This window comes from Neotamlana sedimentorum (assembly GCF_000943565.1).
GTDB classification, from domain to species: Bacteria; Bacteroidota; Bacteroidia; order Flavobacteriales; family Flavobacteriaceae; genus Neotamlana; species Neotamlana sedimentorum.
Map to the genome: position 1 here is coordinate 1 of NZ_JTDW01000006.1, position 230,686 is coordinate 230,686.

General features: G+C 33.5%; 195 protein-coding genes, 3 tRNA genes and 2 riboswitches (1 of these 200 cut by a window edge). Of the genes, 85 read left to right on the plus strand and 113 right to left on the minus strand.

The window, feature by feature from the left end:
- From PW52_RS09560 to PW52_RS09660, 19 genes are all read left to right on the plus strand, one after another.
- A partial coding sequence (locus PW52_RS09560) for an IS3 family transposase (RefSeq protein WP_044632728.1) occupies positions 1-540 on the plus strand: 540 nt, incomplete at its 5' end.
- Between the two features lie 626 nt (positions 541-1,166).
- Complete coding sequence (locus PW52_RS09570; protein WP_044632730.1) at positions 1,167-1,781, plus strand: hypothetical protein; 615 nt, start codon at positions 1,167-1,169, stop codon at positions 1,779-1,781.
- A gap of 217 nt (positions 1,782-1,998) precedes the next feature.
- Positions 1,999-3,174: a DmpA family aminopeptidase gene (locus PW52_RS09575; RefSeq protein WP_044632731.1), complete on the plus strand. Its 1,176-nt coding sequence runs from the start codon at positions 1,999-2,001 to the stop codon at positions 3,172-3,174.
- Between the two features lie 274 nt (positions 3,175-3,448).
- Positions 3,449-3,916 carry a hypothetical protein gene (locus PW52_RS09580; RefSeq protein WP_044632732.1) on the plus strand — a complete coding sequence of 156 codons (468 nt, stop codon included), beginning with the start codon at positions 3,449-3,451 and terminating at the stop codon, positions 3,914-3,916.
- Positions 3,913-4,107, plus strand: a complete 195-nt coding sequence (locus PW52_RS09585) for a helix-turn-helix transcriptional regulator (protein WP_044632733.1) — start codon at positions 3,913-3,915, stop codon at positions 4,105-4,107. Before PW52_RS09580 ends, PW52_RS09585 begins: the two co-directional genes overlap by 4 nt.
- Positions 4,108-4,414: 307 nt before the next feature.
- Entirely contained in the window at positions 4,415-4,870 is a 456-nt protein-coding gene (locus tag PW52_RS09590; protein ID WP_240475174.1) for a DUF4377 domain-containing protein, read from the plus strand.
- A 216-nt stretch (positions 4,871-5,086) separates the two neighbouring features.
- Complete coding sequence (locus PW52_RS09595) at positions 5,087-6,040, plus strand: Fic family protein (protein WP_044632734.1); 954 nt, start codon at positions 5,087-5,089, stop codon at positions 6,038-6,040.
- A 207-nt stretch (positions 6,041-6,247) separates the two neighbouring features.
- Positions 6,248-7,963 (plus strand): amidohydrolase, encoded by a 1,716-nt coding sequence (locus PW52_RS09600; protein ID WP_044632735.1) that lies wholly within the window; start codon positions 6,248-6,250, stop codon positions 7,961-7,963.
- A 477-nt stretch (positions 7,964-8,440) separates the two neighbouring features.
- Positions 8,441-8,938, plus strand: coding sequence for a YceI family protein (locus PW52_RS09605; protein WP_044632914.1), 498 nt, complete (start codon positions 8,441-8,443; stop codon positions 8,936-8,938).
- Between the two features lie 310 nt (positions 8,939-9,248).
- On the plus strand, positions 9,249-11,009 hold the full coding sequence (locus tag PW52_RS09610; protein WP_044632736.1) for a CocE/NonD family hydrolase: 1,761 nt from the start codon (positions 9,249-9,251) through the stop codon (positions 11,007-11,009).
- Between the two features lie 535 nt (positions 11,010-11,544).
- The gene (locus PW52_RS09620) at positions 11,545-12,822 is read left to right on the plus strand and encodes a sulfatase-like hydrolase/transferase (protein WP_044632738.1); all 1,278 of its coding nucleotides are present in this window, start codon (positions 11,545-11,547) and stop codon (positions 12,820-12,822) included.
- Positions 12,823-12,979: 157 nt separating this feature from the next.
- On the plus strand, positions 12,980-13,900 hold the full coding sequence (locus tag PW52_RS09625; RefSeq protein WP_044632739.1) for a hypothetical protein: 921 nt from the start codon (positions 12,980-12,982) through the stop codon (positions 13,898-13,900).
- A 167-nt stretch (positions 13,901-14,067) separates the two neighbouring features.
- A complete protein-coding gene (locus PW52_RS09630; RefSeq protein WP_044632740.1) occupies positions 14,068-14,829 on the plus strand; it encodes a YoaK family protein in 762 nt (253 codons plus the stop codon).
- A gap of 390 nt (positions 14,830-15,219) precedes the next feature.
- The gene (locus PW52_RS09635; RefSeq protein WP_044632741.1) at positions 15,220-15,882 is read left to right on the plus strand and encodes an NAD-dependent epimerase/dehydratase family protein; all 663 of its coding nucleotides are present in this window, start codon (positions 15,220-15,222) and stop codon (positions 15,880-15,882) included.
- 118 nt (positions 15,883-16,000) lie between these two features.
- Complete coding sequence (locus tag PW52_RS09640; RefSeq protein WP_052823451.1) at positions 16,001-16,792, plus strand: aspartate dehydrogenase domain-containing protein; 792 nt, start codon at positions 16,001-16,003, stop codon at positions 16,790-16,792.
- A gap of 73 nt (positions 16,793-16,865) precedes the next feature.
- Positions 16,866-17,252, plus strand: a complete 387-nt coding sequence (gloA2, locus tag PW52_RS09645; protein WP_044632742.1) for an SMU1112c/YaeR family gloxylase I-like metalloprotein — start codon at positions 16,866-16,868, stop codon at positions 17,250-17,252.
- Positions 17,253-17,407: 155 nt separating this feature from the next.
- Positions 17,408-18,664 (plus strand): NRAMP family divalent metal transporter, encoded by a 1,257-nt coding sequence (locus PW52_RS09650; protein WP_044632743.1) that lies wholly within the window; start codon positions 17,408-17,410, stop codon positions 18,662-18,664.
- 20 nt (positions 18,665-18,684) lie between these two features.
- Positions 18,685-20,859, plus strand: coding sequence for a DUF4962 domain-containing protein (locus PW52_RS17150; protein ID WP_082050887.1), 2,175 nt, complete (start codon positions 18,685-18,687; stop codon positions 20,857-20,859).
- An 84-nt stretch (positions 20,860-20,943) separates the two neighbouring features.
- On the plus strand, positions 20,944-21,468 hold the full coding sequence (locus PW52_RS09660) for a DUF2911 domain-containing protein (protein WP_044632744.1): 525 nt from the start codon (positions 20,944-20,946) through the stop codon (positions 21,466-21,468).
- A 51-nt stretch (positions 21,469-21,519) separates the two neighbouring features.
- Here the strand turns inward: PW52_RS09660 and PW52_RS17540 are convergent, their stop codons facing one another.
- Both PW52_RS17540 and PW52_RS09670 read right to left on the minus strand, forming a co-directional pair.
- A complete protein-coding gene (locus tag PW52_RS17540) occupies positions 21,520-21,657 on the minus strand; it encodes a hypothetical protein (RefSeq protein ID WP_044632745.1) in 138 nt (45 codons plus the stop codon).
- Positions 21,658-21,679: 22 nt separating this feature from the next.
- Positions 21,680-22,309 (minus strand): 7-carboxy-7-deazaguanine synthase QueE, encoded by a 630-nt coding sequence (locus PW52_RS09670; RefSeq protein WP_044632746.1) that lies wholly within the window; start codon positions 22,307-22,309, stop codon positions 21,680-21,682.
- Between the two features lie 154 nt (positions 22,310-22,463).
- Between PW52_RS09670 and PW52_RS17155 the strand changes: the two genes are divergently transcribed.
- From PW52_RS17155 to rluF, 8 genes are all read left to right on the plus strand, one after another.
- Positions 22,464-23,174 carry a hypothetical protein gene (locus PW52_RS17155; protein WP_052823453.1) on the plus strand — a complete coding sequence of 237 codons (711 nt, stop codon included), beginning with the start codon at positions 22,464-22,466 and terminating at the stop codon, positions 23,172-23,174.
- A 115-nt stretch (positions 23,175-23,289) separates the two neighbouring features.
- Positions 23,290-23,982, plus strand: a complete 693-nt coding sequence (locus PW52_RS09680) for a hypothetical protein (protein WP_131453995.1) — start codon at positions 23,290-23,292, stop codon at positions 23,980-23,982.
- A gap of 120 nt (positions 23,983-24,102) precedes the next feature.
- A complete protein-coding gene (locus tag PW52_RS09685; protein WP_044632748.1) occupies positions 24,103-25,647 on the plus strand; it encodes a helicase HerA-like domain-containing protein in 1,545 nt (514 codons plus the stop codon).
- A gap of 44 nt (positions 25,648-25,691) precedes the next feature.
- Positions 25,692-26,243: a hypothetical protein gene (locus tag PW52_RS09690; RefSeq protein ID WP_044632749.1), complete on the plus strand. Its 552-nt coding sequence runs from the start codon at positions 25,692-25,694 to the stop codon at positions 26,241-26,243.
- 15 nt (positions 26,244-26,258) lie between these two features.
- The gene (locus tag PW52_RS09695) at positions 26,259-27,239 is read left to right on the plus strand and encodes a YitT family protein (protein ID WP_044632750.1); all 981 of its coding nucleotides are present in this window, start codon (positions 26,259-26,261) and stop codon (positions 27,237-27,239) included.
- A gap of 13 nt (positions 27,240-27,252) precedes the next feature.
- The gene (locus PW52_RS09700; protein WP_044632751.1) at positions 27,253-27,621 is read left to right on the plus strand and encodes a cupin domain-containing protein; all 369 of its coding nucleotides are present in this window, start codon (positions 27,253-27,255) and stop codon (positions 27,619-27,621) included.
- A gap of 3 nt (positions 27,622-27,624) precedes the next feature.
- A complete protein-coding gene (locus PW52_RS09705) occupies positions 27,625-28,464 on the plus strand; it encodes an alpha/beta hydrolase (protein ID WP_044632752.1) in 840 nt (279 codons plus the stop codon).
- A 2-nt stretch (positions 28,465-28,466) separates the two neighbouring features.
- The gene (gene rluF / locus PW52_RS09710) at positions 28,467-29,222 is read left to right on the plus strand and encodes a 23S rRNA pseudouridine(2604) synthase RluF (protein ID WP_044632753.1); all 756 of its coding nucleotides are present in this window, start codon (positions 28,467-28,469) and stop codon (positions 29,220-29,222) included.
- 7 nt (positions 29,223-29,229) lie between these two features.
- Here rluF and folD read toward each other — a convergent pair whose 3' ends face one another.
- Both folD and ffh read right to left on the minus strand, forming a co-directional pair.
- Positions 29,230-30,105 carry a bifunctional methylenetetrahydrofolate dehydrogenase/methenyltetrahydrofolate cyclohydrolase FolD gene (gene folD, locus PW52_RS09715; protein WP_044632754.1) on the minus strand — a complete coding sequence of 292 codons (876 nt, stop codon included), beginning with the start codon at positions 30,103-30,105 and terminating at the stop codon, positions 29,230-29,232.
- 111 nt (positions 30,106-30,216) lie between these two features.
- Positions 30,217-31,545, minus strand: a complete 1,329-nt coding sequence (gene ffh / locus PW52_RS09720) for a signal recognition particle protein (RefSeq protein ID WP_044632755.1) — start codon at positions 31,543-31,545, stop codon at positions 30,217-30,219.
- A 283-nt stretch (positions 31,546-31,828) separates the two neighbouring features.
- Here ffh and PW52_RS09725 point away from each other — a divergent pair, with 283 nt between their 5' ends.
- From PW52_RS09725 to PW52_RS09735, 3 genes are read left to right on the plus strand one after another with little or no spacing between them, the layout of a single operon-like run.
- On the plus strand, positions 31,829-33,469 hold the full coding sequence (locus tag PW52_RS09725) for a DUF1800 family protein (protein ID WP_044632756.1): 1,641 nt from the start codon (positions 31,829-31,831) through the stop codon (positions 33,467-33,469).
- Positions 33,470-33,472: 3 nt separating this feature from the next.
- On the plus strand, positions 33,473-35,101 hold the full coding sequence (locus PW52_RS09730) for a DUF1501 domain-containing protein (protein ID WP_044632757.1): 1,629 nt from the start codon (positions 33,473-33,475) through the stop codon (positions 35,099-35,101).
- An 8-nt stretch (positions 35,102-35,109) separates the two neighbouring features.
- Positions 35,110-35,862, plus strand: a complete 753-nt coding sequence (locus PW52_RS09735; protein WP_131453996.1) for an NHL repeat-containing protein — start codon at positions 35,110-35,112, stop codon at positions 35,860-35,862.
- 13 nt (positions 35,863-35,875) lie between these two features.
- On the opposite strand, the gene argS is transcribed toward PW52_RS09735, so the two are convergent.
- Positions 35,876-37,657, minus strand: a complete 1,782-nt coding sequence (gene argS, locus PW52_RS09740) for an arginine--tRNA ligase (protein ID WP_044632759.1) — start codon at positions 37,655-37,657, stop codon at positions 35,876-35,878.
- A 435-nt stretch (positions 37,658-38,092) separates the two neighbouring features.
- Here argS and PW52_RS09745 point away from each other — a divergent pair, with 435 nt between their 5' ends.
- On the plus strand, positions 38,093-40,174 hold the full coding sequence (locus PW52_RS09745; RefSeq protein ID WP_044632760.1) for a tetratricopeptide repeat-containing sensor histidine kinase: 2,082 nt from the start codon (positions 38,093-38,095) through the stop codon (positions 40,172-40,174).
- On the opposite strand, the gene ctlX is transcribed toward PW52_RS09745, so the two are convergent.
- Positions 40,171-41,106, minus strand: coding sequence for a citrulline utilization hydrolase CtlX (gene ctlX, locus PW52_RS09750; RefSeq protein ID WP_044632761.1), 936 nt, complete (start codon positions 41,104-41,106; stop codon positions 40,171-40,173). The two genes, PW52_RS09745 and ctlX, sit on opposite strands and share 4 nt — an antisense overlap.
- Positions 41,107-41,137: 31 nt before the next feature.
- Complete coding sequence (locus PW52_RS09755; protein ID WP_044632918.1) at positions 41,138-42,115, minus strand: polyprenyl synthetase family protein; 978 nt, start codon at positions 42,113-42,115, stop codon at positions 41,138-41,140.
- 263 nt (positions 42,116-42,378) lie between these two features.
- On the opposite strand from PW52_RS09755, the gene PW52_RS09760 reads away from it, so the two are divergent.
- Positions 42,379-43,191 carry a T9SS type A sorting domain-containing protein gene (locus PW52_RS09760; RefSeq protein WP_044632762.1) on the plus strand — a complete coding sequence of 271 codons (813 nt, stop codon included), beginning with the start codon at positions 42,379-42,381 and terminating at the stop codon, positions 43,189-43,191.
- Positions 43,192-43,251: 60 nt separating this feature from the next.
- On the opposite strand, the gene rlmN is transcribed toward PW52_RS09760, so the two are convergent.
- From rlmN to PW52_RS09820, 12 genes are all read right to left on the minus strand, one after another.
- A complete protein-coding gene (rlmN, locus tag PW52_RS09765; protein WP_044632763.1) occupies positions 43,252-44,292 on the minus strand; it encodes a 23S rRNA (adenine(2503)-C(2))-methyltransferase RlmN in 1,041 nt (346 codons plus the stop codon).
- 213 nt (positions 44,293-44,505) lie between these two features.
- Positions 44,506-45,555: a tRNA preQ1(34) S-adenosylmethionine ribosyltransferase-isomerase QueA gene (queA, locus tag PW52_RS09770; RefSeq protein ID WP_044632764.1), complete on the minus strand. Its 1,050-nt coding sequence runs from the start codon at positions 45,553-45,555 to the stop codon at positions 44,506-44,508.
- Between the two features lie 136 nt (positions 45,556-45,691).
- Positions 45,692-46,915 (minus strand): 3-phosphoshikimate 1-carboxyvinyltransferase, encoded by a 1,224-nt coding sequence (gene aroA, locus PW52_RS09775; protein WP_044632765.1) that lies wholly within the window; start codon positions 46,913-46,915, stop codon positions 45,692-45,694.
- A 281-nt stretch (positions 46,916-47,196) separates the two neighbouring features.
- The gene (locus PW52_RS09780) at positions 47,197-47,523 is read right to left on the minus strand and encodes a nucleotide pyrophosphohydrolase (protein ID WP_044632766.1); all 327 of its coding nucleotides are present in this window, start codon (positions 47,521-47,523) and stop codon (positions 47,197-47,199) included.
- A 2-nt stretch (positions 47,524-47,525) separates the two neighbouring features.
- Positions 47,526-49,448, minus strand: a complete 1,923-nt coding sequence (locus PW52_RS09785; protein WP_044632767.1) for a transglutaminase domain-containing protein — start codon at positions 49,446-49,448, stop codon at positions 47,526-47,528.
- Between the two features lie 21 nt (positions 49,449-49,469).
- Positions 49,470-51,383 (minus strand): DUF3857 domain-containing protein, encoded by a 1,914-nt coding sequence (locus PW52_RS09790; protein ID WP_082050888.1) that lies wholly within the window; start codon positions 51,381-51,383, stop codon positions 49,470-49,472.
- Positions 51,384-51,538: 155 nt separating this feature from the next.
- Positions 51,539-51,991 carry a D-aminoacyl-tRNA deacylase gene (gene dtd / locus PW52_RS09795; RefSeq protein WP_044632769.1) on the minus strand — a complete coding sequence of 151 codons (453 nt, stop codon included), beginning with the start codon at positions 51,989-51,991 and terminating at the stop codon, positions 51,539-51,541.
- Between the two features lie 3 nt (positions 51,992-51,994).
- Complete coding sequence (rsgA, locus tag PW52_RS09800; protein WP_044632770.1) at positions 51,995-52,945, minus strand: ribosome small subunit-dependent GTPase A; 951 nt, start codon at positions 52,943-52,945, stop codon at positions 51,995-51,997.
- A gap of 73 nt (positions 52,946-53,018) precedes the next feature.
- Positions 53,019-54,101, minus strand: a complete 1,083-nt coding sequence (locus PW52_RS09805; RefSeq protein WP_044632771.1) for a bifunctional 3-deoxy-7-phosphoheptulonate synthase/chorismate mutase type II — start codon at positions 54,099-54,101, stop codon at positions 53,019-53,021.
- A gap of 87 nt (positions 54,102-54,188) precedes the next feature.
- Entirely contained in the window at positions 54,189-55,040 is an 852-nt protein-coding gene (locus PW52_RS09810) for a prephenate dehydrogenase (RefSeq protein ID WP_044632772.1), read from the minus strand.
- Positions 55,041-56,186 carry a pyridoxal phosphate-dependent aminotransferase gene (locus PW52_RS09815; RefSeq protein ID WP_044632773.1) on the minus strand — a complete coding sequence of 382 codons (1,146 nt, stop codon included), beginning with the start codon at positions 56,184-56,186 and terminating at the stop codon, positions 55,041-55,043.
- Positions 56,183-57,010 carry a prephenate dehydratase gene (locus PW52_RS09820; RefSeq protein ID WP_044632774.1) on the minus strand — a complete coding sequence of 276 codons (828 nt, stop codon included), beginning with the start codon at positions 57,008-57,010 and terminating at the stop codon, positions 56,183-56,185. The genes PW52_RS09815 and PW52_RS09820 overlap by 4 nt, the downstream gene beginning before the upstream one ends.
- A gap of 323 nt (positions 57,011-57,333) precedes the next feature.
- Here PW52_RS09820 and gldA point away from each other — a divergent pair, with 323 nt between their 5' ends.
- The 3 genes from gldA (at position 57,334) to PW52_RS09835 (ending at position 61,653) form a co-directional block, all read left to right on the plus strand.
- On the plus strand, positions 57,334-58,227 hold the full coding sequence (gene gldA, locus PW52_RS09825) for a gliding motility-associated ABC transporter ATP-binding subunit GldA (protein WP_044632775.1): 894 nt from the start codon (positions 57,334-57,336) through the stop codon (positions 58,225-58,227).
- A gap of 141 nt (positions 58,228-58,368) precedes the next feature.
- Positions 58,369-60,459 (plus strand): phosphate acetyltransferase, encoded by a 2,091-nt coding sequence (gene pta / locus PW52_RS09830; RefSeq protein WP_044632776.1) that lies wholly within the window; start codon positions 58,369-58,371, stop codon positions 60,457-60,459.
- Positions 60,460-60,465: 6 nt separating this feature from the next.
- Complete coding sequence (locus PW52_RS09835; RefSeq protein WP_044632777.1) at positions 60,466-61,653, plus strand: acetate/propionate family kinase; 1,188 nt, start codon at positions 60,466-60,468, stop codon at positions 61,651-61,653.
- On the opposite strand, the gene PW52_RS09840 is transcribed toward PW52_RS09835, so the two are convergent.
- The 23 genes from PW52_RS09840 to PW52_RS09950 all read right to left on the minus strand — a co-directional run bounded on the left by PW52_RS09840 (position 61,639) and on the right by PW52_RS09950 (position 88,568).
- A complete protein-coding gene (locus PW52_RS09840) occupies positions 61,639-62,385 on the minus strand; it encodes a head GIN domain-containing protein (protein ID WP_044632778.1) in 747 nt (248 codons plus the stop codon). The two genes, PW52_RS09835 and PW52_RS09840, sit on opposite strands and share 15 nt — an antisense overlap.
- A gap of 42 nt (positions 62,386-62,427) precedes the next feature.
- The gene (locus PW52_RS09845; protein ID WP_044632779.1) at positions 62,428-63,147 is read right to left on the minus strand and encodes a 3-ketoacyl-ACP reductase; all 720 of its coding nucleotides are present in this window, start codon (positions 63,145-63,147) and stop codon (positions 62,428-62,430) included.
- Between the two features lie 24 nt (positions 63,148-63,171).
- Positions 63,172-64,272: an acyloxyacyl hydrolase gene (locus tag PW52_RS09850; RefSeq protein WP_044632780.1), complete on the minus strand. Its 1,101-nt coding sequence runs from the start codon at positions 64,270-64,272 to the stop codon at positions 63,172-63,174.
- A 30-nt stretch (positions 64,273-64,302) separates the two neighbouring features.
- Positions 64,303-65,256, minus strand: a complete 954-nt coding sequence (gene metF, locus PW52_RS09855; RefSeq protein ID WP_044632781.1) for a methylenetetrahydrofolate reductase [NAD(P)H] — start codon at positions 65,254-65,256, stop codon at positions 64,303-64,305.
- Between the two features lie 527 nt (positions 65,257-65,783).
- The gene (locus PW52_RS09860) at positions 65,784-66,020 is read right to left on the minus strand and encodes a hypothetical protein (protein ID WP_044632782.1); all 237 of its coding nucleotides are present in this window, start codon (positions 66,018-66,020) and stop codon (positions 65,784-65,786) included.
- 9 nt (positions 66,021-66,029) lie between these two features.
- Positions 66,030-68,702 carry a methionine synthase gene (gene metH / locus PW52_RS09865; protein ID WP_082050889.1) on the minus strand — a complete coding sequence of 891 codons (2,673 nt, stop codon included), beginning with the start codon at positions 68,700-68,702 and terminating at the stop codon, positions 66,030-66,032.
- A complete protein-coding gene (locus tag PW52_RS09870) occupies positions 68,702-68,983 on the minus strand; it encodes an antibiotic biosynthesis monooxygenase family protein (RefSeq protein ID WP_044632783.1) in 282 nt (93 codons plus the stop codon). Before PW52_RS09870 ends, metH begins: the two co-directional genes overlap by 1 nt.
- Positions 68,984-68,994: 11 nt before the next feature.
- Entirely contained in the window at positions 68,995-70,008 is a 1,014-nt protein-coding gene (locus PW52_RS09875; RefSeq protein ID WP_044632784.1) for a homocysteine S-methyltransferase family protein, read from the minus strand.
- Positions 70,009-70,149: 141 nt separating this feature from the next.
- A riboswitch (SAM riboswitch) is annotated at positions 70,150-70,262 on the minus strand.
- Positions 70,263-70,317: 55 nt separating this feature from the next.
- Positions 70,318-71,232: a metallophosphoesterase gene (locus PW52_RS09880; protein ID WP_044632785.1), complete on the minus strand. Its 915-nt coding sequence runs from the start codon at positions 71,230-71,232 to the stop codon at positions 70,318-70,320.
- 3 nt (positions 71,233-71,235) lie between these two features.
- Positions 71,236-72,123: a cysteine synthase CysM gene (cysM, locus tag PW52_RS09885; RefSeq protein WP_044632786.1), complete on the minus strand. Its 888-nt coding sequence runs from the start codon at positions 72,121-72,123 to the stop codon at positions 71,236-71,238.
- Complete coding sequence (epsC, locus tag PW52_RS09890) at positions 72,113-72,850, minus strand: serine O-acetyltransferase EpsC (protein ID WP_044632787.1); 738 nt, start codon at positions 72,848-72,850, stop codon at positions 72,113-72,115. The genes cysM and epsC overlap by 11 nt, the downstream gene beginning before the upstream one ends.
- 116 nt (positions 72,851-72,966) lie before the next feature.
- Complete coding sequence (locus PW52_RS09895; protein ID WP_044632788.1) at positions 72,967-74,022, minus strand: NAD(P)/FAD-dependent oxidoreductase; 1,056 nt, start codon at positions 74,020-74,022, stop codon at positions 72,967-72,969.
- Between the two features lie 9 nt (positions 74,023-74,031).
- Positions 74,032-74,610 (minus strand): precorrin-2 dehydrogenase/sirohydrochlorin ferrochelatase family protein, encoded by a 579-nt coding sequence (locus PW52_RS09900; protein WP_044632789.1) that lies wholly within the window; start codon positions 74,608-74,610, stop codon positions 74,032-74,034.
- Positions 74,611-74,612: 2 nt separating this feature from the next.
- Entirely contained in the window at positions 74,613-75,377 is a 765-nt protein-coding gene (gene cobA, locus PW52_RS09905) for a uroporphyrinogen-III C-methyltransferase (RefSeq protein WP_044632790.1), read from the minus strand.
- Positions 75,378-75,389: 12 nt separating this feature from the next.
- Positions 75,390-77,483, minus strand: coding sequence for a HEPN domain-containing protein (locus PW52_RS09910; RefSeq protein ID WP_044632791.1), 2,094 nt, complete (start codon positions 77,481-77,483; stop codon positions 75,390-75,392).
- 20 nt (positions 77,484-77,503) lie between these two features.
- Positions 77,504-78,130, minus strand: coding sequence for a phosphoadenosine phosphosulfate reductase domain-containing protein (locus PW52_RS09915; protein ID WP_044632792.1), 627 nt, complete (start codon positions 78,128-78,130; stop codon positions 77,504-77,506).
- Between the two features lie 147 nt (positions 78,131-78,277).
- Positions 78,278-78,712 carry an RrF2 family transcriptional regulator gene (locus PW52_RS09920; RefSeq protein WP_044632793.1) on the minus strand — a complete coding sequence of 145 codons (435 nt, stop codon included), beginning with the start codon at positions 78,710-78,712 and terminating at the stop codon, positions 78,278-78,280.
- 28 nt (positions 78,713-78,740) lie between these two features.
- Positions 78,741-79,715, minus strand: a complete 975-nt coding sequence (locus PW52_RS09925) for a polysaccharide lyase family 7 protein (protein ID WP_240475175.1) — start codon at positions 79,713-79,715, stop codon at positions 78,741-78,743.
- Positions 79,716-79,766: 51 nt separating this feature from the next.
- Positions 79,767-80,492, minus strand: a complete 726-nt coding sequence (locus PW52_RS09930) for a PhzF family phenazine biosynthesis protein (RefSeq protein ID WP_240475176.1) — start codon at positions 80,490-80,492, stop codon at positions 79,767-79,769.
- A gap of 63 nt (positions 80,493-80,555) precedes the next feature.
- Positions 80,556-81,734 (minus strand): trans-sulfuration enzyme family protein, encoded by a 1,179-nt coding sequence (locus PW52_RS09935; RefSeq protein WP_044632795.1) that lies wholly within the window; start codon positions 81,732-81,734, stop codon positions 80,556-80,558.
- Positions 81,735-81,867: 133 nt separating this feature from the next.
- Entirely contained in the window at positions 81,868-85,269 is a 3,402-nt protein-coding gene (gene thrA / locus PW52_RS09940; RefSeq protein ID WP_044632796.1) for a bifunctional aspartate kinase/homoserine dehydrogenase I, read from the minus strand.
- A 137-nt stretch (positions 85,270-85,406) separates the two neighbouring features.
- Complete coding sequence (locus PW52_RS09945; RefSeq protein ID WP_044632797.1) at positions 85,407-86,681, minus strand: O-acetylhomoserine aminocarboxypropyltransferase/cysteine synthase family protein; 1,275 nt, start codon at positions 86,679-86,681, stop codon at positions 85,407-85,409.
- A gap of 117 nt (positions 86,682-86,798) precedes the next feature.
- A riboswitch (SAM riboswitch) is annotated at positions 86,799-86,922 on the minus strand.
- Between the two features lie 95 nt (positions 86,923-87,017).
- Entirely contained in the window at positions 87,018-88,568 is a 1,551-nt protein-coding gene (locus PW52_RS09950) for a hypothetical protein (RefSeq protein ID WP_044632798.1), read from the minus strand.
- Between the two features lie 147 nt (positions 88,569-88,715).
- Between PW52_RS09950 and PW52_RS09955 the strand changes: the two genes are divergently transcribed.
- Positions 88,716-89,891: a 2-isopropylmalate synthase gene (locus PW52_RS09955; protein WP_082050890.1), complete on the plus strand. Its 1,176-nt coding sequence runs from the start codon at positions 88,716-88,718 to the stop codon at positions 89,889-89,891.
- Between the two features lie 71 nt (positions 89,892-89,962).
- Entirely contained in the window at positions 89,963-91,081 is a 1,119-nt protein-coding gene (gene leuB / locus PW52_RS09960; protein ID WP_044632799.1) for a 3-isopropylmalate dehydrogenase, read from the plus strand.
- A gap of 92 nt (positions 91,082-91,173) precedes the next feature.
- Here the strand turns inward: leuB and argH are convergent, their stop codons facing one another.
- The 18 genes from argH to PW52_RS17160 all read right to left on the minus strand — a co-directional run bounded on the left by argH (position 91,174) and on the right by PW52_RS17160 (position 110,315).
- A complete protein-coding gene (argH, locus tag PW52_RS09965; protein ID WP_044632800.1) occupies positions 91,174-92,448 on the minus strand; it encodes an argininosuccinate lyase in 1,275 nt (424 codons plus the stop codon).
- Positions 92,449-92,624: 176 nt separating this feature from the next.
- Complete coding sequence (locus PW52_RS09970) at positions 92,625-93,686, minus strand: M20 family metallo-hydrolase (protein ID WP_044632801.1); 1,062 nt, start codon at positions 93,684-93,686, stop codon at positions 92,625-92,627.
- Positions 93,683-94,459 (minus strand): acetylglutamate kinase, encoded by a 777-nt coding sequence (gene argB / locus PW52_RS09975; protein WP_044632802.1) that lies wholly within the window; start codon positions 94,457-94,459, stop codon positions 93,683-93,685. Before argB ends, PW52_RS09970 begins: the two co-directional genes overlap by 4 nt.
- 145 nt (positions 94,460-94,604) lie before the next feature.
- Entirely contained in the window at positions 94,605-95,543 is a 939-nt protein-coding gene (locus tag PW52_RS09980) for an N-acetylornithine carbamoyltransferase (RefSeq protein ID WP_044632803.1), read from the minus strand.
- A gap of 58 nt (positions 95,544-95,601) precedes the next feature.
- Positions 95,602-96,366 (minus strand): glutamate 5-kinase, encoded by a 765-nt coding sequence (gene proB, locus PW52_RS09985; protein WP_044632804.1) that lies wholly within the window; start codon positions 96,364-96,366, stop codon positions 95,602-95,604.
- 72 nt (positions 96,367-96,438) lie between these two features.
- The gene (locus PW52_RS09990; protein ID WP_044632921.1) at positions 96,439-97,632 is read right to left on the minus strand and encodes a glutamate-5-semialdehyde dehydrogenase; all 1,194 of its coding nucleotides are present in this window, start codon (positions 97,630-97,632) and stop codon (positions 96,439-96,441) included.
- 84 nt (positions 97,633-97,716) lie between these two features.
- Complete coding sequence (locus tag PW52_RS09995; RefSeq protein ID WP_044632805.1) at positions 97,717-98,841, minus strand: aspartate aminotransferase family protein; 1,125 nt, start codon at positions 98,839-98,841, stop codon at positions 97,717-97,719.
- 61 nt (positions 98,842-98,902) lie between these two features.
- Positions 98,903-99,697 carry a pyrroline-5-carboxylate reductase gene (proC, locus tag PW52_RS10000; protein ID WP_044632806.1) on the minus strand — a complete coding sequence of 265 codons (795 nt, stop codon included), beginning with the start codon at positions 99,695-99,697 and terminating at the stop codon, positions 98,903-98,905.
- Between the two features lie 200 nt (positions 99,698-99,897).
- The gene (gene argC, locus PW52_RS10005) at positions 99,898-100,881 is read right to left on the minus strand and encodes an N-acetyl-gamma-glutamyl-phosphate reductase (protein WP_044632807.1); all 984 of its coding nucleotides are present in this window, start codon (positions 100,879-100,881) and stop codon (positions 99,898-99,900) included.
- A gap of 80 nt (positions 100,882-100,961) precedes the next feature.
- Positions 100,962-102,137: an argininosuccinate synthase gene (locus PW52_RS10010; protein WP_044632808.1), complete on the minus strand. Its 1,176-nt coding sequence runs from the start codon at positions 102,135-102,137 to the stop codon at positions 100,962-100,964.
- A gap of 86 nt (positions 102,138-102,223) precedes the next feature.
- Positions 102,224-102,817, minus strand: a complete 594-nt coding sequence (locus PW52_RS10015) for a GNAT family N-acetyltransferase (protein WP_044632809.1) — start codon at positions 102,815-102,817, stop codon at positions 102,224-102,226.
- A 520-nt stretch (positions 102,818-103,337) separates the two neighbouring features.
- Positions 103,338-104,318, minus strand: a complete 981-nt coding sequence (locus tag PW52_RS10020; protein WP_044632810.1) for a ThuA domain-containing protein — start codon at positions 104,316-104,318, stop codon at positions 103,338-103,340.
- Between the two features lie 12 nt (positions 104,319-104,330).
- Positions 104,331-105,092, minus strand: coding sequence for a 3-keto-disaccharide hydrolase (locus PW52_RS10025; RefSeq protein ID WP_044632811.1), 762 nt, complete (start codon positions 105,090-105,092; stop codon positions 104,331-104,333).
- Between the two features lie 9 nt (positions 105,093-105,101).
- Positions 105,102-106,154: a sugar phosphate isomerase/epimerase family protein gene (locus tag PW52_RS10030; RefSeq protein WP_044632812.1), complete on the minus strand. Its 1,053-nt coding sequence runs from the start codon at positions 106,152-106,154 to the stop codon at positions 105,102-105,104.
- 171 nt (positions 106,155-106,325) lie between these two features.
- Positions 106,326-107,474, minus strand: a complete 1,149-nt coding sequence (locus tag PW52_RS10035) for a Gfo/Idh/MocA family protein (protein ID WP_044632813.1) — start codon at positions 107,472-107,474, stop codon at positions 106,326-106,328.
- Between the two features lie 7 nt (positions 107,475-107,481).
- The gene (locus PW52_RS10040; protein WP_044632814.1) at positions 107,482-108,648 is read right to left on the minus strand and encodes an MFS transporter; all 1,167 of its coding nucleotides are present in this window, start codon (positions 108,646-108,648) and stop codon (positions 107,482-107,484) included.
- A 165-nt stretch (positions 108,649-108,813) separates the two neighbouring features.
- Positions 108,814-109,845 (minus strand): AraC family transcriptional regulator, encoded by a 1,032-nt coding sequence (locus PW52_RS10045; RefSeq protein ID WP_044632815.1) that lies wholly within the window; start codon positions 109,843-109,845, stop codon positions 108,814-108,816.
- 92 nt (positions 109,846-109,937) lie between these two features.
- On the minus strand, positions 109,938-110,315 hold the full coding sequence (locus PW52_RS17160) for a transmembrane 220 family protein (protein WP_052823454.1): 378 nt from the start codon (positions 110,313-110,315) through the stop codon (positions 109,938-109,940).
- 152 nt (positions 110,316-110,467) lie between these two features.
- Between PW52_RS17160 and PW52_RS10055 the strand changes: the two genes are divergently transcribed.
- Positions 110,468-113,275: a TonB-dependent receptor gene (locus tag PW52_RS10055; RefSeq protein ID WP_044632816.1), complete on the plus strand. Its 2,808-nt coding sequence runs from the start codon at positions 110,468-110,470 to the stop codon at positions 113,273-113,275.
- Between the two features lie 96 nt (positions 113,276-113,371).
- Here PW52_RS10055 and PW52_RS10060 read toward each other — a convergent pair whose 3' ends face one another.
- From PW52_RS10060 to ilvD, 8 genes are all read right to left on the minus strand, one after another.
- Positions 113,372-115,615 (minus strand): DUF7133 domain-containing protein, encoded by a 2,244-nt coding sequence (locus tag PW52_RS10060; RefSeq protein ID WP_052823455.1) that lies wholly within the window; start codon positions 115,613-115,615, stop codon positions 113,372-113,374.
- A gap of 88 nt (positions 115,616-115,703) precedes the next feature.
- Complete coding sequence (gene azu / locus PW52_RS10065) at positions 115,704-116,225, minus strand: azurin (RefSeq protein ID WP_044632924.1); 522 nt, start codon at positions 116,223-116,225, stop codon at positions 115,704-115,706.
- Between the two features lie 134 nt (positions 116,226-116,359).
- Entirely contained in the window at positions 116,360-117,952 is a 1,593-nt protein-coding gene (locus PW52_RS10070) for an NADP-dependent glyceraldehyde-3-phosphate dehydrogenase (protein ID WP_044632817.1), read from the minus strand.
- A gap of 176 nt (positions 117,953-118,128) precedes the next feature.
- Entirely contained in the window at positions 118,129-119,391 is a 1,263-nt protein-coding gene (gene ilvA / locus PW52_RS10075) for a threonine ammonia-lyase IlvA (protein ID WP_044632818.1), read from the minus strand.
- A gap of 99 nt (positions 119,392-119,490) precedes the next feature.
- Positions 119,491-120,966 carry a ketol-acid reductoisomerase gene (gene ilvC, locus PW52_RS10080; protein WP_044632819.1) on the minus strand — a complete coding sequence of 492 codons (1,476 nt, stop codon included), beginning with the start codon at positions 120,964-120,966 and terminating at the stop codon, positions 119,491-119,493.
- Positions 120,967-120,989: 23 nt separating this feature from the next.
- Complete coding sequence (gene ilvN, locus PW52_RS10085; RefSeq protein ID WP_044632820.1) at positions 120,990-121,520, minus strand: acetolactate synthase small subunit; 531 nt, start codon at positions 121,518-121,520, stop codon at positions 120,990-120,992.
- 12 nt (positions 121,521-121,532) lie between these two features.
- Positions 121,533-123,266, minus strand: a complete 1,734-nt coding sequence (gene ilvB, locus PW52_RS10090; protein ID WP_044632821.1) for a biosynthetic-type acetolactate synthase large subunit — start codon at positions 123,264-123,266, stop codon at positions 121,533-121,535.
- A 58-nt stretch (positions 123,267-123,324) separates the two neighbouring features.
- Complete coding sequence (ilvD, locus tag PW52_RS10095; protein ID WP_044632822.1) at positions 123,325-125,010, minus strand: dihydroxy-acid dehydratase; 1,686 nt, start codon at positions 125,008-125,010, stop codon at positions 123,325-123,327.
- A 643-nt stretch (positions 125,011-125,653) separates the two neighbouring features.
- On the opposite strand from ilvD, the gene metK reads away from it, so the two are divergent.
- Positions 125,654-126,907 carry a methionine adenosyltransferase gene (gene metK, locus PW52_RS10100; protein WP_044632823.1) on the plus strand — a complete coding sequence of 418 codons (1,254 nt, stop codon included), beginning with the start codon at positions 125,654-125,656 and terminating at the stop codon, positions 126,905-126,907.
- A gap of 133 nt (positions 126,908-127,040) precedes the next feature.
- On the opposite strand, the gene PW52_RS10105 is transcribed toward metK, so the two are convergent.
- The 3 genes from PW52_RS10105 to PW52_RS10115 form a co-directional block, all read right to left on the minus strand.
- Positions 127,041-127,122, minus strand: a tRNA-Tyr gene (locus PW52_RS10105).
- Between the two features lie 130 nt (positions 127,123-127,252).
- Positions 127,253-130,024 (minus strand): TonB-dependent receptor, encoded by a 2,772-nt coding sequence (locus tag PW52_RS10110; RefSeq protein WP_044632824.1) that lies wholly within the window; start codon positions 130,022-130,024, stop codon positions 127,253-127,255.
- Positions 130,025-130,052: 28 nt separating this feature from the next.
- Positions 130,053-130,922, minus strand: a complete 870-nt coding sequence (locus tag PW52_RS10115; protein ID WP_044632825.1) for a GLPGLI family protein — start codon at positions 130,920-130,922, stop codon at positions 130,053-130,055.
- Between the two features lie 160 nt (positions 130,923-131,082).
- On the opposite strand from PW52_RS10115, the gene PW52_RS10120 reads away from it, so the two are divergent.
- The gene (locus PW52_RS10120) at positions 131,083-131,856 is read left to right on the plus strand and encodes a hypothetical protein (RefSeq protein WP_044632826.1); all 774 of its coding nucleotides are present in this window, start codon (positions 131,083-131,085) and stop codon (positions 131,854-131,856) included.
- A gap of 6 nt (positions 131,857-131,862) precedes the next feature.
- A complete protein-coding gene (locus tag PW52_RS10125) occupies positions 131,863-132,477 on the plus strand; it encodes a deoxynucleoside kinase (RefSeq protein ID WP_044632827.1) in 615 nt (204 codons plus the stop codon).
- Between the two features lie 14 nt (positions 132,478-132,491).
- Here PW52_RS10125 and PW52_RS10130 read toward each other — a convergent pair whose 3' ends face one another.
- From PW52_RS10130 to PW52_RS10140, 3 genes are all read right to left on the minus strand, one after another.
- The gene (locus tag PW52_RS10130; RefSeq protein WP_044632828.1) at positions 132,492-133,490 is read right to left on the minus strand and encodes an App1 family protein; all 999 of its coding nucleotides are present in this window, start codon (positions 133,488-133,490) and stop codon (positions 132,492-132,494) included.
- A gap of 200 nt (positions 133,491-133,690) precedes the next feature.
- A complete protein-coding gene (locus PW52_RS10135; RefSeq protein ID WP_044632829.1) occupies positions 133,691-136,057 on the minus strand; it encodes a sodium-translocating pyrophosphatase in 2,367 nt (788 codons plus the stop codon).
- Between the two features lie 303 nt (positions 136,058-136,360).
- A complete protein-coding gene (locus tag PW52_RS10140) occupies positions 136,361-136,888 on the minus strand; it encodes an inorganic diphosphatase (protein WP_044632830.1) in 528 nt (175 codons plus the stop codon).
- A gap of 210 nt (positions 136,889-137,098) precedes the next feature.
- Between PW52_RS10140 and PW52_RS10145 the strand changes: the two genes are divergently transcribed.
- Positions 137,099-139,327, plus strand: a complete 2,229-nt coding sequence (locus tag PW52_RS10145) for a M1 family metallopeptidase (protein ID WP_044632831.1) — start codon at positions 137,099-137,101, stop codon at positions 139,325-139,327.
- 9 nt (positions 139,328-139,336) lie between these two features.
- Positions 139,337-139,960, plus strand: coding sequence for a YiiX/YebB-like N1pC/P60 family cysteine hydrolase (locus tag PW52_RS10150; RefSeq protein WP_052823456.1), 624 nt, complete (start codon positions 139,337-139,339; stop codon positions 139,958-139,960).
- Between the two features lie 2 nt (positions 139,961-139,962).
- On the opposite strand, the gene PW52_RS10155 is transcribed toward PW52_RS10150, so the two are convergent.
- Positions 139,963-142,473: a DUF5686 and carboxypeptidase-like regulatory domain-containing protein gene (locus PW52_RS10155; protein WP_044632832.1), complete on the minus strand. Its 2,511-nt coding sequence runs from the start codon at positions 142,471-142,473 to the stop codon at positions 139,963-139,965.
- 63 nt (positions 142,474-142,536) lie between these two features.
- A complete protein-coding gene (locus tag PW52_RS10160; RefSeq protein WP_044632833.1) occupies positions 142,537-143,514 on the minus strand; it encodes a pyruvate dehydrogenase complex E1 component subunit beta in 978 nt (325 codons plus the stop codon).
- Between the two features lie 157 nt (positions 143,515-143,671).
- Here PW52_RS10160 and PW52_RS10165 point away from each other — a divergent pair, with 157 nt between their 5' ends.
- The 5 genes from PW52_RS10165 to PW52_RS10185 all read left to right on the plus strand — a co-directional run bounded on the left by PW52_RS10165 (position 143,672) and on the right by PW52_RS10185 (position 148,686).
- Positions 143,672-144,418, plus strand: coding sequence for an electron transfer flavoprotein subunit beta/FixA family protein (locus tag PW52_RS10165; protein WP_044632834.1), 747 nt, complete (start codon positions 143,672-143,674; stop codon positions 144,416-144,418).
- A 99-nt stretch (positions 144,419-144,517) separates the two neighbouring features.
- A complete protein-coding gene (locus tag PW52_RS10170; protein WP_044632835.1) occupies positions 144,518-145,477 on the plus strand; it encodes an electron transfer flavoprotein subunit alpha/FixB family protein in 960 nt (319 codons plus the stop codon).
- 120 nt (positions 145,478-145,597) lie between these two features.
- On the plus strand, positions 145,598-146,218 hold the full coding sequence (locus PW52_RS10175) for a bifunctional nuclease family protein (RefSeq protein WP_044632836.1): 621 nt from the start codon (positions 145,598-145,600) through the stop codon (positions 146,216-146,218).
- Positions 146,219-146,234: 16 nt separating this feature from the next.
- Positions 146,235-147,737: a NupC/NupG family nucleoside CNT transporter gene (locus PW52_RS10180; protein ID WP_044632837.1), complete on the plus strand. Its 1,503-nt coding sequence runs from the start codon at positions 146,235-146,237 to the stop codon at positions 147,735-147,737.
- Positions 147,738-147,861: 124 nt separating this feature from the next.
- Positions 147,862-148,686: a thymidylate synthase gene (locus PW52_RS10185; RefSeq protein WP_044632838.1), complete on the plus strand. Its 825-nt coding sequence runs from the start codon at positions 147,862-147,864 to the stop codon at positions 148,684-148,686.
- Between the two features lie 58 nt (positions 148,687-148,744).
- Here the strand turns inward: PW52_RS10185 and PW52_RS10190 are convergent, their stop codons facing one another.
- Positions 148,745-149,047 carry an isoamylase early set domain-containing protein gene (locus tag PW52_RS10190; protein WP_044632839.1) on the minus strand — a complete coding sequence of 101 codons (303 nt, stop codon included), beginning with the start codon at positions 149,045-149,047 and terminating at the stop codon, positions 148,745-148,747.
- A 263-nt stretch (positions 149,048-149,310) separates the two neighbouring features.
- Between PW52_RS10190 and PW52_RS10195 the strand changes: the two genes are divergently transcribed.
- Genes PW52_RS10195 through lspA form a run of 4 tightly spaced genes read left to right on the plus strand, consistent with a single transcriptional unit; the run spans position 149,311 to position 153,268 of the window.
- A complete protein-coding gene (locus PW52_RS10195) occupies positions 149,311-150,216 on the plus strand; it encodes a dihydrofolate reductase (protein WP_044632840.1) in 906 nt (301 codons plus the stop codon).
- Positions 150,217-150,261: 45 nt separating this feature from the next.
- Positions 150,262-151,824: an NAD(P)/FAD-dependent oxidoreductase gene (locus tag PW52_RS17870; RefSeq protein WP_044632841.1), complete on the plus strand. Its 1,563-nt coding sequence runs from the start codon at positions 150,262-150,264 to the stop codon at positions 151,822-151,824.
- A gap of 35 nt (positions 151,825-151,859) precedes the next feature.
- Positions 151,860-152,753 carry an ACP S-malonyltransferase gene (gene fabD, locus PW52_RS10205; RefSeq protein ID WP_044632842.1) on the plus strand — a complete coding sequence of 298 codons (894 nt, stop codon included), beginning with the start codon at positions 151,860-151,862 and terminating at the stop codon, positions 152,751-152,753.
- Positions 152,754-152,755: 2 nt separating this feature from the next.
- Complete coding sequence (gene lspA, locus PW52_RS10210) at positions 152,756-153,268, plus strand: signal peptidase II (RefSeq protein ID WP_044632843.1); 513 nt, start codon at positions 152,756-152,758, stop codon at positions 153,266-153,268.
- A gap of 40 nt (positions 153,269-153,308) precedes the next feature.
- Here lspA and galE read toward each other — a convergent pair whose 3' ends face one another.
- Positions 153,309-154,331: a UDP-glucose 4-epimerase GalE gene (gene galE, locus PW52_RS10215; RefSeq protein ID WP_044632844.1), complete on the minus strand. Its 1,023-nt coding sequence runs from the start codon at positions 154,329-154,331 to the stop codon at positions 153,309-153,311.
- Entirely contained in the window at positions 154,324-155,454 is a 1,131-nt protein-coding gene (locus tag PW52_RS10220) for a DegT/DnrJ/EryC1/StrS family aminotransferase (RefSeq protein WP_044632845.1), read from the minus strand. Before PW52_RS10220 ends, galE begins: the two co-directional genes overlap by 8 nt.
- 151 nt (positions 155,455-155,605) lie before the next feature.
- Here PW52_RS10220 and PW52_RS10225 point away from each other — a divergent pair, with 151 nt between their 5' ends.
- The 4 genes from PW52_RS10225 (at position 155,606) to PW52_RS10240 (ending at position 159,697) form a co-directional block, all read left to right on the plus strand.
- The gene (locus PW52_RS10225; RefSeq protein ID WP_044632846.1) at positions 155,606-156,841 is read left to right on the plus strand and encodes a 3-deoxy-D-manno-octulosonic acid transferase; all 1,236 of its coding nucleotides are present in this window, start codon (positions 155,606-155,608) and stop codon (positions 156,839-156,841) included.
- A gap of 60 nt (positions 156,842-156,901) precedes the next feature.
- The gene (locus PW52_RS10230; protein ID WP_044632847.1) at positions 156,902-157,285 is read left to right on the plus strand and encodes an Rv0909 family putative TA system antitoxin; all 384 of its coding nucleotides are present in this window, start codon (positions 156,902-156,904) and stop codon (positions 157,283-157,285) included.
- 157 nt (positions 157,286-157,442) lie between these two features.
- Complete coding sequence (locus tag PW52_RS10235; protein WP_044632848.1) at positions 157,443-159,110, plus strand: coiled-coil domain-containing protein; 1,668 nt, start codon at positions 157,443-157,445, stop codon at positions 159,108-159,110.
- The gene (locus PW52_RS10240) at positions 159,095-159,697 is read left to right on the plus strand and encodes a hypothetical protein (protein ID WP_044632849.1); all 603 of its coding nucleotides are present in this window, start codon (positions 159,095-159,097) and stop codon (positions 159,695-159,697) included. Before PW52_RS10235 ends, PW52_RS10240 begins: the two co-directional genes overlap by 16 nt.
- 1 nt (position 159,698) lies before the next feature.
- On the opposite strand, the gene PW52_RS10245 is transcribed toward PW52_RS10240, so the two are convergent.
- Positions 159,699-160,739, minus strand: a complete 1,041-nt coding sequence (locus tag PW52_RS10245) for a GntR family transcriptional regulator (RefSeq protein ID WP_044632850.1) — start codon at positions 160,737-160,739, stop codon at positions 159,699-159,701.
- A 152-nt stretch (positions 160,740-160,891) separates the two neighbouring features.
- On the opposite strand from PW52_RS10245, the gene PW52_RS10250 reads away from it, so the two are divergent.
- The 6 genes from PW52_RS10250 (at position 160,892) to PW52_RS10275 (ending at position 172,319) form a co-directional block, all read left to right on the plus strand.
- Complete coding sequence (locus tag PW52_RS10250) at positions 160,892-162,988, plus strand: bifunctional rhamnulose-1-phosphate aldolase/short-chain dehydrogenase (RefSeq protein ID WP_044632851.1); 2,097 nt, start codon at positions 160,892-160,894, stop codon at positions 162,986-162,988.
- A 131-nt stretch (positions 162,989-163,119) separates the two neighbouring features.
- The gene (locus PW52_RS10255) at positions 163,120-164,400 is read left to right on the plus strand and encodes a sugar isomerase (RefSeq protein ID WP_044632852.1); all 1,281 of its coding nucleotides are present in this window, start codon (positions 163,120-163,122) and stop codon (positions 164,398-164,400) included.
- Positions 164,401-164,408: 8 nt separating this feature from the next.
- Entirely contained in the window at positions 164,409-165,779 is a 1,371-nt protein-coding gene (locus PW52_RS10260) for an FGGY-family carbohydrate kinase (protein ID WP_044632853.1), read from the plus strand.
- A 33-nt stretch (positions 165,780-165,812) separates the two neighbouring features.
- Entirely contained in the window at positions 165,813-167,219 is a 1,407-nt protein-coding gene (locus PW52_RS10265; RefSeq protein ID WP_044632854.1) for a purine-cytosine permease family protein, read from the plus strand.
- 205 nt (positions 167,220-167,424) lie between these two features.
- Positions 167,425-170,622 carry a SusC/RagA family TonB-linked outer membrane protein gene (locus tag PW52_RS10270; RefSeq protein WP_044632855.1) on the plus strand — a complete coding sequence of 1,066 codons (3,198 nt, stop codon included), beginning with the start codon at positions 167,425-167,427 and terminating at the stop codon, positions 170,620-170,622.
- 11 nt (positions 170,623-170,633) lie between these two features.
- Positions 170,634-172,319: a RagB/SusD family nutrient uptake outer membrane protein gene (locus PW52_RS10275; protein WP_044632856.1), complete on the plus strand. Its 1,686-nt coding sequence runs from the start codon at positions 170,634-170,636 to the stop codon at positions 172,317-172,319.
- A gap of 136 nt (positions 172,320-172,455) precedes the next feature.
- Here PW52_RS10275 and PW52_RS10280 read toward each other — a convergent pair.
- The 3 genes from PW52_RS10280 to mutS all read right to left on the minus strand — a co-directional run bounded on the left by PW52_RS10280 (position 172,456) and on the right by mutS (position 175,349).
- Positions 172,456-172,539, minus strand: a tRNA-Leu gene (locus PW52_RS10280).
- A gap of 27 nt (positions 172,540-172,566) precedes the next feature.
- A tRNA-Gly gene (locus tag PW52_RS10285) sits at positions 172,567-172,638 on the minus strand.
- Positions 172,639-172,736: 98 nt separating this feature from the next.
- Positions 172,737-175,349: a DNA mismatch repair protein MutS gene (mutS, locus tag PW52_RS10290; protein ID WP_044632857.1), complete on the minus strand. Its 2,613-nt coding sequence runs from the start codon at positions 175,347-175,349 to the stop codon at positions 172,737-172,739.
- A gap of 217 nt (positions 175,350-175,566) precedes the next feature.
- Between mutS and PW52_RS10295 the strand changes: the two genes are divergently transcribed.
- From PW52_RS10295 to PW52_RS17165, 3 genes are read left to right on the plus strand one after another with little or no spacing between them, the layout of a single operon-like run.
- Positions 175,567-176,106, plus strand: a complete 540-nt coding sequence (locus PW52_RS10295; protein ID WP_044632858.1) for an RNA methyltransferase — start codon at positions 175,567-175,569, stop codon at positions 176,104-176,106.
- A 2-nt stretch (positions 176,107-176,108) separates the two neighbouring features.
- Complete coding sequence (locus tag PW52_RS10300) at positions 176,109-176,765, plus strand: class I SAM-dependent methyltransferase (RefSeq protein WP_240475177.1); 657 nt, start codon at positions 176,109-176,111, stop codon at positions 176,763-176,765.
- 56 nt (positions 176,766-176,821) lie between these two features.
- A complete protein-coding gene (locus PW52_RS17165) occupies positions 176,822-177,958 on the plus strand; it encodes a DUF6688 domain-containing protein (RefSeq protein ID WP_052823457.1) in 1,137 nt (378 codons plus the stop codon).
- Here PW52_RS17165 and folK read toward each other — a convergent pair.
- On the minus strand, positions 177,922-179,052 hold the full coding sequence (folK, locus tag PW52_RS10310) for a 2-amino-4-hydroxy-6-hydroxymethyldihydropteridine diphosphokinase (protein ID WP_044632859.1): 1,131 nt from the start codon (positions 179,050-179,052) through the stop codon (positions 177,922-177,924). The two genes, PW52_RS17165 and folK, sit on opposite strands and share 37 nt — an antisense overlap.
- A gap of 72 nt (positions 179,053-179,124) precedes the next feature.
- Between folK and PW52_RS10315 the strand changes: the two genes are divergently transcribed.
- The 4 genes from PW52_RS10315 (at position 179,125) to rpsU (ending at position 183,874) form a co-directional block, all read left to right on the plus strand.
- Positions 179,125-179,829, plus strand: a complete 705-nt coding sequence (locus PW52_RS10315; protein ID WP_044632860.1) for a queuosine precursor transporter — start codon at positions 179,125-179,127, stop codon at positions 179,827-179,829.
- Positions 179,830-179,953: 124 nt separating this feature from the next.
- Positions 179,954-182,623 (plus strand): AsmA-like C-terminal region-containing protein, encoded by a 2,670-nt coding sequence (locus PW52_RS10320; protein ID WP_044632861.1) that lies wholly within the window; start codon positions 179,954-179,956, stop codon positions 182,621-182,623.
- Positions 182,624-182,775: 152 nt separating this feature from the next.
- The gene (locus tag PW52_RS10325; protein WP_044632862.1) at positions 182,776-183,639 is read left to right on the plus strand and encodes a sigma-70 family RNA polymerase sigma factor; all 864 of its coding nucleotides are present in this window, start codon (positions 182,776-182,778) and stop codon (positions 183,637-183,639) included.
- Between the two features lie 40 nt (positions 183,640-183,679).
- Positions 183,680-183,874 (plus strand): 30S ribosomal protein S21, encoded by a 195-nt coding sequence (rpsU, locus tag PW52_RS10330; protein WP_044632863.1) that lies wholly within the window; start codon positions 183,680-183,682, stop codon positions 183,872-183,874.
- 109 nt (positions 183,875-183,983) lie between these two features.
- Here rpsU and PW52_RS10335 read toward each other — a convergent pair whose 3' ends face one another.
- A complete protein-coding gene (locus PW52_RS10335) occupies positions 183,984-184,778 on the minus strand; it encodes a DUF2797 domain-containing protein (RefSeq protein ID WP_044632864.1) in 795 nt (264 codons plus the stop codon).
- Positions 184,779-184,820: 42 nt separating this feature from the next.
- Between PW52_RS10335 and PW52_RS10340 the strand changes: the two genes are divergently transcribed.
- The 3 genes from PW52_RS10340 to PW52_RS10345 all read left to right on the plus strand — a co-directional run bounded on the left by PW52_RS10340 (position 184,821) and on the right by PW52_RS10345 (position 187,079).
- On the plus strand, positions 184,821-186,335 hold the full coding sequence (locus PW52_RS10340; protein ID WP_044632865.1) for a GH3 auxin-responsive promoter family protein: 1,515 nt from the start codon (positions 184,821-184,823) through the stop codon (positions 186,333-186,335).
- Positions 186,336-186,631: 296 nt separating this feature from the next.
- Positions 186,632-186,796, plus strand: coding sequence for a hypothetical protein (locus PW52_RS17545; RefSeq protein ID WP_165586772.1), 165 nt, complete (start codon positions 186,632-186,634; stop codon positions 186,794-186,796).
- Between the two features lie 73 nt (positions 186,797-186,869).
- Positions 186,870-187,079, plus strand: coding sequence for an OmpA family protein (locus tag PW52_RS10345; protein ID WP_082050892.1), 210 nt, complete (start codon positions 186,870-186,872; stop codon positions 187,077-187,079).
- 162 nt (positions 187,080-187,241) lie between these two features.
- Here the strand turns inward: PW52_RS10345 and clpX are convergent, their stop codons facing one another.
- The 6 genes from clpX to PW52_RS10375 form a co-directional block, all read right to left on the minus strand.
- Positions 187,242-188,474 (minus strand): ATP-dependent Clp protease ATP-binding subunit ClpX, encoded by a 1,233-nt coding sequence (clpX, locus tag PW52_RS10350; RefSeq protein ID WP_044632867.1) that lies wholly within the window; start codon positions 188,472-188,474, stop codon positions 187,242-187,244.
- Positions 188,475-188,538: 64 nt separating this feature from the next.
- Positions 188,539-189,213, minus strand: a complete 675-nt coding sequence (clpP, locus tag PW52_RS10355) for an ATP-dependent Clp endopeptidase proteolytic subunit ClpP (protein WP_044632868.1) — start codon at positions 189,211-189,213, stop codon at positions 188,539-188,541.
- Positions 189,214-189,346: 133 nt separating this feature from the next.
- Positions 189,347-190,675, minus strand: a complete 1,329-nt coding sequence (gene tig / locus PW52_RS10360; protein ID WP_044632869.1) for a trigger factor — start codon at positions 190,673-190,675, stop codon at positions 189,347-189,349.
- 168 nt (positions 190,676-190,843) lie between these two features.
- A complete protein-coding gene (locus PW52_RS10365; RefSeq protein ID WP_044632870.1) occupies positions 190,844-191,191 on the minus strand; it encodes a phage holin family protein in 348 nt (115 codons plus the stop codon).
- 29 nt (positions 191,192-191,220) lie between these two features.
- Complete coding sequence (locus PW52_RS10370; protein WP_044632871.1) at positions 191,221-191,988, minus strand: alpha/beta fold hydrolase; 768 nt, start codon at positions 191,986-191,988, stop codon at positions 191,221-191,223.
- Positions 191,988-192,701, minus strand: a complete 714-nt coding sequence (locus PW52_RS10375; protein WP_044632872.1) for a pyridoxine 5'-phosphate synthase — start codon at positions 192,699-192,701, stop codon at positions 191,988-191,990. The genes PW52_RS10370 and PW52_RS10375 overlap by 1 nt, the downstream gene beginning before the upstream one ends.
- 86 nt (positions 192,702-192,787) lie before the next feature.
- On the opposite strand from PW52_RS10375, the gene PW52_RS10380 reads away from it, so the two are divergent.
- The 8 genes from PW52_RS10380 (at position 192,788) to murI (ending at position 200,989) form a co-directional block, all read left to right on the plus strand.
- Positions 192,788-193,447: a CBS domain-containing protein gene (locus PW52_RS10380; protein ID WP_044632873.1), complete on the plus strand. Its 660-nt coding sequence runs from the start codon at positions 192,788-192,790 to the stop codon at positions 193,445-193,447.
- 3 nt (positions 193,448-193,450) lie between these two features.
- Positions 193,451-194,344, plus strand: coding sequence for an NAD kinase (locus tag PW52_RS10385; protein WP_044632874.1), 894 nt, complete (start codon positions 193,451-193,453; stop codon positions 194,342-194,344).
- A gap of 93 nt (positions 194,345-194,437) precedes the next feature.
- On the plus strand, positions 194,438-195,124 hold the full coding sequence (gene porG / locus PW52_RS10390; RefSeq protein ID WP_044632875.1) for a type IX secretion system protein PorG: 687 nt from the start codon (positions 194,438-194,440) through the stop codon (positions 195,122-195,124).
- Between the two features lies 1 nt (position 195,125).
- The gene (locus PW52_RS10395) at positions 195,126-195,866 is read left to right on the plus strand and encodes an isoprenyl transferase (protein WP_044632876.1); all 741 of its coding nucleotides are present in this window, start codon (positions 195,126-195,128) and stop codon (positions 195,864-195,866) included.
- A complete protein-coding gene (bamA, locus tag PW52_RS10400) occupies positions 195,799-198,441 on the plus strand; it encodes an outer membrane protein assembly factor BamA (protein WP_044632877.1) in 2,643 nt (880 codons plus the stop codon). The genes PW52_RS10395 and bamA overlap by 68 nt, the downstream gene beginning before the upstream one ends.
- Before the next feature lie 172 nt (positions 198,442-198,613).
- Positions 198,614-199,612: an OmpH family outer membrane protein gene (locus PW52_RS10405; RefSeq protein ID WP_044632928.1), complete on the plus strand. Its 999-nt coding sequence runs from the start codon at positions 198,614-198,616 to the stop codon at positions 199,610-199,612.
- A gap of 30 nt (positions 199,613-199,642) precedes the next feature.
- Complete coding sequence (locus tag PW52_RS10410) at positions 199,643-200,143, plus strand: OmpH family outer membrane protein (RefSeq protein WP_044632878.1); 501 nt, start codon at positions 199,643-199,645, stop codon at positions 200,141-200,143.
- Between the two features lie 66 nt (positions 200,144-200,209).
- A complete protein-coding gene (murI, locus tag PW52_RS10415; protein ID WP_044632879.1) occupies positions 200,210-200,989 on the plus strand; it encodes a glutamate racemase in 780 nt (259 codons plus the stop codon).
- Between the two features lie 124 nt (positions 200,990-201,113).
- Here the strand turns inward: murI and PW52_RS10420 are convergent, their stop codons facing one another.
- Together PW52_RS10420 and PW52_RS10425 are read right to left on the minus strand one after the other, a co-directional pair.
- Positions 201,114-201,632 (minus strand): gamma carbonic anhydrase family protein, encoded by a 519-nt coding sequence (locus PW52_RS10420; RefSeq protein ID WP_044632880.1) that lies wholly within the window; start codon positions 201,630-201,632, stop codon positions 201,114-201,116.
- 14 nt (positions 201,633-201,646) lie between these two features.
- Positions 201,647-202,651: a PorP/SprF family type IX secretion system membrane protein gene (locus PW52_RS10425; RefSeq protein ID WP_044632929.1), complete on the minus strand. Its 1,005-nt coding sequence runs from the start codon at positions 202,649-202,651 to the stop codon at positions 201,647-201,649.
- Positions 202,652-202,821: 170 nt separating this feature from the next.
- Between PW52_RS10425 and PW52_RS10430 the strand changes: the two genes are divergently transcribed.
- From PW52_RS10430 to PW52_RS10450, 5 genes are all read left to right on the plus strand, one after another.
- Positions 202,822-203,724, plus strand: a complete 903-nt coding sequence (locus PW52_RS10430; protein ID WP_044632881.1) for a NifU family protein — start codon at positions 202,822-202,824, stop codon at positions 203,722-203,724.
- Between the two features lie 84 nt (positions 203,725-203,808).
- Entirely contained in the window at positions 203,809-204,009 is a 201-nt protein-coding gene (locus tag PW52_RS10435; RefSeq protein ID WP_044632882.1) for a dodecin family protein, read from the plus strand.
- Between the two features lie 86 nt (positions 204,010-204,095).
- The gene (locus PW52_RS10440) at positions 204,096-206,204 is read left to right on the plus strand and encodes a thioredoxin domain-containing protein (RefSeq protein WP_240475178.1); all 2,109 of its coding nucleotides are present in this window, start codon (positions 204,096-204,098) and stop codon (positions 206,202-206,204) included.
- On the plus strand, positions 206,201-206,557 hold the full coding sequence (locus PW52_RS10445) for a DUF1304 domain-containing protein (protein ID WP_044632884.1): 357 nt from the start codon (positions 206,201-206,203) through the stop codon (positions 206,555-206,557). Before PW52_RS10440 ends, PW52_RS10445 begins: the two co-directional genes overlap by 4 nt.
- A gap of 139 nt (positions 206,558-206,696) precedes the next feature.
- Positions 206,697-207,512 carry a mechanosensitive ion channel family protein gene (locus PW52_RS10450; RefSeq protein ID WP_044632885.1) on the plus strand — a complete coding sequence of 272 codons (816 nt, stop codon included), beginning with the start codon at positions 206,697-206,699 and terminating at the stop codon, positions 207,510-207,512.
- 65 nt (positions 207,513-207,577) lie between these two features.
- Here the strand turns inward: PW52_RS10450 and tsaB are convergent, their stop codons facing one another.
- The 20 genes from tsaB to sov form a co-directional block, all read right to left on the minus strand.
- Positions 207,578-208,252 (minus strand): tRNA (adenosine(37)-N6)-threonylcarbamoyltransferase complex dimerization subunit type 1 TsaB, encoded by a 675-nt coding sequence (gene tsaB / locus PW52_RS10455; protein WP_044632886.1) that lies wholly within the window; start codon positions 208,250-208,252, stop codon positions 207,578-207,580.
- A gap of 75 nt (positions 208,253-208,327) precedes the next feature.
- Positions 208,328-209,662 carry a TolC family protein gene (locus PW52_RS10460; protein ID WP_044632887.1) on the minus strand — a complete coding sequence of 445 codons (1,335 nt, stop codon included), beginning with the start codon at positions 209,660-209,662 and terminating at the stop codon, positions 208,328-208,330.
- The gene (locus PW52_RS10465; protein WP_044632888.1) at positions 209,646-210,764 is read right to left on the minus strand and encodes an efflux RND transporter periplasmic adaptor subunit; all 1,119 of its coding nucleotides are present in this window, start codon (positions 210,762-210,764) and stop codon (positions 209,646-209,648) included. Before PW52_RS10465 ends, PW52_RS10460 begins: the two co-directional genes overlap by 17 nt.
- A gap of 105 nt (positions 210,765-210,869) precedes the next feature.
- Positions 210,870-212,123 carry an ABC transporter permease gene (locus tag PW52_RS10470; RefSeq protein ID WP_205618132.1) on the minus strand — a complete coding sequence of 418 codons (1,254 nt, stop codon included), beginning with the start codon at positions 212,121-212,123 and terminating at the stop codon, positions 210,870-210,872.
- Positions 212,116-213,345, minus strand: a complete 1,230-nt coding sequence (locus PW52_RS10475; RefSeq protein WP_044632889.1) for an ABC transporter permease — start codon at positions 213,343-213,345, stop codon at positions 212,116-212,118. The genes PW52_RS10470 and PW52_RS10475 overlap by 8 nt, the downstream gene beginning before the upstream one ends.
- Positions 213,338-214,039 carry an ABC transporter ATP-binding protein gene (locus PW52_RS10480; RefSeq protein ID WP_044632890.1) on the minus strand — a complete coding sequence of 234 codons (702 nt, stop codon included), beginning with the start codon at positions 214,037-214,039 and terminating at the stop codon, positions 213,338-213,340. The genes PW52_RS10475 and PW52_RS10480 overlap by 8 nt, the downstream gene beginning before the upstream one ends.
- A 94-nt stretch (positions 214,040-214,133) precedes the next feature.
- Complete coding sequence (locus PW52_RS10485; RefSeq protein WP_044632891.1) at positions 214,134-214,355, minus strand: hypothetical protein; 222 nt, start codon at positions 214,353-214,355, stop codon at positions 214,134-214,136.
- Positions 214,356-214,389: 34 nt separating this feature from the next.
- Positions 214,390-214,917 (minus strand): DUF420 domain-containing protein, encoded by a 528-nt coding sequence (locus PW52_RS10490; RefSeq protein ID WP_044632892.1) that lies wholly within the window; start codon positions 214,915-214,917, stop codon positions 214,390-214,392.
- A 2-nt stretch (positions 214,918-214,919) separates the two neighbouring features.
- A complete protein-coding gene (locus tag PW52_RS10495) occupies positions 214,920-215,660 on the minus strand; it encodes an SCO family protein (protein ID WP_044632893.1) in 741 nt (246 codons plus the stop codon).
- Positions 215,647-216,372 carry a hypothetical protein gene (locus PW52_RS10500; protein ID WP_044632894.1) on the minus strand — a complete coding sequence of 242 codons (726 nt, stop codon included), beginning with the start codon at positions 216,370-216,372 and terminating at the stop codon, positions 215,647-215,649. Before PW52_RS10500 ends, PW52_RS10495 begins: the two co-directional genes overlap by 14 nt.
- 86 nt (positions 216,373-216,458) lie before the next feature.
- A complete protein-coding gene (locus PW52_RS10505) occupies positions 216,459-216,839 on the minus strand; it encodes a cytochrome C oxidase subunit IV family protein (protein WP_044632895.1) in 381 nt (126 codons plus the stop codon).
- Positions 216,840-216,854: 15 nt separating this feature from the next.
- The gene (locus tag PW52_RS10510; protein ID WP_044632896.1) at positions 216,855-217,823 is read right to left on the minus strand and encodes a cytochrome c oxidase subunit 3; all 969 of its coding nucleotides are present in this window, start codon (positions 217,821-217,823) and stop codon (positions 216,855-216,857) included.
- 117 nt (positions 217,824-217,940) lie between these two features.
- Entirely contained in the window at positions 217,941-218,522 is a 582-nt protein-coding gene (locus PW52_RS10515) for a cytochrome c oxidase subunit 3 (protein ID WP_044632897.1), read from the minus strand.
- Positions 218,523-218,525: 3 nt separating this feature from the next.
- The gene (cyoE, locus tag PW52_RS10520; RefSeq protein WP_082050893.1) at positions 218,526-219,419 is read right to left on the minus strand and encodes a heme o synthase; all 894 of its coding nucleotides are present in this window, start codon (positions 219,417-219,419) and stop codon (positions 218,526-218,528) included.
- Positions 219,420-219,494: 75 nt separating this feature from the next.
- Complete coding sequence (locus PW52_RS10525; protein WP_044632898.1) at positions 219,495-221,597, minus strand: gliding motility protein RemB; 2,103 nt, start codon at positions 221,595-221,597, stop codon at positions 219,495-219,497.
- Between the two features lie 146 nt (positions 221,598-221,743).
- Complete coding sequence (locus tag PW52_RS10530; protein ID WP_044632899.1) at positions 221,744-222,535, minus strand: energy transducer TonB; 792 nt, start codon at positions 222,533-222,535, stop codon at positions 221,744-221,746.
- 126 nt (positions 222,536-222,661) lie between these two features.
- Positions 222,662-223,384: an energy transducer TonB gene (locus tag PW52_RS10535; RefSeq protein WP_044632900.1), complete on the minus strand. Its 723-nt coding sequence runs from the start codon at positions 223,382-223,384 to the stop codon at positions 222,662-222,664.
- A gap of 61 nt (positions 223,385-223,445) precedes the next feature.
- Positions 223,446-223,823, minus strand: a complete 378-nt coding sequence (locus PW52_RS10540; protein ID WP_044632901.1) for a VanZ family protein — start codon at positions 223,821-223,823, stop codon at positions 223,446-223,448.
- Positions 223,816-224,196: a glycine cleavage system protein GcvH gene (gene gcvH / locus PW52_RS10545; RefSeq protein WP_044632902.1), complete on the minus strand. Its 381-nt coding sequence runs from the start codon at positions 224,194-224,196 to the stop codon at positions 223,816-223,818. Before gcvH ends, PW52_RS10540 begins: the two co-directional genes overlap by 8 nt.
- Before the next feature lie 66 nt (positions 224,197-224,262).
- On the minus strand, positions 224,263-230,686 hold the 3' portion of the coding sequence (gene sov, locus PW52_RS10550) for a T9SS outer membrane translocon Sov/SprA (RefSeq protein WP_044632903.1). Its footprint extends 920 nt past the window's final position; only the last 6,424 of its 7,344 coding nucleotides appear in the window; the start codon falls outside the window, past its right edge; its stop codon occupies positions 224,263-224,265.

Sequence of the window (230,686 nt, forward strand, 5' to 3'; positions counted from 1 at the left end):
CGACCAGAACAACTTTGGGTAAGCGATATTACATACATTAAAACCGAGAATGGACATAATTACCTCGCATTAGTAACAGACGCCTATTCTAAGCAAATAATGGGGTATAAACTCGACAACCATATGAGAACATCTCTTTGTACTGATGCGCTTGATATGGCTATTAAAAATAGAAAATACCCTAACCAAAAACTCATACATCACTCTGATAGAGGATTACAGTACTGCAATCCTAAATACACCGAATTTGCAGAAAACAATGGAATTAAAATGAGTATGACTGAGCAATACGACCCTTACGAAAACGCTGTTGCAGAACGTGTTAACAGAACTTTAAAATACGAATATGGTCTAAAGAAAATAATTAAAAATACAGAATTAGCGCAAAAAATGGCAGATCAAGCGGTCTATATTTACAACAATTTAAGAACACATTTTAGCTTACATTTAAGAAAACCTGCTGAAGTACACCTTAATCCCAATATAAAATACAAATCGTATCGAAAAAATAATGTAAATTTACCTGAACTTACGATTTAAAAACAGACCCTGTTCAAACTATTTTTTTGCCTTCTAAACGGCTAAAAAAAATCTTTTGAACCTCTAAATAATAACCAAAAAAGAGTCAACCTATATCAGTATAATACAAACAAACTAAAATTATACTTTAAAAAGATAAATATAACCGAACTGAATTCTGACAAAATAGAACGAAATATTAGATTATTTTCGTTAAAAAAACATACTTCATTGGATTTCAAATCTGCTTCAACTTTTGTAAGTGAACCTAATAAGTTCTTGTTAGGTTATGAAAATGATAAACGAATTGACTTATTAAGAATTACTACACCCTTTGAAAAGTTACTTCCGAAAATAATTGTAACTTTTAACAAAGAGAACTTTAACCAATATAATTTGAGATTGAAATTAATATCTATCATTATATATACTCTACTAACTATTGCGCTGATTTCGAATTTATTTTACTCTATAAAATCTGGAAAATTGGAAAGTGACTTTTCTATGATTTTATTTCTCAATCTAATGTTTTACATACTCGCTTTTGTAGAATATAAAATAGTGAATAGAAAAATAAATAAAGTCATAAATTGGAATGAATAAAATATGAAACAAAAATACTGGTGCTAACAACGTTACCAAAAATCATGAAAATCATTCTGCTAACCATTATTCTTCTGATTTCGATTGTAACTTTTTCACAAGAAAAAATAATTGGAAAATATTGTTCTGTTCCAATAGGTGAATCCGATGTAACGTGTATTGATTTTAAAGAAAAAAATCGATTTGCTTATGTGGTTTCTGGATGTTTAGGAATTTCGACAACTGGTAGGGGAAAATTTGAATTGAAAGACGAAAAATTAAACTTGATTTTTGATAAAGCAGAACAAGTTTCAAAAAATGAAATTAAAATAACAGAATTTAAAGTCAAATCTGAAAAAGAAGTTAAATTTGAATTCAAAGTTAGGGACGAAAACGGAATTGAAATTCCAGCTAATATTCTACGAACATCTTACCGAAAACACTTTTTCTTTGATGAATTAAACAAAGTTTTTATAGTAGATAAAAATAGTCCGAAAGCCAACTACCGCATTGAATTTATTGGTTATGAAACCGTAGAATTGGAGGTTGACAACAATACCGACAAAATAATTGAAGTTAATTTATTTCCATCTCAAGAAAAAGTCATTTCAGACAAGGAAATTACATTGAAATGGATAAAAGTAAATGAAACCGAATTTAAAACTGGAACAAACTTTTGAGACAGGTTTAAAAAAGTGAAAAAATAACTTTTGGTAACAACCTGTATAGCGCATTGCGGCTGAAATCCAAATCGGCATTCATTGCAATTTGCTTTCTTTGATTTACGGCTGAAAATCCTAGAAGACTTTCTATCTGTGATTTATTTGCTAACTTTAGTCCTTAAACCAGGCAACATTACTTGTACAAACACGTGGTGCTTCATTATAACCAACCAATATGAAAAGAGTATTTATAGTTTTTTTAGTATCACTAATTTATTCTCAATCTTATGCTCAAAAACCAAGAGCAAGAGATTTAGGCATTCCGTTTGTTGGTAAGACTGGTGAATTTAATGCAATAACGGATGTTAAAGGAGTTGAAGTTGGTTATAGTACTATAATTTCTGGAAAAGGAGAAAACATTATTGGCAAAGGACCTATAAGAACTGGAGTTACTGCAATATTTCCGAGAGGAAAGGCTAAAAAATTTAGTCCAGTTTATGCAAATTGGTATAGTCTTAACGGAAATGGAGAAATGACGGGCACAACTTGGATTACCGAATCAGGATTTTTAGAAACCCCCATTATGATTACAAACACCAATAGTGTTGGAGTTGTTCGAGACGCAGTATTGAAGTGGTATGTCGATACAGATTGGTATAACGGAGAAGATTGGTGGTACACCTATCCTGTAGTAGCTGAAACTTATGATGGTTTTCTAAATGACATATATGGTTTTCACGTTAAAGAAAAGCACGTATTAGAAGCTATAGAAAATACCTCAAGTGGAAAGATTGCTGAAGGAAATGTTGGTGGAGGAACGGGAATGATGTGTTTGGGCTATAAAGGAGGAACGGGAACGTCTTCTAGAGTTTTTAAAATTAAGGATTCGACATATACCGTTGGAGCAATTGTACAATCTAATTTCGGAGCGAAGAGAAATTTATCAATAGCAGGAGTTCCAGTTGGAGTTGAATTAAAAGATACTTTAAACTACAAGTTTAATGCGCCACCGAAATCAAGGAGACAAGAAGGAGACGGTTCAATTATAGTAATTATAGCAACAGATGTACCTCTTTTGCCTCATCAATTAAAAAGAATCGCTCAAAGAATTCCATTAGGAGTTGGAATTGTTGGCGGACGAGGAGGCAATGGCTCTGGAGATATTTTTTTAGCATTTTCAACTGCAAATGAAAACGCATTTAATCGAGATGAAACCACAACTATTGAATCATTACCTAATGACCAACTATTGCCAGTTTTTGAAGCAACTGTTCAAGCAGTAGAGGAAGCGATTATCAATGCAATGGTTGCTGCTGAAACTATGGAAGGAATTAACGGTAATAAAGCCTATGCTTTACCACACGATTTACTTATTAAAACCTTGAAAAAATATAATCGACTGAAAGAATAACGTGGTACAACAACGTATAAAATTAATTGCTTGTATTAGCCAATTTACGAAAGTGCGAGAGGACTTTCTATCCGTGATTTATTTGCTAAATTAGGCACTTAAACTGCGCAACAAACCATACACAAACACAATCGCAAACATTTCCAAAAACTTATTATATTGGACATTCTCACTTCAATCTAAAATCATCTGAAATAAAGTGAAATCAAAAAATATTCTATTTTATTTTCCTAAATGTAAAGTATTGTATACTTTTGTATAAAAATAATAGAATATGAAAACACAAATATTACCTAATTGGTGTAAAAAACTAGGTTTGGCCCTTTTCATTATAGCCTCTTTAATTAATGGAAGTTTAAACTTTATTAATAATTCAATTTATAAATATAGTACTACACAACCTGGAATTGACGCTTCAAAAATAAGAACAGAACCCGATTTGGGTTATGAAATATTAGGACTATTAAACGCCATTACTGGAGGCGCAGTAATTTATGGAATTGATTTTGTTGCGATAATCGCAATACTAATTTATATGATTTCGAAAGAAAAAGTAGAAGACGATTATATAGACAAATTAAGGCTAGAATCATTTCAACTTACTTTTATAATTGGATTATTAGTTACAATTTTTTTGTACGTGTTAGCTAAAGATTTAAAACTAACTTTAGATTATTTTATATTTCCATTACTTTGGTCGTACATAATAATATTTTTTATCAAAAGAAAAATGTACTTATGAAAAACCTTGTAAAAGTAGAAAGAGCTAGACACAACTTAACACAAGCAGCTTTAGCAAAAGAATTAAACGTTTCGCGACAAACTATTCACGCCATAGAAAAAAACAAGTTTAATCCTTCGGTTACATTAGCAATAAAAATGGCTCGTTTTTTTAAAGTCACCGTTGAATATTTATTTGATATTGAAGAATAATTTAAACTAAATCCAATAAAAAAACGTTTTACCAAAACCGTGTAAAATTAATTACTAGTTTTAGTAATTTCCGAAATTCCTCACTCGTTTTCTATTCGATAATTATTTGATAAATTTACCTTAAACCAACGCAACAATCCATATACAAACACGTTCGCAACAATTTGAACGCAACCTTTCAAGTAAATTCGCATCCTACTTTTATACAAAAGGTTTAATAATGATAAAAAACCAAATCTTACTATTTATGATTCTTGGAATATTATTCTCTTGTTCCAATGATGACAACCAAACTCAAACTATTGAAATGAGAGTTAATCATTTTCAAAGTACAGGAATTGCCTTAGAACCTGTTTTAACCTTACTCGTTCAAAAAGAAGATGATATCGGAACAAATAGTTGGGATAACTTTTACTCTAATATTAATGGATTTAATTATGAACCCGGTACTATTTACAACTTATCTGTAAAGACAGAACGAATAAATAATCCTCCTGCCGATGGAAGTTCTATAAAATATACTCTTGTAGAAGTAACATCAACTCAAGAAGTAGATAATGACATTCTTTTTAAAATAGATTTAAAAAGAAACGGAGAAAATTTTATAACAACTGAATCTGGTTTAAAACTGCTTTATCAAATAGATATTGATTGTAACAATCTTTGTGAGGAATTAGAGACGGCATTACAAAGTCAAGATTATGTAATAGGAACATTTAAAAGAATTTCTATAGATGAGATACAATTAATAGAAATTGAATAAAAACCGTTGCCAAAAACGGCTATATTTAATAGCTTATTCTCGCCTACCCTTAAAAATCCTTACTTATTTTCTATTCGGTAATTATTTGATAAATTTACCTTAAGTCAACGCAAAAAAAAACACAAACACACTGGCATCCATTAAAAAAATACGTTTCATAAGATAATTAAGATTAAATAATTGTATCTTTGATAGTATCAAATGATAGTATCATAAATGAAGCCTCCTTACGAACTAACATCTTCTATTTTAAAATTAATAACTTCCATTTCAGAAAAAATAGGAGAAGTAAATGCAAATTTATTAAACCGACCTTCACCTAAATTGAGAAAACAGAATAGAATCAAAACTATTCATTCTTCTTTAAAAATAGAAGGAAATACACTTACAGAAGAACAAATAACAGCACTTCTTGAAAACAAAAAGGTTATTGGTCCTAAAAAAGATATTCTAGAGGTTTTAAATGCGATCAAAATCTATGAAAATTTAGAAGATTACAATCCTACTAACGAAAAATCCTTTTTAAAAGCACACAAAAACTTAATGGAAGGTCTAATTGAAAATTCTGGAAAATATAGAAATCAAAGTGTCGGAATTGTAAAAGGCTCTAAAGTCGAGCATTTAGCACCACCATTTGGAAATGTACCACACTTAATGAAACAACTTTTTGAATATTTGAAAAAATCTGATGAAATTGAATTAATTAAAAGTTGCGTTTTCCATTACGAAATGGAATTTATTCATCCATTTTTGGATGGAAATGGTAGAATGGGAAGATTATGGCAAACTTTAATTTTAATGGAAAAATATCCAATATTTGAGTTTTTGCCATTTGAAACCTTAATCAGTAATGACCAAGAAAAATATTATAAAGCTTTAGCTGAAAGTGATAAATCTGGAAAATCAACTAAGTTTATTGAATACATGCTTACCGTAATTGACATTTCAATAAGTCAATTATTAGATTTTAATAATCGGACGTTAAATGAAAAAGATAGATTAGAGTATTATGTTTCATTAAATAAAGCTGAATTTACAAGAAAAGATTACATGAATATTTTTAAAGATATTTCTTCTGCAACGGCAAGTAGAGATTTAAAAAAAGGAGCTAAATTGGGTTTATTTGAAAAAATTGGAGAAAAAAATAAAACAATCTATCTTATAAAATAACTGGGCACAACACCGCATAAAAAAAAATCCTACTTCTAACCTGCTAACAAAAGTCCTTGCAGATAATATATTTCGGTTTTATTGACTAAATTAGTTGCTTAAACATACAACTAATTATAAACAAACTTATTAGACTCAATTAAAACACCTTTAACAAAACTATTAACAAGTCAGTCTAATAATCGTGAATTCCAAAACAAACTCACAATGAAACCAACGCAATTAATTATTTTCTTTCTACTTATAACTATAACCTCACAGGCACAAACGAGTGAACTTGGCACATTAGCAGATCAAATTTATTTTAACGGAGAGATTTATACAATGGACGATAACCGGCCAATGGTGGAAGCTGTAGCCGTAAAAGCCGATTCAATTCTATCTGTAGGAAGTAAAGAAGATATCATGAAGTTGAAAGGTGATAAAACCAAACTCTTTGATTTAAATGGCAAGACCATGATTCCTGGTTTAATAGAGGGGCATGCCCATTTATATTATGTTGGATTAAATTTATTGGAAGTTAACTTGGTTGGGGCTAAGAGTTATGAAGAGGCTATTGAAAGAGTCGCAGAAAAAGCAAAAAACACTCCGAAAGGAGAATGGATTATAGCAAACGGATGGCATCATGATAAGTGGGATACAAAACCCGCATTAATTAATGGGTATCCTACAAATAAGTTACTATCTGCTGCTGTACCAGATCATCCTGTTATTCTTATACATGCTTCTGGACATATCATAATTATAAATCAAAAAGCTATGGATATTGCAGGTATCAATTCAAAAACACCTCAACCAGATGGCGGAGAAATAATTATAGATATTAATGGTGAACCAACAGGAATTCTTAATGAAACTGCAACAGATTTAGTATCCAAGCATTTACCTGCACCTACAAAAAAAAGTGTAAAAGAAGCAATAACGTTAGCTTTAGAAGAGTGCTTTAAAAATGGTATCACCGGATTTCACGATGCAGGTTCTGGTGGCTATATGATTAATCTTTTTGAAGAAATGGCCTCAGAAAACCTAATTAAACTAAGGCTGTATGTTATGCTTCGTGGAACACAACCTAAACTTCTAAAAAAATATTTTAAAAAAGGTATTCAATTGAACTTATACAACAATCAATTAACCATTCGTTCTATTAAACTAATGGCAGATGGCGCTTTAGGCTCAAGAGGTGCATGGTTATTGGAAGAATATACGGATGCACCAGGAGTGCATGGTCATAATGTTACACCAATAGAGGATATTGATAAAATTGTAAAAACCGCTTACAAAAATGGCTTTCAAGTAGGTATACATGCCATAGGAGACCGCGCAACTCGTGAGGTTTTAGATATTTACGAGAGTACATTTAAGATTAAATCTTCAAACAGTTCTAAAGATGCCAGATTTAGAATAGAACATGCCCAACATTTCGATCCAGCAGACATTCCAAGAGTTGCTGAATTAGATGTTATTCTAGCAATGCAAGCAATTCATATGTCATCCGATAGACCTTGGGCCATTGATCGTCTGGGAGAGAAACGTATTAACGAAGGTGCCTATATATGGCAGACATTATTAAAATCTGGCGCAATGATTGTGAACGGAACCGATGCTCCTGTAGAGCCTCTTAATCCTATGGCTGGATTTTATGCCTCAATTTCGAGAAAAACTCTAAAAGGAATACCAGATGATGGTTACGAACCTCAGCAGAAAATGACCAGAAATCAAGCCCTAAGATCTTATACATTGGATGCTGCCTATGCTGCATTTCAAGAAAATGCCAAAGGAAGTATAGAAGTTGGTAAATGGGCAGATTTTACTATACTTGACAGAAACATAATGACCATTCCTGAAAATCAAATACTAGACACCAAGATCGCTATGACGATAATTGGAGGCGACATAGTTTTTGATTATAACCAAACGGATTAAATATTTGTTAATCGATATTGCAGGTTGATTATTACAAATTGGTTTGCAAGTAGAAACTTATGATAATGTAAATTTGAAATCGATATGTTCAAATTATACAGCATGAGAACCTAACTGAATATTATTCTTGGGAAACGTAAAAGGTAATTCAAAAAAAAAATGAACTCATAAACAGCACCCAACTATGCGCATACCTCTCCTCCAAACTCTTAGTCTCGTTAACAAAAATTTCCACTGACTTTCTATTCGATTTTTTTTATTTATTAAATTGGTTGGCTCAAATACGGAAGTAATCATATACAAACCTTAGGCAGTAACAACAAAAATATTAGTTAATTAAAATAATAATGAAAAAGCAAATAATGTTTTCATTAATTAACCTAGGTGAATATATATTAAAATCATAAGATATTTGTATTATATTACTTTAAAAAAATAATTATGACAAAGAACATTTACATTTTCTTGCTTACGCTTATGAGTGTACAATTGACTTTTAGTCAACAAACAATTCAATCTTCTGGCTCTAAAGTAAAATTTAAAGTTTCCAATATGGCGTTCAATACTGTAGAAGGAACTTTTAATGACTTTACTGGAATGGTTTCGTTTTCCCCAAAGGATTTAAACAATTCTTTTTTTAATGTCTGCATCTCAGCAAAATCAATAAATACCGAAAACGAAAAAAGGGATAAACATTTACGAAAAGAGGATTTTTTCTATACAGAAAAATATACTAACATATGTTTCAAGTCGAGCAAGATAAAAAAAACGACTAATGGATATACAGCATTTGGAGAACTAAACATAAAAGATGTAACTAAAGAAGTTAGCATTCCATTTACATTTATCAATAATACTTTTAACGGTTCACTTACTCTTAATAGAAACGACTACAATGTTGGACCTAATAGTGGTTTTATGGTAGGAAAAGAGGTTGACGTAGAAATCATATGTATAATTAACCCCATAAAATAACTGGGCCTAAACGGCGGATGAAACATAGCTAAAAAGTTCTTAACCGAAAGGCTTTGTATATTTAGAAAGTTTACCAAATTTTTAATTTGGCGTTTAAAAAGAGAAAATTAAAAACAAAATATAAAAATTTGGACATGGGTTAATCCGAAAAGTTAGTGCTAAACAATAAGCACAATTAATTACCTAATATTAAATCACTTAAAAATATCTTACAGAAATATTCTATTCGGTTTTTAATTACTAAATTGGTTACTTAAACCACGCAACTATAGGTGTATAAAGACGTTGCGCTATTTAACCTAATTAGAAAATGACCGCTAAAAAATTTTTATTTATACTCTTTCTTCTTTTAACCTATCAATTCGGTTTCTCGCAAGCAAATAATGTTGAGTCTTATTACATCCCTGCTGTCAATGGAACCAAATTGGCTATGGATGTGTACTTCCCAGAAGATTATAAAAATCAAAAACTCCCTGTACTGTTTGAGTTTACCCGTTATTGGAGGGGCAAAGAAGACCCGAAAACAGGTAAGCCAATTCCTTCACTCAAAAAACGAGATAAATATTTTCTTGACCATGATTACATCCTTGCAAAAGTTGATGTTAGGGGAACAGGTGCTTCCTACGGTGTTCGTACTGCAGAATATTCGCCTACGGAGGTGAAAGATGCTTGGTACATTGTTGATTGGGTCGTGAACCAACCGTGGTCTAATGGTAAAGTAGGAGCCTATGGCACTTCATACTCCGGGACAACGGCAGAGCTTTTATGTGCTACCCAGCACACGGCCATTAAAGCTGTAATACCTGGTTGGTCAGATTTTGACGTTTATGAAAGTCCTTCGCGGCCTTATGGAATGCTTGCAACAAGTTTTATAGCGGTATGGAGTCAATATGTTGATTGGCTAGACCAAAATTCAGTTGAGAATCTGGGGGCAAGTGTGAGGCGTGTCGGTAAAGATTTTCCGATGGATGCAATCAAAGAACATGAAAACAACACAATCGTATTGGAAGCTCTATCTAAAGCACCTTATAAAGATTCCAAATTTGGAGATTTCAAATCCGAAGAACTCGACCCCTTGCATTGGAAAAAGGAAATTTCGGAATCAAATGTACCCATGCTTGTTCTTACAAGTTGGTTGGATGCCGGCACGGCAGAAGGTACTTTATTACGATTACAACATTTTGATAATCCGCAGAAAGTTGTCATGATGCCAACTTCTCATGGCGGACGTTCACATGCCAGCCCATTTGTTGTTTCTGACAGTATCGTTGAACCTATTCCTTCTGTTAATGAACAACTTAGACTACAACTTAACTTCTTTGACCATTACATAAAGGGGATTGACAAAGAAGTTGAAGATTGGCCAACCATTAAGTACTATAATTTTGGGGAAGAATCATTTAAACAATCTGATATTTGGCCACCTAAAGGGCAAGAAAGAATTAAATATTATTTAGACGCCAACGAAAAGTTAAATACTTCATCATCAAACGAACCAACAGGAATGGATGAATATCTAGTTGACTTTTCGGTAAGTACTGGCACCAACAATCGATGGACAACCCAAATGGGAAAACCCGTTCTTAACCTCAATAATCGCAATGCTGCCGATTCTTTAATGCTAACTTATACAACCACACCTCTTAAGGAGCCGCTTCAAATAACAGGAACACCTGTAATTTCACTCAGTCTCTCATCTACTCACAATGAAGGAGCCATTTTGGTGTACTTAGAAGATGTAGACCCAAGTGGAAAAAGCAGATATATTACAGAAGGAGGGCTTTTGCTTAAACATCGAAAAATATCTAAGAATGATATGTTTAGTGAATTACCATATCATTCATTTAAGAAATCAGACGCATCACCTATGCCAATTGATGAAATTGAAGAAGTTAGCTTTAAGTTACATCCAACATCTATTCTCATCAAGAAAGGACATTCTATAAGAATTGCAATTGCTGGAGCCGATAAAGACACATTTGACAAAGTTCCAACCCAAGGCACACCAACTTTAAGTATTTACAGGAATAAAACAAACCTATCTTTTTTAGAACTACCAATAATAAAATAAAACGTATGCCTAAAACTATATTTTTTGGCTAGCCCTTGCCTATTTTGTAAATCCTTGCACATATTCTATTTGTTAAGTTTTTAAATGCTAAAGGAACACTTAAAAAATAAATAATATGAATAAGTCTAAAAAAATATTGGGTTATAGTTATTGGTTTTATACTAATTATATTAGCTTTTATATACTTCTTTAATCTTGAAGAAGCATTTGGTAAAGCCATAGTCAATTAATAAAAAAAACACTTAAATTTATTTTTTTCGAATTAAATACATTTCGTAATTTCAAATAGTGCGTTTAATTTCACTTAAATGTTTAATGAGAATTTCGTCCAACCATTAGCTTGATTACTTAATAAAAACCAAAAAACATCTAACTGACCAATTCTATATTAAATTAATTGCTAGTTTTATCCTAAGCAATGTTAGTTATCTTGATTACTGGCTCCTGCTTTTTCTTTATAAAATACTAGCACATAAACACTTAACTTATCATATACTTAAACATTGGCAACAATGTGTAACTCCTAACCATATTAATGAAAAAAACAGTTTACATTTTAATATCAATTTTAATACTTAGTTGTAAAATAAACCAAAATAAGATTACATCTAATAATGAACCAAACATATTATTTATAATTGCGGACGATATGGGGAAAGATGCATTAGCTGGATATACAGAAGGCACTATAAAACCTCATACGCCAATTATAGATTCTATTAGAAAATTAGGTTTAAGCTTTAATAACTTCTGGACATATCCAACGTGTTCGCCAACAAGAGCATCAATGATTACAGGTAAATATGGATATCGAACAAATGTAAGATGGGCAAATCAAAAATTGAGTGAAGGTGAAGTTTTATTGCAAAAATACATTCACAATAACACCAATAATTCATATGCGACTGCTGTAGTTGGCAAATGGCATATCTCTGGTTATGATACAACTATTAATCCTGAGACATTTGGCATCGACTATTATGCTGGCATATTTAAAGGTTCGGTAAAAGATTATTATAATTGGCCTTTATCAGAAAAAGGAAAACAAACAACATCGAAAGAATATACTGCCAAAAAGTTTACAGATTTAGCGGTCAATTGGATAAAAGAACAAGAAAAACCTTGGTTTATGTGGCTAGCATATAATGCACCACATACGCCTTTTCATATTCCTCCTGCAAAAATGCATAATCAAGGCTATTTACCTCCGTACACCGAAAATGTAGATCCAACTCCTTATTTCATGGCATCTATTGAGGCTATGGACTATCAAATTGGAAAACTTCTGAGTTCCTTGTCAAAAGAAAAAAGAGAAAATACGATTATAATTTTTATGGGAGATAACGGCACAGAACCCATAGTTACCCAAGATCCATATTACAAAAATCAAGTAAAAAGAAGTTTATATCAAGGCGGTATAAATATGCCATTATTTGTATCTGGCATGGGGGTTGAAAGAAAAGGGATAGATAATAATTTAATTACTTCAACAGATATTTTTGCAACCATAGCCGAAATAGCAGGTGTAGAAATTGATGAAATAAATGATAGTAAAAGCTTTAAGTCACTTTTTTATGAAGAGAAGTTAATTAGAAAATATCAGTATTCTGAAATGAAGAATGAAAAAAATAACGCATGGACCATTAGTAACGGTATCTACAAATTATTAGTGTTTGCTAATGGAAAAGAGGAAATGTACAACTTAATTAATGATCCCTACGAAAAAAACAACATTCTGAATGCCACTCTAAATACTACTGAAAAAAAATCGAAAGAAGAGTTAGAAACTGAATTGCTAAGAATAAGAAATTAATAATAACTATTATCAATAACGTATTAAAAAAATAGCGATTTAATTGCTTAATCAAAAGAAAATAAATAACTTAAGGGTAAGTTACAACCCGAAAAGTTAGTGATAATAAACCTACTACGACTCATATATAAAACTGTTGACCACAATTAAACGATCTATGAAAAAATCAACTTTAACAAATCTGATTGCAATTTTACTATGTTGTTTCACACATTACTTACAAGGTCAAGAATCTTGGATTGACACCTCTATTCATAGTGGACTAATAGAGCTGAAAACAGATTACACATTTAAGACTTTGGTTTCAAATGATTCAATTAAAACCACAACGGAAACTCTTAATAATCTTAACAGTGCTAAACTGTATTTTGACCAAATTTTTCAGACTAATTTAGATTTTGCTGTCCTATTTATAGAAAATAAAAAGTGGAATAAATACGCATATTTTCCACCACCTGGTTTACCTCAAGCTGGAAAAGGAAATGTAATACTTGGCCTGGATAAATCAATAGTTTCAATTGAAGTGGAAAAAATGATTTCCCAATTACCTGAACAATATTTAGCTATATTAAAATCTGTTTATGGTGAAAATATAAATTTAGATCAATTTTATCGAGAAATCTTATCAATTCACGAATTAGCTCATCTTTATCATTTTAAAGAAGGAACTAAACCTCAACGTAAGTGGTTACAAGAATTATTTGCGACAATGAGTATGTATTCTTTCATAAAAGAAAAAGCAAACCCATCTTACCAGTTCATGAACACGTATCCTGAATTCGTAATACAATCTGGAGATAGAATGGCTGAATTTAAAACTCTCAAAGATTTTGAAGAAAAATATGTTCAGAAGCTAACACCTCAAAACTATGAATGGTTTCAAATGCAACTCTATCGAAACGCAAAGTCAATATTAGATTTCAATAAAACTGACATTTTAATAAAACTTCGAGAGTTTTTAATTCATACAGACTTAAGTAAAACAAAAGCCCTTACTGACTCGGAATTATTAACTCGATTAGAAAAAGAAGTTGGAAATGAAATAGCCGATATTTTAACCAACTGGAAATATAAATAACTGTTGCCACCCACTCGCATAAATACTTGTCGGCTCTAGCCTACTTACGTATATTATTGGGAAACTTTCTATTCGCTTTTTATTGACTAAATTAGATACTTAAACACGCTATAAATAAAACACAACCACGTTGTACTATCTAAAAAACCAAATTAAATGGAAGTAAAATGTTTAGACATCAAGGCAAAAGTAGAACTTTAAAACACAATCTGCGAATTGCTACGATTTTGTCCTTTGTTGCTGGAATAGTAAATGTAACAGGATTTTTAGAATTTAAGCAACTCACTACAAACGTAACAGGGCATTTTGCACTTTTTATGAATGATGTTGCTCATTTTGAGTTTTGGAAGGGAACAATATATTTCCTTTTTATTTTTTCTTTTCTCTTTGGTTCTTTTTTGTCAAGTTTCCTAATCGAAAAATTCAAGGAAAACAGAAAACTTAATGTTTTTGTTTTACCAACAATAATTGAATGTCTTATTTTATTATCAATCACTATTATAAGCAATTTTGAAAGAATAAAATACCCTAACACATTTGTTTGTATGCTGCTTTTTGCAATGGGACTTCAAAACTCTTTTGTAACAAAAATTTCAAATGCTATTGTAAGAACAACTCACCTTACAGGACTTTTTACTGATTTAGGCATTGAGCTATCGCAACTGTTCTTTCCTAAATCTTACCCAAATAGAGAAAAAATACAATCAAAAATAAAACTACAGATTTATATTATTTGCTTCTTCTTTCTTGGAGGAATAATAGGTGGATATCTTTACTCAAAACTTAATTTGAAATTAAACACTCTATTTTTTGGCGTAATAATTTTATTAATAAGCTTATTTTATGATGATTTGAGATATAAATTAATCCGAACGAATAGAAAGTATAAACAAAGAAAAAAAACTGCACAGAACAATAGTTATGAATGATTGCTGGTACTAGCCCAGTTTCGCAAATCCTCATGAATTTTATATTCAGTCTTTAATTAAACTACCCTATTATAATTAACAACAACTTTGTTGGAGAAAATTATAGCGGATTTAATTTTAATTTCGGGCTCGCTTACAACATAACCGAAAAACTTTCAGTATAAGCTCAATATGACTTTATGCAACTTAGAATTGAAAATGAGCTTCCATATGTAAAATTTAATACGAACATAAATATTTTAAAAAGTAGACTTGGACATCGATTATAAAAAACTATTTTCAATAATTTAGAACAGCAATTAAACTAGCTTTAATCTAGTTGAAATCCACAATAATCGATACTTTAGTCGCAAGTGAAATAAATAAGGAGATCATTAAATAAAATAGCAAATGAATGTTATAATTACAGGTTCAACAGGAATGGTTGGTCAAGGTGTTTTATTAGAATGTATGGATGATGCATCGGTTGAAAATATCTTACTAATTAACAGAAACCCAATCAACATTTCCCATCCTAAAATAAAAGAAATAATTCATAAAGATTTTACGAATTTCGGCAATATTCAAAAGGAAATAAAAAGCTATGATGCTTGTTTTCATTGCATGGGCGTATCATCTGCAGGAATTAATGAGGACACTTATTACAAACTCACCTACACTATTACGGAGGCTCTGGTAAATGCAAGCTATAACGCAAATTCCAATATGCTTTTTACATATGTGTCTGGTGCAGGAACCGACAGTACAGAACAAGGTAACACAATGTGGGCCAGAGTAAAAGGAAAAACCGAAAACTTAATTTTAAATAAAGGATTTAAAGATGCTTACGCTTTTAGACCTGGCGCTATTTTACCAGAACGCGGTGTAAAATCGAAAACCAAATGGTATAATTTTTTCTATATTATAACTAAACCTATTTTTCCTTTATTAAAAAGAATGAAATCGGTAACAACAACCATAAAAATTGGACGAGCTATGATAAATTTATACACAAAACCCATTATCTTAAAACACCTAGAAGGCGCAGACATAAATAAAATTGCCAATCCATAAAAGCTTATACAACTCGTTTAATTCTCATCTTTAAACCCTTAATAACACCTAGGTTTTCTATTTAAAATTTTATTCTATCTTTAAAGAAAATTAAAACCTAAACCTTAAAATTATCCCTGTGAAAGTAACTATAATAGGATTTGGAAATATTGGAAAATATCTTGGAAATTGGATTATAAACAGTCCAGATTTCCAATTAAAATATGTTGTAGCAAGAAAAGATGTTAACGATCCAGAATTTATTTTAAAAGATCGACCAATTGAATTTAGAAAAGAAATTACTTCAGATCTTATTGAAGATTCCGATATTATTATTGAATGTGCCAATAAAGATGTCGTTACACAACTTTTAAAATTTGATGAAACTGATGCTGTTGGCAAAAAATTAATAGTAATTAGCACAGGTGGACTTTACCAAAACAAGGCCATTTTAAGCACTTTAAAACATTGTGAAGTTATATTGCCCGTTGGAGCCATTGCAGGTTTAGACGCTATAAAAGCTGTAAATGATGAAATTACAGCTATAAACATTAAAACCACCAAACACCCTAAAAGTTTAGAAGGCGCACCATTTTTCGATAGTTCGGATATTGATTTATCAACAATTAAATCGGCCGAAACTATTTGGAAAGGTAAAGTTGATGAAGCCTTAAGCATGTTTCCAAAAAACATAAATGTTGCAGCAAGTATTTATTTTGCATCAAAATGTGAAGATTTAATCATAAATATTGTGGCCGACCCAAATGCAACCAGCAACATGCACGAAATTACTTGTGAGGGAGATTTTGGAAAAATATACACCCGTACAGAAAACAAACCAAGCCCTAGCAATCCTAAAACCAGTTTTTTAGCTGTAAAAAGTGTTGTTAGTATTCTGCGGAATTTAAACTCTAAAGTTAAGATTAACTAAATTCTGGTTTTAAATTCAGTATAATTTAAATCTCAGCTTATTGTTGAGATTTTTTTTTAAATTTCATAAACATATGAAAATTAAACACCTACACCACATCGCTATTATTTGTTCTAACTACCAAGTTTCAAAAGCTTTTTACATCGAAATTTTAGGACTTACAGTTATCAATGAAATATATCGAGAAGCCAGACAATCCTATAAATTAGATTTAGCTTTAAACAACCAATACCTTATCGAACTGTTTTCGTTTCCCAATCCTCCAAAGCGACCGTCAAGGCCTGAAGCTACTGGATTACGACATTTAGCATTTGGGGTAGAAAACATTGAAAAAGAAACCATCTATTTAGAATCAAAAAACATTCCTGTAGAACCCATTCGAATCGATGAAATTACTGGAAAAAAATTTACGTTTTTTAGTGATCCAGATAACTTACCTATAGAAATTTACGAAGTATAGCACACGCCTATTTCTTTCGTTCGTAAATGCAACTACAGCTCTTATTTAAAATAAAAGTTTAACAACTAAGTCTTTAAATATTCATTGAAATGATTATATTTGGTAAACCAAATTGGTGCACCAATTAAAAAACACCACAACCAACTAAAATAACCATGCAGGTTCTTAATAGAATAATAAAAAACCTTGGCCCCGGACTTTTGTTCGCAAGTATGGCCATAGGTACTTCGCATTTAGTATTATCTACAAAAGCCGGAGCTAAATATGGCTGGATAATGATAATTCCTTTATTGCTCGCAAATATTTTAAAATATCCGTTTTTCGAATTTGGAATACGCTATACAAATATCACCGGAAAAAGTATTATTCAAGGGTATTTAAACCGTGGCAAAGGCTATTTATGGCTTTATGCTTTTATAACTTTTGTTACTACCTTGGCTAGTCCTGCAGCTCTTTATTCAATTACATCGGGGCTTCTTATAAATTTGTTAGACCTAAAAAACACATCCATTGCAACGGTGGCTCTTGCCTTATTTGCCTTTAACAGCATCATCTTAATTATTGGAAAATATAAACTTTTAGAAACAACCCTAAAATTCGTTATTCCTGTATTATTTGCAGCACTTTTAGTAACTACAGGACTTGTTATAAATGAAGGCCAAGTAACATCAGTTGTAAATTTTAAAGCTCCAGAACTACTCGATAATATGGGTATTCTTTTTTTAATTACACTTATTGGCTGGATGCCAACTGCCGTTGAAGCAAGTAGCTGGCTTAGTCTTTGGAGTGCCGAAAAATATAGAATTAACAAAAATAAGCCGCCTTTAAAAGAAGCCTTGCAAGAGTTTAACACTGGCTATATTATAACAACCTTATTGGCGATTTTCTTTTTAATAATTGGATGCATGACCTTGTATGGCTCTGGCACAGAACTTAGTGGAAATGCCGTAACTTTCGCAGACCAAGTGGTATCTCTTTTCACCCAACATATTGGCGATTGGGCTTATTTATTTATCGCCATTTCTGCATTTGCTACCATGTTTAGTACTTGTTTAACTGCACACGACGCTATTGCTCGTGTAAGTATAGATATTGTCGAAAAATTATCGGCTAAACGCAAACCTTTTACCGACAGAAAATATTATGCTATTGGCATTATAAGTTTAGCTGCCATAAACTTTTTTGTGCTCTTTAGTTTAAGCGGAAATATGAGTTTAATTATTGCAATAGCCACTTTTATTTCTTTTGTTTTAGCACCTATTGTCGGGTATTTAAATTTAAAAATTGTTTTAAGCAACGATATACCAGAAAAGCTAAAACCCAATAAACCACTACAATTATTAACCTATTTGGGCATTACGCTTTTGTCGTTACTCTCTATTTACTACATATGGCAAATTATTACTAACTAAAAAATAAGCACTTACTAATCATGAAAAAACATCTTAAAAAACTATGTTTTGTTTTATTGTTTTTACCCGCTCTAATTTCGGCTACAAACAATAACCCATCACCATACGAAGCAGCACTCAATTTATATACTAATAATACAGAATCTTATTTATTGATTAATGACAGGTTAGATGAGTTAAAGGAAAAAATTAAAACCACCCATAAACCTCATTTTAAACGTTTACTACAGCAATGTAAATCTTACGAAGGTGAAAAACTATCTAAAACACCGCCGCCAACAAGTATTACCTATATGGGGATGGCCGCTGCCAACCTAAGTTTAGCGTACAAACTAACTGGGCAAAAACATTATTTAGATGAAGCCAAACGTTGGATTTTTACTGCTGTTGGCTACGACGTTTGGGGTTATGGTTTTTTGGTTGATGTAGACTTAAGTGCATCATGGCTGTTGTATGGTTTAGGTTTATCGTACGATTGGATTAAAGAAGATTTATCGCCTGAAGAAAAACAACTTTTCTTAGACAAACTCATTCTACAAGGCAACAAAATATTTAATTACGGACAAGAAAACAAAGGGAACTGCTGGTCTACCGACTATTGGCAAAACCACAATTGGATAAACTATACCGGAATTTTAACCACCGCTTATGCTATAGAAAATGAATATGAAGGCGCTAATAAATGGATTGCAGAAATTCATGACAATTTTAAAACCGTATTCAAATATTTACCAGAAGATGGCTCGAACTACGAAGGCACGGTGTATTGGCGTTATGCAATCAATTCCTTTTTATCGGCCGCAGAATTAATACGTGCTCATGGTGGTCCTAACTATTTCGACACCGAATTTATGAAAAACACGTTTTTCTTTCGTTTGTATCAGTCAGCTCCTAACTGGGAAGAAAATGTAAACTTTGGCGACTCGCACGATCGTAAAAGTTCGCACTCCATTGCGGCCTATTACAAACTAGCCTCCGAACATAACAACACCTACGCGCAATGGCTAGGAGAATTAGTCCGAAAAGAATTTTTATTTAGAGAAGCTTACGAAAGTAAAATATTCCCTGGTATTTTACCTGAAGCCTTTTTAGAATTACTTTGGTATAACCCAGAAATAAAACAACAATCGCCCGAAAATTTGCCAACTACCAAATATTTTGAAGATCTTGGCTTAGTCGTTATGCGCTCTGGCTGGGATACCGATGCCACACACCTATCGTTTAAAACCAGTCCTCCTGGAGGCCATAAACAATGGAAATTAAGCTGGGAAATAGACAAAAAAAATAACTGGCGAACACGTAGTTTAACGCATTACCATGTCGATTTCAATCATTTTACATTATTAAAAGGCGATGCCGCATTAGCAATAGATGAAGGCTATAACCGAACCTCGAAAGCCGAAATTCATAACTTAATTACAGTTGATGGCACCGGTTGTGTTGGTGAAAAAATTTGGGACGAAGGCGATTTAAGCGACCCTGTGTTATTCGATTTAAACTGTAAAGGCATTTATAACGTTTGGAAAAATGTACCGGAAACGGCCATTGCTAAAATTGAAGCTTTCTCGAACAAAAACGGCTATACCTTTGCAATTGGCGAAGCCAGCAAAATGTATTATCCAGAAATGCAGTTAAATCGAAATGCTCGCCACATAATAAATAGTGAAAACGGTTACTTTATTTTGTTAGACGAACTCGAAAGTAAACGAGAACATACATACACCTGGCGCATTCATTCGGAAAAATATGCCAATAAAATCGCAGATGATGAATATGAAATTTTAAACGGAACTGGAGCTTTAAAAGTATTCAATATATTTCCTGAAGCACCAAAAACAAGCATTAGTGAAACTTTAGTTGAAGAAGTTATGACACCTCAACGACCTAACGATATTCGTCGTATAAGTTTAAAAACACTAAAAATTGAAAACGCTAAAAAAGCAAAAAACACTTGTTTTATAAATATTATGCAGCCTAAAGATGCGCTTGTTAAAGCCCCAATAAGCGTAAAACGATTAAAAGGAAAAAATTGTATTGGTGTAGAAATTACCACAGACACTACTGTTGAAACCTTTTTGTTTTCTGAAAAAAGCAAAATAAAATACGGACAAATAAGTGCCAATGCTAAATGGATATCTGTTGTAAAAGACAAAACAGGTAAAACAATAAAATCAACGCGATATGCAGTAAATTAAAACTTTAACAATTCATTTTTCGTTTAACGTTATTTTAAGACTATTTACCGTTAATTTTAAACTTTAAATTAAAAAATAAAAATAATGAAAAAGACAACTTACATTTCGGCTTTAGCTTTAATCATGGCTTTAGTATTTTCAATTGAAACTCAAGCGCAAAAATTCTCTAAATTAGACGCTAGTCCGTTAGACATTGCATACTTAAGAGCTAGCCGAAACGAAAAACCAACTGCAAAAGTAATTTACAGTCGTCCGCAATTAAAAGGAAGAAGTTTAGAGAAATTAGCACCTAAAGGAAAAGTTTGGAGAACAGGAGCTAACGAAGCTGCCGAAATTAAATTTTATAAAGATGTAAATTTTGGAGGTAAGCCAGTAAAAACTGGAACTTACTCTTTATTTACTATTCCTGGAGACAAAGAATGGACTATCATTTTAAGCAATGATACCGACGTATGGGGTGCTTACAATTATAAGGATTCTAACGATGTTATTCGTGTAAAAGCTCCCGTACAAAAAGGAGAATCGGTTGAGGCATTCTCTATTGCTTTCGATGCTGGTAAAATGTTTTTAGCCTGGGACACTGTTCGTGTTGCTGTTCCTGTAAAATAAAAAAATCAAAATCAATAAAAAAAGCCTTGAATATCAAGGCTTTTTTTATTGCTATATTACTTTAAACACATATCCAAGTAACCAGTATAACACTAAAAAAACAACAAAAGTTCCAATACAACCGCATTTTCCTCCTCCTATTTTTTTTGCGCCCCAAGCCGCTCCAATTATTCTTAGTAATTTTTCCATATCGAGTAGTTTTTCAACTAATTTAAGGAATATTTAAATACTTATGTGTTTGCAACGACACTTTCCACTTTGGGTTTTGCATTACGTAATCTACAATTAGAGGCACCACCTTATCTCGTTTACTCCATTCGGGCTGTAAATATAAAATACAATCACCGTTTACTTTAGCCGCTTGTTCTTCCGCAAAGCGAAAATCATCTTTATTATAAATAATCACTTTTAACTCGTTAGCCTTTGCTGATACTTCATGGGTTGGCAACTTCATCTTTTTTGGCGACAAACAAATCCAATCCCAAACACCAGTTAACTTATATGCCCCAGAAGTTTCAATATGTGTTTTTAAACCTTCCTCTTTAAGCTTGCTAGTTAAGGGGCTCATATCCCACATTAAAGGTTCACCTCCAGTAATTACAATAGTATCGCTGTACTTTTTTGCGTTTTCTACAATTTTATTAATCTTGGTTGGTGGGTGTAATTCGGCATTCCAACTTTCTTTAACATCACACCAATGGCATCCTACGTCGCATCCTCCAATACGAATAAAATAGGCTGCGGTTCCTTTATGAAACCCTTCGCCTTGTATAGTATAAAACTCTTCCATTAAGGGTAACATCTCCCCTTTCTCCACCATTTGCTTTATAACTTCATTCATCCCAAAAAAAAATTTAGTTTGCAAATGTACATATATTTACAGAAACGACTTAGTAATGAGGAAGTTTGTTTCGTTTGCTTTTATTCCTCAAAATGTTTATGTATTTTCGTAATACATATAAACTATTAATTCACCTTCAATCTCTCACTCAAGCATGAAATTTATAGTATTTGCTTTAATATTGCTTTTTTGCAATTATTATAGCTTCTCTCAAGTAGGAATTGGCACTACAAGTCCTAATAATTCAGCTATTTTGGATATAGCATCTACAGATAAAGGCATCCTAATCCCTAGACTAACAACCACTCAAAAAAACTCAATCACCTTACCTGCGACAGGTTTAATGGTGTTTAACACCACAACCAATACATTAGAATTTAATTCTGGCACACCCGCCTCGCCCATATGGAGCAAACTAAATCCAGACTCATCTGTGCATATTGGAAAATTTATAATAACAGGTACGGGAACACAAACAATAACAGGTTTACCCTTTGAGCCATCATCCATTAAATTTTCTGCCCTTCCTAATGTTGAAGCCTATAATGTAAACGCTGATAATGACATAGGAAACAATAATAACACGTTTCAAAACGTGTTTGGGAGCATGTCTGGATATGCAACAAATTACGGCGGGAGTATATTACAACAAGTAATTTTTGTTGGTGGTAGCGGAGCTTCGATTAATGATATTTCGAGATACGCTTCTAATACTAGAGCCATAGGAATAAGATATACAAACAATAACGGAAATAGCTTAGGTTTAACAGCGGCCGAAGTAACAAGTTTTGACTCCAACGGTTTTACCATTAACGTTACAGACCACACGGAGGATATTGTTGTGATTTTTGAAGCTCATAGATAAGTGTCTTGAATAGAAGAGTGCTGTGATAGTAAAAACATATCTTATGTCGTTAACTTGTTCTCTTCGAATTACCTCCATAAATTCTAAAAACCTAAAACCTCAATCGCACTCAAAAATGAAAAATATAATATTTACTATATTATTGCTATTAAGCAACTTTTGCAGCTTCTCTCAAGTTGGTATTGGTACAACAAATCCAGATGATGGTGCAATTTTACAATTAGAAAGTACAACTGGTGCATTTGTTCCCCCACGTGTTACAACTGTACAAATGAATGCCATACCTACGCCTTTAGATGGTGCTTTGGTTTTTAACACTACCAACAACTCGCTTTATACTTATAAAAATTCACATTGGTCTAGCTTAGAAAACAACACGCTTGTGGTTAATCGTGAGTTTGCTAATGGTAATACTGCTCTTTCAACCGCAGATAACACGTACTTCGATTTACCTATTGGTATAAGCGATGTTATTGTGAATAATACAGATGTTTATAATGTAACTGCGAACGGTACAGTTACTATTTTAAAACCTGGAAATTATATGTTTAGTGCATCATTATCTTCTTCCAATTTACCTAAAGGAATTCATAAGTACATTTTAGCTTTAACTATTAACGGAACTTTGGTTGGCTATTTGGTGCGCGGGTACACAGACTTACCCGACACGAATTACTGGGGTACCAGTGGTAACATTATTTATCCGGTAAATGCTAACGACGTTATAAAAATACGCTATGTTTTAAATAATGGGGGAACTGCTATTGCAGCAAAATTTATAAATATTGGTATTACAAAACTTAATTAAAAAACAGCTTAAACATTTTTTAAAGTATTAATTATTCCGTTAAAAAAATATTATTGTACTTCTCAAACATCATTTTTTTTCTTCTTTATTTTTCATGTATTTTTATACAAATTTTATAACATGAGTAAAAAAGAGACATTTTATAATTTTATTACCGAAGGCAACGCTACTAAAGGCGAATTCATTCCTGTTGGAGCAGCTATGTTAGATGGCGAAACCATAACCGGAGCACATGTAAAAATTCCTTTAAAAACCATGAATCGTCATGGTTTAATTGCTGGCGCAACTGGTACTGGAAAAACAAAATCGCTACAAGTTTTAGCCGAAAATTTAAGCGATAAAGGCGTGCCTGTTTTACTCATGGACATAAAAGGCGATTTAAGTGGGATTGCACAACCAAGTCCAGGACATGCTAAAATTGATGAACGCCATGAAAAAATTGGATTGCCTTTCGAAGCTAAGCAATTTCCAGTAGAAGTTTTAACCTTATCGGAACAAAACGGCGTGCGTTTACGTGCTACAATTAGCGAATTTGGCCCTGTTTTATTGTCTCGAATTTTAGATTTAACCGAAACCCAATCAGGCATAATATCGGTTATTTTTCAATATTGCGACAACAATAAATTACCACTTTTAGACTTAAAGGATTTTAAAAAAATATTACAATATGCTACGCAAGAAGGTAAAGCTGAATTTACCGAATCTTACGGACGCATTTCTACTGCTTCAACTGGTGCTATTCTTAGAAAAATTATAGAATTAGAACAACAAGGTGCCGATTTATTTTTTGGTGAAACCTCTTTCGATGTACAAGATTTACTTCGCGTAAACAATGAAGGTCGTGGCTATATCAATATTTTAAGGTTAACCGATATACAAGATAAACCAAAACTATTTTCAACGTTTATGCTGAGTTTGCTTGCCGAAATTTATTCTACTTTCCCAGAACAAGGCGATAGCGACCGACCAGAGTTGGTTATGTTTATAGACGAAGCTCACTTAATTTTTAATGAAGCTTCGAAAGCCTTATTAAATCAAATTGAAAGCATTGTAAAGCTAATACGTAGTAAAGGCGTTGGTTTATATTTTGTAACCCAAAACCCAACCGATGTTCCTGAAGAAGTTTTAGGCCAATTAGGTTTAAAAATTCAGCATGCTTTACGCGCATTTACAGCAAAAGATAGAAAAGCCATAAAATTAACAGCGCAAAACTATCCAGATTCCGAATATTACGATACTACCGAAGTTTTAACCTCTTTAGGAATTGGTGAAGCCTTGGTTTCTGCTCTCGACGAAAAAGGCCGACCAACACCGCTTGCTGCCACCATGATGCGTGCACCAATGAGCCGTATGGATGTGTTAACTAGCGCAGAGTTAAGCACGTTACTATCAAACTCTAAGTTGGTTAAAAAATATAACGAAACCATAGATCGTGAAAGTGCATATGAAATGCTTAACGATAAAATAAAAGCCGCCGAAGCCGAAGAGGCTAAAGAAAAAGCAAAAAAAGAGAAAGAAGCACTTAAAAAAGCAGAAGCCAAAAAGAAAACAACTACAACAAAACGCAGGACAAGCACCCGAATAAATCCTGTTGTTAAAGTACTTACAAGTGCCACGTTTATACGAAGTGTATTTGGTATTTTAACTAAAGTAATGAGCAAATAAACAAGCCTAAACGGCAAAACGAACAACACTAATACTATTATTTAATGCGAAAATTAATTTTTGGCACTATTGCCCTATCTCTCGTACTTACAAATTGTAAAAATGAGCAAGATCCTTTTAAAATTGAAAAACAAAATGTTGGATTATTAACCGATTCTACAAAGGTTAAAGACTTAAAAACTATTTTTGCTAACGATTCTATTTCAAAATTTGAAAGTGGTGAAGACTTTTCAGGAGATATAAATACCATAGAAATTTTTGAAAAAGGAGGCAAAAAACTTCTCGTATTAACACCAGAACGTATTTTAGATTCTACATCGGTTATACAAGGTGTTCAAATTGTAGACTCTCGTTTTAAAACAGATAAAAATATTTCAACCTTAAGTACTTTTAAAGATATTGCTTCGGCGTATAAAATATCTAAAATTAGCAACTTAATTAATTCGGTTTTAATTACAGTAAACGAACTAAATGCAAGTTTCGCAATAGATAAAAAAGAGCTTCCCGCCAATTTAAGATTCGACATGAAACTTCAAATAGAAGAAACCCACATTCCAGATAATGCCAAAGTAAAGTACTTTTTCATTATCTGGTAAAACTATAAAACCTTTATGAATCCTTTCTTATCAAAAATACTTGTCGATATAGCTCGCAAACGTCTTACTGCTAAACAAAAAAGTAAAAAAGGTGTTAGCAAAAAAGAGTTAGTCCTATTGGTAAGAAATCTTCAAGTTGAACTAAAGCATGCTATAAAGGAATATTTTTTTATAGCCGTTGGTGTGTTTTCGGCGGGATTTGGCTTAAAAGGTTTTCTTTTACCTAATAACTTTATTGACGGTGGAGCAACAGGTATTTCGCTGTTATTAACCAATATTACCAATTTGCATTTAGGTGTTCTATTGGTATTAATAAACCTACCATTCATTTTTTTAGCATCACGAACTATTGGTGTAAAATTCGCCCTAAAAAGTATTGTTGCTATTGCTTTCTTAGCTATTGTGGTGCATTTTGTAAATTACCCAACCATTACTCACGATAAGTTACTTATTTCGGTTTTTGGTGGATTTTTTCTTGGTTTAGGCATTGGTATGTCTATGCGTGGTGGCAGTGTTATTGATGGCACAGAGGTTTTAGCAATTTTCTTGAGTCGAAAATTTTCGTTAACCATTGGCGATGTTTTACTAATCATAAATATTTTCATTTTCTCTGTTGGCGCTTATACACTTTCTATCGAAACGGCCTTATACGCTATTTTAACTTATTTATCGGCTGCAAAAACTGTCGATTTTATTGTTGATGGCGTTGAAGAGTACGTTGGTGTAACTATAATTTCTGAAAGACACACCGAATTACAGCACATGATTACCGAAAAACTACGTCGTGCTTGCACTATTTACGCAGGTAAAGGCGGTTACGGCACTAACGGCAAAAGCTACGACAAAGACATAATTTACACCATAGTAACACGTTTAGAACTAGCCAAATTAGAAACAGAAATTGACAAAATTGACAAACAAGCTTTTGTAATTATGGGCGTTGTAAAAGATTTAAAAGGCGGAATGATTAAACGTAAACCCATGAAAGACCATTAATTCTAAAATTAATATGAAAGCTAAAAAATATACCATACAAAACGCTCCATTTGTTGTACCAACAACCGATGGTAAAACCATAAAAGAACACTTTGGCAACGCCACCGATGCCAATTCACAAATTAGTATTGCTCATATGATTGCTCCTCCAGGTTGGAGCGAACCGTTCCAAAAACCAGAATTCGATGAGTACACGTTTATTATTAAGGGCAAAAAACAATTTATAATTGAAGACGAGGTTGTAACTTTGCACGCAGGACAATCTATTAAAATTGAAAAAAATACGCGTGTTCAATATTCCAATCCGTTTCAAGAAGACTGTGAATATTTAGCGATATGCTTACCGGCATTTTCAATGGATTTAGTTCATCGAGAAGCATAGCAAATGAAAAAAATTATACAAAAAAATCTTCCTAAAATAATTGGTACATCGTTAAATACCATAAGTTTTATCGCGCCAAAATATGCGACTACAAAAGCTTTAGATATTTTTATGACGCCTAGAAAAGGGCGCATTCAAGACAAACAAAACGAATTTTTAAACACTGCCTCACAACTTAAATTAGAATATAAAAACCACAGTATTCAAACCTATAATTGGCCTGGAACCGAAAAAACAATTTTATTCGCTCATGGTTGGGAAAGCAACAGCTACCGCTGGAAAGTTTTAATTAATAAGCTCCAAAAATTCAACTATAATCTGGTTGCGCTCGATGGGCCTGCACATGGAAAATCTAGTGGCAATAAATTTAATGCTATTTTATATTCCGAATTTATAAATGTGGTTGCAAACCATTATAAACCTAATATTATAATTGGCCATTCGGTAGGCGGAATGTCTTCTATTTTTTTTCAGCATAACTACCAAATTAAAAGCTTAGAAAAATTAGTACTACTGGGAGCGCCTTCAGAATTTACCAAAATATTTAAAGGCTATGTAAAAATGCTGAATTTCAACAGCAAAATTGAAGATGGTCTTAACAAAATGGTTGAAAAACGATTTGATAATGAAACGGCCTATTTCTCTTCGGCTAATTTTACAAAAAAAATAGAAACAGAAGGCTTAATTATTCACGATAAAAAAGATAAAGTTATTGGTTATGATGAAGCTGAACTTATAGCTAGAAACTATAAAAATTCAACCTTAAAAACAACCGAAGGTTTTGGTCATGGCTTAAAAGATGACAGTATTGATGATGCCATTATAAACTTTATAAACAATTAATTTTGAGCGAGAAATTAACACGATTAAACAAATATTTAAGTGAAGCTGGCTATTGCTCCAGACGGGAAGCCGATAAACTTATTGATGCAGGACGCGTAACCATTAACGGTACTATTCCCGAAATGGGAACCAAAGTTACGCCAAACGACGTTGTAGCCGTTGATGGCGAAATAATTAAAAACACCAAAAAAAGTTTCGTATATCTGGCCTTTAACAAACCTGTTGGCATTGTTTGTACAACCGATACAAACATTGAAAAGGACAATATTATCGATTATATTAACTATCACAAACGTATTTTCCCAATTGGAAGGCTCGACAAACCTAGTGAAGGCTTAATTCTATTAACCGATGATGGCGACATAGTTAACAAAATTTTACGTGCCAGTAATAACCATGAGAAAGAATATTTAGTTACGGTTGATAAGCCTATTTCCCAAACGTTTTTAGAACGCATGTCTCGAGGTATTTATTTAGAAGAACTCAAACAAACGACTAAGCCTTGCGTTGTAAAAAAAGTAAATTCAACAACATTTAAAATTATATTAACTCAAGGTTTAAATAGACAAATACGCAGAATGTGTGCGCATTTAAATTATGAAGTTCAAACACTTAAACGAGTTAGAATAATGAATATTAAACTCGATATGCCGGTTGGTAAATACAGAGAACTAACTCATGAGGAATATAAAAACCTTACTAACCTATTAAGTAATTCTACAAAAGAATTTAAACCTAAAACCCACAGTAGAAAATAGCAGAAAACTAGTTATGTCTTTCTCTCGCAAGTAGTGTATTTTTTAACAACATAGCAATCGTCATCGGTCCTACACCACCAGGAACTGGAGTAATGTAACTGGCTTTTTTGCTTACACTTTCAAAATGTACATCGCCTGCAAGTCTGTAACCATTCTTTTTGGTTTGGTCTGGTACACGTGTAATACCAACATCTATAACAACCACATCTTCTTTCACCATTTCGCCAGTTAAAAACTCAGATATTCCTATTGCAGCTACAATAATATCTGCACCAAGCGTAATTTCTTTTAAGTTTTTAGAACGACTATGAACCACAGTAACTGTAGCATCTCCCGCTTTACGTTTCTGACTCATTAAAATACTCATTGGGCGACCAACAATATGGCTACGCCCCATAACCACCACATTTTTACCCGAAGTTTCCACTTGGTAACGCTCAAGCAATTCCATAATTCCGTATGGCGTTGCGGGTAAAAAGGTTGGTAAATCTAAAGCCATACGACCAACATTTGTAGGATGAAAACCATCCACATCTTTATCTGGATCGATAGCCATTAACACCTTTTGTTCATCAATTTGATCTGGCAAAGGTAACTGCACTATAAAACCATCGATATCTGTATCATTATTAAGCTTATCAATAGTTTTAAGCAACTCATCTTCTGTAGTATATTCGGGTAATTCAATAAGCGTAGATTTAAAACCGATTTTTTCGCAGGCTTTAACTTTTGCATTCACATAAGTCATACTAGCACCATCACTTCCTACTAACACTGCAGCTAAATGAGGTACTTTTTCACCTTTATCAATCATTGCAGTTACATGTTCTGCAATTTCATTTTTAATGTCGTTACTTACTTTTTTACCGTCTAAGATTGTCATAGATTTACTCGAAAAGGCGTAAAAAACGCCAAGTTTATTTTTATTCGTTTTTAAAATGCTTCGACTGCGCTCAGCATGACCTCTAACTTCTAACTTCTAACTTCTAACAAATTAACGCATATTCTTCATCATCTGCATCATCTTTTTGCCGCCACCTCCTTGCATCATTTTCATCATTTTGCTCATTTGGTTAAATTGTTTTAATAACTGATTTACCTCTTGAACCGATGTTCCTGAGCCTTTTGCAACACGCTTTTTTCTACTTGCATTTAATACAGCTGGATTGGTGCGCTCTTTTGGCGTCATGGAGTGAATTATAGCCTCAATACCTTTAAACGCATCATCATCAATATCGACATCTTTCAGCATTTTTCCAGCACCAGGTATCATGCCCATAAGGTCTTTCATGTTACCCATTTTCTTTATTTGCTGAATTTGACTTAAAAAGTCGTCGAAACCAAATTGGTTTTTGGCAATTTTCTTTTGAAGTTTTCTAGCTTCTTCTTCATCAAATTGTTCTTGAGCACGCTCAACAAGCGATACAACATCACCCATTCCTAAAATACGATCAGCCATACGAGATGGGTAAAACACATCTATCGCATCCATTTTTTCTCCTGTACCAATAAATTTAATTGGCTTATTTACAACAGATTTAATGGAAATAGCGGCACCACCACGAGTATCACCATCTAATTTAGTAAGAATAACACCGTCGAAATTTAAAACATCGTTAAAGGCTTTTGCAGTATTTACGGCATCTTGACCCGTCATAGAATCAACTACAAACAATGTTTCTTGAGGTTGAATAGCTTTATGAATGTTCGATATTTCGGTCATCATCGCTTCATCTACAGCTAAACGACCAGCGGTATCAATAATAACCACGTTATGTCCGTTCGATTTTGCATGTGCAATTGCTGCTTGCGAAATAGCCACCGGATCGTTATTTCCTCTATCGCTAAAAACCTCAACACCTATTTGATCTCCAACCACATGAAGCTGATCGATCGCTGCCGGACGATACACATCACAAGCTACTAAAAGTGGTTTTTTGGTTTTCTTATTTTTAAGATAATTAGCCAGTTTTCCTGAAAACGTTGTTTTACCAGAACCCTGTAAACCAGACATTAAAATAACACTTGGCGTTCCCGATAAATTAATTCCTTCGGCATCGCCTCCCATTAATTCGGTTAACTCATCTTTTACAATTTTAACCATTAATTGCCCTGGTTGCAACGTTGTTAATACGTCTTGACCCAGCGCTTTTTCTTTAACAGTATTGGTAAATTGCTTAGCTATTTTAAAGTTAACATCGGCATCTAGTAAGGCGCGCCTAACTTCTTTTAAAGTCTCGGCAACATTTACTTCTGTTATACTCCCGTGCCCTTTTAATACGTGTAAGGCTTTATCTAATTTATCGCTTAAATTATTAAACATAATTATCTTGAAATTTTAAGAAATGCAAATTTAATAATTTGATGTGTAAATATTGAAGTTTAAACCTATAAAGTGAATAAAAAGACTGAATTAAAAACACAATACCATTTAAATACCGTTTATCGAAAATTAAAATTATTATTGCGCTTTAAGCATCTAATTATAAAAGTGTAACGTATATAAATACAATTAATCCGCCTGCAAATTATTTCGTTTAACAATAAAATAATGCAACACAACTAAATTAATACCTACTAACGTAACCTAACCGAAAATTGTTTTTATGGCGTCACTCAATCCGCTTAACGGAAATTTAGACTTAAGAAAAGCCAAGCATTTACTAAGAAGAGCAACATTTAACTTTTCTAAAAACCAATTAGAAAGTTTTACTGGCACAACCGCTCTCAATGCTGTAAACACCTTATTCACTCCAACAACAAACGCCTTACCAGAACCTTACGACCCTTTACCAACAGACGCACCTGATGGCTTTTGGACTAGCGCACCAGAATTACCAAACACTTTCGATGACCAACGAAGAAAACGAGCAGTAATAACTGGTTGGTGGTGGCATAATGCCATGAGTGAAACCAGTTTAAAACATAAGCTTTCATTTTTTCTTCACACTTGTTTTACCGTAGCTAAAGATGATGGCGCCGGAGCCGCTACCTATTATTACGACTACCTACGTTTACTAGAATTTTACGCATTTGGCAGTATAAAAAGTTTAGCAAAAAAAATACCGCTAGATAATGCCATGCTTGAGTATTTAGACAATACAAGAAACAACAAAAACAACCCAAACGAGAATTTCGCTCGGGAATTTCTTGAGCTTTTCACAATTTTAGAAGGCGAACAATTAGGAGCAGGAAACTACACTAATTATACAGAAACAGATATTCAACAAGCTGCAAAAGTGCTTTCGGGTTATAAAATACAAGAGGACCGGAGTATTATTGATGCCGAAACTGGCCTGCCAACTGGTTATATAAATGAAGATTTACACGATACCGACAATAAAACCTTTAGCGCTGCTTTTGGAAATGCAACTATAACTGGAAGAAATTCTCCTCCAGAAATTATTGATGAATTAAGCGATTTTGTAGATATGGTTTTTTCGCAAGAAGAAACAGCTAAAGCGTACTGCCGAAAATTATACAGATATTTTGTAAAAAGTAATTGGGACGATGAAGTTGAAACAGATATTATTACACCTTTAGCACAACAACTTATAAGCAACGATTACAACCTCGAACCAGTGGTAAAAACATTGCTTTGTAGCCAACATTTTTATGATGCCGACGATACAGATGCCGCCGATGAAATTATAGGCAGCATCATTAAAAACCCGTTACAACACCTCTCTGAAATGTGCGCCATGTTTAACGTTTCTTACCCCAACCCAACTACCGATGCTTTAAATTTTTACAATGATTTCTTTTTTAGGTTTATACATAACACCTATTTTCTGTTTGCAGGAATGGGATTTTTTAACCCCGAAGAAGTAGCTGGATATCCTGCTTATTACCAAGAACCACTTTACGACCGAAACTGGTTTTCATCTAACACCTTAATTGGCAGATACAGACTTATAGAAAGCTTTATTGCAGGAGAAAACACGATTAGCAATGGCGATATTCATGCTATAATTGATACCGTAAAATTTGTAGAAGATAATATTGCAAACGCTTCAGATCCTGTTTTACTGGTTACAGAAATCGCCGATTTATTATATCCTGAAGCTATAGATGAAGACCGAACAAATTATTTTAAAAGCTTTTTAGTTGAAGATGGTTTTCCAGATTATTATTGGACAGGAACCTGGAATAACTACCTAAGCTCCAACGACAATGTAACCGTAAAAATACGCCTTGACGCCTTAATTACCGCAATGGTTAATGCTGCCGAATTTCAATTAATGTAAACTATGAACAGACGTAACTTTATAAAACTTTCGGCAACTGCTTCTGTTATGGGTTTAACGCCTATACAACTGCAAGCTGCTTTAAAAACATTTGCACCTTATTTAGAGTGCCCCGATATTTCTAACCGTAAGCTTATTTTAATAAACTTAGCAGGTGGTAACGATGGCCTAAACACAGTTGTACCATTAAATCAATACGATTTGTATAGCAACTTACGCCCCACTATAAAAGTACCTATTTCTGGAAGCAACAAGTATTTGACTCTCGACAGCACACTGCCAGAAAACCAACAAATCGGGCTTAATCCAGCCTTAAAAGGCATGAAAAGTCTTTATGATAAAGGTTGGCTTCGTGTTTTACAATCGGTTGGTTATCCGTCGCAAAATCGTGGTCATTTTACATCAACCGATTTATATTTATCGGGTAACGATGGTAATAGTTTATTAAACGGTGCAGAAACTGGCTGGATGGGACGTTTCATGGAGCTTTACTATTCCGAATTAATTGTAGAATCGTATCCTTTAGGTATTCAAATTGGCTCAAATAACACATCGTTAGGGTTTCATGGCGAAGAAGCTCATGGCTTATCAATAAATTTAACGAGACAAGACGCAGGCGGATTTTATTCTATTTTAAATGGTTTAGCCGGTGAACCGCCTTTAAATTTCCCAGATTCAGATTACGGCGACCAGCTTCGTTTTTTAACCGGAACAGACGCGCTAACAAACACCTACGCACAATACATTTCTGCAGCATTCGAAAAAGGTGAAAACACTGTAACATATCCAGATACCGATTTATCAAATCAACTAAAAACTGTAGCCCGATTAATAAGTGGCGATTTAGGAACCAAAATTTATTTAGTTCGCATTTCTGGTTTCGACACACACGATGCTCAAGTTCAAGACCTTGGAGGTGTAGATGGATTACATTATAACTTATTATCTAATTTATCGGAAAGCGTTGAAGCCTTTATAACCGATTTAGACCGACAAAACCTATCGGAAGACGTCGTAGGTCTAACTTTCTCCGAATTTGGAAGAAAAGCAAAAGAAAATGGCAACATGGGAACCGATCATGGTGAAATTGCGCCTATGTTTGTTTTTGGAAAAGCGGTTAAAGGTGGCGTTTCTGGAGAAAACCCCGATTTAACTGAAGCGACAAGCTATAACAACTACCAATTAAAAACCGTACAATTTGATTATAGACAAACATTCGCTACACTGCTTCAAAATTTTATTGGAGCCGACAATGCTATAATTGATGCCACATTTTTCAACCATACCCTAAACGATAGTTTTAATAATTTAAAAGTAGACGACCTAATAAAAAGCGCCTACAATGTTACTACTGGTTGTGTTCCCGTAACAAACAATCCGTTAGGCGAAGATAAATTATGGCTAGTTTACCCTAACCCTTTTAAAACCACCATAAATATATCTGGAGTTAATGTTGTTGAAAGTATTTCGTATAGAATTTACAGCGCCTCTGGTGTTTTACTTATTGAAAGCACCGACTTGGTCGACGAAGGTAAAGTTACCTTAAACCTCTCTCAATTTAGTAATGGCGTTTATTTTTTCGTAATTCTTTCTGGCGATAAAAAAGAAGTTCATAAAATTATAAAAACGTAGCTATCGGCATGAAAATTTTAAAACACTTTTTCATAACCTTTATATTAGGCTTTTGCTTGGTTTCGTGTAACAGAAACAAACCTGTTTACGATATTACCAGAACACCTACCGAACCTGTTACTTACAAATGGTGGATTTTAACGCATAAAAACTATCAAAAACCAGGTATTTATTTATACGATGAGGAAGCCAATGATATTGTACTAGAACTAAGTTTACCAGAGGATTTACAATCGCCGCATGCCTTAGCTTTTGATGGCGAATACTTATGGGTTGGTGGTAACGGAGAAAACGAGTCGATGTACCAAATACATCCAGACACTGGAGACATAGTAAACATCATTCCTAATATAATAACTGAAGGCATTGCTGTAAAAGACAATAACCTTTATTATTGCAACTTAAACACGATAAATGTTATAACAAAAAACGGAAGCTTTGTTGATACTTTTGAAACAGAAAATACAACCTTAAATATTTCTGATATTACCATTTTTGAAAACAACTTGTATTATTTAAGATATTCTGAAACTGAACCCGTTATAAAATTAAACTTAAACACGTTTTCCGAAACACCAATAACTGGCTTAACTACCTCTGGAACGTATTGTTTAAGCTATTTTGATTATGAGCTAATTACTGTTTCTGCCTTAAACGAAATAAACCATAATAGCATACAAAGCGGTGATTTACTAAGCAGTTCCCCTACTATTATTGAAGGTTGGATAACCGCTATAACACCGCATTTTACAGCAGAATAAACATAACTCGAAGTTACATGCGCTCTGGCACATTAATTCCTAATAAGCCAAAGGCATTTTTTATAGTATTTGACACAACTTGAGATAGTTGTACTCTAAATACTTTTTCGGTGTCGCTATCTGCACCAAGAATAGATACATTTTGATAAAATGAATTGAATTCTTTTACCAAATCGTAGGTGTAATTTGCAACCAATGCCGGACTATGATTTTGTGCTGCATTTTGCACGACTTCTGGAAATAACTGTATTTGTTTTAAAAGTTCTTTTTCTTTTGAATGCAACACAATAGATTCGTTTATCTCTTTAGCATCATTTAAATCGGCCTTTCGTAAAATAGATTGAATTCTTGCGTATGTGTACTGGATAAAAGGCCCTGTATTCCCTTGAAAATCGATAGATTCTTTTGGATCGAATAATATGCGTTTTTTAGGATCTACTTTTAATATGTAATATTTTAAAGCACCCAAACCAATAGTTTTATAAAGTTCTTTTTTCTCTGCTTCAGAATAACCATCTAGCTTCCCTAACTCTTCCGAAATTTCTTCGGCAGTTGTTGCCATATCAACAATTAAATCATCTGCATCAACAACAGTACCTTCGCGACTTTTCATTTTTCCGCTAGGTAAATCTACCATACCATAACTTAAATGATATAAATTTTCGGCCCAATCAAACCCTAATTTCTTCAGAATTAAAAACAATACTTGAAAGTGATAATCTTGCTCGTTACCAACGGTGTAAACCATACCGCCAACATCTGGATAATCGTTTACACGTTGTATAGCCGTACCAATATCTTGAGTCATATAAACAGCAGTACCGTCTGCACGCTGTACAATTTTTTCGTCTAAACCGTCTTCGGTTAAATCGCACCAAACAGAACCGTCTTCTTTTTTATAAAAAACACCTGTTTTTAAACCTTCGGCCACAAACTCTTTTCCTAATAAATACGTATTGCTTTCGTAATAAAGCGTATCGAAATCGACACCTAAATTGTTATATGTTTGGTTAAACCCGTCGTAAACCCAATTATTCATTTTTTGCCAAAGCGCAACCACCTCATCATCGCCAGCTTCCCATTTACGCAACATATCTTGAGCTTCTAATAAAATTGGAGCTGTTGCTTTTGCTTCCTTTTCATCGGTACCAGAATTAATAAGGTTTTGTATTTCCTTTTTATATTCTTGGTCGAACTTCACATAGTAATTACCAACTAACTTATCTCCTTTTAAGCCTGTACTTTCTGGTGTTTCGTTGTTACCAAAACGTTTCCAAGCCAACATACTTTTACAAATATGTATACCACGGTCGTTTATAATTTGAGTTTTATAAACTTTTTTACCCGAAGCTTTTAAAATTTCGGCAACACTGTAGCCTAATAAGTTGTTTCGAATATGCCCTAAATGCAATGGTTTATTTGTGTTAGGTGAAGAATACTCTACCATAACAGCTTTTTCATTAGCCCCAGGAGATTCGAAACCAAATTGAGCATCATCTTTTACTGTATTGAAAAAATCGACATAAAAACTATCGTTTATTTCAATATTTAAAAACCCTTTTACAACATTAAATGCCTTTACATCGTTAACATTTTCAACCAAATAATTACCAATGGTTTCTCCTATTTGTACCGGATTTCCTTTTACAAAACGCAACATAGGAAAAATTACCACAGTAATATCGCCAGCAAATTCTTTTCTGGTAGCTTGAAACTCTACAGTTTCAATATCAATGCTATATTTAGCTTTTACAGCTTCTTTTACAAAATTTGTTAAGGTATTTTGAAGGCTCATTGCAAAGTGTTTTTAAGCTCGCAAATATAGTAAGTTTTTGTGGTTTTTATTTAACAGAATGAAGAACAAATAATTGATAAATTAAGAAAATTAAAACTCTAAGATGTTATATGATTTGCATTACAAATTAACATTTGTTAATAATTTCACATAAATTTTTAATTATATATAAAAATAACATCAGTTTGTTTATTTATAAACTATAAATTGCGGGCTTCACTTTATCGATGCTTTTCATCTAATTTATTAGCGTTAAAACGTAGAAATTAGAATTTAACTTTGCAATTTTCATTTTTTTGTTACGTAACGCTATTATAAATCCACTTTAAAGTGGTAAACTATTAAACAAGTATAATTTACAACTTTAAGCATTTGCCAAGTCCCTCAAAATCAAATGCCATTTACCATTATGGGTAAAATGTAATGAAACTATTTATGAGGATAAAATTTTTAATATTTTTATACTTAATTAACTTTATTGGATTCTCTCAAACAAAAGATGACGATATTGATACGCTCGCTATTGAACTTGCGTTTCAAGAACAAGATTCTCTTAAAGTTAAGACCTCTTTAAAGCTAATAAAATCACTTTACGATATCGGTTCTTATGACAGAGCATTACAATACGTTATTGAAAGTGAAAAATTATCTAATGCTTTAAATTACAAAGATGCACAAGCCGAAATAACTTATTACAAATCTTTAATTTACGATAAAAAAGGTGATTATATCAATGCCATAAGCGGGTTCTCCAAAAGTAAAGATTTATTTATAGCACTTAATGACACCATTAGCATTGCTAAAGTTAATAACAGTATTGGTTTAATTGAAGTAAAAAAAGGTAACTACAAAAAAGGGTTACAACATACACTAGTTGCTGTTCAACATTTGCAAAATACACAACACTACGACGAATTAAATATAGCATACACCAATTTAGCCAATACCTATAATTATTTAAGTAAACCAGAGAAAGCTATTGAATATTATACGAAAGCATTAGATGTTCAAAAGTTATTAAATAAAAAGAGGGATGAAGTAGCCACAAACTTTAAATTGGCCGAACTATATTCGCTTAAAAAAGAATACAGAAAAGCTATTGAGGTTTACGAAAACATGCTTAATAACGATAGTTTAAGTCGTGAGGATCGTGCTCACCTTTACCCGAAACTTGGGGGTGAATATTTAAATTTTAACGATTTTGAAAATGCGTCAAAATACTTAATAAAAGGCTATAATTTAAATATAAATCAAAACAATTCAGCAGATTTTTTAATTGTTTTAAACCATTTGGGCGAACTAAATATTAATAAAAACCGGTTAATTATAGCCGAAAAACAATTAAAAAAATCGGGTATACTGGCTAAAGAACTAAAAAACGATAAAGAACTACTAAGGCATTATCTGTTAATGAAAAACTTAGACTCGATAAAAAAACGTTTTGATAGAGCCTACATTTGGCAACAAAAATATTATGAATTAAAAACCGTCCTATTAAAAAAACAACATCAGCTATCGAATCAAATTGCGACTTCTACAATTACCAATACTAGTTTATCAAGTTTTGATAGCTTGCTTCATGAAGCCGAAACTAAGCCCATTGTACAGCCTCTTGAAACCCATTATTCAAGTAACGAAAACTATGACAAATTAAAACTTTTATTTTATGGTGTTTTAGCTGCACTCGCCATAGTGTCTACCTTTTTAATTTTCATGTATTTAAAACGTAATAATACAATTAAATACACCCAAGAATTAGAGGAGAAAAATATAAAAATAGAATTACAAAACGAGGCTTTTTTAGAACAAACCAAACACCTTGAAAGTGTTAATAATGTAAAGGACAAATTATTTTCTATAGTATCGCACGATTTAAAAGATTCGCTATCATCAATTACAGGATTTATTGATTTACTAAGAGATGGTTCTCTTTCGCGTGACGAGTTTGAAAATCTTATACCCGAACTTAGCGAAAACGCTAGTAACGCGTCATTACTATTATTTAATTTATTAAATTGGTCTAAATCGCAAATGCAATCTTTAGAACCTAAACCAACACTGTTTGATGTTCAAGAGGTATTTAAAGAAAAAGTAAAAATTATTGAAAATCGCTTAGAAAACAAAGGCATTAATATTACAGACCTTTCATTACGTGATTTTGCTTATGCCGATAGAAGTATGGTAGAAATTGTAATCCAGAACCTACTCGCCAATGCATTAAAATTCAGTAAAATAGGCGATACCATTACGGTTTCAAACCATATAAGCGATGGAAATTGTATAATTAGTGTAGCGGATACTGGTGTAGGTATTTCAAAGGAAAACATTGAAAAACTATTTAAAAATAATTCGTTTACAACTATTGGTACAAATAATGAAAAAGGAACTGGCTTAGGCTTATCTATTTGTAAAGAATTAGTTGAACTAAATAATGGAAAAATTTGGGTTGAAAGCACCCTTGGAGTCGGTAGCACCTTTTATGTACAACTACCAAAAAACCGACCAACCAAAGACTAATTAACTTTTGGCAAAAACACTTCGGCCATCATACATCGTGCACTGCCACCTCCACAAGTTTCAATTGTAGATAAGCTGCTTGATAAAATAGTACAATGCTTTTCTATAGTTTTTGTTTGAGAAACTGTCAAAGCTTTATGGGCTGCTGCGCTCATAACTAAATAACGCTTATTGTTAGCTCCTTTTACTTGAAGCATGTTACCTGCAAATTGTTCAACTTGAGCTTCAGTTATATCAATAATTTCCTTTTTGTTTTCTTTTAAACTTTTTACAACAGCTTTTCGTTCCTTTTTGTCATCAATACAGCTTAAACAAATTACAGCAAAGGTTTCAGCTAAACACATCATTACATTAGTATGATAAATTGGCTTTCTTTGGTTTTCAATGGTTTGATAAGCAGTAAAAATTATTGGCGAATATTCGAAATCTTCACAAAATTCTATAAATAATTCTTCATCTGCTCTTGCAGACAAAGCACAGTAAGCCTTTCCGTTGGCTCTATCTAAAACGATGCTTCCTGTGCCTTCTAAAAAAACACCTTCATCTTCAGCACTTGTATAATCAATTATATTATTTATTAAAAAACCTTCGGCTTCTAGTGTTTCTAAAACATCCTCTCGACGTTCTAATCGGCGATTTTCTGCAAACATTGGGTATACGCCTACATTCCCATTTTCGTGAAACGACACCCAATTGTTAGGAAAAATAGAATCTGGAGTATCATTTTCTAGGCTATCACTAACCACAATAACCTTAACACCAACATCCTGTAACTTTTTTACAAAAGCATCAAATTCTTCTTGAGCAAGCGCATTGATAGCTTTATTTTCCTTTGATATATTTTCCTGAAAATAATTGTTTATGGCTGTTTCCTCGTTCATTCTGAAATTTACCGGACGAACCATTAATATGGTGTTTGTAATTTGCTGCATTTATCCTATGTATTACTTAATAAAAAATTTATCACTTTTTCCTATCAATTACGTAATCTACCATAAGCTTAAGTGAATTTTTATAAGCAGATTCCGGGTAAGTTTCTAGAATTTGAAGTGCTTCATTTTGAAAGGCTTTCATTTTATTAACGGCATAATCTAAACCGCCGTTTTCTTTAACATATGCTATAACTTCCTTAACTCGTTTCGTGTTTTTGTTATGATTTTTAACCGAATTTATTAACCATTTTTTTTCCTTTTTAGTAGCTTGATTTAGTGCATAAATCAAAGGCAATGTCATTTTTTGTTCTTTAATATCAATACCTGTTGGTTTTCCTATTTGGGTTTCTCCATAATCGAACAAGTCATCCTTAATTTGAAAAGCCATCCCAATGAGTTCTCCAAATTTTCGCATATTTTCAATATGCACAGAATTTGGCATCACGGAAGCAGCGCCTAAGCTACAACAAGCGGCAATTAAAGTAGCTGTTTTTTGGCGAATTATTTCATAATAAACGGTTTCGGTAATATCTAAACTTCTTGCTTTTTCAATTTGAAGCAATTCGCCTTCACTCATTTCGCGAACCGCAATAGAAATAATTTTAAGTAAATCGAAATCGTTATTATCAATAGACAATAATAGTCCTTTTGACAGCAAGTAATCTCCAATTAAAACAGCAATTTTGTTTTTCCAAAGCGCATTTACAGAGAAAAACCCACGACGCTGGTTACTATCATCAACCACATCGTCATGCACTAAGGTTGCCGTATGAATAAGTTCAATTACCGAGGCTCCGCGATAGGTGCGTTCGCTTATTTCGCCATCGGAAACCATCTTCGCAACCAAAAACACAAACATAGGTCGCATTTGTTTCCCTTTACGGTTAACAATATAATGGGTAATTCGGTTTAATAAAGCCACCTTACTCGACATAGAAAGTTTAAACTTTTTTTCAAAAAGTTCCATCTCGAAGGCAATAGGCTGTTTTATTTGTTCAACTATTTTCAAAGCAATTTCTTCTGGTTTGCACAAATCTAATAATAAAGTATAAATTCCTGCTAAAGGTTTAACAAAACTATATTTTAACATCTTAAAACATAAAATTCTCCCTGTAAAGCAACTTCAAAACAAACAATTACTAATGAGGTAGTTAACCCAATAAAATACTTTCAAAATTCAGTAAAAACGAAAAACATACACTTTTTACTCCTTTTTTTTATCCTTATATTTATGGTGTATAACTAACGTTAATTAATTCAAATACACCCTCTATGAAAAAAATTACTCTTTTTTACTTATTTTTAATTTGTGCTATTTCGGTAAATGCACAAACAGTAGTTTGGTCTTCTGACTCTGAAGACTTAACAGGATGGACAATTCAAGACTTTGATGCTGATGGATTTAATTGGGGAGTATACTCCGAACTTGAAGCTTATGGCTTTACAGGAAACTGTTTCTTATCTCAGTCTTACGATTGGACAAATGCTGTAGCCTTAACGCCTGAGAATGCTTTGTACTCTCCAACAATTACTATTCCATCTGATGCTGCAGTAATTACCTTTAAAATGAAGGCTGGTTCACCAGAAGCTACTTACTATGCAGAACAATATGCTGTATTAGTATATGATGTAGACGATACTGAAAGCGACGCTACTCCAATTTTTTCTGACACCTTAACCGAAGGTGGTGAAAACACCGCAAAAACTATAAGCGCAGAAATTCCAGCCGCCTTTGCATCGAAAAATATCAAATTTATAGTATATCACTTCGATACTACAGATGAGTTTGCATTAATTGTTGATGATTTTGAAATTACGTACTCTACGTCATTATCGGTTTCTGAGAATGCACTTAGCATCGCTAGAATTTTCCCTAACCCTGTAGATGATGTTGTTACTATTGATACAAACGAAACTATTGAAACGGCATCTGTGTATAGTCCAACAGGAAAACGCATTATTGAGATACAACCTAATGCTATATCAAATAATAAAATTGATTTATCGAATTTAGAAAGTGGTTTATATTTTATGACCCTTAAGTCTTTAACTAAATCAGCTACTGTAAAAATTATTAAAAACTAATTTTAGTTTAGAATTTACACAAAAAAAAGCTGCACTTGCAGCTTTTTTTTGTTTACACTTTTAAGCTTTATTAGCTAATTGCCCACAAGCGGCATCAATATCTTTACCTCGGCTACGCCTTACGGTAACCGTAATGTGGTTTTTTTCTAACACATCTACATACATATCAATTGCAGAAGATTGCGCCTGCTGAAATTCGCCATCGTCAATAGGATTGTATTCAATAATATTTACTTTACTTGGTGCAAACTTGCAGAAGTCTACTAACGCATCAACATCTTTTCTTTTATCGTTTATACCTTTCCAAACCACGTATTCGTAAGTAATTCTGTTTTTTGTTTTAGCATACCAATATATTAATGCTTCTCTTAAACTTGCTAATGGAAACGTAGCATTAAATGGCATTATGGATGTTCTTACCTCATCGATAGCGGAATGCAGAGAAACGGCGAGCTTAAACTTAACATCGTCGTCGGCCATTTTTTTAATCATTTTAGGCACACCAGAGGTTGAAACCACTATTCGTTTGGGTGACATACCGAGCCCTTCGGGCGATGTAATTTTATCAATGGCTTTTATTACATTATTGTAATTCATTAAAGGTTCGCCCATGCCCATAAATACAATATTGCTTAACGGGCGGTTGTGATATAAACGGCTTTCATTATCGATAGCCACCACTTGATCGTATATTTCGTCTGGATTTAGATTACGCATACGTTTTAAGCGTGCTGTGGCGCAAAATTTACAGTCTAAACTACAACCAACCTGACTAGATACACATGCCGTGGTTCGTGTTGTTGTTGGTATTAAAACAGATTCTACAATTAAATCATCGTGTAAGCGTACAGCATTTTTAATGGTTCCATCACTGCTGCGCTGCATTTGATCTACTTGAATATGATTGATTACAAAATTATTTTCTAACATTTCGCGTGTTTCTTTAGATATGTTTGTCATATCCTCGAAACTGTGCGCCGATTTTTGCCAAAGCCACTCGTACACTTGATTGCCACGAAAGGCCTTATCGCCTTGCGAAACAAAAAAATCGCGTAGTTGCTCTTTTGTTAATGCCCGAATGTCTTTTTTATTTGTTGCCATAAGTGATGCAAAAATAATGAAACCTATGTTTTATTTATTTATAACCCAAGTATAAATTGAAGTTAGCCTGTGCATTAGCGATTGAGGCATTGTTGGAGCTCTCTCAATTATTAAAATTGGGAAGCGACTGCCGAAAGCGCGACCGCGCCTAAACGCGGAAATGCCCAAAATAAACCAATAAAAAAGCCTTGAAAATTCAAGGCTTTATATGTTTTATAAAATTAACATGGCATCGCCGTAACTGTAAAATTTGTATTTTTCTTTAACCGCTTCTTCGTAAGCACGCTTTACAAAATCGTGACCAGCGAAAGCAGAAACCATCATTAACAACGTTGATTTTGGTGTGTGAAAGTTAGTTACCATACAGTTTGCAATACTAAAATCGTATGGTGGGAAAATGAATTTATTAGTCCAACCTTCCATTTCGTTTAGCATTCCACTTGATGACACCGAACTTTCTACGGCACGCATTACGGTGGTTCCTACAGCACAAACACGACGTTTTTCGTTTATTCCTTTATTTACAATATTTACCGCTTGAGAATCGATAGTGATTTCTTCGCTATCCATTTTGTGTTTCGATAAATCTTCTACTTCAACAGGGTTAAAAGTACCTAAACCTACGTGTAATGTTACTTCTGCAAAATTTACGCCTTTAATTTCAAGACGTTTTAACAAATGTTTTGAGAAGTGTAAACCTGCTGTTGGTGCTGCTACGGCACCTTCTTTTTTAGCATAAATAGTTTGGTAACGATCTTCGTCGTCTGGCTCGACACCGCGCTTAATGTATTTTGGTAGTGGTGTTTCGCCTAACTCGTTAAGTTTTAAACGAAATTCTCTATACGACCCATCGTATAAGAAACGTAATGTACGACCACGTGATGTTGTATTATCGATAACCTCGGCAACTAATGTATCGTCGTCGCCAAAGTATAATTTATTTCCAATACGGATTTTACGAGCAGGATCGACCAAAACATCCCAAAGACGTTGTTCTTCGTTTAACTCACGAAGTAAAAACACTTCAATTCTCGCTCCAGTTTTTTCTTTATTACCGTATAATCTTGCAGGAAACACCTTAGTATTATTCAGAATTAAAACATCATCTTCGTTAAAATAATCAATAAGATCTTTAAACATTTTGTGTTCAATGGTTTGATCTTTTCTGTTTAAAACCATTAAACGCGATTCGTCTCTGTTTTCTGCAGGATATTCCGCAAGTAATTCGCTTGGTAAATCGAAACCAAAGTTTGATAATTTCATGTGCTCGTTTTTAATTAATTTATGGCCTTTTAATACTTTAATCTATTTCAAAAAGAAGGATTAAAAAACTATGTTTTTATAGCAAAGTTGCAAATATACAATCTGAGCATAGGGGTTGTCAAGTAAAAGCGGAAATTTATTCTGATATTTTAAAACCAAGCGTTTTTAAATCGTCCCAAAAGGTTGGGTAGGATTTTGAAACCACCATGGCATCTTCAATAACTAATGCCGATTTTAAGGCTATTGGCGCGAATGCCATAGCCATTCTATGGTCGTTGTAAGTTGCGATTGAAATATTTTCTTTTATTTGAGATGAAGGTTTTAAATGCAGCGATTTATCTGTTATTTCAACCTCGCCACCTAGTTTTTCTATTTCGGTTTTAAGAGCCACTAACCTATCGGTTTCTTTAATTTTTAAAGTATGAAGCCCCGTTAAGTCACATGCTATACCTAATGCAAAACAAGTTACTGCAATGGTTTGCGCAATATCTGGAGCATTTTTAAGGTCTAACTCTAAGGTTTCTAAAGTTTTTTCTTCTTTAGATAAGGTTAAACTATTGCCATTAAATACCGATTTAACACCAAAATGCTTGTAAATATTAATTAAAGCAGAATCGCCTTGAAGCGAATTTTCTTTGTAAGATGAAATAGTAACTTGTGTACCAACTTCACTTAACGCTACAATACTGAAGTAATAAGATGCCGACGACCAATCGGACTCTACAACTAAATTGGTTTTTGTTGGTTTTTCCTTGTTTGGCTTTACTGTTATAACTTGACCAGAAAACGACGTTTCAACACCTATTTCTTCAAGTAAACTAAGCGTCATTTTTATATATGGAATTGACGTTATTTCGCCATCTAAAGTAAGCTCTAAACCATTTTCTAGTTTTGATGCTATTAACAATAACGCCGAAATATATTGGCTACTTACATTTGCCTTTAGAGTTACTTTACTTTGCGTAAGTTTTTTTCCTTTTATTTTAATTGGCGGAAAACCTTCGTTTTCTACATAACTTATTTCTGCACCTAAATCTTGTAAAGCTTCAACTAAAATTTTAATTGGACGCTCTTTCATACGTTTTGACCCTGTTAAAACAGTTTCTCGTCCTTCTTGTACCGAAAAAAACGCCGTTAAAAAACGCATAGCGGTTCCTGCATGATGAATATCGACAACCTTCGAATCTGTATTTAACGCATTCGTCATTAAATTACTATCATCGGAATTTGAAATATTATCGAGCTTTAAACTTGGATATAAAGCTTGTAAAAGCAATAATCTGTTTGATTCACTTTTAGAACCTGTTATTTGTATTGAAGATTGTTTGACTATTTTAGATTTTTGAAGCGTAATTTGCATGGTCTTATTTAACTTAAAAGTTGCAAATTTACTCGATAATACAGAGTAATACTAAGTAATTTTCTTTTTTTTAAATACTTAACAGATTTTTTACAAATGTTAGAAAATATGGCAGCATTTTATATCCGTTAGCCAATTTAGTCACTGATAAACTTCGACTGCGCTCAGCAATGACATTGAAGACATTTAATGTGTATTTTAGGAATAGTTGAAGATGAGATACTGAAACGAGTTCAGCATGACACCTTCAAATATTTATCCTATAAAATTCGTCGTCTATGTTATTTTAGCTTTTCGTTATTGTGATGACGATCGTGATCGCGTTTTCCTTTTTTATACATACGCTTATCGAAAGCGGCTTGCAAATCTACACCTGTTTGGTTTGCTAAACATAAGGTTACAAAAAGCACATCGGCGAGCTCTTCGCCTAAGTCTTTATCTTTATCGCTTTCCTTTTCGCTTTGTTCGCCGTAACGTCGTGCTATAATTCTTGCTACTTCACCAACCTCTTCGGTAAGTTGTGCCATATTTGTAAGTTCGTTAAAGTAGCGAACACCGTGCTCATTAATCCAATCGTCTACGTCTTTTTGGGCGTTTTTTATATCCATTTTTAAACTTTAGTTAATACAACTTGCTCTTCTTCTTTAATCACTATTTGATTAAAAAATTCTTTCAAAAATAAATATTTATCCGGACCTATCATAGCTCTATTAATTTCTAAAGAAGCAGCCAACTGCATCATACTACCATTAACAACTACTTTAAATTTAAAATAACCTAAATTATCTGGAATTTTAAGATAAAGTGGAGCTGGTACAGATTCGGCAACATAACCTTCTGGCAATTTTACCGTGATATTATACTTGTCTTGAAAAGGGAACCCGAAATCTATAGGAAATTCTCTTTTTTCTAATTTAAAAGGGTTCTCTTTTTGTTTTAAAAACAATATTGGGTTAACATACAATTTATCGCCAACACTACTTGCTATACTTTCATGTTTAAAATCGAAGGTTTCCATAACGAAACCTTCTGTTGTTTCGGTATTTTTGGCTTCGTAATTAGAAATTTCAATATTATCTAGCTTTTCTTCCTTTTTTGCTACAAACGCATCAATATCTTCATTTTTAAAACGCTTTCTAAATAACAACGCATTATGGTTTGTGTATCTGGAACGTATTTTACCTTCAAACGCACCATCCTCAGTTAAAGTTCCACTTAGCATATTTAATTCTTCGGCAATTGGCGGTTTACTAATATCTATACTTTTCCACACCATATTATTATTATCAATATAAATACCTTTCCAGTTATAATCCTTAATTGGTAAAATATTTATATCGCTAAACTCACTTGTAGCATCTAGAAAATATGCTTTACCATTAATTTCGGCATAGGCAATAACATAGTTTAGCCTGTCTATTGTTGGAAAAATAGGTATAATATTGTCTTTAGTACTCAACACAACAGGGTTTGCGTTTATACCTGCATATCGCAGCATTGCAACCAAAGTTAAATTAACATCGGCAGCATTTCCTTTACCTTCTTGCAAAGCTTTTTTTATACCTTGATAAAAGTATTTGCCGTCCATATTGTTCCATTTAATATGGTTTTTAACATAATTAAAAACAGCTTTCATTTTATCTGTTGGTAATGCCACATTGGCTAAAATGGGGTCAAGCTCGTCGTTGAACGATCTAGATTTATCCAATTGTGTTTCGTAATCGTTAGTATTACCAATAGTTTTAGCTACATCGGCCCAAGATGATGAGTATGTTTTATGCACTACACCTGGAATTATAATGGATTTTAACTCGAATACAACGCCGGCTCGATAATTATCAATATTATCTACAAAACGTTCTTCTTTTAAAGCCGGGACATGCACCAGATTATATTCCTTTACACGCGTTTCGTTATAAGATTGACCGGGTTTGCCATAAAAAGGAATAAATCCTTTTATGGTTTCTTTAAAATTTAACCCATCGGGTGTGCTAATTGAAGCTTCTACTTTTTTAATCGGGATGTCGTATTGTAATACAAACTCATCGATATTCCAGATAAATGGTGACGTAATTTTATACTTAAACTCGATAACACAGCCTTCTTTTACGTCAGGCATAGAAAACTTTATCTCGTTATAGTTGTAATTTACTTCTGTTTCAAAAATTTGTTTTTTGTCTAAACTTGTTTTTTCTATTTGCCCATCTACAAGATTATAAGTAACGGCTTTTAAACCGCTAACATCTTCTTCAGAGTTTCCACTTTGATATAAATCTATAAAGTGCGTTGCGTAATCAAACCCATCTTTATTATATATTTTTATACGCTCATGAATTTCGGTTATTAAAGTTGATTCAACCGTATTAAACGAAAAATACGTGCTTTGTTTTTTATATAGTACAACTGCATTTGCCGATGGATCTTGCAAATACTTTTCTTCTTGTAATTCTTCTTTTGAAACTTTGCCAAATTTAAAATCTTGAGCAAAAGTTATTTGAGCTATTAAAATAGCAATTAAATAAAGGTTTTTCATTTTATAGAACTGATTGTTTGGTTAACTAGATTTTTTTAAAACGATTTTTGAATTATCGCTTTTAGCAACTTGTTTTCTAAAATCGCGATACTCATCGTATTCGGTTTTTGGATATTTACCACTATTAATTTGAAGTTTGCGGTGGTAGTAAATTTTTGAATTTTCAAATTTTATAGCAACATTATAAACACCATATTTGTTTTTAATAGTTACATTTTTGGGTAAAGCTTCAATTTTATAACCTTCTGGTATTTGGTAAACAAAGCTATCTTCATCTAAATAACCACGTTGTATCTCTAAAGGTAATTTTCGACTTACATATCGCTTAGGAACATATGTATTTTTGTTAAATGCGTTTATAGGCATAAACAACCTATCGCCAGTTATTTTTGCGTAATTTCTGGCCGATACATTTAAAGCCTCTTCAAACGCTACCTTATTTTTATCGTTATTGAATTTATACTGATCGACATCAAGGCTATTTACATAATCCCAATGCTCTTTGTAATATTCCTTTATGTCTTTATCTGATTCTCTTTCAAGTGGAAACCTATTATCATATTGGGTACCATAAGTGGTTCGTTTTAAAACCGAACTCATGCTACCATCGTTTAAAATTTTTATTTCGGCTTTTGTAATTTGCGCATTTAAAGAATCGGGATAAATCGTGGTTTTAACAACTTCGCTAGCATTTGGCTTTACCATTAAAACATTTCGATTATCGGTAAAACTGCCAATAAAATTAAACGGATGCACTTGACTTGTACAGTCTACCCAAATTAAATCGTTGTCTACTTTCGGGATTGCCAAAATAATATGATTTCCCTGGGCTAGGGAGGCAAAATCGGTTTCAAAGTCTACAATATCTCTACCGGCTTGTACAATGCTATAATACGACTCTACTCCGGCAATGTTTAACAATGCTTTAGTATAATTGGTTAGCCCTTTACAATCGCCGTATTTAACTTGGTCGACCTCTAATGCCGAAATAGGTTGCATACCACCTATACCAATTTGCACACTTATGTAGCGCGTATTGTTTTGTACAAACTGAAATATTTTTTTTGCTTTTTCGATAGGATCTGAAATATTAGCAGTTAATTCAAGTATTTTTTGTTTGGTTTCATCGGTCACCTCATCTCTTCCTTTTAAAAGCGCATTGTTTACCCAATCGCCATATTCCAACCAATTTTTAGCTTTTCCTAAAACGCCGTAATACTGAAAGTTATCTACTGCTACTAAGACATGAGGCGTGAAATTTTCGAAGGACGGACTTAAATCTTCTGGTTTTAAGGCCTTCATATCCGATAAGCTATAATTTAAAGTATTTGTAGTCGTGTTTTTTTCAATTTTAAAACCATCTACATTTTTCTCTTTAAATCGAAGTCCTAAATTAGCATTATCGGTTAAAGTGTAACTACTTTTTTCTATAGCAATGTAATAACTGGTTATTGGTCGCCATGAAGGCAAACCCGCAGAGTTTGATGTTTCTACTTCTAAATCGAACGCTACAGTATATGGATAAGTTGTAGGCGTATAACCCATAAATAACACCCTAGAATCGGTATATATAGAAAAACTATCTACGGCGCTATGATCTATAAAATCTTTTTTCTTGAATTTTTTAATTTCGGAACCTTGAGCATTGTAAACAACGGCTTCAATTTTCTTTATTTTAAAGTGTTTACTATACCCAGCACTAGCTTGCACCAAATAATCTCCACTTTCGTTTAACACTGTTATAATACGTTTTTCTGTAATAACGACATCATCTACAGCGTTAACAGTTACATCTAAATTTTCGTAACGTAAAACAGCATTAGCATTTTTTGTAAGATGATCGGGAAGGGTTAAACTTGTAAATAAGTTTTCTTGAGAAAATGAGAAAGTTATCACTAAAAATAGCAGATAACAAACCTTTTTAAGCTTAATCATAAATAATAATTAATTCTTCTAAATTTTATTTTATAGTTAAGAAAAATTAATTGAGAGAAAACCGTTAATTATTTAAAGGTTAATTAAAATTCTTAATTTCTAGAAAATTATAAAAAGTTAATTAATTATTTAAGAACTTTTCGATAAAAGGCAAATTATTCTCTATTTTTTGAGTCGATAATAATGGTAACAGGACCATCGTTAAGAAGCTCTACTTTCATGTCGGCACCAAATTGTCCGGTTTGTACTTTTTTACCTAAATCGACCTCTATTTGCTTCACAAAACTTTCATATAAAGGAATGGCAACGTCTGGTTTCGCTGCTTTTATATAACTGGGGCGATTACCTTTTTTTGTAGAGGCATGTAAGGTAAATTGGCTAACAACAATAATATCGCCTTCAACATCTTTTACAGACTTATTCATGACACCGTTTTCATCGCCAAATATGCGAAGATTAACCGCTTTATTGGTAAGCCATTTTATATCGTCTTGAGAATCCTCGTTTACAATGCCGAGTAAAATTAAAAGCCCAGTTTTAATATTGGCTACTTTTTCGCCTTCAATAGTAACGCTTGCTTTGGTTACACGTTGTATTACAATTTTCATGTTTTAATCGTTATCCCAATTATCTGTTCGGTAGTGTTCTTCTTCTCCTTCAATAATTTGCAAATAGCTTCGGTAACGTGAAAAGGCAATCTCATCGTTATCTAAAGCCGCTTTTACAGCACATTTTGGCTCTTTTACGTGTAAACAGTTATTAAACTTACAATCTTGTTTTAGTTTAAATATTTCTGGAAAATAGTCACCCACTTCTTCTTTATCCATATCTACAACGCCGAAACCTTTTATACCAGGCGTATCAACAATACTAGCATTAAAGCTTAAATCGTACATTTCGGCAAATGTTGTTGTATGTTGCCCTTGCATATGTTGGCTCGATATTTCTTTTGTTTTAAGATTTAAAGCAGGTTCGATAGCATTTACCAAAGTAGATTTACCAACACCAGAATGACCAGAAAACATACTCACTTTCCCTTCCATTAAGGCTTTAACTTTGTCTACATTTTTTCCTGTTTTTGCAGAAACACCAATACACTCGTAACCAATTTCACGATAAATATGCGCTAAATAACGTACCTCATCGAGGGTTTCTTTATCGTAAGCATCAATTTTATTAAAAAGAAGAATGGTTTTAATAGAATAAGCTTCGGCTGTAACCAAAAACCTATCGATAAAACTCGTTAATGTTGGCGGATTGTTTATGGTTATCATTAAAAAAACCATATCTAAATTTGATGCTATAACATGTGTTTGTTTAGATAGGTTTACCGATTTACGTACAATAACATTTTTACGATCGTGTATTTTATGTATTACACCTGTATCTTCGTTATTATGAGTTTCTAAATCGAAATCTACAATATCGCCAACAGCAATAGGGTTAGTACTTTTTATACCTTGAATACGAAATTTACCTTTTATTCGGCATTCGTAAGCTTTACCGAGCTCGGTTTTAACGGTATACCAACTTCCTGTAGATTTATAAACTTTACCTGTCATTCACTAATTTTATAATGCAAATTAACAACTTTTAATGCATAAAAAAAGCCTCGCAATGCGAGGCTTTTTAAATTTATCCGTTAATTATCTTTTCTTGATGATTAATTGATTCTTGGTGAATAGCTTTAAACATTTTTAAAATAAACTCTTCACTTAAACCATGTTGCTCACCTTCAAGTACCATTTTACCTAAAATTTCGTTCCAACGTTTAGATTGTAAAACAGCGACGTTTTTCTTTTTCTTTAAGGCACCAATAGAATCGGCAGCAACCATACGCTTACCAATTTGCTCGATAATTTGGTTATCAATTACATCTATTTGAGCTCTTAAGTTATTTAAAGCATTGTTATACTCTGCTTCCTGATCGCTTTCTTTACGAATTTTTAAATCTTTCATGATTTGCACTAAAGTTTCTGGTGTTACTTGTTGTGCTGCATCACTCCATGCATTTTCCGGATCGTAATGCGTTTCAATCATTAATCCATCAAAATTTAAATCTAAAGCAGTTTGCGATACATCAAAAATCATATCACGCTTTCCTGTAATATGCGACGGATCGTTAATTAATGGAATATCTGGGAATTTATTTTGAAATTCGATTGCTAACTGCCATTCTGGAATGTTACGGTATTTTGTTTTTTGGTATGTTGAGAATCCTCTGTGGATAGCTCCAATATTTTTTACACCAGATTTGTAAATACGCTCGATACCACCTAACCATAAAGATAAATCTGGGTTCACTGGGTTTTTAATTAAAACTGGCTTATCTGTACCGTTTAAAGCATCTGCAATTTCTTGCATAATAAAAGGAGATACTGTTGAACGCGCACCAATCCATAATAAATCGATATCATGCTCTAAAGCTAATTTTACGTGAGCTGCGTTGGCAACCTCTGTACAAACCTTCATTCCGGTTTCTGCCTTTACTTTTTGTAACCATTTTAAACCTAATGCGCCAACACCTTCAAAGTTTCCTGGACGCGTTCTTGGTTTCCAAATACCTGCTCTAAAATAGCTTACATCTGTATTTTTTAACTCGTGAGCAATTTTTAGTACTTGTTCTTCGGTTTCTGCACTACATGGTCCTGCTATTACTAATGGATGATCTAGTTTTAAATCATCTAACCATGTTCTCATTTCTTTTGTGTTTTCCATAGTGTTTAAAATTTCGAAAAATAAAATTCCAAAGGGGTTTGTTTTATAATTAGTCTTGGTATTTAATTTTTTTAGTTTCTGTTTTATTTAATTTATTCCTTTTAAAATATCTTTTATATGATTTGTATTTTCCATTTCGTTGAAAATCGCTTCAAAATCATCTTGTTTCATTAACTCTTTAAACTGCGTTAAGTTGGCAATATATTCTTCTAGCGTTTCAATTACATTAGCTTTGTTTTGCTTAAAAATTGGCGTCCACATAGCGGGCGAACTTTTTGCCAAACGCACGGTTGAAGCAAAACCACTACCAGCCATATCGAAAATATCGCGTTCGTTTTTTTCTTTTTCTATTACCGTTTTACCCAGCATAAACGAACTTATGTGCGATAAATGCGACACATAAGCAATGTGTTTGTCGTGTGCTTCCGGATTCATGTAACACATTCGCATGCCTATATTTCTAAACAGTTCTAAAGCCTTTTCCTGAAGTTTGAAAGCTGTTTTTTCTACTTCGCAAATAATATTTGTTTTACCAACAAACAAATCGTTAATTGCTGCACTCGGACCAGAAAACTCTGTACCTGCAATCGGGTGCATTGCTAAATAATTACGTCGTTTTTCATGGTTTTCAACCGCTTTACAAATATCTAACTTTGTAGATCCTACATCGACTACCAAAGCATCATCAGACACTTTATTTAAAACTACTGGTAATAATTTTTCTGTAGCATCAACAGGAATCGAGACAATTACTAAATCGGCATTTTCAAGATCATCTAAAGTGGCTTTTTCATCAATTAAACTTAATGATAATGCTTCGTTTAAAACCGCATCCTTTTTATCGATTCCGTAAACCGTAACGCTCGGGTCTTGTTTTTTAATATCCTTTACAAGACTTCCTCCTATTAAACCAATACCTATTACAAATATGTTTTTCATTTAACTAACTCGTGTTATGGCTTCTTGTAAATCTTCTGTTGTGGCACAAAGTGAAAAACGAATATACCCCTCGCCTTGGCTACCAAAAATAGTACCTGGCGTTATAAAAATATAATGCTCTTTTAAAATCATGTCTATATATTCTTCAGACTTCATATATGCCGGTAATTTTGCCCACACAAACATACCTGACGCCTCTTTACTAAAAGTACAATTTAAAGCTTCGGCTAATTGCCAAACTAATTCGCGACGTTTTTGGTATACACTGTTTAAGGTTGCAAACCACATATTAGAACAATTTAAAGCTTCTATAGCACCTTTTTGAATACCGTAAAACATTCCAGAATCCATATTACTCTTTACCTTTAGCACGTGGCTAATAAGTGTGCCATCGCCAACAACCATACCAACACGCCAGCCAGCCATATTAAATGTTTTACTTAAGGAATTTAACTCTAAACACACCTCTTTGGCCCCTTCAACACTTAAAATACTTGTTGGTTCTTGGTTTAAAATAAACGCATACGGATTGTCGTTAACAATTAAAATATTATGCTTTTTAGCAAAAGCTACTAACGTTTCGAACACGTATTTTGAAGGTTTTGCTCCTGTTGGCATATGCGGATAATTAACCCACATTAATTTTACCTTAGTTAAATCTTGTTGCTCTAAAGCTTCAAAATCTGGCATCCAATTATTCCCCGCATCTAAATTGTATAAAACACCTTTTGCGCCTACTAATTTCGTTACCGATTGGTAAGTAGGATAACCTGGATTTGGTATTAACACTTCGTCGCCTTCATTTAAAAATGCCATTGAAATATGCATAATACCTTCTTTACTACCAATAAGTGGTAAAATTTCGGTATTTGGACTAAGACTTACCTTAAAGTTTGATTTATAAAAATTCGCCATGGCTTGTCTTAGCTCTGGTAAACCTTGGTAACTTTGGTATTTGTGTGCCGCTGGATTTTTTAAGCTATCTACAATAGCATCAACAACCTTTTGTGGTGGTTGTAAATCTGGGCTTCCTATACCTAAATTAATTACGGGTTTACCATTAGCGATCATTAAATTAACCTCTCTCAATTTTTTCGAGAAGTAGTATTCTTCAACGGTATGTAATCGGTTTGCTACTTCAATCATAGCTTTGCATTTTTATATTCGCCTAAAACTTTAAAGTCTTCGGCCATTATGTTTATTATCGATTTCGCTTTATCGAAATCTGAATATCTTTCAAAAGTAACATCAACGAAAAAAGCATATTTCCAAGGCGTTTCGGCAATAGGTAACGACTGTATTTTTGTTAAATTCAATTTACAATCGCTCATCACATTTAAAATTGTTGCCAAACTACCACGTTTATGATTTGCGGTAAATTTTAAAGATGCCTTGTTAATTTCATTTTGAGGCACTTCAGAATTTGTACGTTTTACAATTGCAAAACGTGTTTCGTTATGCTTTATAGTTTGTATGCTATGTGCTAAAATATCTAACTCGAAAATTTCGGCAGCCAAAACGCTTGCAATGGCACCAACACCTTTAAGTTGTTTTTCCTGTATGCGTTGTGCAACCTCGGCTGTATCTTTGTCTTCAACTAATTTAATATGTGGGTGTTCTTTAAAAAAAGCTTTACACTGCAATAATGCCATAGGATGCGAATAAACCTCTTTTATATCTTCAATATTTTGCCCTTTTAGTGCCATTAAATTATGCTGAATATCTAAATAATGCTCACCAACTACATGTAATCCATAATTATCGATTAGCGCATAATTAGGAATTATAGAACCCGCTATAGAATTCTCTAACGCCATAATTGCGGCATCACATTCTTTAGTAATTAAGGCATCAACCACTCTATCGAATGTTAAACACTCAATAAGAGACACTTGGTTTTCAAAAAATTGTTCTGAAACAATATGATGAAACGATCCTTTTACACCTTGTATAGCTACTGTATTAATCAACTTTATTTAGTTATTTTTAAATTTTCAAGTAATTCTTGAACAAAAAAAAGTCCCGATTTTCATCGAGACTCATATTAAAATTTATTTTATAAATTATACATACAACGCCTCGTTTCTTCCGCTAAAAAAGAAATAAAAGAAATTGATAAAATATGTATAATGTATTGTCATCGTCTTAATTATGCTGCTAAAGTAATTATTTATTTAAAAACACAAAGCACTTGAATAGATTTTTTACGTATATATTAAAATTTTTTAAGATTTTACAGCAAAACTCATATTACGTTGTATAATAATTTATTTTTGAATAAATATTTTTAAATATGTCTATTGAAGTTAAAGGGATAACTAAACTTTACGGAAGCCAAAAAGCTTTAAACAATGTAACATTTAAAGTAAACAAACCAGAAATTGTTGGTTTTTTAGGACCTAATGGTGCTGGAAAATCGACAATGATGAAGATTTTAACTACTTTTATTAATGCAAATCAAGGTGAAGCAAAAGTTAACAATCACGATGTTAACCAGAACAAAAAGCAGGTACAGCAAAGTGTAGGCTATTTACCCGAGCACAACCCGCTGTATTTAGATACGTATGTAAAAGAATATTTAGCTTTTAACGCTTCTATTTACAAAGTTAGCAAACAACGCACACAAGAGGTTATTCAACTCACCGGATTAACGCCCGAATCTCATAAAAAAATAGGACAACTCTCCAAAGGTTATCGCCAGCGTGTTGGTTTAGCTAATGCCTTATTGCATGATCCGGATGTTTTAATTTTAGATGAACCCACTACAGGCCTAGACCCAAACCAATTGGTGGATATTAGACAACTTATAAAAACCATTGGGCAAACTAAAACGGTTTTTTTATCTACTCATATTATGCAAGAGGTTGAAGCCATTTGCGACCGCGTTATTATTATAAACAAAGGTGAAATTGTTGCCGATAAAAAACTAAAAGATTTACGCAACGAAAAAGAACAAGTTGTAATTGTAGAGTTTGATTACCGTGTTGAAGATGCCATTTTAAAACAACTTCCTAAAGCTATTGACGTAACAAATACACATGGTTTTGTTTATGAAATTACATTTAAAACCTCAGAAGACATGAGGTCACATGTATTTGATTTTGCACATGACAACGAACTTAAAATACTTCAACTAAATCAAAAAAACGCAAATTTAGAATCTTTATTTAGAGAGTTAACAGCTTAAAGGCAAAAAAGATTAGAATGACAAAAATCATCTTTCACTAATTAAAACAATCCTAATTTTGTACTATTATTAACTGAAAATCACAAGATAATTATTTAAACAGATTCTAAATAATTATCTTTGTGTCTCAAAAAAATTATCATGAGTAAAGGTATTTATGTAGCAACCATGGAGCCCAATAGCGGTAAATCTGTAGTTGTACTTGGATTAATGCGAATGCTACTTGGAAAAACGGCCCGAGTAGGTTATTTCAGGCCAATTGTTGAAGATGTTGAAGAAGGTGAAATGGACAATCATATTAAAACGGTTGTTTCTCATTTTGAAATAGATTTAAATTACAAAAAAACTTACGCTTTTAAACGCAGTGAAGTATTGGACCTCTACAACCAAGGAAAATCTGGTTATGTAATCGATGAGATCATAAAAAAATACAAACGTCTTGAGGATAATTTCGATTTAGTTTTAGTTGAAGGTACCGATTTCTCTCATGAAAACTCAAGCTTAGAGCTTGATATTAACATGTTAATCTCCAAAAACCTAGGATTGCCTGTAATTATTGTAATTAACGGAGATCGTAAAAACGAAAAAGACCTTTTAGATAATGTACAGTTAGCCTATGACACCTTTAAAGCTGAAGTAGATGTATTATCTATAATGGCAAACAAAGTTACTGTCGAAGACACAAATACACTAAAAAATAAATTAAAAGACCGCATACATGCTAAAACAAGTATATCGGTTATTCCAAAAATACACAGCCTAGAAAACCCTACAATAAAGGAAATAGCAAAAGCCCTTGATGCCAAAGTATTATTTGGTAAAGATATGCTTAATAACCAAGTGCAAAACTCTGGGGTTGGTGCAATGCAACTACGTAACTATATCACAAAATTAAAAGAAGGCTCTTTAGTAATTACATCTGGAGATCGTGCTGATATTATTTTAGGATCTCTACAAGCACATATATCAAAAAATTACCCAACAATTTCTGGAATTGTTTTAACTGGTGGTTTAATTCCTGAAGAATCTATTTTAAAACTTATTGAAGGACTTTCTAGTGTTGTACCAATTTTAAGTGTAAACAAAGGCACTTTTAATGCTACTAATGCCATAGGAAAAGTAAAATCTAGAATTTATGCTGAAAACACAGACAAAATTAACATCGCCATTGCATCTTTTGAGAAACATGTTAACACTAAAAAATTAGCAGATAGTTTAGTTACATTTAACTCTGAAATATTCACACCAAGAATGTTTCAATATAATTTATTACAATCGGCTCTTAAAAACAAAAAACATATTGTTTTACCAGAAGGGTATGATGAGCGTGTGTTACGAGCAACAGCAAAATTAGTTGGTGCCCAAGTAGTAGACATAACTTTAATTGGAGAAATAGATAAAATACAAGAACGTTTAATACGCTACGACATACCTCTAGATTTAAGTAAAGTTAATGTTGTTTTCCCAACAGAATCACCAAATTTTGATGATTACGTAAACACCTTTTACGAATTAAGAAAACACAAAGGTGTTAATATTGATATGGCTAAAGATGCCATGTCTGATGTATCCTACTATGGCACAATGATGATTCATAAAGGTCATGCAGATGGTATGGTTTCTGGAGCTGTACACACTACACAACATACATTAAGGCCTGCTTTACAATTTATAAAAACAAAACCTGGTGCTAACATTGTATCTTCTATATTTTTTATGTGTCTTGAAGATCGTGTATCAATATTTGGAGATTGTGCCATAAACCCAAATCCTAATGCCGAACAGCTTGCTGAAATCGCAATTGCTTCTGCCGAAACCGCAAAGAATTTTGGTGTAGAGCCTAAAGTAGCAATGCTTTCATATTCTTCAGGTTCGTCTGGTAAAGGTGAAGAAGTAGATAAAGTAAGAAAAGCAACTGAAATTGCTAAAGGCTTAGCTCCTGATTTAAAAATTGAAGGCCCAATACAATATGATGCCGCTGTAGATATGCGTATTGGAAAAAGCAAACTACCAGACTCTGAAGTTGCAGGACAAGCTAGCGTTTTAATTTTTCCAGACCTAAATACAGGAAACAACACCTATAAAGCCGTGCAAAGAGAAACTGGCGCTCTAGCCATTGGCCCTATGCTACAAGGCCTTAACAAACCCGTAAACGATTTAAGCCGTGGCTGTACCGTAGATGATATTTACAGCACCGTAATAATAACTGCTATTCAAGCCCAAGACCAATAAAACCATATGCAAGTACTTGTACTAAACTCCGGAAGCTCATCTTTAAAATTTCAACTTTTTGCCATGCCAGAAGAAACTATTATTTGTGCTGGTGTTGTTGAACGTATTGGCTTTACAGATGCTAAGTTTAAATTTAAATCTGAACATAAAAACGTTGAAACCGAAACAAAAATATTAACACACAAAGCCGCTTTAAAACTAGTTGCTAAACATTTATTAGATAAAAAAGAAGGTGTTTTAAAAACCGCAGAAGACATTAAAATTGTTGGCCATAGAGTTGTTCATGGCGGTATGCACTTTAACGATACTGTTGAAATTGACCAAGATGTAAAGGAAAAAATAAAATCGCTTTCATCTTTAGCTCCTTTGCACAACCCTGCTAATTTAGAAGGTATTATGGTTGCTGAAACTATTTTTCCTACAGCAAAACAAGTGGCTGTATTCGATACTGCATTTTTACAATCCATTCCTGAAAAAGCATATAAATTTGCCATACCAAACGAATTTTTAACCGAACACCATATTCGTGTTTACGGGTTCCATGGTACAAGTCATAAATATGTTTCGGAGCAAGCTAATAAGTTTTTAGGCACCAAGGAGTCTAAAATTATAACCATTCATTTAGGAAATGGTTGTAGCATGACAGCCATAAAAAATGGAAAAAGCATCGACCATTCCATGGGTTTCTCTCCCTTAGATGGTTTAATTATGGGAACTCGTTCAGGTGCTATTGACCCTTCGGTAATTTTCCACCTAAAAGATGCTTTAGGCTATAGCATGAAACAAATTAATGCTCTTTTAAACAAAGAAAGTGGTATGTTAGGTTTAACAGGCTATAGTGATTTAAGAGATATTGAATTGAAGGCTTCCGAAGGTGATAAGAACTGTCAATTAGCCTTACAAATGAATGCTTACCGAATAAAAAAATACATTGGAAGTTATGCTACCATTTTAAATGGCTTGGATGCCATAGTATTTACAGCTGGTATTGGTGAAAATTCGTCTTTAATTAGAAATTTGGTTTGTGAAGATCTAGATTTTTTAGGCATTACTTTGGATGAAAATAAAAATAACTTACGATCTAAAACCATTAGAACAATTAACTCTGACACTTCAAAAGTTAAAATATTAGTAGTTCCAACCAATGAAGAATTAGAAATAGCTAAACAATCAGTGAGTTTATTCATAAATTAAACGGCCGGTATATTGTTGTTCAACCTCAACAATTGGCGGCGTATTTACTAAAATAACATCACCCGTACCCGATATTTTCCCTCTTAAGGATTGTATCGGGTTTAACACCATATCGTTCGAGCTACGATTCCAAATAACTACATTTTGCGCCGCTAAATCGCGACCTTCAAAACGGGAAGTTCCCGCTGCAAACGTTAAATTCATACTATTAGTTTTACCCGAAACAAAACAATTAGAAAGGCCATTAAACACCAACCTTAAACTATTATTATCTACCTCTAAATAAAACTCGCCACTTAAAAATGTATCTGGCTCGTTAAAATCTTCAGAATAAATAGATAAACTCGGATAGGTTAACACGCCATTAGAACGTATTTCATATTGTGTAGAACTTCTAATTTCTGTAATATTGGGTGCCGTAACATAAAATTTAGTTACACCGTAATCGCGAACATAATTACAACTATTGTTATCGGTTAAAACTAATTCTCCATCTACAACAACAGCAGTAACATCATTTAATAAATTTTTGCCAGTTTCAACTTGTACGCTTTGCGTTGCTCCTTCTGTTAGAATTAATTCAACATCTCGATTTACCCAAATTTTGGTAAAATCTTCTACAACAAATTCATGCTCTACCACATCTCCAGACTTCTGAAAACAATTGTTGGCATTTTCGCTATTACAGGCAAAAATTAACAACACACAAATTATGTAACTTAATTTTCTCATTACTTCTTTCTATACATTACAGAAGACTTTATTATTTGGTTTTTACGGATTAGTAGACCATAACGAGGCACTTTTTAACATAGCACGTTTTGGTAATTTTAAACCAGCTACAATTAATTCTGCAAAATCGTCTGGTTGTAAAACGCTGTCTTCAGAATCTTTAGTTGCAATTCCTAAATCTATAGACATATCTGAAGCAATTGTGCTTGGTGTTAAAGTACAAACACGTATATTATTTTTTCTAACCTCTTTCATTAAAGATTCCGAGAAACCAATAACGGCAAATTTTGATGCCGAATAGGCCGATGTTGTAGCATTACCATTTAAACCAGCTGTAGACGATACATTTATAATTTCACCATCATTTTTATTTACTAAATGCGGCAACACTTCTTTAGTTACATAATACATGCCCATAAGGTTGGTTTGTATAATGTTAGTCCAAGCTGTAACTTCCATATCTAAAACCGATCCAAAAGCCGCAATTCCTGCATTGTTAACTAAAATATCTACAGAACCCAAATCGTTTATAATACTTGCTATACCCTGTTTTACTTCTTGGTAGTTCCCTACATCAAAAACCGAATATATTGCCTTCACACCTAAACCTTCTATTTCTGCCACTGTTTCTTTTAAAACAGTTTCATTTCTTCCTGTAATAGCTACATCAATTCCTTCTTTTGCAAAAGCCAAAGCAGTTGCTTTTCCTAAACCTCTTCCGCCACCTGTTATAATGGCCTTTTTTCCTTTTAAATGTGACATGATTTATATTTTTTTAATTGATTGTTACAACCTAATTCCTACACCAAACTCAACCGCTTCAGCTTTGGCGCCGTGCGATTTTAACGTTATAGCTCCAAAAATTTTATTACCAAAATAGCGTTTTAAACCTATTCGCATGTACATGCGCCCTTCAAAATCAAAAGGATAATACACATAATACCCTAACTGTGTTAATAAAGACATTTTGTTTATAAACAACTCATGGCCTGCAAAAACACCAACACGTTTATAGTCTTCATCTCCCGACACATCTTCTTCTGGCACCGATACGCTTTGGTAATAAATTAATTCTTCCAGAAACTTCGAGAAAAACACATCGGTTCCTAATTGAATGGCACTTTTTCTGTTTATTCGTTTATCTGCATATCCAGAAAATATATAAAACGGAAATTGCCCCATCCCAACCACGTCGCTTTCGTTTACGCCAAACCTAAATGCAACGTTAAATTTTACGGGTTCTGTAAATTTTCTATCTGTTTCATCTAAAGTATTTTGGTATTCTGGCTCAACCTTATCTAAATTATAAGAAACTCCAGCATTAAACGCAATGGTATTTGTACTTGCATTTGGCGCTTTTACATTGGCGTTAGAATAATGTATTAAGCTCACTCCTGCCAAAAACCCAAACCTATTAAAAATGCGTTCCTTTTTAAAATTAAGCATTGCAAACGTACTACTCATTAAATGACTTCCGTAGGCTACATTTCTAAAATTAGTTTCCTTGTCGTAAGTTTTATCTGCGTAAGCTAAACCTTGACCAATACGAAACATAAGATTTCTATTAAAAAAGTAAAAATTATAATGTGCATACAACGAAGCCAAAGCACCTAAAACATCGGGGTTTTTCATGTTTTGGTAAGCATAAGTAACTCCATAATCGGGATAATTATAGCGTTGTTCCCAATCTTTAAAACCGTAAGTTTTTTTACTCCAACCAATAATATAACCTTCCGGATGCCCTTTTATTAAATGTAAAATATCGTTGTTATGCAAAGCAATATTACCCTTAAAATAACTTACATCAACATAAGACGAATGTGTTTTACTCTGTGAAAAAACAGTAATAAAACTAAAACATAACAGAGCAGATAATAAAAACTTCATTAATAGGTTTTGTACCGTAAAAGTAATTATTTAAAATAAAGCTTCGGCAATAGCTTGCACATTATCGCTTTTTCCCATAGAATAATAGTGTAAAACAGGTACTCCAGCAGCTTTTAACTCTTTCGATTGTTTAATTGCCCACTCAATACCAACTTGTCTAACCGCTTTATTATCCTTACAAGCATCAACAGCATTAATTAATTCTTCTGGTAAATCTATACTAAACACATGAGGCAATAATTGTAAATGCCTATTAACAGCAAGCGGTTTTATACCCGGAATTATAGGAATATTAATACCTGCCGATTTAGCCATTTCAACAAAATCGAAATACTTTTGGTTATCAAAAAACATTTGAGTTACCACATAATCAGCTCCAGCATCAACCTTAGCTTTTAAACGCTTTAAATCGGTTTGCAACGATGGTGCCTCCATGTGTTTTTCCGGGTAACCGGCAACCCCAATGCAAAAATCGGTTTTAAACTGGGTTAAATTTTCTTCATGCAAAAACTTACCATTATTAAGGTCGGTAATTTGTTGCACCAATTCGCAAGCATAGGTATGGCCACCTTTAGTTGGCTCGAAATACTTTTGGTGTTTCATAGCATCACCACGAAGCGCCACTACATTATCAATTTCCAGATAATGGCAATCTACCAACATATACTCGGTTTCTTCTTTGGTAAAACCACCGCACAAAATATGCGGAACCGGATCAATATTATACTTATGCTTTAAACTCACCGAAATACCTAAAGTACCTGGGCGTTTTCGCACTGTTTTCCTATCTAAAAGTCCGTTTTTTTCAACATAAACATACTCTTCACGCGAGGTGGTTACATCAATAAATGGCGGATTAAACTCCATTAGCGGATCGATATTGTTATACAAATCCTGAATATTTTTTCCCTTTACCGGTGTTACAATCTCAAACGAAAACAAGGTTTTTCCGTTGGCCTTTTTAATATGTTCTGTTACCTTCATAACTCGCTTTTATAATTTCCGAAAAGGCGGAAATCTCTTCAATAATTAATTATTTTTTATTTTTTTGGCGTTACCCTATCGGGTCGCGCTTTCCGTTATATCTTTTTCTCGTTCCTCAAAAAAGGATGCCACTACAATCGCTAACGTGGGCTTGCCAAAAGTGCAATTTCAAAAAAATATGACTTTTGGCTAACCTTGGTTTAAAGCTTTTTTCGGACCTGTCAGGTTATAAAAATCAACAGATCTAATAACGAAATCTTGTTACAATCCCAACAAACATTGGGACTGAATAACAATATATCTCCTTAACTTTAAAAAGATCCTGAAACGAGTTCAGGATGACACATCCAACGTGTTGTTACACAAAATAAGAAACCGTTAACGCAGCAACAGTTAACATTAAAAGCTGAATAAAAAATTTAACCTCTGTAGAAAATTTAAGTCTATTCATTTTCATCGTTTTTTTGCTGCAAAATTCTTATTTATATAGCTTCAATTTGTTACCGAAAAAGCAACAAATTGTTAAGTTAACTATTCAATAGATTTTTTACTGTTTCGTAACCATCTTCATATTCCCAATACACCCATCGACCATCTAAATAATCGATTAAAACATATTTTTCACTCACGGATTTTATTCTAGAAACAGCAACCAACTTTTTTGAAAAACCATCTAAATCAACACGTTCTAATCTTTCTTTATTGTTTTCATCAAAACCATGGCATACCATATGGCTTCCTAAAGTTAACTCTATAAATTTCATCTTTATTTTCTAATCTGCTAAATTGGGGTGTAACCATTTTCTAGCTTTCTCTAACGCTATACCTTTTCGTTCTGCATAATCTTTAACTTGGTCGTCGGTTATTTTACCTAAACCAAAATACTTTGCTTCTGGGTTAGCAAAATAATACCCCGAAACCGCAGCAGCTGGCCACATGGCTAAACTTTCTGTTAGCGTTACGCCAATAATTTTTTCAACCTCCAGCAATTCCCAAATCGTTTCTTTTTCTAAATGATCTGGACACGCCGGATAACCTGGCGCCGGACGAATGCCTTTATAGCTTTCTTTAATTAAATCGTCGTTGGTTAAATCTTCATTTTCGGCATAACCCCAATGTTTGGTTCTTACTTGCTTATGCAAATATTCGGCAAAAGCTTCGGCAAAACGATCGGCAATAGCTTGAGCCATAATGGCGCTATAATCATCATCTTTAGCCTTATAACTTTCGGCCAATTCTTGAGCACCGAAAATAGCGACACAGAATGCGCCAATATAATCGGTTTTTCCTGTACTTTCTGGTGCAATAAAATCGGCTAAAGCATGGTTTGGAATACCGTCACGTTTTTTTAATTGCTGTCTTAATGTCCTAAAAACGGCAATTTCTTCACCCTTCTTTTTAACAGAAATATCATCATCGTTTATGGTATTAGCTTCAAACAAACCAAAAACCGCTTTAGGTTTTAATAGTTGTTTAGCTATAATGTCTTGGACCATTTCTTGCGCTTCATTAAAAAGTACTGTTGCTTGCTCGCCAACAACATCATCTTTTAAAATATTTGGATATTTACCGTGCAAATCCCAACTTCTAAAAAACGGACTCCAATCTATAAACGGCAACAATTCTTTTAAGCTTAATTGCTTAAACATTTGGACACCCATAGCTTTAGGCTTTACAATTTCGGAAGTTTCCCAATCGATGTTATATTTACGCGCTCTAGCTTCGTTTATAGTGATATACGATTTCTCTTTACCTCGTTTTAAAAACTTGGTTCTAAATTCGTCATAATCTTTTTTAAGTTTAGACACGTATTCGTGTGCTGTTTGTTTATTTAACAAGTCGCCCACTACTGTTACCGCTCTAGAAGCATCATTTACATGAACCACCGCGTTTTTATACTGCGTATCTATTTTTACAGCCGTATGCGCTTTCGATGTTGTTGCACCACCAATTAACAACGGAATTTCAAAATTTTCGCGTTGCATTTCTTTAGCTAAATACACCATTTCATCTAACGAAGGTGTAATTAAACCCGATAAACCAATAGCATCAACACGCTCTTTTATAGCTGTTTCAATAATTTTTTCGGGTGGCACCATAACCCCTAAATCTACAATTTCGTAGTTATTACAGGCCAGCACCACGCTTACAATATTTTTACCAATATCGTGAACATCGCCTTTTACCGTTGCCATTAAAATTTTACCAACAGGCTCTGAGTCTTCAGTTTTTTCGGCTTCAATAAACGGATTTAAGTAAGCCACTGCTTTTTTCATTACACGTGCCGATTTTACTACCTGTGGCAAGAACATTTTTCCTTCGCCAAACAAATCGCCAACCACGTTCATACCAATCATTAAATGGCCTTCAATAACATCAATTGGTTTTTCAGCTTCTTGTCGCGCTTGTTCAATATCTTCAATAATAAAAGCATCTAACCCTTTTACTAAAGCGTGCGTGATTCTATCTTGTAACGGGTTTTCACGCCAAGATAAATCGACTGTTTTTTCAGCTTTTGAGCCTTTTACAGTTTCGGCAAATTCTAGTAAACGCTCAGTAGCATCGTCTCTTCTGTCTAAAATAACATCTTCAACGTGCTCTAATAAATCTTTAGGAATATCGTCGTAAACTTCCAACATTGTTGGGTTTACAATTCCCATATTCATACCAGCTTGAATAGCATAATATAAAAATACGGAATGCATAGCTTCGCGAACACCGTTATTACCTCTAAACGAGAACGACACGTTACTTACACCTCCACTTACACTAACATTTTCAAGATTTTGACGCACCCATCGGGTTGCTTCAATAAAATCGATAGCATTTTTTCGATGCTCTTCCATTCCTGTTGCAACTGGAAAAATATTTAAATCGAAAATGATATCTTCTGATGGAAAACCTACTTTGTTTACCAAAACATCGTAAGATCGTTCGGCTATTTCAATGCGTCTTTCATAATTATCGGCTTGCCCAACTTCGTCAAAAGCCATTACAATTACTGCGGCACCATAGCGTTTTATTTGTTTGGCTTCCCAAATAAATTTTTCTTCGCCTTCTTTTAACGAAATGGAATTTACCACACATTTACCTTGTACCACTTGAAGACCAGCTTCGATAATTTCCCACTTAGAACTATCAATCATTATTGGCACACGACAAATATCTGGTTCTGCGGCAATAAGATTTAAAAAACGAACCATAGACTCTTTACCGTCTATAAGTCCGTCGTCCATATTAATATCGATAATTTGCGCACCACCATCTACTTGATGACGTGCAATATCTAAGGCTTCATCAAATTTTTCTTCTTTAATTAAGCGTAAAAATTTACGTGAACCTGCTACGTTAGTTCGCTCACCTACATTTATAAAGTTGCTGTTTTCGTTTAAAACCAAAGGCTCTAAACCAGATAACTTCATGTATTTTGTTTGCTTTACTTTCATTATTTATAATGCTCTACTGTTGGAAATGGTTCATAAAAGTGGTGTAACAATGTTTTCCATTTTTGGTATTCTTCAGACTTTCTGAACCCAATTTCATGGTCTTCAACAGTTTCCCAATTAACCAACAATATGTATTGATCTTTTGTTTCTAAACACTTTTTTAATTCATGTGAAATATAACCTTTCATAGAAGAAATGATATTTTCTGCTTTCTTGAAATTATTTTCAAAAGCTTCAGATAATCCTTCCTTTATATTTAATATGGCAACTTCTAGTATCATTCATTTAAAGCTTAATGTGATGCTGAAACAAGTTCAGTATGACGACGTGGTTTATATTTCGCAGCAATATTTGCTATAACGCGAATATGTTCTGGACTTGTACCACAACAACCACCAATAATATTTATTAAATTCTTTTTTAAGTAAGCTTCAATTTGCTCGCCCATTTCTTCTGGAGATTCATCGTACTCACCAAAAGCATTAGGTAAACCTGCATTTGGATGTGCAGAAATTGCAAATTCAGTTTTATTGGCAATGGCCTCTAAATGTGGCTGTAACAAATTGGCTCCTAAAGCACAATTAAATCCAACAGATAATAACGGAATATGTGAAACCGAAATTAAAAACGCTTCGGCGGTTTGCCCCGATAAAGTTCGTCCTGAAGCATCGGTAATAGTACCGCTAAGCATAACAGGAATATCTAAATTTCTTTCGTCCTTTACTTCTTCTATTGCAAATAACGCTGCTTTTGCATTTAATGTATCGAAAACGGTTTCAACTAATAAAATATCTGCGCCACCATCCATTAAAGCTTCAACTTGTTGTTTGTATGCTATTCGTAATTCATTAAACGTTACGGCTCTGTAACCCGGATCGTTTACATCTGGCGACATACTTGCTGTACGGTTTGTTGGCCCGATTGAGCCTGCTACAAAACGTGGTTTATGTGGTTCTTTTTTTGTAAATTCTACAGCAACTTCTTTTGCTATTTTAGCAGATTCGTAGTTAAGTTCGTAAACCAAATCTTCCATTTGGTAATCGGCCATAGCAATAGTTGTTCCCGAAAAGGTATTGGTTTCAATAATATCGGCACCAGCCTCGAAATACTTTGCGTGAATGGTTTTTATAGCTTCGGGCTGTGTAATAGACAACAAATCGTTATTTCCTTGCAACGGCGTTGGGTAATCTTTAAAACGCTCGCCACGAAAATCTTCTTCTGTAAACTTATAGGCTTGTAGCATGGTTCCCATGGCACCATCTAACACCAAAATGCGTTCTTTTAAAGCCTTTCTTATATCTGACATTTCTTCAATATTTTTTCATTCTGAAGTATACACAAGCAGCATGAAATGAATTATTTAATGAGAAACTGAAATCCTTTCAGTTTAACACAACTTAATTTTTTATTTATATGATGTTTCAAGAAAAGCAAGTAGAAAAACGCTTCGTTATCTGCCTAATTACTTTTACAATTAGTAGAATTTAGCACCTTCCCCGAAAAATCGGGAGGTTGCCAAGGTTTCATTGGGTCTAGTCCCTCTACCTTTCTTGATAACATTTTTATATTAATGAACTAGTGCGCAAAAGTAACACAATTAACTATAATTTTTATGCTAAAACTTTAAATTTCTGCTGTTTTCTCGACCAAAACCTTTAATTAAAATGGAGTCTTTAAAAACGGTAGCTACTGAATATGCTGTACTATCTGCGAAATCGACCATGCCTTTATAAGTAACGTAATGTACGCCTTTGCGTTTAAAGTAACCACCAGCATGATTATGACCGTTAAAATAAAACTTTACATTATTGTAATTATCTATAGTTTTAAAGAACTGATTGTAGTTCCATAAACTATGCATGGTATCATTTTCTGCTACTGGAAAATGACAATAAAAGCCAACATTTTCGTTATTTTTAACGGATTGTTCTAACTCCGATTTCACCCATTTTAACTGCTCAAAACTTAATCCGCCATTCCATTTTTGAATGTTTTTATAACCTTCGGATTTAAGCTGATTGTACATCGAATCGGTTTCAGCCTTTTTAGCTTCAGTTAATGCTCCGAAAAAGCTTAAATCATTACCATCTAAAACAATAAATCGCCAGTTATTATTAATAATGCTATAATAGCGATTTTGAAGCCCCATTTTATTAGCAACATTTCCTTTTAAAGAATCGGCCACACTAAAATCGTGGTTTCCTAAAACGTGATGATGTTCCGATTTTAAATTATTCCAAATGGGTAAAACCGAATCGAAACTAGCAAAATTTTTATCTATAAAATCACCTAAATGAACAGTATAGTCTAAATTATAAGTATTTAGTTCTGAAACAGCTTTTGCTAATTTTTGAGTTGATTTTTTGTAATATCTACCAAAATCGGTGTTAGGTTCACAAAAACAATATTGGCAGTCGGCTACAATACCAATTTTAAAACTTGAAGCAGATTGTTGCTTCGCTTGCTTGACCTCTTTTTTACAAGCAAAAAAACTAATTACTAAACCAAATAGCAGTAAAAATTGTTTCATTTTTTATTCGAATAAGGTAGACGATAAATACCTGTCTCCACGATCGCAAATAATAGCAACAATGAGTCCTTCATCTATACTTTCAGCAATTTGCAATGCCGAATACACCGAACCACCGCTGCTCATTCCTGCAAAAACACCTTCTTCTTTAGCCAAACGTTGTGTTGTTGCCTTAGCATTTTCTTCTGAAACCTCAACAACTTGATCAACACGTTCGCGCTCGAAAAATTCTGGCAAATAGGCTTCTGGCCATTTACGAATACCTGGTATTTTAGCACCATCGGCTGGTTGTGCACCAACAATAGTTACATTTTTGTTTTGTTCTTTTAAATATCTGGAAACGCCCATTATAGTTCCAGTGGTTCCCATAGCAGATACAAAATGAGTTATTTTACCTTCTGTGGCTTTCCAAATTTCTGGTCCTGTGGTTTTATAATGTGCTTTCCAGTTATCGTTATTTGCAAACTGGTTTAGCAACGTGTATCCTTTTTCGTCTCTTAATTTATAGGCCAAATCTCTTGAACCTTCAATACCAACATCTACAGAAGTTAAAATAACTTCGGCGCCATAAGCTCGCATGGTTTTTACGCGCTCTACAGTCGAGTTTTCAGGCATAATTATAACCATATTTAAACCTAATAATTGTGCTATAAATGCCAAAGCAATACCGGTGTTACCACTTGTAGATTCTACCAAGGTATCGCCTTTTTTTATGTCGCCACGCTTTAAAGCTTCAGAAATCATATTGTATGCTGCACGATCTTTAACGCTTCCGCCGGGGTTATTCCCTTCTAATTTTAATAGTAAGCGCACGCCTTCTTTTTTAACTAAATGCGTTGCTTCTACCAAAGGTGTATTTCCTATTTGGTCTAATATTGTTTTAAATGCCATTTTTTTTGGGTCTTATTTTAATTTCGGTTTGATAGGTTACCAATGAATTTTTAGGAACGGAATGCGTAATCCAAACGTTAGCACCAATAATACTGTTTTCACCTATAACAATATCGCCGCCTAAAACTGTGGCATTGGCATAAATGCAAACATTATCCTGAATGGTTGGATGGCGTTTAGTTGACGCTAAATCTTTTGAAACTTGAATGCCGCCAAGTGTAACACCTTGATAAATTTTTACATTTTTACCAATAATTGAGGTTTCGCCAATTACAATTCCGGTACCGTGATCAATATAAAACGAATCGCCTATGGTTGCTCCTGGATGAATATCGATACCTGTAATGCCGTGAATATATTCACTCATCATTCGAGGTAAAATATAAACACCTAATTTATGAAGCGCATGACTCAATCTATGAATTGAAATGGCGTGAAAACCGGGATAAGCCAGATAAATTTCTTCTAAACAATGTGATGCTGGATCATTTGTTTCGAAAGCAATAGCATCGTCATCTAACTGTTTTCTAATATTTGGCAATTCACTTTTGAAGGTTTTCCAGATATCTTCAGCATTTTGAATATCTAACTTTGAAAGAATGCTAATAAACGTTTTTTCTAAATACGCACTATTCGCTTCTTCTTGTTCGCAATCGAATAAAGAATAAAATAGTTTTTTAGTAAATTTTTTAACGGTGTCCTTTAAACAAACGTTGTAACTTTTCATTTGTGTTTAATTTACAGCTTATTTAATTTTTAATTGATAGTCGTTCAAAAATATTAAATCCTACAAGGTAAATGCAACCTTGCAGGATTTAATTTTTGTTATATTTTAAATAATGCTTAGTCTATGGCTTGCACAACGGCTTTTGGCGCCTCTTTACGTGTTCCATCGAAACCATCTACTCCAGAAACTGTCGTGTATTTTAATACAAATTTCTTTCCTGGATTAATGATTTTATATGCCGCTTGACACATAATAGTTGCCTCGTGGAAACCACAAAGAATTAATTTTAATTTTCCTGGGTAAAAGTTACCGTCACCAATAGCGAAAATACCAGGAATGTTTGTTTGATAATCTAATGCGTTATTAACTTTAATGGCATTTTTCTCGATTTCTAAGCCCCAATTTGCAATTGGCCCTAATTTTGGAGACAATCCAAATAAAGGAATAAAATGATCGGTTTCTAAAGTTACTGGTTCTTCGTCTTTTTTAGTAATTTCAATAGCTTCAACCTTACCATCACCAATAATATTAGTTACTTCGGCAGGCGTAATTAAATTAATTTTACCTAATTTTTTAAGCTCACTTACTTTTTCAACAGAATCTAAATGCCCTCTAAACTCATTACGGCGGTGTACTAATGTTACACTTTTAGCAACATCGGCTAAAAAGATACTCCAATCTAACGCTGAATCTCCACCACCAGCAATTACCACATTTTTATCACGATACATTTCTGGTTCTTTAATCATGTATTCCACACCTTTATCTTCGTAATCTGCAAGATTCTCTAATTGTGGCTTACGAGGTTCGAAACTACCTAAACCACTTGCAATTGCAACAACTGGCGCTTGGTGTTGTGTTCCTTTATTTGTAGTTACAATAAACGTCCCATCTTCTTGTTTATCGATAGTTTCTGCGCGCTCACCTAAAGTAAATCCAGGCTCGAATTGCTTACCTTGCTCAAGTAAATTTTTAGTTAAGTCGCCCGCTAAAATCTCTGGAAAACCAGGAATATCGTAAATTGGTTTTTTGGGGTATAATTCTGAACATTGTCCACCTGGTTGTGGTAATGCATCAATTAAATGACATTTAAGTTTTAATAATCCAGCTTCGAACACTGTAAATAAACCTGTTGGTCCTGCTCCTATGATTATGATATCTGTTTTAATCATTTTGAAATATTAATTTTTCTCTATTAATCCTTTAGTAAATTCGTTTAGCGTTTCGACTTTTTGTTTGAAATCGCCTTTTATAGTTTTTCTGTATTCGTTTAAATTTTTAACTAAATCGTCGATATTTTCTGGAATAACTTCCTCGAAAAATTGACGCAAACGTTTTGCTGTTGTTGGCGACTTTCCGTTGGTAGAAATTGCCACTTTTACGTTACCTTTAGTTACAATACCGCCCATATAAAAATCGCAATACGGCGGATTATCGGCTACATTTACCAGTTTTGCTTCAGCTCTACAATCTTTGTAAACCTCAACATTTACTTCAGGCACATCGGTTGTTGCTACAACAATATGCTGCCCTTGTAAATATTTTTTACTGTAAACATCCTTAATTAATGTAACATCTCCTTTTTCAGCTAAAGCTGAAGTGCCTTCTCGAAACATTGGAGATACCATAGTTACTTTTGCATCTGGACTTGATTTGAGCAAAAAAGTAAGTTTCTCTTCTGCAACAAAACCTCCACCTACAATAAGCACCTTGAGATTTTTAACCTTTAAAAACACCGGATATAAATTATTTCTTTCCATAATTACCCGTTGTTTATAACTTCTGAAGCAATAGAACTTAACACAGCACGCTCTTTAACAACATCACCAATAATAATTATTGCTGGGTTTGCCAATTCTTGCTCTTTTACAATAGCTTCAATATTATATATTCTACCTATACCTACTTTTTCATCGGCTCTAGTGCCATTTTGAATAATGGCAATATGCGCATCTTGCTTATTTTCTGCTGAAAAAATTTCAACAATTTTACCAAGCTTACCCATACCCATTAAAATAACAACTGTAGCCGTTGATTTTGCAGCTAAAGCAATATCGCTTGAAATTTCGTGTCGTTTTGTAGTGCCTGTGATTACCCAAAAACTTTCTGAAGCCCCACGTTTTGTTAACGGAATGCCTTGATAAGCAGGCACCGCTAAACTCGACGAAATACCCGGAACCATAAAGGTTTCGAGCCCAAACTGGCGCACATAATCGATTTCTTCGGCACCACGACCAAATATAAATGGATCGCCACCTTTTAATCGTACCACATGACCTTTTTCTTTAGCTTTAGCAACTATAAGATCGTTAATTTGCTCTTGTTGATATGCATAACACCCTCTGCGTTTACCTACAAAAATAAGCTCCGCATCATGAGAAGCATATTTTAGTAAACTCTCGTTTATAAGTGCATCGTAAAGGATAACGTTTGCCGATTCTATAGCCTTAATTGCTTTAAGAGTTATTAAATCTTCGTCTCCAGGACCTGCGCCTACAACTGTTAATTTAGGGGTTAATGCATTCATTTTATATCGATTTTAAGCTTCTTGAGCTTGTTCTGCTTCTCTAAACGCTCTAACTGCAGCTAAGAACTTTTCCGCATTAGCGATGTAACTTACAGCAAAATCTTTAGTTGGTGCGTTTTTGTTAATTTCATAGATTAATTCTGAAAAAGAAACACCTAAATCTATTCTTCCGCTTTCAATAAAAAGTTCATCGAATTGAGAAATAATTCCGGCATGCGTATTTGTTTTCTTGTTTTCGGCCAATAATAACGCTTTCGCGGAATTAACTAACGACTGGTATGCTAAGTATATAGCACCAGAGTACACTTCATTTTCGAAAGATTCTTTTGCATTTTCAATTTTCTCTTCACTTTCGAAAAACAAGGTAGCGATTAAATCGATAACCACACCAGCACACTCACCAACACCAATGGCTTTAACATATTTTTCTTCTTCACCCCAATCGATAAAATCTAAATCTGTTAAATTAGTAACATCTTGTAAATCATTTAACAAATCGTAAAAATAACGATCGCCAGTTTCTTTGTAGTATTCTACAAACTGTTTTCCGTTGGCATTCGCTTCATAGTCATTTAAAATTCTGCGTAACGCTTCTGGACCTCTTCTACTTGGTACTTTAACCACTTTATCGGCAAAAGTAGCGTTACCATCACCTTGGTTTCCACCACCAAGTAAAACTTGTAAAGCTGGGGCTACCAATTTGTCTTTAGTACGAACCGTCATCCCTTGGAAACCAATATTTGCCATATTGTGTTGCCCACAAGCATTCATACAACCACTAATTTTTATAACTAAATCTTCGTTTTTTAAATACTGTGGATATTCAGTTTTTATAACGCGCTCTAACTCTTCTGCAATTCCGGTACTACTCGCAATACCTAAGTTACATGTATCTGTTCCTGGACATGCTGTAATATCGACTGCTTTGTTGTAACCAGCTTCTACAAATCCTAGTTTTTCTAATTCTTGATAGAAAAATGGTACTAAATCTTCCTTTACAAAAGGAATTACAATATTTTGACGTAGTGATAAACGTACTTCACTAGCCGCATATTTATCTACTAAATTTGCTAATAAACGTGCTTTATCTGTATAAAAATCGCCTAATAAAACTTTAATACCAATAGCAACATAGCCTGCTTGCTTTTGGGGAATTAAGTTTGTTGATTTCCATAGATTGAAAGCTTCTTCGTTTTTAATTTCAACTTGAGGTACTTCAACTTGAACTGGTTTAGAAGCTACATAAGCATCGGCATCAATTGCTACAGATTTAAACTCGATCGCTTTTTGTTCATTATCGATTAACTCTCTAAATGCTTCTAGACCGATATCTTTAACTAAGAATTTCATTCTTGCTTTGGCACGACTTTTACGCTCACCATAACGATCGAAAACTCTTAATACACCTTCCATTATTGGAATGATTTTATCGGTTTCAACAAAATCATATAACACATCGGCATGTCTTGGTTGCGAACCTAATCCGCCAGCAACCATAACTTTAAATCCGCGAACACCATCTTTTTCTTTTGCAATATATCCTATGTCGTGTAAATACGATAATCCGGTATCTGCATCAGTTGATGAGAATGATACTTTAAATTTACGCCCCATTTCTTGACAAATTGGGTTACGTAAAAAGAATTTATACAACGCATCTGCATACGGCGATACATCGAATGGTTCGTTTACATCAATACCTGCTGTTTCGCTAGCCGTAACATTTCTTACTACGTTACCACAAGCTTCGCGAACAGTTACTTCATCTTTCTCTAATTCTGCCCAAAGCTCTGGCGTTCTATTTAAATCTACGTAATGAATTTGTATATCTTGACGTGTTGTAATATGTAATCTTCCACGAGAATATTCATCAGACACATCGGCAATTCGGCGTAATTGATTACTTTTTAATTTACCGTAAGGCACCTTAATACGAATCATTTGCACACCTTCTTGACGCTGCCCGTAAACACCACGTGCTAAACGAAGACTTCTAAATTTTTCTTCATCAATTTTTCCTTTATGAAACAATTCGATTTTATTGGCTAATTCAATAATATCTTTTTGTACAATTGGATTTTCTATTTCTGTTTCGAAACTAAACATATTGCAATTCTTTTTTTAGCTTATTGTAAATGTATACCACACTCTCTATTATCTAATGCCTTTACAGGATCGAAATAGTTAACGTTTTTTGGTAATTTTTTCTTTTCTATTAAACGATCTAAAGCATCATCATCCCAATAGTAAAATGGGCTTACTTTTAAAATCCCTTCTTTACTTAAACTTAAAATGTCTTTTTTAGAACGTAATTCTGTTTTTCTATCTCTAATATTTGTAAACCAAATTTCTGGTTGATGCTCGTTTAGTGCACGCTTAAAAGGCTCTAACTTTACAACTTCGGAAAACAACGAATGACTTTCGTCATCAACTCCAGGCAAACCAATGGTAGCATCTATTTCGTGTTTTGGCTTTAAAGGTTGGTATTTATGAATATTTAAATTATACCTTTCTATTAAACCTTCGGCATGCTTGTACGTATCTGGTTCGTTATATAATGTATCACACCAAATTACTTTAATGTCTTTGTCATGTTTTGTAATTGTGCTTAACAACACCGCAGAATAAACACCAAAACTTGTAGTTACCAATCTATTATCTGAAAGTTTTAAAGCCCAGTCAATAATTTCGGCAGGTGATAAATTCCTTAATTTTTCATTCCAAAACTCAATATCTAATTCGTGTCCTAACATATTATTTTGTTTTCACATATTAATCCTACCAATTTAATAGGAATTACAAATGTATAACTTTTTTTTAAACAAAAAAGTTGGTTAACCATTTTTAGGAAAAATTTATATTAATTGAGTTTCAGATAAAAAAAAGCAAGAACCAAGATATTATTTTACAATATCCTCAGTATTTTTTAATGCTAAATCGGCAAGTGTAGTATTTCTAAACACATTTAATGCACTATCGCGAACTTGAATCATGAGTTTGTGTACACTACAATTGTCCTCATCGACACAATCGTCGCACTTTTCATAATAATTTAAACTCACGCAAGGCACCATGGCAATAGGCCCTTCTAGCACACGCATAACCTCTGTCATTAAAATGTCTTCGGGTTCTTGACGCAGATAGTAACCGCCATGTTTACCTTTTTTTGAACCTAAAACTCCTGCTTTTCTTAAAGTGAGTAAAATACTCTCTAAAAACTTTTGTGGTATTTGTTCGTTTTTAGCAATCGCACTCACCTGTACAGGGTTATTCCCATCAGAATTCACAATAAAAGTTAAAGCCTTAAGGCCGTATTTAGTTTTTTTGGATAGCATACTGCTAATATAATTAATTTACAACTATTTAATTTAGTGTATGCGATTTTTCTAGATCGTAAAAAGTAGCTTGAACATAATCATCGTCGTTACCCGAATTATTTTGATTATACACGCCTGCTTTAAAATACATGTATTGCCCACCTTGGTCGTAACCACTGTTTACCATACTTATGGTTTTAACAATGTTATCTTTTCCTTCACGTAAAATAGTAACCACCATAGTATTATTTACCACTCTAATTTTATAAGAGAACTTTTCATTTAAAGCGATGCCATCTTCAGGGTTTGAAGCAGAACTACTGCGCGAACCAATTAATTCGTACCATTGTTCGTTGCCATAACCATCGCGAGGTTCGTGGGCGAAGTAAATAGATCCTAGATTATTATTTGGTAATTTTCTGTAATAAATTCGAATAGGTTCATCGTCGTTTGCATGAATTTGTCCAACAATTACGCGTCCTACTTGGCCGCTATCGCCTGTTGTTGTTACATAATTTACTGCAAGTGTAGCTGTCATTTCGCCATCGTAACCCGCAGCAGAATTAACATCGGCCGTTGGTGCCGAACCAAACACCCAATTATTTTTATTTACACCTTGTGTACTAATACTGGTATTTGTACCACGTAGCATTTCGCGAAACTCCACCCTTGTATAACTTGTATTTTCAGATGTTTTATACCCCGCAATCGGGCATTTAAAAACCATTCCGCCATCTTCGGCAGTATAAAAATATTTTGAATTCTCGTAATTATTATTCAATTGAGCTACCGTAATTGTAACCGAAGTACCATCGCCTTCATCTTCTGGAATACTTAAATTCCATGTCGATAAATCGAAGTTTTCCGCAGGTGTTTTAATGCCACTCGTTTCTTCTTCTTCCTCTTCATTCTCTTTATTAATTTCTTCTTTTTCCTCTTCCGAACTCGGAGAATCGCTACTGCATCCAAAAATTGTAATGGATACAAACAACAGCATTACTAGGTATAATTTCTTTTTCACAAGTTTAGTTTTAGTTTATTTTTATAAAAGAACTACAATGAGCATGCCAAATTAAATCGCTAAATCGGCCTTAAACACTGTAATTGCCTTTCCTTTTATTTTTACTTTATTATTAAAATAATTTAAAATTAGCTCACCGCCACGTTTTGATATTTGGTGCGAGACTAAATTACTTTTATTTAACTTTTTTGCCCATAAAGGGGTTAAAGCACAATGTGCAGAACCGGTAACAGGATCTTCATTTATTCCAGATTCCGGTACAAAACAGCGCACAACAAAATCGGCTTCTTTATAGTTCGCTTTCGCGGAAATCATTAAATGCCCTAAGCCATTGGCGTTTAAAGCCTCGAAATTTGGCGAACAATTTTCAATATCTTTTTGATTTTCGGCAATCGCTATAAACCAATTTGCTTCACTTTTATACATTTCGATAGGCTTAAACCCTAAAAGCGATTCAAAATTTACTGGAATTTCGGTTGAACTGACTTGGTATTCTGGGAATTCCATAGCAATAAATCCGTTTTCGTAATGAATTACTAAATCGCCGCCTTTAGCTTTAAAATATATTGGTCGGTCTGTTGGCACTAAACCAACACTGTACATAATATGAGCTGAAGCCAAAGTGGCATGACCACAAAGCGGAATCTCGACTGTTGGCGTATAATATTTAATTTCGAAATGATCGTTTTTGGGAAATACAAATGCCGTTTCAGACAAATTCATTTCCATTGCCATGTTTTGCATCCAAGCTTCAGAAACTTCATCTTTTAAAAGCATAACACCGGCAGGGTTTCCTTGAAAGCTTCTTCTGCAAAAGCATCAACTTGATATATTATGCTATTATTCAGCATGGTTTAAAGCTTGATCTAGATCTCTAATAATATCATCGACATGTTCTAAACCTACAGAAATTCGCACCATGCCATCTGTAATTCCAACAGCCGCCTTAACATCTGCCTCTACTTTAGCATGTGTTGTACTAGCTGGATGCGTAACAATGGTTCTCGTATCTCCTAAATTGGCTGATAATGAACAAAGCTTAATATTATCGAAGAAATTACGTCCACCTTCAACACCACCTGTTACTTCAAAAGCTATAATGTTTCCTCCTAATCGCATTTGTTTTTTTGCAATATCGTACTTAGGGTGCGATTTTAAAAATGGATATTTCACCCAATTTACTTTAGAATGCTTCTCTAAAAACGCTGCAATTTTAAGCGCATTTTCACAGTGTTTTTCAACACGAACCGCTAAAGTTTCTAAAGATTTTGATAACACCCAAGCATTAAAAGCACTCATTGCTGGCCCTGTTAAACGCGAAAACAAATAAATTTCGCGAATTAACTCTTTTTTACCAACAGTAACACCACCAAGCACACGACCTTGACCATCCATTAATTTTGTTGCCGAATGAATTACTAAATCGGCACCATGTTTTATTGGGTTTTGTAAATAAGGTGTAGCAAAGCAATTATCTACAACTAATAGTAAATTATGCTTTTTACAAATGGCACTTAACAACTCTAAATCTAAAACATCAACACCTGGATTAGTAGGTGTTTCGGCGTAAATAAATTTAGTATTTGGCTGAATTAAACTTTCTACAGTTTCAACTTCGTTGATATTAAAATATGAGCATTCAATATTCCATTTTGGTAAATATTTGGTAAACAAACCATGGGTTGCTCCAAAAACTGAGCTGCATGATAATACATGATCGCCAGCATTTAACAAGGTCGCAAATGTTGAAAACACTGCCGCCATACCACTTGCAAAGGCAAAACCACTTTCGGCACCTTCCATTTTACAAACCTTATCTACAAACTCGTTTACATTTGGGTTGCTGTAACGACTGTATAAATCGCGTTGCTTTTCTTCGGCAAACGAGGCTCGCATTTCTTCGGCATCATCAAACACGAAACCAGAGGTTAAGTATAATGGTACAGAATGCTCTGAAAACTGACTTGTTTCTGTCTGTGTTCGTATAGCTTCGGTTTCAAAATGGTTTTTATTGCTCATTCTTTTTCTTTTTATTTTTTCAATTTATTATTACACTTCAACTGCGCTCAGTGTGACAATCTATTTTTCGTGTAATTTAAAACAATACTAAAAATCACACTTATCTACTTAGAGATTTCCACTTAGGTAGAAACTAGTTTATGTGTTTAGACAACCTTAAAATATCACCAAACACACCTCTTGCAGTTACCTCAGCCCCAGCACCAGCACCTTGAATTACTATGGGTTGCGTACCGTAACTTTCGGTGAAAATTTCAAAAATAGCATCGCTACCTTTTACGTGACCTAAAGTGCTATCTTCTGGTATAGACACTAATTTCACTTCTAAATTCCCTTTGTTTTGCGATAAATCGCCCGACAAATCTCCAACATAACGCAATACATGCCCTGGTTTTTGCGCATCTTTTATGCCTTGATATTGCTCGTCTAACACATTTAATTGACCTAAAAATTCATCAACAGAAATATCGCGATAAGCTTTAGGAATTAAATTTTGCACTGAAACATCTTCAAATTCATTTTCTAAATCTAATTCTCGTGCCAAAATTAATAACTTTCTAGCAACATCGTTACCCGAAAAATCTTCTCGTGGATCCGGTTCTGTATAACCTTTATCGATAGTTTCCTGTATAATTTTGCTAAACGGTTTACCTTCAGTCGAAAAATTATTAAATAAATAACTTAATGTTCCTGAAAATACACCTCGAATTCTGGTAATATTTTCTCCAGATTCGTGCAACAACTTAATCGTATCAATTAACGGCAAACCGGCACCAACAGTAGTTTCGTATAAATACTGCTTATTATTTTCTTTAAGTTGAAGACGCAAATCTTTATAAAAATCGTGCGAAATGGTATTTGCTATTTTGTTTGATGAAACCAAATCGAAACCAGCTTCAACCAACGGCACGTAATTTTGATAAAATGTTGCACTAGCTGTATTATCGACCGCAATTAAATTTTCAAGGTGATGATTCTTTGCAAAAGCAATAATATCTTCAACTGAACTTTCAAAATTTGAAGATTTTATCTCGGTTGCCCAATTGGTTTTAACACCATTTTTATTTAGTAATAATCGTCTGGAATTTGCAATAGCAAATACATTTAAGTTGATGCCTTTACGTTTTTCAATTTCATCTTTCGACTTTAAAATCTGATTAATTAAAGCTCCTCCAACACCACCATGACCAAAAATAGCAATGTTTATTTTTTTAGCAATACCGAAAATTTCACCATGAATAACATTCATAGCTTTATGTAACTGACTCTTTTTAACTACCAAACTAACATTACGTCCTGTAACCGTATTATTGAACAACAACGGTGTAATCTGGTTTTTAATAAGCGCATTAAATGGTTTATGGAACGAGCTTAACTCGATACCAACAATGGATATTACAGCAACATCGTCTACTACATTAATATTATTTACATCTTGCGAGTAAAAATCTCTTTCAAACTCACGCTCCAGCGCAATTACAGCTTGATTGGCTTGGTCGGCATCAATAATTAAACCAATACCACGCTCTGACGAGCCTTGAGAAATAATACTAACACTAATATCTTTATTTGCTAAAGCACCAAAAATTCTGGCATCGACACCACTTTTTCCTAATAAGCCACGACCTTCTAAATTTAAAAGTGCCACATTATCTAAAACAGATAAAGAAGTTACCTCTTTCGAATTTGGCTTTGCTGTAATTAACGTGCCTTCGTCGTCTGCATTAAAAGTGTTTAAAATACGTAGGTTTATATTTTTTTCTACTAACGGAATTATTGTTTTTGCATGCAAAACCGTTGTACCAAAATTGGCTAACTCATTTGCTTCACTAAACGATAATTCACGAATTTTTTGAGCATCTTCAACCAAATCGGGATTAGCCGTGTAAATACCATTAACATGGGTGTAATTTTCTAACTCTTCAGCATCTAAAAAATTAGCCAATAACGCTGCAGAATAGTTACTACCATTTCTTCCCAACGTTGTCGTTTCATTATTTTTATTTGATGCTATAAAGCCGGTTACAACATTTACAATAACGCCAGCATGCTCTTTAAAATATTTTTTTACGTTATCTTTCGATAACTGATTTATAGGTTTTGCATTACCAAAAACATCATCGGTTTTTATAAGTAATCGCGCATCTGTTGGGTTCGCGTTAATTCCTTTTTGCTTCAGTAATTCCGAAACTATTTTAATCGATAATAATTCACCTTGAGCTAAAATTTCATCTTTAGTTTTCTTGCTATAATCGCCTAATAAACTAACACCTTCAAAAAGTTTCTCAAGCGTTTCAAATTCATCTTTAAAATCAATTTCAGGCAACGGTTTTATTTGATTTGTTTTAAACGCCTCGAATAAGGTTTTATAATCTTGCCCTTTATGCGCAAAATTTAAAATAGCCTCAAGCTCATCGGTAGCACCACCACGAGCAGACACCACAACCGTTATTTTTTCGTTAGCCTTAACCTTATTTTCAATAATTTGAATCACGCGGTTTAACCCTTCTCCATTCGCTAAAGATTTTCCACCAAACTTTAATACTTTCATTCTTTTCTTTTTAGAATTTGGCACAAAAATGCCTTCTACAATTTTTTCTAACTGGTCGTACTCCATTAAAAACGCATCGTGCCCATGCACCGAATGTATTTCGTTATACGTTACATTGGGTTTTGTAAGCGCCAATTGCTTGTGTGTTTCACGGTTTTCTTCCGCCGTAAAAAACATATCAGAATCTACACCAACAATATGAATATTTGCTTTAATAACATCCAGCACATTAAAATTATCGCCTCTACCCTTGGTAACATCAATAGTTTTAAGCAACTGATTCATTAATTTATAAGCCGATAACTGAAAACGTTCTTGCAACTTTTTACCATGATGCAACAACCAACTTTCTACATTAAAAATCTCTAAATCCTCATTTTTACTACGCTGAAAACGCTCTTTAAACGATTCTGGCGTACGATAACACAACATGGCATGCATACGCGCATCGTGGACTGGGTTTTTAGAATTTAATAAAAATTGCTCTTGTATTTGGCAATTGGCAATTAACCAATCGGTCGATTTCCAATCGGTCGCCACCGGAATAAAATGCTCGGTAAAATCGGGTTTTAAAACCGCCATTTCCCAACCAATTCCACCACCTAACGACCCCGCAATAGTGGCGTAAATTTTGCCTGTTTTTAAAATTTCCAAACCAGATAAAAACAATTTTGCCACATCGCGTGCAACAAAATCCTTATAATTATCAATAACAAAACCATCGTAACCATTACCCGGAATATTAAAGGCTAAAACCGTATACAAATTAGTATCAATAACCTTATCGTCTCCAATCAAATCTTTCCACCAACCATCGGCGCCAGCCACATTACTATTTCCTGTTAAAGCATGATTTACCAAAACAATTTGAGCAGTACCAAGTGGTTTCCCAAAAACCTGATAACTCAAGTTAATTTCTGGAATTTCCACACCGCTTATGGTCGTGTAATTATTAATTTTTATGTGTTCCAAAAGTGCTTCCAATATTTTTTATTTTGGCGTTACCCCGCCCCGAATATTTGGGATCGATGTCGGGCTGTACGTTACAAGTCCTCGCTATCGCTGCGGGCTATCCACTACTATCCCTAACGCGGGCTTATTTGCTATGGTAAATTCTAAAACTAAAGCTTAGCAAAAACCGCTTTTAAATCGGCTTTTAAATCTTCGATGTCTTCAATACCAACTGACAAACGAATTAAATCTGGACCAACACCTGCCGATTCTTGTTCCGCTTCGGTTAATTGTTGATGCGTCGTACTTGCCGGATGTATAATTAAAGATTTTGTATCGCCAATATTTGCTAATAACGAGAATAATTTCGTCTCGTCTGCAATAGTTTTAGCAGCTTCAAAACCACCTTTAGCACCAAAGGTAACAATTCCGCTTTGTCCTTTAGGTAAATATTTTTCAGCTAAAGCATTGTATTTATTACTTTTTAAACCAGGATAGTTAACCCAAGCTACTTCATCTTGTGCTTCTAACCATTCTGCTAAAGCTAGGGCATTTTCGCTATGTTGCTTAATTCTAACCGGTAAGGTTTCTAAACCTTGAATAATATTAAATGCATTGGTAGGACTTAAAGCGCCGCCAAAATCGCGTAAACCTTCTAAAATTAATTTAAAAGTATATGCCGCAGCACCTAAAGTTTCATGATATTTTAATCCGTGGTAACCTGCAGATGGTTCGGTAAATTCAGGGAATTTTCCGTTTGCCCAATTAAAGGTTCCTGCATCAATAATAGCTCCACCAAGCGATGTTCCTTGTCCGCCAATATATTTGGTTAACGAGTGAATAACAATATTCGCACCGTGTTCTATTGGGTTTAATAATGCCGGAGTTGCAACAGTATTATCAACAATAAACGGTACACCAGTAGCTTTCGAGTGCGCTGCAATGGCTTCTAAATCTAATACATCTAATTTTGGATTCCCTAAAGATTCAACAAAAAATGCACGCGTATTATCTTGTACTGCAGCTGCAAAATTATCAGGATTATCTGCATCAACAAAAGTAGTTGTAATGCCTAAACGCGGTAAAGTAACTTTAAGTAAATTATAGGTTCCGCCGTACAAACTGCTTGATGCTACAATATGGTCTCCAGCTTTTAAAAGCGTTAATAAACCTGTTGAAATAGCCGATGTTCCCGATGCAAAAACTACCGCACCAATACCGCCTTCAACTGCCGCTAAACGCTCTTGTAAAATTTGATTTGTTGGGTTATTTAATCGGGTGTAAATAAACCCTAGTTCCTTTAAAGAAAATAGGTTTGCCGCATGATCTGAATTATTAAAAACATAACTTGATGTTTGGTAAATAGGTACTGCTCTTGTTCCTGCGTTTGCGGTAACATCGTGACCTGCGTGTAATGCGTTTGTTGCTAATTTTTGATTGCTCATTTTTCTAATTTTTTAGTTTAAAATTTAAATTAAAAAAGTCAAAACGTACCACTATGGTATGCTTATTAGAAAAATGTTATTAAGATTGTGTGCGTAATTACAGAAAGTAATTTGCGTTAGTTATCTATCTAAAAACAAAAGCTTTAGTAGAATGTAGCACCTTCATGACCAAATAATTTAATTTGAACAAGGGTTGCTAAGGTTTCAGCGGGTCTATTCCCTCCACCTTTCTTGATAACATTTCAATAAGTGTTTGAACTTTGTGAGTGCAAATATTCAATTAGAAAAAGTTAATATCCAAATTTTTTGATGCTTTTTTTAATAATTTCTAAAAATCTACTTATCGTTTTGTAGTGCTTTAAACTTATTTTGAATAATTACATCAATAGGTTTGCCTTCAATTTTAGTTTCTAACCAAGAAATAATATCTAGATATAAAAACGCTCTACTTTGATAAGGATCGTTTTCATATTCTTTTAATTTTTTATGCAATTTTATAAATTCGTTTTTAACTTCATGCGGATAAATATCGCCTAAACGACGTAAAAATTTTATAAATTCTTTTTGCACATCGTATAAGTCTTGCATTTTAATTAAGAACTTATAGGTGCTTCGTATTAGAACATCTAAATTATAATCTAAACCAGCTTCGTAGTGTGCAACAAGATTCAAAATTCTTGAAAAACACAATAAATCTTCACGTAACTGCAACGATTTATTACTAATAATTTTATTTAAAAACTCAATACACTTTTTATTCTCACCAGCACCAAAATACATACTTGCAATTTTATAGTAAAACACCATAATGTGGTGCTCGTCTATTCTATTTTTAAAACCTTTTAATTGTGCTAAAATCTCATCTACCAGCGGTAATCCTTGTTTAAAACTACCTTCTATAAAGTGTAAGTTAAACTTATTGTTATATATAAATAAAAAGGCTAGACTAGCATTATTATCATCTAATGGAAACCATTTTTCTTGAGTAACTTCTTGCAGGTTCTGAAGCGTATTTTTAAATTTTGTATGTTGTTTTAAAAAGAAAAGCGATTCTAATAAATAATTATTTCCTCGTAAATAAAACACCGGGTTTTGCTTAATCATTTCAGGATTTTCATTAAATAAATCCACCCACTTCGAGGCATATTTGTAACACGACAAAAAATCAACGGTTAAAAAACTGTACCATAAATATGATTTGTAAAGCCATAACTTTTCACGAAAACCTAATTGATTAATGTCGTACTTAGGCATTCTATCGTTAAAATACTGAGTAACAATTTGATGTTCTTCGTCGTTTTTAACATAACCTGTTTTTAAAAACAAACCATAAAGCTGCAACGATAAATTAGATAATTTACTTGCTACAACATTATGCAAACTAAGCTCCTTTGCCTGTATGGTTAACTCGTCTGCTCTATTACTTAAGCTTCGAGTAATATACTGTGACTCAATAATTTTTTCTAGCTCTACAATTTCGTATGCAATGTTTTTTTCTTCATTTGATATAGCTAGTGTTTTCGCTTTATCTAATATTTTTAAACTTTGCTTATAAAGTCCTTTATGATATAAAATAGTCGCAAAATCTAACTGCTCACGAATTTGAATTCTAATAGTTTTATGAGACGGATTTAACCTTAAACTAATTAATATTTGTTTATATAAATGTGCTTTTAAATTAGATAATTGTTGTTTTTTAACAATGCCTTTTTTTAAAATGGCAGCTTCATCGTAAACAGGTAATTTATCCAGAATATTGAACAGCATTAAAAATTTCGAATCATCATTAACCCCTAAACGACCAACGTAAAGCTTAAATTGACGTTTTTCAGATTTAGACAACGATTTAATTAATACAAATAAATTATCTTTTTGTTCTTTTGTCATAGTACAAAAACAATATTAAAATACTGATTTACAATAATTTAAAAACATCAATATTACTTTAAACATCGTAATAAAGTTATGTTTCATTAAAGTTTTATTTAACCAAAATATAACTTCGTAGACTAATAAGAAAATATTATTTAACAAATGTCTGATAATAAAGTCCAAATTTTTGATACTACCCTAAGAGACGGCGAACAAGTCCCTGGCTGTAAATTGAATACAGAACAGAAATTAGTTATTGCCGAACAACTAGATAATTTAGGTGTAGACATTATTGAAGCTGGTTTTCCAGTATCAAGTCCTGGTGACTTCAAATCTGTTGAAGAAATATCTAAACTTGTAAAAAATGCTACAGTTTGTGGTTTAACCAGATCTGTTGAAAACGATATAAAAGTTGCTGCTGAAGCTTTAAAATATGCCAAAACACCAAGAATCCATACAGGAATAGGCACATCGGAATCTCATATTAAATTTAAATTCAAATCTAATCAAGATGATATTATTGAGCGTGCTGTTAAAGCAGTAAGTTATGCAAAATCGTTTGTAGAAGATGTTGAATTTTACGCTGAAGATGCAGGACGAACAGATAATGCCTATTTAGCACGTGTTTGTGAAGCTGTAATTAAAGCTGGTGCAACCGTATTAAATATTCCTGACACAACCGGTTATTGCTTACCTAGCGAGTATGGTGCCAAAATAAAGTATTTAAAAGAAAACGTAAAAGGTATAGATAAAGCTATTTTATCTTGCCATTGCCATAACGACTTAGGGCTAGCTACAGCAAACTCTATTGAAGGTGTTATTAATGGGGCTCGCCAAATTGAATGTACTATAAATGGTATTGGTGAACGCGCAGGAAATACTGCTTTAGAAGAAGTAGTAATGATTTTAAGACAACACCCTCACTTAAATTTAGATACTAACATAAATTCTGAAATGCTTTACGGCTTAAGCCAATTAGTATCAGATAGTATGGGTATTTACACCCAGCCAAATAAAGCAATTGTTGGTGCAAATGCGTTTGCCCATAGCTCAGGAATACATCAAGATGGTGTTATTAAAAATCGTGAAACTTACGAAATTATAGATCCTAAAGATGTTGGTGTTACAGAATCTGCTATTGTTTTAACTGCAAGAAGTGGTCGTGCTGCTTTGGCGTATCGTGCTAAAAATGTGGGTTATGAATTAACAAAGCTTCAATTAGATGAAATTTACGCAAGCTTCTTAGAATTCGCTGATAAGAAAAAGGAAATTGACGATAACGACATTCATAAAATAATAGAAAGCAGCAGATTATATAAAGAAATTACATCGGCGTAATAAAAGTTTGATTTAAAAACCTTACTTTTAAGTAAACTTTACACGCTGTAAGTTTCTAATACCCCTAAAAAATGAAGTTAAACATAGCTGTTTTACCAGGTGATGGCATTGGTCCGGAGGTTACAGCGCAAGCCGTTAAAGTTTTAAAGGCTATTGCTATAAATTTCGATCATGTATTTACCTTTTCTAATGCATTAGTTGGCGCTAGTGCCATTGAAAAATTTAACGATCCATTACCTGAAGCAACTATTGAAACTTGCAAAAATGCAGATGCTATTTTGTTTGGTGCCATTGGAAAAACATCTTACGACTTAGATCCATATGCAAAAATAAGACCTGAACAAGGTTTGCTTCGTTTGCGTAAAATACTAGATTTACACACTAATATTCGCCCTGTAATTGCTTACGATGATTTATTAATTAAATCCTCGCTTAAAAAAACTCAAATTAAAGGCACAAATATTTTAATTTACAGAGAGTTAACTAGCGGTATTTATTTTGGCGATAAACATTTAAGTGAAGATAACAATACGGCAAGCGATGTATGTAAATATACACGCGAAGAAATTGAACGTGTAGCACACTCAGCATTTAAAGCCGCACAAAGTAGAAAACGAAAACTTACTTTAGTTGATAAAGCCAATGTTTTAGAAAGTTCAAGACTTTGGCGCCGTGTAGTACAAGAATTGGCTACGCAATACTCAAACGTAGAGGTGAACTATACGTATATTGATAATGCTGCAATGGAACTTATTATAAACCCAAAACAATTTGATGTTATTTTAACTGAAAATATGTTTGGCGATATATTATCTGAGGAAGCAAGTGTTATAGTAGGTTCAATTGGTTTATTAGCCTCTGCTTCTATTGGCGATAATCATGTTATGTTCGAACCTATTCATGGTGCTTATACCAAGGCTACTAATAAAGGCATTGCTAACCCAATAGCATCTATTTTATCTGCAGCCATGTTGTTAGAACATTTTGGTTTAGATGATGAAGCATCACTAGTTAGAGATGCTGTAGAAAAATCGTTAACATTACACATAACAACCCCAGATTTAAATAACAAGTATGACAATATTACCACCACCAAGGTTGGCGATTTTATTGAAGATTTTATCAATAATCCAGATGAGACCAACTTAAATTTTACCAACATCCATTTGGGTCAATCTACAATTATATAATTTTGGTGTAGTTAAAATTATGTAGGTTTCTCCTAAAAAAACAAAAAGCACATTTTAAAATGTGCTTTTTTTATTTATTCTGTTTTTATTTTTTACTGCGGGAACTTCGCCGCTATTTTATCTAAACACAAATTATGAATACTACCTTCATGCGTGTGTTTTTTTGATGTATCGGGTTTATACGTTCCGTTTTGAACTTCGCCACCTATTTTTTGATAAGCCTCTCTAAAACTCATACCATCAACCACCAAAGTATTTATATTATCTACCGTGAAAAGGTATTTGTATTTATCATCGTTTAAATCGATATCTTTTACAATGATTTGTTGAATGGAATAATTAAAAATATCTAAAATACTTTTTAACTCCTCGAAAGCAGCAATCATATTTTCTTTTATTAACTGAAAATCTCTGTGATAACCACTAGGTAAATTATTAGTAATTAAAATCATTTCGGTTTGAAGCGCTTGTATTTTATTACATTTTCCTCGAATTAACTCAAAAACATCCGGGTTCTTTTTATGAGGCATAATGCTACTTCCAGTAGTTAATTCATCTGGAAAAGAGATGAAATTAAAATTCTGACTCATATACAAACACACATCCATAGCAAAACGCGATAAGGTATTGGCTAAACTACCTAAAGCAACAGCAATGGTACGCTCATTTTTTCCACGTCCCATTTGTGCAGCAACCACATTGTATTTTAAGGTAGAAAACTGCATTTCTTTGGTAGTTAACGTTCTATCTATAGGGAAAGAACTACCATAACCTGCAGCAGAACCTAACGGATTTTGATCTACTGTTTTTATGGCGGCATTTAAAATATACACATCATCAATCATAAGTTCTGCGTAAGCAGAAAACCATAACCCGAAGGATGATGGCATTGCAACTTGTAAATGTGTGTAACCAGGTAACAATTTTTCTTTATAATTATCAGCTTGAGCTAAAAGTGTATCGAAAAGTGTTTTTGTTTTAGTTTTAATTTCTGCAAGGTTATCTTTATAATACAAATGGCAAGCCACTAAAACTTGATCGTTTCTAGAACGGGCTGTGTGTATTTTTTTTCCAACTTCACCTAACATTTTGGTAAGCTCGAATTCTATTTTAGAATGCACATCTTCAAACTGCTCATCGATAACAAACGTGCCATTTTCAATTTGTTTTTCAAGTGTTTTTAACCCGCCTAATAAATCAATTAATTCTTCAGCCGAAATAATGCCAATCTTTTGCAACATTTTAGCATGAGCGCGCGATGCAATAACATCGTATTTTGCAATATGAATATCAATTTCTCGATCGTTTCCAACGGTAAATTGCTCTATTTTTTTATCTATCGATATACCTTTATCCCAGAGTTTCATTTTTTAACTTTTTTTGTCATTCCTGCAATAGCGGGAACTATTTTATTTTATTACTCAAAACCCTTCGACTGCGCTCAGGGTGACAATCCTTTTTATTTTGGTGCTTCGCATTTAGATAAAAGAATCATATTATAACTGTATTAGTCTTGATTCTCGATTCTATTTTCTCGGTTCGTTTAAAGCACTTTTTCTAATAATTCAATATATATTTTTACACCTTCTTCAATTTCATTTAAATAAATAAACTCATCGGCAGAATGCGAACGTGTACTATCACCAGGACCGAGCTTTAAACTCGGACAGCTTAATACCGCTTGATCGGATAATGTTGGCGAACCATAGGTTTCTCTCCCCATAGCTATTCCAGCTTTAACCAAGTCGTGATCCACAGGAATAGATGACGAATTTAACCTTAAACTTCGTGGTGTAATACTTGTTACCGGCGCTTCATTTTGTAGAATTTCTGCAATTTCGGCATTACTATAAGCATCGTTTACACGAACATCTATCACTAATTTTAAATCGGCAGGAACCGCATTATGCTGCTTTCCGGCACTAATTTGACTAACCGTTAGCTTCACATCCCCTAAAGCTTCAGAACCTTTATCGAATTTATAATCTTTAAACCATTGTAAGGTTTCAATAGACTTATAAATAACATTATCGTTGTTTGGATGTGCTGCATGACTTGGAGTTCCTGTTAACACAGCATCAAAAACTACCAAGCCTTTTTCGGCAACGGCTAAATTCATTAAAGTAGGTTCGCCAACTATGGCCACATCTACTTTTGGTATTACAGACAACATACTGTTAAGCCCATTTGGACCGCTGCTTTCTTCTTCCGCGGAAGCGACAATTACTAAGTTATATTTTAAATTTTCTTTATTGTAAAAATAAGCAAACGTTGCCAGCAAAGACACTAAGCAACCTCCAGCGTCATTACTTCCTAAACCGAATAATTTTCCATCTTCTACAATGGCTTTAAGCGGATCTTTGGTATAAGCAGAATTTGGCTTAACCGTATCGTGATGCGAGTTTAACAACAAGGTTGGTTTGCCTTTGGCAAAGTGTTTGTTTACCGCCCAAACATTGTTTTTTGTACGTTTATAATCTATGTTATGTTGTTTAAACCAAGCTTCAATATGTAACGCGGTTTCGTTCTCTTCGGAAGAAAATGATTGCGTTTCTATCAAGTTTTTTAGTAACGTGATAGCCTCGTTGGTTAATTGCTCAATCATATATATAAGGTTGAAAATTTTTGATCTCTATTTGTAATAACCGATGGATTACCAATGATTACTCTTGAAACACCTTCTTGCAACGCGTAATAACAATTTTCGAGTTTAGGAAGCATGCCACCGGCAAATTTTCCTTGAATTTTTAAGGTTTCGTAGGTTCCTGAATCCATATAATCGATTACAGAATTATCGTCATCAACATCTAATAGCACGCCGTTTTTTTCGAAACAATAAATTAATTCGGTTTTATAATGTCTTGATAATGCTATAGCAACTTCTGAAGCAATCGTATCGGCATTGGTGTTTAGCAATTGTCCGTTTTGGTCGTGTGAAATAGCACAAAACACTGGTGTAATATCGTTATCTATTAACACTTGCATGGCTTTGGTATTCACTTTTTTTACATCGCCAACATAACCATAATCTATTTTTTTAACAGGACGCTTTACAGAAACAATAGTGTTTCCATCGGCACCCGAAAAACCAATAGCGTTACAATTGTAAGCTTGCAACTTTGCTATAATGTTTTTGTTTATTTTACCTGCATAAACCATAGAAATAATATCTAAAGTAGCTGCATCTGTAATGCGACGCCCGTCTACCATATTTACTGGCACCTGCATATCTTGAGCTAGTTTTGTTGCTAATTTTCCGCCGCCATGAACCAAAACTTTTAGCCCTTCAAGCGAAGCAAATTGCGATAAAAATTTCTCTAATGCCGCTTCGTTATCTATAACGTTGCCTCCTACTTTTACTATTTTTATTGTTTCCATTTAAGCTGAACTTGATATTTGGTTCTTAATTATTGTTTCATTGGATTCTGAAACAAGTTCAGAATGACAAAAATTTATTTACTTTAAATAATATCCCAAAACAACGTTTCTACTACGCTCAACGTGACAGTTCAGGATAACAAAACTATAAGTTTTGTAATATTTTCTTAAGAGCTAATTGCGCTGCAAATGTTCTGTTATTAGCTTGTTGAATTACAATTGAATTCTCAGAATCTAACACGGCATCTTCTACAATTACATTTCGCCTTACTGGTAAGCAGTGCATAAATTTAGCATCGCCTAATTTTTCTTTAGTAATAATCCAATTAGCATCGGTATTGGTTACTTTACCATAATCTTCAAACGAACTCCAGTTTTTTACATATACAAAATCGGCATCTTTAAATGCTTCTTCTTGGTTATGAATTATTGGCGTGTCTTTGGTTATTTCTGGACTTAAATTATAGCCTTCAGGATTAGTTATCACGAAATCTACATCCATTTTTTGCATAGCTTGAGTAAAACTATTTGCTACAGCATGCGGCAATGCCTTTATATGTGGCGCCCAACTTAAAACCACTTTGGGCTTTGTTTTTTTAGAAAATTCTGAAATAGTTATCGCATCTGTTAAAGCTTGCAGCGGGTGTCCTGTGGCACTTTCCATGTTTACAATGGGCACCGAAGCGTACTTTTTAAAGGCCTCTAAAACTTGTTCGCTTTCGTCTTTTACTTTATCGGTTAAAGTTGGAAATGCTCTTACGGCAATAATATCGCAATATTGAGATACTACCGCTGCGGCTTCCTTAATATGTTCGGCAGTATTACCGTTCATAACCGTACCGTCTTCAAACTCTAAACCCCAAGCATCTCCAGAAACATTCATTACAATAGGATTCATTCCTAAATTTAAAGCTGCCTTTTGCGTACTTAAGCGCGTGCGTAAACTAGAATTGAAGAACAACAAACCTAAAGTTTTGTTTTTTCCTAAATCTATATGTTTTAACGGCATTAGCTTGAGCGCTTTAGCTTCTTCAATCCAAGAATCGATGTTATCGATATCGTTTATTGATGTGTAATGTTTCATCTTTTTATTTAATTAAAAACCTACAAGACATTAATGATCTTGCAGGCTGCATATTTCTTTATTTTACTTTTGTAAATGGCACTTTATTTTCAATGGCATTTTTTATAAAATTATCTTCAAGACCATTTACAATCCAAGTTTCTATATTTGATTGTTTCGCAACCGATGCCGCTTCTATTTTAGATTGCATACCACCGCTACCGTGTGATGATTTAGAATTTACAACTTCGTTTTTTAAATCTTCAAAATCATTAACCAAAGCAATAGTTTCTGGCGTTCCGTTTTCCATAGAAGCTTTTGTATAAATACCGTTTGTATTTGTTGCGATTATAAACAAATCGGCTTCAATTAACGAGGCTGTTAAAGCACCTAATTTATCGTTATCGCCAAATTTAATTTCGTCGGTAGCAACTGTATCATTTTCATTTATAATAGGAATGTAATTATTGTTTACCAACACATTAATGGTGTTTACAATATTTACTTTGCTTTCTTGTTTTTCGAAATCGGAATAGGACAGTAAACATTGCGACGTTAGTAAACCATATTCTCTAAATATTTCTTGATAAATACGAATTAAATGCGGCTGACCGATAGAAGCTAACGCCTGTTTTACAAAAACATCTTCTTGTTTACTTTCTAACTTTACAAATTGCTTTGCTACAGCAATAGCCCCAGAACTTACAATTACAAACTCGTAATCTTTTTGAAGTGTTGCTATTTGATTTGCTAAATCTTCAATTTTTCCACGCGATAAATTATCGGTTTCTTTGGTAAGCGTGTTAGACCCTATTTTTAGTAAAATGCGTTTCTTTTTTCCCATTTTTACGTTTACGTATTGCACTTCGACTGCGCTCAGTGTGATATACTTCGTATTACAGTTACTCCTTTTAATTTAACGTGTTTGTCCAGTACCGTGAACGTACCATTTATTGGTTACTAAATGCTGTAAACCAATTGGTCCGCGTTGGTGTAATTTATCTGTACTAATAGCTAATTCGCCACCTAAACCTAATTGTCCGCCATCGGTAAATCGTGTTGAAGCATTGTGATACACCGCTGCTGTATCAACATTTTCCATAAAGGTTTTGGCTTCACTTTCGTTTTTAGTGATGATAGATGAAGAATGCCCGCCAGAGTATTTGTTTATCATAGCAATAGCTGCTTCATTATTCGCAATTTCACCTATTAAAATTTTATAATCTAAAAATTCTTCATGCCAAATATCATCAGAAGTAATTTCTTCTAAATTATTAGCTTTTGCAATATTATAATCACCTAAAACTTTAATTTTTGATTCGTTTAATTTTGAAATTAATTGCGTTACAAATTCGTTTTTATTAGGCAGGTTTTCATCAATGAAAACTTTATCAACTGCGTTACATGCCGAAATTTTAGATTTTCCGTTAAGGATAACATCAATAGCTATATCTAAATCGGCTTCCTTATGAACATACACAAAATTATTACCACGACCACTAACAATAACAGGGCAACGTGCGTGTTCTTTTGTAAATGCAATTAAACGTTCGCCACCACGAGGTACAATTAAATCGAGTTGTTGCGTTGGGTTTTCTAAAAAGGCTTGAGTTTCTGTTCTGTTAAACTGAAGGTACTCTACCCAATCGGTTGACGCTTCATTTTCTTCTAAAGCTTGGTGCCATAACTCAACAATTTTTAAGTTAGAGCGTAAGGATTCTTTACCGCCTTTTAGTAAAATTTTGTTACCCGATTTAAATGCAATTCCAGCAGCTTCAACCGTTACATCTGGACGCGATTCGTAAATAATTAAAACCGTACCAAACGATGCCGTTTTATTATAAATTTGCATGCCGTTTTCGTGCTTAAAGCTAAAGCGCTCAACCCCAACCGGATCATCTTGCGATGCTAAATGCTTCGCCGATTTAATCATTTCATCAACCTTGGCATCATTCACTTTTAAACGATCGAACATTGAAATATCGTCGCCTTTGTAAGCTTCACAATCGGTTTTATTAATGTTAATAATTTCTTGCCTTTCTTCTTCTAAAAGTTCTGCCATTCGTAATAAAACGGCGTTTCTTTTTTCAATAGATAGTAAGGTGTTCATTGTGTTTTCTTTTTTATAGTTTGCCATAGTGTACTATTTTTTAAATGTAATAGCGACTTGGTCTTTATAATGTTTTGTTAAACTTTAAAGCACTTCTTTTAAAGCTTTAAAAAAGACATCAATTTGTGCCTTAGTTATATTTAAAGGCGGCAAAATTCGAAGTAATTTTTTATTCGAAGCACCACCAGTAAAAATATGATATTCGTAAATCAATTTTTTTCTTAATTCGCCTACTTCAAAATCGAATTCTAAACCAAGCATTAATCCGCGACCTTTAATATTCTTTATCTCCGGAATGGTTTTAGCTTCCGAAATAAAATACTCAGAAATGTCATTTACATTAGCAATTAACACTTCTTCTTCAATAGTATTTAAAACAGATAATCCTGCAGCGCAAGCCAAGTGATTTCCGCCAAAAGTAGTACCTAACATACCGAATTTTGCCTCAATATCTGGGTGAATTAAAACGCCACCAATTGGGAAACCGTTACCCATACCTTTAGCTATCGAAATAATATCTGGAGTAACATTGTAATGCTGAAACGCAAAGAATTTACCAGAACGCCCGTAGCCCGATTGAACCTCATCGGCAATAAACATGGTGTTATTAGCTTTACACAAAGCAAATACTTGCTCGTAAAAATCTGCAGTGGCTTGATCTAAACCACCAACACCTTGAATAAACTCAATAATAACAGCGCAAACATCACCTTTTTCAAGTTCTGCTTTTACGCCTAAAATATCGTTAAGCTCTAAAATAGTTACCTTTTGTTGGGCATTAATTGGCGCAATAATATTTTTATTATCGGTAGCTGCAACCGCCGCCGATGTACGTCCGTGAAATCCATTTTTAAAAGCAACAACACGCTCTTTTCCTGTTTTAAACGAAGCCAATTTTAAAGCATTTTCGTTTGCTTCGGCTCCAGAATTACATAAAAACAAGTTGTAACCTTTGCAACCAGATAAATCTTCAATTTTATTTGCTAATTCAACCTGCAATGGGTTTTGAATTGCGTTAGAATAAAACCCAAGTTTATTAACCTGCTCTGTAATGGCTTTTGTATAATTAGGGTGTGCATGACCAATAGAAATTACTGCATGACCACCGTATAAATCTAAATATTCTGTTCCGTTATCGTCGTAAACATAAGCGCCTTTTCCAGACACTGGTGTTACGTTGTATAAGGGATACACATCAAATAATGGCATTTCTTTGTTCTTTTAGTTATTTGTTTTTTGTTGTTGGTTATCGGTTATTAACCAAAACCTACTAACTGTTTTTTAGGTGATTAATTTTTTCGAAAGAAGCCACAATACCTTGTATTAAAGCCGAACTTAAACCTTGGTGTTCCATAGCGTTTAAGCCCTCAATAGTACAACCACTTGGTGTGGTAACTCTATCTATTTCTTGTTCTGGGTGTTTGCCAGATTCCAGTAATAAACTCGCCGATCCGAAACAGGTTTGCACTGCAAGTTCGTGAGCTTCTTCGGCCTCAAAACCTAACTGAATGGCACCTTGAGTTGTAGCACGAATAAGTCGCATCCAGAAAGCAATACCACTCGCACAAATTACAGTTGCTGCTTGTATTTGCTCTTCAGGAATTACCATAGTTGCACCTAATTGGTTAAATATTTTTTTAGCCAATTCAATTTTATCCTCGCCTTTATCATTCGCAGCTAAACAGGTCATAGATTTCCCAATAGAAATCGCCGTATTTGGCATAACACGGATAATATTTTTATCGGCTCCAATAAGGCTTTCAATTTTAGAAATTTCAAATCCAGCAGCAACCGACATGATTACATGATGCTTTTTAATACACTTGGCAACACTTTCCATCACACCTTCAATATGCCTTGGTTGTAATGCAAAAATTACAACATCCGAATTTTTAACAGCCTCAGCATTATCGCTAGTAATAGTTACATAATCTTCCTTATAAAAAGCTTGAACTGCTGCCGTATTTTTATCGCTTAAATAAAGCGATGTAAACGATTTGTTTTTAATTAGTCCCTTTGCTATGGAACTTCCTAAATTACCCGTTCCAATAATGGCTATTTTCATAATTTTTAAAAATTTATTTTATGGCGTTACCCACAAGGGGTCGCGCTTTCCGCTATATCTTTTTTATTGGTTCTCGATACATTTTGCTAATACTTCACAAAACACTCGAACTGACATAAAAAAGGATGCCGCTGCAATCGCTAACGCACCACTGTTATGTGACACTGAAACACTGAAACAAGTTCAGCATAACAACATGCCTAAAAATACGTTCCTTTTAAATGTAAACCAGTGGTTTCTTCTAAGCCAAACATTAAATTCATGTTTTGCACTGCTTGTCCAGAAGCACCTTTTAACAAATTATCAATAATACTTGTTATTAATAATTTACCTTCATGTTTATGTAAATGCACCAAACATTTATTCGTGTTTACAACTTGTTTCAAGTGTAAAAAATCGTCACTTATAAAAGTAAACTTAGCGCTATCATAAAAATTTTGATACAAGTTTTTAGCATCATCAACCGATCCTTCAAACTTTGTATAAAGTGTTGCAAAAATACCTCTAGAAAAATTGCCTCGGTTAGGCATAAAATTAATTTCTGAAGCAAAATTATCTTGCAATTGCTTAACCGACTGATTAATTTCTCCTAAATGCTGATGCGTAAACGGTTTGTAATACGAAAAGTTATTATCACGCCACGTATAATGCGTCGTTGCAGACAACGAAGTTCCTGCGCCTGTTGCACCAGTTACAGCATTAATATGCACATCGTTTTGTAAAAAATTAGCATCGGCAAGTGGCAATAAACCTAATTGAATTGCTGTTGCAAAACAACCTGGATTTGCAATATAGTTAGCTCCTTCAATAGCCGTTTTATTTAATTCTGGCAAACCGTAAACAAAGGTTTTACCTTCAAAAACCTTATCGGCTTCTAATCTAAAATCGTTACCTAAATCAATAATTTTAGTGTTTTCAGAAAATGTATGATTCGATAAAAACTTAACCGAATTACCATGACCTAAACATAAAAACAACACATCTACATTCGTATTTACAGTATCGGTAAACACACGGTTTAAACTTCCAACTAAGTCTTGATGAATTTTACTTATTTGGTTTCCAGCATTACTGGTGCTGTAAACAAAATCTATTTCGGCATTCGGGTGATTAATTAACAATCTTATTAATTCACCAGCTGTATAACCGGCGCCACCTATAATTCCTACTTTAATATTTTTCATTGTAAATTAACTTTTCTTTATAAATACCGACATGAGACTTCGACTACGCTCTGTCTGACATATTCAGCATGATAAAAAAATTACGAGTTTACCTGTTGGTAAATTTTATTTTGGTTACCAACTATTTTAATAAATCCTTTGGCTTCATCTGCAGTCCATCCTTTATTTTCTTCGCCGTAGCTTCCAAATTTAGCACTCATTAAATCGTGTTTCGAATTAATACCGTCTAAAGAAAAATGATATGGCTTTAAAGTAACCGTTACATCGCCCGAAACTTTATCTTGGCTACTTTGTAAAAAAGCTTCCATATCACGCATAACAGGATCTAAATATTGTCCTTCGTGTAAATGCATACCATAAAAATTTGACAAATAATCTTTATGTTGTAATTGCCATTTTGTAAGCGTATGTTTTTCTAATAAATGATGTGCTTTTACAGTAATTAAAGCTGCAGCAGCTTCAAAACCAACGCGACCTTTTATACCTACAATAGTATCGCCTACGTGAATATCTCTACCTATAGCATAAGCCGAAGCTATGGTATTTAATTTTTCAATATTTACTTCAGGAGCATTTGCTTCACCGTTTAAAGCTACAAATTCACCTTTCTCGAAAGTTAAAGTTACTTTTTCTTCACCTTCTTTTTGTAATTGCGACGGATAAGCTTCACTTGGTAATGGTTTTTCAGATGTTAAGGTTTCTGCACCACCTACACTAGTTCCCCAAAGTCCTTTATTAACCGAATATTGGGCTTTTTCCCAAGACATATCAATTCCATTTGCCTTTAAATACTCAATCTCTTCTTGTCTTGATAATTTTTTATCTCTAATAGGTGTAATAATTTTTATACCTGGTGCTAAGGTTTGAAAAATCATATCGAAACGCACTTGGTCGTTTCCTGCTCCAGTACTACCGTGAGCAATATATTCTGCATCTATACTTTTTGCGTATTCTATAATTTCAATAGCTTGAATAATACGCTCTGCACTTACCGATAACGGATAAGTATTATTTTTTAACACATTACCAAATATTAAATACTTAACCACTTTGTTATAAAATGTTGGTACAGCATCAATATTTTTATAAGTGGTAACCCCCATTTTATAGGCGTTTTCTTCAATTTTATTAACTTCTTCTGTTGTAAAACCACCAGTATTAACACTAACGGCATGTACTTCGTATTCTTTTGATAGACTTACGGCACAATACGATGTATCTAAACCACCACTGTAGGCTATTACTAATTTTTTCATGTGTTTATTTTTATTGTTTTTTTGATATTTATAATATCTGAATAATTTATTTTACTAAATGAATTTTTAAAAGCTGAATACACTTTTTACTCTACTATTTTAGTTTTAAGAATTTTATTAAACTGACCAATTTTAGACTCAAAATAAGCATTAACATAATACTTATATTTAAGCTCATCTCTTAATTTTCCTAACTTTTCTAAAACCTCAATTAAAACTGGAGACAAATCTTTTAAAGTTATATATTTCATTCCTAACAACTCATTATTATGATGCACTGTTGCGCCTTGAGCAATTGAAATAAGAAAGTTTTTATTAAAATGCTTTGTTAATAAATCCATTAACAACAAACCCAGATTATTATTACGATATTGCTCGTGAACCCAAAGCGAAGAACGTTCGTAAACCGAAAATTTACCAACTACGTGTTTGTGCGCAAAGATATGACCAAAAATTTCACCATCTTTGACTATAAGATAGCAACCATTTTTTAAACGATCTAGCAACATACCCACGTTAGCATGATACATAGCTGCTTGATTTTTAGTTCTTTCTGAAATAATTTGCAGCTGCGCATGAGTAATGTCGTGCGTGAATACAACCTGTAAGCCTTGTAACTCACAATAGGCTTTAGCTTCTTCAATAATAATATTTTTTTCAACGTCCAATACGGTTTCCATTTTCAGTAATAATTAAACCTGGTGCAAAATGCACGTTAATGAAAATAAAAGCTTTTAACTTTTAAAATTTTACTCTAAATAATAACGAAAATTGAAAGCAGCGAATGCTTTCTTAAACAGAATAGCCCCTAGGGGCGTGTATGTGGAAAACGCACAACAATTGCCCTAGTAGTTTCTACTAGAACATAAGAGATAAGAGATATGTTGTTTCCTGTTTTCACTGAATAACTATCTTTACTATTAACTCTAAATCGTCGGCGTAAGCCCCTTTCGTTAATATGAGTGGCAAATGTACAATTAATTATGAATTACGCAACTAAATAATTTAAAAATAAGCAGATTTTAAATTAACTTAAATATGAATTAATAAATTCTTAATACAGTATCATTTCCGCTTTAAAATTTCTAGAAATTAAGTAGAGCCGCTTACACTTTTATAGAAAAAGCCCCTAAAATTATTAACACACAAATTTTTTGAGGCTTTAATCAATTCGACAACTAATCTAAATTGATATAAATATTATTTTTTAAGCTCGAAATTTCTTCTAGAAACCTCGTTTTCAGTTGGAAAATCAATTGGTATTTCGGTTTGAGAAACTTTACCAGTTGCAGCCCATTCGGCGCCACGTTTTAGCAAGGTAATAAACCCAACACACTCAAAGGCTTCTACGTCGTGCCCTAAAGGGGTATGAAAAACGCGTCCCTTACCATAATTTACAACCATTACCACAGGTTCTTTTTGTTCCAACTCAGGTTTCTTTTTTGTAGAAACAGCCGTTGCTAGAATATCAACATTATTCGCTGGCCCTCTTAAAAAAGCATAACACTCATCTGAGGCATGCATCCAAACTTTAGGCATACCTTGCGTAATTGGATGTTCAGTATTATAAATAGTTATTGGGAAAGCCTCCCCTTTTCCATGTGTACCACCTTTACCTGGGCTGTAATCTCTTTTTACTTTATTATCCTTATCTACATATAAATATGGGCCATCTTTTTCGGTTCTTCCTCCCCAACCACCAATGGCAATCATTTCGTTGTAGGCTTTCCATTTAGGAAAACTATTATCGGCAGCGTGAACACTTATAAAACCGCCTCCATTTTTCACATAAGCTTCAAAAGCCTGTTTTGTTTCTTCTGGCCATGATGCTGCTTGCCAACCAAAATTGGAAATCACCACATCGTATTTTTTAAATTTTGGCTTAAAATCTGGATCTGTTTTAGGTTTTCCTTCTACACCATCGGGAACTCGTTTTGCATAACCCAACCAATCTTTAAATCGCTCGCTTTTATTTAAATATTTTGTTCTTGCAATATCGACCTTAAACAAACCTGTTTCTTCTAAATATTGCTTCATCATAATGGTAGATTTTGGCCAAACATTATGGTTGTTTTGCCCATCTACAATTAGAACTTTAATTTTTCTTTTCCCCTCGTTCGCGCTAAACATATTTGTAAATAAACATATTGCAAACAGCGTGAAAACAACTTTTTTTATCATTTTTTATATTTCTTAATTTAATTCTCTTACCCAAATATTTCTATAACTAACACCACTATTATCTCTATGATCTTGCAACATAATTGGCGCTTTGCCATGAGGTTTGTTTTTAGGCCAACCAATAAATTCGGTGGTTCCTTTTATTTCAACATGATCTTGAATTAAAACCCCATTATGTAAAACAGTAATAGTGCCTGCCTTGGTTTTATTACCGACCTTATTAAACTTTGGAGCATGATAAATAATATCGTAAACATTCCAGTCTCCAGTTTTTGAAGATGCTTTCGCCAACGGAATAGCTTGCTTATAAATAGCACCTACTTGCCCGTTTACATAGGTATCGTTATCATTATTATCCAGTACCTGAACCTCATACCTATTTTGAATAAAAACACCACTATTACCTCGGTGTTGTCCATTTCCTCTGATGTCTTTTGGTGATTTCCATTCTATATGTAATTGTATATCGCCAAAATTTCGTTTGGTTTGTATATTGCCAGTTTTATCTTTTACTGTCATGCTTTTATCGGAATTCAAAATCCATTTTACTGCAGTTGAATCTTTAGACGACACCCATTCATTAAAATTTTCACCATTAAAAAGCACGATAGCATCCGATGGGATTCGTGTAACCTCATCAACAGATACGACTTTGGGTTTAGGCTCCCAAACTTCGGTCGCTTTTGGTTTTGTAGGTTCTTTAGCATCGACTTGACAAAACCCATCAACCGAAAACCATAGAATACTCCATAAAAAAAGCAGCAAACGCTTCATATAAATCACTTAAATCCCTAAAACACTTTTTAAATAATCTTCGTCAATATCTCCACCTGCAAAATCATCAAAACTACGTGTTGCTGCTTCAATAATATGCTTTTGAATAAACGGTGCACCTTCTCTGGCTCCTTGTTCAGACGATTTTATACAACATTCCCATTCCATAACTGCCCAAACATCGCAATTATACTTTGTTAGTTTAGTAAAAATGCCTTTAAAATCTACTTGTCCGTCGCCTAAACTTCTAAAACGTCCTGCTCGATCTTTCCAATCGGCATAACCGCCATAAACACCTTGTTTTCCACTAGGATTAAACTCAGCATCCTTAACATGAAACGCCTTAATGCGCTCGTGGTAATAATCTATAAACGTTAAATAATCGAGTTGTTGCAGCACAAAATGACTGGGGTCGTATAAAATATTAGCTCTAGTATGGTTGTTGGTAGCTTCTAAAAAACGCTCGAAGGTAATGCCGTCGTGTAAATCTTCACCTGGATGTAATTCGTAACACACATCAACGCCATGCTCGTCAAAATGATTTAAAATAGGCAACCATCGGTTAGCTAATTCTTTAAATCCTAACTCCACTAATCCCGCGGGGCGCTGTGGCCACGGATACACCGTTTGCCATAATAAAGCCCCAGAAAAACTAGCGTGCGATTTTAAGCCTAATCGTCCGCTTGCAGTACCACATTTTTTCACAAAATCGATAGCCCATTCGGTTCTAGCTTTAGGATTTCCTTGCACCTGCTTTGGCGCAAAACCGTCAAACATGGTATCGTATGCTGGATGCACTGCTACCAACTGCCCTTGTAAATGCGTAGATAATTCGGTTATTTCCAGTCCGTACGACTGTACTTTCCCCTTCAATTCATCGCAATAGATTTGGCTTTCGGCAGCTTTTTCAATATCGATTAAACTGGCTTCCCAAGTAGGAATTTGTATGCCTTTGTAACCCAAATCTGCCGCCCATTTACACATGCCATCTAAACTATTAAACGGTGCTTCGCTTCCTGCAAATTGTGCTAAAAAAACAGCAGGTCCTTTTATTGTATTCATGTTTTTATATTTTTTATTTTAGCGTTACCGCAGGGGTCGGGCTTTGCGCTATATCTTTTTTATTGGTTCTCGATACATTTTGCTCATACTTCACAAAACAATCGAACTGACATAAAAAAGGATGCCGCTTCAATCCCTAACGCGGGCAATTCTACCAACTATTTGTTTATGTTAATTTACTTTTTCCCAAGCCGCATTATTCTTATCACTTTCAACAGCCGCATAAATAAATTGCATACCGCGAACCCCATCTTTAGCTGTTGGATAATCTGGTTTTTTAATAGTTTCACCATTTAAAACCGCCATTAAATGCGTAGCAAAATTTTTGTAAATGGTTGCAAAAGCTTCTAAATAACCTTCTGGATGTCCAGCAGGAATTCGTGAAACGCTTAAAGCTTCATCATATAAATTATTACCATTTGGCGTGTAAATTTTCACAGGCTCTTCCAACCAATGTGTAATTAATTGGTTTGGATTTTCTTGATGCCATTCCAAACTTCCTTTATCGCCATACACTTTAATGGCCAAGTTATTTTCTTCACCCAAAGCAATTTGCGAAAAAGACATCGTTCCTTTTGCACCATTTTCCATACGAAGTAATACATTACCATCATCATCGAGTGTTCGGCCCGCACCAAAAACCCCTAAATCGGCAGCTAATTCATCAATTTTAAGTCCGGTAATATATTCTACTAAATTTTCGGCATGCGTACCAATATCGCCTAAAGCACCACCAATACCAGATCGTTTCGGGTCTACACGCCAAGAGGCTTGCTTCTGTCCTGTTTGCTCAACAGCTGTAGATAGCCAACCTTGTAAATACTGTACTTGAACTTTTCTAATATTACCAATATCACCATGATCGACCAAGGCTTTAGCTTGCTTAACCATTGGATGACCGGTATAATTATGTGTTAAAGCAAAAAGCTTTCCTGTTTTTTCTACTATTTTTTCTAGTTCAATAGCTTCATCTAAAGTAAGCGTCATTGGTTTATCGCTTACCACATGAAAACCATTTTCTAAAGCCATTTTAGCTGGTGGAAAATGCATATGATTTGGCGTTACAATAGACACAAAGTCCATGCGCTCGCCTTCGGGAAGTTCTTTTTCTTTTAAAATCATGTCTTCAAAACTGGCATAGCATCTATCTTCAGGAAGAAACAACGCTTTCCCTGAGCTAATCGATTTTTCGGCCGTACTACTAAACGCACCACAAACTAACTCGATCATGCCATCAATTCCGGAAGCTTTTCGGTGAACATCGCCAATAAATGAGCCTGTTCCTCCGCCTATCATTCCCATTCTTAATTTTCTATTCATGTTAACTTTATGCTTTTTGTTTTCTTTTATTCATATAAATATTCAACCCAAAAAATGCCACAATTAAAATTGCTGGTAAAATAGACATGGTTCGCAAGGCTTCGACAGCACTAGCATTATCCATTAAACTTCCCATTATTGGTAAAACCAACGATACCGAAAACATGCCAGCGCCACCCATTATAGACAGCCCAAGAGCTCCGGTTTCTGGTAAATATTCTGCCACAAAACTTATCATGGTTGGCCAAAAGAAAGTAACACCAATTGCAAATACTGCTGCAGCTACAAAGGTCATTCCGCCACTTGATATGGTTAATAGCCACAAGCCAATAAATGTAAATATTGCCGAGTACAACAACATACCCGATGGTTTTAATTTGTGTGCTACCGGACCTGCAAACAAACGTCCTAAAGCCATGATACCGTTAATAAAAGCGAGTACTAATAATGGCACTGCTACCGATTCTTTTAAAAGTGATTCAATGCGTTGCGTAGTTCCTAACTCTGATGCTGCTGTTAAAAACATACAAAACACCATAAAAATAAACAGCGGTTTTCCTAAACTTGAAAACATTTGTTTATTAGTAATTCCCATTTGCACACGCTCGGTTACTGGAAAATTTTGTCCTAAGAACATTACTCCGTAGATAATTACCGGAATAAATAATGTTGCAACCATAACTTGCCAGTTTAAACCGAAAACGTCCATAACTAGCCAACCTACAATCGAGCCAATTACAATACCTCCAGGAAACCAAACATGAAAACGGTTTAACATTTTTGTTTTTTCTGTGGAATACATCGATGCTATTAACGGGTTTAATGCCGCTTCAACCATACCATTTCCTATACCTACAAATAATGTTGCCAGAAATAAGGAAGTCATAGAATCTGCCATTATAGTCCATACAATGCCTATGCAATGTGCTATAAACGCCATCCAAGTAATTTTTTTAATACCTAAAAAATCTACTAATGGCCCTCCAAAAATCATGGCTAAAGTAAAACCAAAAAAGGCCGGAGTAAAGGCATATCCTATTTGTTCAAGTGTAAGTCCAACACCTTCTGGCCCAAATACAGTTTCTAATCTGGCACGAATAGCAAACGTCATTGCTGTAGTAATTAAAGCTAAACAACTTGCCAAAAAGAGTCGGCTTTTGTTAATTTTTTTCATAAATATTTAATTTAGTTGGTAAAATTTATATCTATATAATTTTTAATTGGAGTGGTATTACCAATATATATTTAAAAAATTCTAAGATATCCCTGTGAAATTAAATAATTTAAACTAAAAAACTGTGTGTAATAATTCAATGAAATAATTTAAACAAGCAAAAAATTAAGAAAGCTGTAAATTGTTTTCGGTATGTTTTAAACGGTATTCGTTAGGTGAACACTTTTCGTATTTTTTAAACACAGTAGCAAAGTATTGGCTTGTTGCAAAACCACTCATATAAGACACTTCGGCTATAGACAAGTCTGCATTTTCTATTAAAAGTTGTTTAGACAACCCTAAACGCTTCATGGTTAAATAACGCATAGGCGTTAAATTGGTAAGCTGTTTACAATGAAAGGTAAAACGCGTAACCCCAACCCCAGCCGATTGTGCCATATCTTCGATAGTCCAATTTTCCGAAAGGTTTTTATCGAGTTCTTTAAGAAAGAATTTCACACTTCTAGAACTATCGGTAAGCGATTCGTCCAGCTCTATTTTTTCGGCATTCATTACATCAAGCAGTAGAATTAATAAATGATTTATAAGCAGACGAATTCTAGAAGCGCTACTGCCATTTACATCGTTATTAACCGCTTTATTAATACGTAAAAAACAATCTCGAATACTTGAGTTAGTCTTTAAAATAGACTTTTTATTTTGTCTTAAAATAGTTGTAAGTCGGTTTAAATCTTTTGGAGTAAGCGTAATCCAATCTGGCCATACCCAATCTTGATGCGGACGTCGCACTCCTAAATCGATAATTACCCAATAAAACTTACCCATTCCAATATGCGGGTTCCCAACTTTATGAGCTTCCCATGGGCGGGTAATGGTGAGGTAATTAGGCTCTAGAATTACTTCTTTACCTTCTTGAGCATAAGGCATAGTACCCGATTCAAGAAAATGAAATTCAATACCTTCATTCCTATGCCAATCTAAACCCCAATCTTGCGGCTCGTTAGCATCCCAATAACCAACACTATTTAAACCAATAGTGTTTTCATCTAATTCATCTCCGGGATAACTTAATCTTGAAAGTGCTTTAAATGTTATTTTTTTTCGCTTAGCAGCATCAATTAATGGCAAACACGTATCGGCGTGATAAACAATACCATCGGCCTCATAAGTTTGTATACAATGTGTTTTAATTTCCACTGAAAGATTTTAAACATTCAGTGCAAAATAGCCATTTAAATATTAAGAAACAAAATCTTAACATTTAGGTAACCATCCAATAAACATCAAACTCATTTAGTTTGTTTTAGCAAAACAACCAATGCAAACGCCGCAATAAACACACCTAAAAATTCTCTGGAACCTTCCAGATATGGTTTTTCGTAAACCATTTCGCCAAAAATTTCATTTTTATTTTCGGTTTGCAACCAATCTATTACACTAGAAAAATAAAAACTACCATAAACAATCAACCCAACTATAACCAAACCTATAAACCACTTTGGGTATTTATAAAAATTTGCAAATAAAAACAATAGCGCTACAAACCCATAAATTATAATCCATAACACAGGATCGGGGTCGTTTATTTGCAGTAAGGTAAATACAATAAATATTGCAAAGCATATAAAGTTCACTCCTTTTTGCATTGTACTAAGTCTAGTTTTCATAAAAGTATTTCTTGTTATTAGTTATAGTCAAATTATCTTCAAATTTACAAAACACATCATTCAAACCTTTAAAGTATTAAAAAAGGGAAATAAATTTTATAAATTTGATCAAAATCTAAAACCATTCCAACAAAAAAATTCTTTAAAAACCAATGTTAAAAACCAAACTATTTGTGTTTATTTTATTAATAAATACAATTGCCGCTTTCTCTCAAGCAACAATAAAAGGACAAATAACAGACGCTAACAATTTACCCCTAGAAGGTGCCTCTGTAATTTTAAAAGCAAAAACCAATTTATTTACACTAACCAATTCTAATGGTACTTTTGAAATAAAAAAAGTTCCGCACGACACTTATACCCTAACCATTTCTCATTTAGGCTATAAAACTATTATTGAAGACCTAATCATATCGGAAAACCTTACGAAAAACTACGTCTTAAAACCCGATTTACTTAACCTTCATACCGTTGTGGTTACTGGTAATTTTACACCAAAACCGCAAATTAAAACTAGCACATCTATTAGTACTTTAAACACCAACGCATTAAAACAAGTTGTTCCTCAAGGTACGGCAAATTTACTGCAAAACATTCCCGGAACTTTCGCCGATGCCTCGGCAGGCGAAGTATTTACTAGAGTTTACACTAGAGGTATTTCGGCTGCAGCCGAAGACGATTTAGGATGGTATTATGTTTCTCTGCAAGAAGATGGATTACCCGTTAGCTTAGTGCAACACTCGTATTATGGATCCGATTTATTTCACAGAGCAGATATTACAACGCAAAAAGTAGAAGCTTTGCGAGGTGGCAACGCATCTATTACTGCTATGAATGCTCCCGGAGGCATTTACAACTTTATATCGAAAAAACACAGCCAAACTCTATCGGGTGAAATACAAGCACAAACTGGAATTCAAGGAGACGGCAACCCTATTTACAGAACCGATGCCTTTATTACTAGCTGCTTTGGTGATAATTGGTTTTTTACCGCTGGTGGTCATTACCGACATAACGAAGGCGCCAGAAATACCGATTTTACGTTTAGCAAAGGCGGACAATTTAAATTTAGTCTTTTAAAGGAAAATTCTCGAGGCTATTTTAAGCTTTACGGAAAATATTTAAACGATAAAACCAACCGATATAATGGAGTAGCAGCTACAAATTGGAACGACCCAACACCTGCTTTTGGTTTCGATTTTAATACCACCACTTTAATGATGCCCGAGTTTCAAGCCAATATTCCAGATGGCCGTAATTTAAACACCACTAATAGCTTCGACCCCTCTCAAGGCGCCCATGCTAAAGATTTAGCAGTTGGTTTCGATTTCCAGCAAAATTTAGGCAATAATTGGTCGGTTAAAAACAATATTAAATTTTCTTTTAAAGAAGCAAATTGGCAAACCTCAATAAGTAATGCTTTTGTATCAATTAGCGATCCTACCGTGTATTATTTGGTAAGTAACGGCAATCCTTTCCCTGTTGGACAACTCGTTTTTAAAGACACCAAAACAGGAAACGAATTAGCCACTATAAATAACGGTGGAATTTTTGCTGGCACTGGTTCGCAATACATTAGTGGCTCACTGCCAAACGATGCTGTTATGGGAACCTCAACATGGTATAAAGACAACGATGCTAACGAAATTATGCAACAGCTTAATTTTAGAAAAGAGTTTACCACACACGATTTAAACTTTGGTTTAGCTTCTGGTTTTTCAGACACGTCGGTATTTACACAAGGAAGTTTTGCGTTTTCAACCTACGAAAACAATCCAAGAATGCTACAAGTTACTTTAGAAAATCCTGAAGATCCTGTTATTGCATTATCCGATGAATATGGCGTAAGCAACTATGGCGGTTTATTTTTTACAAACAGTAGAGCCGATATTAGTCAAATTGCTGTTTTTGCAAATGACCATTGGCAAATTTCGAAAACATTACTTCTAGATTTAGGATTACGCTTTGAAAGCATAAAACACAAAGGAAGCAACGACATGTTTGAACCTTACACCTCGACCGGTGGTTTAGACGGTGATGAAACCACAGCTTACGATAATAATATTTTACAACCAACTGGCGAGCGTAACACCTTCAATTTTACTTATAATTATTTATCGTATTCTGGCGGATTAAATTATAAATTAAATGAAGATGCGGCCTTGTTTGGACGTTTTTCAAAAGGACATAAAGCACCGGAGTTAAATTATTATTTCAATAACTTTTCTAATGTACCAGTAAATGCTGAAGGTGAAATTCAAGATATCACCCAAATAGAACTTGGACTGAAAACAAGCTTGAAAGATTTCTCGTTTACAACTACTTTATTTTGGAGTGAATTGAAAAATATTGGAAGCACAAATTTTGAATTTGATAGCGATAACGGAAGCATTTTTTACACACCAATACAAAACAATACATCAAGAACTATTGGATTAGAATGGGAAAGTGTTTATTCTCCAATTAATATTTTAGCATTTCGTTTTAATGGTGTTTTACAAAACCCAAAAGCTAGCAAATGGACTGTTTATGATGCCGCAGGAACTGTAGACACCAGTGACGACAGTACCACCAACTACTCTGGAAACCAACTTGCATTTAACCCTAAATTGATGTTTAATTTATCGGCCGAATTTAATAAAAACAAATTCTCGTCTTTTATAAAATGGCAATACATGGGTAAACGCGAAGGTAATGTTGCCAACGCATTTCAGTTAGATCCTTACAGTACATTTAACGCCGGTATTGGCTATAAAATAAGCAAAAATCTTTCAGCTAATTTACTAGCAAGTAACGTTTTTAATTCGGAAGGATTGGCTAACTTTTTTGGAGCAAACACCTTTGGAGCCAATGCCAATGGCGCGACTCAAGAATATATTGATGCCAATCCCGACGCCAGTTTTGTTGTGGTACCTATTTTACCACGAGCTACCATGCTACAATTAAATTATGTGTTTTAAGTAAAAAACATCTTAATAAAAACAAAAACACCTAAGACAATCGCCTTAGGTGTTTTTTTTCACTAACTATAAATATATCAATTTGAATAAAACGATCTATTTTCCTTTTTTCTCTAAATCCATCAACTCTTCCATTGTCCAATAATCTTCTCGATCACCAGCTTTTCTTCTCGCATTGCTTACAAACTTACGATGTACACCACCTTCACCATTCATGGCTCTCACATAAGTTAAAACATCGGCAATCCATTGGTCGCTATTATCTTTTAAAGGCATCATGATACCATATTCTTTACCTTCAATAGGACCAATTAACCCATGTAGCAATATTCTACTTAATGTAGTAACATCACCTTTAACACGAGCACTTCCAATTAATGGTGGTGCAACTAAACCATCGGTGCCAATTGGAACACCCATTAAATCTGGGCCATGACAGGTTATACATAGTTGATTATAAGAATCGTAACCCGCTAAAATACTATTTTTAGTTCCCGTGCCATAACCTTTAATTTTTTCTTTTAATTGAGCTAATTTAGAATCGTCTTTCTTTAAACTTTCGGTAACCGAATGTGTAATTATTTCGTTTGCTTCAAAACGTTCTTTTAAAGTGTTTAAAATTTCGGTAGACTTTTTATACTTACTAAATCTTAAACTTAAGGCTAGTTGATTTACAACCTCTACCGATGGATCGTAAATTAATTCTTCTAAGTCATCTAAAATTTCAATATCGCCTTCTTTAAATAAATTTTCGCATAAACGAATTGCTGTAATACGAACTCGTTTATCTTCATCCTTTAATTTCTCTTGAAGTAATTCCTTATCGATTACTCCCATACCTTCAAGTGTCCATAAAGCATGTACACGCTGTATACGTAAATCTTTATCTGAACTAAACCAATTGTCTAAAAAAGACGTATTATCTAAGGCAACTTCCTTTAATTCTGGAATTACCGTTTTATCATCCTTTAATATAATAAGTTTTTGAGCTGTATTACGATACCAACCATTTTTATGAGCTAAATATTCTACTAGCTCTGAAGCACTTTTATTTGTTAAACTAGGCTTCGTATCTGGCTCAATATCTTCATGTACAATTCTATAAATTCTACCTTTACCAATATTTTTATCAAGGCCTTTACGCACAATTACTGGTCTTAAAAAACTTCCTTTACGGGTCCAATTTCCTTCTTGAATTATACCACGGTACATATCTACAATATACAAGGCGCCATCTGGACCTGTTTTAGCTTCCACTGGTCTAAAATTTAAATCGGTCGACGCCATAAATTCAGCTTCATCATAAGCATTATGTAGCACGCGTTTACCAAATCTATCCATTTTAACTTTTGCTCTACGAACTAATCTACCGACAGGTTCTGGAATAAATAAATCACCATAAACCGATGGTGGTAATTTATGCCCACGATAAATTTCTTGTCCGGCAACTCCTGTAAAATGATTTAAAGTATTATCTGGACGTAAACGTTTTTTACCTCCTTGTACATCGGGAGTTCCAACTATTGGCCAAGGCTCGATAAAACCTTCCGCAAATCTTCCTTTAGGATTATAATCACCATAAATTGCAGGTTGTTGAAAACCATACCCTGGATTTTCGCTTCCAGCCGACGCATAATACATAATTCCTAAATCATCTTGTGTTAATCCCCATTGTCCACGAGGCATTACCTCTACAGAATCTACAACGACTTCACCATTACTTTTAAATTTAAAACGAATAGGATTATAGGTTGTATACACCCAGTTATCTAAGTTCCAAAGTAATCCGCTTTGTTGATGTTCTAAATTTCCACCACGGCGGTTTGGATTGAAATAAACTCGTTGTTTTTTATCAGCTACACCATCTCCATCAGTATCTTTATAACTCCATAAATCGTAAGTGTAAGTTTCATTTACTATTAGCTCATCTTTTAATGGTAAAATCATTCTTGGAAGCAATAGGCTATCAATAAACACCGTGCTTTTATCCATTTTACCATCGCCATCTAAATCTTCTAGCAATTTAATTTTACTAATTGGCTTATTTTCGGCTGTAGCATCAACATCTTGCATGTAGGTATTCATTTCTGCAACAAACATACGCCCATCTCCGTCCCAAGCAATAGTTACTGGTTCGTTAATCATGGGTTCGCTAGCTACAAGCTCCACTTTAAAACCTTTAGGTAAGTGAAATGTTTTCATACTCTCTTCTGGTGACATAAAAGTTGATGGTGCTTCGGGTACTATTTCCGGCTTTTCGTAAATAATATCCGTATATTCTTTTTCCTTACAACTAAACATTGCCAACCCAATTAAGAGTAGAACTGCTATTTTCTTCATTTTTATCTTTTTTACAAAAAAAGTGATGATATATAAATAATTTAATAAATCATCACCTTTAAATTATAATTTATGTTTCTTTTTAGGATTATTCAACTATAAATTTACCTTTCATCAATGCATAATGACCTGGAAAACTACAAATAAAGTTGTACGTTCCTGGTTTAGGAGCATCGAACTCAATAGATGTAGTTTCACCACCGCCTATAACCTTTGTAAAGGCAATAACATCGTTTTCGGCATCTTTAGGAATAAATTGATTGTCTTTGGCTGAAGCCGCCTTTCTACCAAAACCAGCAATATTTACGCCTTGTTTTAATAGCACAAAATTATGCCCCATAATATTAACTCCCATTTTTCCTTTATGCCTAAGAGTTAACTTTATTTTTTTACCAGATTGCACTTTTATTTCTGATGTATCGAATTGCATTTGGTCATTTCCAGAAATTACAACACTTTGTAAATTGCTTTCTGTACTAGACTTAATTATTGGTTGTTCTGTAGATTTTTCGAAAGTAAAACCCGCTTCCTTTTTCTCTTCCTTTTTACCGCAGGATATTAAAAACGCAGATGAAAAAACAACAACGAGTACATATTTTAATGTTTTCATTTTAAAAGTTTGGCTATTTAGTTTATGAAGCATAATATATACAATTTCAAATATAAATATTAAAAAACATAAAAAAGTGCAGTATTTTTCATTGAAAAATATTGCACTTTAACCATAAAGTATGTTAAATTATTTTACAAAATATAATCTGTACTTATAAAATTTGAAGCTTTAGTATCTAAAAGTTCATTTAATATAGCTTTGTTATAATTATTATCTTTTGAAGCTACAAAGGTTCTTATTGAAAATGAACGCAAAGCATCATGCACACTTAAAGTACCATAAGCTGAATCTTTACGCCCCGTAAATGGATACACATCTGGACCACGTTGACAAGAACTATTTAAGTTTACACGACATACTAAATTTACCAGCGTATCGATTAATGGTGCTAAAGTATTTACATTTTTACCAAACAAACTTACTTGTTGCCCGTAATCGGATTCTGCCATATCATCTAAAGGTTCTTGAATGTCTTTAAACGATATTACAGGTACAACAGGTCCAAATTGTTCTTCTTTATATACGCGCATATTTTTATTTACAGGATATAACACGGCTGGAAAAATAAAATTCTCGGTAGTTTCTCCTCCTTTTTCATTTAAAATAGTTGCTCCGTTTTGTTTAGCATCGTCTATTAATTCCTGAATGTAAGCGGGTTTATCTTTTTCTGGCAATGGAGTTAACTTCACTCCTGGTTCCCATGGATTTCCAAATTTTAATTGATCGACGGCATATGAAAAACGCCTATTAAACTCTTCTGCAACAGATTCGTGAACATAAATTACTTTTAATGCTGTACAGCGCTGGCCGTTAAACGACAACGTTCCTGCTATACACTCGTTTACTGCTAAATCTAAATCGGCATCAGGCAAAATTATTGCCGGATTTTTAGCTTCTAAACCTAAAACCATACGCAACCTGTTTCCTTTTGGATGCGCAGACTGTAAAGCATTTGCAGAGGTACTATTACCTATTAATGCTAAAACATCAATTTTACCAGATTCCATTATTGGAGATGCTAGTACACGACCACGACCATAAATAATATTTACAACTCCTTTTGGAAAGCTATTTTGAAAAGCTTCTAAAAGTGGATGTATTAGTAAAACACCATGTTTTGCTGGCTTAAATATTACAGTATTCCCCATGATTAATGCAGGAATTAATAAGGTAAATGTTTCGTTTAACGGATAATTATAAGGCCCTAAACATAACACCGTACCTAATGGGCCACGACGAATATGAGCGTAAACACCATCGTGTTTTTCAAATTTTGCAGAATCTCGATCGAGTTGTTTATAATCTTCAATGGTATCGTAAATATAATCTACCGTTCTATCGAATTCCTTTTCAGAATCCGGTAAATTTTTACCGATTTCCCACATTAAAAGTTTTACAACCTCTTCTCGCTTGGTTTTCATTTGCTCAACAAACTTTTCCATGCATTTTATGCGATCTTCAACTTTCATTGTTGGCCATAAACCCTGCCCTTTATTAAAAGCTCCCAATGCAGCATCTAGCGCATCCATAGCCTCTGCTTTTCCTAAAGTTGGAATACTACCTAATAAGGTTGGTTTATAATCATCTGTTGAAGAAATGGTTGAATACACCTCACTAGTTTCTCCATTCCATGTTTTTAATTCTCCGTTTGATAAATATGTTTTTTGATGAAGCAGTGACGAAATTTTATATGCTTCGGGTATTTCTGTAGCTACAATATTCATATTAAAATAGATTAATTGTTTACTACTAATATACGAAGAAGAACAACAACAACTCTTTAAAAACTAAAGGGTTATTTAAAAAATAGGATAAGTTTAACAGATTAAAATGATTTACTTAAAGTTTTAAAACCGCAAACGTTTTCGGCTAAAACATGTTTAATATTTGTAGTTAATTATTACACTAAAAACTGAAATAAATCGGGTTTATTGTTTAAATAATCACCATAGAAGTTTCTACTTTTCATTTTAGAAATAAGTGGTTCTAAATCTTTTGAAGCTTTTAATTGAATACCAACTACAGCCGAACCATTTTCTCGGTTTGTTTTTTTGGCATACTCAAAAAAGGTAATATCGTCTTCTGGCCCAAGAATATCAACTACAAATTCGCGTAAAGCACCGGCTCGTTGCGGAAATTTCACTATAAAATAATGCTTTAAATTAGCATATAGTAAAGCACGTTCTTTAATTTCTGCAGTTCTGGTTATATCGTTATTGCTTCCGCTAACAATACAAACTACATTTTTATTTTTTATTTCTTCAGCATAAAAATCGAGTGCAGAAATACTTAAAGCTCCAGCAGGTTCAACAACAATAGCGTCTTTATTATAAAGCTCTAAAATAGTTTCGCAAACCTTACCTTCCGGAACCGTTATCATATTATGCAAATTTTCTTTACAAATAGAAAACGTTAGATCCCCAACGCGTTTTACTGCTGCACCATCAATAAACTTATCTATATAATCTAACTCGGTATTTTTATTATTTTTTATAGAAGTTTTCATAGAAGGTGCGCCTTCAGGCTCAACTCCTATAATTTTAGTGTTTGGTGATAATTTTTTAAATACTGAAGATAATCCAGACGCTAAACCACCTCCTCCAACTGCAAGAAACACATAATCTATTGGTTGTGTTGCTTGTTCTATAATTTCAAGCCCAATGGTTCCTTGGCCTTCAATAACCTTAGGATCGTTAAACGGATGAATAAAGGTTTTTTGTTTTTCGTTACACTCTTTTGTTGCTGCTGCATTAGCATCATCAAACGTATCTCCAATAAGTTTAATTTCAATAAAATCTTCTCCAAACATTTTTACCTGTTCCACTTTTTGTTTGGGAGTTGGAGCTGGCATAAAAATGGTGCCATGAATTTTTAACAACTTACAAGACAAGGCCACACCTTGGGCATGATTACCAGCACTTGCACAAACTACACCATTTTTAGATTGCTCTGAGGTTAACGAACTTATTTTATTGTAAGCACCACGAATTTTATACGAGCGTACCTGTTGTAAATCTTCGCGCTTAAGCATAATATTAGCTTGAAACTGTTTTGAATATCTTAAACTCGGACTTAAAGGCGTAATTGCCGATACTTTTTTAATATTGGCTGCTGCTTGTTTAATGTTTTCTAAACTTGGAAAATAAGTGGTTTCCGTACTCATATTTAAAGCGGTTTATACTATTAAAGCGAAAATAATAATTAAAAAAGAAACCTCAAGAATGCATCTTGAGGTTTCGGTAAAACTATATGTGTTTTGTATTTACACGATTGGTTTCATAGCCGTCATAGATGCTCTTAAGAATTCACCAATTTTTTCAACTGGGTGTTCTCTTAATGCTTTATTAACAGCAATTAATTTAGCATTATCTACACCTTCACCATTATCTTTTGCGAATGGCTTACCAATTACGTCTGTATCAATTTTAGTCATGAAATCTGCTAATAAAGGCTTACAAGCATGATCGAATAAATAACATCCGTATTCTGCAGTATCAGAAATAACACTGTTCATTTCGTATAATTTACGTCTTGCAATAGTGTTTGCAATAAGTGGAGTTTCGTGTAACGACTCGTAATAAGCAGACTCGTCGATGATTCCAGAATCTGTCATAGCTTCAAAAGCTAATTCAACACCTGCTTTCACCATAGCTACCATTAATACACCGTTATCGTAAAATTCTTGTTCAGAAATTTCAACATCTCCAGCTGGAGTTTTTTCGAATGCAGTTTCAGCAGTTTCAGCTCTCCATCCTAATAGTTTCTCATCTCCGTTTGCCCAATCTTCCATCATGCCGCTAGAGAAACGCCCTTCCATAATATCATCCATATGTTTTTGGAATAACGGACGCATGATATCTTTTAATTCTTCAGATAATTCAAACGCTTTAATTTTAGCTGGGTTAGATAATCTATCCATCATGTTTGTAATACCACCGTATTTTAAACCTTCGGTAATAGTTTCCCAACCAAATTGAATTAATTTAGAAGCATAACCAGCATCAATTCCTTTTTCAATCATTTTATCGAAACAAAGGATAGATCCTGTTTGTAATAAACCACATAAAATGGTTTGCTCTCCCATTAAATCACTTTTTACTTCGGCAACAAAAGATGACTCTAAAACACCTGCTCTATCTCCTCCAGTTGCAGCTGCATAGGCTTTAGCTTGAGCCCAACCTTTTCCTTCTGGATCGTTTTCTGGGTGAACCGCAATTAATGTTGGCACACCAAAACCTCTTTTATATTCTTCGCGAACCTCTGAACCTGGACACTTAGGCGCTACCATAATTACAGTGATGTCTTCACGAATTTGAGTTCCTTCTTCAACAATATTAAAACCATGAGAATAACTTAACGTAGCTCCATTTTTCATTAAAGGCATAACAGCGTTTACAACATTTGTATGCTGCTTATCTGGAGTTAAGTTTAAAACTAAATCGGCAGTTGGAATTAACTCTTCGTAAGTACCCACAGTAAATCCGTTTTCTGTAGCATTTACAAAAGACTGACGCTTTTCTTCAATAGCTTTTGGCCTTAAAGCATAAGAAATATCTAAACCAGAATCTCTCATGTTTAAACCTTGGTTAAGCCCTTGAGCACCGCAACCAACAATAACAATTTTCTTTCGTTTTAATGCTTCTACACCATCTTCAAATTCTGAAGCGTCCATAAATCTACACTTCGATAATTGATCGATTTTATCTCTTAATGATAGTGTGTTAAAATAATTTCCCATTTTATTTTTCTAGTTGTTGTTTATTAATTATTAAATGCTGCTAGCATTTCTGTTATTCTCATTTCATCTTTTGTAACAGCAATACGTCCAGAACGCACAAACTGCATAATACCAAATACGTTTAAATCGCGGCGTAAGGCTTCAATTTCATGGCGTCTTCCAGATTTTTCTAAAACAAAAAACTCTTTGTTTACCGTTACAATTCTGGTGTTGCTTTCTTTAATTATATTTTGAATTTGAGGTTCTTCAAAAAGTAATTCGGACTTTATTTTAAACATACAAGACTCGGTAAAAATGGTTTCGTCTTCAGTATGATAATATGCCTTAATAACTTCTATTTGTTTTTCAAATTGCCCAACAATTTTCTTAGCCTGATTTTCACAAATGTTTACCACAATAACAAAACGATTAACGCCTTCAATTTCAGATTGTGAAGTTGTTAAACTTTCTATATTGATATGTCTGCGTTGAAAAATTGCTGAAATACGATTTAATAACCCGATGTTATTTTCGGTGTATATTGATATGGTATATGATTTTATATCTTCACTCATTTTTATAAGATTTTAGCTTAAACGAACATCTGAAACCGATGCTCCAGTTGGAATCATAGGGAATACATTATCTTCTTTTTCTACACACACTTCTAAGAAATACGATTTTTTAGAGGCAATCATTTCCTTAACGGCATCGGCCAATTCTTCACGTTTCACAACCTTTTTAGCTTCAATATGATAGCCTTTAGCAATGGTTATAAAATCTGGATTTACCATTTCGGTTGATGCATAACGTTTATCGAAAAACAGTTGTTGCCACTGGCGCACCATGCCCAAAAACTCGTTGTTTAAAACCACAATTTTCACTGGTACTTGTTGTTGAAAAATAGTACCCAATTCTTGAATATTCATTTGGTAACCACCATCACCAATTATAGCTACAACTTCGCGCTCTGGCGCTGCCATTTTAGCTCCAATAGCTGCTGGTAAGGCAAATCCCATAGTTCCTAAGCCACCAGATGTAATATTACTTTTTGTTACATTAAAATCGGCATAACGACAAGCAATCATTTGATGTTGTCCAACATCTGACACTATTGCGGCTTTACCTTCAGATTCAATATTTATTTGCTTTAATACCTCGCCCATTGTTAAGCCTTCTTTTTCTGGATGAATATCGTGCTTAATAACTTTTTCGAACTCTATTTGGTATAAGGCTTTAAACTCTTGCAACCAAGCATCGTGCTTCGTTTGGTTTAAAAGTGGTAAAAGTTGCGCTAAACTATCTTTAGCATCTCCAATTACCGCAACATCTGTTTTTACATTTTTATCGATCTCAGCTGGATCTATATCAAAATGAATAATTTTTGCCTGTTTGGCATAAGTTGCTAAATTACCAGTAACACGATCGTCGAAACGCATACCAATAGCAATTAACACATCGCACTCGTTAGTTAATTTATTAGGCGCATAATTACCATGCATACCAACCATACCAATATTTAAAGGGTGAGATGTTGGTACAGCCGAAGCTCCTAAAATAGTCCAAGCCGAAGGAATTCCTGCTTTTTCCATAACCGCTTTAAGTTCGTTTTCGGCTTCACCTAAAATAATACCTTGACCCCAAACAATCATTGGTTTTTTGGCATTATTAATTAAGTCTGCTGCTGCTTTTACAGCCTCTGGCTTAGTTTTTGGCACAGCAATATAACTGCGGATTCCAGTACATTTTTTATATTGAAAATCAAGTTCGGAAACTTGAGCATCTTTAGTAATATCGATTAAAACTGGTCCTGGACGACCACTTTTAGCAATGTAAAAAGCTTTTGCTAAAACCTCAGGTATTTCTGAAGCTTTAGTAATTTGGCAATTCCACTTAGTTACTGGCGTAGAAATACCAACGATATCTGTTTCTTGAAAAGCATCACTACCTAATAAGTGTGAAAACACTTGCCCTGTAATACAAACTAACGGTGTTGAATCTATTTGAGCATCTGCAATTCCTGTTACTAAATTAGTTGCTCCAGGCCCAGATGTTGCCATAGCTACACCAACTTTACCAGAAATACGCGCGTAACCTTGAGCGGCATGAGCTGCTCCTTGTTCGTGACGCGTAAGTACATGATGAATTTTTCCTTGATATTTATAAATTTCGTCGTAAACAGGCATAATTGCACCTCCAGGATATCCGTAAAGTACATCTACACCCTCTTCTATTAAGCATCTTATTACGGCTTCGCTTCCGGTGATGCGTTCTGTTGTTTCTGCCACGTTTTTATTTTGTTTTATTGTTTGTGTATCCATATCCTCAAATTTATAATGAGACCCTTTGACAGTGCTTAGGGCGACACGAAATAACTTTTTATGCGTCGGTTACACAGCCTTTTGAAGCCGATGCTACCGATTTTGCGTACTTGTATAAAATTCCTTTTTTATGTTTTAGTTCTGGAGCTCTCCATTTCGCCTTTCTTTCGGCTAATTCTTCATCTGAAATTAAAACGTTAATAGAATTGTCTTCTGCACTAATTCTAATTTTGTCTCCAGTTTTTAACAAACCTATTGTACCGCCAGTTTGTGCTTCTGGTGTAATATGCCCAACCACAAAACCATGAGTACCTCCAGAGAAACGTCCATCGGTAATTAATGCTACAGATTTACCTAAACCAGCTCCCATAATTAATGATGTTGGCTTAAGCATTTCTGGCATACCTGGACCTCCTTTTGGACCCACATAGCGGATAACGACGACATCGCCACGCTCTACTTCGCCATTAGAAATTCCTGTATTAGCGGCTTGTTCACCATCGTAAACCACTGCTTTCCCTTCGAAAACCAACCCTTCTTTTCCTGAGATTTTTGCTACAGCTCCTTCTGAGGCAAGGTTTCCGTAAAGAATTTGTAGATTTCCTGAAGATTTCAAGGCCTTATCTGTTGGGAAAATCACATCTTGACTATCTTCTTCAAACTCTAATGGCTCAACATCTTTTAAATTTTCAGCTAAAGTTTTTCCTGTAACTGTCATGCAATCTCCGTGCAGATAACCATTATCTAAAAGATATTTCATTACTGCTGGTGTACCACCAATACCGTGAACATCTTCCATTAGGTATTTTCCACTAGGTTTTAAATCTGCTATTAAAGGAGTTCTGTCGCTTACACGCTGAAAATCTTCTAAAGTAAACTCTATATCTGCAGCATGCGCAATAGCTAAAAAGTGAAGTACTGCATTGGTTGACCCGCCTAAAGCATTTACTAAAGCAATGGCATTTTCTATAGATTTTTTAGAAATAATATCTAAAGGTTTTAAATCTAGCTCTAATAAATTTTTAATTGCTCTCGCATGGCGCTCGCTTTCCGATAATTTATTAGGATTTTCTGCAGGAATAGATGAATTATAAGGTAAAGCAAAGCCCATACACTCTATTGCCGAAGCCATAGTGTTTGCAGTATACATACCACCACATGCTCCTGCTCCTGGAATAGCACGACGAATAATTTCTCTATATTCGTCTTCTTCAATTTCACCAGCTACCTTTTGCCCTAAAGCTTCAAAAGCAGAAACAATATTAAGTTTTCTCCCTTTATAGTTTCCAGAAGCAATGGTACCACCATACATCATAATAGACGGACGATTTAATCGCAACATAGCTATTACAGCTCCTGGCATATTTTTATCACAGCCAACAATAGAAATTAACGCATCGTAACTTTGTGCATTCATTACAGTTTCAATAGAATCGGCAATAATATCTCTAGAAGCCAAAGAATAGTTCATTCCCGAAGTTCCCATAGAAATACCATCGCTTACACCAATAGTATTAAAGCCTAAACCTACTAAATTAGCTATTTTACATTCTAATTTCACCTCGTCTTTAAGTCGGTTTAAATGCATGTTACAAGGGTTACCATCGTACCCAGTACTTGCAATACCAACTTGAGCTTTACGCATGTCTTCATCGGTTAAACCGACAGCATATAACATAGCTTGCGATGCGGGTTGCGATTCGTCTTGAGTTAATCGTTTACTGTGCTTATTTAATTCTTTCATTGTTTATTTACAGAAAATTTTATTCTTTATCTTAATTTACTTGTAATTATTTAATTTTTAGCTTTCTAATTTAAATTTTACTTAAAAAAAGACATAATATGGTTCGAAATTAGTTTTTTACGCTATTCTTAATATTTTTCTATCTTTTCTTAGTTTAAATTCACAATCAAAAATAATCAAATAACATGCTCATTTACAGGTTTTTAAATATATTATTTTATGATGTCCAAGAACTTAAAAAAAACATATAAAAAAACCCTCCGTTTCAGGAAGGCTTTATAAAACTTTTATATTTGAAAATACCATTCCCTATCCTTGTGAAAAAATCACAACGACAACAATTAAAACGATATTTAAAAGGTTATTTCTCATTTTTAATGAAACAAATATTTGCAATTTATTTTAAAGTACCAATTTTTTCATAAAAAAAAGAAAAATGGTTTTGATTTTCTTTTATTTTTATAATTTTGCGCCACAAATAACAGAGGAAAGATTTGACTGATTGCAACCTCTTTTTATATTGAACTTTCATAATCTTTTAAAAGATGTGCTTAATAAGTTCAACATAAATATAAAAATGCTAAAGGCAGTGTAAACTACCTTGACGTTTTCCGTCAAATCAATTTCTATTAAAATACATTTTATGGCTTATTTATTTACTTCGGAAAGTGTTTCTGAAGGCCACCCAGATAAGGTAGCAGATCAAATTAGTGATGCATTAATTGATAATTTTTTAGCATTTGATATAGATTCTAAAGTAGCATGTGAAACGCTTGTTACTACCGGACAAGTAATACTTGCCGGTGAAGTACGCTCGAAAACTTATTTAGATGTACAGCAAATTGCTCGCGACACTATTAATAAAATTGGTTACACCAAAGGTGAATACATGTTCGATGGTAATTCTTGCGGTGTTTTATCTGCAATTCATGAACAAAGTGATGAAATTAACCAAGGCGTAGACCGCGGAAGCAAAGAGCTTCAAGGTGCAGGCGATCAAGGTATGATGTTTGGTTACGCAACCAACGAAACCGAGAATTTTATGCCTTTGGCACTAGATTTATCGCATCGTATTTTAACCGAACTTGCCGAATTACGCAGAGAAAACAAAGACATTACCTATTTAAGACCAGACAGTAAAAGTCAAGTTACTATTGAATATAGCGACGACAACATTCCGCAACGCATTGATGCTATCGTGGTTTCGACACAACATGATGATTTTGATGAAGATGAAGCAATGCTTGCAAAAATAAGACGCGATATTATTGAAATTTTAATACCTCGTGTTGTTGCAAAATTACCTGCAGCTACTCAAGCTTTATTTAACAACGACATTACATATCACATTAACCCAACAGGCAAGTTTGTTATTGGAGGACCGCATGGCGATACTGGCTTAACAGGTCGTAAAATTATTGTAGACACCTACGGAGGCAAAGGCGCTCATGGTGGCGGAGCTTTCTCTGGAAAAGACCCAAGTAAAGTAGACCGTAGTGCTGCTTATGCCACGCGCCACATTGCCAAAAACTTAGTGGCTGCTGGTGTTGCCGATGAAGTTTTAGTACAAGTAAGTTATGCTATTGGTGTTGTAGAACCGATGGGAATTTTTATTGACACCTATGGTACTTGCCCATTTAATATGACAGATGGAGAAATTGCACAAAAAGTAAGCGATATTTTCGACATGCGACCATTTGCTATCGAAGAGCGCTTAAAACTACGCTCACCAATGTACAGCGAAACTGCAGCATATGGACACATGGGACGAAAAAATGAAACTGTTACCAAAACCTTTAAACAACCTAATGGAGAAAGTGTTACACTTGACGTAGAACTGTTTACTTGGGAAAAACTTGATTATGTTGATAAAGTAAAAAAATCCTTTGGACTTTAGTAAAAATATAAGCGAGAATTACAAAAAAAGCAACTCATTACGAACTGTTTTTTTTGAAAAATTTTGAAAACGGCTTCGTATATTTCAGTAATAAAAAAAGTCTGCACCTTCGTGCAGACTTTTCGCTTTTATGTGGGAAGAGCAGGATTCGAACCTGCGAAGACATAGTCAGCAGATTTACAGTCTGCCCTCGTTGGCCGCTTGAGTATCTTCCCAAAAACCGAGCGCAAATATATTACGCTTCTTTTTATCTACAAAATTTTACAATCAAAATATTAAATAAAAAAAAGAAGTTTCCTTTTTACTATAGAAACTTCCTTTTTTACTTGAGTGTTTTTTACTCCTTTATAAACTATAAATTACTCTAAAGGTTACAAATCGGGGTAAAATGTATGTAGATGAGTTCGACACCGAAAAGGTACCAACATTGTTATTAATATTTGCATCAATATTAAGTAAGTTACTCGCTTTTAGCTCGAATTCCCAATGTGAATCTTCATTGTTTCTGTAAGCTAAACCAGCATCCCAACTTTGAAAAGAATCAGATTCGCCATCAACATCTTGGTTTGTATAAGAATAATCGGTTACAAATGTTATCGATTTCCATATATAAGCATCAAAACTTATTGATGGAGCATTTCTAATAATTTTTGTTGTTCTTGTTCCTTGGTCTGTATTACTAATTGAGTAAGTATAGCGCAACCTAACGTTTGGAGCGTTACTAAAATTAGTTCTAATTTCTGGACGATAGGTTTGTGAAAACGTTTTATTTACAGATTGTACATCTTCAATAAATTGGTTTTGCAAACTATAATTATAATTTGCACTTAAGCCTGTTCGTATTTTACCAAAGGTACGTTGCCAGCGTCCGCTAGCCGATAACGACTCGTCGGCAAACTGAGAGTTAAAATAAGAATTCGTACTAATTACATTATTAAAAAATGCCGTAGAGCGAATTTGATCGATATTTTTGGAATAATTTACCGTTGCAAAAACATTGGTGTAGTTAAACAAATTAAAACTACGGTAACGCAAGGTTAAATTATGTGCTAACCCGTTTTGTAAAGTTGGGTTACCATATGATAAATTATCGAAACTATTTAACACCAAGCCTCTAGCTATATTTGTAACATCGGTAAACTGGTTACTCATGCGGTAGTTAAACTGAAGACTTTCGGACTTTTTAAACTGAACACTTGTTTCAAATTCTGGTAAAATACGGAAGAAATTATCTTCGTAAGTATCGCCAAATTGAATGTTTTGATTACCGTAAGCATGCAAAGATAGTCCTGGACGAAACGTAAATTTTCCTATTTTTAAATTGTATCGCGTACCTAAATAAACATCGCTAAAGTTGTATTGTGTATCGTTTTCACCTAACAACAAGTTACCATCAGTATCTTGTAATGTTGGTGAGGCATCAACAACCTGATCGTTTTCTAAAAATTGAAAAATATTGGAGTTGTAATCTTGACGGCTAAAAATGGTTCCTAAAGTAAAACTAATGTTACTCTTAGAGTTTAAGATATTGTAATAATCTAGTTTCGCATCAAGCTGGTTTGATTTCACATATTGATCTTGCCCAATATTGTAATAATCTAAACTTCTAACTAAACCTAATTGTTCTGCGGTTTCATCGTAAGCATCTTCTTCTGTGCTATCATCGTTATCATCGTTGGCGTCATTGTTTGTTGGGTCGTTTTCTAAATACGCATTATAAAACGGGTCTTCATCTTTTAACACATGAAGCGCTTCAAAAGCAAAAATATTATTCTCGTTAAGTGTGTAATAATATTTTAAATTTTGTTTTAAACTAAACGGCGTAACTTCATCTAACTGATTAGTTTCACCAATAACATCTGATATTTCAATTTGTCTTTCGGAGTCTTTTGATAAGCTCCCTAAAACATCGTATTCTATTTGGTTATTAACGTTGGGCTTAAATAACGCACTTAACTTTACTAAACCTTGGTCCGAAGCTTCTCGCCCAGTACTAACTGTTGTTTCATCGGGAATATCGGTAGTTGCGTTTATATACCTTACAAAACTATCTTTTCGTGTATTAAGTCGTGTACTATTAAAAATTACAAAACCACTTAAATCGAGTGTAGAAATTGGTGCATAACTAAAGTTTGTTGCTGCTAATTTAGCATCTACTTTTTGCGAGTTAGCAACACTCGTTAATCCGCTTAAACCATTATCGCCTAAACTTAAACTTGTTCCGCTATCGCGACTCGGAGCTCTAAAACCACCACCAAAGTTTCTTACTTCACGGTTGGTTAAGGCAGGTTCGCCAATATTATTTAAATCGCCAATTACGTTAACACTATATTTTGGGTTGTAATAAAACAACTTTGGCTGTACTAAATACAACTCATCGTTTGGTGATGGTGCGACTCCTCCTCCAACAGTAACATCGCCAAACCAAAAATTCTCTTTACCTTCTTTTAGCTTAACATTTATGGCGTAATTATTACTATTATTTTCTACACCTTTTAACTGACTTACCTCTGAGAAGTTTCGTAAAACTTCAATTTTATCTACAGCATTCGACGGAATATTTTCGGTGGCTAATTTAGAGTCGCCATCAAAAAAGTCTTTTCCGTTTACGGTAAGTTTCTGCACTACGGTACCTTCAACCTCTATTTGTCCGTTGTCATTAATTTCAACACCCGGTAATTTATCAATAACATCTTCTAGTTTTCGCTCGGAACCATTTTTAAAGGAATCGGCATTATAAATTATGGTATCTCCTTTTACTGTAACAGGCATTTCGTAAACCAGCTCAACGGCATCTAATGCATTGTCGTATTGCAATACAAAATCTTCGATAAGATTATTGGTTGATGTTTCAATAAATTTTTCTCCAGGCTTCATACCAATATAGGTTACCTGTAATTTATAGGCCGTATTTTCTTTTAAGGTTAATCTATAAAACCCTTTATCTGTAGTAATACTATACCCGTCTAAAATGTTAGTAGACTGATTTATCGCAACAATATTAGCTAACTCTAGCGGGTTGCCAATACTATCTTTTACAACACCTTCTAATTTAATTTGGGCGTGAGTTGCCAAACCTGTTAACATAACAAGCAGCAAGGTTAGTTTAATTTTCATAAGTATATTTTGTAAAATTGCACAAAAATTAGCGTCTTCCTCCAGGACCACCGCCTCTGCGGTTACTAAAATTGTTGCGTATTTCTTCGGTTTTCTTTTGTACAATCTCGTTGTACTCTTCGCGAGATACTTCTTTTCCCTTTTTAGGCGCTTTTATAATTGTTTTTTCTTCAGGGTTAACCACTATTTTTGTGCATAATATGGTTGTTTTACCTGCATTTACTTCAAGAATTAAACCTGGTAATCCCCAATAATCTGCTGGTCCTTGATTCACTGGAATTTGCATAGTGTACCACGCAACTACATCAACACTTTTAGGTTCTTTTGGCTTAGTTTCTTCTACTTCGCCTTCGTTTTCTCCTCTTCTTGGTGGCCTAAAATCTTCAAAACCCACGGCGTTAGATTGTATAGTAGCGGTTGCTTTAAAACAAGTGTACTGACCAATTTGCTTGGTTTCACCAGTCATTTGCCATTCGTATTTTTGTAATTCATCTTTAACTAAAAACTGTTTACCAAAAAACTCTTGCTCTTGCAACAATTGGTTTGTTTTTACATTTTTATATTCTGGGCCTCCTGTAAAACTACTACTCATCATAGCGCCGAAACCTCTTCGTCCTCCTTGATCTTGACCCGGAGCTTCAAGAGATTCATCTTCCTTATATAAAGATTCGGTTTGATTGAAAGTAAGTGTATACGTTTTCTCGAACATACTTTTCATACGTTCTGCAATACGCTTTTTTTGTTCTTCACTCATATCTGGTCGACCGAAGTTTTCGGTATCAATACTAGTTTTAGACATATAATGAGCAACGCCCTGAAAATCGGTTTGAGCCCACGTAAAGGAGGAAACCAGTAATATTAAACTGGCAAAAAATGTTTTTTGTAAATTAAGTTTCATAAAATCGCGTTTTAATTACGGCGTAAATTTAAATTATTCATATCATTAGACTATTATTATTTAACTAGGTTTAACCTTAAAACGTTAAATGATTCTTAAAAAAATAAATAAATATAAACCCTAAAAGTTTATATCATTTTGTATTTTACAATTCGATTTTATGAAACATTGCTTGTATATATTTATATCTTTTTCATTTTCAGTTTTCTCTCAGAATATTGAAACGAAATTTACTAAAAGCATCCCTTTTAAAGCTGATATTATTTTTAGTATAGATAATTTTAAAAATGTGTTCTATAAAAAAGAAAATGTTTTTTATGTAGATAGTAAAGACCGTAAAACCTCATACAATAACATTCAGCTTGGAGAACTTGCTGATGCCAATACTTTTAACCCCTTAAAAATTAATTTATTTTATAAAGATTTTAATACTGTCGTTATTTTAGATAATAGACTAGCCGAAATTTTTAAAATAGATTTTAACTCCTTACACCCCTACAGAACAATAACCCATATTTCTACAGCCTTCGATAATACCATTTGGGTTTTTAATCAAGACCTACAAAATCTAGAACTTTATAATTACAAGACGAACAAAGTGAAAGCTCAAACAAGACCAATACAGAGTGAGGTTCTAGATATTGAAAGCAACTATAATTACTGCTGGTTACTAACCAAAAACTATTTATACGTTTATAATTATTTCGGTAGCCTAATAAAAAAAATAGATAATGAAGGTTATACTAAAATAGCTCAAAGCAATGAAAATATCATTTTAAAAAAAGATAATGAGTTGTTTTTTTTAGAAGAAAACAGCACTTTTGCACAACCAATACAAACCTCGAACTTAAAAATAAAACAGTTTTTTGTAACTAACGAAAGCTTGTATATTTACAACAACGAAAGCTTGCAAGAATTCCAATTAAAAATTTAACTTACTATGCATATTGCTATTGCCGGAAATATTGGCGCAGGTAAAACAACGCTTACCAAACTACTTGCAAAACATTTTAAATGGGAGGCCCAACTTGAAGACGTTGTGGACAACCCTTATTTAGATGATTTTTATAACCAAATGGAACGCTGGAGTTTTAATTTGCAGGTCTATTTTTTAAATAGCCGTTTTCGACAAATTTTACAAATTCGACAAAGCGGAAAAGATATTATTCAAGATCGTACTATTTATGAAGATGCTCATATTTTTGCGCCTAACTTGCATGCCATGGGTTTAATGACCAATAGGGATTTCGAAAACTACAAATCACTTTTTGACTTAATGGAATCTTTGGTTCAAGGCCCCGATTTATTAATTTATTTGCGCAGTTCAATTTCGAATTTAGTAGCACAAATACATAAACGTGGGCGAGATTACGAAAACAGTATAAGTATTGATTATTTAAGCCGGCTTAACGAGCGTTACGAGGCCTGGATTCATGGTTACGACAAAGGCAAATTGCTAATTATTGACGTAGATAATCTTGATTTTGTTGCCAACCCTGAAGACCTAGGAAGCATAATAAACCGCATTGATGCGGAAATAAACGGATTATTTTAATCCACATCACTCAATTACTTTATTAGAAAATTGTTTCGAGCATGTTGTATAGCTTCATCGGTAGATGCTGCCAAAAGTACAGGTACTTCTACATAATTATCGTAAAGTAATTTTACTCTACTCATCTTACGTTTATGGTCTACATTCATTAAATAAATAGCCAAAATACGATTTGGGTAATCGTTTGCTAATTGTTTGTAAATATAAGGATCTTGTTCACCGCTATCACCTATTAGTACAAACTTTAAATCGGGATACGTTTCCAAAAGATTTATAATTTCTTTTTGTTTTTGCGGCATGTAACCATCCTTTTTTTTAATAAAAGGCTTTGGAAAATTACGCAATACAATAGGGCCTTTAGGAAATTTATTTTTATACAAGAAATAATTTAAATAACGGTATAAATTCCAAGGACTATGGCTAACATAAAATATTGGATTGGCTTCTTTACCAGACTTACCTCGATGTAATAAATGATAAAACTCTGGGGCACCATCTAGAGGCATTCGTTTCCCAGCTGATGTTAAAAAAGTATTGAAAACAACGCGCCATTTTAAAATTGATACTAAACCAGTATGCAAAATAGTATCATCAATATCGCTAATAACACCAAATGAAGCATTTACTGAAGGGATTAACATTTCTCCTGGAAATTTATTGTTTAATTGAATAACACGATGCTTATTTACAATTTCATAAGCAAATTCCAATTGCACCCAACCTTCAGTGTTAGCGTATGGCCTTAAATCCTCCACCGTCTCATCTAATAAAAAATACCCACGATGATTTGTTTTGGTATAAAAAAACTTATCGTCACCAACTTTAACTCTAATTTTTGCATGTTTAATTTCATCTGTTTCAAAACGTTTCCATGCATTAAAAAGTAATTTAAATGCGCCTCGTTGTTCTAAATTTATACTTTCGTCTTCAAGGGCTCGACCGCGCAAATACAAACGTTTTGTGGTTCCATAGGTTTGGAAAGCTATAATTTGTAGTGGGTCTTTTTTTAACATTGCAACTAAAACAAGTAGTTAAAAATAAAAAAACCACGATAAAAAAACGTGGCTTGATTTTATTTTTTTATTAAACGTTATAATTCTTTAACAATATTACACTTATTTTATAATTAATTATAATCTATAGTAAAATGAAACTACAAATTAACTTATAACAAGAAATAAAAAATTTCTTTGCTTAAGTTATTACGTTAATTTTATTTGTATTTAATAACTTTTTCAACCTTTTTTTTAGGATTGTTAGCATTACTATTTAAAGCTTCAACACTTGCTATTACGTCAGCTTCAGCACCTTCAAAAGTTTCATAATTAGTCGTCTTAACACCATTCTTATCCGTAATAGTTGTAACCACAGCCTTTACCAAATTAGCATCGACTTTAGTCATTTCAACTTTTACTTCCTTTTTAATATCAACTTGACCTGAAGCATAAGCTGAAACTGAAGCTTTATTAACTAAACTAGGAGCGATAACTAAAGCTACGACAGACATTAATTTTAGCAATATGTTTAACGAAGGGCCCGAGGTATCTTTAAATGGATCTCCTACAGTATCACCAACTACTGCTGCTTTGTGAGCATCTGTACCTTTTCTACCTTGCTCTTCAATCGTTTTTTTTGCATTATCCCATGCACCTCCTGCATTAGATTGAAAAATTGCCATTAGTACACCACAAGTAGTTACACCTGCAAGTGTACCGCCTAACATTTCTGGCCCACCAATAAAACCTATTGCAACAGGAACAACTATAGCTAATAAACCAGGAAAAATCATTTCTTTAATAGAAGCTTGTGTAGAAATAGCAACGCATTTATCGTATTCGGCTACACCATCGGCAGCATCGAAAATCTTCCTGTCTTCTTCTGATGCTTTGGACATATCGGAATCGTATTTACGCATAATTACTAAAGCTGCTTTTAATTCTGGAATATCTCTAAATTGACGACGTACTTCTTCAATCATGGCCATAGCTGCACGACCAACTGCATTCATAGATAAGGCTGAAAACACGAATGGTAACATTCCACCAACCAGTAATCCGGCCATAATATTAGGTTGTGATACATCAATAGAAGTAATGCCAGCAGTTTTCATAAATGCTGCAAAAAGCGCTAGAGCAGTTAAAGCAGCCGATGCTATAGCAAACCCTTTACCAATGGCGGCCGTGGTATTTCCTACGGCATCTAATTTATCGGTACGCTCACGAACTTCGCTGGGTAATTCGGCCATTTCAGCAATTCCACCAGCATTATCAGAAATAGGCCCGTAAGCATCAACAGCCAACTGTATTCCTGTATTAGCTAACATTCCTACCGCCGCAATAGCAATACCATACAAACCCGCATAATGGTGCGAAACTAAAATTGCGGCAGCAATTAAAATTATTGGAATTGCAGTAGACATCATACCAATACCTAAACCGGCTATTATATTTGTTGCAGAACCTGTTTCGGATTGTTTTACAATAGAATTTACTGGTTTCTTTCCAGTTCCTGTGTAGTATTCGGTTACCTTGCCAACTGCTAATCCAGCAACTAATCCTGCGAGTACCGCAAAAAAAACACCTATTGCTCCATGTTCTAGCCCTTCAGTGTCTTCGGGAATAAAGCTATCTATTATAAAATAAGAAGCAATTAACATTAAAGCTGCAGAACCAAATTCGCCAATATTTAATGCTGTTTGAGGATTCCCCCCATCTTTAACTTTTACGAAAAATGTTCCTATAATGGACATTATAATACCAACAGCTGCCAGCACAAGCGGTAAGTATACAGCACCAATACCATTTGCCACATCGGGAGTTATTATAAATGCCCCTAATACCATAGTGCCAATTATTGAACCTACATACGACTCAAATAAATCGGCTCCCATTCCTGCAACATCACCAACATTATCTCCAACATTATCTGCAATTGTGGCGGGGTTTAAAGGGTGATCTTCGGGTATTCCAGCTTCAACCTTACCTACCAAATCTGCCCCTACATCGGCAGCTTTTGTGTAAATACCACCACCAACACGCGCAAAAAGCGCGATAGAGGATGCACCAAGTGAAAATCCCGATAAAACATTTAAAACTTCGTTTAAGCCCCAGCCCATTTCGCTATAAATCATAAATAGACCGCTTAAACCTAATACGCCAAGCCCTACAACCCCAAGTCCCATTACAGCACCTCCAGCAAAAGCCACTTCTAAAGCTTTTCCTAAAGAAGTTCTTGCAGCACTTGTAGTACGTACGTTTGCTTTTGTAGCGACCTTCATACCTATAAATCCTGCTAAAGCAGAACAAATGGCACCCACTACAAACGAGATCGCCACCATACCGTTAGAACCCTCTTCATTTGATCCTTTAAAAAATAAAAGAATAGCTACTCCAACTACAAAGATTGAAAGTATTTTGTACTCAGCTTTTAGAAAAGACATGGCTCCATCTGCAATGTTTTTAGCAATACGCTTCATTTTATCATCACCTTGGTCTTGTTTGTTTACCCAAGCACTTTTAATAAAAACAAATATTAGAGCTAACACTCCGAAAAGTGGTAAGAATTTTAGAATATTTTCCATACGGTTAGTTGGTTTTAATTAACAATTAATTCTTGTTCAAAGCTCTAAAATAGAAAAATAAAATTTATAAAAAAAAAGGTGATTATCTAAAAATATATCATTTTTAATTTACTTAAATTAATAATTCAATATTTTACTGACCAATATCAGTAATTTTAATATTTTATTATTGAGTTTTCTAATACCCAGTCTAGTTACAATAAAATAAAACTATTAAGTTTAACTTTTATTCAAAAAAAAAGCCATCCTAAAAAAGATGGCTTTTCAATATTTTTATTTTATATAGATTAAATTTATATCAACTTAAATAGTAAAAGTACGTTTTTTCTTGTGTTCGCTATCATCGTAACGTTGCACACATTCGTTATAAATTTTAACGGCTTCTTCTGCATTTCCCCAACCACCAACATCTACTTTTTTCTTTTCTAAATCTTTGTAAACTTGAAAAAAATGTTCAATTTCTTTTAAACGGTGCGGATTTAAATCAACAATATCAGCACGCTTGTTCCAAACAGGATCTGAAACTGGTACACAAATAATTTTTTCATCTGGTCCTTTTTCATCCGTCATATGGAAAACCCCAATTGGACGTACTTCCATTACAACCATTGGATATGAAGGCTCTGTAGATAACACTAAAACATCAAGCGGATCTTGATCTAAAGCTAAGGTTTCTGGTATAAAACCATAATCTCCAGGATACATCATTGATGAAAATAACGTTCTATCAAAGCGAATTTTATGCAATGTAAAATCGTATTCATACTTATTTCGACTGCCTTTTGGTATTTCAATTAAAACATCAAAAGTTATAGATTTTTTTTTACTCATAACTTAAAGAATATGCTGTTATAGATTTGTGATTAATTTAGATTGGTTTAAGTGACAAATGTAAACAACGCTATAGCATTTAACAACAAAAGGCCGTTTTTTATATATTATTTAAGTACTATAACGATATAGTTTTGAGCATACAAGAAACTTTAACTTTAAAATGCATAACTATTCATTATATTGTAACAAATTTTTAAAGAAAATATAATGCGTAATTATTTTGTACTTATAATTATTGTTTTAAGTCCATTACTTAATGCCCAAACACAACCTTGGCAAGGCAAATTTGAACCCATAGATAATTTAATAGCACCAGCAAATAATTACAGAACTGCAAGTGGCGCACCTGGTAAAGATTACTGGCAACAACGCGCCAATTATAAAATTAAAGCCAATATTAACGAAAAAACAAACGTACTTTCTGGCGAAGAAGTCATTACATACTTTAATAATTCGCCCGACAATTTAAGTTACGTCTGGATTCAATTAGAGCAAAACGTTAATAAAAAAGGCAACGAAGATTTCGGTTCTATAAATAACCCCGTTAAAGATTCTATAACCACCCAAAACATGCAACGCTTAACGCGTGTGGTAGATTTTCCTGCGGGTTATACTATTAAATCTATAACGGATGGCAATGGTAAAACTTTAAATACCATTATTAACAATACCATGATGAAGATAAAGTTAAATACGGTTTTAAAACCTGGTGAATCGGCAACATTTAGTATTTCTTGGTCTTACCCAATTACCGATAGAAGCATGTATCGTCTTTCTCGCGAAGGTTACGAATACTTTCCAGAGGATGACAACTCCAGTTATTTAATGGCACATTGGTTTCCAAGAATGGCTGTTTATAACGACACCGAAGGATGGCAAAACCAACAATTTCAAAAATTAGGTGAATTTGCTTTAGAATTTGGAGACTATGATGTAGAAATTACTGTTCCTGCTGACCATATTGTTGCTGCCACCGGAATGTTAGAAAATAGTGAATCTGTTTTAACTAAAACACAGCGTAAACGTTTAGAGAAAGCTAAAAAAACCTTCGATAACCCTATGATGATTATCACCAAGGAAGAAGCTATCGAAAACGAATCGTCGAAAACAACGAAACAAAAAACCTGGAAATTTAAAGCAAAAAACGTACGCGATTTTGCCTTTGCTTCTTCGAGAAAATTCTTGTGGGATGCCCAAGCTGTTAAACTAGAATCCAACACAGTTTTAGCCATGTCTTTTTATCCAAAAGAAGGATTACCTGTTTGGAAAGACAACTCCACAATTGCTGTAAAACATGCTTTAGAAGTTTACTCTGAAGCAACTTTCGATTATCCTTATCCTGTTTGTATTTCGGTTAATACATCAAATATTGGAATGGAATTTCCTATGATAAGTTTTAATGGTGGCAGACCAGACAAAAACGGAAATATTAGTGAACGCGCTAAACAAGGGATGTTAAGCACCATTATTCATGAAGTTGGCCACAACTGGTTCCCGATGATTGTGAGTTCGGACGAGCGCAAATGGATGTGGATGGACGAAGGCTTAAACACCTTTTTACACCAACGCACACTAGAAGAACGTTATCCTGATTTTAATCATGTAACTCCAAAAGTTATCGCACCATTTATGAGTGGCGATAAAAACATTTTAAGACCAATAATGACGACGTCCGACAACGAATTATTCAATCAATTTGGTAGAAACTTTTACGTAAAACCAACTGTTGGATTACAAATGCTACGTAATACCATTATTGGAAAAGAGCTTTTTGATGAAGCTTTTAAAGAATATGCCAACCGCTGGAAATACAAACATCCTAACCCGAGCGATTTGTTTAGAACACTTGAAGATGCAACTGCTACCGATTTAGACTGGTTTATAAGAGGTTGGTTTTTTACCACAGACCATGTTGACATGGAGCTAAGCAATGTAAAATGGTTTAAAGTTTTTGAAGAAAACACCAATATTGAAGATAAAAACAAAACCTTGAAAACTAAAATTACAGCTAATGGCACAAATTCTAACGCAGAAGCACAAAATTTCAGTAATGGCCCTGAGTATATAAACATGATTGAAACGCCTGATAAAGATTACGGCCAATTTTTATCAAGATTAAACGAAAAAGAAGTTAGAAAACAACTTTCTGGTAAAAACATCTATGAAATTACAGTGAAGAATCGAGGCGGCCTAGTAATGCCCGTTATTATTGAATGGACCTTTACTGATGGCTCTAAAGAAATAGATAAACTTCCTGCCGAAGTTTGGCGTAGAAACGAATATGAAATTCAGCATACTTTTATAAAAGACAAACAAGTAGCCAAAATAAATTTAGACCCAAATTTAGAGCTCGCCGACACTGATATGCAAAACAACGTTTTTCCTAAAAGCAAAACCCAATCAGAATTTAACACTTTTAAGTCTAAACAAAAATAAATCGATCCTTTGAAGCCGTTTAAAACCTTAAGCATAATTTTTGTAATTACAGTTTTGGCAGCTTGCAATCAAAATAAAATACAAACTGGAGATATTGTTTTTAGAAGTGTTATAAATACTGAATTATCTGAAGCAATTAACGAGGTTACGCAAACCGCAAAAAAAAGCAATTATACCCATATTGGGGTTTGCGAAGTTTTAAACAACATTGTTTATGTATATCATTCCGATAGTGATACTGGAGTTGTAAAAGAAACAATTGAAGAATTTTACACTTCTGAAAAAAACGATTATTTGGTAGACTTGTTTCGAGTAAAAAACATTAGTAACCTCCAAATACAGCAAGCACTGCAAAAAGCAAAAACTCTCGTTGGACAGCCATATAACTTTACGTATATTTTAGAAGATGAAGGCTATTATTGCTCGGAATATATTTACGAAGTTTTTAAAAACGATTCGGTTTTCACCCTAGAACCTATGACTTTTAAAAACCCTAAAACCAAAACGTTTCACCAAGGATGGATTAAGCATTACAACAACTTAGGGATTCCTATTCCAGAAGCTAAACTAGGCTGTAACCCAAACGGCATGGCAAATAACAACCGTTTAGAATTTATGGGTGCTATTAAATAATTTTAAAAATCGAATCCGAAACTACCTGTAATGCCAAATTTCCTAGCATTAGGATAAGCCAATTCATCTTTATAATTCCCTCTAAAATTAAAGTCGATTCTAAACACCTTAAAAATATTGCCAATTCCTAAGCTATATTCGTAATAAGGCTCGTTATTAGGAGCAATAAGCCGGATATTATTGGGATTTGAAGGCACATTATTTAAATCGATATTAGCTTGAGAAATGTCGCCCCAAGCACCTCGAATACTAACAATTTCTCTTAAATTTAAGTTTCTCAAAAGTGGGATTCGTGAAAATAAACGTCCGTTAAAATTATGCTGAAAATGAAAAGATGCATAAGTATCGGTTACAAATTCGTAAAAATCTAACTGAGAAAAGGTGTTATAAATTGAAAAATAAGATTGGTTACCAGGAATAACGCTTAATAAACCTAGTGGTACTTCACCAAAAGTTTTACCAGCTTCAATCGTAGTTGTTAAACGCCCAAAACCACCAATTTGCCAAGGTTGAATGTATGAAAATTGCAATTTAGTATAATCGAAATCACTATCAAAAACACCTTTATCTCCACGAGAAACTTGAGCGAACAAACTAGGAAAATCGTCGTTTGCTACTCTGCGTTCAACACCAAAACCTGTCATTTTTCTTTTTGGGTAATAAGACAAGGATAACGAGCTTTCAAATTGTTTAATTTCTGAAGCTATACCACCATCGGGTGTATTATAATCTAAACTAAAGGTTGGTGATGCCGACTCTAAAGTTCTATAATTTCCGGAGACTCTAAATATAACATTTCTCCAAGGTTCGGCTTCAATAGCTAAACTACTTAAATTTATAGACGTTAATTTATCGTTAGTACTGGTACCAACTACAGAAGAGGACGCTAAACTTCGTCCCAAAACATCGGTACTTGTTGTTAGACTCGCTCCTATTTGTTCTACATCACGCCGGTTTCCTCCCGAAATTATTAATCGGCTTTTTTTATCGAGTAGCCATTTACCGGAAATTCCGTATTTAACCTTGTCGTCACGAAAGCCATAGGCTGTAAAACCTTCTAATCGCCACAAATCGTTCGGTCCAAAATACGTTCGTCCACCGGCTCGTAAACGCAAGCCTTCAACTTCGTTAAACCCGAAAGTTGAAAAAATGGGTCCGTAATCCAACGGAAGCGTGTTAAACTCAATGTAACCCGACGCCAAAATACTTCCTAAATTATAAAGACGTTGAAACTTTTTTACTGTTTTTAAGGTGTCTAACATTTTGTAAACGCCTTTTTCGTCTTTATTTAATTCTTCTAAACGGTTATTTGCCCAAAACTCGTCGTCACGATGGTAAATATCTTTATCGAAATTATAAACTTCGGTATCATAGAATTTTTTATCCTTTTCAATATCAAACTTATAATTATTGTAAATCGTAGTTCGCTTACCATAAATTCCACGTGCTTTATCTTTTTTACTAAATGAGAAATCACTCATCATATAATCGCGTTTTACTAAAAAAAGCGAATCGGTTAACACCTCAAATTCTTGTTCAATATAAATATCTTTTACCCAGTTTATATTGGCACTTTTTGATGCTTGAAGGTTTATTTCTTTTATCGCGTAAGTTGTATCGGCTACCCAAAAATCGCCTTTAAACGTTAGCTCGTTTTTACGGCGCGGGTAATACACAATATTGTAGCACCATTTGTTATCGATAAAAGCACTATCGGTTAACACATAGTTGTAGGTTGCTATTCCTGTTCTTGAAAGCGGACTTACAAAACTCTTATCAAAAAACTTAAGATAATTGTCGTAAACGCTAAAATCGTTATATAAATCGTTTACAAAATCGATTATTATTTGGTTGTCGCTAAATCCTGAATTTTTATTTCCTTCAAGAACTTCTTTTATTTTATTTAATCGATTATCTCCATAAACTTTAGAAACAGCTTCGTTAATAAACATTGGCAAATAAGCCTTTCCTGTAACGTTTGAAGTATCTACATGATTAAAAACAAATTCCATGCCTTTAAACAAGTTACTTTTCATTAACGTACTATCTATAGAATTAATATCGAATTCTACTTTTTCGTATTTATCGTATTGATATTGCTTAAACTGTTTTAAGCCATTGCTTCGTTTATGCTCCCATATTTTTCGAAGTAAATCGATAGCGGGATTATTTTTTTTCGATTGCTTCCCTGTAAAAATAACAACCTGATCGAGCTGACTGGTTTCTTCTTTTAAAATAAATTTTAAATCGTAATTTACCTTTTTCTCTAATTGAATATTTAATGTTTCATACCCAATAAATGACACTGTTAAGTCACTCCAATTCTCATCAGATTCTAAATAGAACTTCCCATTCTCGTCGGTAATGGTACCTTGAGTAGAGCCTTTAAAAATAACATTAGCAAATGATACAGGTTGTTCGAATTCATCGAAAACGTAACCACTTACTTTGGTTTGAGATAGAGCGGAAAAAATTCCTATAAAAAAAAGGACAAATAGTAATTTAAAATTCATAATACAAAAAAACTTCATCAACAATAATGCCGATGAAGTTCATATAACGTAAAAAAATACAATTTATTTATATAATACTTTTTTAACAGCTTTTATAACATCGTTGCTGTTTGGCAACCATTCTTCTAACAACACCGGTGAATATGGTGCTGGTGTATCGGCTGTATTAATTTTTACAACAGGAGCATCTAAATAATCGAACGCTTCGTCTTGAACTAAGTAAGTTATTTCGGTAGCCACATTTCCAAAAGGCCATGCTTCTTCTAAAATAACTAATCGATTGGTTTTCTTCACCGACTCTACGATGGCTTTTCTATCCATTGGGCGAACGGTACGTAAATCAATAATTTCACAAGAAATGCCTTCTTTTTGCAATTCATCAGCAGCCTTGTAAGCTTCCTTTATAATTTTCCCAAAAGAAACGATAGTAACATCAGTTCCTTCACGTTTAATATCTGCAACACCTAACGGTATAATGTATTCGCCTTCTGGCACTTCACCCTTATCACCATACATTTGTTCACTTTCCATAAAAATTACTGGATCGTCGTCGCGAATAGCTGCTTTTAATAAGCCTTTCGCATCGTAAGGGTTCGACGGTACCACCACTTTTAAACCTGGTGTATTTGCAAACCAGTTTTCAAAGGCTTGGGAGTGTGTTGCTCCTAATTGTCCTGCTGAAGCTGTCGGCCCTCGAAATACAATAGGACAATTAAACTGCCCACCAGACATTTGTCTAATTTTTGCAGCATTATTAATAATTTGATCAATACCAACTAAAGAGAAGTTAAAAGTCATGTATTCAACAATTGGTCGGTTACCCGTCATTGTAGATCCAATAGCTATACCAGCAAAACCAAGTTCGGCAATTGGAGTATCAATTACACGTTTTGGCCCAAACTCGTCTAACATTCCTTTTGATGCTTTATAAGCACCATTATATTCTGCAACCTCTTCGCCCATTAAGTAAATGCTCTCGTCTCGTCGCATTTCTTCGCTCATGGCTTCGGCAATAGCTTCTCTAAATTGAATTGTCTTCATTAATATAATTTTTTATCGAGTCACAAAAATAACAATAAATGCCAAACTCTCTAATAAGATTTTAACTAAAATTTACTATGCATGCATAGTATTTTTAAAAATAAATAATTAACTTCGTAGCCACAATAAAAAATAGGACTTAAAATTACTAAATATTATGAAAATATTAGTTTGTATTAGTCATGTTCCTGACACGACTTCTAAAATAAATTTTACCGACAACGACACTAAATTCGATACCACTGGTGTTCAATTCGTTATAAATCCTAACGACGAATTTGGCTTAACAAGAGCTATGTGGTTTAAAGAAAAACAAGGTGCAAGTGTTACCGTTATTAACGTTGGCGGACTAGAAACCGAGCCTACTTTACGAAAAGCTCTTGCCATTGGTGCCGATGATGCTATTCGAGTAAATACAACTGCTCTAGATAGTTTTACCGTTGCCAAACAACTGGCTAATGTAGTAAAAACAGGAGGTTACGATTTAATAATTGCAGGTAGAGAATCTATAGACTATAATGGTGGAATGGTACCTGGGATGATTGCAGGTTTAACAGAAGCGAATTTTGTTAACAATTGTATTGGCTTAGAAATTGAGGGAACAACGGCTAAAGCGACCCGCGAAATAGATGGCGGTAAAGAAACCGTTTCAACTACACTACCTTTAGTTATTGGAGGACAAAAAGGTTTAGTTGAAGAAAGCGATTTACGTATACCCAACATGCGAGGTATAATGATGGCTCGTAAAAAACCTTTAACCGTAGCTGAACCTATTGAAGCGAAAACACAAACGAACTCTGTTGCCTTTGAAAAGCCAACACCTAAAGGTGCAGTTACTTTAGTTTCTCCAGATAATTTAGATGAATTAGTACGCTTACTTCATAATGAAGCTAAAGTAATTTAAGCCAACTAAATTATTTCGAAATAATTTTCGAAATCTCTTAACTACAATTATTAATGAGACCTAATCATTAGATAGATTAGGAAACAAAAAGAAAAAATTATGTCAGTTTTAGTATATACAGAATCAGATCAAGGCATCTTCAAAAAGGCAGCTTTCGAGGTTGCAAGTTACGCCAAGGAGGTAGCAACCGAATTAGGAACAACAGTTACAGCTATTACCTTTAACGCAAGCGATACTGCTGCCCTCGGAATTTACGGTATAGACAACGTTTTAAACGTAAATAACGATTTGTTAAAAACATTTAACGCAAATGCTTACGCCCAAGTCATTAAGCAAGCAGCTGAAAAAGAAAACGCAACCGTTGTTGTTGTAAGTTCTTCTGCAAACAGTAAATATTTAGCACCTCTGTTATCGGTTGGTTTAAATGCTGGTTATGCATCAAATGTTATAGCGAAACCAGAAAGTACAAGCCCGTTTAAAGTAAAACGCACGGCTTTTACTAATAAAGCATTCGAAATAACAGAAATCACATCAGAAGTTAAAATTATTGGTGTATCAAACAATTCATTTGGTTTAGTCGAAACTAGTGGTAGCGCTTCCGCGGAAGAATTTTCGCCTTCTGTTCCCGATTTAGGAATCACTGTAGAATCTGTTGATAAAGCAACAGACAAAGTAAGTATTGCTGATGCCGAAATCGTAGTTTCTGGTGGGCGCGGATTAAAAGGTCCTGAAAATTGGGGAATGGTTGAAGAATTAGCAGAAGTATTAGGTGCAGCCACAGCTTGTTCTAAACCCGTATCAGATTTAGGCTGGCGACCACACAGCGAACACGTTGGACAAACAGGTAAACCAGTAGCATCCAATCTTTACATTGCCATTGGAATATCTGGTGCGATTCAGCATTTAGCTGGTATAAACGCTTCAAAGTTTAAAGTTGTAATTAATACCGATCCTGAGGCTCCCTTCTTTAAAGCTGCCGATTATGGTGTAGTTGGTGACGCTTTCGACGTGGTTCCAACATTAATAGAAAAATTAAAAACATTTAAAGCTCAACAATAAATATAATTTTTATAAATTGTATTGTTTTAAAGAACTGATTAAATTAGCATTTTATCATAAAACTGCGATTTGTAGTTGGTAAAGTCCTAATTTAAACAGTTCTTTGCGTTTTAATAAATTATGAGTTTAGTAAGATTAAATATAAAAGGTATATCGTACAGCCAAACACAAAACGGTGCTTATGCCTTAATTTTAAATGAAGTAGACGGAGATCGTAAACTACCTATTGTAATTGGAGCGTTTGAAGCACAATCTATAGCCATAGCTTTAGAAAAAGAAATTAGTCCACCTCGACCACTAACACATGATTTATTTAAAAATTTTGCAGATAGGTTTGACATTATTGTAAAACAAGTTATCATTCACAAATTAGTCGATGGTGTTTTTTACTCTAGTTTAATTTGTGAACGGGATAAAATCGAAGAAATTATTGATGCCAGAACTAGCGATGCTATTGCTTTAGCTTTACGTTTTCAAGCACCCATTTTTACATATAAAAACATTCTTGATAAAGCCGGAATTTACTTAAAAGTAAGCCCGAAAAAAGAAGACGACAGTGAAAATCAAGATAGTATTTTAATGGACGATTTAGTGGCAAGCGAATTAGAACCAGACAAACCAAAAGATAATTTTGCATCTAAATCGATTGAAGAACTTCATAAACTATTAGAAGAAGCAGTTACTAACGAAGACTACGAAAAAGCTGCACATATTCGCGACGAAATTTCAAAACGAGAATAACACCCAAAATTTAATTATGAGTAAGCCGTTTTTGTACCTAATTCCATTATTTCTACTCTTTTCATCATTAACTTTTTCTCAAGATTTAGATACAATCCCTCAACAAGAAGCTATTGAAACTGCAGCTTTAACTATTAACGATACCATTCAAGCTACCGTTGATGTTATAAGGGAAACCGACAATTCCTCAACAGAAAATAACATAATCCCAAGTCAGGGCTTTACCATAAATAGTTTATGGCGAGGAGTTTTGGGCATGATTACGCTCGTATTTATTGCCTTTTTATTTAGTAGTAATAAAAAAGCTATTAATTGGAAAATTGTAGGCCTTGGTTTAGGATTCCAACTCATTATTGCTGTTGGTGTTTTAAAAGTAGATTTTGTAAAAAATATTTTTGAATTTGTTGGCAGTCTATTTGTAAGTGTTTTAGAGTTTACCAGAGCTGGAAGTAAATTTTTGTTTGAAGGCTTAGTTGTAGATATGGATACATTTGGATATATTTTCGCATTTCAAGTATTACCAACAATTATATTTTTCTCTGCCTTAACATCTGTTTTATTCTACCTTGGTGTTATTCAAAAAGTTGTAAAAGTAATGGCTTGGTTGTTATCTAAAGCATTAAAGATTTCTGGAGCAGAAAGCTTAAGTGTTGCAGGAAACATCTTTTTAGGGCAAACTGAAGCGCCGCTACTTATAAAAGCATATTTAGAAAAAATGAACAAATCTGAAATGCTTTTAGTAATGATTGGTGGAATGGCAACCGTTGCTGGTGCCGTTTTAGCTGCTTATATTGGTTTTTTAGGCGGTGACGACCCAGAACTACGTTTATTTTATGCAAAACATTTATTAGCAGCATCAGTAATGGCAGCACCAGGAGCTATTGTTATTTCTAAAATCCTATATCCACAAACTGAAGACGTAAATACAGATGTTAGTGTTTCACAAGAAAAAATAGGCTCTAACTTTTTAGATGCTATTGCCAACGGAACCACCGAAGGTTTAAAGTTGGCCGTAAATGTAGGAGCTATGTTATTAGTTTTTGTAGCTTTTATAGCTATGTTTAACGGTCTTTTAGGTTGGGTTGGAGATGTAACATCATTTAACACTTGGGTTGCGAGTAATACATCATACAACAGCCTATCCTTAGAACTTATTTTAGGGTATATTTTTGCACCACTAATGTGGTTAATAGGTGTTGCCAAAGAAGACATGGCACTTATGGGCCAACTTCTTGGAATTAAATTGGCCGCAAGTGAGTTTATTGGCTACATACAACTTCGTGATTTAAAAAATGCAACAAACAGTATTCATTTAAACTATGAAAAGTCGGTAATTATGGCGACTTATATGCTTTGTGGTTTTGCAAATTTTGCATCTATTGGCATACAAATTGGTGGTATAGGTTCTCTCGCCCCTGGACAACGTAAAATATTATCCCAATTTGGTATGAAAGCTTTAATTGGTGGTACTATTGCCTCTTTAATTTCGGCAACTATAGCTGGAATGATTATTGGCTAACTCGTTAATAACTTTATAATAAGAAATTAAAGCACCAAATTAAATTTTGATGCTTTTTTATATTTTTATCCTTTAAAAAATAGAGTTTAATTAAATAAAATTTCCACTTTCGTGGGAAATAAACATGAAACAATACCACGATTTAGTAAAACACGTTTTTGCAAACGGAAACGAAAAAGGAGATAGGACAGGAACTGGAACTAAAAGTGTTTTTGGATACCAAATGCGTTTCGATTTAAGTGAAGGATTCCCTATGGTTACTACCAAAAAATTGCACTTAAAATCAATTATTTACGAATTACTTTGGTTTTTAAAAGGAGATACAAATATTAAATACTTAACCAAAAACGGTGTTAGAATCTGGAACGAATGGGCCGATGAAAATGGCGATTTAGGCCCTGTTTACGGTCACCAATGGCGCAACTGGAACAGCGACGAAATAGACCAAATAAAAGAAGCCATTGAAACATTAAAAAACAACCCGAATAGTCGCAGAATGCTAGTTTCGGCTTGGAATCCTTCCGTTTTACCAGACACTTCAAAAAGTTTTAGCGAAAATGTGGCAAATGGAAAAGCAGCTCTACCACCATGTCATGCTTTTTTTCAATTTTACGTAGCTAATGGGAAGTTGTCTTGCCAATTATACCAACGCAGCGCCGATATATTTTTAGGTGTACCGTTTAATATTGCATCGTATGCATTATTTACCATGATGATGGCACAAGTTTGTGGTTACCAACCAGGGGAATTTATTCACACCTTTGGTGATGCTCATATTTACAGCAATCATTTTGAGCAGCTAGAGCTTCAATTATCTAGAGAACCTAGACCATTACCAAAAATGATTTTAAATCCAAAAATTAAAGATATTTTTGACTTTACCTTTAACGATTTCACGCTGGAAGACTATAATCCGCACCCACATATTAAAGGTACCGTTGCAATTTAGGACATATTAAATAAAGCACTTTTATGTAAAAGTGCTTTTATATTTAATATAGCAATAGTTATACAGTTATAACGCTATTTTCTGCTCCTGCGTAATCGTTCCATGCCAAAGCATCAGCTTCTTCATCGTTAGTATAAACCGTTTCGTCAATTAAATATTTAAATTCATAAGAATTATCTTTTTCCAAATCAATCGTCCCTTTAAATGTCCCGTTTTTTAACTTTTTTAACGGATTTGCCTCGGCATTCCACTTATTAAAACTTCCGACCACTGAAACCTGTGAAGCATCATCTTCTGGAGTAATTGCAAAAGTAACTTTACAAATAGGCTTCGATTTTAAATACTGTTTTTTAATAGACATAATTTTTTATTTTTAGCATTGTTTCTATACAAATTTATAAAAGTTTTTTTTTAATTATTTTTTTTTAAATCTAATTGAATTAGAATTATTAATTTAATAAAATCAAAGGTAATTTTTCTTACTTTCTGTTTTTTTTCACTGGTTAACCACTTTTTATTAAAGCTTATTTTTTGTTCTTTCCTGATTTTTAAATAGTTCAATGCGAAATTTTATTAAAAAAACAACTCAAAAAAAGCATTAACTTTGCACTTTATTTATTACCCATGTTTGGAAAAAAGAAAACTAAACCACAAATAGACAAAGACCAGTTAGAGCTTATAGAAAATGCGCAAAAACGTATAAAACAAAAAAAGCGCTTATACGTACATTTCGTTATATTTTTAATTGGAGCTATATTTTTAATTGTTGCTAATACCGTTTTGGGTATTGGTAAGAACATTACACCCTTAGGAAAAGAATGGTTTCTATATGCCATTTTAATTTGGCTATTCCTTTTTATTTATCACCTTTTTAATGTTTTTATAACTCATAAATTTATGGGAAAAGCTTGGGAAAAGGAACAACTCGAAAAGCTAGTTAGCAAACAACAAGACCGAATTAACAAATTAAAAGAAGGTCTATTAAAAGAAGAAACCTTAATTGCAAAATCTGAAGCTTTTAAAGACACTAATATTAAAAACTCAAACCTAACGATTATTGTTGCCGCTGCAGAAAATAATGCTATAGGTAAGGGCAACAAACTTATTTGGCATTTAAGTGACGACCTTAAACGCTTTAAAGTGTTAACTAGCGGACACCACATAATTATGGGTCGAAAAACATTTGAAAGTTTCCCAAAGCCTCTTCCAAACAGAATACATATTGTAATTACACGACAAAAAAACTACGAGGTCCCTACCGGTGTTATTGTTGTAAATAATTTACAAGATGCTATTGATGCGGCAAAAAGCGACTCGCAACCTTTTATAATTGGTGGTGGAGAAATTTATAAACAAGCTCTTACATTTGCTAGTAAAATAGAATTAACTCGGGTGCATCACAGCTTTGAAGCCGATACATTTTTTCCAGAAATTGACAACACTATTTGGAAAGAAACAGCTAATACCTTTCACACTAAAGACGCTGAGCACGATTATGAATTTTCTTTTATTACCTACGAAAGAAAATAAACTAATTATGAATAGCGAGAGGTGATTTCACCTTAGGTTTAAATTATGGTAAAAGAAATTCAACTTCGTATTTCTCTAAAGGAAGAAGAAATCAGTAATATTCTTGTTATAAAATCGGCTATAAAACTAGCCATTAATCAAGACGATATTACGGGAATTAAAGTGTTACGCAAATCTATTGACGCACGAAAACCAAAAATAATTTTCAATTATAAAGTTGCAGTTTTTATAAAAGAACCTGTTCCAAAATCATCGGAATACAATTTTAATTATAAAGATGTATCAAAAGCAAAATGCGTTCACATTATTGGTTTTGGTCCTGCGGGCATGTATGCTGCCTTACGTTGTATAGAATTGGGATTTAAACCCATCGTTTTAGAACGCGGTAAAAACGTTCAAGATCGCCGTCGCGATTTAAGAGCAATAAATCAACATCACGATGTAAACGAAGATTCGAACTATTGTTTTGGAGAAGGCGGTGCAGGAACATATAGCGATGGCAAACTTTACACCAGAAGTTTAAAACGTGGCGATGTTCGTAGAATTTTCGAAAATCTAGTTTACCATGGTGCAACGCATCAAATTTTGGTCGATGCACATCCACATATCGGTACTAATAAGCTACCTAAAGTGGTTCAAAATATTCGTGAAACTATTTTAAACTATGGCGGAGAAATTCATTTTAATACCCGTGTCACCGATTTTGTAATTAAAAACAATACAATAAATGCTTTAATTTTAAACGACACAGAAGAAACGCCCGTTGAAAAGGTAATTTTAGCAACCGGACATTCTGCTCGCGATATTTTTTACCTTCTACATAAAAAACAAATAGCAATTGAAGCAAAATCGTTTGCTATGGGTGTTCGCGTAGAGCATCCGCAACAAATTATAGATTCAATTCAGTTCCATTGTTCTGGAGACAGACACGAATTATTACCAGCCGCATCCTATAGTTTAGTTCAACAAGTAAACGGACGAGGTGTATATAGTTTTTGCATGTGTCCTGGAGGCTTTATTGTGCCTGCAGCAACAGCAAATGGCGAAGTTGTTGTAAATGGCATGTCACCATCCAAACGCAATAACCAATTTGCCAATTCTGGCATCGTGGTAGAAATTGACGTGAATAACGATTTACCAAAATACAACCAGTTTGGTGCGCTTAAAGGACTTGAATACCAAAAGAATTTAGAAAAATTAGCTTTTACATCTGGAGGTCGAAGTCAGGTTGCACCTGCCCAACGTTTAACAGATTTTGTTGACGGAAAACTATCGAACAACTTAAACGCAACCTCGTATCAACCGGGAATAAACAGCGCACCATTACATTCTCTACTTCCAAAATTAATTGGAAGCAGATTACGAAAAGGATTTGCGGCTTTTGGTGATAAAATGAAAGGTTATTACACCGAACAAGCCAACATTATTGGCGTAGAATCCAGAACCTCATCGCCAGTTTCAATTCCAAGAACCACTACCTTAGAACACCCTGAAATAACTAATTTATTTCCTTGCGGCGAAGGTGCCGGATATGCTGGAGGAATTATTTCGGCTGCTATGGATGGTGAACGTTGCGCCGAAGCTGCAACTAATAACTTGAAGTTATAATTAATTACTACTTTTGCAAAACTAAATAATAAAACATGAACGCATATATTTTCCCGGGACAAGGTGCGCAATTTTCAGGAATGGGTTTAGACCTTTATGAAAATTCACCACTAGCACAAGAATTATTTGAACAAGCAAATAGCATTTTAGGTTTCAACATTACAGATATAATGTTTGAAGGAACTACTGAAGCCTTAAAAGAAACTAAAGTAACTCAACCAGCTATTTTTTTACATTCGGTAATTTTGGCTAAAACATTAGGCGATAGTTTTAAACCAGATATGGTTGCAGGACATTCTCTAGGTGAATTTTCGGCATTAGTTGCAAGTGGTGCATTAAATTTTGAAGACGCATTAAGTTTAGTTTCAAAACGTGCGTTAGCTATGCAAAAAGCATGTGAAATTAAACCAAGCACAATGGCTGCCGTTTTAGGCCTAGAAGATAATATTGTTGAAGAAACTTGTGCGAATACCGAAGGTATTGTTGTTGCTGCAAACTACAACTGTCCAGGACAATTAGTTATTTCTGGTGAAATTGAAGCTATTAATGCGGCTTGCGAAACCTTAAAAACAGTAGGTGCACGTCGAGCATTAGTATTACCTGTAGGTGGTGCTTTTCACTCACCTTTAATGGAGCCTGCACGCGAAGAGTTAGCTGCAGCTATAGAAAGCACAACATTTAATAAACCTAATTGCCCAATTTACCAAAACGTAACAGCCAATGCTGTAATCGATGAAATAGCGATTAAAACCAACCTAATTTCGCAGCTTACGGCTCCTGTAAAATGGACTCAATCTGTGCAGCAAATGATTGCAGATGGTGCCACTTTGTTTACAGAAGTTGGACCTGGTAAAGTGCTACAAGGCTTAGTAAAAAAAATAAATAGACAAGCTGAAGTTACTTCTGCAACTTTAGAAACAATTAGCTAAAAATGAAATTTACCAAACGCTCTATTTTTATAACAGTTGTTATTGTTTTAACAATTGCAGTAGATCAAATTTCTAAAGTTTTAGTAAGAGCCAATGTTATTGGACAAACAGAAACACAACCAAGTGAACGAATTTCTATTATTGGTGATAGTTTTTGGTTAATGAATGTTGAAAACACAGGAGCTTTTCTAGGTATGGGTAGCGATTTAAACCCAACCTTAAGATTAATTTTATTACTTATTTTACCAATATTAGTTTTAGGATTTGTTTTACGATACATTATAAAAGATAAAAGTTTAGACAACTGGTCTCTTTTTGCCTATGCTAGTATAATTGGTGGAGGCATTGCCAATATTTACGACAGGATTTTTTTAGGTTCGGTTACCGACTTTCTGTTTATAGATTTAGGTAGTGTTTTTAAAACAGGTATTTTTAATATGGCCGATGTTTCGGTTACTACTGGAATGATAATTTTAATATTTACCAACTTTAAAACGAAAAAGGCTGCTAATTAAAAGCAGCCTTTTTCGTTTTATATAAATGTTGAATGTATCACTATTTTCCTCTTACCTTTTTTTCCCATTTCCAAGCCGAAGCCATGGCATCATCTAAACTTAGTTTGGTTTCCCAGCCTAATTCATTTTTAGCTTTTTGAGTATCGGCATAGGCAGAAATAACATCTCCAGCCCTTCTATCTACTAATTTATAGTTTAATTTTTCTCCCGAAACTTTCTCAAAAGATTTTATAACTTCTAAAACAGAACTTCCTGTACCAGTACCAAGATTAAAGGTTTCGTATTGTTTTTTATTTTTACCTTTTAATAACCTCTGTAATGCTACTACATGCGCCTTTGCCAAATCTACTACGTGAATATAGTCACGAATACAAGTTCCATCTGGCGTTGGGTAATCGTCTCCAAAAACCGACAGTTGTTCTCTTAAACCAATTGCTGTTTGCGTTATAAATGGCACTAAATTTTGAGGCACACCCAAAGGCAACTCTCCTATATTAGCCGATTCGTGCGCTCCAATTGGATTAAAATATCGTAATGCAATAGCTTTTATACTAGGTATAGCATTACATGTGTCTTGAATTATTTCTTCACCAATTTGCTTTGTATTTCCATATGGAGACTCAGCTAACTTTACAGCTGCATCTTCTGTAATTGGTAATTTATCGGCCTGTCCATAAACCGTACAAGACGAACTAAAAATAAAATTAGCCTCTGGTAATTTCTTTAATTCTTTTAAAATATAAACTAAAGATCCTACATTATTTTCATAATACATTAATGGTTCTTTTACACTTTCCCCTACAGCTTTATTAGCTGCAAAATGTATTACGCCTTTTAAGTCGCTATGTTTTTTAAAGAATGATTCAACGGCAGATTTTTCCTTTAAATCTAATTTTTCAAAAACTGGTGTTTTTCCAGTAATTGCATTAATACCATCTAAAACTTTTTCAGAAGAATTAGATAAATCATCTATAATTACAACTTCGAAGCCTTCGTTTTGCAATTCTACAACGGTATGAGACCCAATGAAGCCTAATCCGCCAGTGACTAAAATTTTACTCATTTAAAAAATTTATTATGGTTGATGTTATGTATGCAATTTGTTCATCATCTAACTCGGTATGCATTGGCAAAGAAATAACTTCTTGCACGAGTTGATTGGTTACTATAAAATCGTCTTCATTATATCTTTTTTCATCGGCATAAGCTTTTTGTTTATGCAACGGAATAGGATAATACACTCCACAAGGAATTCCTTTTTCGTTTAAATGCTTTACTAAAGCATCGCGATTACCCGATTTAATTCTTAAAGTATACTGATGGAAAACATGACCGTGTTCGTTTCGGAATGGAAGAATGACAGCGTCTATATTTTTTAAAGCCTCGTCGTATTTTTCAGCAGCACCTTGTCTGGCTTTATTATATGCATCTAATTTTGGTAATTTAGCGTCTAAAACTGCAGCTTGAATACTATCTAACCTAGAATTAACACCTACAACATCATGATGATAGCGCTCATACATACCATGATTTACAATACCACGAATGGTATGCGCTAAATCATCATTGTTTGTAAAAATAGCTCCACCATCACCATAACAACCTAAATTTTTTGATGGAAAAAATGATGTAGCACCAACATCTCCTATGGTTCCTGCCTTAAATATTTGTCCGTTATTACTTTTATAACTCGCACCAATAGCCTGAGCATTATCTTCAATAACATACAGGCTGTGTTCTTTAGCAATCTCCATGATGGCATCCATATTAGCACATTGCCCAAATAAATGCACAGGAACAATAGCTTTTGTTTTAGGAGTGACGGCTTTTTTTATAGCGTCGATGTTTATATTAAAATCATCCGGGTTTACATCAACTAAAACTGGTGTTAATTGTAAAAGAGCAATTACCTCAACGGTTGCGGCAAAGGTAAAATCAGCAGTGATTACCTCATCGCCTGGTTTTAAACCCAAACTCATCATTGCAATTTGTAAAGCATCGGTACCGTTAGCGCAAGGAATAACGTGTTTTACACCTAAATATTCTTGTAAATGCTTTTGAAATTCATGAACCTTTGGTCCGTTAATATATGCTGTGTTTTCTAGAACTTCTTCAATCGAAGCGTTAACAGTAGTTTTTATATCGTTGTATTGACCCTTAAGGTCTACCATTTGTATTTTCTTCATCTAAAAATTATTAAAGTCTTCTGTATAAGTTAATAAGACCTACTTATTTACATTGCTTTACCTAGCGTTGTTGGTTACGAAATTACAAAATTCGACTTTGTTATCACTAATTTTAATTCAAAAGAAATGTATTTTAGCATAAAATTAAAGTTTGAGTTTTTTATATAATATCACGATACAAGCCTCTGGATTGGTTTTAAAAGGTATTGCTCCTTTTAATGAAAAAATAAAAAAAGGAGTTTTAGGCCGAAAAGAAACCTTTTCAATTTTAAAACAAAACATAGAAAAAACCGATAAAACATTATGGTTTCATTGTGCTTCTTTGGGCGAATACGAACAAGGATTACCGGTATTTAAAGCACTTAGAGCACATTATAAAAACCATATCATTGTACTCAGTTTTTTTTCGCCTTCGGGTTACGATATTCGTAAAAATTCACCTATTGCCGACGTTGTAGTATATCTTCCTTTAGACAGTAAAAAAAATGCAGTTACCTTTTTAAATATTGTAAAGCCCGAACTTACAGTTTTTGTTAAATATGATATTTGGCCAAACATTTTGACTGAACTTAAAAATCGTGGATTACGAGCCATTTTAATTTCGGCCGCTTTTAGAAAAAATCAAAGTTATTTTAAGTTTTATGGACACTTCTTTAAAAAGGCACTATTTGCTTTCGAATACATTTTCACTCAAAACGAAAGCAGCAAAAAACTACTAGAAAGTATAAATTACAAAAATGTTTCTGTATCTGGAGACACGCGCTTCGATAGAGTTTCAAGCCAATTAAAGTTAGACAACAACCTTCCTTTTATTCAAGATTTTAAAGACACTAAACTTTGTGTTGTAGCTGGTAGCACATGGCCCGAAGGCGAACGCTTTTTATCTAATTTCATAAACACCCATAACGATTTAGACGTAAAATATATAATTGCACCACACAATATTAAAACCGGTGAAATTCTTAATTTAAAATCAAGTTTACATTGTAAAACTGTTTTATATTCAGAAAAATCAAATAACAACCTAAAAGAAGCCAAAGTCTTTATTGTAGATACGATTGGTATTTTATCCAAAATTTACAATTATGCAAATATTGCTTACGTTGGTGGTGCTTTAGGAAACACTGGGTTACACAACACTTTGGAACCAGCAGTATTTGGGATACCAATAATTATAGGCAATAACCATTCAAAATTTCCTGAGGCGGCTTCTATGATTTCGCACGGCGGCATGTTTTCAATTTCTAACCAAACCGAATTTAACAATAGCTTAAACAAGCTTATTAAAAACGAAACATTTCGATTACAATCTGGCCGAAAAAATTTACAATATATTAAAGAAAATAGAGGCGCCGTAATCCAGATAGTCAACTATCTTCGTATATAAAAACAAAACCTAAATAATATTAAATATCATTACAAATTCATTAACAAATAATATAAACCAATGAAAAAATTAATTTTAAGTTCAGTTTTTATTTTAGCTTTAAGCTTAACCTTTACATCATGTAGAGACACAAAAAATGCCGATTCTGCTGAAGAAGCTTTAGAAAACGCTGCCGATGCAACCGAAAACGCTTTAGAAAAAGCTGGTGATGCCGTAGATAACGCAGTAGATAGTGCTGACAAAGCAATTGACGATGCTGTTGATGCTGCCGAAGGTGCTGCTGAAAAAACTGGAGATGCTATTGAAAGCGCTGTAGATTCTGCAAAAGATGCAGCTAATAAAGCTGGAGAATCTGTAGATAATGCAGTTGAATCTTCAAAAGAGTCGTTAAAAAAAGCAGGTGATGCTGTAGAAAAAAAAGTTAACGATTTAAAAGAACAATAAAAGTTAGCTTACTTTTATCAATAAACTTTAAAAACCGCTAAAAAGCGGTTTTTTTTATTAAATTTAAGCCCTAGAATCCCAATTGATTAAGGAAACGATGTATACCCCCTATAAAATAAATTTCTTTTTCATTTTATTCATTTCGACTGTTTTTTCGATGTCCGCTCAAAAAAATGAGATTGTAACTGAATTTATAGATAGTGGCACTATTTATAAAAATGCCAACAATACAACTGCCTTAATACAGTTTGAAGAATTTGATAAATGTATTGTTACTAGTTTCGTTGGAAAATACACATATAAAGTTAAATTTAAAGGAGTTGAAGGTTATGTTCGCGATAGGTTTCTTTTAGTTAATGAAGCCATGATGGATTTATATTTCAATTATGAAGAAACGCAAAAACTAAAAGCCATAAAATCTCGCGGAAAAAGTGCAAAAGATTTAGAAATTATAGCACAACTAAAACAAGATTCTACTAACCAAGTTGAAGAAAAACGAAAACAAAGTGACGCTTTAAAATCGGAACAGTTACGATTGGCAAACCTAAAACATCAAAAAACTCAAGATTCTGTTGCGAAAATTAAAGCTGAAGAAATTCGTTTGGCAAAAATACGTTTAGAAAACTTAAAGCACCAACGTCAGCAAGACTCTATTGCTAAAGTGCAAGCAGAAATAGCTAAAGCCGAAAAACTTAAACTTGAGCAACTTAAACAAAAACGTATTCAAGATTCTATTTCTAAATTGAAAACTGAAGAGATTCGTCTAGCAAAAATCCGTTTAGAAAACTTAAAGCATCAGCGTCAGCAAGACTCTATTGCTAAAGTGAAAGCAGAAATAGCTAAAGCTGAAAAACTTAAACTGGAGCAACTTAAACAAAAACGTATTCAAGATTCTATTGCTAAAGCGAAAGCTGAAGAAGCGCGCCTGGAAAAAATCCGTTTAGAAAACTTAAAATACCAACGTCAGCAAGACTCTATTGCTAAAGTGAAAGCAGAAATAGCGAAAGCCGAAAAACTAAAGCTTGAGCAACTTAAACAAAAACGAATTCAAGATTCTATTACAAAAGCGAAAGCTGAAGAAGCGCGTCTGGAAAAAATCCGCTTAGAAAACTTAAAATACCAACGTCAGCAAGACTCTATTGCTAAAGCGCAAGCAGAAATAGCTAAAGCAGAAAAACTAAAACTTGAGCAACTTAAACAAAAGCGTATTCAAGATTCTATTGCAAAAGCGAAAGCCAACGCGCAGGATGATGCTATAGATAGAGCTAAACAAATAGAAAAACGCAAACAACTAATTGCAGAAGCTGCCGAAAAACAGCGTTTAGAAACCATAGAAAAGCAGCGTATTGCAGACTCAATAACCAAAGCCCGGTCTACCGAAACAATGAGTCAAGACCAAGCCTACCGAAACACGTGCCATTATTACATAAATGAATACGATAGTTTTAACCATCAACAATTAATAATTACAGAAAAATACTTTATAAGCGAGCAACTTAACATTGAGCTTTTACGTGAAGGAAGCACTACCAAAATTCATTTTAATTTCTCCGAAAATTTAGGCTGTGTAGATTACGTTCCGAGTAGACGATCGAGCGTTCGCGTTATTCTAGAAAACGGACAAGGTTTAACCTTTTATCATTCTGGAAGTTTAGACTGTAATTTATTTAGTTTAAAGGCCAATTTACCAGAATCGTATTTAAACCTTTTAAAGCAATCTCCTATTAAATCGATTAATTTAAAAGCATCGAAAGGCGCTGTTCTAATAACCGATATTAATTATAAAGACTTCTTTATTGAAAAGCTAAAATGCATCGAATACTAATTACTATTTCGTTCATTTCTGTTTTTGGCTTTATAAGCTGTAAGAACTCGACCGAAAACGGCATTAATTTAGCTCATGCTAAACGTTATATACAAGGGCTTAATTTATCTAACAAAGCACAAATTTCAGATTTAATTTCAGATAGTTTAACAACAGTTATTCCTGCGTACAATTATAAAGTAGCTTATTCAAAACCAGATTATTTAAATAATTGGTTAAAATGGGATTCTGTTTTCAATCCGTCGTATACTATTTTAAAAATTGAAGCAGAAGCCGATTTTGTAAAAGTAAAAGTTTCAAAAACCGATGAACGCATTAACTTTTTTATGGGAGAACCTTTTATTACAAACGAAGTTTTTCACTTTAAAAACAACAAAATAGTTTCAATTGAAACCACCTATTTAAATTTTAATGAGGATGTTTGGGAAACTAATAAATCGAATTTTTTTAACTGGATTGAGACTCATGACCCTAATTTAAAAAACTTCATGTACAACCAAACAGAGACAGGTGGAATAAAGTTAAAAAGAGCGATTGAACTTTATAGGCAACAACAGAAGCAGGAAATTACACCAATTTATGAATAAATTAAACCGATTTTCTATCTATAAAATTAAACGGGTTTTTAATTTTTCCGCTTCTTATATTTAAAACTACATCCGCTGCTGTTTCTCCCATCAATTTAAAATCTGTAGATATACAAGTAATTCCTAATAATTCTTTTAGCGGTGTATCGTTATAGGAAATAACACCAATATCTTTACCTAGTTCAAATTTATATTCACGAATTCGATTTATTAAATTAACTAAATCTAATTCTTCTATAGTTATAAATAAATCGTGTTTTTTTAAAATCATATCGTCGTAAACTTCGTCAATAATTTCAAAATCGAGATTATTTTCTACGCAAAACTTCCTAAAACCATGTAAAATTCTACCAGGGTAAGGATACATCGATTTACGAGGATATGTTAAAAATAATTTTTTGTATTTTTTTATTTTAGAAAGACCTTCTGTTAAAGCAAAATAAATATCATTTTCAAAATCTTGGTATACTATATCTAACTCTATGTCGATTTTATCGTTGTCTAGTAAAAGTAAATTTTCTTTAGGAATCTGTTTTATTGCTTTTTCAGTTAACGGCGTAAAGCTTACATGTTTTAAGTTTTCCGTCTTAAAATGAGGCATAATTATAAAATAATCGTAAGCTTTATAATTTTTTTCAAGCAAATTTAAAAACAAGGTCTCATCGCAATGATAAATTTGCAACTCTGTATGCGAACCACTCCCAATACTATCAATAAACGAATTATAAATTTTCATTTTATAAGTACTTAATTTATTAATTAGAAACAATATATTTAATTTAGAAATTAATTGAGTTCTAGCTATATAAAACCCTTTACCTCTAATTGACGTAATAATTTTTCTTTCTTTTAATATATTATAGGCTTTTTCTACAGTATCTCTAGAAAGATAAAACTCCTCACTAAACATATTTATTGATGGTATTTTCTCATCTATCTTTAACTTTCCATTTGAAATATTAGAGATAATAGAATCTACTATTTGCTGATACTTTGGAATTCGGGAGTCACTATTAATTTCAATTAGATTAAAAATTTCCATAAAACAAGACTAATTTATTTTTATATAGTATATAACTTTAAAGAAAAGTTATCAATAATAATAAAAACCAGCATAGTGCAGGATTGAATTGTGATAATCTTAACTTAAATTGGCTATCGTCATAATTGTTTAAAACACATATCAACGAAAATATGATTAAAAAATATAAGCATGTTAATTATTTGTGGGATGAAAAAAAAGCTAAGTCCTTAGGAGACGACCAAATTGCCTTATTTCTTTATCGTTCAAACATTTTAGGTGCAGACTTGAGAATTACAAACTATGGAGGAGGAAACACCAGTTGTAAAACCATAGAAAAAGACCCTTTAACAAATGAAGATGTTGAAATTATGTGGATAAAAGGTTCTGGCGGGGATATTGGCACCTTAACACGAAGCGGTATTGCTGGGTTATACACTAAAAGATTGCGCGATTTAAAAAAAGTTTACCAAGGTATAAATGACGAAGATCGCATGGTAAGCCTTTTTAATCATTGTATATTCGATTTAAATAGTAAAGCGCCTTCTATAGACACACCTTTACATGGTTTACTGCCATTTGCACACATCGATCATTTACATCCAGATGCCTTAATTGCAGTTGCTGCTGCCAAAGACAGTGAAAAAGTAACTAAAGAAATTTGGGGAGATACAATGGGTTGGGTGCCTTGGCAAAGACCAGGTTTCGACCTTGGTTTGCAATTAGAAAAATGTTTAAACGAAAATCCCGGAATTAGGGGAATTGTTTTAGGCAATCATGGTGTATTTACTTGGGGAAACACATCTTACGAAAGTTATATAAATAGCCTAGACGTAATAGAAAAAGCCTCAGAATTTATAGAACAAAAAATAAACAAAAAAGGTTCCATTTTTTCTGGTAAAAAAACTGATAGTCTTCCAAAAGACCAGCGTTTAGAAAAAGCCGCTCAAATAATGCCTATTCTTAGAGGTTTATGTTCATCTGAACAACGAATGATTGGACATTTTTCGGATAGCGAAACGGTATTAGAATTTATAAATAGTAACGACCTACAAAGACTTGCTCCAATGGGAACATCTTGTCCAGATCATTTCCTTCGAACAAAAATTCAACCTTTAGTATTAAAATTAAGCAAGGAAGAAGACTTAACAAATACTGAAGCTTTATTAGAAAAATTAAAACCTGAGTTTAACCAATACAGAAAAGAATACACAAACTACTATTATACTTGTAAAAACGATAGTAGTCCGGCTATGCGTGACCCAAATCCGGTGATAATAATTTATCCTGGTGTTGGTATGTTTAGTTTTGCAAAAAACAAACAAACAGCACGAGTTGCAAACGAATTTTACGTAAATGCCATAAACGTAATGAGAGGTGCAGAGGCAATAACCGAATACACATCTTTACCTCGACAAGAAGCATTTAACATAGAATATTGGCTGTTAGAAGAAGCTAAATTACAGCGCATGCCTAAAGAAAAACCACTTTCCAGAAAAGTTGCACTAATTACAGGTGCTGGTGGTGGTATTGGGAAAGCAATTGCCGATAAATTAGCAGCCGAAGGAGCCAATGTGGTACTAACCGATATTAATGAAGAAAGCCTCATAGCCGCAAATAACACTTATCCAAACGACACTTCTACATATGCCGTTTGCGATGTAACAAACCCAAACTCTATTGCCAGTGCTTACAAAAAAGCATGTTTAAGTTTTGGAGGCATCGATATTATTGTACATAGTGCCGGATTAGCAATATCTAAACCATTAAATGATACAACGGAAAAAGACTGGGATATCTTACAAAATATTTTAGTAAAAGGCCAGTTCAACTTAGCTAAGAAATTTTCATGTATTAATAAAAAACAAGGTTTAGGAGGAGATTTTATTTCAATAGCTAGTAAAAACGGCTTAGTAGCTGGCCCTAATAATGTAGCATATGGCACAGCCAAAGCTGCCCAACAACATATGGTTAGATTATTAGCCAGCGAAATGGCAAAAGAAAAAGTTAGAGTAAACACGGTAAACCCAGATGGCGTTATAATTGGAAGTAAAATTTGGCAAGGAGCTTGGGCAGAAGGTCGCGCAAAAGCCAATAACATAACCATTGAAGAACTACCTGCCTTTTATGCAAAGCGAAACTTACTTAATGAAATAATTACACCGCAAGATATAGCTAATGGGGTTTTTACACTTGTAGCTATTTTAAACAAGTCAACAGGAAACATAATAAATATCGACGGAGGAATGGCCAATGCTTTTGTTAGATAATAAACTTAGTTGTCAATTAGTTTTTTTAGCAAAAAACTTCCATGGCAAATTCAAATTTAAAATGGAAGTTTTTTATTTATTAAAACTACAACGTAAATTTCAATTTACACCTTCTAAATTATTACCACCACATGAAACTAAATAAGAGTCAAATACAAGATCAGAATACAAAATCATTAAATTCTATTGAAGAACATTTTAATTTCACTGCAAACATCCTCGACAAAAAAGGTATCGATGTAAATGCAGTAATTAAAAAACTACAAAACCTTAAGGTAGCTATTCCAAGTTGGGCCTTAGGTGCTGGGGGAACACGATTTGGAAGATTTTCTTTTTTTGGTGAACCAACAAATCTCGAACAAAAAATTGAAGACATTGGGGTTTTAAACGCATTAACCCATACTGCTGGAGCGGTTTCACTACACATACCCTGGGATATCCCGGAAGATTACAACGGCATTAAAGCATTAGCCAACAGCTTAAATATTACTTTCGACGCTGTAAACTCAAACACCTTTCAAGACCAAAAAAACGCAAAGCACAGTTATAAATTTGGGTCTTTAAGCAATAATTCAAAAGATATTAGGCAACAAGCCATTCAACACAACATAGATGTTATAAATATTGGCGAAAAGTTAGGTTCGAAAAGTTTAACAGTTTGGTTGGCCGATGGCTCTAGCTTTCCTGGACAAAACAACTTCCAGACTGCCCTAATTAACACCGAAAATAGTTTAAAAGAAATTTATAGTAATTTACCTAAGAACTGGACAATGTTAATTGAATACAAACCCTTTGAGCCTAATTTTTACAGTACCGTAATTCAAGATTGGGGCACTTCGTTTATGCTCGCCAATGCATGCGGAGATAAGGCATATTCGCTAGTAGATCTTGGGCATCACCTACCAAATTGTAATATTGAACAAATTGTATCTACCTTAATGTACAAAGGTAAACTTGGAGGTTTTCATTTTAACGACAGCAAATACGGTGATGACGATTTAACCGTTGGAAGTATTAAACCTTACACTCTATTTTTAATATTTAACGAGTTAGTTTACGGTATGAAAAACAATACCCAAAACCCCGATTTAGCTTGGATGATTGATGCTAGCCATAATTTAAAAGACCCTTTAGAAGATTTACTTCAATCTTTAGAAGCTATTCAAGAAGCCTACGCTAAAGCTTTACTAATAAATCAAACCGAATTAAAAAACGCACAACTAAACAACGATATTGTTAAATGTCAAGAAATTTTACAAGACGCTTACCGAACCGATGTAAGATCGTTAGTCGCTAAAGCTAGAATAAATCTTGACAGAGCTATAAACCCAATTGAAACATATAGGGCTTTAAAGGTTAGAAATGAATTAATTAAAGAAAGAGGTAAAAACTCTATAGCAACCGGTTTATAATAATTTTCATGATTGAAGTAACAGCTATTTTCGATATTGGAAAAACAAACAAAAAATTTTTTCTGTTTGATGAGAATTATAAGCAGGTTTATAAGGAATATATACAATTTGATGAAATAAAAGATGAAGATGGACATCCAACCGAAAACCTTGCTCAACTTTTAAATTGGTTAAAAACTGTTTTTGAAAAAATATTAAAATCAAAGGATTTTAATGTAAAAGCTATAAACTTTTCAACCTACGGTGCAAGCTTAGTTCACTTAGATAAAAACGGGGAGGTTTTAACTCCATTATACAATTACACTAAACCAATAGACGAAACAATTGTAAATTCTTTTATAAAAAAATATGGCCCTAAAGAAGATTTTTTAAAAACAACAGGATGTTTTAATTTAAACCTTTTAAACTCTGGATTACAACTTTATTGGTTAAAACAAAGTAAACCCACGGTATTTAAAAAAATAAAACACACCTTACACTTCCCACAGTATTTAAGTTATGTATTTACTGGAATTCCTCTTAGTGAATACACCAGTATTGGTTGCCATACGGCATTATGGGATTATACCAAAAAAGATTATCATGATTGGGTATACAAAGAAAACATCAACACTATTTTACCAACCATAGTTTCTACAGAAACAAGTATAAACATGAACTATAATGGTAAAAGAATTAAAATAGGAGTTGGAATTCATGACAGTTCATCTGCTTTACTACCCTACGTTCGAAGCATTAAAAAAAAGTTTGTATTAATTTCAACAGGCACCTGGAGCATCACACTAAACCCTTTTACAAATCAGCCTATAATAGAAAACAATCAAGAAAAAGATTTTATAAATTATATGCGAATTAATGGAAAACCTGTAAAAGCAACTCGTCTATTTTTAGGGAACGAATATAAAATTCAAATTAACAAATTACATAAGCACTTTGGAGTTCCAGAAAACTATCATCGTCAAGTAAAATTTAATTACGAAATCTTCACTAAGATAAACAAGAATTTCAAACACATGTTTAAATGGGAAAGCTTAACAGAAAGTAAAATGCCAAAAAAAACTACGATACCTAATACAAGTTTTGATGAAGCCTACCACCAACTCATGCTTGAATTAGTTTTGCTTCAAATAAAAAGTATAAAAGACGTTATTGGTAACGACGAAATAAAAGATTTATATGTAGATGGCGGATTTAGCGACAACGATTTATACATAAACTTATTATCTCATTTTTTTAGAAATACAAAATTACGAACTACTGATGCGTCATTAGGTTCTGCTCTAGGAGCTGCTATTTCAATTTCAGACAAAAAACTAAATTCTAAGTTTTTAAAAAAGAATTATTCACTAAAAAAACACGTCCCCTTTATTATATCATAAAACAGACCAAACTAAACTAAAACTTAATTATTCATGAACCTAAAAAATAGCAAAACTACAAATGTAAATACAAGTTATAGCGGTGAGTTTGAACGAACTCCAGTACCCAAAGCAAAATTAAAAAGTTGGACTAGTTTTTTAGGAATATACGCAGGAGAACACGCTGCTGGCACCGAATTTTTAATTGGCCCTTTATTTCTTACTGCCGGTGTAAGCGCCTTTGATTTAATTGTTGGCTTACTTTTGGGCAATTTTTTGGCAGTACTTAGCTGGCGGTTTTTAACTGCAGAAATAGCAATAAAATATAGATTAACCCTATATTATCAACTTGAAAAAATTTGCGGCAAAAAACTTGTTATTGTATACAATCTGGCAAACGGTATTTTATTTTGTTTTTTAGCAGGCTCCATGATAACAGTTTCAGCAACTGCCGTTGGAATTCCATTTAATATGCCAATGCCCAAATTAACCGACACTATGCCAAATGGACTTACTTGGATTGGTATAGTAATATTTATAGGCATTGTTATTTCCATAATTGCAGCAAGAGGCTATAATACTGTTACAAAGGCAGCTAATTGGATGGCACCATTAATTGTTACAGGATTTATTTTATGTGGAATAGTAGCTTTAAAACAATTAAATGTAAAAAGTTTTACCGATTTTTATAATATTTGGGGGGAAGGTACGGAGCCTTTTCCAGGGCAAATTAAATATACGTTTTGGCATGTTGTAATTTGGTCTTGGTTTGCTAATGCCGCCATGCATATTGGCATGTCTGATTTATCTGTTTTTAGGTTTGCAAAAAAGTCTTCGGCAGGCTGGACCACAGCTGCGGGAATGTATATTGGCCATTTTATGGCGTGGATTTCGGCGGCCTTATTATACGCCGTGTACCTTAAATCTCCTGAGGCATTAGCTATTTTAAATCAAGGTGAAGCACCTCCTGTTGCTCCTGGTCCTTTAGCATATAACGCTATTGGTGTTTTTGGAATTTTGGTGGTTGTATTAGCAGGATGGACTACGGCAAACCCTACAATTTACAGAGCTGGTTTAGCTTTTCAAGCTGTGTTTCCTAAACTCACAACATCAAAAGTTACATTTTTAGCAGGTTTAGTAGCCACAATTGCCGGTATTTTTCCCGCATTTGCAATGAAACTTCTTAGCTTCGTTGCTTTATATGGCTTTATTTTAGCTCCAATTGGAGCCATAATTGTTTTCGAGCATTTCTTTGCAAAAAAATACAGAATTATTGAAAATTACGCCGAAATAAAAGGATTAAATTTTAATAAATCAGTACTATATGCTTGGGCACTTAGTTTCGGTATATTTTATTTTTTATCTGTTCAATTCAATATATTTTTATCTTTCCTTACGCTCCCTGCGTGGTTGTTTTGCGGAGTGCTTTATTTAATATTTAGCTATTATTTCCATAAATAAACAGATGAAGCTATTACTTCGTTTTAAAAAAATTATCAGTTTAAATTTTAAGACGCCTTACAACTCGTAACACTTAAAATATCAACAAAAATGAGATAACATCATAAATATGCAGGATTGAGCAGGATGCTTTAAAAAAAAGTAAATTTTATTTTTATTAGCACCAAATCCAACCTACTCAAAATTAACAACTAAACTCATTTTTATGAAAAAAAAATTATTTCAAAAAATGCGCATTTTAAATTATTCTTCAAAAAATGTGCATTTTAAATTATTTAGTCTAATTCTCGTTTTAAGTACGTGTTTTAGTACTACAAGAGCTTATAGCGACGAAGTTTCTATAGCAAATAAAGATCCCTATTCCATTCAAAATTTAATTGTATCTGGAATAATAACAGACAGTAACAATATTCCATTACCTGGTGCAAGTATTTTAGAAAAAGGAACCATTAATGGTGCCTATTCAGATTTTGACGGAAACTTTTCAATCGAAGTTACTAGCGAAAACCCTACATTAATTATTTCATACGTAGGCTATGTAACACAAGAGATTACGGTTAACAATCAAACGAATCTCAGTATTATTTTAGCTGCCGACGCCCAAAGTCTGGACGAAGTAATTGTTGTAGGTTACGGAACTGCAAAACGAAAAGATATTACTGGTGCAGTAGAACGAGTTACACTAGAAGATTCTCCAGTTGCATTATCGTCTAACACCAGTATTTTACAATCAGTTAGAGGAGCAACTCCTGGTATTAATATTGGAACTCAAAACCAAGTAGGGCAAACTCCAAGTATTATAATTAGGGGGCAAAACTCAATAAATGGAAATAACGACCCTTTAATCGTCCTAGATGGAATTGTTTTTCTGGGAAGCGTAAATGACATAAACCCAAACGATATTGCCTCTATTGATATTTTAAAAGATGCATCTGCAGCCGTAGTTTATGGTTCTCGCGCAGGTAACGGTGTTATTTTAATAAATACTAAAAAAGGAAAGACATCTAAGCCGGTTATTAAATTATCTTCAAATACTGGTGTTAATGTTTGGCAAAATAAACCTAACCTTTTATCAAGAGACAGTTATTTAGAAAAATATGCTACCCAAGTTGGAGCTGCTTCGGTAAACGACATTGTTTGGGAAGAAGAATACAGAAACGTTTTACAAGATGAAGGTGTCGATACCGATTGGATCGATCTTGTATCTCGTACAGGTACCATTCAAAAACATAATGTTTCGGTGTCAGGAAGGTCAGATAATTTTAATTATTTCTTTTCCGGTGGTTATGAAGAACAACAAGGTGTTATTTTAGGCGATGATTTTAATAGAATATCCTTAAGATCAAGACTTCAAGCCGATGTTACCAATTGGTTAGAAGTTGGTATAGATGGTTCTTATACCAACAGTGATTTTTCTGGAGTAACCGCAAATCTTGGACAGGCTATGGTTATGGCACCAATTGGATATCCTTATCGATATGATGGACAACCATTCAATACAGCCTCTAATACATCTACCGCTTTAGAAAGATATCCTACCGCAAACAATGTGCAAAGCCCATTATGGGGAACGGACGGAACACGCGATTTATTTGACAAAAGAAATTATTTTAGGTTAGCAGCAAATGCAACGGTTAAAATACCATGGATTGAAGGGTTGAAATACACCGTAAACTATTCCATTAGTTCGCAATACAGAAGCTTAGATAGTTTTTACTATGAAAGTTATTATATAGGACTTCCAACAGAAGGAGAACCCTATTTTAATAGGTACACACAGGAAGCAATTCAAGCCAACCTTTCGCAAGCTAACGGGTCTAACTCACGTTATAAAGATTATAATTATGTAATTGATAATATTATTAACTACAATAAAAGTTTCAACCAGCATAATATAGATTTAACTTTAGTAGCCACACGTGATTACAGAAAAACTGATGTATCTACCTTATCTGGTAATAATTTTGCATCCTTAGGTAATACAAGTTTAGGCGTAAACGGTCTTACATTTGCCGAAATACAAAATAATTCTTACGATATTACAGAGAGATCTAATGTGGGTTACTTAGGAAGAATAGCTTATGGATTCGACAATAAATACAATATTACTGCTTCGGTAAGACGTGATGGCGCATCTGTATTTGGTGAAGATAATAGGTTTGGCACATTTTGGTCTGTAGGCGGTGCCTGGACAATAACTGAAGAGAACTTTTTAAAACCAAATAAAATATTAAACTATTTAAAAATAAATGCCTCGTATGGCACAAATGGCAACCAAGGTTTAGATCCTTATGAAACACTTTCGGGTGTTATTACTGGCCAACCAGGAGATATTGAATATGCTTTTGGAGACAACCCTTCTGTTAGTGAATTTGGTATAGAACAAACAAGCTTAGGAAACACCGAATTAGGTTGGGAATCTACAACGTCTTTAAACTTCGGGATTCATACAAGTTGGCTTGATAGCAGAATTAATTTAAATGCCGATGTTTATTTTTCTAAAACAAGAGACCAGATTTTTAATAGAAATATTCCCAGTACAAGTGGGTTTACTTCAATATTAGCAAGTTTAGGTCAAATTGATAACCAAGGGGTTGAAATTTCTCTAGGAACTACTAATTTTAAAACAGATAACTTTACATGGACTTCCAATTTAGCCTATTGGAAAAACAGCAATAAAATAGCCGAATTATATGGCGATGATATTGATGGCGATGGTATTGAAGATGATGATATCTCAAATAGTTTATTTATAGGCGAATCTCTTGGAGCCATTTATGGTTACGAATATATTGGTGTAGTTCAAGAAAGTGATGCGCAATACATTGCCGATACAGGAGCCGAACCAGGAGATGCCATGTATAGAGATTTAGATGGTGTACCGGGAATTACTGCAGATGGAGACCGGAAAATTTTAGGATTCACAACGCCCAATTTTAGAATGTCTTTAGCCAACACCCTAAATTATAAAAATTTAAGTTTATACTTTCTATTTACTGGAACATTTGGTGGTAATGGGTATTATTTAGGCTCTAACCCTAGACAAAATTCTTTACAAAACAGGTTTGATTACAACGATATTGATAATGGCGCTTGGTGGACACCAGAAAACCAAAGCACTACAAACTTAAGTCCTGATTTTAACGACTCAAGATACCTTGGTTTACAATCACGAGGGTTTGTTCGTCTGCAAAATGTAAACCTAAAATACAGTTTCGATTCAGACTTTTTAAAGAAATTAAATATAGGAATAGGATCCTTAGATTTATATGCAAATGCCGACAACCCGCTTGTAATTACAAATTGGTTTGGTGGTGGCGACCCAGAACGAGGCGTATCTGCGCAAAGTGGCACTTTACCTGTAATGACAGCTTATACTATTGGTTTAAACGTTAGCTTCTAATAAAAAACATTATGAAAAAATATTTAATATATAAAATAGCAATTATAGCAGTTATACTTTTAAATCTTAGCTGCGACGATGAAGAATTTTTAACTCAAGATCCAGAAACTTTTTTAACAGTAGATAATGTCTTCACATCTGGAGTGCAAGTAGAACAATTAGTGCTTACAATGTATCAACAAGACAGGGCACTTCATGGGTATATAGATAATAATCAAGGTCGTGTAATGTATGGTCAAGGTACCGATGTTTTTACCGTGCCAACATTTAGAGAAAATACAAATTTTAGCGATTACAACTCTACAATCACCCCAAATGCAGGTCGATTATATAATATTTATACCGATTTGTATCAAATGATTTCAAGAGCCAACTTAGCCATTTCCTTAGCAGAACGAGATGATATTCAGTTTGAATCTGAAGACGTAAGAAGTTATGTAATTGCCCAAGCCAAATTTTTTAGAGCCAAAGCACATGGGCAAGCAGCCGAACTTTTTGGCAGAGTTGCCATAGTAGATGAACCAACAACAACTGTAAGATTTGATTACGAACAATCTGAAAGATTTGAAATTTACCAATTTGCAATAGACGATTTAGAATCTATACTTGATGATTTACCAGAAACCACAAATGAACCTGGCAGAGTTGTAAAAGGTGCAGCTCAACATTTTTTAAGCGAATTTTATTTAGGATTAGGTATTGAAACCAACAGTGATGCAGCCTACGATCAAGCTATTAATTATGCATCCGATGTAATTGATGGTGGCATTTACTCTTTAATGACTACTCGCTTTGGTTCTAGAGCTTCAGAACCAGGTAAAAACGTCTGGTGGGATTTATTCCGTTTAAACAATCAAAATTATGCCGATGGTAATACCGAAAGCATATGGAACTATCAATTCGATTACCAAGCATATTTAGCAGGTGATGAAGGCGCAAGATTAGCATTACCCTATTATTTAAGCCCAGTATGGCGAGCTATTCCCGGAGTTATTGGAGAAGACGAATACACTGGAGGTCGTGGCGTAGCCTTTTTAAGACCAACAGAACTAACAGAAACCATAATATGGGAAGCCAGCATTTCTGATGGCGATATAAGAGGAGACGAAAGCAATATTAGACGCACCGTGTATTACAATGATCCAAGTTACGAAAATGGATCGCTTGTTGGTGAAATCGTACCTCAAGAAGAACTGGATGCTGCCAATATTGGGCTAGCAGATGGCGCTTATTTCCCGATATACGAAAAGTTTACTACCGATCAATTTGAAGGTTTAGATGATGGAGAAAGACGTCAAAATATCTGGAGAGATGATTATGTTATTAGACTCCCCGAAACCATTTTATTAAGAGCTGAAGCTAAATTAAGAAAAGGTGATAATCAAGGCGCTGCTGATGATATTAATATAATTAGAGAAAGAGCTCAATGCAACATACTAGCTACTGCCGCTATGGTAGATTTAGACTTTATATTAGATGAAAGAGCTAGAGAACTTTTTGGAGAAGAAAGTAGATGGAATACCCTATTACGCATGGGTGGAACTATTGCTTCTGATCGTATTAGAGAATATGCAAGATACGACTATCAAAGAAATAGTTTAACTTTCGATTTTAACACTTTCCCTATTCCTCAAACGGTTATAGACAGAAATAAAGATGTTGTTTGGGAACAAAACCCAGGTTGGGAAAACCGCTAAATAATTAAATTTATAACCACAAAGGGCCGAAACAAATATTTCGGCCTTTTTATATTTAACATTTTTAAAATCTAGCTGGTATTTTAATCTACTTTAAAAACAAAAAAGCCTTATCTAATAAAAGATAAGGCTTTTGTACTGAAGGCGGGACTTGAACCCGCACGACCTAATGGTCATTGGATTTTAAGTCCAACGTGTCTACCAATTCCACCACTTCAGCAACTTGGTATATTTTAGAAAGTATCAGAGCGAAAGACGGGATTTGAACCCGCGACCCTCACCTTGGCAAGGTGATGCTCTACCCCTGAGCTACTTTCGCAGTCTTTTAATGAACAAACAACCTCTCGATTGCGGATGCAAATTTAAACCTTTTCTTTTAATTACAAAGCCTTTTTTAAAAAATTAATAAAAATAATTTTAGGCATGTTTTTTCTTAACCAGCATCCGTTTTATTTCATTTAATTTCATCAATGCTTCTACCGGTGTAAGTGTATCAATATCAGTATTTAAAATTTCGTCTTTTATATTTTCAAGCAAAGGGTCGTCTAAATTAAAAAAACTAAGTTGCATATCGTTTTCTAAAGTTTTCACCTTATTGGTTAGTTCTTCACTTGAATGCGATTTCTCTAAACGATTTAAAATTTTATTGGCGCGTTGTATTACTAACTGTGGCATACCTGCCATTTTTGCAACATGAATACCAAAGCTATGTGCACTACCGCCTTTAACCAGTTTTCTTAAAAACAATACATTATCTTCTAGCTCTTTTACAGATACATTAAAGTTTTTAATACGCTCGAAAGTTTCAGTCATTTCGTTTAATTCGTGGTAATGTGTTGCAAACAGTGTTTTTGGTTGCGCGGGGTGCTGGTGCAAATATTCACTTATTGCCCAAGCTATGGAAATACCATCGTAAGTACTTGTGCCTCGCCCAATTTCATCAAGCAACACCAAACTTCTATCGCTTATATTATTTAAAATTGAAGCCGTTTCATTCATTTCTACCATAAAAGTAGACTCGCCCATCGATATATTATCGCTCGCTCCTACTCTGGTAAAAATTTTATCAACTAAACCAATTTTAGCTTCTTTAGCAGGAACAAAACTTCCTATTTGAGCCAATAACACAATTAAGGCTGTTTGACGCAAAATAGCCGATTTACCAGACATGTTTGGCCCTGTAATCATTATAATTTGCTGCTCTCTTCTATCTAAAAAAATGTCGTTAGCAATGTATGCTTCACCAATTGGTAATTGTTTTTCTATAACTGGATGGCGTCCCTCTTTTATTACCAATTCGAAAGAACCGTCAATGGTAGGATAAACATAATTATTATCGCTTGCTAATTGTGCAAAACCACACAAGCAGTCTAACTGCCCAATTAAAAACGCATTTTGCTGTACCGATTTAATGTACAAATTCATCCAACTTACTAAATCGGCAAACAGTTTTTGCTCAATGGCTAAAATACGTTCTTCGGCACCTAAGATTTTGGTTTCGTATTCCTTTAATTCTTCAGTTATATAACGCTCTGCACTAACCAAAGTTTGTTTTCTTACCCACTCGATGGGCACTTTGTCTTTATGTGTATTTCTAACCTCGATATAATATCCAAAAACATTATTTGAGGCTATTTTTAATGACGGAATACCTGTGCGCTCGCTTTCGCGCGCCAACATTTTATCGAGATAATCTTTACCAGATTGCGATAAATTTCTAAGCTCATCTAACTCTTTAGAAAATCCTTCTGCAATTGTATTTCCTTTTAAAACATTTACAGGCGCATCTTCATTTAATGTCTGTTTTATTTTTTCACGCAGCACATCGCAACCCTGCAACGTATCACCAATAACTTTTAAAGAATCGTTTTCACAGTTTGAGGCTATCGATTTTATAGGAACAATAGCTTCTAATGAATTTTTAAGCTGAATAACCTCACGAGGATTAACTTTTCCGGTCGCCGTTTTTGAGATTAATCGCTCTAAATCACCAATGTGTTTTATATGATTTTGTATACTTTGAAGCGTGCCGTTTTCAGTTTTTAAAAAATGTACTACTTCATGGCGTTGCTTAATTTTATCACTACTTTTTAAAGGTAAAGCCAACCAACGTTTTAGCATACGCCCACCCATTGGCGAAATAGTTTTATCAATAATATTTAAAAGCGTTACGGCATTATTATTTGTAGAATTATATAACTCTAAATTACGAATGGTAAACTTATCCATCCACACATAATCACCTTCAGTAATTCTGGCTATTGCAGTAATATGCTTTAATTTATTATGCTGCGTTTCGCTTAAATAATGAAGAATTGATCCTGAAGCAATAATGCCCTCGTGCAAACCATCTACTCCAAATCCTTTTAAAGTTTTTGTATTAAAATGCTTTATTAAAGTTTCGTTTGCATAATCGGTTTGGTATACCCAATCTTCTAAATAAAAGGTGTGTAAATCGTCTCCAAAAGTGTCTTTAAAAATGGTTTTTTTCTGTTTAGAAACTAAAACTTCACTCGGGCTAAAATTCTGAATTAACTTATCAATATATTCAGCATTTCCCTGTGAAGTTAAAAACTCGCCAGTAGAAATATCTAAAAAAGAAATTCCAATCGTTTTTTTATCAAAATATACCGAACATAAAAAATTGTTGCTTTTTGATGTGAGCACCTCATCATTTAGCGCAACACCTGGTGTAACAAGTTCGGTAACACCACGCTTTACAATGGTTTTAGTTTGCTTAGGATCTTCTAACTGATCGCAAATTGCAACACGCTCTCCAGCCTTTACTAATTTTGGCAAATACGTATTTAAAGAATGATGCGGAAAACCAGCCAAAGCTGTTTCGTTTTCACTTCCAGCGCCACGTTTGGTTAAAATAATACCTAAAATACCAGCCGCTTTAACCGCATCGTCTCCAAAAGTTTCGTAAAAATCTCCCACACGAAACAGCAATAAAGCATCAGGATATTTTGCTTTAATGGCATTATACTGCTTCATTAACGGGGTTACTTTTTTCGCTTTTTTCGCCAATTGTAAAGTGATTTTTAAATGTTATTTTTGCTTCGAAACCTATCGAGATTGTAAGATTGCTAAAGTAGTGTATTTTCAACTTTTTATTTAAACCGAAAAATGATATTTATTTACAATTTGCGATAGATTTTCAACAATTACCAATGTTGTTGCAAACCTAATAATATCAAAACTTTTATAAGATTTCCGCTTTAAAGGAAATAAAAAACAAATAGTAATGCGTAAACTAAAAAATAGCGAATTAAACAGACTAAGTGTTGAAGCTTTTAAAGTTACAGAAAAAACACCTCTAATTATTATTCTAGATAATATTAGAAGCTTAAACAACATTGGCTCGGTTTTTAGAACAAGTGATGCCTTTTTAGTTGAAAAAATATATTTATGCGGCATTACAGCAACACCTCCACATAAAGACATTCACAAAACCGCCTTAGGCAGTACAGAAACTGTAAGTTGGGAATATGCCGAAAACACAAATGACGTTATTGAAAAACTAAAAGCCGAAAACGTAAAAATTTGCGCTATTGAACAAGCCGAAAACGCAACAATGTTAAACGATTTTACAGTTGAGACTAACACAAAATATGCACTTGTTTTTGGTAACGAGGTAAAAGGTGTAGCTCAAAACGTTGTAAACGAAAGCGATTACGTTATTGAAATCCCTCAATTTGGAACGAAACATTCCTTAAATATTTCGGTGAGTTGTGGCGTAGTAGTTTGGGATGTTTTTAGTAAATTGAAAACTTTACAAAACTAAATTTGAACAAAAAACCCAAAACACCATGGCCAACAAAAGATGCCATGACTCAAATTTACGACTTGCACCTTTGGGGAGGAAACGACCATGATTTTTATTCGGGTGAAGGTTCTCACGATCCCGAAATTATAAATCCGTATATAGAAATTGTTACTCGTTTTTTTAAATCTTTCGACAAACCCATAACTGTTTGCGATTTAGGCTGCGGAGATTTTAATATTGGGAACCATTTTTACAAATACACAAAAAACTATATCGCAATCGATATTGTTGAGGCATTAATAACACGAAACCAAGCCAGATTTCAAGCCGAAAACTTAACATTCAATTGTCTCGATATTTCAAAAGACGAACTTCCAAAAGCCGATTGTATCGTTTTAAGACAAGTGCTTCAGCATTTATCGAATGCCGAAATAGAACTCATTGTTAAAAAATTACAACATTATAATTACATTTTACTTACCGAACATATTCCAACGGGCAACTTTACAGCAAACATCGATATTATTTCGGGCCAAGGAAACAGAACTAAAAAACAAAGTGGTGTAGATATTTTAAAACCGCCTTTTAACCTAAATATTACCAGTAAAACCATACTTAATTCGCACATCTTAAAAAATAATAAAGGCGAAATAGTTACAACACTTTTTAAAATATAATTAAAACTTGATTTAACCCCCGAATAATAATAACTTAGCTCGAAACCAATGTAATAATGGGCTTTTTAGTTTTACTTATAATTTTAGCCATACCTTTTCTACTTGTATTAGTAAACTTTATAACTTATATGGTTAGAGGCAAAATACTAACTAAAAAGAGTATTTGGCAACCTATAGCAATGCTCACTTTTATTGGTTTTCCGTTTTTATTTTTTATGTTTTTTGATTGGGGATTAGAAAACAACTGCTGCACTGATAGTCCTGCGTTTTCACCCGAAAACAAATTTGGCGTTTATACACTTATTATAATTTGCATTATAGCGTATGCCTTTTCTAGTTTTAGGACCACCATTTTTGCTCCCATTCCAGAACTACTTTTAAATACTTTATTAATTCTTGGATTAGTAATAAACGGCATTATGATGTTCCATATTAAACCTATAGAACTTGGCGGATTAATGATTTTAATTGGCAACACCCCATTAATTTTACTTTTAATACTTCAACTTCATGAAAATCACTTATTATTACTTGAACACAATCAAAAAAATAAAATTGCTTCAATTAAATTATTGGACAGAATTTGCTTCAAAGTTTTATATTTAAAACCATTAATAAAATATCCCGTATTAATCATATTACTGGTTCCTTTATTAATAATTTTCTCGCTTTTATTGTTTCTATTCGGACAAAAACCAGACACCTTAATACGTGCTTTTACAGACACTTACAAACATGGTTTTTCTCAACTTGATTATTTATGCGATAATGTTAACTGCGGCGGACATTTTTTATGTTCGGTGGGCGCATTAGGCAATAAAAAAATAGTAAAACCTATAAGATTAGGGGAAAGAAATAATGAAAAAATAATTTGCAACAGGCAGCTTTTAATTTCGAATGCATTCGAAGAATTAATTCTTAAAAAATCGCCTAAAGCACATTATTTTCTTAGAAAGAATTATAACAAAATTGGAGCTAAAATTCATAAACATTATTACCTATTTAACAACCCTAAGGTTTCTAACATGGTTTATATTTTAATGAAACCTTTGGAATGGATTTTTCTATTTACGCTTTATTGTTTTGATAAAAACCCAGAAAACAGAATAGCCATGCAATATTTAAACCCAACAGACAAGCAGAAAATTAAAAATGGTTACTCGCCACAAACCTGCTCTAAAACCCAAATATAATCGGCTCTATTTTTAACAAAATCCTTATCGGAAACATCAATTATTTTTACGTTAAAGTCGGTTTGAGTTTTTAAAAACTCGAGATAGCCAGTATTAATTTTTTCAAGATATTCGTCGGCTATGTCTTGTTCGTATTTTCTACCACGTTTTTTTATGTTTTGTTGTAAACGCTCGGTATTTTGGTATAAATACACATACAATTCTGGTTTAGTAATATCCTTGTACATTAAGTAAAATAATTTTCGATAAAGCTTAAACTCATCTTCTTGTAAGGTGATTTTTGAGAATATTAACGATTTAAATACATCGTAGTCGCTAACCACGAAATTTTTAAATAAATCGAGCTGCTCTAAATCGTCGCTAATTTGCTGATAACGGTCTGCCAGAAACGACATTTCAAGCGGAAAAGCATAACGTGAAGCATCTTTATAAAATTTTGGTAAAAACGGATTATCGGCAAAGCGTTCTAGTATTAATTTTGCATTAAAATCGTGTGCAATTTTGGTTGCTAAACTCGTTTTTCCTGCACCAATATTACCTTCAATAGCTATGTAATTAAATTTGGCTAAATCGAAAGCTTTAGCAGGGTTTTTTAACCAAACATTTAAAGGCTCTAATACCGATTGATCTTCGCAAGTGTTTAATAATTCTTCAACCGTGGCATTAAATATTGGATGATTTATTTTAGGCGCAATATCTGCTAAAGGCTGCAAAACAAACTTACGTTTGTGCATTTCGGGGTGAGGCAACTGTAGTAATTTTGTATCGACAATTTGGTCTTCGGCAAAAACCATATCTAAATCAATAGTTCTCGCTTCATAAACATCTGCTTTAGTACGCGTTCTACCCAACTCTGTTTCTACGGCTAATAACGTACGAAGCACTTTTGCCGATTTAAATTGACTTTCTAAAATAAGACAACAATTAAAAAAATCGTCACTCTTAAACCCTAAGGCTTCCGATTTATACACCTTAGAAATCAATTTCACATTCCCAATTTGATGGTAAATAGCCTGTATCGCCGCTTGTAAATTTTTAAATTTATCGCCTTTATTACTACCAAGTGCAATGTAATATGTTGTGATATTATCCATAGAAGACGGCAAAATAACTAAAACAATTTTTATTCCTTTATATTTACATGAGTTAATTATTCACAATTATAAATGACAGATAAAAACAAACTCGCCGCACAGCGCATTTACATACTTTTGGGCGCTTTATTTATTACTTCGTTGGTGGTTTCTAACCTTATATTTCAAAAATTTTTTTATTGGTATCCATTTAATATAGAAGTTTTTGGCAGTAAACTATTCGAAATTTCGGTTGGTATATTACCATATCCAATTACATTTTTAATAACCGATTTAATTAGTGAGATTTACGGTAAAAAAAGAGCTAACGATATTGTTGTAGCTGGAATTTTTGCTTCGCTATTTTCCTTGTTAATTATTTATGTTTCAAGTGTTGTTCCTGCTACATCTTGGTCGGCCATTAACGACGTTTTATTTAAAAAAGTGTTTGGCAATTCGGCTATAGCCGTTTTTGCAAGCATGTTAACCTATTTATTTGCTCAGTTTGTAGATATTCAAATTTATCATTTCTGGAAACGAACCACTAAAGGCAAGCATTTATGGTTGCGTAACAACTTTTCAACCTGGTTTTCGCAATTTATAGACACGCTAACCATTGTGTTTTTATTATGCTCGTTTGGTATTATTGAATGGGCAAATTTTAAAGGTTTACTTGTTAGTGGCTTTTTATTTAAAGTGCTTGTTGCTGCTTGCGATACACCATTTTTATATTTAGGGGTGTATTTATTTAAAAAACGTTTCAAATTAAAAACAAACGAAGAAATTAATTTACTTTAAAAGCTTCAAATGCGCTAAAATATTAACAAAATGATAAGATAATGTTGTCGTCCATTAACAAATTTTCAACGTAAATTCTTATAAATTTGCATCTACGACAGCGCTAACCCCACAAACTCTATTTATGAAAAAAATTTTCAAAATTATAGGTATAACTTTACTTACTTTATTTGCTCTTTTACTTATTATTCCTTTTGCCTTTCAAGGCAAATTAAACGACATTATAAAACGTTACGCTAACGAAAGTGTTAATGCTAACGTAGAATTTAAAGATGCAAGCTTAAGTTTTATAAAAAGTTTTCCAAAGGCTCATATTAGTGTAGACGATTTACTAATTACTACTTTTAAACCTTTTGAAAACGAAACACTAGTATCGGCAAAACACATTGCTTTTACAATGGATGTAAAAGAACTCCTAAAAAAAGCGAGCGAAGATCCTTTGGCTGTAAAATCTATTGTTGTTGAAGAAGCACTTTTAACCATAAAAACCGATAAATTTGGTAATGCTAATTACGACATTGCAAAAGAAAACGAAAACCAAGTAGAAACAGATAGCAATAGTAGTTTTACTTTCGACATACAAGATTACAGCATAAACAATAGTGCCATTACCTATATAGATGAAGCTACGGCTATACAACTTTTTTTAACCGAATTAAATCATGAAGGACATGGTACATTTTCGGCAGAAACTTCAGAATTAAATACAAAGACCCAAACAAACGTAAGTTTTAGTTTAGATAGCACCATGTATTTAAACAATAACAGTATAAAACTTGATGCTATTATTGGTTTAGATTTAGCCAACAGTAAATATACGTTTAAAGACAACAAAGGTTACATTAACCAATTACCTATTGAGTTTGACGGTTTTGTGCAATTATTAGATGACGGACAAGATATTGACATCACTTTTGAAAATCCAGAATCGGACTTTAAAAACTTTTTAGCCTTAATACCTGAAACCTATTCAAAAAGCATTGAAAACGTTGAAACCACAGGAAATTTTAAGGTTAAAGCCATAATAAAAGGTAAAGTTACAGAAGAAACCATACCAACACTCGATATTAGTTTAACATCGAATAACGCCTCGTTTAAATATCCCAATTTACCTAAAGGAATTAATAATATTTACCTTAATACCGAAATAAAAAATACGACGGGAAATGTTGATGACACTTATGTAAACATAAATCAGTTAGATTTTAAAATAGATCAAGATGTATTCAAATCGGCGGCAACCTTAAAAAATATAACCAAAAATATGTTGGTAAACGCCAATATTAATGGTGTTTTAAACTTAGCCAACCTAACAAAAGCTTACCCAATAGAATTGGAAACAGCATTAACCGGTATTTTAAAAGCTAATTTAAATACCGCTTTCGATATGGAAGCTATTGAAACCAACGCCTATGCTAGAATTAAAAATAGTGGAACCGCTAGTTTAAGTGATTTTGTGTTTTCTTCTGAAGATTTAAATAATCCACTGCATATTACAAACGCGTCTTTAAGTTTAAAAGCTGATGATGTTACACTAAATAAGTTTGAAGCTAAAACTGGAGAAAGTGACATTAATGCCACAGGAGATATTAAAAACTTAATGGGCTTTTTACTTAGCGATAATACATTAAAAGGAGATTTTTATATAAAATCGAACACTTTTAAAGTGAATGATTTTATGACCACTGAAGCCGAAGTTGAAACACCGGAAAACAAAGAACCTACAACAAGTGAAGCTTTAAAAATCCCTGCGTTTTTAGAGTGTATTATTCACGCCAACGCCAACACCGTAGTTTACGATAATTTAAATTTAAAAAACCTAAGCGGAACCGTTTATATAAAAGATCAACAAGCCACACTCGAAAACTTAAAATCATCCATTTTCGATGGTAGTTTAACAGTTTCCGGAGATGTATCAACAAAAAACGAAACGCCAACCTTTAATTTAAAACTGGGTGCCGATGGTTTCGATATTGCACAATCGTTTAAAGATTTAGAGTTACTACAAAGCATTGCTCCAATTGCAAATTTCTTTCAAGGTAAACTAAATACAACCTTAAGTTTTTCGGGCGATTTAGATAACGAGCTTGCACCAAACCTAAGTACAATTTCGGGTAATGCGCTTGCCGAACTTTTAACTACAAACATTGAAGAAAAAAATAGTACCTTGTTAACTAAGCTAGATGGCGCTTTAAACTTTATTGACTTTAGTAAAATCGATTTAAAAGATTTAAAAACAAGTTTAAGTTTTGCCGATGGAAAAGTAAGCGTAAAACCTTTCGATATAAAATACAACGACATTAACATTAGTGTTTCTGGAGCTCATGGTTTCGACCAAAGTTTAGAATACAGTGCTATTTTAGATGTGCCAGCAAAATACTTAGGAAGCGAAGTAAACCAGTTAATTGGTAAAATAAATACCGAAGAAGCTAACAACATTACCATTCCTGTTACTGCCAATATTGGTGGTAGTTTAACTAGTCCGAGTGTAAAAACCGATTTAACAAGTGGTGTAAAAAACCTTACCGCTCAACTTATTGAAATTGAGAAACAAAAATTACTAGACCAAGGAAAAAGTAAAGTTAAAGACATGCTTGGAGGTTTAATAGGAAGTAATAATACAAAAACCGATTCCATAAAAAGCGAGCAAAAAAGTACGGTTACAAATGTGCTACAAGATATAGTTTCGAGCAAATCGACAACAAGAGACTCAACACAAAACAATTCTACAAAAGAAACAGTAAAAAACGTATTGGGTGGTTTATTTAGCAAAACCAAAAAAACGGATGAGTAAAAATTCTTAAAATCATTAAAAAAACTTAAAAATCAGTTAATTTTTAATCAATTTTGCACTAATTTTAAACAAAAATGGTTAAAAATTAGGTTTATTAGATTATTTCTCTATGTTATAGATTAGAACTTTTTTAAAAAATGCATCTGTAATATATGAGACAATTAAAAATCACAAAACAAGTAACAAACCGTGAGTCTAAATCGCTAGACAAATATTTACAAGACATTAGCAAAATTTCGATGATTACTGCCGATGAAGAAGTAGAATTAGCACAGCGAATAAAAAAAGGCGACCAAAAAGCCTTAGACAAGCTAACAACAGCAAATTTACGTTTTGTGGTTTCGGTGGCTAAACAATACCAAAATCAAGGTTTAACACTACCCGATTTAATAAACGAAGGCAATGCTGGCTTGGTAAAAGCAGCCAAACGATTTGATGAAACAAGAGGTTTTAAATTTATTTCTTATGCCGTTTGGTGGATTCGTCAAGCAATTTTACAAGCTTTAGCCGAACAATCTCGAATAGTTCGCTTACCTTTGAACAAAATTGGCTCGATTAACAAAATAAAAAAGGCGTATTCTTTTTTAGAACAAGAATACCAGCGTGAGCCAAATGCGCAAGAAATAGCCAACGAACTCGACTTAACAATTAACGATGTTAAGCAATCGATGAAGGTTTCTGGCAGACACGTATCGATGGATGCGCCATTTAAAGAAGGAGAAACCTCAAATTTATATGATGTCGTGTCATCATCAGAGTCGCCTAAACCAGATGCTGGTTTATTAAAAGATTCTTTAAACACCGAAGTAAATCGGGCTTTAAGCATGTTATCAGACAAAGAGGCCGAAGTTATTCGATATTATTATGGCATAAGCCAAAAACACCCAATGAGCTTGCAAGAAATTGGGGATGCTTTTGGTTTAACCCGTGAACGTGTAAGGCAAATAAAAGAAAAAGCTATTCGTAGGCTTAGGCATAATTCTAAAAGTAAAGTATTAAAAACCTATTTAGGATAACCCTAAATTCAATTAAATAATTAATAATTAAAACAACTATATGTTAAAAATCATTTTAAAAGAAGGAGAAAGCATAGAACGTGCTTTAAAGCGTTATAAACGCAAACACCGTAATGTAAAAGTAATGCAAAATTTACGCGAGAACCAGTATTTTACAAAACCATCTGTAGAGCGTCGTCGTGAAATTCAAAAAGCATCGTATATCCAAGGTATCAGAGATCAAGAAGACATATAAATTCTTCAAAAATCCTCATAATAAAAAACTGGGTGGCACCAAAATACATTTAATTTATTTCGGTTACACTCAGTTATGTTCTAATTACGGGTTGTAGGTTGTAGGCTTACTAATTTACAATTAAATCGATCACCAAACCTTCATTACTTCTTACGTTAAAAACGGTTTCGTCTTCAAAAATTAAATATTGTCCTTTTATTCCTGAAAGTACACCAGTATAAGTTTGGCTTTTTACCAAGTTTAAACTTTTTGGTTTTGTTGGGTATTTTACCACTGGAAAATTTAAATTCGTTTCGGTATTGCTTTCAATAAAATACGCTTTAGCTTCATCTGGAATATAGCCTTTTAATTTTTCGCGCCATTCTACTAAATTTTCGTCTACAATTTCGTTTTTTAGCATGGTTCGCCAATTGGTTTTATCGCTAACGTAATCTTTTAAAGCCACCTCGGTAATACCAGCCAAATAACGATTAGGCACCTCAACAATTTCAATGGCTTCATGCGCACCTTGATCTATCCAACGCGTAGGTACTTGGCTTTTTCTAGTTACACCAACTTTTACATTACTAGAGTTTGCTAAATACACAATATGTGGTTGTAGTTGCACTTTTTTCTCGTATTCTAAATCGCGATCTTCTTTACCTAAATGTGCCGTACTTAATTCTGGACGCATAATCCAATCGGCTGCCTGAGGAATATCGAAAAAACAACTTTTGCAAAACCCTTGTCGGTAAATAGGTTTATTTAAACCGCAGCTTAAGCATTGGTATTTAACAAACTGCAAGGTTATACTTTTATTTAACAACTGGTTCATGTTTATAAAGTCGTTTTCGAACACCAAATAATAATTAATTGGCTCTAAAAACTCCGTTTCCATTTTTGTTAACACGCCTTGGTAAGTCATAAAAAAAAATCTTATTTTTAAAATCTTAAATATAATCTAAATATGCCAATAACCATAGTAAATTCAATTGCTTCATGGATTTTGAAAAAGCGCATTCATCAAATTGAGCTATTTTTAAAATACCCTAACGAGGTTCAAAATGAACTGTTATTCAATCTTTTAGATTTTGCAAAACATACCGAATTAGGTAAAAAATACGATTTTGCATCAATTAAAAGCTACAAAACATTTACCGAGCGTGTTCCTATTCAAAATTACGACGACTGGCAAGATATTATACAACGCGCAAGACAAGGCGAAAACAACTTATTTTGGCCGACGCCTATTAAATGGTTTGCCAAATCGAGCGGCACAACACGCTCTAAAAGTAAATTTATACCAGTAAGCGAGGAGTCTCTAGAAGACTGCCACTATGCCGCTAGTAAAGATTTACTGTGTATGTATTTAAACAATAATGAAGATGCCCAGTTATTTAAAGGAAAAAGTTTACGTTTAGGCGGAAGTAAACAATTATACAAAGAAAGAGGCACTTCGTTTGGGGACTTATCCGCTATATTAATTGACAATATGCCTTTTTGGGCAGAGTTTAGCAGTACGCCAAGCAATAAGGTATCACTAATGAGCGATTGGGAACATAAAATGCAAGCCATTGTAAATGAAACTATAAACGAAAATGTTACCAGTTTAGCAGGTGTACCATCCTGGATGCTTGTTTTACTAAATAACGTATTAGAAACAACGGGAAAAAATAATTTATTTGATGTGTGGCCAAATTTGGAAGTTTATTTTCACGGCGGCGTAAGTTTTACGCCTTACAGAGATCAATACAAAAAAATATTACCAAAAACCGGGTTTCGTTATTACGAAATTTACAATGCTTCTGAAGGCTTTTTTGCCATACAAGATAGAAATAATTCCGATGAACTATTACTCATGTTAGATTATGGTGTTTTTTACGAATTTATTCCCATGGAAGTATATGCCACACCCCAAGAATATGCTATTCCTCTTAGTAACGTAGAACTCGGTAAAAATTATGCTATAATTATAACAACTAATGCTGGTTTATGGCGCTATAAAATTGGGGATACGGTTAGGTTTACCTCTTTAAACCCGTATCGCATTAAAATTTCTGGCAGAACCAAACATCATATTAATGTTTTTGGAGAAGAACTAATTATTGAAAATGCCGAAAATGCTATTAAGCAAGTATGTGCAGAAACACATTGTGACATTAAAGACTTTACAGCTGCACCTATTTTCATGAAAGACAAAGAAAAAGGTGCTCACGAATGGTTAATTGAATTTAAAACTCCACCAAGCGACATTAATAATTTTATTAAATTATTTGACGACGCATTAAAATCATTAAACTCTGATTATGAAGCTAAACGATTTAACAATATAACTTTAAACGAACCAAAAATTAATATTGCACGCGAAAACTTGTTTTATGACTGGTTAAAACAAAACAATAAATTGGGAGGACAACATAAAATTCCACGCCTCTCGAATTCTAGAAATTATTTAGAAGAACTGCTAAAACTAAACGGTTAAATAATTAATTTCTAAAACCACAGGTTATAAATCGGTAGGAAACTTAGGCGGCACTATAAATACTGTTTATGACGAAGTAGCCTATTTTTTAGGAAACAAAAACAAAGGCTATTTATCGTCCAACCGACAAAATGGACGCGGAAGTTATGATATTTATACCGCAGTAAATAATGAAGTAATTCAAAGTATTGAAGGTAAAGTAATAGATTTAAACACTCAAATAAAATTAACTAATACTGCCGTTATTTTAAAGAATGAAGATGGTGAAGAAATTAAAAGGATAACCACTGGTGAAGATGCTAAATTTAGCTTTAAAGGTAGCCCTTGAAAGATATAATTTAAGCTCCCAAAAAGATGGCTTTAAAGATGCTACTATCACTTTTAATGCTTATAAAGGAGTTGAAACAGCATATTATAAAAACTTAGAATTACATACTCAAAACCTGTTATTGCTAAGGTAAATGACGAATTACCTATTGTTTTAGAGAACATTTGTATCGATTTTAATAAATATAGCGTAAAAAAAAGTCTACAATTTCGTTGAATAAAGTGGTAAAAGTTTTAAAAGAACACCCTACAATAAAGTTAGCCATTAACGCTCTCACCGACCATAAAGGTAGAGATTCTTATAACTTAAAATTATCTTACAAACGTGCTGCTTCCACCGTAAATTTTTTGGTAAAAATTGTATTGATAAAAACAGATTACAATCAAAAGGTTATGGATAATCTAAACCATTGGTAAACTGTAAAAATAATTGTACCGATGAAGATTTACAAGCTAACAGACGTATTGAGTTATAATTGTAGAGGAATAGAAAAAATACAATTACAACAACTAAATAAGGAAGGTTTATAAAAAACCACAATATTTTAATATCGTGGTTTTTTTAATACTATTAAACATTTATGAAACTGCTTTTAACTTTTTCATAGTTGTTTTCGTTAGTTTTTCTTCGGCATAGGCCTTAGTTACATTTAATTTTTTCTCGTTACTGCTTGGTAATTCAAACATAGCATCGGTTAAAATTTCTTCACACAGCGAACGCAACCCTCTAGCTCCTAATTTATATTCAATAGCTTTATCAACAATAAATTCTAAAGCACCATCAGTGATACTAAAATCGACATCATCCATATCAAACAACTTACTATATTGTTTTATTAAAGCATTTTTAGGTTCTGTAAGAATTGCTCTTAAAGTTTTTGCATCTAAGGGGTCCATGTAGGTAAGCACTGGTAAACGACCAATTATTTCTGGTATTAAACCGAAATCTTTTAAATCCTTCGGAATAATGTATTGAAGTAAATGGTTTTGATCTACAATATCATCAGACATTGAAGCACTGTAACCTACTGCTTGCATGTTTAGACGTTTAGAAATAACACGTTCTATACCATCAAAGGCTCCTCCAGCAATAAATAAGATATTTTCGGTATTTACTTCAATAAACTTTTGGTCTGGGTGCTTTCGACCTCCTTTTGGAGGTACATTTACAACAGTTCCTTCTAATAATTTTAATAAAGCTTGTTGTACACCTTCGCCTGAAACATCTCTAGTAATAGAAGGGTTATCGCTTTTACGAGCAATTTTATCAATTTCATCAATAAAAACAATTCCTTTTTCTGCTTTTTCTAAGTTATAATCGGCAGCTTGTAGCAATCTCGTTAAAATACTTTCAACATCCTCTCCTACATAACCAGCCTCAGTTAATACTGTTGCATCTACGATAGCTAAAGGTACATTTAACATTCTAGCAATTGTTTTTGCCATTAATGTTTTACCAGTACCTGTTTGACCAACCATAATAATATTGCTCTTTTGTATGTCAATATCATCTTTAGTCGGCGTTTGTAATAAACGCTTATAATGATTATAAACAGCAACAGACATTACTTTCTTAGTAACATCTTGTCCTATAATATATTCATCTAGAAATGCTTTTATTTGTTGCGGTTTTCGCAATTTTAACTCTGCAGATAAATCGCCGCCATCGCTTTGCTTCGACTCTTCTAGAACGATACCATGAGCTTGCTCTATACATCTATCACAAATGTGGGCATCTAAACCTGCAATTAATAAGTTTGTTTCTGGCTTTTTACGACCGCAAAATGAACATTCTAATTCTTCCTTTGCCATTAAATCTCTTCTAATTATTACTGTAAATCACTGTAAATCAATACTAAATTTACAAATTTTTATTCTAATTACGGGCTAAAATTTCATCAATCATACCGTATTCTTTAGCTTTATCGGCTTTCATCCAGTAATCTCTGTCACTGTCTTCGTATATTTTGTCGTAATCTTGCCCTGAATGCTTACTTATAATTTTATAAAGCTCTTCTTTAAGGGTTAAAATTTCTTTAGCTGTAATTTCTATATCACTAGCTTGCCCTTGTGCACCGCCAAGTGGTTGGTGAATCATAACACGAGAATGTGTTAAACCACTACGCTTGCCTTTGGCTCCTGCACAAAGTAAAACAGCTCCCATTGATGCTGCCATACCTGTACAAATAGTTGCCACGTCTGGTTTAATAAACTGCATGGTATCGTAAATACCTAAGCCTGCATATACACTACCTCCTGGAGAGTTAATGTAAATTTGAATATCTTTATTAGCATCGGTACTTTCTAAAAACAACAATTGCGCCTGTACAATATTTGCAACTTGATCGTTAATTCCTGTGCCTAAAAATATAATTCTGTCCATCATTAAACGCGAAAACACATCGAATACGGCAATATTCATTTGGCGCTCTTCAATAATGTTTGGGGTTAAATTAGTAGGATACATGCTACTTATAATTTTGTTGTAGTATGTACTGCTTATGCCTTGGTCTTTTATCGCGAATTTTTCAAATTCTTTTGCGTAATCCATATTTTAATTTGGAATTTATGTTATAAAGATTTGATATACAATAAACTATAAACAAATCGTAATAGGTTTTTAATAAAAAAGCGCTTAAACCAACAAGATTTAAGCGCTTAAAGATAAGCATTTAATTTTTTAATTACTTGTCGCCATACACTTCTTTAACAAAGTTTTCGTAACTTAATTCTTTAACTTTAAGATTCGCTTTTTCTTTGTAAACCTCTAATAAACGTTGGCTAATAATTTGTTCTGATATTCTTCGTGCTTCATCTTGGTTAGATAATACACGAGCTGCAATATCGTCTAATTCTTTATCTGATGGATTCATTTGACCAAATTGGGCCATTTGTCCTTTAATCATATTACGAGCATGATCTTTAATATCATCCATAGTAATTTTAATATCGTTAGCTTCAATTAATTTACCTTCAATTAATTGGTAACGCAAGCTTTTTTCAGACTTTTCGTACTCTTCTTTAGCTTCTTCTGCATTCATTTCTTTTTCACCTGCAGTTTGCATCCATTTTGTTAAAAATTCTGCTGGTAAATCGAATTTTGTGTTTTCAACTAAATATTCAGTTACGTCGTTTAATAACTTTTGGTCTGCTTGCTGCACAAATTGCTTTTCAGCGTCTTCCTTAATCTTGTCTTTAAGCTCTGTTACAGATTTCACGGTTCCTTCACCAAAAAGTTTATCGAATAACTCTTGATCTAAATCAGCAAGTTCACGCTTGTTTATTTCGTTAATAGTAAAGTTTACTTCAATATCTAAACCATGTACATCGTCGTGACTTAATTTTAAAGCGTGCATTAATTCATGCTCATCGCTATAAAGGCCCTTCGTTTTTAATGTAATTACATCGCCAACTTTAGCTCCTATAAATTGTTTTTCGGTAGCTTTGCCTTTAAACTTATCTAACGTTAAAGTTACTTTATTATCTATTTCTTTTTCTTCGTTCGTATAGGTTCCAGTAATTTCACTGTCTTTTTCAACAGAATCTTGCGAAATTAATTTACCGTATTGCTTTTGAATACGCTCTACTTGCTCGTCAATCATTTTATCGTCGGCAACAATATTGTATTGCGTAATCGCTTTTTTACTTTTTAATTCTACGTCGAATTCTGGAGCTAATCCTAATTCAAATTCAAACGAAAATTTATCCGAATCCCAATCAATATCATCTTGAGGTTTTGGTAATGGTTGGCCAAGTACGTCTAATTTTTCTTCGGTTAAATATTTATTTAAAGCATCTTGTAAAAGCTTATTAACCTCATCAACCAAAACGGCTTTTCCGTATTGTTTCTTCACCATTCCCATTGGCACATGCCCTTTTCTAAAACCAGGAATGTTAGCTGTTTTTCTGTAATCTGTTAAGATTTTTTCTACTTTATCGCTGTAATCTTCTTTTGCGATATCTACTTTTACTACAGCATTTAATGCATCAACGTTTTCTCTTGTAATATTCATTGTAACTCTATATACCTTAAAAGGTGTTTAACAATTTAATTTGGCTTTGCAACCTTATTTATTAAATTTTCGCTTTCGCGGAAACAACTTTAACCTAAATTAAAATTGGGATGCAAAAGTAAGCTATTTTTACATCCCAACAAAGTTTTTAATCGGTTGATTTATAGACTACTTTTTATCGTCTTTTAGTGTAGATTGCACTATAGATTGCAAAAACGACAATAATAAACTAAATAAAATAGCTGTCCAGATACTACTTACCGAAAATCCTGCTATTAAATTATCTGCAAGCAAAATAATTATTGCATTTATTACCAAAAGAAATAACCCTAAAGTTACAATGGTTATTGGCAAGGTAAAGATGACTAAAATTGGCTTTACAATTAAGTTTAAAATTGAAATAACTACAGCTACAATTATTGCTGTAACGTAACTATTTACGTAAACGCCACTTAACAAATGAGCTAAGGCAAATACAATTATAGCGTTTAAAAGAAGTCTGATTATTAATTTCATAAGGATTGTTTTATTAAATGTAACAAAACTTAGCTTAAGAAGCTCATAACAGATTCATAAAACTCTTTTGGGTTTTCGGCATGTAACCAATGTCCTGCATTGGAAATAGTTACAATTTTAGCTTTTTTAAAATGACTTTTAATAATACTTTCGTCTCCAACCCCTATGTATTCCGATCGGTCTCCACGCAAAAACAAAGTGCCTTTACTAAATGTTTGTTGTGTTGGTAAAGCTTCACCAACTTCTCCTACTTCATTTTTTAATACTTCTAAATTTATACGAAGCCCTAACTTATCTTTAGTAACGCGGCAAACGTTTTTTAGTAAAAATTGTCTGGTACCAAAATCATCAACATATTCACTTAACATTTTGTCGGCTTCTCCTCTACTTTTAATGGCATCAAAATTTATAGCACTTAATCCGTTTAAAATGCCATCGTGATGCACCGGATAAAAACGTGGAGAAATATCGGCAACAATTAATTTAGAAACATATTCTGGATATAATGTAGAAAACATCATAGCTGTTTTACCTCCCATAGAGTGCCCTAACAAAACAATATCTTTAAAGTTGTTATGGTCGCAATAGTTTTTTAAATCTTCGGCTAATACTTCGTAGTTAAATGTTTCGCTCCAAAAACTACGTCCATGATTTCGTTGGTCTATTAAATGCACTTGATAACCTTGCTCGCTAAATTGCTTACCTAAAGTTTTCCAGTTATCACTCATACCTAAAAAACCATGCAAAATTATAAAGGGTTTACCTTCGCCTAAAATATTTGAATAAAGCTTTTCCATTATTTTAATTTATGTAAATACATTTGTATAACATTTTCTGCACCTAAATATAAACTTTCAGCTATCAAGGCATGACCTATAGAAACCTCTAACAACCCTGGAATATTTTCTTTAAAATACTTGATGTTATCTAGAGATAAATCGTGTCCTGCGTTTAAACCTAAACCTAATTCTCCTGCAAGTTTTGCGCTTTCGGCATAAGGTTTTATTGCATCTTTATTTCCTAAACTATATTGGTGCGCAAAAGCTTCAGTATAGAGTTCTATTCTATCTGTTCCTGTAGCTTTAGCTCCTTCTATTTGTTCTAAAACAGGATCTACAAATATGGATGTTCTAATATCGTTTTGCTTAAATTCTTTTATAACATCAATTAAAAAATCTTTATGCTTTATGGTATCCCAACCAGAATTACTTGTAATAGCATCAACCGCATCTGGTACTAAAGTAACCTGTGTAGGTTTTACTTCTAAAACCAATTTCATAAACGATTCTACTGGGTTTCCTTCAATGTTATACTCTGTATAAACTTCTGGTTTTAAATCTCGAGCATCTTGGTAACGAATATGGCGCTCGTCTGGCCTAGGGTGTATGGTTATGCCTTCTGCCCCAAAACGCTGCGCATCTTTGGCAAACTGCACTACATTTGGCACATCGCCACCTCTGGAGTTTCTTAATGTGGCTATCTTGTTAATATTTACACTTAAATTAGTCATAAATCTATTTTTATTAAACAAAAATACAAAGTAGAACAGGCTTACATAGTATTTTTTTGATTAATTTGCGGGTAAATTAATGGCTTATGAATCTTTCAGAATTTATAATTAACGACGTTAAACCTTTAGAAACGCTAAATAAAATAAGCGATTTACAGCTTCTTTTTAATCAATTAACATTTTCTCATATCCCAGTTAAAAACGAAAATAATAATTATGTGGGGTGTTTTTCTGAAACAGATGCACATTGTTTTGAAGCCGCAAAGAACTTAAAAGAATACACCTATGCGCTTGAAGATTTTTTTGTTCGAGATACAACCTTATGGTTAGATGTACTAGAGGCCTTTGCAAGAAATGAAACCAATATAATGCCAGTACTAGATGCAAAAAACAACTACTTAGGCTATTACGAGTTAACCGATTTTGTAAGTCTTTTTGCAGAGTCGCCCTTTTTAATTGAACCTGGCGGAATTTTAGTTGTAGAAAAAGGACTTAACGATTATTCTTTTAGTGAAATTAGCCAAATTGTTGAATCGAACAACGGAAAACTTCTAGGTGCTTTTATATCTAAAAACAATAGTGATTTAACGCAAATTACACTTAAAGTTGGTAACACTAGTTTAAATGATATTATACAAACCTTTAGAAGATATAGCTACAACATTATTTCTAACCACGAAGAAGACAGCTTTGTTGCCAACTTAAAAGAACGAAGCGATTATTTAAACCGATATTTAAACATTTAATTTATGAAAGTTGCCGTTTTTGGACGCTATTACAACAAAACAACAAGCAAATCTGTTGAAACATTGTTTAATTATTTGTTTAGACAAGGTATTGAAGCCTACATCGAAGATGAATTTTATAATTTAATAAACAACGAAGTCCATAATATAAAAGGCTTTGAAACCTTTAATAAATTTGATCACCTAGATAAAACCTTCGATTTACTTGTAAGCATTGGTGGCGATGGTACGATTTTAAGAGCTATTACCTATGTAAAAGACATAGATATACCAATAATTGGTATAAACACTGGCCGATTAGGTTTTTTAGCTACGATACATGTTGAAGCTATTGAACAAGCATTTCAAAATATAATTGATGGCAAATACAAAATTTCCGAACGTAGTTTATTAGCTGTTGAAACATTACCAACCAATAAAGATGTAGAAAATTTATATTTCGCACTAAACGAAGTCACTGTTAGCCGCAAAAACACAACATCTATGATAACCGTAGAAACTCACTTAGATGGCGAACACTTAACCTCCTACTGGAGCGACGGTTTAATAGTATCTACACCAACAGGCTCTACAGGATATTCTTTAAGTTGTGGAGGGCCAGTAATTACACCTGGCGCCTACAGTTTTGTACTTACACCAATAGCACCACATAATTTAAGTGCACGCCCCTTAGTTATACCAGACTCTACCGAAATACAATTAAAAGTTGATGGCAGAGAACAACAGCATTTAATATCGTTAGACTCCAGAATTGCGACTTTAGATAATGGAACCATTATTAAAATTAAGAAAGCCGATTTTACTATTAAAATGATAGATTTGTTCAATGAAAGCTTTTTAGACACCTTAAGAAAAAAATTACTTTGGGGTGAAGACAACCGGAACCAAAAACAATAATTTATAAGAAAATCTGTTTTAAACACAGACTTAAAGGGTCTTACACATTGTAAACTCATCTTATTTATTATATTTGCAAACTTTTGAATGTTTATGAAGCAATTTATTCTATTGGCATTAAGTATTTTAAGCATTAATTTCTCTCGCGCTCAAATAAACGAAATTGGTATTTTTGGTGGTGGCAGTAATTTTATCGGCGATGTAGGTTCTACTCAATATATTGCACCTAACGCTCCAGCAATTGGACTTTTGTACAAATGGAACGCGAGTTCTAGACATTCATGGAGACTCTCTATTATCTATTCCGATTTACAAGCTAACGATAGCAAATCAAACGATCCTAGACGTATGCAGCGTAATTACACCTTAGAGACAGAATTACTAGAGTTTTCTGCTGGAATGGAATTTACCTTCACCGATTTCAATCTGCATTCAGGCGACAAAATAGCAACCCCCTACCTATTTACGGGCTTAAGTGTTGCTAACCACGAAAACTATTATTATTTAAACGGTGAACAAACCAGCGAGAACAGCAAAAGTTGGGCATACGGAATACCAATGGCAATTGGGTTTAAAACAAATTTTTTAGGTAATTTTATCGTAGGTTTTGAAATTGGTGCACGTTATACATTTTCCGATGAAATTGATGGCAATATTCCTGATAGTGAATTTAGACAGAGTTATAGTTTCGGAAATATAAATAATAATGATTGGTATGTATTTACAGGTATTACATTAACTTACACTTTTGGAGAAAACCCATGTTATTGTATAAATTAAAATGAATTTAAAAGAAAACATAAAACTTAACCGACTACCAAAACACATCGCTATTATTATGGATGGCAATGGACGTTGGGCTAAGCAACAGGGTATGCTTCGTGCCTTTGGCCATGAAAACGGTACAAAAGCGGTTAGACAAACTGTAGAAGCCTGCGCCGAATTAGGTGTAGAAAACTTAACACTATATGCCTTCTCTACAGAAAACTGGAACCGTCCAAAATTAGAAGTACAAACATTAATGAAGTTGTTAGTATCATCGCTAAAAAAAGAAATTTCGACTCTGCAAAATAATAATATAAAACTAGCAGCTATTGGCAACTTAAATACGTTGCCTAAAAAAGTATATGGCGAACTTACTGATGTTATTAATAAAACTGCGAATAATTCAAGAATGACGCTTACACTCGCCTTAAGCTATGGTTCTAGAGAAGAATTACTAAACACTGTTAAAGAAATTAGTATTAAAGTTAAAAATAATATAATTTCGCCGGAAAATATTGAAGAATCAATTATAAATGAGCATCTTTACACGCAAAATTTACCAGACGTGGATTTGCTTATAAGAACTAGCGGAGAACAACGTATTAGTAATTTTTTGCTTTGGCAAATCGCTTATGCCGAATTATATTTTATAAAAGTATTATGGCCAGATTTTACCAAGCAACATTTGTATGAAGCTATTATTGAATATCAAAAAAGAGAACGACGATTTGGGAAAACAAGTGAACAACTTAGCTAACACGCTAACTTTAAAGCCGCATTTTAAGTATACTTTAGCATTACTTTTTTTAATTATCAGTATAAGTATTAAAGCGCAAAATTACAACGAAGGTAGTAAATATACCCTAGGGGAAATAAGTGTTTCTGGTAACACCTCTTTCAACGAGCAAACCATAATTTCTTATTCTGGTTTAACAAAAGGCAAAGAAATTACCATTCCTGGCGAAGAAATAGCAAACGCTATTAAAAAACTTTGGAACTCAAAATTATTTAGCGATATCGAAGTTTTCGTAACTCGCACCGAAGGCGACGTGGCCTATTTAGAAATTAACCTTTCCGATTTACCCCAATTAAATCTGCTTAAAATTAACGGTGTTAAAAAAGGTAAACAAGAAAATATTATAAAAGACACCAAACTTAATAAGGGCGTAAAAGTTACCGAAAATCTTATTACCACTACAAAAAACTTTCTAGAAAAAAAGTATAAAAAAGATGGTTTTTTAAATACCAAAGTGCATATTAATACTATTGAAGTTAAAGATTCCATTCCAACAGCTCGTGTAAATATGGTGGTTAACGTAGATAAAGGTGAAAAAGTAAAAATTAAAGATATAGCATTTTCTGGCAACACCATTTTAAGCGATAAAAAGCTTAGAAAAGCTATGAAAGGCACCAAAAAAATTAACCGTTTACGTGTTTACAAACGTTCAAAATTTATCGATTCTGCATATCAAGCCGATTTAGGACACATTGTAGATAAATATAAGGAAAATGGTTATCGCGATGCGCGTATAATTACAGATAGCGTTATTGTAAACGACGATAAAACTATTTCATTAAAAATAGCAGTAAACGAAGGCGAACTTTACACATTTGGAGACATCACCTTTATTGGTAACACAGTTTATACAAACGAGTATTTAAGTCGTATTTTAAGAATTAACAAAGGCGACACGTACAACGGTGTTGAATTACAAAAACGTATTGCAGACGAAACTAAACCAGACGGTTTCGATATTACAAATCAGTATCAAAATAATGGATATTTATTCTCTACTATAAACCCAGTTGAAGTTAGTGCCGATAATAATGTTATTGATATTGAAGTTAGAATTTCTGAAGGAAAACCAGCTTATTTCAACAATGTATCTGTGGTTGGTAACGACAAAACAAACGATCACGTGGTATACCGTGAAATCCGTACACGCCCAGGTCAATTATATAGTAAAGCCAATGTAGTACGTACCGTTCGTGAACTTGGGCAATTAGGCTTTTTCGATGCTCAAGAAATCACACCAAACTTTAACAACCCAAACCCGAATGAAGGAACCATCGATATGGAATATTCGGTTAAAGAAACAGGGTCTAGCCAAATTGAGCTTCAAGGTGGTTACGGCGGTGGTGGTTTTATTGGTACTTTAGGTTTATCATTTAATAACTTTTCAATAAAAGATATTTTCAAAAAAGAAGCCTACAAACCAATACCAATGGGCGACGGACAAAAATTAGCCTTACGTTTACAAGCGAGTCGTTTTTTCCAAACCTATAGTTTCTCGTTCTCAGAGCCTTGGTTAGGTGGTAAACGTCCGGTTCAATTTTCAACATCATTATCGCACACCAAACAGTTTTTATATGATTATACAACTGGAAATGCCGATAAAAGCAGAAGCTTTAATATCACAGGGCTTACCTTTGGTTTAGCAAAACGATTAACTGTACCAGACGATTATTTTACACTATCTCAAGCCGTAAGTTTCCAACGTTACGATTTAAATAATTATAATACTGGTTTATTTACTTTCGGTGATGGGTACTCAAACAATTTATCTTATACCATTGGTTTAAGCAGAAATAATACGAGTGTAGACCCAATTTATCCTACTGGTGGATCTAAATTTAGTGTTACAGCTAAACTTACGCTTCCATATTCACTATTTAATGGTGTAGACTATGCCGAACTAAAAGACGAGTATGACGACCTTGATTTAACCGACGCAGATGATTATGCTCGTGCTGGTGAAATAGACCAAGAACGTTTTAAATGGTTGGAATTTTACAAAGTTAACTTTCAAGGGGAATGGTATACACAACTTACTAAAGATTTAGTATTGCGTCCGCTAGTTGAATTTGGCTTTTTAGGAGCATACAACCAAGATAGAGGTGCAATACCTTTCGAACGTTACTTTTTAGGAGGTGATGGTTTAGCTAACTATAGTTTAGATGGTCGTGAAGTAATACAATTACGTGGTTACCCTAACCAATCGTTAACACCTCTTGATGAAGCTACAGGACAAGCATCGAGCGATGGTGGTACAATTTACAACAAGTTTTCTTTGGAGCTGCGTTACCCAGTAACATTAAAAGCATCGGCTAAAATATACGCACTAGGTTTCTTAGAAGGCGGTGTATCGTACAACAGTTTTAGAGACTATAACCCGTTTAACATAAAACGTTCGGCTGGTTTAGGTGTTCGTATTTTCATGCCAGCATTTGGTTTATTAGGAATCGATTTTGGTCACGGATTCGACCCATTACCAGGGCAAACAGTTAAAAACGGATGGGAAACTCACTTCATAATCGGGCAGCAATTTTAATTAAAAAATAATTTTGGCACGATATTTTCTAATAACACTTTGATGTTTTGCATAATAATTAAAATTTTTAATGTTAAAATTCGTTAATTTTGAAAACAGTAAATTTACCGCAGTAAAATTTTACTATCATATTTTAAGATCTATGAATTTTCAAATTACAAAAAATAAACCCATGCAAAATAAAGTTCTTTTTTTATTGACATTAGTTCTTACTATAAGTCTATCGTCGTTTGCTCAACGTGGTTTAAGAGTTGCTTATATTGATACCGAATATATTTTAGAAAATGTTCCAGAATACCAAGAAGCGTCAAGTCAACTTAATACCAAAGCCGAAAAATGGAAAAATGAAATCCATCAAAAGCTTACAGCAATCGAGCAAAAGCGTAAAGATTTAAGCAACGAAAAGGCACTTTTAACCAAAGAGTTAATAAACGAACGTGAAGAAGACATTTTGTTTGAAGAACAAGAAATTCTAGATTATCAACAAAAGCGATTTGGTCCAAACGGCGATTTGTTTATTCAGCAAAAACAATTAATGCAGCCTATTCAAGATCAAATTTTTGCAGCAGTACAAGACATGGCAGAAGGTAAAAATTACGATTTAGTTTTAGATAAAGCCGAAGTAAACATGCTGTATTCCAACAAAGCTTACGATATTAGCGAGCAAGTTTTACGAAGTATAACTAGAACAGCAAAACGAACGCAAGCTCAAAATAAAGCCGAGAGAAAAGCCGCAAAAGAAGAAGAGTTAATTCCGGAAATAAACACCGAATTAGAAGCTAGACAAAAAGCTTTAGAAGAAAAAAAGGCAGAGCGAGAAAGTGCTATTGAAAAAGCAAGACAAGAAAAATTAGCTGCTCGCGAAGCAAAAGTTAAAGCAGCCGAAGAACGTCGTAAAAAAATATTAGAAGAGCGTGAGAAAGCTAGACAAGCTAAACTAGAAGGCAATACAGAAACTAAGGCAACGGAGGTTGAAGACACAGCAAAAACAGGAACTGAAAAAGCCGAAGAAACCAATACTGAAACGCCTAAAACTAGAGAACAACTTATCGAAGAAAATAGACAACGTAAATTAGCCGAAAGAGCTGCTAGAAAAAAAGAGCTAGAAGAAAAGAAGAAGAAAATATTAGAAGAAAGACAAAAAGCTAAAGATAGCTTGAACAACAATTAATAATTTATAACACACATTAATACTTTAAAAATGAAACACTTAAAAACTATTTTATTAGCAACGGCATTATGCATTGGTACTATTAGCTTTACACAAGCACAAAGCAAAGTTGCACATATAAACACCCAAGAGTTAATTGCTGCAATGCCAGAAGCTAAAGCTGCACAAGCAGAGCTTGAAACACTTGGTAAAACTTACCAAACAGATATTCAAGCCTCTATTACAGAATACCAAAACACGGTTAAGCAATACGAAGCAGAAGCTAGTACCAAAACCGATGAAGAAAACCAAAAACGTGGTTTAGAGTTACAAGAAAAGCAACAACGTATCGCTCAATTTAGAGCCGATGCTCAAAAGCACATTGCCGAAAAAGAAGCTGAATTATTTAAGCCTATTCAAGAAAAAGCAATGAATGCCATTAATGAAGTTGCAAAATCTTTAGGATACGATTACGTTCTAGATAGAGCTACTTTAATTGTAGCCGAAGGAAAAGATATATCTTCAGATGTAAAGAAAAAATTAGGTATTTAATAAAATCTTTACTCCAATAAATAAAAAAGCTGCTTTTTAAAGCAGCTTTTTTATTTTTGCTAAACTATGAAAACAAACGCTATTGGCATTTTCGATTCTGGAATTGGGGGCACTTCTATTTGGAAGGAAATTAATACACTGCTTCCTAACGAAAACACCATTTATTTAGCCGATAGTAAAAATGCGCCTTATGGCCCAAAAGGGAAAGATGCCATTATAAGTTTAAGCATTAAAAACACCGAATATTTAATAAAACAACATTGTAAACTTATTGTTGTTGCCTGCAATACAGCCACTACAAATGCCATAGACTACTTAAGAGCGAATTACAACTTACCTTTTATTGGTATTGAGCCTGCTATTAAGCCAGCCGCTTTACAAACAAAAACAAACAGCATTGGCATTTTAGCTACACGAGGTACGTTAAGCAGTGCTTTATTTTCGAAAACCTCAACCTTGTTTGCTAGTAATATAAAAGTTATTGAACAGCATGGCGATGGTATTGTAGAACTTATTGAAAGTGGTAAGTTGGTTTCGGATGAAATGAATAGCCTTTTAAAAGGCTATTTACAACCCATGATTGAAGCTAATATTGATTATTTGGTTTTAGGCTGCACGCATTACCCCTACTTAATGCCGTTGCTTATAAAACTTTTACCAAAACACGTTAAAATTATTGATTCTGGCGAAGCGGTTGCTCGACAAACCAAAGCTGTTTTAGAACAGCACAATTTAATAAACCGCTCACATTTAAAGCTTAATAACAGCTTCTTCACTAATAGTAAAACTAAAGTTATGGAAAGCCTTTTAGGAACTAATTATACTGTTAATTATTTAGATTTTTAAGGTAATGTAAATTGCGTTAAGGATTGAAGTGGTTAGCTTTTGGCGATGCGCGCATCGAGCCAAAACTAGTAACGAAAAGCCTGACCCTTGTGGTAACGCCCAATTTATTTATAAAGCGTTTGTTTTAATCTTCTTTAAACCAACTGGAATATTTAATATAATTATTAGCTATTCTATCGATTTGACCAGAAATTAGTTCTGGACTAACATCTTTTATTTTTTTAGCAGGAACTCCGGCATAAATACTGCCAGATTCTACGTGGGTATTTTGCGTTAAAACGGCACCTGCAGCAATAATACTATTACTTTCAACGATACAATTATCCATAATAATGCTGCCCATACCAACCAAAACATTATCGTGAATGGTACAACCGTGCACTATGGCATTATGCCCAATGGAAACATTGTTACCTATTGTTGTTGGCGATGTTTTGTACGTAGCATGAATTACTGCACCGTCCTGTACGTTAACTTTATTTCCCATTTTTATAAAATGCACATCGCCACGTACTACAGCATTAAACCAAAAACTACATTGGTTTCCAGCAGTAACCTCGCCAACAATTGTAGCGTTTTCGGCGATATAACAATCTTCTGGTAATTGTGGATGTTTCCCGTTTACAGGTTTAATTATGGGCATAATAAAGTAAAATACTAGTTTACAGCAGGACAGTTACATTCGTAACGCTCTCGACGACAACTAAAGTTAAACCCAATAGTGATTTGATGAAAACCACCGCTTGTAAAAACAACATCATCTAACTGGTGGGTATAATTATAAGCAAACATTAAACTGTTGTAATTTACACCTAAAATAGGTGTGATTTGGTTTAAGGTTTGGCTGTCTATACTGTTTCCGTCGTTAAGGTACTCGGCACCATCGAAGCTTTTACGATAAGATAAACCAGCCCAAACTTTACCAAAATCCATTGTTTTATAAGCTTTTGCGTTAAAATCGATTGCTGCTTCTTGGGTTAATTCTCGTAATTGAAACATAACAGAAGGCTCGAAACTCCAAGAACTTCCGTATTTATTAAATACGTAACCGGTAGAAAATAAATAGCGACGTAAGTTACTAGTTATAGCTAAATCGTTGTTTACACCAGAGTTTTCTAAAACATTTTTTATGGTTCCGTGTAAATAAAAATCTAAATAATGATAAGAAAAACCAAAATCGATATTAAAATTGGTAGCGTTTTCTACCCCTCCACTAACAATAGGATCTGGGCCATCGAACAAAAAACTAGTTTCATCGAGTTGATATTGAATAAATCCAGCACTTAAACCAAAGGAAAGCATATTTAAGTCTACTTCGCTTCTAGAAAACATTAAGTGATGCGCATATGTAAAATAAGCTCCTGTTTGTGAATGATATCCGTTTTTATCGGCAAAAACAATACCACCAATCCCCGATGGTGAATCGCCTATTCTTCCATTGGCACTAACCGTCATTAATCGTGGTGCATCTTCGTGACCAAACCATTGTTGGCGTCCCGTTAGCCTTACTTTAGCACAGTTAGCTGCTCCAGCCATTGATGGATGAATTAAGTAGTAATTATCGGTTAAATAATCGGTATATATTGGCAATCCTTCTTGCGATGTTGCAATAAACGATACCAAAGTAAAAAGAATTACTGCTAACGTATTTTTTTTAATCATAGGTAAAACCAAGTAGGTTATTATAGAATAAACGTTTGTTTTCAAAAAAAATTACTTCGAAAAAATACAAATTTTAATCGGCAATTAATATTATTTAACAATTAGAACAAACCTTAAATATTTAAGCAAGAAAATGTTTCTTTTAGTATTTTTGTAAAAAATTAGTTGAAATGAACACTTTTAAGGTTTCTGTGCAAGAAACAACAAACAATGCCATTGTAAAATTTGAATTAAACCAATTTGTTACTAAAAACCAAAGTTTCGAATTTAACAATATAGATGAAGCTAAGTCCTCGCCTTTAGCCCAACAACTCTTTTATTTACCATTTGTAAAGAAGGTTTATATATCGAGTAATTTTATTGCTGTAGAGCGCTATAATATTGTTGAGTGGAGCGATGTTCAAGACGAAGTTGCACAACAAATTGAAGCCTTTTTAAACGATGGCGGTGTAATAATTGAAGAAACTGCTATTTCTAAAAAAGTGCCTGTTACTGTATATGCAGAAAGCACACCTAACCCAAGTGTAATGAAGTTTGTTGCAAACAAAAAACTGGTTACAGGTTTATTTGAATTTACCTCGATTGAAGAAGCAAAATGGTCGCCATTAGCTACCGAATTATTTCATTTTCCTTTTGTAAAAAGTGTGTTTTTTGACGAAAACTATGTTTCTGTTACAAAATTTGATATTACAGAATGGCAAGAAATCACTCTTGAACTTCGTGAATTTATAAGAACCTATATTGAAAACGGAAAAGATATTGTTTTACCTGAAGCTACAGAAACACTAAAAACATCTACCGAGCAATTAGACCACAAATTTGAAGGTTTAGACGATGTTTCTAAACAGATCGTTAATATTCTAGAAGAATATGTAAAACCAGCTGTTGCGAGCGATGGCGGTAATATTCAGTTTATTGGTTACGACGAAAACACTAAAAACGTGAGTGTGCTACTTCAAGGAGCTTGCAGTGGTTGCCCATCGTCAACCTTTACACTTAAAAATGGCATAGAAAATATGCTAAAAGAAATGCTTCCAGGCAAAGTAGCCATGGTAGAAGCTATTAACGGATAAGTTTTTTAGAACTTAATGTGACTTTTTAAAGCCAATTGTTTCTAAATTAATAGAACACAAAAATTAATTAAAAAACAATATATTATGGCAGTATTAAAAGTTATAGAAGTGCTTTCTAACTCAAATAAAAGTTGGGAAGATGCTACCAAAAAAGCAGTAAAAGAAGCTACAAAAACATTAAAAAATATTCGCTCGGTTTATGTTCAAGACCAAAGCGCTATTGTAAAAGATGGAGATGTAACCGAGTTTAGAGTAAATTTAAAAGTTACTTTCGAAATTGAATAAGTCCTAAACACTACCTATTTATATATATTTAAAGCACTCTTTTTAGAGTGCTTTTTCATTTTATAATACTTATTTTTATAACTAGCATGAAACATATATATCTTTTACTAGTTTTTATTGTTTTATTTTCTTGTACTTCTAAATCGTCAAAACCCATGACCCATAAATATACAAATGCGTTAATTAACGAAACAAGCCCATATCTTTTACAACATGCACATAACCCTGTTAATTGGCAACCTTGGAATAGTAAAACATTAAATCAAGCTAAAACAGAAAACAAACTTGTTTTAATTAGTATTGGTTATGCGGCTTGCCATTGGTGCCATGTTATGGAAAATGAAAGTTTTGAAGATTCGTTAGTAGCACAAACCATGAACACCAATTACATAAATATTAAAATTGATAGAGAAGAACGCCCAGATGTAGACCAAGTTTACATGAATGCCGTACAACTTATGACTGGCCAAGGTGGTTGGCCTTTAAATATTGTAGCCTTACCTGATGGCAGACCTATTTGGGGCGGTACATATTTTAAAAAAGAACAATGGATTAGCGCTTTAAACCAAATTGCAGAATTATATAAAAGTAACCCAGAAAAACTACATGAATATGCCAATAAACTTGAACAAGGCATAAAAAGTATGGATGTTGTTGCTACCAACAACAACAAACCCGATTTTAATAAAACATTTATAAATAATGCCGTAGAAAATTGGTCTAACAGTTTCGATAAGCATTATGGTGGCACTAACAGAGCTCCAAAATTTATGATGCCTAATAACTATCAATTTTTACTTCGTTATGCCTATCAAAATAACGACCAAGACATTTTAAATTTTGTAAACCTAACACTTACCAAAATGGCTTATGGCGGATTGTACGACCATATTGGCGGTGGTTTTTCTCGATATTCTGTCGATATTAAATGGCATATACCGCATTTCGAAAAAATGCTTTACGACAATGCACAACTGGTAAGCTTATATGCCGATGCTTACCAACTTACAAAAAACGAACTCTACAAAAACGTAATTACAGAAACATTAAATTTTGTAAACAATGAAATGACAACTAAAAGCGGTGCATTTTATTCATCATTTGATGCTGATAGCTTGAATAAAAACAATGTCTTAGAAGAAGGCGCTTTTTACGTATGGACAAAACAAGAGTTAGAACATATTTTAAAAGAAGATTTCTTATTATTTTCCAGCTACTATAATGTAAACGATTTCGGATTTTGGGAACATAACAATTACGTACTAATAAAAAATGAAGACGATAACGCTTTCGCGGAAAAACATAATATTTCAATAGAAGCTCTTCAATCTTATAAAACAAAATGGAAGCAAACACTATTAGAAATTAGAAATAAACGTCCAAAACCAAGGTTAGACGACAAAACCCTAACCTCTTGGAATGCCTTAATGCTTAAAGCCTACGTGGATGCTTACCGGGTTTTAGGTGAGGAAACTTACCTCGCTTCCGCGGAAAAAAACGCAAACTTTATTTTAAACAATCAGTTACAAAACGATGGTAGCTTGTTTCATAATTACAAAAATGGAAAAAGCTCCATTAATGGTTTTTTAGAAGATTACGCCACCACTATCGAGGCATTTATTGCGCTTTACGAAGTTACCGGAGAAGAAAAATGGTTAAAAACATCGCGCGATTTAACTAATTACACCTTCGATTTCTTTTTTGACAAAACAAGTAATATGTTTTTCTTCACATCCAGTAAAGATGAAGCTTTAGTATCTAGAAGTGTAGAATACCGCGATAATGTAATTGCAGCCAGCAATTCTATTATGGCAAATAACTTGTTTAAATTGTCACATTATTTTGATAATGAATATTTTTATAGCACAGCAACAAACATGCTAAACAACGTAACTTTAGAAATGCAAGACTATCCATCTGGCTACTCAAATTGGTTAAATTTAATGCTAAATTACACACATCCATATTACGAAGTTGCATTAGTTGGTAATGAAGCTCATCAAAAATTAACCGAATTAAATAAAAACTATTTACCAAATAAATTAATAGCTGTAGCTAAATATGAAAACAGTATGCCTCTATTAAAAAACAGATTTACCCCAGATAAAACCTTAATTTATGTTTGTGTAAACAAATCATGTAAATTACCTGTAAGCAAAACTAAAGAAGCCTTAAAACTAATAACTAAACAATGAAAACATTAACCATAATATTACTAGCATTTGTAGCCATAGAACATTTTTACTTTTTATTTTTAGAAATGTTTTTCTGGACCAAACCAAAAGGCATTAAAGCCTTTAATATAAAATCTGAAGCCTTTGCCAAAGAAACTAAAGTTTTAGCCGCTAATCAAGGTTTATATAATGGTTTTATAGCTGCCGGAATTATATTTTCTATTATTAAAAATGATATTTCAACCGCATTATTTTTTACAGTTTGTGTAATAATTGCTGGTATTTACGGTGCTTATTCAACCAAAGCAATAAAGCTATTTTACATACAATCAATTCCAGCCCTTCTCGCCCTAATCAGTTTATTTTTTAAATAATTTTAAGTTTAAACGTGACTATTACAAAGTTTTGTGTCGTAATAAGCAGAAGAAAATATTAACATATAATTCATCTTAATCAACGATAAAAATTATTGCAATATTTTTAAATTTAAACACTAACAAACAATAAATAATTATGGATTTAAAAAACATCGACACGGAAAAATGGATGGCTCTAATTTTAGACTATGGCCTTAAAATTATTGGCGCACTTGCAATTTGGATTATTGGCTCATGGGTGATTAAGAAACTTATTAAAGGTATTAGAAAAGTAATGCTAAAGCAAAATTATGATGAAAGTTTGCAAAAGTTTTTATTAAACTTAGTAAGTTGGATATTAAAAATTGTTTTAATCATTGTTGCACTAGGTACGCTAGGTGTTGAAACCACATCATTTGCTGCCATTTTAGCCGCTGCTGGTTTAGCTATTGGTTTGGCTTTACAAGGTTCGCTTGGTAATTTTGCTGGCGGTGTGTTATTAATGATTTTTAAACCTATAAAAGTTGGCGATTTAATTGAAGCTCAAGGAGAGCTGGGTGTGGTTAAAGAGATTGAAATTTTTACTACCAAAATATTATCTCCAACAAATAAAGAAATTATTATACCTAACGCAGCATTATCCAACGGAAACATTACAAATTATAGTACCGAAGGTAAACTTCGTGTAGATTTAACAATCGGTGTAAGCTATGATGCCGATATTAAACAAACTAAAGAGGTTTTAATGAAAGTTTTAACCGATAACCCAAAAGTTTTACAAGACCCTGCACCAAGTGTAAATGTATCTGAATTAGCCGATAGCTCTGTTAATTTTGCAGTTAGACCTTATGCTACAGTTGCAAATTACTGGGATGTTTATTTTGGAATTACCGAACAATGTAAATTAGCTCTTGATGCTGCTGGTATTGAAATTCCTTACCCACACAGTGTTGAAATACATAAAGATGCTTAATTACTAAACAATAATATATAAATTAAAAAGGCGGAAGTTTAATACTTCCGCCTTTTTTTTGATTTCTATTTTTTAGACTTTATAGCTACAAAATCTTTCAAATAATAAGGTTCGAAATAGGCTACATCTTCAAATGCTTCTTCTTTATATTTCTTAAAAGCAATAAAGCTCATTTCTTTTGCCGAAGGTAATTTAGCTTCAATAAAATTGGCATTCTCGTGGTTAATGAGGGTTTTGGTTTTCTCTACACCGTTTCCTATAAAATAAACTTGACCTTGGCTTAAATTTTCCGCGAAAGCATTTTCATCTAATATTTGAGCTTGAGTATCTCTTATTTGATTAAAACTACTATCGAAAATGGCAGAATACACTTCTAATCGTCTGGCATCTAACATAGAAATAATAACACCAGCGTTTATTTTAGCTTGATGCGCCAATGCGGTTAAAGTTGGCACAGAAATTAACGGAATGTTTAATGAAAAACAAAGTCCTTTAGCTGCCGAAACTCCAATACGTAAACCCGTGTAAGAACCAGGACCTTTGCTTACTGCAATAGCACTTAAATCTTGTGGTTGTATGCTCGCTTTTTTTAAAACCTCATCGATGTAAACATGCAAGCGTTCGGCGTGCGAGTAACCTTTATCGTTATCTTCAATAATGGCAATAGTTTCCTCGTTGTTTGAAACTGAAACCGAACAATTTGTTGTAGCAGTTTCTATGTTTAGTATATATGTACTCATTTTAAAAACAAATTCCCGCCTAAGCAGGAATAATTTATGTGATTATTTATAATGCTTAGATTGCAAAATTACATATTAATTTGCTAAAGATTTACCCATATAAAAATCTAAAACCTTTGTTTTAAAAACAAAGTCGTATTTAGCATTAATTAAAGACGCCTGCGCATTAATAAGTTGAACACGGGCTTGCTCTAAATCGAAAGCTGTCATAGCTCCAATATCAAATCGTTCTTTAGAGTTGTTAAATGCCAACTCTTGCGAGGTTACCGATTTTTTCGCAGCTTGATACGCTTTAAAAGCAGCCTGTGCATCGGTGAAAGCACTTTGTATATTAGACTCTAAATTGAGTTTTTCTTGCTGTAAATTCAATAAACTATTCTGCTCTTGAATTTCGGCTTTAGCAACCGATGTTTTATTTTGAAACCTTGAAAAAATAGGGATGCTTAAGTTTAAATTTAAACTATGCCCTTTATTATCGTTTATTTGCTGAAAAAAGGAATTATTAGTAATTAAGTTTGAAAAGTTTGCTCCAGAGTTAAAACCATATCCAAAAGTTAAACTAGGCAAATAACCACTTTTAGCTATTTTTGTTCCAAGCTCTGCATTTTCAATGTTTTTTTCTGCAACTTTTATTTCGTTTCGGTTTTCCATAGCATAATTAAGTACTGGCTTTACACTTGAATACAATAAGGCTTCAGATGGCGAATCGATTTCTACTTCTTCTACTGTAAATCCTTCAAAAGGCACTTGTAATAATTGCGACAAGTTTAGCAGTGCTAAATTCACACTATTTTCGGCCAAAGTAACCTGTTGCTCGTCTCTACTTAAAGTAGCTTCGGCATCGTAAATATTAGCTTTAGGTTGCACACCAGCATCAACTAACTCTTGAATTTGAGACAGTTGTTTTTTAGTAAAAGCAAATTGAGCTTTTGCTGTTTCTAAATTTTCCTTATTAAATAAAACGTTTAAATAGGCATTGGCTACATTAAGCGAAATGTCGTCTTTTATTCTATTTAATTCTAAATTACTGGTTTCTGTTGTGAGTTTGGATTGTTGATACAAATACGTATTTCTAAAACCATTAAAAACCGTTTGAGACAAACTAAAACCAACACTTGTAGAATGAAACGTTCGATCTACAAACTGCCCTGGATAAATCTCAGATTGCCCTAAACTCATAGATTGCGAAAGGCCTGCCCCAAAAGATGGCAGAAACTGTCCTTTTGAAGATTTAATATCCTGTTCGTTGGTTAAAATAGTGTTTTGAGCCAGCTTTACAGAAATGTTGTTTTCAATGGCATATTTTACACAAGCTTCAAGTGTCCATTTATTTTGTTGCGCATAACTGGAAACAACAAACAACAGCAAACAAGCAATAATGGCGTTTTTTATTTTATTTCTTTTCTTCATCTTCGTTGTCTTTTGATGCTTTGTTCCACACTTTAATTTTATCACCTTCTTCTACACCTTCTAAAATTTCAACATTTATGCCATCGGATAAACCTAATTCTACATTTTCCTTTTTAAAACGCCCTCCTTCTTGCTGAATTTCAACAAATGGTTTTTCGGTAATACGGTTGTATTGTAATAAGGCTTCACGAATAGCAAAAACACTGTCTTTAGCCTCAATATCAATTTCGGCATTGGCACTATAACCAGCGCGAACATTGGTTAATTCATCTAACTTTACATCGGCTTTAATGGTAAATTGTACGGCGCCGTTTTCTTCTATTCCTTTTGGAGCAACAAAAGTTAATGTGGCAGGAAACTCTTTGTCGTTTATGGCTCCTAAAACCACTATAATTTCTTTACCTTCTTTTAGTTTGCCAACCTCTGCTTCGTCTACCTTACCTTCAAAAATCATTGCACTCATATCGGCAATTGTAGCGATTGTGGTACCTGCGTTAAAATTATTACTTTCTATAACTTGGTCGCCTTCACGAACTGGAATTTCTAAAATAGTACCCGGAATTTGAGCCACAATATTGGTATTTGCAGCATTACCCCCAGATAACGACCCTCGTTTTATAATTTGATAATCGTTTTGTGCTTGAGCTAAAGTTTCTTTTGATTGATTAAATGATAATTCACTATTCTCGAAATCTTGCTTCGAAATAACACCTTTCTCGAATAACGATTTATTTCTATTATAAAGTGTTTTAGCATTGTTAAACGACAATTGAGCTGTTTTTATACGACTACTGGCACTTACTAAACTTTGTTCGTTTGGAACAACACGTATTTTAGCAATAAGATCGCCCTTTTTAACAACGTCGCCTTCTTCTACCAAAATTTCATCTACTATACCAGAGATTTGTGGTTTTAGCTCAATTTCTTCTTCCGGATTTAATTTTCCTGTTGCAACAGCTTTGGTGTTTATTGAGGTATAAAAAGGAGCTTCAACCTTAAATTCTTCAATGTCTTTTGAATTGGCATCCTTAAAATACTTTAATACATAAACTAACAGTAGTAAAACAACGATTCCTAAAATAATTTTTACTGATTTATTCATTTGGTCATTCTTATTTTTAATAATTGTTAAATGTTGCTTCTACAATTAAATTTGATTCATAAATAATTTTTTCAAGTAGTAGAAGGTTCATTTTTTTTTGATTGATTATTCTTCTCTTAATGCTTCTATTGGTTTTATGCTTGTGGCTTTAAAAGCGGGTATTAATCCTATTAAGGAGCCTAGTGTTACAAGTATTATTAAAGCTACAAATACAATGGCGATAGATACTGATGCGTTTACAAGCACAGCCTCGGCTCCTTGCCCATACTTATAATCTAATAAAATGAGTATCCAACCTCCTGAAATTATACCAAACAGTCCTGCGACTAACGTAATAAATACGGCTTCGACAACAATTTGACGCTTTATTTCGAAAGGTGTTGCGCCTAAAGCACGCCTTACTCCAATTTCTTTGGTACGCTCTTTTACGGTAATTAACAAGATATTGCCTATTGCAAAAACACCTGCTATTAAAGTGGCAATACCTACAAACCAGGTTAAAAATTGCATACCTTTTAAAAAGCCTGTTACTTTAGCTATTTCTTTTCCTGCATTGGCGCTACCTAATGCGCGATTATCTTCGGGGTGAATGCTATTTAAGTTTTTAATAAGTAATTTGGCATCTTCTTCTAATTGTACAATATCATAACCTGTTTTTCCTGTTATAATCATCCAGCCAATTTTATCACCACGATTATACATGGCTTGAAAAGTTGTAAACGGAATATGCATATCTGTGGTTGGCCCCATGCTAATGTTTGAAGATTTGTAAATACCAACAACCTTAAAGTTTATGTTGTTTATTAAAACATAATCGCCAATGGCTTCGGCATCTTTTTCGAATAGCTGTTTATAAGCATCTTCTTCAATAACCACCACTTTTCGTTTTTCTTCGATATCGGTTTGATTAATAAAGCGGCCGTGAATTAATTTTTTCTTTTCTACTTTATCTAATAACGGATAGTCGCCTGCTATACTAAAGTTTCCTGAAAGCAGGTTTTTAGTTACCAAACCCTGAGTTTGACTTCTAGGGACTACAAACTCTACTCCCGGAACATTATCTCTAATTTTATCGGTATCGTTTAACGATAAACGCACCCAACGCCCTTCTTGAAAACCTTTAAATGGTTTACTAGTATTGTTGCCCCAAATAAAAACACTATTAGTTGCAAAATTGCTAAATAACCTATTAAACGAATTTTCCATGCCCTTAGCAGAACCTAGCAAGCCAATAAGTAATAAAATGCCCCACCAAACGCCAATCATTGTAACAATAGTTCGCAATTTGTTTTTGCTCATACTATCGTACAACTCTTGCCAAGTATCTCTTTCGAATAAAAATTTTATTGTATCAATCATTTCTTAAAGCTACTATTGGTTTAATACGTGATGCTTTTTTTGCTGGTACATAACCCGCAATTCCTCCTGCTATTATTAAAATTACGGTTGCGCCAAATACAAGCGACGAACTTACCGAAGGGTTGGTTATAAAATAATCTTTAAGGCTAGGGCCTACTAATTTTAAAATACTTACACCTAAAATTAGGCCGATGTAACCTGCAATAGAGGTGATAATGATAGATTCAATTAAAATAATAGAAACTATAGAACTTGGCTTAGCACCTAAGGCTTTACGAATACCTATCTCTTTTGTGCGTTCTTTAACAATAAAAATCATGATATTACTAATACCAACAATTCCGGCAATTAAAGTACCTAAACCTATAATAAAAACGATAACTCCTAAAACGGTTGTCATTTGGTTAACATTTTTATTTTGCTGTGCCATATTAAAAACCCTGATGGCACGTTGATCATTTCGAGCCACCGAAAATCGGTCTTTTAGATCTTCTTCTAATTTATTACCAAAACCAATAGCTTGATTTATTGTTAAGTTTGGATTATAGGTTAAATTTATTTGATCGAGATAATCGTTGTTTCCATAAACTTGTTGTGCAGTTGAAACGGGAATATAAATTTTTCGTTCTTCGTTATCACTTCCTTCATCAGAGAAAATACCAACCACCTTATAACTAATTCCGTTTAAGTTAATAAACTTGCCGATAGCTGTTGTTTTTTTAAATAAATCTTCTTCAACCAACCTACCAATAACGGCCACTTTAGTGCGGTTGTGCAAATCGCCCATATTTATGTAACGACCTTCTTGCATTATAGATTTTTCTAAAAACTGATGATCGGGATGAACAGCTCTTAAATCGTAAGCACTTTGCTCACTTCGGAAACTTGCAGTTACATTTTTATAAATTCTGGCTGTTATATACTGTACTTCATCGTTAAACTCATCCTTAATAAAATCGAAATCTTCATTTTTAATTTGAATGCGTCTACCCGCTTGCATACCTTTATATGCTTTTGATGTTCTACCTGTTCTGATAAAAATAGAATTGTTAGCATCGTCGTTAAAGCTTTCTGCAAACGAATTATTTAAACCATTTGCAATACCAAATAGAATTGTAAACAACAAAATAGCAAACAGCACCGTAAAACCAGAAAGAACGGTTCTAGTACGATTCATGTTTATACTTTGAAAAATTTCGCGCCAAAGATCTAAATCAAACATATTGTTCTGCTCTTACTTGGGTTACTTTTTTATCTTCCATAATAACACCATCGCGTAAACGCACAATACGTTTACACATATTGGCAATATCTTCTTCGTGAGTTACCATTAAAATGGTTTTACCCTCATCGTTAAGGCTTTGAATAAAAGCCATTATTTCGTAAGACGTTTTGGTATCTAATGCTCCTGTTGGCTCATCGGCAAGTAATAATTTAGGATTAGCAGCTAAGGCACGCGCAATAGCTACACGTTGTTTTTGTCCACCAGACAATTCTTTAGGTAAATGTTCTGCCCAATCTAATAACCCCACTTTTTCTAAATGAAATTTTGCTTTTTCAACACGTTCTTTACGTTTTATACCTTGATAATAAAGCGGTAATGCTACGTTTTCTATCGCATTTTTATAATTGATTAGGTTGAAGGATTGAAAAATGAATCCTAAGAATTTATTCCTGTAAACAGCTGCTTTTTTTTCAGTAAGATTATTAATTGGTAATCCGTCGAGAATATAATCTCCAGTATCAGCTTCATCCAACATACCAATAATATTTAAAAGCGTAGATTTACCAGAACCCGAAGATCCCATAATAGCAACCATTTCGCCCTGATCGACAGATAAATCGATTCCTTTTAAAACATGTAAACTAGAATCTCCTATTGGATAGGATTTGTGTAGCTGATTGATTTTTAACATTATTATTTTGATTGATGGATTAGCCGACTTTAGGTAAAGCCTTTCTTTTTAGACTACCTAAAAAATAAAATGTTACACAAAAATTTAAAAAAAATTATTTTTTATTTGAAGTTTTATATTTCTGATATATAAAATAGATGAGTCCGCCTACTAAAATATATGGAATTGCCATTAAGTAAATAATGCCATCGTTAATAGCTTCGGCCGCAGTTTGGCTTTCTTCGCTTTCTAAAACAGCTCTACACATAGCGCATTGTGCTTGCCCTTTTAACCAAAAGAAACTACATAATAGAAAAAAGACCGTTTTTTGTTTCATTTTACAGTATGCTTCGCTTTAACTAACAACGCGTTTAAATGTAATAAGGAGAAATCATAATATAAACAATTACACCAGTTATTGCTACATATAACCATAACGGAAATGTAATTTTTGCTATTTTTTTATGTAACTCAAAATTCTTGGTAATCGCTCGAACATAAGTAATTAACACAAAAGGAATAACTGCAACTGATAAAATAATATGGCTAATTAATATAACATAATACAACACACTATAATCGCCTAAATATTTTGTTGAGTCGCTCGTCATATGATAAAGCACATACATAACTAAAAACAAAAGCGATAATAAAATGGCAAATTTGTTTAATAATTCGTGCGCTTTTACGTTTCCTTTTTTAATTTGAATAAAGGCTAAAATTAACACCAACGCGGTTAAACCATTTATTACCGCGTAAACTGGCGGTAAAAATATTGGTAATTCTAAATCGATTTTTATACCAAACAACAAAGCCACAACAACTGGAATAACAACCGATAAAACTACAATGAGCTTGTTATACTTTTTTTCGTTGGTTATATTTTTATCTGTACTCATTTTTATTCTTTTAATAATTTGGCAATATCTTCTTTTAAAATACTTATTTCTTGGCTTACGCCATCTTCATCAACTTGTTCTTCTTCAGAAATAATTCCTTTGTAATAAATAATTGGATTTCCGTTTTCGTCGGCTCTACATCGAATAAACCCATTTTTATCTATTAAAGCAAAATTTCCTGAATGTTCGAAACCACCAACAACAGCTTCATTTTTTGCGGCATAAATATAAAAGCCTGCATTGGCCAAATCGTAAATAGCTTCTTTATTTCCAGTTAATAAGTTCCAATTCGGATTAGTTATTCCGTAAGTTTCGGCATATTGTTTTAAAATTTCGGGTGTATCGTAATCTGGATTTATGGTGAAAGATGCCACGCCAAAATTCTCGAAATCTTTAAAAGTATTTTGAATTTGTACCAAGTTAGCATTCATTCTCGGGCAAATAGTTGGGCATGTTGTAAAAAAGAATTCTACAACATATACTTTTCCTAAATAATCTTTATTGGTAACCGTTTTACCATCTTGATTGGTAAAGCTAAATTCTGGAACTTTACGGTTTTTACCGTTATTGTCGATAAAAAGTAAGTTAGATTGTATACTTTTTTTGTTCGCAAAATCGCTTCGGCTTTCGTTACGTGTAACATCACCATTTGTAATACGATCTACAATTTTAGGTATAAACAAAATACCAAAAACTAGAATAATAAAGGCAATACCAATGTATGAATAATTAGTTTTCTTCATGGTCACTTTTTAAATCGTTAGCGCGTCTGGTATCGGTATTTTCAAATTCACCTTTTCGCTTTTGGCGGTACTCTGTAAACAACACACGCAAATCGTCACTCATTTTATTTTTTATTTCGGCTACTTCTATACAATCGTAACCATTTAACCCATAAACAGGTTTATTTTTTTCTTTTTCCTTGTCTTCTCTATCATCAAATCGACCACGCTGACTTAAATCTTTATCGACCACAAACACTTTTTGAGTAAAAAGATCATTAGCTAAAGGCAAGTTGGTTTTTAAACTATTATAAACCTGTTTTATATGCCCAGGCGAAGCAAAAACAAAATGCCAATAATCAAGACTTTCGTACGAACTTATTTCTTTTTTCAATGTATCGACAGAAGCTTCTGTGCCAAAAGGCAAAAGCATTACTACTTGAAATTTTTTAAAGCCTTTAAATTTGTCGTAAACCAATTCTTTTAAATTGGATGCTGCAATGCTATGTTTTACTGGTTCGTTTCCTAGAAATCCTAAAACCGTAATATGGTCTTTTAATAGAATTTGCTCATTATTAACAGCCTTAAAATCATTTAAATCTAAAACATCTTTCTTAATAACTTCAAGCGGCGTATAATTATGTGTTGCAGGATATAACAACAACAAAAATGCCACTGGCAAAAAGAATAACACGACTAAAACAAAATATGTACTTGCCTTTTTCTCTCTCATAAAACGGGTGCAAAATCGTTTTGCAAAAATAAAAAAAGGCGGTTTAAAAACCGCCTTAATATCTATATTTAACTGATTTTTTTAAACTAAAAATCACGTTTTATGAAACCTTCATCGTAAACTCTAAATACATAACCACCTTCTTGTAGTAAGATAAATGATAAATATATAATTAAGAAAACACCAGTCCACACTACTGCACGTCTTAACCCTTTAGTTTCGTCTCGCATATGCATAAAATCCCAAGCAATATAATATGCTTTTACAATAGTTAATATTATGAATATCCAGTTAAGCAATTTCATCCCTAAAAACTTAGCCATTAAACCTTCTGGTTTGTAAATACCTAAAACAACTTCTATTGCTGTTACAAAGGAAAGAAATGCTAAAACACCCCAGATTTTTTGCTTGTTATTTTTGAACTTCCAAAGTCCTCTAAAAATTTCTAATTTATGTTCGTGTGCCATTTTTAACTTTTTTTATTAAACTAAGTAGAAGAACGTGAATACAAATACCCAAACTAAATCTACAAAGTGCCAGTATAAACCAACTTTTTCTACCATTTCATAGCTCTTGCGCTTTTCGTAAGTACCAATTACAACATTAAAGAAAATAATAATATTGAGTACGATACCCGAAAATACGTGGAATCCGTGAAATCCTGTAATAAAGAAAAAGAAATCGGCAAACAATGGAGAACCGTATTCATTAACATGAAGATTAGCACCTTCTACGACAGCTTTACCATTTGTTTTTATAGCTTCTATAGACTCTGCTCTTGATAATATCGTTTTTTCTCCTTCCTCAGTTAATGTTTGAGTTCTTACTAAAACATTTTCATGAGACTCTAAACCATGTATAACGTCTTGAACACTATACGTTGGTAACGTACCTTCGTTAACAAACCATAATCCGTTTTTACCTTCGTGTTGTGTTCTATCTGTATGACTAGCCACAACAAAATCGCTTAATGCTACTCGATGACCTTCAGTATCGACAAACTGTAAAATGTTACCACCTTTTGTTTGTATTGCACCATAATCTCCTTGAATAAATGTAGCCCATTCCCATGCTTGAGAACCAACAAAAATAACACCTCCAATTATAGTCAAGAACATATAAATGGTAACTTTAGCTTTATTTAAATGATGACCAGCATCAACCGCTAATACCATTGTAACTGACGACATAATTAATACAAATGTCATAAAGGCTACATAAATCATTGGTAATTCTTGCCCGTGTAAAAAAGGTACGTGTGTAAATACCTCGTCGGCAATTGGCCATGCATCAATAAATTTAAATCTTGAAAATCCATAGGCTGCTAAGAACCCAGAGAAAGTTAAGGCATCTGAAAGGATGAAAAACCACATCATCATCTTTCCGTAACTAGCTTTTAGTGGTTCGTTTCCGCCGCTCCACGTTTTGCCTTCTGCTACTGCTGTACTCATAAATTTTTGGTTATTGTTTATAAAAGTTGCACAAAAATAGGTATTTTATTTATGTAATAAAACATCAAAGTGCAAATTATACCCACTTTAAATAAAAGTTGATTTTTAAAAACTTTATTAGCCTACAAAATATAGAAATAAAAACAAATAAACCCATAGTATATCTATAAAATGCCAAAAGGTTGCGGCTAAATCGAAGCCTAATTTATTAGTTGCACTATACTTACCTCTTAAATGATTATAAACAACTACTAATAAACAAATTAACCCAACTACAACGTGCAAAATATGAACCACGGCAATTAAATAAATATATGACATGGTTACATTACTAGTTGGTCCTGTAAAGTTATAACCCAGGTTAATTATCTCCTGAAAGCCTTGAAATTGATTAAAAATAAAAATAACTCCTAAAATTAAAGTTACCACCAACCATATTGTAGTTAAGCCTTTATTATCCTTTTTTACTGCATTTTTTGCCAATAAAAAGGTAATACTGCTAATAATAATTACCACAGTGCTAATAATAAAAGCATTGGGTAACTTAAAACCCTCTAGCCAATCGGGGCGCGAGCTACTTACAACGAAAGCACTGGTCCAGCCTGCAAACGACATAATAAGTGAAATGATGCCAAACCACAGCATCATTTTTTTGGCTCTAATATTTTTTTCTTGAGGTGTACCTTGGGTTAAATCCATGATTTAATGTAAAAATTTATCAACTACATAAACAATTTGTACTAGCGAAATGTACGACACACTTACTAGCATGAGTTGTTTTGCTGCTTTTTCGGTCATTAATCTAAACAATCTTATAGCGTAATACAACATCCATAAACCTAATGCAAAAACGACAATGGTTGCTATAATTGATAGTTGTAATCGTCCTGTAAAACCAAAAACGGGAATTATTGATACCATAATTGTCCAAATAGTGTACATTATGGTTTGTACTGCAGTGCCTTTATCTTGCTTTCCTGTTGGCAACATAAAAAACCCTCCTTTTTTATAATCGTCGTATAAAAACCATCCAATAGCCCAAAAATGTGGGAATTGCCAAAAGAATTGTAATGCAAAAAGAGTTCCTGGTTCAATACCAAAATCGTCGGTAGCGGCAACCCAACCCAACATAAACGGAATAGCTCCTGGAATAGCCCCAACAAAAACCGCAAGTGGTGTTTTTGTTTTTAAAGGTGTATAAACACAGGTGTATAAAAAAATTGAAATAGCACCAAACATAGCAGTTTGCTTGTTTATAGTGTATAAAATAATGATTCCTAAAAGGGTAAAAACACAAGCAATAACAAATGCTGTTGTAACCGACATACGACCTGCAGGAATAGGACGATTTTTAGTACGGCTCATTAAAGCATCTAAATCTTTTTCGATAATTTGATTAAATGCATTTGAAGCGCCTACCATAAAATAACCGCCTAAAGCCAATAAAATTAAAGTTTTTACTTCAACGCTTTCGACACCTAGCAAATAGCCAGCCACCGACGAAAACACCACACTTAATGCCAATCGCATTTTGGTGATTTCTTTAAAATCTGAAATTACAGAAGGTGCTGTTACCGATGTATTTGTTTTGCTCAATTGCGTTTAGGCTTCGCCCGTTTTGTTTTGCGAGTGCAAAGATACGCCTTAAAAGGATTTTGAGCAATGTTTTATCTAATAATCAAAATACCAGTTAAACAAATCGGTACGCAAACCAAAATTAAACCAAACCGTATTGCTTTTATAAACCGTTTCGGTAGTCGCATCTGGATTAAAATTACGCACTGTAATATCGGTAAACAATTTTAAATTGCTAGAAGGATTTACTACGTAACCGGCTTGTAAATTTCCATAAAAACTATTTGTAGTAATACCTTGTCCCACTTTTACACCGGTATCTAGAGGTCGGTCGTTATAGTTTCTATAAATGTCGCCACCGTAACTAAAAGCATCGGTATCGGTATTATAATCAAAACCGCGTTTACCAATAATAAATTTAGCGTTAGCGTACCAACGGTTATAAAAATAGTTACCCATAAGTACCAATTCGCTAAAATTAGCACTCCATAAATGCGCCATCGATTGGTTATTGTGCCCGTAATTTGTTGCAATAGTACTATGCGAATACGTGTAAGGACGTACGCGGTTATATTCCATTTGCAACATTAAATTATCCACTTTAAAAGCGTTATAATATTTAACACCTAATTGATAACCAAATTTATTTTTCCAACTTTTATTTCCAGCCTTTACATCGCTAAGCGAAAATTCATCTAAAATAAACTGGCTGTAAAAATTAATATTATTATTCCATTTGTATTTTGCTGAAGCGCCCATAATAGCATTTCCGGCATCTTGCCCAGTTTCAAACTCTATAGCGCGATAAAAAATAATAGGATTTAAGTAATTAACATCGAAATTTCGGTTTGTAGTGTTTGCCCAAATTACCGATTCGAAAAATCCAACATTTAAACGTTTAGTTACGTTCCAACTTAAAAAATGCGTTGCCATATATTTGGTTAAAAAAGCATCGTCGGTTGTAACTTCTGGACGTACATCTTTTAACCACATCCAGGTATTGGTGTATTTTATTTTCCAGAATTTAGTGTTTAGCTTTAAAAATGGATGCGGACTCGCAACATCGCTTAAAAACAACGACCTATAACCATCGCCTATAAAGTTTTTTCCATGTCCAAATTGAATGTTTACAAAATCGGCAGGAGCATAAGATAAATAAGCTTCGGCTACGGGATAATCGTACGAATCGGTTTTAAAACCCTTGGCTATGCCACGACCAGGAATTATTGCTGGATCTGGCCCGAAACCTTTTAAACTTTCGGCGTATTCGTTAAAATATTGTGCGAAACGGCCTTGACTTTCGAAAACCGAAGTGTAAAAATTAAACTTTTTACCCAATCCGCCCTTTACCAGTAAACCTCGTGTGTTGTTGTAGGTTGAACTAAAATCGGCTTCGGTATCTTTACCTACTTGTAAATCAAAAATTGGATCGATGGTAAACCAATAGTTTTCACCTTGTAATTGCACTAAATGTTCGTTCCAAAGCTTTTTTCCAGCCCAAGTTTTCCTGTCTTGAATTAACTTATCTTTTTCTGATTTAAAATCGTAGTATTTTGAAACTTCTGAGTAAACAAATGGTTTTGAAGCGGTATGACTATTGGTGCCAACTACATTTATTGCCCTGTCAAACCTAGCATAGTCGCTATGGGTAAATTGCACATTTAACTGACTTGTAAACGCATTATCGTTATAACCAACAATACTGTTATTTAAATTGTCGTATTCGCTTTGTGAAGCAGCTTCAAGTGTTGCAATTTCCTTAGCTACTTGTTCCTTTTCAACAGGCGTATTATTAAAATCTGTTAATGGAATTTTTATAGGAAGTGCATATTGCTTAAACGTTTTTCGGCCATTATAACTCGCTGGTTCAATTTTTGGAAACAACTTAAAAACACGTTCGGTTTCTTCTTTTAATTCTTTGTAAACCGATTTTACGTAAATAAGATTAAACGCACCTAAAGTATCAACCTCAAAAATTACGGCAACATCACCTTTATACTCGTCTTTAATTACAATCTCTGGTGTTTTAAATTCCGATTTAATGATTTGATACACATTATTAGTAAAACACTGCTTTAAAGAATCGGCAGTTACATTTTTACAGCTAGGAAAAACGGGTTGCTTTTCAATAGAATTTATATTTTGCGAAAAGCTATAAAGTTGGTTAAAAAATAGAAATAGGACAATGAATTGCTTCATTTTAATTAGTTAAAAGTTTAATTAATAGCGAAAGATACTATATTTTCACTTAAGCAACGTGCTAACCGTTATTTTAGTTAAAGGAGTAAAACAAAAAAACCGCTATCTTATTTAGATAACGGTTTAGACTTTAAAAAATTATAATACTACTGCACTTGTAACACAATTGGCAATGTGTAAATAACACCTACATTTTTGTCATTTTGTTTTCCAGGTGTCATTTCTGGAATTAAGTTAATTACACGTTCGGCTTCGGTTCCTAACCTGTTATGTGGAGCTCGCGTTTTAATATTTTTTATGCGCCCTGTTTTATCGATTGTAAATTGGGTTTGAATAACTTGTTTTCCATTTAAACCTAAATCGGAAGCTAAATCGATATCAAACTTACGTTGCACCAATTTCGAAATTTTCTTTTCCATGCATTTTTTCCTGCCTTGGTTTGTTATTTCATTTTCACAACCTGGAAAGATAGGAACATTTTGAATAAAGCTTACCGGAATGGGTTCTTCCTCTATTATCTCTTCAACTACAATATCACTAGGATCAATTGGCCCATCGCTAGTAGTGATTTCTTCTGATGTGATGACATCTTTAAATTCATCTAAAACAAAATCGTTATCAATCTGCTCGATTTCATCAATAATAAGTGTTTGTTGTTTGGCTTGTGGTTTTGTTTCGGCTTGCGGTTTTTGGTATACTTTAAAATTCTCGATGGCTATTTCGGTATTATCATCTGGTAATAATACATCGGCAATCTGTGCTGTGTTTGTTTTAAAATTCATTTCTAGCAAACCAAAGGCTGCAAGTAAACACACAATTAAACCAATTTGAAAATGCAAGGTTGTGTTTTTTTGTAAATTTGCATCATGCTTTTGCGACTTTTTTGTGCTTTGTCCGTTTTGGCGAGTGGACTCTGGCACATTTTTAAAATTTTTCATAATTATTATAGTTAAAATGTTAATATTATGATAAAGTCACAATAAGCATACCAAAAAAGAAAACCCGTTACATTTCTGTAACGGGTTTTTATATTTTAGTTTCCGAATAACACTGGAAAAGAAAGTTTAATCTTGAACTTGGAAAATAATTGGTAATGAATACGGAACGTTTACTGGTTTTCCGCGTTGCTTACCTGGTTGCATTTTTGGCAACAAACCAATTACTCGTTTAGCTTCTTTTTCTAATCCTGGGTGTGGTGCTCTAGCACGTACTCCAGAAATATTCCCTGTTTTATCTATTTTAAATATAACATTAATACGCTGTCTTCCAGACAAACCTAAATCTCCAGCTAAATCGGTATTAAACTTCTTATTTACAAACTGCGATATTTTTTTAGACATACAAGCTCTTTTAGCATTGTTTGTTTTTTCCTTTTCGCAACCTGGGAAAACTGGTACGTTTTCAATTACAGAGAATGGTACATCAATATCTTCTTCTACTTCTACTACTTCTACTTCTTCAACCTCAACAATTTCTGTTTCCTGATCAACCTCTGTAGATTCGATAACTGTTTCTTCTACTTCTACCTCATCTTCAACAATCTCAATAACTTCAGGAGCTGCTGGAGGTGGCGGTGGAGGTGGAGGTGTTTGTATTTGTTCTGTCAATGGAATTTCTTCTTCAAACTCTTCTTCCATTTCGATCATGCCTATATCAATATCGGCTTTTTCGTAGGTTTTATAATTAATAGCATAGTTTGTTAAGAATAGCATTAATGCTAAACCAATAGCAAAATAAAGCGAGCTATTACGCGATACGTTTGCTTTAGGATTTTTTTTAGGTTCCATTTTATTTAATTGTTTTTCAAGATTGGTAAAATAACTATTTATTTATTAAAAATGCAACAGTTTATTTGTTTTTAACTTGTAACTTGGTATAAATACTTAAAACTAAGGTTGCAAGTAAGGCTCCAAGGGTGTTTGCTATAATATCAAATACATCTAATGCTCTTGTTTTAGTAACCGTACCTTGTAAAACCTCAATTACTATGCCAAATATGAAGGCTATTAAAAAAGCATACCACAGTCCTTTTTTTTGAATAAATTTTAGGGCATAAGTTAAAGAAAAGTACCACAAACACATTAACAAAAAATAAGTAATAAAGTGAAATATTTTATCGATGTTCGATACTTCTACTTCGGGTAATTGCCTAATATTTATTAAGCAAACTATTGCTAAAGCTACACTGTAAATTATAGTAATAGCAAGTAACCCTTTTTTAAGCACTTATTAAAGCTTTATAATCGTCGGCAGTTAGTAAACCTTCTACTTGAGACAAATCGGTGCATTTTACTTTTATCATCCAACCATCACCGTAAGGATCTGTGTTTACTTTTTCTGGCTCGTCTTCAAGGGCTTCATTAAACTCGGTAATTTCACCAGAAAGTGGTAAAAATAAATCGGATACCGTTTTTACAGCTTCAACAGTTCCAAAAACTTCATCGGCATCAAGGGTTTCGTCTAAAGTTTCAACCTCTATATAAACAATATCGCCTAATTCGCTTTGGGCAAAATCTGTTATGCCAATAGTTGCAATGTCGTCTTCAATTTTAACCCACTCGTGGTCCTTGGTGTATTTTAAATCTGCTGGAATATTCATATTTAAATTTAAATTTGGTTTTAGCAAATGTATTTATTCAAACTTAAAATTAAAACCTTTTATATATTAATTTCCAAAATTATACCTCAATGTTAAACCTGAGCGTATACTTGTTTGCGGAAAGGCGGTTGAAATAGCATAATCTGAGAATGTATAATCGAAATAAAATATGCCTGTTAAGTTTTTACTAAATGCATAATCGGCACTGTATTTTAATGCCCAAACGGTTTGCCCTGACGTAATTTGATTGTTATCTAAATCAAGATACCTAATAATAGTTTTGTTTTCACGAACAGATACATCAGCTTTCATGTTCAAATCGCTTACAATACGTTTTTGAGGCCCTGCTAGTTTCGAGTTAATGCGCAAATCTTTAATGCGATATCCTAAGCCTAATGTATATTCGTCACCTTGAATTTCGGTTACCAAATTATTATCGAAACTCAATGAAATTAATCGGTCTTTTGCTATTTCGGCTAAAATTTTAATCGAATTTTTCATTTCGAAATCTAATCGCATTAACGGGCTAAAAGATTCGCTTAAGTTAATGTTACTAAACAAAGTTTCGTTTTTAAAATTACCCGATTGGTCCTTCGATTCATCTGGCTGATCGACATACGGTGTTCCTGGAATTGGTTTCTCGTTGTCTTCATCGGCTAAATTCAAATTTAAATTGGTATTAAATTGATTAATCGTATAAGTAGAACGATAACCATGTGTAAGCGAGAAACGTTTGAAGCGTTTTTTAAACCAATTAAACTTCATGAAACCGGTATACTTTAAATCCCAGTTCGGCAATGGAAAATCTCTAAAAGCACTCGTTTTTACATCGTTTGCGTCTTGCCCAGAATAGGCTGCTAAAAATGCAGGTAATAGTACCTTTTGGTTGTTTTTACCAAAACCTAACGGATAACCATCGTCGTCTCTTTCGAAACCGGGACCACCATAAAACGCCTCGGCCAAGCGATTGGCAATTTTTAAACGATTATCTCTAAAATTATTAAACACTTCACTAACATTCTCATCGCTTTTATTAAAAGCTGTTTTAATTAAAACGGTTGAAATATTATAATTACCAAAAGTATTAGGTGTTAACGGATTGTATTCGCCATTATCGACATAATAATTTTCGGTAAAATTCTCGTAATAAGCACGATTACCTACAATATCGATTTTTAAATCGCGTACTGGCTCTAAATTTGCAGAATAGTCGATTTGTTTTTGTTTAGTAGTTGCGTATTGCTCGTTAAACTCGGGATATAAAGTTAACCAACCTTTTTTAGCTGCTAAATATCTAATATCACTTTGGCTACCAAAAGTAAAAGCTGTTGATGGTTTTAGCGTACCAATAAAACCTGGAGTTTGCGTGTAACCTGGTAAATATGTTCCGCTATTTTCGTTATAATTAAATGTAAGGCGTTTTACACTTGTTAAAATATCGATACCAGCGTTTAACATTTTTCTGGCCGTTTTATTTTGTTTTTTAGGCGCCGGTGCTTTTCTATTATTTGCTCCTGGAGGTCCTCCTGGAGTTGTAGTTCTGGCTCTAACCGTTCTAATTGGCTTTTTAACTAAACCAATATATTTATAAAAACGGTTCATATCTAAAGTCGTTACCAAATTATGTACGCTAGAGTTTTGCACCGAATTTCCTAAATCGAAAACTCCTGAAAGTGTATTGTCAGGATTATCCGGATCGGTATAATCAAGCTCTAACTCACCATATAAATCGGAGCCTTTTTGCCATAAAAATGTTCCTGTATATTGGTAAGTGGCATCAATAAAACTAAAGGTAGGAATTTTATTTAAAGGCAATTGATAGGTTAAACCTAATGTTTGGGTTTGCCTGTTTGGGTCACCAACATCTAAAATACCATCCCAAACATCGAGCGATTCGTTTTGTATTCCTTCGGAATAATCGCCAACATAATAATTTCTTACAATATTATTATTGGCTGCCGAATAGTTAAACTGTAATGATTTTGTTAAGTTGTAATTGATGTTATACTGAAAATCGAAAGTGTAATTTCGTTGTAATAGTTGTTCTACTGAAATATCATCGTCCGATAAATCGATTGCTCTAAATCGTTGACTATTATACTGACGGTTAATATCGCTACTTACTGTAAAACTTGACGGTAATAAATTAAAATTAAAATCTTTTAAAAACTTCCCATATTTTCCGGTGAAAAGCGAATCGTTGTTTTTAAAAGGCTCAACGGTTAATTGATTAAAATTATGCGCGTAATTAGCACCAATGCGCACTGTTTTGTTTACCGATTTTTCAATTTCGAAATCGCGATGTTCCACTTTATTAAAAGAGTAATTTAGTGTCACATTTTCCACATCGTAAAAACGCGGTTTTTTATCGCCAGTTCTATTCTTTTTCACACCAATAAAATTGATGCTTTTACGTTTAGTATAATCTTCAGAATTTTGTCGAATTTCTTCCCTGTCAGATTCAGTTTCTGCTGCATCTAAACGCGATTGCAAGGTTAAATCTTCGTAAAAGGCATCGTATTTTGGTGTAATTAATTGTTCGCTTTGTGCATAATTAAAAGGTAATTGCACACCCCATTTTTTTGGTAATAACTGCCCAATATTTACGTTGGTTACCATATCGTATTGTACAACATCTTCTAAACTACGTTCCGATGGGCCTTGTTCCAATGAGCCAAAACCAGAAGTACTTTGGCTTCCTGTTGCGCTAATCGTAGCAAAATCGGCAATATTACTATCCATACTCACTACGGCAGCCCAACCACCTTCGTTATCCATATCAGAAAGTCGTAATTCGTTATACCAAAGTTCGGCACATACGTTATTATTATTCGATCTGTTTTTTACACCAACCATTAAGGTTCTTACATCGCCAAAGTTTGGATTACCTTTTATACCTACACGGTGTTGCCCTAAAACATATCCGCTAAACGGATCGTTTACTAACACTATTTCATCGTCTATTACATCGTAAAACGTAGGGTCTTCATTATTTAAAGACGCATCAAAAATACCTTGAGCTTTTACTTTTCCTAAAACATCGATAGATAAATTTATTTCGTTATTCGTAGGCCAAAGTCCGTCGCGGGTAGTAGAAGTTGAAACCTCTAAAGGAATTTCAATTTGATAGTAATTATCGGTTAAATCGTTACCCATTCTAATAAAACCAACTAAATCATCGTCACTTAGTAGTCCAGAACCTTCATCGCTATCTTCGGCATGCATAAACATTCTTAAACGCTTATATTGGCGCATATCGATGTTTATGTTTTTGTAAACTGCTCTAGAATCTTCAGACTCTAAATTACATACTTTTAACACTAACGATTGCTCGTTTTGGTTTACAACAGTATTGTTATTAAACAACTGTTCTGGCTCAATTCCTGGTGGACGTTGGTAACTACCTTCGTTTTCAAGCGTTCCTATTACACCAACAGAAAAATCGGTTTGTGGATCGGTTGGGTCAGGATCGTCTGTATCTAAAGCTTGAGTATAACGTCTCCAATCACTTCGAACTAAATCGAGCGTTCCAAAACGAAAAACCGTAGTTTCTGTAAATTCTTTTAAGAAAAGACGCGCAAATCGTACCGATCTTAAATCGCTAATGCCACCAACGGCTCTTGCTAAATCTCCTTCAACTGGAATTCTAAATTGATACCAGCGTACATCGACGCTTTCGCCATTTGGTAATGAACGTGGTCTGTTTTTAAAATCGCGTAAATATTCTTTTAAAGGATTTGAATTTGGAAGATTATCGAACTCTGTTTCTGTTAAAGGTAAATTCTGTCTGGTAATATCGAGTTCGTATTCGTAATAACTATCAATGGTATTCATAGTGTTATCACGGTTAATATCTTCTACATCGGGTTGTGTATTCGAACCACGATCGGTATCGCTAAATGTATCTGGCGTGTTGCCTTCTACTCCATTATACTTTTTGTAACGATCAAAAATATCACCATTGGTATTTAAAAAATAAGTATAGTTATCGTTTGATGGATCTTCTAAACCTTGATATTCTGGAGCTAAATTTTCTCTTATTGCAAAACGTTGTTCGGCTTCATCACTATAACCATCGTAACCAACATCTTGGTTTGTTCGTTCTTCTCCAGTGGTATCGAACGCATAAACTAAACTTTGATTTTGAGGTACAATACTTCCCCATTCGGTAGCTTGTTGTTCTAAAATAGAGATATCGCCATCTTCAGGAAGCCCGTTTTCATAAAGTTTTCTACCATCTTTTAAAATATCTTCTGAAATATTTCCTAGGTTTAAAACTAACTTTCCTCCTGGATTCGAAGGGTTTTCTTGGAACGGATCTTGCAACCAAAAATCGATATACTCTACATTTTGTTGTTCGAAATCGGTTGATGTAATTTGACGCGTAATACCTGCCCAAGATTCTTGCGGATTATTAAGCGTTCCGCTTGAAGCATTAGGATCATAATTATAAGGTCCACGCTCTTCTGGATAATAAGCTAAATCGAGCGTAAATAACACCGAGTTTTGCCCTTGCACTAAATCGACTTCTGGAAATAATTCGTTTATAAATACACGACTTGTATATAAATTAGACATGTCTTCGTCCGTAATCTCGTCTGGACGTTGCGTACTGTAAAAAATAGGGTCGATTGTGTACCAGTTTAGCATAGCTCGATTATATCCGCTTTCTATACCGTTCGCATAATTAACATCAACCTCGCCATCACCATCTAAATCGGCTGGTCTACTAGATAAGTACCACGATTGTTGTGAGGTTAAATCGATACTATTTTGAGAACCTTCGAAATCGTCGATATACGATGTTGGTTCACCATTTAAATCGGTGCCTTTTGGAGCACCTGGTATTAAATATGCAAATTCTCCACGTAAAGATAAATTCGATTCTACATCGGTATCGATATTTGGTAATTTGTTAACCATACGTGTTAAAAATGGCACTTTAGTTGCGTAATTACCGTTAACACCAAAAATAGTATTGTTAATAGATTCTGTTCCGTAGTTTGCTTTTTGAGTAATTGGACGCTCGTTAAGGTTTAAAAGCGTTGCTCCTAACACAAAATTTTCGTTAAACTTATGTTCAATATTTACACCTGTAAAGCGTCTGGTTTGTTGCCCAAAAACAGCATTATTCTCGGTTGATACTTCAATAGGTGTATCTGAAGCTTTTAATGCTTCATCTAAAATATAAACCTGACCTAAATCGTAATCGACAGTATAATCGATACCTTCAACTAAAACACGACCTCCAGCCGAAACGCGCACCGAACCTCGTGGTACGTTAAACGAACCTATAGAAATACCATCGCCTCCAGATGATGTGTATCGCCCTTTTAATTTAAATTTATTTTTTTCAACTTCTTCTAAAGCCGCTGTTTGGGTACTTTTATAAAGTATATCGTAAACGTACTTTTCTTGATTTTCGTTAAAAGAAGCCTCGTTATTATAATCGCCACCACCAAGTTTATTAAACAGGTATTCACCAAATGGTTCGACACTTGTAAATACAATTTTTCCGTTTGCGGGTATAACAGTGATGCCAGAAACATAATCGAAAAACCCATCACCATTTGTTTGTGGGTCGTTGTTATAGTTAAGCTTATCTAGGTTGAACACCCTTAATAACGGCACGTTTTGAATTAAATCGTCTTCTGCTGTGTTTGTAGTTACTGGATTTCCGTTTATATCTAAATCAAAATCTTCATTAACTGGTGTTATAAAGTTTAAAGGCGATGCCTCGTTATAAAAAATATTAAGTTTAAAATCGTCTTGACTTAAATTATAAGCACCCGTATCGTAGATATTTTTCATCATTAAATCCCAAACAGGTTGGGTAACATTGGTAATACTACTTTTAAGCATTTTTAATACTAATGTTGAATTAACTACCGAAGTTACAACACCATCGTCATTGGTTTCAACGTTAGTAGCTTCAATTCCATCATTAGCAAACTCACCAACTTGATACACTTTTCCGCCTAATGTATACTGAAAAGCCACAGCCAAAACCTCATCGTTTGTTAAACGCTGATTTAACGAAATATAACCCAAATCTTCGTTTAGAGTATATTCTTGTCCGTTAGTTAATTTTCTAGCGTTTTCAATTTTAGCATAGTCAGAGCCTTCTTTAACTACCGAAGAAAATGTACCAAAACCTTGCTGCACAGTGGCAATATCTCGAATTTGATTTGTTAAGATAGAACCAGCATCAATTACTGTTGGGTCAAAATCATTATTTGAATTATCTGGCACTGCATTTGGACTATTAATAAAACCGCCATAACCATTAGCCACTGGATCTAATAAAATATTATCGTTATTAGGATCTCCTGGATTGTAAACAGACTCACCTAAATCTTGTAACGCTACAACGTTTCTAACATTCTCTGTTTGATTCGTTCGGTTAGTTATCCAAACTTCTAGTCGCGTAATTTGCAACCCTTTATTATTAATAAATGGGTAATTTGCTAACGCCACATCATAATTATCT

Coding starts and splice junctions, on each gene's coding strand:
- PW52_RS09570 (WP_044632730.1), top strand. CDS start 1,167: ATGAAAATCATTCTGCTAACCATTATTCTTCTGATTTCGATTGTAACT.
- PW52_RS09575 (WP_044632731.1), top strand. CDS start 1,999: ATGAAAAGAGTATTTATAGTTTTTTTAGTATCACTAATTTATTCTCAA.
- PW52_RS09580 (WP_044632732.1), top strand. CDS start 3,449: ATGAAAACACAAATATTACCTAATTGGTGTAAAAAACTAGGTTTGGCC.
- PW52_RS09585 (WP_044632733.1), top strand. CDS start 3,913: ATGAAAAACCTTGTAAAAGTAGAAAGAGCTAGACACAACTTAACACAA.
- PW52_RS09590 (WP_240475174.1), top strand. CDS start 4,415: ATGAGAGTTAATCATTTTCAAAGTACAGGAATTGCCTTAGAACCTGTT.
- PW52_RS09595 (WP_044632734.1), top strand. CDS start 5,087: ATGAAGCCTCCTTACGAACTAACATCTTCTATTTTAAAATTAATAACT.
- PW52_RS09600 (WP_044632735.1), top strand. CDS start 6,248: ATGAAACCAACGCAATTAATTATTTTCTTTCTACTTATAACTATAACC.
- PW52_RS09605 (WP_044632914.1), top strand. CDS start 8,441: ATGAGTGTACAATTGACTTTTAGTCAACAAACAATTCAATCTTCTGGC.
- PW52_RS09610 (WP_044632736.1), top strand. CDS start 9,249: ATGACCGCTAAAAAATTTTTATTTATACTCTTTCTTCTTTTAACCTAT.
- PW52_RS09620 (WP_044632738.1), top strand. CDS start 11,545: ATGAAAAAAACAGTTTACATTTTAATATCAATTTTAATACTTAGTTGT.
- PW52_RS09625 (WP_044632739.1), top strand. CDS start 12,980: ATGAAAAAATCAACTTTAACAAATCTGATTGCAATTTTACTATGTTGT.
- PW52_RS09630 (WP_044632740.1), top strand. CDS start 14,068: ATGTTTAGACATCAAGGCAAAAGTAGAACTTTAAAACACAATCTGCGA.
- PW52_RS09635 (WP_044632741.1), top strand. CDS start 15,220: ATGAATGTTATAATTACAGGTTCAACAGGAATGGTTGGTCAAGGTGTT.
- gloA2 (WP_044632742.1), top strand. CDS start 16,866: ATGAAAATTAAACACCTACACCACATCGCTATTATTTGTTCTAACTAC.
- PW52_RS09650 (WP_044632743.1), top strand. CDS start 17,408: ATGCAGGTTCTTAATAGAATAATAAAAAACCTTGGCCCCGGACTTTTG.
- PW52_RS17150 (WP_082050887.1), top strand. CDS start 18,685: ATGAAAAAACATCTTAAAAAACTATGTTTTGTTTTATTGTTTTTACCC.
- PW52_RS09660 (WP_044632744.1), top strand. CDS start 20,944: ATGAAAAAGACAACTTACATTTCGGCTTTAGCTTTAATCATGGCTTTA.
- PW52_RS17540 (WP_044632745.1), bottom strand. CDS start 21,657: ATGGAAAAATTACTAAGAATAATTGGAGCGGCTTGGGGCGCAAAAAAA.
- PW52_RS09670 (WP_044632746.1), bottom strand. CDS start 22,309: ATGAATGAAGTTATAAAGCAAATGGTGGAGAAAGGGGAGATGTTACCC.
- PW52_RS17155 (WP_052823453.1), top strand. CDS start 22,464: ATGAAATTTATAGTATTTGCTTTAATATTGCTTTTTTGCAATTATTAT.
- PW52_RS09680 (WP_131453995.1), top strand. CDS start 23,290: ATGAAAAATATAATATTTACTATATTATTGCTATTAAGCAACTTTTGC.
- PW52_RS09685 (WP_044632748.1), top strand. CDS start 24,103: ATGAGTAAAAAAGAGACATTTTATAATTTTATTACCGAAGGCAACGCT.
- PW52_RS09690 (WP_044632749.1), top strand. CDS start 25,692: ATGCGAAAATTAATTTTTGGCACTATTGCCCTATCTCTCGTACTTACA.
- PW52_RS09695 (WP_044632750.1), top strand. CDS start 26,259: ATGAATCCTTTCTTATCAAAAATACTTGTCGATATAGCTCGCAAACGT.
- PW52_RS09700 (WP_044632751.1), top strand. CDS start 27,253: ATGAAAGCTAAAAAATATACCATACAAAACGCTCCATTTGTTGTACCA.
- PW52_RS09705 (WP_044632752.1), top strand. CDS start 27,625: ATGAAAAAAATTATACAAAAAAATCTTCCTAAAATAATTGGTACATCG.
- folD (WP_044632754.1), bottom strand. CDS start 30,105: ATGACAATCTTAGACGGTAAAAAAGTAAGTAACGACATTAAAAATGAA.
- ffh (WP_044632755.1), bottom strand. CDS start 31,545: ATGTTTAATAATTTAAGCGATAAATTAGATAAAGCCTTACACGTATTA.
- PW52_RS09725 (WP_044632756.1), top strand. CDS start 31,829: ATGGCGTCACTCAATCCGCTTAACGGAAATTTAGACTTAAGAAAAGCC.
- PW52_RS09730 (WP_044632757.1), top strand. CDS start 33,473: ATGAACAGACGTAACTTTATAAAACTTTCGGCAACTGCTTCTGTTATG.
- PW52_RS09735 (WP_131453996.1), top strand. CDS start 35,110: ATGAAAATTTTAAAACACTTTTTCATAACCTTTATATTAGGCTTTTGC.
- argS (WP_044632759.1), bottom strand. CDS start 37,657: ATGAGCCTTCAAAATACCTTAACAAATTTTGTAAAAGAAGCTGTAAAA.
- PW52_RS09745 (WP_044632760.1), top strand. CDS start 38,093: ATGAGGATAAAATTTTTAATATTTTTATACTTAATTAACTTTATTGGA.
- ctlX (WP_044632761.1), bottom strand. CDS start 41,106: ATGCAGCAAATTACAAACACCATATTAATGGTTCGTCCGGTAAATTTC.
- PW52_RS09760 (WP_044632762.1), top strand. CDS start 42,379: ATGAAAAAAATTACTCTTTTTTACTTATTTTTAATTTGTGCTATTTCG.
- rlmN (WP_044632763.1), bottom strand. CDS start 44,292: ATGGCAACAAATAAAAAAGACATTCGGGCATTAACAAAAGAGCAACTA.
- queA (WP_044632764.1), bottom strand. CDS start 45,555: ATGAAATTATCAAACTTTGGTTTCGATTTACCAAGCGAATTACTTGCG.
- aroA (WP_044632765.1), bottom strand. CDS start 46,915: ATGCAAATTACGCTTCAAAAATCTAAAATAGTCAAACAATCTTCAATA.
- PW52_RS09780 (WP_044632766.1), bottom strand. CDS start 47,523: ATGGATATAAAAAACGCCCAAAAAGACGTAGACGATTGGATTAATGAG.
- PW52_RS09785 (WP_044632767.1), bottom strand. CDS start 49,448: ATGAAAAACCTTTATTTAATTGCTATTTTAATAGCTCAAATAACTTTT.
- PW52_RS09790 (WP_082050888.1), bottom strand. CDS start 51,383: ATGATTAAGCTTAAAAAGGTTTGTTATCTGCTATTTTTAGTGATAACT.
- dtd (WP_044632769.1), bottom strand. CDS start 51,991: ATGAAAATTGTAATACAACGTGTAACCAAAGCAAGCGTTACTATTGAA.
- rsgA (WP_044632770.1), bottom strand. CDS start 52,945: ATGACAGGTAAAGTTTATAAATCTACAGGAAGTTGGTATACCGTTAAA.
- PW52_RS09805 (WP_044632771.1), bottom strand. CDS start 54,101: ATGGAAAACACAAAAGAAATGAGAACATGGTTAGATGATTTAAAACTA.
- PW52_RS09810 (WP_044632772.1), bottom strand. CDS start 55,040: ATGAAAAACATATTTGTAATAGGTATTGGTTTAATAGGAGGAAGTCTT.
- PW52_RS09815 (WP_044632773.1), bottom strand. CDS start 56,186: ATGATTGAAGTAGCAAACCGATTACATACCGTTGAAGAATACTACTTC.
- gldA (WP_044632775.1), top strand. CDS start 57,334: ATGTCTATTGAAGTTAAAGGGATAACTAAACTTTACGGAAGCCAAAAA.
- pta (WP_044632776.1), top strand. CDS start 58,369: ATGAGTAAAGGTATTTATGTAGCAACCATGGAGCCCAATAGCGGTAAA.
- PW52_RS09835 (WP_044632777.1), top strand. CDS start 60,466: ATGCAAGTACTTGTACTAAACTCCGGAAGCTCATCTTTAAAATTTCAA.
- PW52_RS09840 (WP_044632778.1), bottom strand. CDS start 62,385: ATGAGAAAATTAAGTTACATAATTTGTGTGTTGTTAATTTTTGCCTGT.
- PW52_RS09845 (WP_044632779.1), bottom strand. CDS start 63,147: ATGTCACATTTAAAAGGAAAAAAGGCCATTATAACAGGTGGCGGAAGA.
- PW52_RS09850 (WP_044632780.1), bottom strand. CDS start 64,272: ATGAAGTTTTTATTATCTGCTCTGTTATGTTTTAGTTTTATTACTGTT.
- metF (WP_044632781.1), bottom strand. CDS start 65,256: ATGAAGGTAACAGAACATATTAAAAAGGCCAACGGAAAAACCTTGTTT.
- PW52_RS09860 (WP_044632782.1), bottom strand. CDS start 66,020: ATGAAATTTATAGAGTTAACTTTAGGAAGCCATATGGTATGCCATGGT.
- metH (WP_082050889.1), bottom strand. CDS start 68,702: ATGAAAGTAAAGCAAACAAAATACATGAAGTTATCTGGTTTAGAGCCT.
- PW52_RS09870 (WP_044632783.1), bottom strand. CDS start 68,983: ATGATACTAGAAGTTGCCATATTAAATATAAAGGAAGGATTATCTGAA.
- PW52_RS09875 (WP_044632784.1), bottom strand. CDS start 70,008: ATGTCAGATATAAGAAAGGCTTTAAAAGAACGCATTTTGGTGTTAGAT.
- PW52_RS09880 (WP_044632785.1), bottom strand. CDS start 71,232: ATGAAACAATTTTTACTGCTATTTGGTTTAGTAATTAGTTTTTTTGCT.
- cysM (WP_044632786.1), bottom strand. CDS start 72,123: ATGGCATTTAAAACAATATTAGACCAAATAGGAAATACACCTTTGGTA.
- epsC (WP_044632787.1), bottom strand. CDS start 72,850: ATGAAAAGTTACAACGTTTGTTTAAAGGACACCGTTAAAAAATTTACT.
- PW52_RS09895 (WP_044632788.1), bottom strand. CDS start 74,022: ATGATTAAAACAGATATCATAATCATAGGAGCAGGACCAACAGGTTTA.
- PW52_RS09900 (WP_044632789.1), bottom strand. CDS start 74,610: ATGGAAAGAAATAATTTATATCCGGTGTTTTTAAAGGTTAAAAATCTC.
- cobA (WP_044632790.1), bottom strand. CDS start 75,377: ATGAATGCATTAACCCCTAAATTAACAGTTGTAGGCGCAGGTCCTGGA.
- PW52_RS09910 (WP_044632791.1), bottom strand. CDS start 77,483: ATGTTTAGTTTCGAAACAGAAATAGAAAATCCAATTGTACAAAAAGAT.
- PW52_RS09915 (WP_044632792.1), bottom strand. CDS start 78,130: ATGTTAGGACACGAATTAGATATTGAGTTTTGGAATGAAAAATTAAGG.
- PW52_RS09920 (WP_044632793.1), bottom strand. CDS start 78,712: ATGCTATCCAAAAAAACTAAATACGGCCTTAAGGCTTTAACTTTTATT.
- PW52_RS09930 (WP_240475176.1), bottom strand. CDS start 80,492: ATGCTTTTAAAAGATGAAGTTTCTGAAGCTTGGATGCAAAACATGGCA.
- PW52_RS09935 (WP_044632795.1), bottom strand. CDS start 81,734: ATGAGCAATAAAAACCATTTTGAAACCGAAGCTATACGAACACAGACA.
- PW52_RS09945 (WP_044632797.1), bottom strand. CDS start 86,681: ATGAGCAATCAAAAATTAGCAACAAACGCATTACACGCAGGTCACGAT.
- PW52_RS09950 (WP_044632798.1), bottom strand. CDS start 88,568: ATGACAAAAGAACAAAAAGATAATTTATTTGTATTAATTAAATCGTTG.
- PW52_RS09955 (WP_082050890.1), top strand. CDS start 88,716: ATGTCTGATAATAAAGTCCAAATTTTTGATACTACCCTAAGAGACGGC.
- leuB (WP_044632799.1), top strand. CDS start 89,963: ATGAAGTTAAACATAGCTGTTTTACCAGGTGATGGCATTGGTCCGGAG.
- argH (WP_044632800.1), bottom strand. CDS start 92,448: ATGAAACTCTGGGATAAAGGTATATCGATAGATAAAAAAATAGAGCAA.
- PW52_RS09970 (WP_044632801.1), bottom strand. CDS start 93,686: ATGATTGAGCAATTAACCAACGAGGCTATCACGTTACTAAAAAACTTG.
- argB (WP_044632802.1), bottom strand. CDS start 94,459: ATGGAAACAATAAAAATAGTAAAAGTAGGAGGCAACGTTATAGATAAC.
- PW52_RS09980 (WP_044632803.1), bottom strand. CDS start 95,543: ATGAAACATTACACATCAATAAACGATATCGATAACATCGATTCTTGG.
- proB (WP_044632804.1), bottom strand. CDS start 96,366: ATGGGAAAAAAGAAACGCATTTTACTAAAAATAGGGTCTAACACGCTT.
- PW52_RS09990 (WP_044632921.1), bottom strand. CDS start 97,632: ATGAACACCTTACTATCTATTGAAAAAAGAAACGCCGTTTTATTACGA.
- PW52_RS09995 (WP_044632805.1), bottom strand. CDS start 98,841: ATGCCATTATTTGATGTGTATCCCTTATACAACGTAACACCAGTGTCT.
- proC (WP_044632806.1), bottom strand. CDS start 99,697: ATGAAAATAGCCATTATTGGAACGGGTAATTTAGGAAGTTCCATAGCA.
- argC (WP_044632807.1), bottom strand. CDS start 100,881: ATGAAAAATATTAAAGTAGGAATTATAGGTGGCGCCGGTTATACAGCT.
- PW52_RS10010 (WP_044632808.1), bottom strand. CDS start 102,137: ATGAAAAAATTAGTAATAGCCTACAGTGGTGGTTTAGATACATCGTAT.
- PW52_RS10015 (WP_044632809.1), bottom strand. CDS start 102,817: ATGGAAACCGTATTGGACGTTGAAAAAAATATTATTATTGAAGAAGCT.
- PW52_RS10020 (WP_044632810.1), bottom strand. CDS start 104,318: ATGATAAAAAAAGTTGTTTTCACGCTGTTTGCAATATGTTTATTTACA.
- PW52_RS10025 (WP_044632811.1), bottom strand. CDS start 105,092: ATGAAGCGTTTGCTGCTTTTTTTATGGAGTATTCTATGGTTTTCGGTT.
- PW52_RS10030 (WP_044632812.1), bottom strand. CDS start 106,154: ATGAATACAATAAAAGGACCTGCTGTTTTTTTAGCACAATTTGCAGGA.
- PW52_RS10035 (WP_044632813.1), bottom strand. CDS start 107,474: ATGAATAGAAAATTAAGAATGGGAATGATAGGCGGAGGAACAGGCTCA.
- PW52_RS10040 (WP_044632814.1), bottom strand. CDS start 108,648: ATGAAAAAAATTAACAAAAGCCGACTCTTTTTGGCAAGTTGTTTAGCT.
- PW52_RS17160 (WP_052823454.1), bottom strand. CDS start 110,315: ATGAAAACTAGACTTAGTACAATGCAAAAAGGAGTGAACTTTATATGC.
- PW52_RS10055 (WP_044632816.1), top strand. CDS start 110,468: ATGTTAAAAACCAAACTATTTGTGTTTATTTTATTAATAAATACAATT.
- PW52_RS10060 (WP_052823455.1), bottom strand. CDS start 115,615: ATGAAGAAAATAGCAGTTCTACTCTTAATTGGGTTGGCAATGTTTAGT.
- azu (WP_044632924.1), bottom strand. CDS start 116,225: ATGAAAACATTAAAATATGTACTCGTTGTTGTTTTTTCATCTGCGTTT.
- PW52_RS10070 (WP_044632817.1), bottom strand. CDS start 117,952: ATGAATATTGTAGCTACAGAAATACCCGAAGCATATAAAATTTCGTCA.
- ilvA (WP_044632818.1), bottom strand. CDS start 119,391: ATGAGTACGGAAACCACTTATTTTCCAAGTTTAGAAAACATTAAACAA.
- ilvC (WP_044632819.1), bottom strand. CDS start 120,966: ATGGGAAATTATTTTAACACACTATCATTAAGAGATAAAATCGATCAA.
- ilvN (WP_044632820.1), bottom strand. CDS start 121,520: ATGAGTGAAGATATAAAATCATATACCATATCAATATACACCGAAAAT.
- ilvB (WP_044632821.1), bottom strand. CDS start 123,266: ATGGATACACAAACAATAAAACAAAATAAAAACGTGGCAGAAACAACA.
- ilvD (WP_044632822.1), bottom strand. CDS start 125,010: ATGAAAGAATTAAATAAGCACAGTAAACGATTAACTCAAGACGAATCG.
- metK (WP_044632823.1), top strand. CDS start 125,654: ATGGCTTATTTATTTACTTCGGAAAGTGTTTCTGAAGGCCACCCAGAT.
- PW52_RS10110 (WP_044632824.1), bottom strand. CDS start 130,024: ATGAAAATTAAACTAACCTTGCTGCTTGTTATGTTAACAGGTTTGGCA.
- PW52_RS10115 (WP_044632825.1), bottom strand. CDS start 130,922: ATGAAACTTAATTTACAAAAAACATTTTTTGCCAGTTTAATATTACTG.
- PW52_RS10120 (WP_044632826.1), top strand. CDS start 131,083: ATGAAACATTGCTTGTATATATTTATATCTTTTTCATTTTCAGTTTTC.
- PW52_RS10125 (WP_044632827.1), top strand. CDS start 131,863: ATGCATATTGCTATTGCCGGAAATATTGGCGCAGGTAAAACAACGCTT.
- PW52_RS10130 (WP_044632828.1), bottom strand. CDS start 133,490: ATGTTAAAAAAAGACCCACTACAAATTATAGCTTTCCAAACCTATGGA.
- PW52_RS10135 (WP_044632829.1), bottom strand. CDS start 136,057: ATGGAAAATATTCTAAAATTCTTACCACTTTTCGGAGTGTTAGCTCTA.
- PW52_RS10140 (WP_044632830.1), bottom strand. CDS start 136,888: ATGAGTAAAAAAAAATCTATAACTTTTGATGTTTTAATTGAAATACCA.
- PW52_RS10145 (WP_044632831.1), top strand. CDS start 137,099: ATGCGTAATTATTTTGTACTTATAATTATTGTTTTAAGTCCATTACTT.
- PW52_RS10155 (WP_044632832.1), bottom strand. CDS start 142,473: ATGAATTTTAAATTACTATTTGTCCTTTTTTTTATAGGAATTTTTTCC.
- PW52_RS10160 (WP_044632833.1), bottom strand. CDS start 143,514: ATGAAGACAATTCAATTTAGAGAAGCTATTGCCGAAGCCATGAGCGAA.
- PW52_RS10165 (WP_044632834.1), top strand. CDS start 143,672: ATGAAAATATTAGTTTGTATTAGTCATGTTCCTGACACGACTTCTAAA.
- PW52_RS10170 (WP_044632835.1), top strand. CDS start 144,518: ATGTCAGTTTTAGTATATACAGAATCAGATCAAGGCATCTTCAAAAAG.
- PW52_RS10175 (WP_044632836.1), top strand. CDS start 145,598: ATGAGTTTAGTAAGATTAAATATAAAAGGTATATCGTACAGCCAAACA.
- PW52_RS10180 (WP_044632837.1), top strand. CDS start 146,235: ATGAGTAAGCCGTTTTTGTACCTAATTCCATTATTTCTACTCTTTTCA.
- PW52_RS10185 (WP_044632838.1), top strand. CDS start 147,862: ATGAAACAATACCACGATTTAGTAAAACACGTTTTTGCAAACGGAAAC.
- PW52_RS10190 (WP_044632839.1), bottom strand. CDS start 149,047: ATGTCTATTAAAAAACAGTATTTAAAATCGAAGCCTATTTGTAAAGTT.
- PW52_RS10195 (WP_044632840.1), top strand. CDS start 149,311: ATGTTTGGAAAAAAGAAAACTAAACCACAAATAGACAAAGACCAGTTA.
- PW52_RS17870 (WP_044632841.1), top strand. CDS start 150,262: ATGGTAAAAGAAATTCAACTTCGTATTTCTCTAAAGGAAGAAGAAATC.
- fabD (WP_044632842.1), top strand. CDS start 151,860: ATGAACGCATATATTTTCCCGGGACAAGGTGCGCAATTTTCAGGAATG.
- lspA (WP_044632843.1), top strand. CDS start 152,756: ATGAAATTTACCAAACGCTCTATTTTTATAACAGTTGTTATTGTTTTA.
- galE (WP_044632844.1), bottom strand. CDS start 154,331: ATGAGTAAAATTTTAGTCACTGGCGGATTAGGCTTCATTGGGTCTCAT.
- PW52_RS10220 (WP_044632845.1), bottom strand. CDS start 155,454: ATGAAGAAAATACAAATGGTAGACCTTAAGGGTCAATACAACGATATA.
- PW52_RS10230 (WP_044632847.1), top strand. CDS start 156,902: ATGAAAAAATTAATTTTAAGTTCAGTTTTTATTTTAGCTTTAAGCTTA.
- PW52_RS10235 (WP_044632848.1), top strand. CDS start 157,443: ATGTCCGCTCAAAAAAATGAGATTGTAACTGAATTTATAGATAGTGGC.
- PW52_RS10240 (WP_044632849.1), top strand. CDS start 159,095: ATGCATCGAATACTAATTACTATTTCGTTCATTTCTGTTTTTGGCTTT.
- PW52_RS10245 (WP_044632850.1), bottom strand. CDS start 160,739: ATGGAAATTTTTAATCTAATTGAAATTAATAGTGACTCCCGAATTCCA.
- PW52_RS10250 (WP_044632851.1), top strand. CDS start 160,892: ATGATTAAAAAATATAAGCATGTTAATTATTTGTGGGATGAAAAAAAA.
- PW52_RS10255 (WP_044632852.1), top strand. CDS start 163,120: ATGAAACTAAATAAGAGTCAAATACAAGATCAGAATACAAAATCATTA.
- PW52_RS10260 (WP_044632853.1), top strand. CDS start 164,409: ATGATTGAAGTAACAGCTATTTTCGATATTGGAAAAACAAACAAAAAA.
- PW52_RS10265 (WP_044632854.1), top strand. CDS start 165,813: ATGAACCTAAAAAATAGCAAAACTACAAATGTAAATACAAGTTATAGC.
- PW52_RS10270 (WP_044632855.1), top strand. CDS start 167,425: ATGAAAAAAAAATTATTTCAAAAAATGCGCATTTTAAATTATTCTTCA.
- PW52_RS10275 (WP_044632856.1), top strand. CDS start 170,634: ATGAAAAAATATTTAATATATAAAATAGCAATTATAGCAGTTATACTT.
- PW52_RS10295 (WP_044632858.1), top strand. CDS start 175,567: ATGCGTAAACTAAAAAATAGCGAATTAAACAGACTAAGTGTTGAAGCT.
- PW52_RS17165 (WP_052823457.1), top strand. CDS start 176,822: ATGGGCTTTTTAGTTTTACTTATAATTTTAGCCATACCTTTTCTACTT.
- folK (WP_044632859.1), bottom strand. CDS start 179,052: ATGGATAATATCACAACATATTACATTGCACTTGGTAGTAATAAAGGC.
- PW52_RS10315 (WP_044632860.1), top strand. CDS start 179,125: ATGACAGATAAAAACAAACTCGCCGCACAGCGCATTTACATACTTTTG.
- PW52_RS10320 (WP_044632861.1), top strand. CDS start 179,954: ATGAAAAAAATTTTCAAAATTATAGGTATAACTTTACTTACTTTATTT.
- PW52_RS10325 (WP_044632862.1), top strand. CDS start 182,776: ATGAGACAATTAAAAATCACAAAACAAGTAACAAACCGTGAGTCTAAA.
- rpsU (WP_044632863.1), top strand. CDS start 183,680: ATGTTAAAAATCATTTTAAAAGAAGGAGAAAGCATAGAACGTGCTTTA.
- PW52_RS10335 (WP_044632864.1), bottom strand. CDS start 184,778: ATGACTTACCAAGGCGTGTTAACAAAAATGGAAACGGAGTTTTTAGAG.
- PW52_RS10340 (WP_044632865.1), top strand. CDS start 184,821: ATGCCAATAACCATAGTAAATTCAATTGCTTCATGGATTTTGAAAAAG.
- PW52_RS17545 (WP_165586772.1), top strand. CDS start 186,632: ATGCTAAATTTAGCTTTAAAGGTAGCCCTTGAAAGATATAATTTAAGC.
- clpX (WP_044632867.1), bottom strand. CDS start 188,474: ATGGCAAAGGAAGAATTAGAATGTTCATTTTGCGGTCGTAAAAAGCCA.
- clpP (WP_044632868.1), bottom strand. CDS start 189,213: ATGGATTACGCAAAAGAATTTGAAAAATTCGCGATAAAAGACCAAGGC.
- tig (WP_044632869.1), bottom strand. CDS start 190,675: ATGAATATTACAAGAGAAAACGTTGATGCATTAAATGCTGTAGTAAAA.
- PW52_RS10365 (WP_044632870.1), bottom strand. CDS start 191,191: ATGAAATTAATAATCAGACTTCTTTTAAACGCTATAATTGTATTTGCC.
- PW52_RS10370 (WP_044632871.1), bottom strand. CDS start 191,988: ATGGAAAAGCTTTATTCAAATATTTTAGGCGAAGGTAAACCCTTTATA.
- PW52_RS10375 (WP_044632872.1), bottom strand. CDS start 192,701: ATGACTAATTTAAGTGTAAATATTAACAAGATAGCCACATTAAGAAAC.
- PW52_RS10380 (WP_044632873.1), top strand. CDS start 192,788: ATGAATCTTTCAGAATTTATAATTAACGACGTTAAACCTTTAGAAACG.
- PW52_RS10385 (WP_044632874.1), top strand. CDS start 193,451: ATGAAAGTTGCCGTTTTTGGACGCTATTACAACAAAACAACAAGCAAA.
- porG (WP_044632875.1), top strand. CDS start 194,438: ATGAAGCAATTTATTCTATTGGCATTAAGTATTTTAAGCATTAATTTC.
- PW52_RS10395 (WP_044632876.1), top strand. CDS start 195,126: ATGAATTTAAAAGAAAACATAAAACTTAACCGACTACCAAAACACATC.
- bamA (WP_044632877.1), top strand. CDS start 195,799: ATGAAGCTATTATTGAATATCAAAAAAGAGAACGACGATTTGGGAAAA.
- PW52_RS10405 (WP_044632928.1), top strand. CDS start 198,614: ATGCAAAATAAAGTTCTTTTTTTATTGACATTAGTTCTTACTATAAGT.
- PW52_RS10410 (WP_044632878.1), top strand. CDS start 199,643: ATGAAACACTTAAAAACTATTTTATTAGCAACGGCATTATGCATTGGT.
- murI (WP_044632879.1), top strand. CDS start 200,210: ATGAAAACAAACGCTATTGGCATTTTCGATTCTGGAATTGGGGGCACT.
- PW52_RS10420 (WP_044632880.1), bottom strand. CDS start 201,632: ATGCCCATAATTAAACCTGTAAACGGGAAACATCCACAATTACCAGAA.
- PW52_RS10425 (WP_044632929.1), bottom strand. CDS start 202,651: ATGATTAAAAAAAATACGTTAGCAGTAATTCTTTTTACTTTGGTATCG.
- PW52_RS10430 (WP_044632881.1), top strand. CDS start 202,822: ATGAACACTTTTAAGGTTTCTGTGCAAGAAACAACAAACAATGCCATT.
- PW52_RS10435 (WP_044632882.1), top strand. CDS start 203,809: ATGGCAGTATTAAAAGTTATAGAAGTGCTTTCTAACTCAAATAAAAGT.
- PW52_RS10440 (WP_240475178.1), top strand. CDS start 204,096: ATGAAACATATATATCTTTTACTAGTTTTTATTGTTTTATTTTCTTGT.
- PW52_RS10445 (WP_044632884.1), top strand. CDS start 206,201: ATGAAAACATTAACCATAATATTACTAGCATTTGTAGCCATAGAACAT.
- PW52_RS10450 (WP_044632885.1), top strand. CDS start 206,697: ATGGATTTAAAAAACATCGACACGGAAAAATGGATGGCTCTAATTTTA.
- tsaB (WP_044632886.1), bottom strand. CDS start 208,252: ATGAGTACATATATACTAAACATAGAAACTGCTACAACAAATTGTTCG.
- PW52_RS10460 (WP_044632887.1), bottom strand. CDS start 209,662: ATGAAGAAAAGAAATAAAATAAAAAACGCCATTATTGCTTGTTTGCTG.
- PW52_RS10465 (WP_044632888.1), bottom strand. CDS start 210,764: ATGAATAAATCAGTAAAAATTATTTTAGGAATCGTTGTTTTACTACTG.
- PW52_RS10470 (WP_205618132.1), bottom strand. CDS start 212,123: ATGATTGATACAATAAAATTTTTATTCGAAAGAGATACTTGGCAAGAG.
- PW52_RS10475 (WP_044632889.1), bottom strand. CDS start 213,345: ATGTTTGATTTAGATCTTTGGCGCGAAATTTTTCAAAGTATAAACATG.
- PW52_RS10480 (WP_044632890.1), bottom strand. CDS start 214,039: ATGTTAAAAATCAATCAGCTACACAAATCCTATCCAATAGGAGATTCT.
- PW52_RS10485 (WP_044632891.1), bottom strand. CDS start 214,355: ATGAAACAAAAAACGGTCTTTTTTCTATTATGTAGTTTCTTTTGGTTA.
- PW52_RS10490 (WP_044632892.1), bottom strand. CDS start 214,917: ATGAGTACAGATAAAAATATAACCAACGAAAAAAAGTATAACAAGCTC.
- PW52_RS10495 (WP_044632893.1), bottom strand. CDS start 215,660: ATGAAGAAAACTAATTATTCATACATTGGTATTGCCTTTATTATTCTA.
- PW52_RS10500 (WP_044632894.1), bottom strand. CDS start 216,372: ATGAGAGAGAAAAAGGCAAGTACATATTTTGTTTTAGTCGTGTTATTC.
- PW52_RS10505 (WP_044632895.1), bottom strand. CDS start 216,839: ATGGCACACGAACATAAATTAGAAATTTTTAGAGGACTTTGGAAGTTC.
- PW52_RS10510 (WP_044632896.1), bottom strand. CDS start 217,823: ATGAGTACAGCAGTAGCAGAAGGCAAAACGTGGAGCGGCGGAAACGAA.
- PW52_RS10515 (WP_044632897.1), bottom strand. CDS start 218,522: ATGGATTTAACCCAAGGTACACCTCAAGAAAAAAATATTAGAGCCAAA.
- PW52_RS10525 (WP_044632898.1), bottom strand. CDS start 221,597: ATGAAGCAATTCATTGTCCTATTTCTATTTTTTAACCAACTTTATAGC.
- PW52_RS10530 (WP_044632899.1), bottom strand. CDS start 222,535: ATGAAAAATTTTAAAAATGTGCCAGAGTCCACTCGCCAAAACGGACAA.
- PW52_RS10535 (WP_044632900.1), bottom strand. CDS start 223,384: ATGGAACCTAAAAAAAATCCTAAAGCAAACGTATCGCGTAATAGCTCG.
- gcvH (WP_044632902.1), bottom strand. CDS start 224,196: ATGAATATTCCAGCAGATTTAAAATACACCAAGGACCACGAGTGGGTT.